This window comes from Pseudarthrobacter raffinosi, assembly GCF_023913735.1.
Classification (GTDB): Bacteria; Actinomycetota; Actinomycetes; order Actinomycetales; family Micrococcaceae; genus Arthrobacter; species Arthrobacter raffinosi.
On sequence record NZ_JAMXBH010000004.1, the window covers coordinates 54,506 to 239,239 of the forward strand.

175 protein-coding genes, 4 tRNA genes and 4 pseudogenes (1 of these 183 running past the window's edge) are annotated in these 184,734 nt (G+C 65.2%); 116 read left to right on the forward strand and 67 right to left on the reverse strand.

Going from position 1 to position 184,734, the window contains the following annotated elements; all coding sequences use genetic code 11:
* Window positions 1-8: the 5' portion of an isochorismate synthase gene (locus NG698_RS04730; RefSeq protein WP_252598538.1), read on the reverse strand. The gene continues 1,336 nt to the left of window position 1, outside the view; only the first 8 of its 1,344 coding nucleotides appear in the window; the start codon lies at window positions 6-8; the stop codon falls past the left edge of the window.
* Window positions 9-32: 24 nt separating this feature from the next.
* Here NG698_RS04730 and NG698_RS04735 point away from each other — a divergent pair, with 24 nt between their 5' ends.
* From NG698_RS04735 to NG698_RS21915, 5 genes are all read left to right on the forward strand, one after another.
* Window positions 33-428: an MDR/zinc-dependent alcohol dehydrogenase-like family protein gene (locus NG698_RS04735; RefSeq protein WP_252598537.1), complete on the forward strand. Its 396-nt coding sequence runs from the start codon at window positions 33-35 to the stop codon at window positions 426-428.
* Window positions 429-440: 12 nt separating this feature from the next.
* The gene (locus tag NG698_RS04740) at window positions 441-1,217 is read left to right on the forward strand and encodes a demethylmenaquinone methyltransferase (protein WP_246848588.1); all 777 of its coding nucleotides are present in this window, start codon (window positions 441-443) and stop codon (window positions 1,215-1,217) included.
* 3 nt (window positions 1,218-1,220) lie between these two features.
* Window positions 1,221-2,552 (forward strand): geranylgeranyl reductase family protein, encoded by a 1,332-nt coding sequence (locus tag NG698_RS04745; RefSeq protein WP_252608379.1) that lies wholly within the window; start codon window positions 1,221-1,223, stop codon window positions 2,550-2,552.
* Window positions 2,549-3,649 carry a polyprenyl synthetase family protein gene (locus NG698_RS04750; RefSeq protein ID WP_252598535.1) on the forward strand — a complete coding sequence of 367 codons (1,101 nt, stop codon included), beginning with the start codon at window positions 2,549-2,551 and terminating at the stop codon, window positions 3,647-3,649. Before NG698_RS04745 ends, NG698_RS04750 begins: the two co-directional genes overlap by 4 nt.
* Window positions 3,650-4,032: 383 nt before the next feature.
* A complete protein-coding gene (locus NG698_RS21915; protein ID WP_374210078.1) occupies window positions 4,033-4,872 on the forward strand; it encodes a type IV toxin-antitoxin system AbiEi family antitoxin domain-containing protein in 840 nt (279 codons plus the stop codon).
* A 114-nt stretch (window positions 4,873-4,986) separates the two neighbouring features.
* Here the strand turns inward: NG698_RS21915 and NG698_RS04765 are convergent, their stop codons facing one another.
* The gene (locus NG698_RS04765; RefSeq protein WP_252598534.1) at window positions 4,987-5,415 is read right to left on the reverse strand and encodes a hypothetical protein; all 429 of its coding nucleotides are present in this window, start codon (window positions 5,413-5,415) and stop codon (window positions 4,987-4,989) included.
* 13 nt (window positions 5,416-5,428) lie between these two features.
* Entirely contained in the window at window positions 5,429-6,202 is a 774-nt protein-coding gene (locus NG698_RS04770; RefSeq protein ID WP_252608388.1) for a trimeric intracellular cation channel family protein, read from the reverse strand.
* 61 nt (window positions 6,203-6,263) lie between these two features.
* Here NG698_RS04770 and NG698_RS04775 point away from each other — a divergent pair, with 61 nt between their 5' ends.
* The 15 genes from NG698_RS04775 (at window position 6,264) to NG698_RS04845 (ending at window position 22,462) form a co-directional block, all read left to right on the forward strand.
* Window positions 6,264-6,995 carry a sirohydrochlorin chelatase gene (locus NG698_RS04775; protein WP_252608390.1) on the forward strand — a complete coding sequence of 244 codons (732 nt, stop codon included), beginning with the start codon at window positions 6,264-6,266 and terminating at the stop codon, window positions 6,993-6,995.
* A gap of 1,081 nt (window positions 6,996-8,076) precedes the next feature.
* Entirely contained in the window at window positions 8,077-9,822 is a 1,746-nt protein-coding gene (locus tag NG698_RS04780; RefSeq protein ID WP_252598531.1) for a nitrite/sulfite reductase, read from the forward strand.
* Window positions 9,786-10,544 carry a phosphoadenylyl-sulfate reductase gene (locus NG698_RS04785; protein WP_374209903.1) on the forward strand — a complete coding sequence of 253 codons (759 nt, stop codon included), beginning with the start codon at window positions 9,786-9,788 and terminating at the stop codon, window positions 10,542-10,544. Before NG698_RS04780 ends, NG698_RS04785 begins: the two co-directional genes overlap by 37 nt.
* Window positions 10,541-11,488, forward strand: coding sequence for a sulfate adenylyltransferase subunit CysD (gene cysD / locus NG698_RS04790; protein ID WP_252608392.1), 948 nt, complete (start codon window positions 10,541-10,543; stop codon window positions 11,486-11,488). Before NG698_RS04785 ends, cysD begins: the two co-directional genes overlap by 4 nt.
* Window positions 11,489-12,943 carry a sulfate adenylyltransferase subunit 1 gene (locus NG698_RS04795; RefSeq protein WP_252608394.1) on the forward strand — a complete coding sequence of 485 codons (1,455 nt, stop codon included), beginning with the start codon at window positions 11,489-11,491 and terminating at the stop codon, window positions 12,941-12,943.
* 110 nt (window positions 12,944-13,053) lie between these two features.
* Window positions 13,054-14,220, forward strand: a complete 1,167-nt coding sequence (locus NG698_RS04800; protein WP_252608396.1) for an RtcB family protein — start codon at window positions 13,054-13,056, stop codon at window positions 14,218-14,220.
* A gap of 112 nt (window positions 14,221-14,332) precedes the next feature.
* A complete protein-coding gene (locus tag NG698_RS04805; protein WP_252608644.1) occupies window positions 14,333-15,469 on the forward strand; it encodes an ABC transporter substrate-binding protein in 1,137 nt (378 codons plus the stop codon).
* Between the two features lie 37 nt (window positions 15,470-15,506).
* Entirely contained in the window at window positions 15,507-16,232 is a 726-nt protein-coding gene (locus tag NG698_RS04810) for an ABC transporter ATP-binding protein (protein ID WP_141141322.1), read from the forward strand.
* On the forward strand, window positions 16,222-17,178 hold the full coding sequence (locus NG698_RS04815; protein WP_252608398.1) for an ABC transporter permease: 957 nt from the start codon (window positions 16,222-16,224) through the stop codon (window positions 17,176-17,178). The genes NG698_RS04810 and NG698_RS04815 overlap by 11 nt, the downstream gene beginning before the upstream one ends.
* Before the next feature lie 126 nt (window positions 17,179-17,304).
* Entirely contained in the window at window positions 17,305-17,757 is a 453-nt protein-coding gene (locus NG698_RS04820; protein ID WP_252608400.1) for an SRPBCC family protein, read from the forward strand.
* 145 nt (window positions 17,758-17,902) lie between these two features.
* Window positions 17,903-18,142 (forward strand): hypothetical protein, encoded by a 240-nt coding sequence (locus tag NG698_RS04825; protein WP_252573537.1) that lies wholly within the window; start codon window positions 17,903-17,905, stop codon window positions 18,140-18,142.
* Window positions 18,143-18,150: 8 nt separating this feature from the next.
* The gene (locus NG698_RS04830) at window positions 18,151-19,095 is read left to right on the forward strand and encodes a PLP-dependent cysteine synthase family protein (RefSeq protein ID WP_252569818.1); all 945 of its coding nucleotides are present in this window, start codon (window positions 18,151-18,153) and stop codon (window positions 19,093-19,095) included.
* A 134-nt stretch (window positions 19,096-19,229) separates the two neighbouring features.
* Complete coding sequence (locus tag NG698_RS04835; RefSeq protein WP_252569815.1) at window positions 19,230-19,526, forward strand: putative quinol monooxygenase; 297 nt, start codon at window positions 19,230-19,232, stop codon at window positions 19,524-19,526.
* Window positions 19,527-19,627: 101 nt separating this feature from the next.
* Window positions 19,628-20,896, forward strand: coding sequence for a uroporphyrinogen-III C-methyltransferase (gene cobA, locus NG698_RS04840; protein WP_252608402.1), 1,269 nt, complete (start codon window positions 19,628-19,630; stop codon window positions 20,894-20,896).
* A 99-nt stretch (window positions 20,897-20,995) separates the two neighbouring features.
* Window positions 20,996-22,462 carry an FAD-dependent oxidoreductase gene (locus NG698_RS04845; RefSeq protein WP_252608404.1) on the forward strand — a complete coding sequence of 489 codons (1,467 nt, stop codon included), beginning with the start codon at window positions 20,996-20,998 and terminating at the stop codon, window positions 22,460-22,462.
* Window positions 22,463-22,564: 102 nt separating this feature from the next.
* On the opposite strand, the gene NG698_RS04850 is transcribed toward NG698_RS04845, so the two are convergent.
* Window positions 22,565-23,392 carry a DUF1206 domain-containing protein gene (locus tag NG698_RS04850; protein WP_252608406.1) on the reverse strand — a complete coding sequence of 276 codons (828 nt, stop codon included), beginning with the start codon at window positions 23,390-23,392 and terminating at the stop codon, window positions 22,565-22,567.
* A 223-nt stretch (window positions 23,393-23,615) separates the two neighbouring features.
* On the opposite strand from NG698_RS04850, the gene NG698_RS04855 reads away from it, so the two are divergent.
* A complete protein-coding gene (locus NG698_RS04855; protein ID WP_252608407.1) occupies window positions 23,616-24,152 on the forward strand; it encodes a hypothetical protein in 537 nt (178 codons plus the stop codon).
* 179 nt (window positions 24,153-24,331) lie between these two features.
* Here the strand turns inward: NG698_RS04855 and NG698_RS04860 are convergent, their stop codons facing one another.
* The 3 genes from NG698_RS04860 to NG698_RS04870 form a co-directional block, all read right to left on the reverse strand.
* The gene (locus NG698_RS04860) at window positions 24,332-25,501 is read right to left on the reverse strand and encodes an AI-2E family transporter (RefSeq protein ID WP_252608409.1); all 1,170 of its coding nucleotides are present in this window, start codon (window positions 25,499-25,501) and stop codon (window positions 24,332-24,334) included.
* Between the two features lie 208 nt (window positions 25,502-25,709).
* Entirely contained in the window at window positions 25,710-26,390 is a 681-nt protein-coding gene (locus tag NG698_RS04865) for a FadR/GntR family transcriptional regulator (protein ID WP_252608411.1), read from the reverse strand.
* 9 nt (window positions 26,391-26,399) lie between these two features.
* On the reverse strand, window positions 26,400-27,620 hold the full coding sequence (locus NG698_RS04870) for an MFS transporter (RefSeq protein WP_252598518.1): 1,221 nt from the start codon (window positions 27,618-27,620) through the stop codon (window positions 26,400-26,402).
* Between the two features lie 166 nt (window positions 27,621-27,786).
* Here NG698_RS04870 and NG698_RS04875 point away from each other — a divergent pair, with 166 nt between their 5' ends.
* A complete protein-coding gene (locus tag NG698_RS04875) occupies window positions 27,787-29,421 on the forward strand; it encodes a CYTH and CHAD domain-containing protein (protein WP_252608413.1) in 1,635 nt (544 codons plus the stop codon).
* A 10-nt stretch (window positions 29,422-29,431) separates the two neighbouring features.
* On the opposite strand, the gene NG698_RS04880 is transcribed toward NG698_RS04875, so the two are convergent.
* Window positions 29,432-30,868: a PucR family transcriptional regulator gene (locus NG698_RS04880; protein ID WP_252608415.1), complete on the reverse strand. Its 1,437-nt coding sequence runs from the start codon at window positions 30,866-30,868 to the stop codon at window positions 29,432-29,434.
* A gap of 156 nt (window positions 30,869-31,024) precedes the next feature.
* On the opposite strand from NG698_RS04880, the gene NG698_RS04885 reads away from it, so the two are divergent.
* Window positions 31,025-32,455 carry a gamma-aminobutyraldehyde dehydrogenase gene (locus NG698_RS04885; RefSeq protein ID WP_252608417.1) on the forward strand — a complete coding sequence of 477 codons (1,431 nt, stop codon included), beginning with the start codon at window positions 31,025-31,027 and terminating at the stop codon, window positions 32,453-32,455.
* 59 nt (window positions 32,456-32,514) lie between these two features.
* Complete coding sequence (gene gabT, locus NG698_RS04890; RefSeq protein WP_252608421.1) at window positions 32,515-33,885, forward strand: 4-aminobutyrate--2-oxoglutarate transaminase; 1,371 nt, start codon at window positions 32,515-32,517, stop codon at window positions 33,883-33,885.
* A gap of 43 nt (window positions 33,886-33,928) precedes the next feature.
* Here gabT and rarD read toward each other — a convergent pair whose 3' ends face one another.
* Window positions 33,929-34,873, reverse strand: coding sequence for an EamA family transporter RarD (rarD, locus tag NG698_RS04895; RefSeq protein WP_252608423.1), 945 nt, complete (start codon window positions 34,871-34,873; stop codon window positions 33,929-33,931).
* 135 nt (window positions 34,874-35,008) lie between these two features.
* On the opposite strand from rarD, the gene NG698_RS04900 reads away from it, so the two are divergent.
* Entirely contained in the window at window positions 35,009-36,007 is a 999-nt protein-coding gene (locus NG698_RS04900; protein ID WP_252608425.1) for a DNA topoisomerase IB, read from the forward strand.
* A 35-nt stretch (window positions 36,008-36,042) separates the two neighbouring features.
* Here NG698_RS04900 and NG698_RS04905 read toward each other — a convergent pair whose 3' ends face one another.
* The 10 genes from NG698_RS04905 to NG698_RS04950 form a co-directional block, all read right to left on the reverse strand.
* Window positions 36,043-36,777, reverse strand: coding sequence for a class F sortase (locus tag NG698_RS04905; RefSeq protein ID WP_252598511.1), 735 nt, complete (start codon window positions 36,775-36,777; stop codon window positions 36,043-36,045).
* Entirely contained in the window at window positions 36,778-37,641 is an 864-nt protein-coding gene (locus tag NG698_RS04910) for a phosphate ABC transporter ATP-binding protein (RefSeq protein ID WP_083510445.1), read from the reverse strand.
* A gap of 26 nt (window positions 37,642-37,667) precedes the next feature.
* Window positions 37,668-38,636 carry a sortase gene (locus NG698_RS04915; protein WP_252598510.1) on the reverse strand — a complete coding sequence of 323 codons (969 nt, stop codon included), beginning with the start codon at window positions 38,634-38,636 and terminating at the stop codon, window positions 37,668-37,670.
* Window positions 38,633-40,321: a substrate-binding domain-containing protein gene (locus NG698_RS04920; protein ID WP_252608427.1), complete on the reverse strand. Its 1,689-nt coding sequence runs from the start codon at window positions 40,319-40,321 to the stop codon at window positions 38,633-38,635. The genes NG698_RS04915 and NG698_RS04920 overlap by 4 nt, the downstream gene beginning before the upstream one ends.
* Window positions 40,318-41,598, reverse strand: coding sequence for a PstA family ABC transporter permease (locus NG698_RS04925; protein WP_252608429.1), 1,281 nt, complete (start codon window positions 41,596-41,598; stop codon window positions 40,318-40,320). The genes NG698_RS04920 and NG698_RS04925 overlap by 4 nt, the downstream gene beginning before the upstream one ends.
* A gap of 2 nt (window positions 41,599-41,600) precedes the next feature.
* Window positions 41,601-42,620 carry a phosphate ABC transporter permease subunit PstC gene (gene pstC, locus NG698_RS04930; protein ID WP_252608431.1) on the reverse strand — a complete coding sequence of 340 codons (1,020 nt, stop codon included), beginning with the start codon at window positions 42,618-42,620 and terminating at the stop codon, window positions 41,601-41,603.
* Window positions 42,617-45,319, reverse strand: coding sequence for a hypothetical protein (locus NG698_RS04935; protein ID WP_252608433.1), 2,703 nt, complete (start codon window positions 45,317-45,319; stop codon window positions 42,617-42,619). The genes pstC and NG698_RS04935 overlap by 4 nt, the downstream gene beginning before the upstream one ends.
* A gap of 313 nt (window positions 45,320-45,632) precedes the next feature.
* Complete coding sequence (locus NG698_RS04940) at window positions 45,633-46,853, reverse strand: hypothetical protein (protein WP_252608434.1); 1,221 nt, start codon at window positions 46,851-46,853, stop codon at window positions 45,633-45,635.
* Window positions 46,854-47,069: 216 nt separating this feature from the next.
* Window positions 47,070-48,188: a hypothetical protein gene (locus tag NG698_RS04945; RefSeq protein ID WP_252598505.1), complete on the reverse strand. Its 1,119-nt coding sequence runs from the start codon at window positions 48,186-48,188 to the stop codon at window positions 47,070-47,072.
* A gap of 162 nt (window positions 48,189-48,350) precedes the next feature.
* Entirely contained in the window at window positions 48,351-49,076 is a 726-nt protein-coding gene (locus NG698_RS04950; protein ID WP_252608437.1) for a hypothetical protein, read from the reverse strand.
* Between the two features lie 190 nt (window positions 49,077-49,266).
* Between NG698_RS04950 and NG698_RS04955 the strand changes: the two genes are divergently transcribed.
* The 7 genes from NG698_RS04955 (at window position 49,267) to NG698_RS04985 (ending at window position 58,025) form a co-directional block, all read left to right on the forward strand.
* Window positions 49,267-50,721, forward strand: coding sequence for an FAD-dependent oxidoreductase (locus NG698_RS04955; RefSeq protein ID WP_252608438.1), 1,455 nt, complete (start codon window positions 49,267-49,269; stop codon window positions 50,719-50,721).
* Between the two features lie 143 nt (window positions 50,722-50,864).
* Entirely contained in the window at window positions 50,865-52,253 is a 1,389-nt protein-coding gene (locus NG698_RS04960; RefSeq protein WP_252608439.1) for a helix-turn-helix domain-containing protein, read from the forward strand.
* A gap of 197 nt (window positions 52,254-52,450) precedes the next feature.
* Complete coding sequence (gene exaC / locus NG698_RS04965; protein ID WP_252608440.1) at window positions 52,451-53,974, forward strand: acetaldehyde dehydrogenase ExaC; 1,524 nt, start codon at window positions 52,451-52,453, stop codon at window positions 53,972-53,974.
* A gap of 128 nt (window positions 53,975-54,102) precedes the next feature.
* Window positions 54,103-55,125, forward strand: coding sequence for an alcohol dehydrogenase AdhP (gene adhP / locus NG698_RS04970; protein WP_210412322.1), 1,023 nt, complete (start codon window positions 54,103-54,105; stop codon window positions 55,123-55,125).
* Window positions 55,125-55,532, forward strand: a complete 408-nt coding sequence (locus NG698_RS04975) for a DUF779 domain-containing protein (protein WP_252608441.1) — start codon at window positions 55,125-55,127, stop codon at window positions 55,530-55,532. The genes adhP and NG698_RS04975 overlap by 1 nt, the downstream gene beginning before the upstream one ends.
* Window positions 55,533-55,752: 220 nt before the next feature.
* Entirely contained in the window at window positions 55,753-57,333 is a 1,581-nt protein-coding gene (locus tag NG698_RS04980; RefSeq protein ID WP_252598499.1) for an APC family permease, read from the forward strand.
* Between the two features lie 128 nt (window positions 57,334-57,461).
* Window positions 57,462-58,025 carry a PfkB family carbohydrate kinase gene (locus NG698_RS04985; RefSeq protein WP_374210079.1) on the forward strand — a complete coding sequence of 188 codons (564 nt, stop codon included), beginning with the start codon at window positions 57,462-57,464 and terminating at the stop codon, window positions 58,023-58,025.
* Between the two features lie 150 nt (window positions 58,026-58,175).
* Here the strand turns inward: NG698_RS04985 and NG698_RS04990 are convergent, their stop codons facing one another.
* The 4 genes from NG698_RS04990 to NG698_RS05005 all read right to left on the reverse strand — a co-directional run bounded on the left by NG698_RS04990 (window position 58,176) and on the right by NG698_RS05005 (window position 61,756).
* Entirely contained in the window at window positions 58,176-58,811 is a 636-nt protein-coding gene (locus NG698_RS04990; protein ID WP_252608443.1) for a DUF2461 domain-containing protein, read from the reverse strand.
* Window positions 58,812-58,984: 173 nt separating this feature from the next.
* Window positions 58,985-60,472, reverse strand: a complete 1,488-nt coding sequence (locus tag NG698_RS04995; protein ID WP_252608444.1) for a catalase — start codon at window positions 60,470-60,472, stop codon at window positions 58,985-58,987.
* An 18-nt stretch (window positions 60,473-60,490) separates the two neighbouring features.
* Window positions 60,491-60,961, reverse strand: coding sequence for a Fur family transcriptional regulator (locus tag NG698_RS05000; RefSeq protein WP_252598495.1), 471 nt, complete (start codon window positions 60,959-60,961; stop codon window positions 60,491-60,493).
* A 30-nt stretch (window positions 60,962-60,991) separates the two neighbouring features.
* Window positions 60,992-61,756 carry a hypothetical protein gene (locus tag NG698_RS05005; protein ID WP_252608446.1) on the reverse strand — a complete coding sequence of 255 codons (765 nt, stop codon included), beginning with the start codon at window positions 61,754-61,756 and terminating at the stop codon, window positions 60,992-60,994.
* 78 nt (window positions 61,757-61,834) lie between these two features.
* On the opposite strand from NG698_RS05005, the gene NG698_RS05010 reads away from it, so the two are divergent.
* Both NG698_RS05010 and htpX read left to right on the forward strand, forming a co-directional pair.
* Window positions 61,835-63,106: an MFS transporter gene (locus tag NG698_RS05010; protein ID WP_252608448.1), complete on the forward strand. Its 1,272-nt coding sequence runs from the start codon at window positions 61,835-61,837 to the stop codon at window positions 63,104-63,106.
* Window positions 63,107-63,182: 76 nt separating this feature from the next.
* Window positions 63,183-64,049 carry a zinc metalloprotease HtpX gene (gene htpX, locus NG698_RS05015; RefSeq protein WP_104061934.1) on the forward strand — a complete coding sequence of 289 codons (867 nt, stop codon included), beginning with the start codon at window positions 63,183-63,185 and terminating at the stop codon, window positions 64,047-64,049.
* A 141-nt stretch (window positions 64,050-64,190) separates the two neighbouring features.
* On the opposite strand, the gene NG698_RS05020 is transcribed toward htpX, so the two are convergent.
* The gene (locus NG698_RS05020; protein ID WP_104061835.1) at window positions 64,191-64,682 is read right to left on the reverse strand and encodes a YajQ family cyclic di-GMP-binding protein; all 492 of its coding nucleotides are present in this window, start codon (window positions 64,680-64,682) and stop codon (window positions 64,191-64,193) included.
* A 190-nt stretch (window positions 64,683-64,872) separates the two neighbouring features.
* On the opposite strand from NG698_RS05020, the gene NG698_RS05025 reads away from it, so the two are divergent.
* Complete coding sequence (locus tag NG698_RS05025; protein ID WP_252598493.1) at window positions 64,873-65,127, forward strand: hypothetical protein; 255 nt, start codon at window positions 64,873-64,875, stop codon at window positions 65,125-65,127.
* A gap of 182 nt (window positions 65,128-65,309) precedes the next feature.
* Window positions 65,310-65,391 (forward strand) — tRNA-Tyr (locus NG698_RS05030).
* A 65-nt stretch (window positions 65,392-65,456) separates the two neighbouring features.
* Here the strand turns inward: NG698_RS05030 and NG698_RS05035 are convergent.
* A pseudogene (locus tag NG698_RS05035) lies at window positions 65,457-66,023 on the reverse strand (site-specific integrase).
* A gap of 39 nt (window positions 66,024-66,062) precedes the next feature.
* On the opposite strand from NG698_RS05035, the gene NG698_RS05040 reads away from it, so the two are divergent.
* Entirely contained in the window at window positions 66,063-66,452 is a 390-nt protein-coding gene (locus NG698_RS05040) for a hypothetical protein (RefSeq protein WP_252598492.1), read from the forward strand.
* Between the two features lie 160 nt (window positions 66,453-66,612).
* On the opposite strand, the gene NG698_RS05045 is transcribed toward NG698_RS05040, so the two are convergent.
* Window positions 66,613-68,766, reverse strand: a complete 2,154-nt coding sequence (locus tag NG698_RS05045; RefSeq protein WP_252608450.1) for an acyltransferase family protein — start codon at window positions 68,764-68,766, stop codon at window positions 66,613-66,615.
* A gap of 101 nt (window positions 68,767-68,867) precedes the next feature.
* Between NG698_RS05045 and NG698_RS21630 the strand changes: the two genes are divergently transcribed.
* The 3 genes from NG698_RS21630 (at window position 68,868) to NG698_RS05055 (ending at window position 70,713) form a co-directional block, all read left to right on the forward strand.
* Entirely contained in the window at window positions 68,868-69,002 is a 135-nt protein-coding gene (locus NG698_RS21630) for a hypothetical protein (RefSeq protein ID WP_256470806.1), read from the forward strand.
* A 427-nt stretch (window positions 69,003-69,429) separates the two neighbouring features.
* The gene (locus tag NG698_RS05050; protein ID WP_252598490.1) at window positions 69,430-70,101 is read left to right on the forward strand and encodes a hypothetical protein; all 672 of its coding nucleotides are present in this window, start codon (window positions 69,430-69,432) and stop codon (window positions 70,099-70,101) included.
* Between the two features lie 180 nt (window positions 70,102-70,281).
* The gene (locus NG698_RS05055; RefSeq protein ID WP_252598489.1) at window positions 70,282-70,713 is read left to right on the forward strand and encodes a CBS domain-containing protein; all 432 of its coding nucleotides are present in this window, start codon (window positions 70,282-70,284) and stop codon (window positions 70,711-70,713) included.
* A 106-nt stretch (window positions 70,714-70,819) separates the two neighbouring features.
* Here NG698_RS05055 and NG698_RS05060 read toward each other — a convergent pair whose 3' ends face one another.
* Together NG698_RS05060 and NG698_RS05065 are read right to left on the reverse strand one after the other, a co-directional pair.
* The gene (locus NG698_RS05060; protein WP_252608452.1) at window positions 70,820-71,803 is read right to left on the reverse strand and encodes a LysM peptidoglycan-binding domain-containing protein; all 984 of its coding nucleotides are present in this window, start codon (window positions 71,801-71,803) and stop codon (window positions 70,820-70,822) included.
* A 374-nt stretch (window positions 71,804-72,177) separates the two neighbouring features.
* Window positions 72,178-72,912, reverse strand: coding sequence for a potassium channel family protein (locus tag NG698_RS05065; RefSeq protein WP_252608454.1), 735 nt, complete (start codon window positions 72,910-72,912; stop codon window positions 72,178-72,180).
* Window positions 72,913-72,982: 70 nt separating this feature from the next.
* Between NG698_RS05065 and NG698_RS05070 the strand changes: the two genes are divergently transcribed.
* A complete protein-coding gene (locus NG698_RS05070) occupies window positions 72,983-73,552 on the forward strand; it encodes an acyl-CoA thioesterase (RefSeq protein ID WP_252608647.1) in 570 nt (189 codons plus the stop codon).
* 815 nt (window positions 73,553-74,367) lie between these two features.
* Here the strand turns inward: NG698_RS05070 and NG698_RS05080 are convergent.
* Window positions 74,368-75,321, reverse strand: coding sequence for an ABC transporter ATP-binding protein (locus NG698_RS05080; RefSeq protein ID WP_252608456.1), 954 nt, complete (start codon window positions 75,319-75,321; stop codon window positions 74,368-74,370).
* A 161-nt stretch (window positions 75,322-75,482) separates the two neighbouring features.
* Between NG698_RS05080 and NG698_RS05085 the strand changes: the two genes are divergently transcribed.
* Window positions 75,483-75,929 carry a thioredoxin family protein gene (locus tag NG698_RS05085; RefSeq protein ID WP_252608458.1) on the forward strand — a complete coding sequence of 149 codons (447 nt, stop codon included), beginning with the start codon at window positions 75,483-75,485 and terminating at the stop codon, window positions 75,927-75,929.
* 98 nt (window positions 75,930-76,027) lie between these two features.
* Here the strand turns inward: NG698_RS05085 and NG698_RS05090 are convergent, their stop codons facing one another.
* Entirely contained in the window at window positions 76,028-76,306 is a 279-nt protein-coding gene (locus tag NG698_RS05090; protein ID WP_252598482.1) for a putative quinol monooxygenase, read from the reverse strand.
* Between the two features lie 104 nt (window positions 76,307-76,410).
* On the opposite strand from NG698_RS05090, the gene NG698_RS05095 reads away from it, so the two are divergent.
* Window positions 76,411-78,087 (forward strand): AMP-binding protein, encoded by a 1,677-nt coding sequence (locus tag NG698_RS05095; protein WP_252608460.1) that lies wholly within the window; start codon window positions 76,411-76,413, stop codon window positions 78,085-78,087.
* 35 nt (window positions 78,088-78,122) lie between these two features.
* On the opposite strand, the gene NG698_RS05100 is transcribed toward NG698_RS05095, so the two are convergent.
* Window positions 78,123-78,545, reverse strand: coding sequence for an ester cyclase (locus tag NG698_RS05100; protein WP_252608462.1), 423 nt, complete (start codon window positions 78,543-78,545; stop codon window positions 78,123-78,125).
* 194 nt (window positions 78,546-78,739) lie between these two features.
* On the opposite strand from NG698_RS05100, the gene NG698_RS05105 reads away from it, so the two are divergent.
* Window positions 78,740-80,422: a helix-turn-helix transcriptional regulator gene (locus NG698_RS05105; protein ID WP_252608464.1), complete on the forward strand. Its 1,683-nt coding sequence runs from the start codon at window positions 78,740-78,742 to the stop codon at window positions 80,420-80,422.
* Here the strand turns inward: NG698_RS05105 and NG698_RS05110 are convergent.
* The 3 genes from NG698_RS05110 to NG698_RS05120 all read right to left on the reverse strand — a co-directional run bounded on the left by NG698_RS05110 (window position 80,415) and on the right by NG698_RS05120 (window position 83,296).
* Window positions 80,415-81,134 (reverse strand): ABC transporter permease, encoded by a 720-nt coding sequence (locus NG698_RS05110; protein WP_252598479.1) that lies wholly within the window; start codon window positions 81,132-81,134, stop codon window positions 80,415-80,417. The genes NG698_RS05105 and NG698_RS05110 overlap by 8 nt on opposite strands.
* An 81-nt stretch (window positions 81,135-81,215) precedes the next feature.
* Window positions 81,216-82,217, reverse strand: coding sequence for an ABC transporter ATP-binding protein (locus NG698_RS05115; protein WP_252608471.1), 1,002 nt, complete (start codon window positions 82,215-82,217; stop codon window positions 81,216-81,218).
* Between the two features lie 95 nt (window positions 82,218-82,312).
* Window positions 82,313-83,296, reverse strand: a complete 984-nt coding sequence (locus NG698_RS05120; RefSeq protein WP_252608474.1) for a DNA-3-methyladenine glycosylase family protein — start codon at window positions 83,294-83,296, stop codon at window positions 82,313-82,315.
* 131 nt (window positions 83,297-83,427) lie between these two features.
* Between NG698_RS05120 and NG698_RS05125 the strand changes: the two genes are divergently transcribed.
* From NG698_RS05125 to NG698_RS05145, 5 genes are all read left to right on the forward strand, one after another.
* Entirely contained in the window at window positions 83,428-83,820 is a 393-nt protein-coding gene (locus NG698_RS05125; RefSeq protein ID WP_141141279.1) for a VOC family protein, read from the forward strand.
* 43 nt (window positions 83,821-83,863) lie between these two features.
* A complete protein-coding gene (locus NG698_RS05130; protein WP_252608476.1) occupies window positions 83,864-85,249 on the forward strand; it encodes a cystathionine beta-synthase in 1,386 nt (461 codons plus the stop codon).
* Between the two features lie 69 nt (window positions 85,250-85,318).
* The gene (locus NG698_RS05135; RefSeq protein ID WP_252608478.1) at window positions 85,319-86,479 is read left to right on the forward strand and encodes a cystathionine gamma-synthase; all 1,161 of its coding nucleotides are present in this window, start codon (window positions 85,319-85,321) and stop codon (window positions 86,477-86,479) included.
* Window positions 86,480-86,558: 79 nt separating this feature from the next.
* Window positions 86,559-87,047 (forward strand): winged helix-turn-helix transcriptional regulator, encoded by a 489-nt coding sequence (locus NG698_RS05140; protein ID WP_252608480.1) that lies wholly within the window; start codon window positions 86,559-86,561, stop codon window positions 87,045-87,047.
* Window positions 87,044-88,366, forward strand: coding sequence for an MFS transporter (locus tag NG698_RS05145; protein ID WP_252608482.1), 1,323 nt, complete (start codon window positions 87,044-87,046; stop codon window positions 88,364-88,366). Before NG698_RS05140 ends, NG698_RS05145 begins: the two co-directional genes overlap by 4 nt.
* A gap of 77 nt (window positions 88,367-88,443) precedes the next feature.
* Here the strand turns inward: NG698_RS05145 and NG698_RS05150 are convergent, their stop codons facing one another.
* Both NG698_RS05150 and NG698_RS05155 read right to left on the reverse strand, forming a co-directional pair.
* Window positions 88,444-91,602, reverse strand: coding sequence for a glycoside hydrolase family 2 TIM barrel-domain containing protein (locus NG698_RS05150; RefSeq protein WP_252608485.1), 3,159 nt, complete (start codon window positions 91,600-91,602; stop codon window positions 88,444-88,446).
* Window positions 91,602-91,697 (reverse strand): annotated as a pseudogene (locus NG698_RS05155) (carbohydrate ABC transporter permease); the annotation flags it as partial. The pseudogene NG698_RS05155 and the gene NG698_RS05150, both read right to left, overlap by 1 nt.
* A 174-nt stretch (window positions 91,698-91,871) precedes the next feature.
* Here NG698_RS05155 and NG698_RS05160 point away from each other — a divergent pair.
* On the forward strand, window positions 91,872-92,483 hold the full coding sequence (locus NG698_RS05160) for a TetR/AcrR family transcriptional regulator (protein WP_252608487.1): 612 nt from the start codon (window positions 91,872-91,874) through the stop codon (window positions 92,481-92,483).
* 92 nt (window positions 92,484-92,575) lie between these two features.
* Here the strand turns inward: NG698_RS05160 and NG698_RS05165 are convergent, their stop codons facing one another.
* Genes NG698_RS05165 through NG698_RS05180 form a run of 4 tightly spaced genes read right to left on the reverse strand, consistent with a single transcriptional unit; the run spans window position 92,576 to window position 97,156 of the window.
* Window positions 92,576-93,784 (reverse strand): acyl-CoA dehydrogenase family protein, encoded by a 1,209-nt coding sequence (locus NG698_RS05165; protein ID WP_252608497.1) that lies wholly within the window; start codon window positions 93,782-93,784, stop codon window positions 92,576-92,578.
* 9 nt (window positions 93,785-93,793) lie between these two features.
* Window positions 93,794-95,320 (reverse strand): APC family permease, encoded by a 1,527-nt coding sequence (locus NG698_RS05170; protein ID WP_252608501.1) that lies wholly within the window; start codon window positions 95,318-95,320, stop codon window positions 93,794-93,796.
* Window positions 95,321-95,351: 31 nt separating this feature from the next.
* On the reverse strand, window positions 95,352-96,563 hold the full coding sequence (locus tag NG698_RS05175) for a glutathionylspermidine synthase family protein (RefSeq protein WP_252608503.1): 1,212 nt from the start codon (window positions 96,561-96,563) through the stop codon (window positions 95,352-95,354).
* A 2-nt stretch (window positions 96,564-96,565) separates the two neighbouring features.
* A complete protein-coding gene (locus tag NG698_RS05180; protein ID WP_252608505.1) occupies window positions 96,566-97,156 on the reverse strand; it encodes a Tat pathway signal protein in 591 nt (196 codons plus the stop codon).
* A gap of 171 nt (window positions 97,157-97,327) precedes the next feature.
* On the opposite strand from NG698_RS05180, the gene NG698_RS05185 reads away from it, so the two are divergent.
* The 7 genes from NG698_RS05185 to NG698_RS05215 all read left to right on the forward strand — a co-directional run bounded on the left by NG698_RS05185 (window position 97,328) and on the right by NG698_RS05215 (window position 103,410).
* The gene (locus NG698_RS05185; RefSeq protein ID WP_104061866.1) at window positions 97,328-97,981 is read left to right on the forward strand and encodes an MOSC domain-containing protein; all 654 of its coding nucleotides are present in this window, start codon (window positions 97,328-97,330) and stop codon (window positions 97,979-97,981) included.
* Between the two features lie 409 nt (window positions 97,982-98,390).
* Entirely contained in the window at window positions 98,391-100,694 is a 2,304-nt protein-coding gene (locus NG698_RS05190) for a DEAD/DEAH box helicase (RefSeq protein WP_252608507.1), read from the forward strand.
* Window positions 100,695-100,929: 235 nt separating this feature from the next.
* Window positions 100,930-101,001 (forward strand) — tRNA-Thr (locus NG698_RS05195).
* A 62-nt stretch (window positions 101,002-101,063) separates the two neighbouring features.
* Window positions 101,064-101,137: transfer RNA gene (locus NG698_RS05200), tRNA-Met, on the forward strand.
* Between the two features lie 125 nt (window positions 101,138-101,262).
* The gene (gene yidC, locus NG698_RS05205) at window positions 101,263-102,057 is read left to right on the forward strand and encodes a membrane protein insertase YidC (protein ID WP_256470822.1); all 795 of its coding nucleotides are present in this window, start codon (window positions 101,263-101,265) and stop codon (window positions 102,055-102,057) included.
* 122 nt (window positions 102,058-102,179) lie between these two features.
* Entirely contained in the window at window positions 102,180-102,737 is a 558-nt protein-coding gene (locus NG698_RS05210) for a dihydrofolate reductase family protein (RefSeq protein WP_252598463.1), read from the forward strand.
* Between the two features lie 16 nt (window positions 102,738-102,753).
* Window positions 102,754-103,410: an SDR family oxidoreductase gene (locus tag NG698_RS05215; protein ID WP_252598462.1), complete on the forward strand. Its 657-nt coding sequence runs from the start codon at window positions 102,754-102,756 to the stop codon at window positions 103,408-103,410.
* Window positions 103,411-103,526: 116 nt separating this feature from the next.
* On the opposite strand, the gene NG698_RS05220 is transcribed toward NG698_RS05215, so the two are convergent.
* A complete protein-coding gene (locus NG698_RS05220) occupies window positions 103,527-104,729 on the reverse strand; it encodes an ROK family transcriptional regulator (RefSeq protein WP_252608509.1) in 1,203 nt (400 codons plus the stop codon).
* A gap of 225 nt (window positions 104,730-104,954) precedes the next feature.
* Between NG698_RS05220 and NG698_RS05225 the strand changes: the two genes are divergently transcribed.
* The 5 genes from NG698_RS05225 (at window position 104,955) to NG698_RS05245 (ending at window position 110,920) form a co-directional block, all read left to right on the forward strand.
* On the forward strand, window positions 104,955-106,256 hold the full coding sequence (locus NG698_RS05225; protein WP_252608511.1) for an ABC transporter substrate-binding protein: 1,302 nt from the start codon (window positions 104,955-104,957) through the stop codon (window positions 106,254-106,256).
* A 26-nt stretch (window positions 106,257-106,282) separates the two neighbouring features.
* Window positions 106,283-107,218 (forward strand): carbohydrate ABC transporter permease, encoded by a 936-nt coding sequence (locus NG698_RS05230; protein WP_305884346.1) that lies wholly within the window; start codon window positions 106,283-106,285, stop codon window positions 107,216-107,218.
* A complete protein-coding gene (locus NG698_RS05235; protein ID WP_252608514.1) occupies window positions 107,218-108,102 on the forward strand; it encodes a carbohydrate ABC transporter permease in 885 nt (294 codons plus the stop codon). Before NG698_RS05230 ends, NG698_RS05235 begins: the two co-directional genes overlap by 1 nt.
* A 53-nt stretch (window positions 108,103-108,155) precedes the next feature.
* A complete protein-coding gene (locus tag NG698_RS05240; RefSeq protein WP_252608516.1) occupies window positions 108,156-109,868 on the forward strand; it encodes a glycoside hydrolase family 13 protein in 1,713 nt (570 codons plus the stop codon).
* Between the two features lie 83 nt (window positions 109,869-109,951).
* Window positions 109,952-110,920 carry an aldo/keto reductase gene (locus NG698_RS05245; RefSeq protein ID WP_252608519.1) on the forward strand — a complete coding sequence of 323 codons (969 nt, stop codon included), beginning with the start codon at window positions 109,952-109,954 and terminating at the stop codon, window positions 110,918-110,920.
* 227 nt (window positions 110,921-111,147) lie between these two features.
* Here NG698_RS05245 and NG698_RS05250 read toward each other — a convergent pair whose 3' ends face one another.
* The 6 genes from NG698_RS05250 to NG698_RS05275 all read right to left on the reverse strand — a co-directional run bounded on the left by NG698_RS05250 (window position 111,148) and on the right by NG698_RS05275 (window position 114,352).
* Window positions 111,148-111,459 carry a thioredoxin family protein gene (locus NG698_RS05250; protein WP_252598457.1) on the reverse strand — a complete coding sequence of 104 codons (312 nt, stop codon included), beginning with the start codon at window positions 111,457-111,459 and terminating at the stop codon, window positions 111,148-111,150.
* A 95-nt stretch (window positions 111,460-111,554) separates the two neighbouring features.
* A complete protein-coding gene (locus tag NG698_RS05255; RefSeq protein WP_374210080.1) occupies window positions 111,555-112,355 on the reverse strand; it encodes a cation diffusion facilitator family transporter in 801 nt (266 codons plus the stop codon).
* Window positions 112,352-112,678, reverse strand: coding sequence for an ArsR/SmtB family transcription factor (locus tag NG698_RS05260; RefSeq protein WP_252608524.1), 327 nt, complete (start codon window positions 112,676-112,678; stop codon window positions 112,352-112,354). Before NG698_RS05260 ends, NG698_RS05255 begins: the two co-directional genes overlap by 4 nt.
* A 114-nt stretch (window positions 112,679-112,792) precedes the next feature.
* Complete coding sequence (locus NG698_RS21920; protein WP_374208712.1) at window positions 112,793-112,915, reverse strand: hypothetical protein; 123 nt, start codon at window positions 112,913-112,915, stop codon at window positions 112,793-112,795.
* Window positions 112,916-113,149: 234 nt separating this feature from the next.
* A complete protein-coding gene (locus tag NG698_RS05270) occupies window positions 113,150-113,500 on the reverse strand; it encodes an ArsR/SmtB family transcription factor (RefSeq protein ID WP_252576205.1) in 351 nt (116 codons plus the stop codon).
* Window positions 113,501-113,611: 111 nt separating this feature from the next.
* On the reverse strand, window positions 113,612-114,352 hold the full coding sequence (locus NG698_RS05275) for an aquaporin (RefSeq protein ID WP_252569630.1): 741 nt from the start codon (window positions 114,350-114,352) through the stop codon (window positions 113,612-113,614).
* Between the two features lie 45 nt (window positions 114,353-114,397).
* Between NG698_RS05275 and NG698_RS05280 the strand changes: the two genes are divergently transcribed.
* The 13 genes from NG698_RS05280 (at window position 114,398) to NG698_RS05340 (ending at window position 124,975) form a co-directional block, all read left to right on the forward strand.
* The gene (locus tag NG698_RS05280) at window positions 114,398-115,072 is read left to right on the forward strand and encodes an arsenate reductase/protein-tyrosine-phosphatase family protein (RefSeq protein ID WP_252608533.1); all 675 of its coding nucleotides are present in this window, start codon (window positions 114,398-114,400) and stop codon (window positions 115,070-115,072) included.
* 149 nt (window positions 115,073-115,221) lie between these two features.
* The gene (locus NG698_RS05285; RefSeq protein WP_252569627.1) at window positions 115,222-115,644 is read left to right on the forward strand and encodes an arsenate reductase ArsC; all 423 of its coding nucleotides are present in this window, start codon (window positions 115,222-115,224) and stop codon (window positions 115,642-115,644) included.
* A gap of 38 nt (window positions 115,645-115,682) precedes the next feature.
* Entirely contained in the window at window positions 115,683-116,660 is a 978-nt protein-coding gene (gene trxB / locus NG698_RS05290) for a thioredoxin-disulfide reductase (RefSeq protein WP_252608536.1), read from the forward strand.
* A gap of 179 nt (window positions 116,661-116,839) precedes the next feature.
* Window positions 116,840-118,219 (forward strand): FAD-dependent oxidoreductase, encoded by a 1,380-nt coding sequence (locus NG698_RS05295; protein WP_252608538.1) that lies wholly within the window; start codon window positions 116,840-116,842, stop codon window positions 118,217-118,219.
* 58 nt (window positions 118,220-118,277) lie between these two features.
* Window positions 118,278-118,949, forward strand: a complete 672-nt coding sequence (locus NG698_RS05300) for an arsenate reductase ArsC (protein WP_252569619.1) — start codon at window positions 118,278-118,280, stop codon at window positions 118,947-118,949.
* The gene (locus NG698_RS05305; RefSeq protein WP_252608540.1) at window positions 118,946-119,368 is read left to right on the forward strand and encodes an arsenate-mycothiol transferase ArsC; all 423 of its coding nucleotides are present in this window, start codon (window positions 118,946-118,948) and stop codon (window positions 119,366-119,368) included. The genes NG698_RS05300 and NG698_RS05305 overlap by 4 nt, the downstream gene beginning before the upstream one ends.
* 145 nt (window positions 119,369-119,513) lie before the next feature.
* Window positions 119,514-120,377 (forward strand): HpcH/HpaI aldolase/citrate lyase family protein, encoded by an 864-nt coding sequence (locus NG698_RS05310; RefSeq protein WP_252598443.1) that lies wholly within the window; start codon window positions 119,514-119,516, stop codon window positions 120,375-120,377.
* A 32-nt stretch (window positions 120,378-120,409) separates the two neighbouring features.
* Complete coding sequence (locus NG698_RS05315) at window positions 120,410-121,381, forward strand: DUF2797 domain-containing protein (protein ID WP_252608542.1); 972 nt, start codon at window positions 120,410-120,412, stop codon at window positions 121,379-121,381.
* Window positions 121,382-121,403: 22 nt separating this feature from the next.
* Window positions 121,404-121,628, forward strand: coding sequence for a DUF3188 domain-containing protein (locus NG698_RS05320; protein ID WP_252598440.1), 225 nt, complete (start codon window positions 121,404-121,406; stop codon window positions 121,626-121,628).
* A 44-nt stretch (window positions 121,629-121,672) separates the two neighbouring features.
* Window positions 121,673-122,140, forward strand: a complete 468-nt coding sequence (locus NG698_RS05325) for an FAS1-like dehydratase domain-containing protein (RefSeq protein WP_141141246.1) — start codon at window positions 121,673-121,675, stop codon at window positions 122,138-122,140.
* Between the two features lie 2 nt (window positions 122,141-122,142).
* Entirely contained in the window at window positions 122,143-122,580 is a 438-nt protein-coding gene (locus NG698_RS05330) for a MaoC family dehydratase (RefSeq protein WP_058931677.1), read from the forward strand.
* A gap of 4 nt (window positions 122,581-122,584) precedes the next feature.
* Window positions 122,585-123,859 carry an MFS transporter gene (locus NG698_RS05335; protein WP_252598438.1) on the forward strand — a complete coding sequence of 425 codons (1,275 nt, stop codon included), beginning with the start codon at window positions 122,585-122,587 and terminating at the stop codon, window positions 123,857-123,859.
* 48 nt (window positions 123,860-123,907) lie between these two features.
* Window positions 123,908-124,975, forward strand: a complete 1,068-nt coding sequence (locus NG698_RS05340) for a UDP-N-acetylmuramate dehydrogenase (protein WP_252608555.1) — start codon at window positions 123,908-123,910, stop codon at window positions 124,973-124,975.
* A 20-nt stretch (window positions 124,976-124,995) separates the two neighbouring features.
* Here NG698_RS05340 and NG698_RS05345 read toward each other — a convergent pair whose 3' ends face one another.
* Window positions 124,996-125,505 carry a hypothetical protein gene (locus NG698_RS05345; protein WP_252608557.1) on the reverse strand — a complete coding sequence of 170 codons (510 nt, stop codon included), beginning with the start codon at window positions 125,503-125,505 and terminating at the stop codon, window positions 124,996-124,998.
* A 37-nt stretch (window positions 125,506-125,542) separates the two neighbouring features.
* Between NG698_RS05345 and NG698_RS05350 the strand changes: the two genes are divergently transcribed.
* Window positions 125,543-126,640 (forward strand): winged helix DNA-binding domain-containing protein, encoded by a 1,098-nt coding sequence (locus tag NG698_RS05350; RefSeq protein WP_252598662.1) that lies wholly within the window; start codon window positions 125,543-125,545, stop codon window positions 126,638-126,640.
* Between the two features lie 1,154 nt (window positions 126,641-127,794).
* On the opposite strand, the gene asd is transcribed toward NG698_RS05350, so the two are convergent.
* The 8 genes from asd to NG698_RS05390 form a co-directional block, all read right to left on the reverse strand.
* Entirely contained in the window at window positions 127,795-128,937 is a 1,143-nt protein-coding gene (asd, locus tag NG698_RS05355; protein ID WP_252598433.1) for an aspartate-semialdehyde dehydrogenase, read from the reverse strand.
* 92 nt (window positions 128,938-129,029) lie between these two features.
* Window positions 129,030-129,248, reverse strand: coding sequence for an NF038396 family protein (locus tag NG698_RS05360; protein ID WP_252598432.1), 219 nt, complete (start codon window positions 129,246-129,248; stop codon window positions 129,030-129,032).
* A gap of 1 nt (window position 129,249) precedes the next feature.
* A complete protein-coding gene (locus NG698_RS05365) occupies window positions 129,250-129,834 on the reverse strand; it encodes a dihydrofolate reductase (RefSeq protein ID WP_252598430.1) in 585 nt (194 codons plus the stop codon).
* On the reverse strand, window positions 129,831-130,634 hold the full coding sequence (locus NG698_RS05370; protein ID WP_252598429.1) for a thymidylate synthase: 804 nt from the start codon (window positions 130,632-130,634) through the stop codon (window positions 129,831-129,833). Before NG698_RS05370 ends, NG698_RS05365 begins: the two co-directional genes overlap by 4 nt.
* A gap of 169 nt (window positions 130,635-130,803) precedes the next feature.
* On the reverse strand, window positions 130,804-131,772 hold the full coding sequence (locus NG698_RS05375; RefSeq protein WP_252598428.1) for an NUDIX hydrolase: 969 nt from the start codon (window positions 131,770-131,772) through the stop codon (window positions 130,804-130,806).
* A 10-nt stretch (window positions 131,773-131,782) separates the two neighbouring features.
* The gene (locus NG698_RS05380) at window positions 131,783-134,032 is read right to left on the reverse strand and encodes an RNA degradosome polyphosphate kinase (protein ID WP_252608559.1); all 2,250 of its coding nucleotides are present in this window, start codon (window positions 134,030-134,032) and stop codon (window positions 131,783-131,785) included.
* A 148-nt stretch (window positions 134,033-134,180) separates the two neighbouring features.
* Entirely contained in the window at window positions 134,181-135,152 is a 972-nt protein-coding gene (gene mshD, locus NG698_RS05385; protein ID WP_252598425.1) for a mycothiol synthase, read from the reverse strand.
* Between the two features lie 224 nt (window positions 135,153-135,376).
* On the reverse strand, window positions 135,377-136,075 hold the full coding sequence (locus NG698_RS05390; protein ID WP_056344481.1) for a winged helix-turn-helix transcriptional regulator: 699 nt from the start codon (window positions 136,073-136,075) through the stop codon (window positions 135,377-135,379).
* Between the two features lie 348 nt (window positions 136,076-136,423).
* On the opposite strand from NG698_RS05390, the gene NG698_RS05395 reads away from it, so the two are divergent.
* The 6 genes and pseudogenes from NG698_RS05395 to NG698_RS05420 form a co-directional block, all read left to right on the forward strand.
* Window positions 136,424-137,191: a permease gene (locus tag NG698_RS05395; RefSeq protein ID WP_252598661.1), complete on the forward strand. Its 768-nt coding sequence runs from the start codon at window positions 136,424-136,426 to the stop codon at window positions 137,189-137,191.
* A 170-nt stretch (window positions 137,192-137,361) separates the two neighbouring features.
* The gene (locus NG698_RS05400) at window positions 137,362-137,976 is read left to right on the forward strand and encodes a nitrobindin family protein (RefSeq protein WP_056344475.1); all 615 of its coding nucleotides are present in this window, start codon (window positions 137,362-137,364) and stop codon (window positions 137,974-137,976) included.
* A gap of 74 nt (window positions 137,977-138,050) precedes the next feature.
* A complete protein-coding gene (locus NG698_RS05405) occupies window positions 138,051-138,773 on the forward strand; it encodes a flavodoxin family protein (RefSeq protein ID WP_141141233.1) in 723 nt (240 codons plus the stop codon).
* A 96-nt stretch (window positions 138,774-138,869) separates the two neighbouring features.
* The gene (gene ygfZ / locus NG698_RS05410; protein ID WP_252598423.1) at window positions 138,870-139,955 is read left to right on the forward strand and encodes a CAF17-like 4Fe-4S cluster assembly/insertion protein YgfZ; all 1,086 of its coding nucleotides are present in this window, start codon (window positions 138,870-138,872) and stop codon (window positions 139,953-139,955) included.
* Entirely contained in the window at window positions 139,952-140,389 is a 438-nt protein-coding gene (locus tag NG698_RS05415; protein ID WP_252598422.1) for an ankyrin repeat domain-containing protein, read from the forward strand. Before ygfZ ends, NG698_RS05415 begins: the two co-directional genes overlap by 4 nt.
* Before the next feature lie 28 nt (window positions 140,390-140,417).
* A pseudogene (locus NG698_RS05420) lies at window positions 140,418-141,519 on the forward strand (MFS transporter); the annotation flags it as partial.
* A gap of 37 nt (window positions 141,520-141,556) precedes the next feature.
* Here the strand turns inward: NG698_RS05420 and NG698_RS05425 are convergent.
* The 6 genes from NG698_RS05425 to NG698_RS05450 all read right to left on the reverse strand — a co-directional run bounded on the left by NG698_RS05425 (window position 141,557) and on the right by NG698_RS05450 (window position 145,916).
* Entirely contained in the window at window positions 141,557-142,273 is a 717-nt protein-coding gene (locus NG698_RS05425; RefSeq protein WP_252598421.1) for a GNAT family N-acetyltransferase, read from the reverse strand.
* Between the two features lie 90 nt (window positions 142,274-142,363).
* Window positions 142,364-143,389, reverse strand: coding sequence for an ATP-dependent 6-phosphofructokinase (locus NG698_RS05430; protein ID WP_252569560.1), 1,026 nt, complete (start codon window positions 143,387-143,389; stop codon window positions 142,364-142,366).
* Window positions 143,390-143,486: 97 nt separating this feature from the next.
* The gene (locus NG698_RS05435; protein WP_308293017.1) at window positions 143,487-143,627 is read right to left on the reverse strand and encodes a LuxR C-terminal-related transcriptional regulator; all 141 of its coding nucleotides are present in this window, start codon (window positions 143,625-143,627) and stop codon (window positions 143,487-143,489) included.
* A gap of 197 nt (window positions 143,628-143,824) precedes the next feature.
* Window positions 143,825-144,076, reverse strand: coding sequence for a PspC domain-containing protein (locus tag NG698_RS05440; protein WP_056344450.1), 252 nt, complete (start codon window positions 144,074-144,076; stop codon window positions 143,825-143,827).
* A gap of 3 nt (window positions 144,077-144,079) precedes the next feature.
* Window positions 144,080-144,364, reverse strand: coding sequence for a hypothetical protein (locus tag NG698_RS05445; RefSeq protein WP_252569547.1), 285 nt, complete (start codon window positions 144,362-144,364; stop codon window positions 144,080-144,082).
* A gap of 1 nt (window position 144,365) precedes the next feature.
* On the reverse strand, window positions 144,366-145,916 hold the full coding sequence (locus NG698_RS05450) for a PspC domain-containing protein (protein WP_252608562.1): 1,551 nt from the start codon (window positions 145,914-145,916) through the stop codon (window positions 144,366-144,368).
* A gap of 124 nt (window positions 145,917-146,040) precedes the next feature.
* On the opposite strand from NG698_RS05450, the gene NG698_RS05455 reads away from it, so the two are divergent.
* A complete protein-coding gene (locus NG698_RS05455; protein ID WP_252608563.1) occupies window positions 146,041-147,459 on the forward strand; it encodes an ATP-binding protein in 1,419 nt (472 codons plus the stop codon).
* Window positions 147,456-148,154 (forward strand): LuxR C-terminal-related transcriptional regulator, encoded by a 699-nt coding sequence (locus NG698_RS05460; protein WP_210412321.1) that lies wholly within the window; start codon window positions 147,456-147,458, stop codon window positions 148,152-148,154. The genes NG698_RS05455 and NG698_RS05460 overlap by 4 nt, the downstream gene beginning before the upstream one ends.
* 143 nt (window positions 148,155-148,297) lie before the next feature.
* Here the strand turns inward: NG698_RS05460 and NG698_RS05465 are convergent, their stop codons facing one another.
* Entirely contained in the window at window positions 148,298-149,515 is a 1,218-nt protein-coding gene (locus NG698_RS05465; protein ID WP_252598417.1) for a pyridoxal phosphate-dependent aminotransferase, read from the reverse strand.
* Between the two features lie 274 nt (window positions 149,516-149,789).
* On the opposite strand from NG698_RS05465, the gene NG698_RS05470 reads away from it, so the two are divergent.
* From NG698_RS05470 to rplL, 9 genes are all read left to right on the forward strand, one after another.
* Window positions 149,790-149,862, forward strand: a tRNA-Trp gene (locus NG698_RS05470).
* An 81-nt stretch (window positions 149,863-149,943) separates the two neighbouring features.
* On the forward strand, window positions 149,944-150,228 hold the full coding sequence (secE, locus tag NG698_RS05475) for a preprotein translocase subunit SecE (protein ID WP_056344431.1): 285 nt from the start codon (window positions 149,944-149,946) through the stop codon (window positions 150,226-150,228).
* A 116-nt stretch (window positions 150,229-150,344) separates the two neighbouring features.
* Window positions 150,345-151,211 (forward strand): transcription termination/antitermination protein NusG, encoded by an 867-nt coding sequence (gene nusG, locus NG698_RS05480; protein WP_252608577.1) that lies wholly within the window; start codon window positions 150,345-150,347, stop codon window positions 151,209-151,211.
* A gap of 130 nt (window positions 151,212-151,341) precedes the next feature.
* Complete coding sequence (gene rplK / locus NG698_RS05485) at window positions 151,342-151,773, forward strand: 50S ribosomal protein L11 (RefSeq protein ID WP_024365990.1); 432 nt, start codon at window positions 151,342-151,344, stop codon at window positions 151,771-151,773.
* A gap of 142 nt (window positions 151,774-151,915) precedes the next feature.
* Window positions 151,916-152,623 (forward strand): 50S ribosomal protein L1, encoded by a 708-nt coding sequence (gene rplA / locus NG698_RS05490; protein ID WP_058931708.1) that lies wholly within the window; start codon window positions 151,916-151,918, stop codon window positions 152,621-152,623.
* A gap of 148 nt (window positions 152,624-152,771) precedes the next feature.
* Window positions 152,772-153,728, forward strand: a complete 957-nt coding sequence (locus tag NG698_RS05495; RefSeq protein WP_252608580.1) for a GNAT family N-acetyltransferase — start codon at window positions 152,772-152,774, stop codon at window positions 153,726-153,728.
* 8 nt (window positions 153,729-153,736) lie between these two features.
* Window positions 153,737-154,855, forward strand: a complete 1,119-nt coding sequence (locus NG698_RS05500) for a GNAT family N-acetyltransferase (protein ID WP_252598413.1) — start codon at window positions 153,737-153,739, stop codon at window positions 154,853-154,855.
* Between the two features lie 296 nt (window positions 154,856-155,151).
* The gene (rplJ, locus tag NG698_RS05505; RefSeq protein ID WP_252598412.1) at window positions 155,152-155,751 is read left to right on the forward strand and encodes a 50S ribosomal protein L10; all 600 of its coding nucleotides are present in this window, start codon (window positions 155,152-155,154) and stop codon (window positions 155,749-155,751) included.
* Between the two features lie 80 nt (window positions 155,752-155,831).
* The gene (gene rplL / locus NG698_RS05510; RefSeq protein WP_056344416.1) at window positions 155,832-156,209 is read left to right on the forward strand and encodes a 50S ribosomal protein L7/L12; all 378 of its coding nucleotides are present in this window, start codon (window positions 155,832-155,834) and stop codon (window positions 156,207-156,209) included.
* Between the two features lie 134 nt (window positions 156,210-156,343).
* Here rplL and NG698_RS05515 read toward each other — a convergent pair whose 3' ends face one another.
* The 3 genes from NG698_RS05515 to NG698_RS05525 all read right to left on the reverse strand — a co-directional run bounded on the left by NG698_RS05515 (window position 156,344) and on the right by NG698_RS05525 (window position 158,285).
* Window positions 156,344-156,841 carry an aminoacyl-tRNA deacylase gene (locus tag NG698_RS05515; protein ID WP_252598411.1) on the reverse strand — a complete coding sequence of 166 codons (498 nt, stop codon included), beginning with the start codon at window positions 156,839-156,841 and terminating at the stop codon, window positions 156,344-156,346.
* Between the two features lie 33 nt (window positions 156,842-156,874).
* A complete protein-coding gene (locus tag NG698_RS05520) occupies window positions 156,875-158,074 on the reverse strand; it encodes an acetyl-CoA C-acetyltransferase (protein ID WP_252608589.1) in 1,200 nt (399 codons plus the stop codon).
* A gap of 61 nt (window positions 158,075-158,135) precedes the next feature.
* On the reverse strand, window positions 158,136-158,285 hold the full coding sequence (locus NG698_RS05525; RefSeq protein ID WP_252608591.1) for a hypothetical protein: 150 nt from the start codon (window positions 158,283-158,285) through the stop codon (window positions 158,136-158,138).
* 32 nt (window positions 158,286-158,317) lie between these two features.
* Here NG698_RS05525 and NG698_RS05530 point away from each other — a divergent pair, with 32 nt between their 5' ends.
* From NG698_RS05530 to NG698_RS21635, 11 genes are all read left to right on the forward strand, one after another.
* Window positions 158,318-158,788: a hypothetical protein gene (locus tag NG698_RS05530; protein WP_252598409.1), complete on the forward strand. Its 471-nt coding sequence runs from the start codon at window positions 158,318-158,320 to the stop codon at window positions 158,786-158,788.
* A gap of 296 nt (window positions 158,789-159,084) precedes the next feature.
* The gene (rpoB, locus tag NG698_RS05535) at window positions 159,085-162,594 is read left to right on the forward strand and encodes a DNA-directed RNA polymerase subunit beta (RefSeq protein WP_058931713.1); all 3,510 of its coding nucleotides are present in this window, start codon (window positions 159,085-159,087) and stop codon (window positions 162,592-162,594) included.
* Window positions 162,595-162,712: 118 nt separating this feature from the next.
* Window positions 162,713-166,612 (forward strand): DNA-directed RNA polymerase subunit beta', encoded by a 3,900-nt coding sequence (locus NG698_RS05540; RefSeq protein ID WP_104062633.1) that lies wholly within the window; start codon window positions 162,713-162,715, stop codon window positions 166,610-166,612.
* A 333-nt stretch (window positions 166,613-166,945) separates the two neighbouring features.
* On the forward strand, window positions 166,946-167,320 hold the full coding sequence (gene rpsL, locus NG698_RS05545) for a 30S ribosomal protein S12 (protein WP_011692814.1): 375 nt from the start codon (window positions 166,946-166,948) through the stop codon (window positions 167,318-167,320).
* A 1-nt stretch (window position 167,321) separates the two neighbouring features.
* Complete coding sequence (rpsG, locus tag NG698_RS05550) at window positions 167,322-167,792, forward strand: 30S ribosomal protein S7 (protein ID WP_011692813.1); 471 nt, start codon at window positions 167,322-167,324, stop codon at window positions 167,790-167,792.
* Window positions 167,793-167,861: 69 nt separating this feature from the next.
* Window positions 167,862-169,976, forward strand: coding sequence for an elongation factor G (gene fusA, locus NG698_RS05555; RefSeq protein WP_252608609.1), 2,115 nt, complete (start codon window positions 167,862-167,864; stop codon window positions 169,974-169,976).
* Between the two features lie 263 nt (window positions 169,977-170,239).
* A complete protein-coding gene (gene tuf, locus NG698_RS05560; protein WP_160673126.1) occupies window positions 170,240-171,430 on the forward strand; it encodes an elongation factor Tu in 1,191 nt (396 codons plus the stop codon).
* A gap of 155 nt (window positions 171,431-171,585) precedes the next feature.
* Window positions 171,586-171,927, forward strand: coding sequence for a hypothetical protein (locus NG698_RS05565; protein WP_252608611.1), 342 nt, complete (start codon window positions 171,586-171,588; stop codon window positions 171,925-171,927).
* A complete protein-coding gene (locus tag NG698_RS05570; RefSeq protein WP_252608614.1) occupies window positions 171,860-172,375 on the forward strand; it encodes a hypothetical protein in 516 nt (171 codons plus the stop codon). The genes NG698_RS05565 and NG698_RS05570 overlap by 68 nt, the downstream gene beginning before the upstream one ends.
* Window positions 172,376-172,381: 6 nt before the next feature.
* Window positions 172,382-175,867 (forward strand): hypothetical protein, encoded by a 3,486-nt coding sequence (locus NG698_RS05575; RefSeq protein WP_252608617.1) that lies wholly within the window; start codon window positions 172,382-172,384, stop codon window positions 175,865-175,867.
* 30 nt (window positions 175,868-175,897) lie between these two features.
* Entirely contained in the window at window positions 175,898-176,023 is a 126-nt protein-coding gene (locus NG698_RS21635; RefSeq protein WP_256468624.1) for a hypothetical protein, read from the forward strand.
* 42 nt (window positions 176,024-176,065) lie between these two features.
* Here NG698_RS21635 and NG698_RS05580 read toward each other — a convergent pair whose 3' ends face one another.
* A complete protein-coding gene (locus NG698_RS05580; RefSeq protein WP_252608631.1) occupies window positions 176,066-177,517 on the reverse strand; it encodes a GH1 family beta-glucosidase in 1,452 nt (483 codons plus the stop codon).
* 435 nt (window positions 177,518-177,952) lie between these two features.
* Between NG698_RS05580 and rpsJ the strand changes: the two genes are divergently transcribed.
* From rpsJ to NG698_RS05640, 12 genes and pseudogenes are all read left to right on the forward strand, one after another.
* A complete protein-coding gene (rpsJ, locus tag NG698_RS05585; protein ID WP_024366135.1) occupies window positions 177,953-178,261 on the forward strand; it encodes a 30S ribosomal protein S10 in 309 nt (102 codons plus the stop codon).
* Window positions 178,262-178,278: 17 nt separating this feature from the next.
* Window positions 178,279-178,929 (forward strand): 50S ribosomal protein L3, encoded by a 651-nt coding sequence (gene rplC, locus NG698_RS05590; RefSeq protein ID WP_056344391.1) that lies wholly within the window; start codon window positions 178,279-178,281, stop codon window positions 178,927-178,929.
* Window positions 178,930-178,933: 4 nt separating this feature from the next.
* A complete protein-coding gene (rplD, locus tag NG698_RS05595; protein ID WP_056344389.1) occupies window positions 178,934-179,557 on the forward strand; it encodes a 50S ribosomal protein L4 in 624 nt (207 codons plus the stop codon).
* Entirely contained in the window at window positions 179,554-179,859 is a 306-nt protein-coding gene (gene rplW / locus NG698_RS05600; protein WP_018773664.1) for a 50S ribosomal protein L23, read from the forward strand. Before rplD ends, rplW begins: the two co-directional genes overlap by 4 nt.
* 29 nt (window positions 179,860-179,888) lie before the next feature.
* Window positions 179,889-180,728 carry a 50S ribosomal protein L2 gene (gene rplB, locus NG698_RS05605; RefSeq protein ID WP_056344386.1) on the forward strand — a complete coding sequence of 280 codons (840 nt, stop codon included), beginning with the start codon at window positions 179,889-179,891 and terminating at the stop codon, window positions 180,726-180,728.
* A 12-nt stretch (window positions 180,729-180,740) separates the two neighbouring features.
* The gene (gene rpsS / locus NG698_RS05610) at window positions 180,741-181,022 is read left to right on the forward strand and encodes a 30S ribosomal protein S19 (protein WP_056344384.1); all 282 of its coding nucleotides are present in this window, start codon (window positions 180,741-180,743) and stop codon (window positions 181,020-181,022) included.
* A 38-nt stretch (window positions 181,023-181,060) separates the two neighbouring features.
* Window positions 181,061-181,426, forward strand: coding sequence for a 50S ribosomal protein L22 (gene rplV / locus NG698_RS05615; protein ID WP_056344381.1), 366 nt, complete (start codon window positions 181,061-181,063; stop codon window positions 181,424-181,426).
* Window positions 181,427-182,269, forward strand: a complete 843-nt coding sequence (rpsC, locus tag NG698_RS05620; RefSeq protein WP_252608633.1) for a 30S ribosomal protein S3 — start codon at window positions 181,427-181,429, stop codon at window positions 182,267-182,269.
* Window positions 182,270-182,686: a 50S ribosomal protein L16 gene (gene rplP, locus NG698_RS05625; RefSeq protein WP_056344375.1), complete on the forward strand. Its 417-nt coding sequence runs from the start codon at window positions 182,270-182,272 to the stop codon at window positions 182,684-182,686. It begins immediately after the preceding gene.
* 2 nt (window positions 182,687-182,688) lie between these two features.
* The gene (gene rpmC / locus NG698_RS05630; RefSeq protein ID WP_252608635.1) at window positions 182,689-183,018 is read left to right on the forward strand and encodes a 50S ribosomal protein L29; all 330 of its coding nucleotides are present in this window, start codon (window positions 182,689-182,691) and stop codon (window positions 183,016-183,018) included.
* Entirely contained in the window at window positions 183,015-183,323 is a 309-nt protein-coding gene (rpsQ, locus tag NG698_RS05635; RefSeq protein WP_056344371.1) for a 30S ribosomal protein S17, read from the forward strand. Before rpmC ends, rpsQ begins: the two co-directional genes overlap by 4 nt.
* Before the next feature lie 653 nt (window positions 183,324-183,976).
* A pseudogene (locus NG698_RS05640) lies at window positions 183,977-184,630 on the forward strand (transposase); the annotation flags it as partial.
* Window positions 184,631-184,734 lie beyond the last annotated feature (104 nt).

A 184,734-nucleotide genomic window follows, 5' to 3' on the forward strand; every position in this document is an offset into this window, starting at 1 on the left:
CTCGTCATGATGAGACCACACTACTCCCGCGCGTGTCAGACCCGGGCCGGACGCCCCGTGCGTCGCTCGGGCACGGCAGGGGCGGAGAACAGGTCCGGCCGTGCGGCGCGCATGCTCGCGACGTCGTCCAGGACCTGGGCGGTGTCCTCGCGGCCGTGCGCCGCGGCGGCACCGTGGTCCAGGTGGGCAACCTGCCGGCCGGGCCCGTGACGGCCGAGCTCGCCGCACTCGTTTTCCGGGAGATCGATTACCGCGGGACGTTCCGCTTCGCGGACGAACTGGATGACGCCCTCGCGTACCTGGCGGATGGGCTGGACGTTGAGCCGCTGCTGACGCACACATTCGACGCCGGTGACGTGGCCGAGGCGTTTGCCGTGGCTTCGGACCGCGGGACGGGCTCGTCGAAAGTCCTTCTCAAGTTTGTCTGAGACAATTGCATGGTGAACCGAGCATCCTTGGAAAAGCGTCCGGACGAAGTAGCCACGATGTTTGACGACGTCGCACCTAAGTACGACGTCGTCAACGATGTCCTCTCCATGGGGCAAACCCGCCGCTGGCGCAGGATCGTGGTGGACGCCATGGACATGAAACGGGGCCAGCGGGTGCTGGACCTGGCCGCGGGAACCGGCACCTCCAGCGAGCCATATGCCGATGCAGGCATAGATGTCATCGCCTGCGATTTCTCCCTCGGCATGCTCAAGGTTGGCAAGCGCCGCCGCCCGGACATCAACTTTGTTGCCGGCGACGCCACCAATCTGCCGTTCGCGGACAACAGCTTCGACGCCAGCACCATTTCGTTCGGGCTGCGCAATGTCAACGAGCCCAAGAAGGCGCTGGCCGAGATGCTCCGCGTCACCAAGCCCGGCGGCAAGCTGGTCATCGCCGAGTTCTCCCAGCCCGTGGTGCCGCTGTGGCGCACCATGTATACGGAATACCTCATGCGCGCCCTGCCGGCCATCGCCGTAAAGGTGGCCTCCAACCCGGACGCCTATGTCTACCTCGCCGAGTCCATCCGCGCCTGGCCGGATCAGGACCACCTGGCCGCCTGGCTGCAGGAATCCGGCTGGGAAAAGGTCACGTACCGCAACCTGACCGGCGGGATCGTGGCCGTGCACCGTGCCACCAAGCCGCTGGAATCAACGCCGGAGGGCGCAGCGGAGGCCATCGCCGCACACAAGGGCCCCGTGGCCAAACTCCGACGAAACATCCAGCGCTGACCTGTGAATGTTCTGATTGTCGGCGCGGGGCCAGCCGGTTCCACCGCCGCGTACTACCTTGCCAAGGCCGGTATCAGCGTGACCGTCCTGGAAAAGACCAGCTTCCCGCGCGAGAAGGTCTGCGGCGACGGCCTCACCCCGCGGGCAGTCCGCGAAATCCAGAAGCTCGGCCTGCCGCACCCTGAAGCGGGCGGCTGGCGCCGGAACAAGGGCCTCCGCCTCATCGCCGGCGGCCGCACCATCGAACTGCCCTGGCCCGAGGTCTCCGACTTCCCGCAGTACGGCCTCATCCGCACCCGGCTGGGCTTCGACGAGGAACTGGCCCGCCACGCCCAGGCCGCCGGCGCACAAATCCTCGAGCGGCACAGCGTCACCGAAGCCCTGCGGTCTGAAGACGGCCGCGTGACCGGCGTCCGCGCAGCGCTCCTGGACGAGTCCGGACGCAAGACGGGGGAGTCACGCGACTTCAGCGCCGACGTCGTACTCGCCGCAGACGGCAACTCCACCCGAACCGCCGTGTCGCTGGGCATCCAGAAGCGGGACGACCGCCCCCTCGGCGTCGCCGTCCGCACGTACTTCACGTCGCCCCGCCACGATGACGACTGGATGGAAGGCTGGCTGGAGCTCCCCGGCCGCGACGGAAAACTGCTCCCCGGCTACGGCTGGGTGTTCGGCGTCGGCGACGGCACCTCCAATGTGGGCCTCGGCATCCTGAACTCGTCGAGGGACTTCGGCAAGCTCGACTACAAGCAGGTCCTGCGCGAATGGACCAGCGCCATGCCCGCCGAGTGGGGCTTCACCCCGGACAACCAAGTGGGCGAAATCCGCGGCGCCGCGCTGCCCATGGGCTTCAACCGCACCCCGCACTACTCGCCCGGCCTCCTGCTCCTGGGCGACGCCGGCGGCATGGTCTCCCCGTTCAACGGCGAGGGCATCTCCTACGCGATGGAATCGGCACGGTTCGCGGCGGAGTTCATCGTCGACGCGTCCGCCCGTTCCTCTGCTGCGGGGGCAATGTACGACGCCGACGCGCACCTCGCGGGGTACGCGGACTATGTGCGGGGCCAGTGGGGATCGCACTTCACGCTTGGCCGGGCATTTGCCGCCCTGATAGGAAAACCCGCCATTATGAAGCTCGCGCTGCGGACCGGGATGCCCATACCCGTGCTGATGCGCTTTATAGTGCGGCTGCTCGCAAACCTGACCGACCCGGCCGCGAAAAGCTTCGAGGACCGGGCCATCCGCGTCCTGGAGTCGCTGGTTCCGGCCACCTCCAACACCCCACCGGCATCGAACCAGCGGTATCCGCAACAAAAAGTTAGGGTTAACCAGTGACTAACTCCGCAGACCACAGCTGGACGCACGCCGGGCACGGCCTGCCGGACTCCGAACCCAGCCTCAATACCACCGCCATTGCAACGGGACTGCAGCTGCCCGCGGGCTTCGCGGCCATCGCGGAGGACGCCGAGCTGGGCCCCGCCATCACCAATAACCTTGCCCGCGTGGAGAAGAAACTCCGCGAGGCCATTGCCAACTCCGATCCGCTGGCTGATGCAACGTCGCGTCACCTCGTGGAAGCCGGCGGCAAGCGTATCCGGCCTCTGCTGACGCTGCTGTGCGCCCACCTTGGCGACGCCTCACTGCCTGCCGTCGTGCAGGCGGCCGTGGTGGTGGAACTGACCCACCTGGCAACTCTGTACCACGACGACGTTATGGACTCGGCCCCGTTCCGCCGCGGCGCCCCCACGGCCCACGAGGTCTGGGGAAACTCCGTGGCGGTCCTCACCGGCGACCTCATCTTTGCCCGCGCGTCCATCCTGGTGTCCGAGCTTGGTTCCCGAGCCCTGGGCATCCAGGCCCGGACGTTCGAGCGCCTGTGCCTGGGCCAGCTGCACGAGACTGTGGGCCCGCGTCCGGACGAGGATCCGGTGGAGCACTACCTGTCCGTCATCGCGGACAAGACCGGTTCCCTGGTGGCCGCCTCGGGCCAGCTCGGTGCCATCTTTGCCGGTGCCGACGAGGCCTACGAGGACCTGCTGGTGGAGTACGGCGAGAAGGTGGGCGTGGCCTTCCAGCTCGCCGACGACGTCATTGATGTCACCGGCGTCAAGGTGAAGTCCGGCAAGTCCCCGGGCACGGATCTCCGCGAGGGTGTGCCCACGCTGCCCGTTCTGTTCCTGCGGCGCGATGCTGCTGCCGGTGACCAGTCCGCCGTCGAACTCTTGAAGCTCATTGACGGGGACCTGACCTCGGACGAGGCCTTGGCTGCCGCCGTGGCCGGACTGCGCGAGCACCCCGTCACTGCCGAGTCCTGGGTGATTGCCCGCCGCTGGGCCGACGAAGCCATTGCCGCACTGGCGCCGCTTCCCGAGGGTGTTGTGAAGTCCTCTCTGTCCAACTTCGCCCTGGCTGTGGTGGACCGCGCCAGCTGATTCTCTTCTTTGCAGCGGGGCCTCGGCGGGGTGAACCTGGCCGGGGCCCTCGCTCGTTAAATGCAATAGCCCCGGTTCTCAGCAACGATACGAATCACACGTTGCGTCGAACCGGGGCTATATCTCCGTTCGCATCAGACCCGCCGGAGGCGTTTAGCGGATCCGTGAACAGTATATGACAGATTTGTCACAGGATGCAAGCCTGCTGTTACTCCGCGTGTCACAGGCTACTTCGTCCTTCGTGGGGCACATTGCGGCGTCCGATGGGCCTTCCGGGCTGGAGAGACGGCGTTTCCGTGTCGAAGTGCCCCGCGACGGCCGCGTTGTCCACATGCGGCACCTTGGGTCTGCCCTTTGCTGTGGTCCAGGTGCACCGTGGAGTAATGGATATTGAGACTTTTCTCGGCGCGCGGGCAGGCGTAGCCCGGGCCTCGACGCTCCGAGAGGCCGGATTTTCCCGAACTTCCCTCGACAAAGCACTGGCGGCCGGGCGAATTGTGCGGATTCGACGAGGCATCTACAGCATGCCGCGTGAGGCAGGCGTGGTAGCCCTGGCGCTTCAGCACAACGCTCTGCTGACATGTCTGTCGGCCGCCCCCACGTACCAGCTGTGGACGATACATGACGCTGGTTCCGTGCACCTCAGTCCAGGGCATAAGAGGACACCGCCGGGGATGTTGACCCACGGCCAATGCCTCCACCCGTCCCACTCATGGCTGCCGGTGGCCGGTCTGGCCGATGTCCTGATTCATTCGTTGCGTTGCTTGCCGGCAGTGGAATCGTTGGTCATGCTTCAGTGCGCAGCCCAGCGGGGCGACATCAGCCTGGATTTCCTGCGGCGCAAGCTCTCGGGAAACCGCAACGCCCGCGCCAGGTCCGTCCTCGACAGCGTGGTCCCCAGGGCGGATTCCATCCTGGAGGTGCTGGCCAACTACCATTTCCGGCGAGCGGGCCTCCATGTACGAAGGCATGTAGAGCTTCCGGGAGTGGGAGAAGTGGACTTCCTTATTGAGGAGTGGCTCGTGGTGGAAACCGACGGCAGTACGCATCTGGAACCACGGCAAGTAAAAAAGGACCGAAAGCGCAACAATGCCACAGTCATCGGCGGACGTCTTGGCCTCAGATTCGGCTATGACGACGTTGTCTATCACCCTGAGCGGATGGTGGGCCAGGTGTTGGCAGTACTGGAACTGTCGCGGCAGGGGGCTTTCGGTGCGAGGTGAGTCTCGCCGTCGTGGGGCACTTTGGGCGACGTGTCCGAAGAAACTGGCTTAGGAAGCGGCGCGTCCGTGTCGAAGTGCCCCGTTTAGGCCGCGCAGGCCGGGCAGGGGAGGACCCTAGTTTTCTTCCTCTTCGTTGAAGGCCCACTCGAACATGTCGAAGACGAACTCGGAGAAGGTGCCTTCTTCGCTCTTCCACTGACCGCGGGCGTTGTTGCGGCGGTACACGATGGGGTCCGGGATGCCGAGGTCGCCTACGCGGAAGCCCCAGGTGAACTGTTCTTCCTCGTCCTCAAGGAACATCAGGAAGCCTTCGTCATCCACTTCCAGCTCTTCAGGATCCCAGAAGTAGTGGTAGGCCTCCATGATGTCCTCGCAGCCGCCCACCGCCAGGTAAAACTCCTTCAGCACCAACGGGACCTGGAACTGGTGTTCGGCGAGGGCCGCGTCCAGTTCGTCGGCGGGCAGGCCATCTTCTTCCTGCCATTCGTCCTCGAGATACGTTGGAACAAGCGCGCGGAACTTCTCGAGGAACATGTCAGTCATGCTCATATCCTAGCTAACTGCGGCGTGCTCCCGAGCCGCTGCCAGCCCCATCAGCCCCATCAGCCCCACCGCCCCCAAAGCCGCCCGGGCCCCCAAAGCCGCCTGCCCCGTCCCCGCCGCCGGAGTCCCCACCGGAGCCCCGCCGGTGCCAGCCATGCACGGCCAGCGGAACATACCAGGACCGGCGCCACGCTACCACTCGGAAAGCGAACACCACGGCCGCCACCGCGCACGCCGTCAACGCGTTGAAGGCCCCTGTCACCCAGAGCAGCGCGGTCAAAGCCGCCCCGCTGAAGGCCGGCAGCGCGTAGAGGTCCCGGGGGTTGAACAGCTGAGGCACCTCGTTCGCGGTGATGTCCCGCAGCAGGCCGCCGCCCACCGCCGTCGTCACGCCGAGCAGCATGGCGGCCACCGGGTTCATCCCCAGGGCCAGGGCCTTCAGCGTTCCGGTGATGCAGAAGAGGGCCAGCCCGCCTGCGTCGAACAGCACCAGCAGCGAGGTGTACCGCTGCACGCTGGAGTACAGGAAATACACCAGGACGGTCGCCAGCACCGGGGGAACCAGATACGCGGGGTTGGAGAAGGCCGCAGGCGTGGTGTTGAGGATGATGTCGCGGATGACGCCCCCGCCGAGGGAAACCAGGGACGCCAGCAGTAGCGACCCCACCAGATCGAACTGCTTCCGTGCCGCCAACAACGACCCGGAGACGGCGAAGAAGAAGACTCCGGCCAGGTCCAGCCATACAAGGTCGATGCCGAACGGCAATGTGTCGAACGGCAATGTCATGAGGCGTCCCGGCAGTTTCATGGTGGGCGGACAGGGCGGCTCCAACGTTACGCTAGCCCCTATGAACAACCCGATCATGATCGCCTGCGCCCACGGGACGTCCAGTACTCAGGGCGCCGCGGAGGTCAACGCCCTGCGCGCAAACATCGCTGCCCTGCGCCCGGGCCTTGACGTTCGCGAGGCCTACGTGGACGTCCAGCAGCCGGACCTCGTGGACGTGGTGGCGTCGCTGCCCGAAGCGGACAAAGCCGTCGTCGTGCCTCTGCTGCTGAGCGTGGGCTACCACGTCAAGGTGGACATCGCCCGGGCCGTGAAAAGCCGTACGGGCAGCCTGGCTGCCGCGCCGCTCGGCCCGGACCCGCGGCTCGCCGCCCTCCTGGACCAGCGCCTCCGCGAAGCCGGCGTCACGGACCGCGACGCGATCGTCCTCGCCGCCGCCGGCTCCTCCAACCCCAACGCCGCCGGCAGCGTCGAAGAGCTCGCTGACCAGCTGCGGGAGCTGCGGCGCAACCGGATTCTGCCCGCCTACGGTGCCTCTGCCCAGCCGTCGGTGCCCGACGCCGTCGCCATGCTCCGCCAGGAGCTGGCCGGAGGTGCCGGGGCGGGGGAGTCCGCGGGGGCCGTGGACGACGGCGGCCGCGTGGTGATTGCCTCCTACCTGCTCGCGCCGGGGTTCTTCCACGACCAGCTGGCCAAAGCCGGCGCCGACCTCGTGACGGAACCACTGCTGCCGTCCCCGGTACTCGCCGAGATCGCGCTGGAACGGTTCGATGCCGCCGTCGCAGCCGGGTGACCCGGGCAGGCCGAAGGCCCCGGAATGCGCCTCCGAGGGAAGCACATTCTGGAGCCTTGCAATTGGGGCAGCTTGAACCGCGGGGATCAGGCTGTCCCCGGACTCGGGCTCTTTAGCAGGTAAGCGGCACCGTTCCGGTCAGTCCGTCCGGGTTGCTCGCTGTGCAGGTGAAAATGACAGTTCCAAGGGGCTGTTCGATCACTAGGGTGATTGACGTCACCGTCAGCACCGGGTTGACGCCTGTCCAGTTCGGGTTCGGGCACCCAGCGTCGGCTCCACTCACTGTCTCGGGAGCCGTGAGTACGACTGGAAGTGTGGTGAGTCTGAGGGTCCCGTTCTTGACAGCATCGCGAGGAACTGGAGTGGCTACCGTTGCCGGTCCCACCAGTACCTTGTTTTGTCCTGGTGCGACGTTTCCGCCCTGGTTTTGGCACTGATAAACGGCAGTACCCTCAACGGAGACAGTGGCCACGAGATCTTCATTTCCAAGGCCCGCGAGTGTGGCCTTGCAGACGGTTGTTGCAGTGCTCCTGCCGTCCGAAAGGACCACGGTACAGACAGGCGTACCGCCACGCTTAAAGTGCGGGCTGGCGGCTTGGGCTGCTGATAGTCCTGTCATGAACACGAGCAGAATGGTTGCGAACAGCATCAAGAGGGGGCGGAGGTGGGATTTCATGGTTACTTCCTGGGGGCAGCAATGGTTTCAAACCAAAGATTTCGAGTTTAATCGACTCAGTTGTGCCGGCCTCGATGCCGCCACGACCGATAACGGCCCCAGGTTCCCAGTAGTTACGGGGGCCAAACTCTGCGCAACTTCCCAGCTAGCAGCGCGAAAGGCGCGACCAACAGCAGATATTGACTTATTCAGAAATTCTGCTAAGGCAAGCCCAGGGCTACCCCTGGCCGCGACCCTCGTCCATGGGTCGAGGGTGCCATCGGCGTCTAAGAACAATCACGTGTCGAAGCACAGCAGCCGGGCATCTTCAAGGGCCTCCGGCGGTTCGTGACGAATTGTTTCCCTAGGTGACCTCCCGTTTCCGGACCTTTGTGACGCGCTTCGGCAGGCACCTACAGTCGATGCATGACTGATACAGCTCTAGCCGGAGCGTCCGTGGACCCCGCCGCCGCCAAGCGCCCCGCGCGTGCCTCCCGCCCCGCTGCAAAGCCGCACGGGCAGTGGAAAGTGGACGGCAAAACCCCGCTGAACGCCAACGAAACCTGGAAACAGGAAGACGACGGCCTCAACGTGCGCGAGCGTATCGAGACCATCTACTCCAAGGACGGCTTCGACGCCATCCCCAGCCAGGACCTGCACGGCCGCTTCCGCTGGTGGGGCCTGTACACCCAGCGCAAGCCCGGGATCGACGGCGGCAAGACCGCCACGCTCGAGCCGCACGAGCTGGAAGACAAGTACTTCATGCTCCGGGTCAGGATCGACGGCGGTGCGCTGACCACCGAGCAGCTGCGTGTCATCGGCCAGATTTCCGTTGATTTCGGCCGGGATTCCGCCGACCTCACGGACCGCCAGAACATCCAGCTGCACTGGATCCGCGTGGAGGACATCCCCGAGATCTGGAACCGGCTTGAGGGTGTTGGCCTGTCCACCACCGAGGCCTGCGGCGACGTGCCCCGTGTCATCCTGGGCTCGCCCGTGGCCGGCATCGCCAAGGACGAGATCATCGACCCCACGCCGCTTATCGCGGAGCTGGGGGAGCGCTTCATCGGCAACCCGCTGCTGTCCAACCTGCCGCGCAAGTACAAAACCGCCATCACCGGCCACCCCAGCCAGGACGTGGTGCACGAGATCAACGACTTCGCCCTGGTGGGAGTCCGCCACCCCGAACTCGGCGTCGGCTACGACCTCTGGGCGGGCGGCGCGCTGTCCACCAACCCGATGCTCGGCAAGCGCCTCGGTGCCTTCGTGAAGCCCGAGGAAGCCGCCGAAGTGTGGCTCGGCGTAACCAGCATCTTCCGCGACTACGGCTACCGCCGCATGCGCACCAAGGCCCGCCTGAAGTTCCTGATGGCCGACTGGGGACCGGCGAAATTCCGCCAGATCCTCGAGGATGAATACCTGGGCTACAAGCTGGCCGACGGGCCCGCCGCGCCCAAGCCCACCACTCCGGGCGACCACATCGGTGTGCACGAGCAGAAGGACGGCAAGTTCTTCATCGGCGCCACCCCGCTGGCAGGCCGCCTGTCCGGCGCTCAGTTGATCAAGCTCGCGGACACCCTCGAGGCCCGCGGCTCATACCGCCTGCGCACCACCCCGCACCAGAAACTCGTAGTGCTGGACGTTGCCAAGGATCACGTGGAACCGCTGGTTGCCGAGCTGGATGCCCTAGGCCTCTCCGCACGCCCGTCCGTGTTCCGCCGCGGCACCATCGCCTGCACCGGCATCGAATACTGCAAGCTGGCCATCGTGGAAACCAAGGTCACGGCCGCCACCGCCGTCGCTGAACTGGAACGCCGCCTGGCGGACCTCGCGGAGTCCGGCGAACTGCCGCACGCGCTGTCCCTGCACATCAACGGCTGCCCCAACTCCTGCGCCCGCATCCAGACCGCGGACATCGGCCTGAAGGGCATGATGCTGCCAACGCCCGACGGCGACCCCTCCCCGGGTTTCCAGGTCCACCTGGGCGGCGGGCTGGCTTCCAACAGCCGCGAAGAGGCTGGTTTGGGACGCACCGTCCGCGGCCTGAAGGTGTACGTCGAGGACCTGCCGGACTACGTGGAACGCGTCGTCCGCACGTTCGTGGCCCAGCGCGCCGAAGGCCAGACCTTCGCCGAATGGGCCCACGCAGCAGACGAGGAGGCCCTCCAGTGAGCAACACTCAACCTGCCAACGTCCTCCGCACCCACGACGAGCTGAAGGTCATCGCCGAATCCGGCGCTGCCGAGCTCGGCTGGGACGCCCCGGCCCGCGACGTGATCGCCTGGGTGGAGCGCAACTTCGACCTCTCAGCGGTCGCCGTCGCGTGCTCCATGGCCGACGCCGTCCTGCCGGCCCTGGTCGCTGACCAGATGCCCGGCGTCGACGTCCTGTTCCTGGAGACCGGCTACCACTTCCCGGAAACCTACGCCACGCGTGACGAGGTGGCCGCGAACCTCCGCGTCAACGTGGTGGACGTCCTTCCCGAGAACACCGTGGAACAGCAGGACCGGCTCCTGGGCAAGGACCTCTTTGCCCGCGACGCCGCCCAGTGCTGCGCCCTCCGCAAGGTGGCCCCGCTGCGCCGTACGTTGGCCGGCTACGAACTCTGGTTCACCGGCGTCCGCCGCGACGAGGCTCCCACCCGGACGAACACCCCGCTGGTGACCTGGGACGAAGTCAACGGCTTGGTCAAGGTCAACCCGGTGGCCGCGTGGACGTTCGACCAGCTGGTCCAGTACTCCGATGACAACCTCCTGCCCGTCAACCCGCTGCTTTCCCAGGGTTACCCCTCCATTGGCTGCCAGCCCTGCACCCGCAAGGTGGCGCCCGGAGACGACCCCCGCGCCGGCCGCTGGGCAGGCACCGACAAGACAGAATGCGGACTACACGTATGAGCACTTTCCTAACTGAGGAGACCACCCAGGTGACTGAAGCCGCCGTATCCACGCGCCTCTCCAGCCTGGACGCCCTCGAGTCTGAAGCGATCCACATCATCCGCGAAGTCGTCGCCGAGTTCGAGAAGCCGGCGCTGCTGTTCTCCGGCGGCAAGGACTCCGTGGTGATGCTGCACCTGGCCACCAAGGCCTTCTGGCCGGGCAAGGTCCCGTTTCCCGTCCTGCACGTGGACACCGGTCACAACTTCCCCGAGGTCATCGACTTCCGCGACCGCACGGTGGAGCGCCTTGGCCTGAAGCTCGTCGTCGGCTCCGTCCAGGAGTTCATCGACCGCGGCGAGCTGGCCGAGCGTGCCGACGGCACCCGCAACCCGCTGCAGACCGTCCCGCTGCTGGACGCCATCCAGCAGAACAAGTTCGACGCCGTCTTCGGCGGCGGCCGCCGTGACGAAGACAAGGCCCGCGCCAAGGAGCGCATCCTGAGCCTCCGCGACGAATTCGGCCAGTGGGACCCGCGCAACCAGCGCCCCGAACTGTGGAACCTCTACAATGGCCGCCACACTGTGGGCCAGCACGTCCGCGCGTTCCCCATCAGCAACTGGACCGAGCTGGACATCTGGCGCTACATCGAACGCGAGAACATCGAGCTGCCGGGCCTGTACTACGCCCACGACCGCGAAGTGTTTGCCCGCGACGGCATGTGGCGTGCGGTCGGCGAAGTTTCCCAGCCGCTGCCGCACGAGCAAGTCATCGTCAAAACCGTCCGCTACCGCACCGTGGGCGACATGTCCTGCACCGGTGCCGTTGAATCGGACGCAGCCACCGTGAGCGACGTTGTGATCGAAGTTGCCGCCTCCACCATCACCGAACGTGGCGCCACCCGTGCAGATGACCGCATCTCCGAGGCAGCCATGGAAGACCGCAAGAAGGATGGTTACTTCTAAATGAGCACTCTTAATACGCCGGTGGTTGAGCCTGTCGAAACCCTGATTTCGACAGGCTCAATCAACGAGGCCCTGCCCACCACGCTGTTCCGCTTCGCCACCGCGGGATCGGTCGACGACGGGAAGTCCACTTTGGTGGGCCGTCTCCTGCACGATTCCAAGGCGATTCTTGCTGACACGCTCGACGCCGTTGCCCGCACCTCCGCGGACCGAGGCTTCGGCGGCGCGGCAGGCGGCATCGACCTGGCCCTCCTGACCGACGGCCTGCGCGCAGAGCGCGAGCAGGGCATCACCATCGACGTCGCATACCGCTACTTCGCCACGGACCGCCGCAGCTTCATCCTGGCGGACTGCCCCGGGCACGTTCAGTACACCAAAAACACGGTGACCGGCGCGTCCACGGCGGATGCCGTCGTCGTACTCATTGATGCCCGCAAGGGTGTCCTGGAGCAGACGCGCCGGCACCTGTCCGTGCTGCAGCTGCTGCGGGTGGCGCACGTGATTGTGGCCGTGAACAAGATCGACCTGGTGGACTTCAGCGAGTCCGTGTTCCGTGAGATCCAGGCCGATGTGCAGCAGGTGGCCCGCGAACTGGGCATCGGCTCCGCCGAGCTGGGCAGCGCGGACCACATCGATGACCTGCTGGTGATCCCGGTGTCCGCCCTCGACGGCGACAACGTGGTGGACCGTTCCGAGCGCACCCCCTGGTACGACGGTCCCGCCCTGCTGGAGGTCCTCGAGACCCTGCCCGCCGCAGACGAGATCGACACGCAGCTGGAGAGTTTCCGTTTCCCGGTGCAGCTGGTCATCCGGCCGCAGGGTGCGCTGGCTCCCGACGCCGTTGCCGGCGGCCTGGACGTTGAGGCCTACCGTGACTACCGCGCGTACGCCGGCCAGATCACCGAGGGTTCGGTGAAAGTCGGGGATTCGGTGTCCGTGCTGACACCGGGCCAGGCTCCGCGCACGACGACGGTGATTGGCATCGATTTCGCCGGTGATTCGCTGGAGGAAGCGTTCGCCCCGCAGTCCGTGGCGATCCGCCTGGCGGATGAGTTCGACGTGGCCCGCGGTGACACGATCGCCGCCTCCGGCACCGTCCGCGAGTCCACCGCCGACCTGTACGCCGCGCTGTGCTGGCTGTCGCCGAAGCCGCTGCGGGAAGGTGCCAAGGTGCTGGTCAAGCACGGCACACGCACCGTCCAGGCGCTGGTCCGCAGCGTCAGCGGCAAGCTGGACCTGGCCACGTTCAAGCTCGAAGGCGCGTCCAGCCTGGAGCTGAACGACATCGGCCACGCGCAGCTCCGGCTCGCCGCGCCGCTGCCGCTGGAGAACTACCTGCACCATCGCCGCACCGGCGCGTTCCTCGTCATCGACCCGCTGGACGGCAACACGCTGGCCGCGGGCCTCGTCAAGGACCACCCGGGCGACCACGAGGACGAGCGCTACTCTATCTAAGTTTCTGCCGAAAACCGCGGCTTGTTCGCAGATTCTGGCCTTCACGGGCCGGTTTTGCGAACAAGCCGCGGTTTCGTCGTTTCCGTATCCTTAACAGTGGGAGGCGCGGCGTGGAGACCATCAACAGCAAGCTCATCAGCTGGGCCTCGATCCTGGACGCCAAGACCCGCGAGCAGGCGCTGGCCACGTCCACGCTGCCGTTCATCTACCCGCACCTTGCCCTGATGCCGGACGCGCACCTGGGCAAGGGCGCCACCGTCGGCTCGGTGATCCCCACCCTGCGCGCCATCATCCCGGCCGCCGTGGGCGTGGACATCGGCTGCGGCATGATCGCCGTGCGGACCCGGTACTCGGTCAAGGACCTGCCCAAGGACCGCAAACGGCTGCGCGAGGACATCGAACGGGCCATTCCGTTGTCCGCCGGGCATAACAACAGGAGCGTCCAGCACACTGCCGAACCGCGCCTCGCCGAGCTCCGGAAGCTCGCGGCGCAGGCCGGCTTCAACCCGGCCCAGTATCTGGCCAAGTGGGAGCTTCAGCTGGGCTCGCTGGGATCAGGCAACCACTTCATCGAGGTCTCCGCCGACGAAACCGACGCCGTCTGGCTGTTCCTGCACTCGGGCTCGCGGGGCGTGGGCAACAAGATCGCGCAGCACCACATCGGCGTCGCCCAGCAGGTGACCCGGAAGCGCGGGACCAGGCTGCCTGACCCGGACCTCGCCTACCTGGAGGAGGGTACCAGCGAGTTCGCCCGCTACATCAAGGAACTACGCTGGGCCCAACATTTCGCCCTCCTCAACCGCGAGGAAATGATGGACCGCGTCATTACGCAGTTCGGGCACTGGGTGGGCGGCCATGTCAAGGAGCGCGAGCGGATCAACTGCCACCACAACTTCACCCAGCAGGAGACCCATTACGGCAAATCCGTGTGGGTATCGCGGAAGGGGGCGATCAGAGCCGAGCACGGCGATCCGGGACTTATCCCCGGGTCCATGGGGACGGCGTCGTACGTAGTGGAGGGGCTGGGGAACCCCGTCTCGCTGAACTCCTCCCCGCACGGGGCCGGCCGCGAGTACTCCCGGACGGCTGCCCGAAAAACGTTCTCGCTGGCCGAGCTGAAGACGGCCATGCAGGGCATCGAATTCCGGGCAACCGAGGCGTTCATCGACGAAATTCCGGCGGCGTACAAACCCATCGATGTGGTGATGAGGGACGCGGCGGACCTGGTCACGGTGCGCCACAAACTGCGGCAGCTGGTCAACGTCAAAGGGGACTGAGCCGGGCCCGGAATGTGACGCTGCATGAACCCGCGTGACCCCCCGTTTCTGCTTCATTGAATGGGTTTAGGTCACTCCCTATGGTGAAACAATGACTAGTTCCAAGCCCGGGATGACCCGCATCGTGGCAGGCGAAAGCGCCGTACCCAAGCGCAAGCGTGCCATCGAGGCGGCCCTGGCCATCGGGCTCGTCTTCCTGATCGCCGCCGGTGCCGTTGTGGCGTCGTCCATCTCCCGTAATACTGCGGCAGAGGCAGCCCTCCCGTCGCCCACTCCGGCCGCAGAACTGAAGCTTGGCTACTTCGGGAACTTGACGCATGCCCCGGCCCTGGTGGGCGTGAAACAGGGGATCCTCGCCCGGAATCTGGGCAACACCAAGCTCAGCACCGAAACTTTCAACGCCGGGCCTGCCGCGATTGAGGCCCTGAACGCCGGCGCCATCGACGCGGCATACATCGGCCCGAATCCCGCGATCAACTCGTTTGTCAAGAGCGAGGGGGAGTCCGTCAGCGTCATCGCGGGCGCCGCAGCGGGTGGGGCGCAGCTGGTTGTGCGTCCGGAAATCAACTCGGCGGCCGAGCTCAAGGGCAAGACCCTGGCCTCGCCTCAGCTGGGCGGCACGCAGGACGTGGCGCTTCGCGCCTGGCTCGGCTCGCAGGGCTACAAGACCAACGTGGACGGCAGCGGCGACGTTTCAATCAACCCCACGGAGAACGCCCAGACGCTGAAACTGTTCCAGGATGGAAAGCTCGACGGCGCGTGGTTGCCTGAGCCGTGGGCGTCCCGTTTGGTGCTCCAGGCCGGAGCCAAGGTCCTGGTGGACGAAAAGGACCTCTGGGACGGCTCGCATTCCGGCAAGGCCGGCGAGTTCCCCACCACCATCCTGATTGTGAATAAGAAGTTCGCCGCCGCGCACCCGGACACCGTGAAAGCCCTGCTGCGCGGCCACGTGGAGTCCGTGGCCTGGCTGAATGACGCGCCTGCCGCAGAGAAAACAAGTGTCATCAACGGCGCCCTGCAGGAATCGGCAGGCGCGGCGCTTCCCGCCGATGTCCTTGACCGAGCCCTGCAGAACGTGGTTTTCACGGTGGATCCGCTCGCGGGAACCTACCCCATGCTCCTCGAAGACGGCGTGAAAGCCGGCACCACGAAGCAGGCGGACATCACCGGACTGTTCGACCTCCGTGCCCTGAACGAAGTCACCGGGACCGCCGAACGGGCCTCCGCGGCCGGCCTCGGCCAGGACTGACCGCCACCTACCGCACCAACTACTTAAGGACGGGACCATGCCAGTCGTACTGGAAAACCTGGGCAAGCGCTTCGGCGACGGCGCCCCGGTGCTGGACGACGTCAACGCCAATATCGGCGCGGGCGAATTCGTAGCCCTCCTCGGTGCATCCGGCTGCGGCAAATCCACCCTGCTGAACATCATGGCGGGACTGGAGGTCCCGACGTCGGGCGCCCTTGAAGTACCCAGCGACGGAGCAGCCTTTATGTTCCAGGACGCTGCCCTCTTCCCCTGGCTGACGGCGCGGGAGAACATCGAGCTGGCCCTGAAGCTGCGCGGTGTGGGGAAGGCTGAACGCCGGATCAAGGCCAACGAGCTGCTCGAGCTGGTGCATCTCGGCGAGGCGGGGGACAAGCGTCCGCACGAGCTTTCCGGCGGCATGCGCCAGCGCGTGGCACTGGCCCGTGCCCTGTCGCAGGACCGGCAGCTGCTGCTGATGGATGAGCCGTTTGCCGCCCTGGACGCCATCACCCGCGACCTGCTGCACGACGAGCTGGAACGAATCTGGAAGGAAACCGGGCGGACAATCGTTTTTGTGACCCACAACGTCCGCGAGGCCGTGCGGCTGGGCCAGCGTGTGCTGCTGCTGTCGTCCCGGCCCGGCCGCGTGGTCCAGGAATGGGCCGTCACCGAGGAACACCGAACCGACGCCGGCCTGGCCGGACAGCTGACCGGGGTCATCACCGCCCGGCTGCGGGAGGAGATTCGCCGCCATGCCAAATAACCCCACGCCCCTCGCCGAGACCGAACCGGTGGTCGAGAGCAAGCCGGAAACCCGCAAAGTCCACGCCGCCCTGACCCGAACTTCCACCGGGCATGAGGACCTGCGCGAGCTCGAGGCCGGGCTGGATTCGCTCCAGTCCGACGCCGCGCGCAAGCACCGTATCGACTGGAGCCGTGTGCTTCTGCCCGTCGCGGCCCTCGTGGTCCTTGTCCTGATCTGGCAGTTCTACGTATCCCTGGGCCTCAAGCGCCGCGACCTTGTGCCCGGTCCGCTCGACGTCCTGGGCCAGATCGGCATCCTCTGGGGTGAGGCCAAACTGCAGGAAGCGGTGTGGACCTCGCTGCAGCGCGGGCTGGTCGGGTTCCTGATCAGCGTTGCCATTGCCACGCCGGTGGGGTTGCTGCTGGCCCAGGTTGCGCCGCTGCGCCGTGCCTTCGGGCCGCTGATTTCCGGCCTTCAGGTGCTGCCGTCCGTAGCCTGGGTGCCCGCGGCCATCATCTGGTTTGGGCTTACTGACGCCACGGTCTACTTCGTGGTGTTTATGGGTGCGATCCCGTCCATCATCAACGGGCTGATCTCCGGCGTGGACCAGATCCCGCCGCAGTACCGACGGGTGGGCACCGTCCTGGGTGCGAACCGTTTCCAGATGGCCGTACAGATCATCTTGCCTGCCGCGCTGCCCGGCTACCTCAGCGGGCTCAAACAGGGCTGGGCGTTCTCCTGGCGGTCGCTTATGGCCGCGGAAATCATCGCCGTGGGCGGCACCATCGGCTTCGGCCTCGGCTCCATGCTGAACCAGGGCCGCGACTTGGCCGACATGACTATCGTGATGTCCGCAATCCTGCTGATCCTGGCCGTCGGTATCCTCATTGAGCTGCTGGTGTTCGCGCCGATCGAGAAGCGCCTCCTCCGCAGCCGAGGCCTCCTCTCGGGAAGCACCCGCTAGGCCGCACCGGCAACGCCCCGCAAAACCCAACCCCCGCGAAACCTAACAGCAGAGCCCGACGGCGAGTCCCGCCGTCGGGCTCTGCTGCTGCTTCCGCGACCAATGTGGGTCTGGCAGACTGGCGCCATGACCGTAAGCTTCGTGTGCCGCACCGAGTCCGCACTGCCCCCGGAGCGTCTGTTCGACCTCGCGCGCAGCGTTGACGCCCACGTGGACTCGCAGCGGGGTGCGGGGGAGCGGGCCATTGCGGGAGTCATGTCCGGGCTGATCGATGAAGGCCAGGAAGTGACCTGGCGGGCCCGGCACTTCGGCGTTCCGCTAACCATGACCAGCCGCATCACAGCGCTGGAGTTTCCCGCCAGCTTCACGGATGATCAGGTCAGGGGGCCGTTCAAGTCATTCCGCCATGTCCATGAGTTCCAGGCCACTGAGACTGGCAGCATCATGACGGACCGCGTCGAATTCACCGCGCCATTCGGCATTCGGGGGCGCCTCGCTGAGCGGCTGATTCTCCGCGGTTACCTGCAACGCCTAATCGCGCACCGTGGCCGGTTCCTGGCGGGCCCTTGGACAGCATGAAGCGTCCTTAACGGGAAGACGTCGCGGAGCGGCTGGATGCCGTGGTGGTGGAGTTCACCAGAATGATCGTCGAAACCGAGGCGCAGCAGCGGACCATGTTGAGGCTTTCCCTGGAGCAGCCGGGGGACGGGCCCGGAGCCTGCCCTTGCGGCAGGGGCGTGCGATCGCCTGGATCTCGGAGGCGCTTGCCCCGCTCCAGGGCCAATGGGCCGGCCAGGACATTCAACGGCTGGTCCTGGCGATCCGCAGCGCCACGGGCATTGAATCCCTGGTCTGGCTGACGGACGTCGGCGGCCTGAGCAGGGAATATGACGCGGCTCTCGGTCCTGAGGGGTATATCTTGGGACTTATCCGGAGTCATCAGGGCGGGCGTTGCGCGATGTGAGGAAGACCATGGAACGTGCGGTGGGGGCAGGCGGGGGCGTACTGGCGGGGATAGGTTCTACGCCACTGATCGAGCTGGGCAAAGTGGTACCGGCGGGATCGGCCAGGGTGCTCGCGAAGCTGGAGTTTGCGAACCCTACCGGGAGCATGAAGGACCGGATGGCCGTGGCCGCGATCAGGGGTGCAGAAGCCCGCGGCGACCTCAGCCCGGGTGACACCGTCGTCGAGTACACTGCCGGGACAACAGGCATCTCGCTCGCGTTGGTCTGCGCAGCCGAAGGTTACCGGCTCCACGTCGTTTTTTCGGACGCGTTCAGCGATGAGAAGCGCCGCACCATGGAGGCGCTCGGAGCAACGGTCGAGGACGTGCCAAGCGACCACGGAAAAATCACGGAGCAGCTGATCAAAGCGATGATCGCCCGGGCGGGTGAACTGAGCGCGCAGCCGGGCCATTGGGCCTGCGACCAGCTCAACAACCGGGATGCGATCACGGGTTACCTCGCCTTGGGCCAGGAAATCTGGCAGCAGTCCTATGGCCGCGTCGACGCTTTCGTCCAGTTCGTCGGCACCGCCCACTCGATCCACGGCACGGCGCGTGCCCTTCGCGCCCACCTTCCCGGGCTGCGGGTCGTCGCCGTCGAGCCGGCCGAGTCTGCCGTACTCTCCGGGGGCCCGACGGGCTCGCACCGGATCGAGGGGACCGGCATCGGCTTTATTCCCCCGCTTTGGGAGCCAGCGGAGGTGGATGCGATTGAACGGGTCTCATCCGACGAAGCGATGGCGATGAGCCGGCGGCTTGCCCGCGAGGAAGGCATCTTTGCCGGGACCTCCTCCGGAGGAAATGTCGTGGCCGCGCTGCGTGTGGCCGAACAGCTCGGTCCAGACGCAACCGTTGTCACCGTCATGGTCGACTCCGGCTTCCGCTATCTCAGTACTGGACTGTACGGCCAATAGCCGGGACTCACAGGGCGACGCCCTCACCGGACTCCTTCATTCCGTCGGACCCTTGTTCTGGTCCGGGCATCTTCCTAGACTCTGGAATAGGCCGGCAGGCGGCCGATTCCGCTGATGTTCTTGAGGAGACTGCAATGGCGCTTAACTTTGGAGTACTGGCACTGGTCGAGGCCAAGCCGGGCAAGGAGCAGGACGTCTGGGACTTCCTCAGCGGAGGCCGTGACATCGTGGCCACCGAGCCGGGCACTAAAACCTGGTACGCCTTCCGCGTCGACGAAAACACCTTCGGCATCTTCGACACCTTCGAGACTGAGGAAGCGCGGCAGGAGCATCTCAACGGTGCCATCCCGGCGGCGCTCGGCGAACACGGCCCAAGCCTCCTGGCCAGGGATCCCAACATCCGGCTGATCGAGCTCATCGCCGTGAAGTAGCCCCGAACCGGGCAGCACCGAATGTGACGCCCCGTTACCCTACGTGAACTGGTGTTTCCGCTGCCGTTGTTGGTGAAACGACGCGGCCCTACCGTTGATTCATGGCAATTCAGGATATTTACCCCACAGCACTGCGGCTGCTCGGCCGCCCCGTGCTGGTGGTGGGCGGCGGCCCCGTGGCAGCCCGCCGCGCCAAGGGTCTGCTCGACGCCGGTGCGCGGGTCACCGTCGTGGCTCCCGTTGCCTCCGCCGCGCTCCGCGAACTGGCCGACGCCGGCCTCCTCACTTGGGAGCCGCGCACATACCTTGCGTCCGACGTCGACGGCGTCTGGTTCGTCCAGACGGCCACCGGCGATCCCGCCGTGGACACCCAGGTGTCGGTCGACGCCGAGGCGCAGCGCATCTGGTGCGTCAACGCCTCCAACCACGAAGCCTCAGCCGCGTGGACGCCCGCCGTCGCCGTGGTGGATGACGTGCAGATCGCCGTGAACGCCGGGGGAGACCCGCGCCGTGCCATGGCCCTGCGTGACGCCGTCGCCACCGCACTGGAAACCGGCGACCTCCCGCTGCGCCGCCGTCGTGCGTCTGCGGGCTCCGTGGCCCTTGTGGGTGGCGGTCCCGGCGACACCGGCCTCATCACCGTCCGCGGCCGCAGGCTGCTCGGCCAGGCCGACGTTGTGGTGGCAGACCGCCTCGGCCCGCGCGAACTGCTCAACGAACTTGCCCCCGACGTCCGCGTGATCGAAGTGGGCAAGACCCCCGGCCACCATCCCGTGCCGCAGGCCGAGATCAACCGGATCCTGGTGGACGAAGCCCTGATGGGGCACCGCGTGGTCCGGCTCAAGGGTGGCGATCCGTACGTCCTGGGCCGCGGCGGCGAGGAAGCCGAATACTGCCGGCAGCACGGCGTCGAGGTTGAAGTTGTCTCCGGCGTGACGTCCGCGATCTCCGTTCCGGCCGCCGCCGGCATCCCCGTGACTCACCGCGGCCTGGCCAAGGGCTTCAGTGTGGTCACCGGCCACGAGGAGCTGTCCGAGGTCTCCGCCCGGGCAGATCACACCATCATCCTGCTGATGGGCGTGGCCGCACTTCGGGATTCGGCCGCTGCCCTGGCCGGCGCCGGTTTGCCTCAGGACACTCCAGTTGGCATCGTTGAGAACGGCTATCTGCCGAATCAGCGCGTGACGATCGGCACGCTCGGTTCCATCGCCGACCAGGCGGAAGCCACCGGCGTCGCAAATCCTGCCGTGATTGTGATCGGCGACGTTGTCCGCGTCAGCCCGTTCGCGCCGTCGCACTTCAAGACAGCGGACTACAGCACCACCACCCCGAACAGCCCCCGCACCACCGCAAGAGCCCTCACCACCTAGCCACCCACCCAACTAGGTAGCGCTAACTGTCGTTATGAGCCCTCAAAACGACAGTTAGTGCTACCTAGTTGGGCCGGTACGAACAAAAGGAACACAGCCGTGTCATCAAGCACCTCCGTAGGATCTGCCGAGCGTCCGCTGCGCGTTGCCGTTGTGGGCTCCGGCCCGGCCGGCGTCTACGCCGCGGACATCCTCACCAAGAGCGAAGCCGTCAAGAGCGGCGAGCTCACCGTGAGCATCGACCTCTTTGACCGCTACCCGGCACCCTACGGTCTGATCCGCTACGGAGTGGCCCCGGACCACCCGCGCATCAAGGGCATCGTCAACGCCCTGCACAAGGTCCTGGACCGCGGCGACATCCGCTTCTTCGGCAACGTGGATTACGGCACGGACATCTCCATCGAGGACCTCCGCACGCACTACGACGCCGTCATCTTCGCCACCGGCGCCATCAAGGACGCGGACCTGAACATCCCGGGCATCGAGCTGGACGGCTCCTACGGCGGAGCGGACTTCGTCTCCTGGTACGACGGCCACCCCGACGTCGCCCGCGAATGGCCGCTGGACGCCAAGGAAATCGCCGTGATCGGCAACGGCAACGTGGCCCTGGACGTGGCCCGTGTCCTGTCCAAGCACGCCGACGACCTGCTGGTCTCCGAAATCCCGGACAACGTTTACGCAGGCCTGAAGAACTCGCCCGTCACGGACGTGCACGTCTTCGGCCGCCGTGGCCCGGCCCAGGTCAAGTTCACGCCGCTGGAGCTCCGCGAACTGAGCCACTCCAAGGACGTGGACATCATCCTTTACGCCGAGGACTTCGAGTTCGACGAGGAATCGGACCGCCAGATCCAGAGCAACAACCAGACCAAAACCATGGTGGGCACCCTCACCAACTGGATCGCCGAGCAGCCCGAGGACCTTTCCGAGCTGACCGCCTCCCGCCGCCTGCACCTGCACTTCCTGCACAGCCCGGTGGAAATTTACGACGACGCCGTGGCGCCGGGCAAGGTTGCCGGCATGAAGTTCGAGCGCACCGAGCTGGACGGCACGGGCAACGCCCGCGGCACCGGCGAGTTCGTGGACTACCCGGTCCAGGCCGTCTACCGCTCGATCGGCTACTTCGGTTCGGCGCTCCCGGAGATCGAATTCGACCACAAGAAGGGCGTGGTACCGAACGACGGCGGCCGCGTCCTGGATGCCGCCGGCACCCACGTGCCGGGCATCTACGCCACCGGCTGGATCAAGCGCGGACCGGTAGGCCTGATCGGCCACACCAAGGGCGACGCACTCGAGACCGTGACGTACCTGATGGAAGACCGCGAAAACCTGCCGGTCGCCGCTGTTCCCGAGGCGGACGCCGTCGTCGAACTCCTCGACGCCCGCGGGGTGAAGTTCACCAGCTGGGAAGGCTGGCTCGCGCTGGACGCGCACGAGCTCGCCCTTGGTGCCGCGGCCACGGAGGCCGGCGGTTCGCACGGTGTTGAGGTCAAGCGTGAGCGCATCAAGGTGGTGCCGCGCGAGGACATGGTTGCCATCTCCCGCGACGGCGTGGCCGCGAACGTCTAGTCCGAGCCAGCACCCGCACAACAGCGCGAACAGGCAGCTAATGACCGCAAACCGCAAATTTGAGGTCATTAGCTGCCGGTTCGCGCTTTTTCGTCCGGGGCCCTACATCCTGCCAAAACGGGCCCGGACCAGCGCGAACAGGCCGTAGCAGATAAAGCCCGCCCCGATGGCGACGAGCAGGTGCGGGCCGAACGGATGGTCGCGGAGTGCCTTCAGGCTGCCGTCCAGACCGGTTGATTCCTCGGGACTCTGCTTCCCGGCGGCGATCACAAACAACAGCCCGGCCAGGTTCAGCGCGATTCCCTTAGCCACGTGGCCCGTTACGCCCAAGGTATCAATCAGCCTGCCGCGGCGGGTGCCCTCGAACCGGAAGAGCTCGTCCTTGAACCCGCGCCGGACACCCTTGACCACAAAGTAGACGCCGACGCCCATCGTGGTCAGGCCCACCGCCACCAGCACAGGCAGCCCGAACGGCGCATCCAGGAGGGCGGTGCTGAAATCCCGGGTGGTGTCTCCCGAGTCTCCGCGAATTCCCACGGCGAACCCCGCAAAGCTGAGCCCCACGCTGCCATAGGCAATGGTCAGGCATCCTGACGAGATCAGTTTTCCCCAGCGCTTCGCACTGGGCAGGTGCCGGGCACGCAGGGTGGCTTCACTCAGTTGCCACAACGCCAGGCCGGTGCACGCCACCACACACGACCACAGCACGGCCGGTCCCCACGGGTTGGCGCCCAGCTGCTCGATGGCACCGGTGGCTTCCGCCTGCCCCGGCTGACCGAAGGCCAGGGCGATGGCAATGACGCCAACAATGATGTGGAGCAGGGCCATCACGGCAAAACCCGAGCGCGCCACAACGTCCAGCGCCTTGGTGTCGGACGCCTCCTCGACGGCGTCTGCCGCCTCGCTGATGCTGGATTCCCCGTCTGCCATTGTTGCCGTTCGTCGGTCTTTAGGCGTGCAGTGTGCCGGCTCCGGGCCAGGTCATGTGCGTCTGTCTACTGCGAAGATATTACGCGCAACCATGGTGGAAGTCGGGGTTTCGTAACAGTGGTAAGTGTGCTTATCATAGCTTGTCAATGACCTTACGGGGCACAGCCAGTACAGACCGCACCAGCGGCATTTCGGAACCAGTTCGACGTTAGGAAACCACATCATGGCAGGAAATCTTGTTGCCCGGTCCGTTCACGATCTGAGCGCTGCGGCATGGTTCGGCGGCGCGCTGATGGGAGCCATTGGTCTGAACGGGGCGACGGCGGAGGCCAAGGATCCGACGGAACGTACCCGTCTTTCCAGCGCGGGCTGGATGAAGTGGGCTCCGATCCAGACTGCGGCTTTCGCCGCGCACCTGGTGGCTGACCTCGCCATCGCGTGGGAAAACAAGGGACGCATCGCGAAGCAGGACGGTGTGGCCCGCGATACCGCGATCAAGACGGCGGTCACGGTTGCCGGTGCCGCCGTGACACTCTACGCCGGCATCCTTGGCAAGAAGGTAGAAAGGCTCGCGGACGAGGGAGCGCGGGGCGCCACCGAGCCGAATCCCGGTGCGTCCGAGGAACTGCAGTCGGCTCAGCAGCAGCTCAAGGTGCTGCAGTGGGCCGTCCCGGCCTTCGCTGCCGCGGTGATTGTCCTGGGTGCCAAGCACGGCGAGATGCAGCGGCCCAAGAACGTGTTCCAGGGCCTCCGCCCCTAAGCGGTAGCGGCAGTACTAAGACGCGGTGACGCCCGACGGCGGTTCGGCACCCAGGTGCCGGACCGTCGTCGGGCGCTGTGCTTGCGACGCGCAAAGCGGCTGGCGATGCGCAGAAGAGCTGGCGCGCCCGATATTTCCAGCGCGCCAGGGAATAGGCGCCTCGATTTTGAAGAGCCGGCTCAGACCGGCTGGCTGTTGGGCGGCGGGAGGTCCGGATTCATGTCCTCAAGGTTCGGATCCTCAGCGGTCCACACCTGAATGACAGCCCAGATGACGGCCGCCATGGGGACAGACAGGACCGCGCCGATGATGCCCGCCAGGATGGTGCCGGCAGTCAGGGCCATCAGGATCACCAGTGCGTGAAGCTGGAGCGACTTGCCCATCACGATCGGCTGCAGCAGGTCACCCTCCAACTGGTTCACGGCGATCACCACGGCCACCACGATCAGCGCCACCACCGGACCGTTGGCCACGAGGGCCACCAGGGCCGCGAGGATGCCGGCAACCGTGGCTCCCACCAGCGGGATGAAAGCGGTCATGAAGATGATGATGGCCAGCGGGAACGCCAGTGGAACCTGCAGGATCACGAGTGCCGCGCCGATGGCCACGGCATCCACCAGGGCCACGATGGCGGTGCCGCGGACGTAGCCGCCCAGGACTTCGAGCGTGCGGCTGCCCACCCGGCGGAGTTTTGCTTCCCGCTGCCCGCTGAAGGGTCGCAGGAAGAAGTTCCAGATTTTGGCGCCGTCCTTGAGGAAGAAGAACAGGATGACCACCATCAGTGCGCTTCCGGCCAGGAACTCTGTCACCACGGACAGTCCGGTGATGGCACCCGAGCGGACCTGGCTGCTGGTGGCAAACTGGATGATCCCCTCCCGTGCCTGGTTCAGCTGCTCCCGGTCGATCGGAATTGGACCGGTGAGCAGGAACTGCTCCAGCTCGTCCAGTCCCGAGGAGGCCTGCTGCGCCAGCTCGGCCCACTGGCTCCGGACGGAGAAGTAGATGACCGTCCCAACGCCGGCCAGCAGGAGCAGGAGCGCCACAAACGCCAGTCCCGTGGCCGCGGCGCCCGGCAGACCGCGGCGGCGGAGCACGTTGACGAACGGGCCGATGGCCGCGGCAAGGATCAGGGCGATCAGGACCGGAATGACCAGAAGCTTGATCTGCATCAGGGCGTACACAGAGACCACGGCCACTGCCAGGATCAGCAGGACCTGGGCCGAACGGATACCCACTCTTCCCAGCCCGTCGGCCCACAGCGCGCCGGGCGGCTTCCGCTCCCGAGGCTTCGCCGGTGTCACTTCGCTCGGGGTTTCTTCGTTCGGGGCCTGGTGGGTTGCTCGTGACATGGAAACTCCTGGTCATCGGCGGGCACCCGGGATGCGGGAGGCACCCGGGGCGTAACTTCCTGCGTCAGGTAGTAAGCCTACTGATGGGGCTGGCCCGCGGAGAAACCACACCTTCGCGCGCCCCTGAAAGTAGGTAGCAGTAAGTGTCGTTATGAGCGCTCATAACGACACTTAGTGCTACCTAGTTGGGCCACCACGCAGGACGGGATTACGCCCGCAGCCACTCCGCGCAGGTGTTCAGGTTCTGGTTGACGCTGGCCACTGCGGCGTCGGCATCGTGGGCCTCGATCGCGTCCACCAGGGCGCCATGGCCCTCGTGCGTAAGACCGTCAAGCCGGCCCTTGCGTTGCTGCTTGAGCAGGTCCTGGTGGAACACGTCACCGAAACTGACGTAGAGCTCGTGCAGCAGCGGGTTCCCAGAGGCCCGGGCAACGCGCGCATGGAAGTCCCAGTCCGCCCGGGCCCAACCCTCGAAGTCTGCGGCGTTCCAGGCGACTTCCCGGGTGGCGAGCACGGCACGCAGTGCGGCGACGTCGTCGGCCGTTGCATTCCGGGCGGCAAGACGCGCCGCCTGGGTATCCAGGCCCAGCCTGACCTCGAGGATGTGTTCGTCCGTGTGGTCCTGGTACATGCGCCGGGCGGCGCCGGACATCTCGCTGGTGGCGCGGACGTAGGTGCCGTCGCCGCGGCGGACCTCCAGCATCCCGCTGTGGGCCAGGGCCTTGATGGCTTCGCGCAACGTGCCGCGCGAGACGCCCAGGCGCTGCATCAGTTCCGGTTCAGAGGGGATGCGCTGGTCCAAGGGCCACTCGCCGGAGTGGATCATCTGCCGGAGTTTGGCGGTGACCTCGTCGGCGAGAGGCTGGCGGTGTGAGGTGCTCAGGGTCATGGCGTCCTACTACTTCAGGCCGGACAAGGGGGCACGCGAGATCAGGTGGGCCACCACCACTTGGACCACGGCGAGGCCCAGCAGCAGTGCCAGTGGCAGGGTCCAGCCTCCGGTAGCGCTGAACAGCAGACCCGCACCGAAGGGGCCGGCAGTCGCCAGCAAGTAGCCGGTGGACTGCGCCAGCGTGGACAAGGCCGTGGTCTCGGCAGTGCTTGTCCCGCTCCGGCTGATCATCACCATCACCAGGGGGAAAATTCCCAGGCCGAAGCCCAGCAGGACCGCGGGAATGACGGCCAGGCCCACCGGCAGGAACAGCAGCGAGGCCATGCCGGCCACCATCATGAGGCTGACCAGATACAGCGCGGGGCGGAGCATCCGGGGCCGGGAGCCGATGGCGATCACCAACATGCCGGCCGGCACAGAGACCAGCTGCATGAGCCCGTACATCAGGCCGCTGTCCGCCGCGTTGAGCCCCATGCTGATCAGGATGGAAGGGAACCAGCTGATGAGCGCGTACGCGAGCAGCGACTGGAGAGCGAAGATGGCCGTGAGCAGCTGGCCCTTCGGGGTGCGGAGCAGTGGCCACGGGGAGATGCGGACAGCCGTGCTCCGGACGCTGTTGCGGTGCGCATGCAGAACGACGGGCAGGAAGCCCAGGAAGGCAGCCACCGCCAGGAACCCGATTACGCCCACCGCGGCGGACGGCGAGCCGAGCGCCAGGGCCAGCGGGACCACGGCGACCGCGGTGACAGTGGCGCCGGTGGTCATAGTGACGGTGTACAGCGCGGTCATCGCCGAGGTCCGGTGGGCAAAATGCTCGCGAATGAACGACGGCATGGCCACATTGCACACCGCCAGGCCGGACATCCCCACCACGGTGCCCGCCACCAGCATGCCCGTTGCCGGGATCCCGCGGAGCAGCAGCCCGCCGGCCAGGAAACCAAGCGCCAGCAGGATTGCCTTCTCGACGCCGAGCCGTCCGGTCAGCCATGACGTCGCCGCCCCGGCCACCGCAAAACAGAGCGTGGGGATGGACGGGATGATCGCCGCCACCAGCGGCCCGTAGCCCAGGACCTGCTGAAAATCATGGAGGAGGGCAGAAGCACCCGCGATCCCCGCCCGCAGGTTCAGCCCAATCAGCACCAGCGCGATGACTCCGAAGACGACGGCGGAGCGCGGCTTGGGCGGCGCTTCGGACAGCGTCGGGGCATCGGAGGGGGCAACAGTCATGTCTTAACGTTAGACGTTAGACGTTTGATGTCTAGAATTCTGTGGTGAACCTCTCCCCGTCGTTAACGTTGGGGCAATAGACTCGGGCCACGAGAGTTCAGTCCCGGGCTCGTAAGAACTCGTCCAGCTGGATCTGGCGCCCATCAACGTGGAAGGACGGCCGGGCATGGCTTTGCAGGCAGTTGAGGTCGAAAAGAAGTACGACGTCGGTCATGACGCTGAGGTGCCTTCGCTCGCGGAGATCCCCGGGGTAGTCAGGGTGGGGGAGCCTCACGTGGACACCTTGGAAGCGGTGTACTTCGACACAGCAAGTCACACGCTCGCCTCCCGCGATATCACCCTTCGCCGCCGCACGGGAGGAGTCGACGCCGGCTGGCACCTGAAGCTGACCGTGGAGGGCCCCCGGTCCGGTGACGGGTCCGGCGGCTCCGGCTCGGAACCCCAGCGGCGCCGCGAGCTGCACGCCCCGCTGGGCCAGCCCGGCGTCGTTCCTGACAGCCTTTTGGCGCACGTGCTGGCCTACCTCCGCGGCGAGGACGCCGCCCCGGTGGTCCGGCTGAAAACCCAGCGGACCACCTATGCGTTATATGGCGCGGACGGTGTCCACCTGGCGGACCTGGCGGATGACCGCGTGAGCGCAGAGCTGCTCGGCGCTGCGGGCGGCGCGGGCGCCGCGGTGGGGGACGGCGCGGGCGCCGCGGTTGGGGACGCGGCAGCGCCCGAGGGGGAGGCCCGGACGCGGCAGTGGCGTGAATGGGAGCTCGAGCTGGTGCACGGGAGTCCGGAACTGTTCCCGGCCGCTGAGGAAATCCTGGCGGCCGCCGGGGCGCTCCCGGCCAAGCACGGCTCTAAGCTGGCAAAAGTCCTGGCACTGCCTGCCAGGGAGTCCGGTGCCGCTGCCGGCCCAAAAAGTCCTGGTATAAAGGGGCCCGTGTCGGACCTCCTGACCGCCTACCTGGCTGAGCAGATCAGCGAGATCCTGGCGCACGATCCCGGCATCCGCCTGGAGGAACCCGAGGCTGTGCACGACCTTCGGTCGGCCACCCGCCGGGCCCGTTCGGCGCTGCAAGCCTACCGGCGGTTCTACAATGCCCTGGCTGTGCGGCACCTCGGTGCCGAGCTCAAATGGCTTGGCCGCGTGCTGGGCGTGCCGCGGGACGCTGAAGTCATGCTGGACCGCCTGCGCGCGCATACGGCGGAGCTGCCCCCGGTACTGGCCTCGGCGGTGAAGGACCGGCTGGAGGATGACCTCGGAGCGAGCCGGGACGCAGCCCACCGGAAACTCCAGATGGCGATGGTTTCCGCGCGCTATTTCCAACTGCTGGACGGCCTCGAGGCCTTCCTTGACAACCCGCCGGTCCGCCCGGGCGCCGCAGCCCCGGCCCGCAAGGCGGCGGTCAAGCTGGTGGCCAAGGCAGCCAAAAGGCTGGAGCGCGCAGCCAGGACAGCCAGGCGAACACACAGGGGAGCCGAGCACGAGACGGCGCTGCACCAGGTGCGCAAGGACGCCAAGCGGCTGCGGCACGTGGCGGAATCCGTGGAGCCGGTCCACGGCAAGCACGCCACGAAAATCGCCAAGGCCGCGCGCCGCCAGCAGCAGATTCTCGGCGATTTCCACGACAGCGTGGTGGCCCGGGACCTGCTGGCCAAGCTGGCGGCGGCGCCGGACCTGCCCGAGGCCGTCGCGTCAGCCTACGTCACGCTCCATACCCGGCAGGTGCAGCTCGCGGCCGAGGCCGAAGCTGAGTACCGGAAGGAACAAAAGAAGTCCCGGAAGTTCCTCCGGGGGACGGTCATTTAGGGCAGCTGGCCTACCTGGCCTGCCGCGCTCCGAGCCGCGACACGGCGAGCGCCAACCACAGCTGCACACGGTCCGCCGTGACCGAAGGATCGTAGCCGGTCAGCTCGGTGATCTGCGCCAGCCGGTACCGTACGGTGTTCCGGTGCAGGGTCAGGGCTTCGGCGACGGCGGCCACGGAACCGTTCTTGCTCAGGTAACTTTCCAGGGTGGTCACGAGTTCCGCGCCGTGGGCGGCGTCGAAGGCTCGCAGCGGGTTCAGTGACTCGTGGGCCATGTCGGCCAGGGGAACGTCTTCGCTGGCCAGCAGCAGGGAGGTCAGGCTCAGCCGTTCCGGCTCGTTCACCGGCAGGCCGTGGCTGGCCGCGTCGCGGGCCTCGAAGTAGCTCCAGCGCAGGCCGTTCGGCTTGGTGTACGCGCCGCCGATGCCGATCGTCGCGTGGATCCCAGCCTCAGCCAGGTGGTCGCTGAGTCTCCGGGCCAGCGCAGGTGCCGCGCCGCCGTCGTCGTTAATCACCACCACCAGATCCTTCCCGACGACGGCGGCCACCGCGTTCTCCAGCGGCTGCGGTACGGAGGTGCTCACCAGTGCCTTGTGATGGGCGGCGGACACCGCCAGCAGCACCACGTTCTTGCGCGTGCTGTTCAGGCCCACACCGGCCAGGCGCCGCTGGGCCTCGCTGGTCTCCAGGGAGCCGTGGATGACGTCCTCCAGCACCTGGCCACACAGTGCGCGCTGGGCCTGGCGCTGCTTGACCATGTTGTTCAGCTCCACGCTGATCAGGTTCTGGGCGTAGCCGATAATGCCGGAATCCTCGAACGGCTGGCGAACCCACAGCGTGCAGGCATCGCGGCGGCCGGTGGGGATGGGGTAGGAGGCCCACGTGTCAGCGAAGGGGAGCTCGGTGCTGCTGTTGTACAGGTGGGCGGTGAACTGGGTGAGGGCAATCTCTGTCCTCAGCATGCCGCCCAGGTGCTTGAGGAGCTGGGTGAGGCCGCCGCCGGTGAGGAGGGCGCGTGCCAGGATCTGGTGGCCCGCGATCAGGCGCTCCAGCTTGGCGACATGATCAGCGGCCTGCGCTTCCGCCACCAGCTTGCCGATGGCAATGAACGGAGTCTCGTAAGGCACCTGGACGATCGGCAGCCCCCAGCGGTTGGCCTCGGCAGTCAGGGCCGGCGGGACGGCGTCGTGCGTCAGCCCTGTCCCGAACCCGATGCCCACGGCTCCGGCGCGCTGGACCTGCCGGACGAAGCGCCGCTGCTCGGGCGCGGACCGCAGGCGCATGCCGGTGGTGAGCACCAGTTCGCCGCCGCTGAGGAAACGCTGCGGGTCCTCCAGCTCCGTGACGGCAACCCAGTTGATGTCCTCGTGCCAGGTGGTCTCGGCAAGGCCTGCATTGGACAGGTGGAGGGAGTGCACGCCGAGCAGGGTGGCGAGGGAAATGGCCATGGCTCAAGGATAGACGGACGCTGGTCAACCGCACTAAACATTGCGGCCAAGGGTGTGCAGGTGGCTATTCCCCGGGGGAAGGTGCTGGCATAGGCTCAAGGCAGTCGCAACCATCCGCTTCGCAGCTGATGTTCCCTATGAAAGAGGTTGTACACCGTGGTTCAAACCTTGCAGAACTTCATCAACGGTGAGTTCGTCACGCCCGCGGGCACTGACCTGCTGGACATCGTCAATCCCACCAACGGCGAGGTAGTGGCGCAGTCGCCCGTGTCCATCCAGGCTGACGTCGATGCCGCCATGACCGCGGCCAAGGACGCCTTCAAGTCCTGGAAGCACGTCACCCCCGGACAGCGCCAGCTTATGCTGCTCAAACTCGCCGACGCCGTTGAAGCCAACAGCGACGAACTTGTCGAAGCCCAGCACCGCAACACCGGGCAGGTCCGCTCCCTGATTGCCTCCGAGGAAATTGCAGCCGGCGCCGACCAGCTCCGCTTCTTCGCCGGTGCCGCGCGCATCCTGGAAGGCAAGTCCGCGGGCGAATACTTCGAAGGCCACACCTCCTACGTGCGCCGCGAACCCATCGGTGTGGTGGCCCAGGTTGCGCCGTGGAACTACCCGTTCCTGATGGCCATCTGGAAGATCGGCCCTGCGCTCGCGGCCGGCAACACCGTAGTCCTCAAGCCCTCCGACACCACCCCCGAATCCACCCTGGTGCTGGCCCGCCTGGCCGGCGACATCCTGCCTGCCGGCGTGCTGAACGTGGTGCTGGGAACCGGCGAAACCGGCGCCATGATGGTGGAACACCGGGTCCCCGGCCTGGTCTCCATCACGGGCTCGGTCCGCGCCGGCATCGCCGTGGCCTCCGGAGCCGCGAAGGGCCTTAAGCGCGCCCACCTGGAGCTCGGCGGCAAGGCCCCGGCCATCGTGTTCAAGGACGCCGACATCAAGAAGAGCGCCGCGGCCATCGCCGAGTTCGCGTTCTTCAACGCCGGCCAGGACTGCACCGCCATCACCCGCGTGCTGGTGGAGGATTCGGTCCACGACGACGTAGTGGCGGCCATGGTGGAGCACACCAAGACCCTGCACACCGGCTCGCAGAACGACGAAGAGAACTACTTCGGCCCGCTGAACAACGTGAACCACTTCAACGCCGTCACCTCCGTGGTGGAGCACCTCCCGGAAAACTGCAAGGTTGTCACGGGCGGGCACCGCGCCGGGGATAAGGGCTTCTTCTTCGAACCCACCATCGTCACCGGCGCCAAGCAGACGGACGACATCGTCCAGCAGGAAACCTTCGGCCCGGTCATCACGGTGCAGAAGTTCTCCTCCGAGGCGGAGGCACTCGAGCTGGCGAACGACGTCGAATACGCCCTCGCGTCCAGCGTCTGGACATCCGACCACGGCACGGCGATGCGGATGAGCCGCGACCTGGACTTCGGCGCGGTCTGGATCAACACGCACATCCTCCTGACGGCCGAAATGCCGCACGGCGGCTTCAAGCAGTCCGGTTACGGCAAGGACCTCTCCATGTACGGCGTGGAGGACTACACGCGCATCAAGCACGTCATGAGCGCACTCGACGCCTAGCAACTCTCCCGGTGGTCGAGCTTGCCGAGACCCCGCCCCGCAGAAAGAAGAAGACCCCCATGAGCACCACAGCAAGTGAAATCACCTTCCGCCTGGAGCAGAAGCGCCGTGTCCAGGCCGACTTCCCGGGCCCCAAGTCCATCGCCCTGACCGAGCGCCGCAAGGCAGTGGTCGCCGCGGGCGTCGCGTCCGCCGTTCCCGTTTACGTGGCAGACGCCGACGGCGGCATCATCCACGACGTCGACGGCAACTCCTTCATCGACCTCGGCTCGGGCATCGCGGTGACCAGCGTCGGCGCGTCCGATCCCGCCGTCGTCGGGGCCGTGAAGGAAGCCGTGGAGCACTTCACGCACACCTGCTTTATGGTCACCCCGTACGAAAGCTACGTGGCACTCGCGGAACAGCTCAACCGCCTGACCCCGGGCGACCACGAGAAGCGGACCGTGCTGTTCAACTCCGGCGCCGAGGCAGTGGAAAACGCCGTCAAGGTGGCCCGCCTCGCCACCGGGCGTGACGCCGTCGTCGCCTTTGACCACGCCTACCACGGCCGCACCAACCTGACCATGGCGCTGACCGCGAAGGCCATGCCGTACAAGACCAACTTCGGCCCGTTCGCGCCCGAGGTCTACCGCATGCCCATGAGCTACCCGTACCGCGAGGAGAACCCCTCGATCACCGGTGCCGAGGCCGCCAAGCGCGCCATCACCATGATCGAGAAGCAGATCGGCGGCGACCAGGTGGCCGCGATCATCATCGAACCCATCCAGGGCGAGGGCGGCTTCATTGTCCCGGCCGAAGGCTTCCTGCCGGCACTGGCCGCGTGGGCCAAGGCCAACGGCGTGGTGTTCATCGCCGACGAGGTCCAGTCAGGTTTCTGCCGCACCGGCGAGTGGTTCGCGGTGGACCACGAGGGCGTTGTCCCGGACATCATCACCATGGCCAAGGGCATCGCGGGCGGCATGCCGCTGTCCGCGATCACCGGCCGCGCGGACCTGCTCGATGCCGTCCACCCGGGCGGCCTGGGCGGCACCTACGGCGGCAACCCTGTTGCGTGCGCCGCCGCGCTGGCCGCGATCGGGTCCATGGAGGAATACAACCTCGCCGGACGTGCGCGTCACATCGAGCAGCTCGCCACGGAACGCCTGCAGGAACTGCAGGCCGAACTGGCCGGCGCCGGGAAGTCCGTGATCGGCGACATCCGCGGCCGCGGCGCGATGCTGGCCGTGGAACTGGTCCAGGCCGGCTCCACGGAACCCAACCCCGAGCTGACCAAGGCCGTGGCCGCTGCCTGCCTCAAGGAGGGTGTCATCATCCTCACCTGCGGCACGTACGGCAACGTCATCCGCCTGCTGCCCCCGCTGGTCATCACCGACGACCTGTTGAACGACGGCTTGGACGTCCTGGCTGCGGCCATCAAGGCCAACGCCTAGGACCCCGCCCCACAGAGTTAGCGCCCCCTCGCAACGGCGCGAACTATGAGGCGCGGGCCCGCTTCCTTGCCCTTGAGTTCTTGCCTGCCATCCGCAGCATATCGACGGTCAGCACCAGCAGGGCCAGCCACACAACACCGAAGCCGATCCAGCGGCTGGCCGTCATGGCCTCCTGGAACACCACCAGCGCCACGATGAACTGCAGGAGCGGGGCGACGTACTGCAGCAGCCCGATGGTGGTCATGGGCAGCCGGCGGGCCGAGGCGCCGAAGAACAGCAGCGGCACCGCGGTGATCACGCCGGAGGCCACCAGGAGCCAGAAGTGCCCGGGGCCCTGGCTGGCCAGGGTGGCCGAGCCGCTGACGCCAAGGAACACCATGGTGGCCGCCGCGATGGGGGCCAGCACAATGGTTTCCACGCTGAGGCTGGTCACCGCGTCCACCTTCGGGCCAACGCGCTTCTTCACAAACCCGTACAGGCCAAAGCTGACGGCCAGCGTCAGGGCGATCCAGGGCAGTTTGCCGTAGCTCACCGTGAGCACGCCCACCGCTACAAAACCGATTCCGACGGCGGCCCACTGGAGGGGGCGCAGCTTCTCCTTCAGGACGAACACACCCAGGAGGACCGAGACCAGGGGATTGATGAAGTAGCCCAGGGCGGCTTCGACGGCCTGGCCGGTGGTCACGCCGTAGGTATAGGTCAGCCAGTTCACGGCAATGAGTGCGGCCCCGATGGCGAGGGTGCCGAACACGGAACGGTCGCGGAAGGCTGCTGACAGCGCACGCCAGGACCGGGTGACCGTGATCAGGAGGATGCAGAAGAGCAGCGACCACACCACGCGGTTGGCCACGATCTCCACCGCACCGGCGGGCATCAGCGCAAAGAAGTACAGGGGGAGCAGCCCCCACAACCCGTACGCGCCGAAGCCGAACAGGACTCCCGCCGTCGTCTCCTTGTCTACAGCCTTGGGACCAGCTGGCGCGGTCACAGCGGTTTTGGGTAAAGAGGTGGTTTCAGGGGGAGTAGGCACCTAACCAATAACACCAGTTGATGGACGCGTATTCCAGTCAAAAGTCAGTACGCTTTCCTTCATGGAATCGATGACCCCGCTGGTTGCCGTCCTGTGAGGCTCCGCCGCAGCAACGCCAACGGCCGCGGCTACCGTCGCGTGCCCGCCGGGACGGGGTTCAGCTACCGGGACCTGGACGGCTCGACGCTGCCGCCGGGGCCGGTCCGGGACAGGCTGGAGGGCATCGGCATCCCGCCGGCCTGGACGGACGTGTGGATTGCGCCGTTCGACAACGGGCACATCCAGGCGACAGGCCTCGATGCGGTGGGCCGGCGGCAGTACATCTACCACCCCGCCTGGCGGGAGCGAAAAGACCGCGTGAAGTTCGACCGCGCCCTGCAACTGGCCGAGTCACTGCCCACTGCCCGCCGGCTGGTTACCCTGGACCTGCGCCGCGACGGCCCCAGCCGCGAACGCGTCCTGGCGGCGGCCTTCCGGATGCTGGACAGCGGGTCCCTGCGGGTGGGGTCGGAGCGCTACACCAACGAAAACGGCAGCCGCGGCCTGGCCACGCTCCTGTGTGGTCACGTCCACGTCCGCAAGGAGTGCCTGGAGCTGAAGTTCCCGGCCAAGAGTGGGAAGGACTGGGAGTCGGAAATCCACGACGCCGACCTGGCCGCCCTGGTGCGGACGCTCAAGCGCCGCGGTGGAAATGCCAGGCTGCTGGCGTTCAAGGAGGGCCGGACCTGGCGGCCGGTCACCAGCGCGGACATCAATGCCTACGTCAAGGAGCGGACGGGCCTGGACTTCACCGCCAAGGACTTCCGGACCCTGCGCGGGACGGTGGCCGCCGCCGTCAGCCTGGCACGCAGCGGCCCGCAACCGACCGTTACGGCGCGGAAGGGCGCCATCAGCGTGGCCATGCTGGAGGCTGCCGCGGTGCTGGGGAACACGCCGTCGATCGCCCGGAAAAGCTATGTTGATCCCCGGCTGCTGGACCACTTTGCCGCGGGGGAGACCATCGACCCCAAACGCCTGGACTCCGCCGAAGCCGAGCTGCGGGCGCTGCTGTACCGGGAAGGCGACGTGGTGCCGCTGCGCCAGGGCGGCTGAGGCCCGTCGTTGCTGCCGGTTGTTGTGGCCGCTGCTCAGCCCGTTTGCTCGGCATACACAACGTAGTTCTCGGTGGCGCCGGCGTCGTTCAGCTGGAAGCACGTCACCAGCACCAGCCGCCCGGGCACGGCAGCCCAGAGGTCGTCCCGCTGCCCGAGACTGGTCTTTGCATAGCCGGCCGCCCCCGTGACCGTGTATCTCGTGACGCCCTCCGGCGTGGTGACCAGCACCGCGTCGCCCGGCTGTGCCCGGCCCGTGCCGGCCTGGATGTCCATCAGACCGTTGAATGCCGAGTAGCCGAGGTTCCAGGAGTGGGCGGCCAGGTAAGTGGTGTTGGTGGCCCCGGCGCCGGCCGGTCCGTAGTCGCTGATCCAGTACGCGAATCCATTGGAGGGCGGGTTGACCCGGCGGTCGGCCGGGAGGGCCATCGGCAACACGGGAATGTCCATGCCGAGCCGCGGCACTTGCACCCGCACTGGCTGGCCCGGCCCCGCGGGAGTCCGGGCCAGTTCCCGGCCGGCCACCGCCTCAGCCTCTGCCGGCGTCTCCACCACCAGTGGGGCGACGCCGCCTGCCGCAGCGGCGGAGTCGGGCAGCTGCGGCGCAGATTCCGTGGCCTGCCCGGGGACTGCCAGCAGCGGCTGGGCCCCCGTCAGGAGCGGGATTCCGTACACCAGCACCACGGAAAGGCCCAGCCCGGTCAGGCCGACGGCGGCAAGGTTACGGAAGCGGCGGCGCCTGCGGGCCGCGGATGTGGGGGCCCGTCGCATTTACCCGAAGCGTCCGTTGACGTAATCGCTGGTGCGCTGGTCCTGCGGGTACTGGAACATGGCGTCAGTAGGGCCGTGCTCAACGATCGCCCCGGGCGCGTTGTGTGCCGCCAGGAAGAAGGCACACGTGTCCGAGATACGCGCGGCCTGCTGCATGTTGTGGGTGACGATGACAATCGTGACAAGTCCGCGCAGCGACGCGATGGTCTCCTCGACGCGGCGGGTGGACGTGGGGTCCAGCGCAGAGCATGGCTCGTCCATCAGTAGCACCCGCGGGGAAACCGCCAGGGAACGGGCGATGCACAGCCGCTGCTGCTGGCCGCCTGACAGTCCGCCGCCGGGCTGGTGCAGCCGGTCCTTGACCTCGTCCCACAGGGATGCCTTGCGGAGTGAATCCTCCACCAGGAAGTCCTTCTCCAGCCGGCTGGCCTTGATGCCCGCGAGCTTCAGGCCGGCGACGGTATTTTCGTAGATGGACATGGCGGGGAAGGGGTTGGCTTTCTGGAAGACCATGCCGATGTTGCGGCGCGCCAGGGTCACCCGTCGGCCCGGATCGTAGATGTCGGCCCCGTCAAGCAGGACCTGCCCCGCCAGCGACGCGGTTGGCACCATTTCGTGCATCCGGTTGAGGATCCGCAGAAACGTGGACTTGCCGCAGCCCGAAGGGCCAATCAGTGCCGTGACCTGTCCCGCTTCCATGGTCAGCGAGACGCGGTCCAGGACTTTGCGCTCGCCGAACCAGGCACTGACCGCCTTGGCGTCGAGCTCGGCCGCCTCGCTCCCGGCGAACGGATCCGGGAAGCCCTCGCCCTCGGGCGGATCGAACACGGCCAGTGCGTGGCCGGAGGATGATTGCGTGGTCATCAGGGTTCCTTCTGTGGAGATTTTCACTAAAGCAGGTTGGGCAGCAGGAGGCTGACCTGCGTACCGGTCAGGACTGACAGCGCGCCGAGCATCGGCAGGAAGACCAGCCAGGTCTCCCGTTGACCCCAGCGGTACCACGACCAGACGGCGGCCATGGCGGCCAGGATCAGGAGTTCCAGGCACACCAGGAGTCCCACCAGGTCCGAGGTGTCAGATCCCAGGGGCCGTTCGGCGGCTTCCAGTGATGCGGGATAGAGGACGGGTGCGGACTTCGGGAAAGCCTTGGACAGCAGCTTGGCGTCGACCCGCAGGACCCCGTCGGGAAGGAAGGCGGCGCCGGCTGCGGTGGTCAGGGTCAGGCGCCCTTCGTCACCGGTGGGTATAGACGGGCCGGGGTCGCCGGCGCGGCGATGGCCGGTCACCTCGAACTCGGCCACGCCCAGCCCGGTGGTCACGGTGAACCGCTCGCCGGGTGCGAGGCGGGTCAGCTGGCCAAATGCGCCACCGTAGGCGGCGGCCCTGCCCATCAGGACGCTGGTGCCGCTTTGCCCCGGCAGGGGAGTGTCCCGCCGGTGGCCGACGCCGTCCATCAGCTCCCGGGACGTGGTTCCCTCCACCACCGTTTCCTGGATGTCCAGGGCGGGAATCGAAAGCAGGGCCAGCGGTGTCCCCGGGGCCACCAATGCGCCCGTGTGGTCTGTCTGGCCGAGCGGTGCGGAGCCTTCCGCCAGGCCCGTCCGGAGCTCTTCAAACAGCCGGGTCTGCGTGGTGGCGTGCTGCACCTGCGAGATGATCACAATGTTGATGATCTGGCCGAAGAGGATCACCGAGACCATCGCCAGACCCAGCGAAATCGCCTTGTTCGTGTGCGACGGCGGGAGCCTGACGGGGGTGGCCCGGCGCCTGTTCCGTGCCGTACGGCGGAGCCACGCGAGCATGCCGCGGTGCAGGAACCGGGGGCCGGTCTGGCGCCGGCCGGTGAGTGTGGCGGTCATGCTTTGGTGCCGCGCTTACTCCCCGCACGCCTGGCCAGGGCGCTGGCGGTCAGTGGCGGGACGAGTACCAGCAGGCCCACGAGGCCGCCGATGATCAGCAGGAGGTTCTGCGGTTGTCCCCAGCCGCGGCTAGAGGCCAGCGTGGTGGTGACAGGCGTTAGTTGCCCGGCGACGCCGCTGGCGGCCCCGGCGGCAACGGCTGTACACGTGCCGCTGTCGGGGTCACAGGCCGCCGCTTCGCTGGCCGGATCGACGGCGGCCGCTCCGGCGTCGGCCAGGTCTGTAACGTCGGCGGCGCCGGCCGGAACTTCGGCTCCCGCTGCCGCCGGGGCCCCTGCCGGGCCCTGGTTGACGGCTGCGTCGGCACCGCGCCAGGGTACCTGGCAGGCAGCGTCGCAGGCCTTGTCGAACGGTGCACTCCGCACGAGTTGGTTGGCCGAAGGTGAGTCGCCCGGCTTGAACGTGGGGTTGTTGCAGGCGGGCGCCGAACCGCCGGACACGCTGTCGCGGGTCTGGTCCATCTTGCGGATGGTGTCCTGGTCCACGCCCGGTATCTTGCGGATCTGTTCCATCCCGGCCAGGACCAGGTTCATGGGCAGCGGCGAGTATCCGAGTTGGCCCATGGGGCGCTGGCCCTCGCACAGGGCGTAGTTCGCGAAGAAGCCCAGGGTGGCTCCCTGCGCCGGGTTCAGGGCATTGGTGGTCTGGGTCGGGACGATCATGTACGAGTATGCCGACATGGGATACGTGCGGGGGTCCTTGTAGCCGTACACCTTGGAGAGGTCCTGGGAAAGGTAGTTCGCTGACCCCTTGTCCTGGTTGATGCTCGCCTGCGTCAGCGCCACCGCCACTGCGTGCTCCGTCGGCAGCGTGTAGAAGCCGGCCGCGTTCTTGACCTGTGCCACCGGGAAGCCGATGCCCTGGGCGTAGGAGTACTCGTCGTAGTTGATGGTGAACTGGTTGTTCGCCGAGTACGTGGTGACACCCTGCGAGCCGTTCTGGGCCACGAAGTTCTTGAGACCCTGCGTGGGGTAGAAGGACGTGGCGTGCTGCGGGTCGCAGCCGGTGACGGCGCACAGCTTGGCGTAGTCGGCAGGGTACTGGCGCAGCAGCCAGAGCGTGAACTGGGCGGTGGCGCCGGAGCCGTCAGAGCGGACCACCACGTTGATGGTGGCGTCCGGCAGGGCAACGCCGGGGTTATCGGCGGTGATGATGGGATCGTTCCAGCGGGTGACCTGGCCGGTGAAGATCTTGGCGATGGCCGGTTGTGAGAGTTTGAGGCTGGTCATCCGTGAGCTGCCGGCTTTGAGGTTGTACATAAAGGCGGTACCGCCAGCCACGACGGGCAGCATGCCGTAGGCGAAGCCGGGCATGCTGTTGTCGCGCGGGTCGGCGGTGTCCCCGGTGTAGGGGATTTCCGAGACGGCGAACTGCTTCATCTGGTCGGCGAATTCCTTGCGCCCCGTGGAGGACCCCTTGTTCTCGTAGTCCACGGTCACGCCCTGGGCGCCGACCCGTGCGATCCAGTCCTGCAGCGCGTTGCCCGCCCAAGAGGATCCGGAGCCGCCGATGCGCAGGTAGTTGGCCGCCTGGGCCGGCGCCAGGCCGGCCAGCACCATACCAAGTGACAGCAGGATTCCCAGGACCGCCGGAACGGTCCGTCGCTTGGAAAGGGGGCGGATCATGGTTTCTCCTGCATGTTGTCGGAAGGTGCTGCGCCCAGGCTCGCCAGCAGTTGGGCGTGGTTGCGTTCAATGCGGGGCAGGTCGCGCCGGGACTTGGCGGCCGCGCGCCGTGCCTGGCCCTGTGTCTGCTTGCCGGCGTCCTGGCCGCCGATGATGCGGGCGATGATGAACAACACCAGGACCACGAACAGCAGGAAGGCCGCGGTGGCGAAGCCGCGCGCCACCACCTCCGGCACCGGGGAGCGGACGTAATCCAGGGCAGCCAGGGGAAGTGGTGTCTGTGGGCCGGAGAACGGATTGGCATTCATCACGCCGGTAAACCCGGAAGTCAGCAGGACAGGGGCGGTTTCTCCGATGCCGTGGGCGGTGGCCAGGATGACGCCGGTGGTCAGGCCGGAGCGGACTGTGGGCAGCACAATGTGCCACACCACCCGCCATTGGCCCGCGCCCAGGGCCAGGCCTGCCTCGCGCAGGTTCCCGGGCACAAGCCGGAGGACGACGTCGGCCGAGCGGATCATGATCGGCAGCATCAGGACGGTGATGGCCAGCGAAGCGGCAAAACCATTGGTCTGATGCGTGATCGCCATAACTACGGCCGCATAGATGAACAGGCCCGCCACAACGGACGGCAACGCCGTCATTGCTTCCACGACTGTGCGCACGATGCGGGCCAGGCGCCCGCCCACCTCGTTGAGGAATACCGCCGTCGTCATTCCCAGCGGAATGGTGATGGCCAGTGCGATGCCGATCTGTTCCAGCGTTCCCACCAGGGCATGCAGCACGCCGCCCTGGTCCAGGCCGGACAGGGGCCCGGCGCCGGTCATGTCTGTGGTGAAGAAGTTGAGGTGGAACAGCGCTTCCTGGCCGCGGGCGAACGTGAACATGACCACCAGGCCAAGGGTGCCGGCGACGGCGGCGCCCGCCGAGCTGAGCAGGACCGTCAGCAGTCCGTTGCGGACTGCCGGAGCCGGCTGCCGCAGGTGTATCAGTGCGGTGTACAGCAGCAGGAACCAAAGGTAGGAAACGATGAACAGCCAGCCCAGGGGGATCAGCCCGAGGGCCACGGTCAGCAGGAGGCCCATGGCCAACCCGCCGGCGGCCGCCCCGGCCAGCGACAGGATGTGGTTACGGCCAACGCCAAGCCGTACCCGGACTTCGTCCGGGGCACCTGGAGTGTTGGACAGTTGCGGAAGTTCAGTGGCCGGGCGGCGTGGCCCGGGATCGGTAGGCAGGTCGGTCACCTCGAAAGTGGTGGGTCCGTCGTCAGTGGTAGTCATGGTCAGCCCTCGCTTTCGGCGCCGGACCGGGACCTCGCCATAATGGCTGAGGCAGTGATGTTGACCAGCATGGTGATCACGAACAGCGTCAGTCCTGCGGCCATCAGCGCGCTCATCGCAGATTCGTTGGATTCGGAGTACTTCAGGGCAATCATGGCGGCGATCGAATTGGCGCCCTTTTCCAGTACATGGAAATTGATCGCATAGACCGGGCTGATGATCAGGTAGATGGCGATGGTTTCGCCGAGCGCCCGTCCCAGCCCGAGCATGGTGCCGCCGATGATGCCGCCGCGGCCGAAGGGCAGCACCACGGTGCGGATCATGCCCAGCCGCGTGGCGCCCAGGGCGTAGGCGCCCTCACGCTCACCCGTTGGTGCGCGCCGAAAGGACTCCGTCATGATGGAGGTCTGGATCGGGACGATCATCATGGCCACCACCAGTCCGGCGATGAAGGCGGAGGCCGTGAACGGCACGGTGTCCCGCAGCGGACTGCCCGGATCAACGCCGTCCACCTGCAGGAACGGTATCCAGCCGAACCACGTGGACAGCCACTTGCTGAAGTCCACTACGTTGGGCTGCAGCATGTAGGCGCCCCACAGGCCGAAGACCACCGACGGCACGGCGGCCAGGAGGTCAATCAGGCTGGTCAGCGCCTTCTGCATCCAGCCGGTGGCGACTTCGGTGATGAACAATGCTGTCCCCAGGGCCAGCGGCATGGCGACGGCCAAAGCAACCGTTGCGATCTGCACCGTGCCCCACAGAACAGCGGCGATGCCGAAGTCGTTGGTTTCCGGCGCCCAGTTCTGGGTGGTCAGGAATTTGCCCAGCCCCACGTCGCTGATGGCGCCGACGCCGTTGCCGGCCAGGAAGAGGCCCACCAGGACCATAATGGCCAGGACGATCCCGCCGCCGATCCGGGTGACGGTCCGGAACAGGTAGTCCTGTTGTTCCAGCTGCTGGTGCAGCGTGCGGGGAGTATCCTGCGCTTCATCGGCGCGGGAACGCGGCATTACCGTGCTCATCGACGCCGTCCCCGTGCCAGCAGCGGCGCGGCGGCAGCGCTTGCCAGTGCTGCCACGAGACCGATCGCCAGCGTGTACTGGGGCCAGGCGCTGCTGGTGGCCGCGGTCCGGCTGGGCACCGCAGCGGCGGCCGCAGGGGCAGCCGCAGGTGCTGCCGCCGGGACGACTTCTGCTGCGGCGGCGGCCGGTGCGGCCAGTGCCAGGACTGCCGGCACCACGTTTTCACCGGACACGGACTCCATCGGCATCAGGTCGGTGGTGGCGGCCGCGGCTTGTTGTGGCCCTTGGATTCCCTGCAGGGTCTGGATGCCGGCGGCGGCCAACTGCAGGAGCGCCGGTGTGAGTGGCGCGTAGCCAGGTGGCAGCATCCCGCTCCTGAAGCCGGTCTTCTGGCCTTCGGTGCTGATGTACGAGAAAAGCTGCGCGAACGTTGCGGCCTGGGTCTGGCTGACCGAGGCAAGGTTCACCACGCCGTAGATCGGCAGGGTCAGCGGATACGCGGTGGTGTAGTCCGGGACGCTGGCAGGCCGCATGGCGCCGGGGGTACCGGTGGGTTCGAACTGGCCGGCTGCTGCCTGCAGGCTGCTGGCGGTGGCGCCAATGCACTGCGAACCGCTGACGTTGCACAGCTGCGCGGTGGGCAGCTGGAACTTCGCTGCCGAGGCCGCGTCCGTAATGGACAGGACGCTGCGGCTGCCGTAGCCCTGACGCGCCACGGATTTGTACGCGGGCGGGCTGCAGTCGGCGCACCAGGACGTGGTGGATGCCGGCTGGGCGCGCACGGTGTTCTGGGCCGCCGCGGCCATGTCCTGGACGCGGGAATACTGGTCGCCTACGGTCAGGGCTGGCTCGGCGATGGAACCGTCGCCGGCCATAACGGCCTGCTTCTGCGCCCAGTAGACTTGCGGGTACGCGGCCCCTTCGGAGGGGTAGGACTGGCGGGCGTACGTGAACCCGTCAGGTGTCTTGGTCTCGGCGACCTTCCGGGCGGCCTGCTGGTCCAGTTCGGTGGCCTTTTCCTGGCACTCGCTGTAGGTCCGCGTCGAATAGAACGGGTTGATGGTCATGCCGGACGGATCCGGGCAACCGTTCAGGAAGGCCCGGGAATCCTTGTCGTTGAGCAGCCAGTCCCAGACAGCGGACGCGGCATCGGAGCGCAGGCCTTCCACCACGGGTGGGCTGAGGTTGCCGGAGGAACCCAGGCCCTTCGGGTTCAGGGCCCTGAACTCCGGATCATTCTGGATGGAATACGTCATCGGCTGGCCATAGGCCGTGGTGCCGGGCTTCGTGAAGGGGGCCTCAATGGCGGAAGCCGGGGCAGTGTGTTGCACGTAGCTCTGCGTGAGCAGCTTGGCCAGCAGCCTGGCATTGAGTTTCAGGTCACGCACCAGACCCGAGCTGCGTGCCTTGTCGGCCTCCCACTCTGCCTTGTCCTGATAACCGCAGTCGGCCAGCGTGAATTGCGTGAACGCTGCCGTGCAGGCATTGTCAATGGTCATGGCGACCACCACCCCGGCCAGCGCTGTCGGCACATAAAGGGCGTTGAGGTCACCGGCGGCGGGGCGGGTGATGAAAGCGAGGGTGTCGGGCTGCTGCAGCTGGGTGCGGGCCTGCAGGTCAGCCAGCGGTGAGAAGCCGAGCGTGAACTTCTTCGTGTCGCACACGGCGGGAATCCAGGACTTCATCGCCGTACTGAGGGCTTCGGAACCCACGCTGAGGGTAGCCGCCTGATCGGTGGGGCAAACTGCCGCGACGTCCTGGAAGTGGAGCGGGACCTGCAGGCGCATCGCCCACAGGCTGGGGGAGAGGGGTCCGGCCGGCAGAATGGCGTCCATCGCGGCTGTCCGCGGTACGGCTACCAGCCAGCATTTGGCCACGCTGGGTGCATCCGGGCGGTAGCCGCAGCCCATTCCGGAGGCTTCTGCGCCGCTCTGAACCTCGAAGGTGCGCGAGCCTGCGCCCTGTTCGGAGGACATAAAGCGGGAGAACTCGTTCGTGCTGGTCCGGCTGAAGAAGGGGTTGCGGTATTCGCTGAGGTTGAACCCGTCCGTGATCCGCGTTTCTTCACCGGTGACAGCCAGGAAGGGGGCAGGAAGGTGCATGGTGGGGGAGGCCGGATCCTGGGCTTCCCAGTCCCCGCCGCGGACCAGGGGATCGTTCAGCAGTGAACGCTGGTGGGCCGTGCTGGAAATATCGCCGTCAAGTCCGGTCGCGCCGAACTGGCAGGTGGAGGGGTCGGGCTCGGTGGCCGCGGGGTCAGGCTTGTTGTCCGTGCCCGGTTTGCCCCAGCACTGGAACACCTGCAGATAGGACGTGCTGGCACCATTGCTGCCGGTGGCGGGATCCGCGCCGGTGAAGCTGACGGCCACTGACTGGTTCTGCAGGTTCCTGGTCTGGGAGACGCTCACGGACAGGCCGCCCAGCCCGTTGCCCGGGCCGAAGGCACGGGTCGATGAATCGCGCAGCCGCTGATCGACGTCGTCGTACGTCTTCCCGGCAGTGTGCGGCAGCTGCTGCTGGTTTCCGCGGTGAACCGTGCTCTCGGGGGCATTGTCAGTGTTGTCCCACGTGACGGTCGCCGAGGTGTCGCTGACCATGGAGCCGCGCGGCCCCCAGTCGGTGCCCGGAAGGACCGGATCTGCCGAACTCGGCGGAAGCGAGACCAGCAGGAGGGCGCCCACAGCGGCCGCAGCGGCCAAAGGGGAAGCCCACCGCGCGCCGGGTTGCTGACGGGGCCTGGCGCCGGCCTGTCGGGTATTCCATGGAAGCGGCATGAATTCTTTCTTTTCATTATTCCGGGTCAGTCATCAAACCTGCGGGCCGATTGTTCAGACCTGTCAGTGGAAGGTCCAGCCGGTTGGCAGCGGAAGCTGCTGGACTATTATTTCGGTAAATCGTCCCGGGTCCGCTGTGCTTTGATAAAGAACGGATTTCCGGGAGGTGAACAAAAGTAATTGGCGTTGAAAGCGGAATTGCCCGGACCCCAGCGGGATCCGGGCAATTCCTGGTGAATCAGGCCCGGGTGGCCTTGCGGCGCCGGGAAATGTAGATCCCGCCGCCCACACCCATGAGCGTCAGTCCGCCAATGACCATGGCAGCCAGTCCCGCAGTGCTTGCCGGGTTGGCGGCGGCAGCGCCGAACCAGTTGGTGTCCGCGAGGAAGGGAGCGTTGGACCCGGCGGTCACGGTCAGGCCGGTGACCTCGAACGTTGCGCCGGCTGCACCCTTGAGGACCAGGGTGTGCGTTCCGGCAGGCAGGTCGGCCGGAATGGTGAAGGTGTAGCTGACCGAACCGTCAGCGTTGGCCACCGCAGTTTCGGCCAGGACAACCGGCTCGGAGTGGATCTCGCCAATGACCGTTTCGCCAGCGACGAAGGTGCCGGCGGGAGCGTTGACCACGAACTTCTGGCCGCTGACCAGTTCGGCGCCGGCGGTCAGTTCCTTGACGGATCCCGTGGTGGCCAGCGGGACTGACGTGCTGCTGGGCGTCGCGGTTCCGGTCGGTGTGGCCGACGGGGTCTCCGTGGCGGTCGGCGTCGGGGTGGCCGTTTCCGTTTCGGTGGGCGTGGCGCTCGGTGACGGAGTGGCCGTTTCGGTGGCCGTCGGCGTGGCGGTCGCCGTCGGGGTGGTCACCACCGGCTGGCTGATGGTCCAGTTCTTGGACGCGTCGGTGGTGAGCGTGGCCCAGGAGGCTACGGACTTGCCCGCGACCGGGTTGATCTTGGCGGTGGTGACGCTCTCGTTCGAGACGGTGCAGACGTAACCAATGCTGTAGGTGTGGTTGGCCTGTACAACGGCGGACATGTCAGCAATGGGGGTCTTGCTGCTGTTCACAAAACCGGATTCCAGCGTGTTGTCGTCAGCAATCGTGCCGTTGGCATTCAGGGACATCGCGTACTGGGGATCCTGCGTCAGGGGGTAGACCGTCTGCGCTTCCACGGTGCTGCTCAGCGCCGGCTGGATTTCCTGCCCGGGCTCGGACATAAAGATCAGCGCGCCCTCGAGGATGTTGCCGGTGGTGGGGCAGACCATGTCGCTGTGCAGCTTCAGCACGGACAGGCTCAGGGCGCTCCAGTTGCCGCTCGTCGGGTTGGCCGTGACGGTTCCTGCCGAGCCGGCCGGGAGGTCCGCGTTGGCAACAGCGATTCCACCGCCCAGCAGGAGGGCGGTGCCGGCAACAGCGGCCGTGGCGTTCAGGCCCCAGCGGGATTTCATTGTCGTGGCGTTAGCCATAATCATTTCTTCTTTCTCAGATAAACGTGTCTACTGCTGCGGTGTTGCCCGGCGCCGGGAAATTAAATCCACCGGCCAACCAGCGAAAATCGCTGCGAAGAATTACCGATCAGTCTGGGTCATCAGTCGAATTCTGCGGGCGTGGCAAAGTAAAGCAAGACGGTACTGAAAGTAAATTCTTTATGAACGGAATTCAGGACCCGGCCGGAGGAATTGTTAGTTGGTGTAACCCGACTTTTTGCCCATCGTCCAGTCGCCCACGTAGGAGAGCGTCTTGAAACCAAACTTGTTGATGATGACCTTGCTGCCAATCGTCTTCAGGTTGGTGGTCACGGCATTGCTCAGGACCAGGCTGTAAATGAGCTTGCTGGTCTGGGTGGAGCTGGCCACCACGTTGTAGGTGTCCCGGGCGAAGGTGCCCTTGCCGCTCGCGGGTGCCACGGCTGCGTTACCGTAGAGGTCTCCGGGGGCCAGTGCCGGAGCCGTGGTGGCCGGGTCGATCGCCTTCAGGCCGTCGATGTTCGCCAGCACCTGACCGGCAGCCGTGGTGTTGGCCATGGCGCCGTTCTTCTGCGCGATCCACTGGGCGGCGGAGAAAGCGATGATGTCGCCGTCGTTGATGAGGGCCGCACCGTTATTTTCGGGATAGTTCTGCTCGATGTCGGGGATGCAGGTGCTGTTCGGGGTGACGCCGATGGCCTTCACGAAGAAGGCGCGGGTGCCCGAAGCGGCCTGGGGCAGCTTGGGAGTAAAGGTCATGGTTCCGATGACGGGCTTGCCTGTGGTGCCGTCAATGGTGACGCCGTCGCCAGCCGTGCAGCTGAAGATGTTGGCGATCTGCTGGGTGGTCAGGTTCACCGGCGTGTTGGTGGAGTCCTTGACTGCCACGGTCATCGCGTCGCGTGCGAACGGCAGGAACGTCAGGTCAGTGCCTGCCACGCTGGGTGAGGAAGAGGACCGGGCGATGTCGACGTCGTTCCTTTTCAGCGTGAAGGCGTTGTTGGCCGAGTCCTTGTAAACATGGTTCAGCGGGTTCAGGCTGGCGCTCAGGGCCTTGACGCCGGCACCGGAACCGTTGGGACGCGTAAACGCGGTGACACCCGTTTTGGTCACGATCGCCGAGGGCAGGCCAAAGGCGTCGTAGGAAGCCACTGTCCTGATGGGGCCTGTGTTGGTCAGGGCGTTCCAGACGTCCTGGATGGTGTCGGAACCAACGGCCGCCAGCGGGCGGTCCGGCGTCGTGGGCTCCGCAGACGCGCTTGCTGAGCTGATCAGGCCGAGTGCCAAGGCGGTGACGCAGATAGCGCCGACAGCCTGGAAGGACTTCAATTTCATGTCAAGATTCCCCATCTTAGGTACCGAGTGGATTAGCTGGTGCAGGTGGGCCACGGCGCAGTGCGGGCACTGCCGCTGCGGTCTGCGGCTGCCGGAGTAGTCAGGACAGTGCCGGCCGCTATGAGTCTGCGGTGGCGCTGCCCGGCATTTCGAATTGCTTGGCTAAGAAGAACCTGCGATCAGGTGAACGTTTGGTGAAAGCACCGGCAAGGGGGCTTCGGGCAGCCGTTCCACGCCGGGAGCTCCTGCACGCAGGAGCTCGGGCGGGAACTCAACCGGAAGATGCCGGTGTCCGTGGCGGATCACTGTTTCCAGCAGGCGTGCGCCGCCAAGCAGGTCCAGTGCCGCCAGGGCGCTGCGGTCCCGGTCCCGGATGGTGGGGTACCAGGCGCTGGCCATCAACACGGGGCGTCCACGCAGGCTGACGTACCATCCGTAGTCCCGGGCCTGCTGGTTCTGGACGAAGGTAATGGTCAGGTCCTGGGCGGCCTTCTGAGCGGCCGTCGCATTCGCGGCCGCCACCGCATAGCTCGGGAAGAGGCCAACCCCCCGGCCGAGTTCCCTGTGGTTGCCCGAGATCAGGCGCCAGACGACCAGTGGCTGGTTGAAGTGATCCATCCGGCGCACCAGTTGGTGGATGGCCGGCAGGCGGACTGGCTGTGCCAGGACTTCGGTTGGCTGTTCAACGGGATTGGTCAACCGTTGCCGCACGTTAAGTGATGGCAGCGCGGAAGCATGGCCGTGCTGAACGCCAGCGCTGAAGACGGCGAGTTCGCGCTCCTTCCAGCGGGTCGCCGCAGGAAGGGCCTGACTAACAAGAGAGGTGAAGGAAATGCGTTCATTGGAAATGATGGCTCCCCAGGGATCCTGTGACTGGACGCCGCCCATGCGGTCGTGATAAGGCTCAAGCCGGATGGTTGCCGGCGGGGGTGGCGCGGGTAAAGGAAGAGCGACAGGCAGCTGAACGTCTGGCATCACACGATGCCGCGTCCCGCGGTGGGCACATTTAGAATGGGACATTGTGCGCAACTGCACTGTGCGCCTCCGTCGCAATCTCCTCGTTCCAGAAGGGCTCCCGGTGTCCAACCAAGCCGAAACCACCTCCAACCGTCCACTCCGCGTTGCCATTGTGGGTGCGGGACCGGCAGGTGTTTACGCGGCGGATATCCTGACCAAGTCCAACGGCGTCAAGGACGGCGATTTTGAGGTCAGTATCGACCTTTTTGAGGCCTACCCCGCCCCGTACGGCCTGATCCGCTACGGCGTGGCCCCTGACCACCCGCGCATCAAGGGGATCGTGAACGCGCTGCACAAGGTCCTGGACCGGGGCGACATCCGCTTCCTGGGCAACGTCACGTACGGCCGCGATCTCACCCTCCATGACTTCCGGGCCTTCTACGACGCCGTGATCTTCTCCACCGGCGCCATCAAGGACGCGGACCTGGCCATTCCTGGCATTGACCTGGCCGGATCGTTCGGCGGCGCGGACTTTGTGTCGTGGTACGACGGCCACCCGGATGTGCCCCGCGACTGGCCGCTGGATGCCAAGGAAATCGCCGTGATAGGCAACGGCAACGTGGCGCTGGACGTGGCCCGGATGCTGGTCAAGCACCCCGATGAACTCCTCACCACCGAGATCCCGGACAACGTCTACCAGGGCCTGAAGAACTCCCCGGTCACCGACGTCCACGTCTTTGGCCGCCGCGGCCCGGCCCAGGTCAAGTTCACGCCGCTGGAGCTGCGCGAGCTGAGCCACATGAAGGACGTGGACATTGTCCTGTACCCGGAGGACTTCGAGTTCGACGAAGCCTCCGATGACGCCATCCGCAGCAACAACCAGATCAAGACCATGGTGAACACGCTGACCAACTGGCTTGTGGAGGAGCACGCCGAAGCGGAAGAGCCGTCCTCCCGCCGCCTGCACCTGCACTTCCTGCACAGCCCGGTGGAGATCTACCAGGACCCCGACGACGGCGGGTCCGGCCGGGTGGCCGGCATCAAGTTTGAGCGGATGGAGCTGGATGGCACCGGCAACGTCAAAGGCACGGGCGAGTTTGTGGACTACCCCGTCCAGGCCGTGTACCGCGCCATCGGCTACCACGGTTCGCCACTGGACGAGCTGGAATACAACGCCAAACGCGGAGTGATCCCGAACGAGGGCGGCCGCGTGCTCGACTCCGATGGCAACCCCGTCCCCGGAATCTACGCCACCGGCTGGATCAAGCGCGGGCCGGTCGGCCTCATCGGCCACACCAAGGGCGATGCCCTGGAGACCATCGGCTTCCTGCTGGAGGACCGGCTCACCCTGCCACCCGCCCAGAACCCGGACCCGCAGGCCATCATCGACCTCCTGCAGGAGCGCGGCATCGAGTTCACCACCTGGGAGGGCTGGATCAAGCTGGACGCGCACGAAGCAGCCCTCGGCGCCGCGTGGACAGAAGGCGAGGTCGGCGCCGACGGGACCGCCGCCGTCGTGCGTGAACGCATCAAAGTAGTCCCGCGCGAGGAAATGATCAACATCTCCCGCGCCTGACCCAGCGTCACCCACCAAAACAGCGCGAACGGGCACTTGAGGCCCCAGCCAGAGGGGCCTCAAGTGTCCGTTCGCGCAAGAGGGGCTGGCACTGGAGGGTTCGCGCCTGCGGCCAGTAGACTTGCAGGACCGAGGGGAGTTCGATGAGGAACCTGATCCTGCCGCCGGCGTCCGGCGGCGAAGCGACTGCGCTGGCACAGCGGCATGCCCTGGCCGCCCATGGGCAACTCGACGCCCAGGCGTTTCCGGACGCACCGGAAATCCCCGGGCTGCGCAGGCTGATCCGGGAATCCTGGCAGCGGTCCGCCCGATTGAAAGCCAATCCGGACAACCCCGAAGCACCCCTTGCCCTGGACACTGACGAGCTTGAGGAATACCGGCGGCAGCACCCCCTGGCCAGCATTATGCCCGTGATCCACAAGCTCCTGGTCCAGCCCAGCCACGACAGCGGCCTGCTCGTTGCCGTGGGTGATGAGGTGGGCCGGCTGCTCTGGGTGGAAGGCGATCCGGCCCTGCAGCGCCGTGCCGAAGGCATGATGTTCGTGCCGGGCGCCGACTGGTCAGAGGCCACCGTGGGCACCAGCGCTCCCGGCACTGCCCTTGCCCTGGGCCGCGGCATCCAGATTTCCGGGGCGGAGCATTACCAGCGGTCCGTGCACGCGTGGAGCTGCACCGCCGTCCCGTTCCACGACCCGGATTCCGGTGCGCTGCTGGGCGTTGTGGACATCACGGGCAAAGCCAGCGCGGTGGCGCCCCACACGCTGTCGCTCGTCGAGGCGACCGTCGCTGCCGCACAGGCGCAGCTCCGTGTTGAGCGGCTGCAGCTTGCGGCCACCCTTGCCAGCCGGCCGGCCCGACGGCGGAACGCCAGTTCGGCGGCCAGGTCGGATTCGGCCCGGGCCGGGGGAGCCGGCGGCGCGAAGGAAGGCAGCCTGTACCGCAACAGCCTGCAGCTTCTGGGCCGCGACCAGGCGTTGCTCAGCATCGAAGGCAGAACGGTGGCGCTGTCCGCCCGGCACAGTGAAATCCTCGCCCTGCTCAGCACCCACCCCGACGGGCTGAGCGCCGAGGAGCTCAGTGTCCTGCTCTACCCGGGCGACGGACCCACCATGACGCTCCGCGCGGAAATGGTCCGGCTGCGCAAGATCCTCCAGCAGCTCAACCCGGCCGCCGTGCCCGAATCCAGGCCGTACAAACTCACCATGGACCTGGTCCCGGACAGCGGCCAGGTGCTGAACTGCCTACAGCGCGGCGCTCATCGCATTGCGCTGGAAATCTACCGCGGCGCAGTGCTGCCGCGCTCCGAAGCGCCGGGCATCATCGACCTCCGTGACAGGGTCTCCTCGCTCATGCGCGAAGCGGTCCTGACGGACGGCAGTGCCGAGACGCTGCTCAAGTACGCGGCCCTTCCGGAGGCGAGGGACGACGTCGACGTCCGGACCGTCGCCCTGAAGCTGCTGCCGGCGCGCTCGCCCAAGCGGGCCGCCGTCGTCGCGGACCTTGAGCGGCTGGAAGCGGAACTCAGCGCCTGACCTGGTTTCGCTCCCCACCTGCCCCCTCACCTCGCAAGCTCGGCCAGGGAACCCGGCAGGCGTGGGCCCAAACTGATTGTTCTGTGAGCTGGCTCACTTGCGCGCAACCTGACTGCAACCTTCACGCTCCTACGCTGAGACCAACGGCGGACGCCACCATCAGGCGCCACCTTTCATGCACAGCAAAGGAGCTAGCAATGACTGTTTACGCACAGCCCGGTACCGAGGGTTCGAAGGTCACGTTCAAGGACCGCTACGAGAACTGGATCGGCGGCGAGTGGGTTGCCCCCGTCAAGGGCCAGTACTTCGAGAACATCACACCCGTCACCGGCAAGGTCTTCTGCGAAGTGGCCCGCGGCACCGCGGAAGACATCGAACTGGCCCTGGACGCCGCCCACAAGATCGCACCGTCCTGGGGCAAGACCTCCGTCGCCGAGCGCGCCGCGGTCCTGAACAAGATCGCCGACCGCATCGACGAGAACCTCGAGATGCTCGCCGTCGCCGAATCCTGGGACAACGGCAAGCCCATCCGGGAGACCCTGAACGCGGACATCCCGCTCGCCGCGGACCACTTCCGCTACTTCGCCGCCGCTGTCCGCGCCCAGGAAGGCCGGCTCTCACAGCTCGACGACGACACCACGGCCTACCACTACCACGAGCCCCTCGGCGTCGTGGGCCAGATCATCCCGTGGAACTTCCCCATCCTGATGGCCGTCTGGAAGCTCGCCCCGGCCCTGGCAGCCGGCAACGCCGTTGTCCTCAAGCCCGCCGAGCAGACGCCGACGTCCATTCTGGTCCTGATGGAACTCATCGGTGACCTGCTGCCCGCCGGTGTCCTCAACGTGGTCAACGGCTTCGGCGTCGAGGCCGGCAAACCGCTCGCGTCCAGCCCGCGGATCCGCAAGATCGCCTTCACCGGCGAGACGTCCACCGGGCGCCTCATCAGCCAGTACGCCAGCCAGAACCTGATCCCCGTCACCCTGGAGCTCGGCGGCAAGAGCCCGAACATCTTCTTCAACGATGTTGCCGAGTCCGACGACGCGTTCTATGACAAGGCACAGGAGGGCTTCGCGCTCTTCGCCTTCAACCAGGGTGAGGTCTGCACCTGCCCGTCCCGTGCCCTCGTCCAGGAAGACATCTACGATTCCTTCATGGCTGACGCGGTGGCCCGGGTGGAGAAAATCATCCAGGGCAACCCGCTGGACACCGAAACCCAGCTCGGTGCCCAGGCCTCCAACGACCAGCTTGAGAAGATCCTTTCCTACATCGACATCGGCAAGCAGGAAGGCGCCAAGGTGCTTACCGGCGGCGCCCGCGCCCAGCTGGAAGGCGACCTGGCCGGCGGCTACTACGTCCAGCCCACCGTCTTCGAAGGCCACAACAAGATGCGGATCTTCCAGGAGGAGATCTTCGGACCTGTTGTGTCTGTCGCCCGGTTCAGCGACTACAACGACGCGATGGAAATCGCCAACGACACCCTCTACGGGCTTGGCGCCGGCGTCTGGTCGCGGAACGGCAACGTCGCTTACCGTGCGGGCCGCGAGATCCAGGCCGGCCGCGTCTGGGTCAACAATTACCACGCCTACCCGGCCGGCGCCGCGTTCGGCGGGTACAAGTCCTCCGGCATCGGACGTGAAAACCACTCCATGATGCTGGATCACTACCAGCAGACCAAGAACCTCCTGGTCAGCTACAACGAGAACAAGCTCGGCTTCTTCTAAGCCGCCCTTAGCCCGGGCGGGGACGGATCAGCACTGGTCCGTCCCCGCCTGCACCGTCCTGGCCACCCCTCAGGAAGGCAGCATCACCTCCACCTCACCATCGCTTTATCTACGCAAGGATTTCGCCAATGACGACGACAATGCAAGCAGCAGTAGTAACCGAATTCGGCAAGGATCTTCAGATCCAGACCCTCCCCATTCCCACCCCGGGCCGGGGCGAGGCGCTGGTCAAGGTCATCACCACCGGCGTCTGCCACACAGACCTCCACGCGGCAGCGGGCGACTGGCCGGTCAAGCCGACACCGCCGTTCATCCCCGGCCACGAAGGCGTGGGCGAAGTGGTTGCCCTGGGCGAAGGTGTCACCGACCTCGCCGTCGGCGACCTCGTCGGCAACGCCTGGCTCTGGTCCGCCTGCGGCGACTGCCAGTACTGCCGCACCGGCTGGGAGACACTCTGCGAGGTACAGAAGAACGCCGGCTACAGTGTGGACGGCTCCTTCGGGGAGTACATGCTCGTGGACACGCGCTTTGCCGCCCGCATCCCGGCGGGCTCGGACCCCGTTGAAGTCGCACCGGTGCTTTGCGCCGGCGTCACGGTCTACAAGGGCCTGAAGATGACCGAAGCCAGGCCCGGACAGTGGGTCACCATTTCCGGCATCGGCGGACTCGGGCACATTGCTGTCCAGTACGCAGTGGCGATGGGCCTGCGGGTAGCCGCCGTGGATATCGCGGACGACAAACTCGCCCTCGCCAAGAAGCACGGTGCGGAGCTGACCGTCAACGCGCTGCACGAAGATCCCGTCGAAGTTATCCAACGTGAAACCGGAGGTTGTCATGGAGTGCTTGTCACCGCAGTACACCCGTCTGCTTTCGGCCAGGCGATCGGCATGGCCCGCCGGGGCGGGACGATTGTGTTCAACGGCCTGCCGCCGGGCGACTTCCCGGCACCGATCTTCGAGATTGTGCTCAAGGGCCTGACCGTCCGCGGCTCGATCGTGGGAACCCGGCAGGACCTGGAGGAAGCCCTCGAGTTCTACGCGGAGGGCAAAATCCACCCCACGGTCTCCACCCGGGAGCTTTCCGAGGTCAACGCCGTTCTTGACGAGATGAAGCACGCCAAGATCGACGGCCGCGTCGTTATCAAGTACTGATGATGGAGGCGAGGCTTGACGCGGCGGTGACGCTGCCCGGGGAGGATATCTCCCGCGTGGCTCTCACCGCCGAGGCCCTGGGACTGCTCAGGAAGTTGTGGGGGCAGCACGGGCCCCTGATGTTCCACCAGTCCGGCGGCTGCTGCGACGGGTCCTCGCCTATGTGTTATCCGGCCGGGGAGTTCATCACCGCGGAAGCGGACGTCCTCCTGGGGCTGTTCGACATCGCCGGCGGCCTGGAGCCGCAGCCCCTCGAGTTCTGGATGTCCAGGGAGCAGTTCAACTACTGGAGCCACACCCATCTGACCGTGGACGTGGTCGAGGGCCGGGGGAGCGGGTTCTCGGTTGAGTCGCCGGAAGGCAAGCGGTTCCTGATCCGGTCAAAGCTGATGGACTGGCCGGTCTAGCAGTACGGTCCAACACGCAGCCAGCACCAAAGCACCAGCACCAAACACCAGTGCGAACGGACACTTGAGGCCCTCCCGGCGAGGGCCTCAAGTGTCTGTTCGCGCTTAACCGGGGCGGGCAGGGAGTCTCACCATGCGGGACAGATGTGAACGTCCAGTGGGTGGACGAGTATCGTTGATGGGTCTGTTTCCAACACAAATCAGGATTGTGGATCTCCTTATGAACCTTCTCCGGACCAAATCCATCGAGCAGTCCATCGCCGACGCCGATGAACCCGGACACAAGCTCAAGCGGTCGCTCAGCAGCTGGGACCTGATGATCATGGGTGTCGCCGTCGCTGTCGGCGCCGGCATTTTCTCGGTCGGCGCCAAGGCTGCGGCCAACTTCTCCGGCCCCGCCGTGACGTTGTCCTTCGCCATTGCCGCCGTGACGTGTGCCCTGGCCATCATGTGCTACGCCGAGTTCGCCACCGCCATTCCGGTCGCCGGGTCGGCCTACGTCTTTACGTACGCCACCATGGGCGAGCTGCTGGCGTGGATCATCGGCTGGAACCTGATCCTGGAACTTTTCACCGCCGCGGCAGTGATCGCCAAGTACTGGGGCATCTACCTCAGCAAGGTGTTCGCGCTGATGGGGGCCGACGTGCCGCCAGCACTGTCTCTCGGCGGCGTGGACCTCTACTGGGGTGCGTTCCTGATAGTTGCCGTCTTCACAGTGCTCCTGGTGCTCGGCACCAAGCTCTCCGCCCGCGTGGGCAACGTCTTCACCCTGATCAAGATCGCCGTTGTGCTGTTTGTGATCGTAGTGGGCTTCACCTACGTGAAGTTCGAGAACTACACGCCGTTCGTGCCCGCCGCGGAACCTACCGCCGGCGGCTCCGCGGATGTTCTGAAGCAATCATTCTTCGGCTTCCTCACCGGTGCCGCGCCCGCCCAGTACGGCACGCTGGGCATCTTCGCCGGCGCGGCGCTGGTGTTCTTCGCCTTCATCGGCTTTGATGTCGTGGCCACGTCCGCGGAGGAAGTCAAGAACCCGCAGAAGACCCTGCCTCGCGGCATCTTCGGCGGCCTGGCCGTGGTGACGCTGCTCTACATCCTGGTGTCCCTCGCGCTCACCGGCATGGTGTCCTACACGGACCTCGCGGCAGCCGAGACTCCCACCCTCACCACCGCGTTCGAGGCCGTCGGCAACACCACCGCGGCCAAGGTCATCGCCTTCGGCTCCCTGATCGGCCTCACCACTGTCATCATGGTGCTGCTGATGGGGCTGTCCCGCGTGGTGCTGGCCATGAGCCGCGACGGACTGCTGCCCCGCGCGCTGTCCAAGACCAGCGAAAAGCGTTCGACGCCGGTCCGCCTCCAGATCATCTGCGGCGCCGCCGTAGCACTTGTGGCCGGCCTGACCAACGTGGACCTGCTGGAAGAAATGATCAACATCGGCACACTGTCGGCGTTTGTGGTTGTGAGCCTGGGCATCCTGGTGCTGCGCAAAAAGCGTCCGGACCTGAAGCCGTCCTTCCGCGTCCCGTTCGGCAAGGTCCTCCCGGTGGTTTCCGCCGTCCTGTGCCTGTACCTGATGACAAACCTCGCCGTGGAGACGTGGATCTTCTTCGCCGGCTGGCTGGTCATCGGCGTCGTGATCTACTTCGCCTACGGCCAGCGTCACTCCCGCCTGAACGAAAAGTTCGCCGAGGCCAAGTCCGCCGTGGACGCCACGGAATCCGGCGCGGACTCCGGCGCGGACGCCCGCCTTTCCGGCAGTGATGCCCCGGCCGACGACGAGGCACTCACCCGCACCTAGGCTGGGCGGCTGCAAAACTGCGCACAAGACGGAGGCACCCGGGCACCCTTTGGTGGCCGGGTGCCTCTTTCGTGCGTCCGCGATTTTGCTCTGTTGTGATTTTGCCGATAATCCCTATTTAGACGTGCTTGAACCTGGTCCGCTGGCCCAGGTGTCCTCGCTCGCTCGGCCTTGGCATGGGCGGCTCGGAGAGCAACTTTGCCATCGCCCTGCGGCGTTTGGGCACCTCCCTAACGTGGGTTGGCCGTGTAGGCAACGACAGCCTCGGTGAACTCGTCCTGCGTGAGCTCGCCGCCGAGGGCATCGGGTTCCCCCTGCGGGACGAGTCGGCACCCACCGGCCTCATGATCAAAGAGCGCCGCACCATGGACCAGCTCAAGGTCTGGTCTACCGGTCCGGAAGCGCGGGGCTCCCGGCGGGCCCGGGAGGACACCCCGGCCGATCGGATTGCCAACGCCCGGCTGCTGCACCTCACGGGCATCACTCCCGCGCCGCGCTGTGGTCCGCCGACGAAGCCTGTGACGTTTTCCGGAACGTCATCGCCCAGGCAGACATCGTGTTCGCCGGGGACGACGAAGCCGCCATCGCGGTTGGGAAAGTCTGACGACTCCCTGGAGCTTGCCGGCCGGATCGCTGCCCTGGGGCGGGCCAGGCGGTCATCAAGCGCGGTGCCGCAGGCTGTGCCGCGGTGATGGACGGAGTGGAATACGCGCAGGATCAGTCCGCGTCAACGCCATCAACACAGTGGGGGCCGGCGACGCTTTTGTGGCAGGCTACATCTCGGACTTGCTGGCCGTGCCCCCGTCGTATGGGGAGCTATCCCATCTACAGGAAGTACGGCGTCACGGGGCCGCATGCCGGCCCACCCAGTCCACCAAGGGCCGCAGCTTGTCCCACAGCGCCTCGATTTCCTGCACCGCCGCCGGCGAATCCAGCCACTCCGGCTGGCCCAGTTCGATGCCGGCGGACAGCGACTTGTGCTTCAGCAGCTCCGCCCGGGGATGGTCCTTGTCGAAACCGCGCGGCACGGTCTTGAGTTTTTCGCCCTCCACGGCAAAGCCCGCGGCAGCCACGGTCTCCACGATGTGCCGCAGCGATTCGCCGGTGCCGGACGCATCCACGGAGTTTCGTAAGCGGGCCAGCTGGGCCGGCGTACTGGTGTGGCAGCCGCCGCCCACCAGGAGCCCGTCGGCGCTCACCTGGACGTAATAGCCCACGCCTTCCTGGGACGACGCGAACGCTCCCTGGGCAGTCTTGTAGGGCGATTTGTCCTGGGAGAACCTGATGTCCCGGTTGGGCCGGAAGATCTTGCCCGGCCCAAACCGCGGCTCCAGTTCGGCCAGCAGGGCCGTGACCGGATCCCGCACCAGGGTGTTGTAGCTGTCCTTGTGCTCCAGCCACCACTCCCGGTTGTTGTTGTGCTCAAGTTCGGCATAGAACGCGAATGCCCCTGCAGGGATGCCCTGGAATGTACTCATGCAGTGATCCTAGGGACCACCGGGCAGCCCGGCCATTGCGGCAGGCTCCTATGTGGAAACAAGAGCTGTGTGGAAACAAGAGCTGTGTGGAAACAAGAGCTGTGTGGAAACGAGACCGCCCCGCCACGCAAAACCGTGACGGGGCGGACGTTGCACCACAGGGGGCAGAGAAACTAGCCGATCTTGTTGGCAGCCTCGGCGTCGGAATCAGTGGAGCCCGCACCCAGGTTGGCGCGCAGCTTGGCGCCGAGTTCGGCGTCCACGTTGGTCCAGTACTGGATGGCGCGTTCCTTGATCTCGGCGTTCTTCACGCCGCCCACCGCACCGCTGATGGTGTCCAGCAGACGGGCCTTGGCGCCGTCGTCGAACACCTCGCGGTACAGGGTGCCGGCCTGGCCGAAGTCGCCGTCCTCGGCGTGCAGGGAGTGTGCGGAGAGCGTGAGCTCACCGTCGTTCTCCCAGCCGCCGGCCGGGGAAGCCGGCTCAACGGCAGCCGGGCCGTTGAAGGAGTTCGGCGCGTAAACCGGTACGGACGGGGCGTTGAAATGGTAACGCCCGGCGCCGTCCTGGCTGTAGTTGTTGACCTGGTTCTTCGGCTGGTTCACCGGGATCTGCGCGTGGTTGGTGCCCACGCGGTAGCGGTGTGCGTCGGCGTAGGAGAAGATACGGGCCTGCAGCATCTTGTCCGGGGAGGCGGCGATGCCCGGCACGAAGTTCGACGGCGCGAAGGTGGCCTGCTCGATCTGCGCGAAGTAGTTCTCCGGGTTCTTGTTCAGCTCCATGGTGCCCACGTGGATCAGCGGGTAGTCCGAGTGCGGCCACACCTTGGTGAGGTCGAACGGGTTGAAGCGGTAGCCCTTGGCGTCTTCGTACGGCATGACCTGGACGTGCAGTTCCCAGGACGGGAAGTTGCCCTCGGCGATGTTGTCCTGCAGGTCGCGGATGTAGAAGTCCGCGTCCGAGCCAGCCAGCTCTTCGGCCTGGTCGCCGGAGATGGTCTTGACGCCCTGGTTGGACTTGAAGTGGTACTTGACCCAGAAGCGCTCGCCCTCGGCATTGATCCACTGGTAGGTGTGCGAGCCGTAGCCCTGCATTTCACGCCAGGAGGCCGGCAGGCCGCGGTCGCCCATAAGCCAGGTCACCTGGTGTGCGGATTCCGGGGACAGGGTCCAGAAGTCCCACTGCATGTCCGCATCGCGCAGGTGCGTGCCCGGGAGGCGCTTCTGGGAGTGGATGAAGTCCGGGAACTTGATGCCGTCGCGGATGAAGAAGACGGGGGTGTTGTTGCCCACGAGGTCGTAGTTGCCCTCGGAGGTGTAGAACTTGACGGCGAAACCGCGGGGATCGCGCCAGGTGTCCGGGGAGCCGGCCTCGCCGGCAACCGAGGAGAAACGGATCAGCATCTCGGTCTCAACGCCCGGCTGCAGGAACGCGGCCTTGGTGTACTTGGAGATGTCCGAAGTGGCCTTGAACGTACCGAACGCGCCGCCGCCCTTGGCGTGCACTACGCGCTCCGGCACCCGCTCGCGGTTGAACTGGGCGAGCTTTTCGATCAGGTAGTGGTCCGTGAGGATAATGGCGCCGTCGGCACCGACGGACTGTGCGTGCGCGTCGGAAGTGACGGGCGCACCGGACTGGGTTGTAGAGATGTTCGCAGTCATTTTTCTCCTATTTCTCGATTACTTGGGACGTTCAGAAGGAAGTTTTTGGGACTCTTGGCAGTCCTGGCAGATGCCCTGGTACATCACGTCGGCAATCTGGATGGTCATCGGCTTGGAGTTCTCATCCCAGTGCGGGGTGAGGCAGGGTGCGTGCCCGACGGCGCATTCGACGTCCTCCACGCGGCCGCAGCTGATGCAGATGGCGTGGTGGTGGTTGTCACCGACGCGGGTCTCATACAGGGCCGGGGAATGCGGCGGCTCGAAGCGGCGCAGCATGTGCAGGTCGGTCAGGTCGCCGAGGACCACGTATACCGATTGCGCGGTCAGCTCCGGAAGTTCGGTGCGCGCGGCGGCCAGGATGCTCTCCGCGGGGGAGTGCGGATGATGTTCGACGGCGGTCAGCACGGCGAGCCGCTGTTTGGTCACCCGGCGGCCGTGGGCACGCAGGGCGGCAGCCCATGCATCGTGGCCGCCAAAGTGTTCCGTCATGTTTCTATTGAAGCACTTATTATGAGTCGATCACAATAAGGCTTGGCTTACCTTCGGCAGGTCCAGGAATTCCTGCATGGGGTTGCGGGATTCTCCTCCCGAGCGGCCCATGGCATGGACTTCCAGGCCGCCGGGTCCGGGTTCCGGCACCACGCAGCTCAGCCCGGTCACGCCGGGGCGGGTTGCCAGGCCCTCGACGACGGCGGCCAGCGCCAGCAGGTGGCCGGGTGTCAGGCCGGGACCGCCCGGCGCCGGCGGCAACGCCGGTGCGAGCACCGTGTGGTGCGCGCCGGCCTTGAATTTCGGGGTCCTGGCGGTGAGTTCCGGGAGCGTGCCGTCCGCCGGCGGGACGGGCTCCGCCGGGCGCGCATCAGCCAGCCGGCGCAGGGCGGCGCGGAGGCCGCCGTCGTACTCGCCAAGTTCTTCCGCTGCGGCCGGCACGCGGCGCTGAACGGGCAGGCGCAGCTGTTCGCCGGGCGTGACCGGCTCGGCGTCCCAGCGCCCGAAGACGTGGAACGTGGGCGTGGAGGATTCCGCTTCCGGTTCGCCGATGGCCGCTCCGATGGGGTGCCACTGGTGCGCAAACATAACGGTGCAGCGGCCGGCCCCCAGCACTTCGGCGAGGGCCTGCCGGGCAGTGTTGTGGCAGTGCAGCCAGTCGGTGGCGGAGCGGAGATCGAACGCCATGGCCGGATTCGTGAGCCTGATCAGGAGATGGCCGGCGTTCAGGGCGGTGCGGGGCCGGGCAACCTCCCAGCAAGGCGAGGCAAAAAGCAGCCGCCTGGAAACATGCATATGCCGACTCCTTTCCCCCGCCTGAGGATACCAAGCGTGTGACAGAACAGGACACTGATGCGCTATTAGGGTTGCAGGGTGGGGAAACTGCTGGCCGATATCACACCGCTCCGGGAGAGCCCGGCCTTCCGCCGGCTCTGGCTGGGTTCCGCCGTCTCGGCCGTGGGGAGCCAGCTCACGCTGGTGGCCGTGAGCCTGGAGGTGTACCGGCTCACGCAGGACAGTTTCTATGTGGGACTGCTGGGTGTGTTTGCGCTGGTGCCGCTGGTGTTCGGCGGCCTGCTGGGCGGCTCCATCGCCGACTCCCACAACCGCCGCACGGTGGCGCTCCTGGCAACGTCCGTCCTGTGGCTGACTACCGGCCTGATCGCGCTGCAGTCCTGGCTGCAGCTGGGAAACGTCTGGATTCTCTACCTCCTGGTGGCGCTGCAAAGCGGTGCCCAGGCCATCAACCAGCCGGCCCGCAGTGCCATCATCCCCACGCTCATTCGCAAGGAACTGCTTCCCGCGGCCAACGCGCTCAGCATGATGTCGTTCGGGCTGGCGTTGACGGTGGGACCCCTGCTGGCGGGGGTGCTGGTGGCGTGGGTGGGCTTTGGCTGGACGTACACCATCGACTTCATCAGCTTCGCTTTTGTGCTCTGGGCGGTCTTCAGGCTCCCGTCCATGCCGCCCTCGGGAAGCGCCGGGCGGGCCGGGATCCGGTCTGTCATCGAGGGGTTCCGGTTCCTGGGCACCCGGCCCAACCTGCGGATGACCTTCATCATCGACCTCGTGGCCATGATCCTGGCCCAGCCGCGCGCGCTGATGCCCGCCATCGGTGCGCTCATGATCGGCGGCGGCGAAACCACGGTGGGCATCCTGCTGGCCTCCAGCGCGGTGGGCGCGTTCCTGGCCGGCCTGTTTTCGGGGCCGCTCGGCCAGATCCGGTGGCAGGGGAGTGCCGTGGTGTGGTCAGTGATGGGCTGGGGTGCCTCGATTGCCGGCTTCGGTGTGGTGGTGCTCCTGGCAGGACGGACGGACGACGGCGGGGCCACAGTTTGGCTGGTCCCGGCGGCTTTGTGCTGCGCACTGGCCGGAATCGCAGACTCCATCAGTGCAGTCTTCCGCAACACCATCCTGCAGGCCGCTGCGCCGGACCACCTGCGCGGACGGCTCCAGGGGGTCTTCATTGTGGTGGTGGTCGGTGGGCCGCGCGTGGGTGACCTGCTGGCAGGCGGCGGGACTAAGATTCTCAGTGAGGGCTGGGTCCTGCTTCTGGGCGGGGTTTTGTGCATCGCGGTGGCCTGGCTGGCGGCACAGCTGCAGCCGGGCTTCCGGCAGTACGATGCCCGCGACCCGATGCCATAGGGCCATGCCTTGTTGGGGCAACTTGGCGGGGCAACCTGTTGGGTCAACTTTGTCAGGGCGACGTGGAGGAGTGGACGTGCACAAGCATTACAACGGCCTGAAAACTGCGGCGCTCTTTGGCGTCCTGTGGGCGGTGCTCCTGGGCCTGGGCGGACTGATCGGGATCAATACCCGCAGTTCAGCGCCCATCTGGATCATGGCCCTGATCGGCGTGGCCACCACCGCCTACGGCTACTGGAACAGCGACAAAATTGCCATCCGCTCCATGCAGGCCTACCCCGTCACGGAGGCCCAGGCGCCACAGCTCTACCAGATTGTCCGGGAGCTCTCCGTCCGGGCCAACCAGCCGATGCCCCGCATCTACCTCTCACCCACCATGAACCCGAACGCGTTCGCCACCGGCCGGAATCCCAAAAACGCCGCCGTGTGCTGCACCGAAGGGATCCTGCAGCTGCTGGATACCCGCGAGCTGCGCGGGGTCCTGGGGCACGAGCTGATGCACGTGTACAACCGGGACATCCTCACGTCCTCGGTGGCAGCCGCGGTGGCCGGGGTCATCACATCCGTGGGCCAGATGCTGCTGTTCTTCGGCGGCGACCGGCGCAACTCCAACCCGCTGGCCATGCTGGCGATGGCCCTTTTGGCACCGTTTGCCGCCTCGCTCATCCAGCTGGCCATCTCCCGGACCCGCGAGTACGACGCCGACGAGGACGGTTCGCAGCTCACTGGCGATCCGCTGGCGCTCGCCTCAGCCCTGCGCAAGATTGAGCAGGGGGTGCGGATCGCGCCGCTGCCGCAGGAGCAGAAGCTGGTCAACACCTCGCACCTGATGATCGCCAACCCGTTCCGCGGCGGGGCGATGACTAAGCTGTTCGCCACCCACCCGCCGATGAAGGAGCGGATCGCCCGGCTGGAACGGATTGCCGGCCGGCCGCTGAACTGAGGCTGACTGATCGACCCGGGCGCCGCCGTCGTACTTTCACCCGGGACACGCAAAAACGCCGGCGCTGCCCGTATTCCGGTAGCGCCGGCGTCTTTTGTCAGCGGCAGAATTTTTGCGCCTCGAAAACGAGGGCTTGGTCCGCTAGCTGCGGAAGTTGACGAACTGCAGGTCCGCCTCGTCAAAGTCCTTCAGCAGCGCCATGACGGACTGCAGGTCATCGCGGGACTTGGACGAGACGCGGAGTTCGTCGCCCTGGATCTGGGATTTAACGCCCTTGGGGCCCTCATCGCGGATCAGCTTGTTGATCTTCTTGGCCAGGTCCTGCTCGATGCCTTCCTTGATGGAGGCTTCGAGGCGGAATTCCTTGCCGGAGGGGTAAGGCTCGCCGGTGTCCAGGGACTTCAGGGAGATGCCGCGGCGGATCAGCTTGGACTGGAGGACGTCCAGCACGGCCAGGACGCGTTCCTCCGAGTTCGCCTTCATCAGGATCTTCTCGCCGCTGAATTCGACCTCGGCGCCGACGCCCTTGAAGTCGTAGCGCTGGACCAGTTCCTTCTGGGCCTGGTTCAGCGCGTTGGCCACTTCCTGCTTGTCCACTTTGCTTACGACGTCGAACGTTGACTCGCCTGCCATGATTCTCCTTGTGCCGGTGGTTGCCCTGACATTGGCTCTGCAGGGCGTGGATCTCTGCATTCCAGCCTAATACGGATGCCCCGGCCGTGGCTTGTTCCGCATTCACAGTTCCCTCACAGCGGACGCACTGCGGGAACGAAGCCGGACAGCGCAGAGTTGAACGAGTTGGAAGTAGGTCGAAGGGAAAGCCATGCAACACAACGCCGTCCGTTATGTCACGCGATCCACCGCCGCAGCCGCCGGCGCCGTCGCCACCGCCGCGACCTCAGTTGCCGCAGCAGCGATCGCTGCCTCCATCGTGTTCAGCCCGGTGCCGGACGCCTCGTCCCGCATGGACGGTGTGCACGCGGACTTGCTGCGGGCCGTCCAGCTGAACCAGATCACCGAGGAACAGGCCGTGAAGTTCGAGGCCAAGCTGGCCGGACGGATTCTCGGCGACGCCTAAGTCCCCGGGTTTTCCGCGGAATTGCGGGGCTTCTGGCGGCGTTTTCAGGGGTCTACCGCCTCGATTCGATTCTTCGGCAGAAGTTCTGTAAAGTTGTCTTGCCCGCGGTTACTGGAAGCGGAACGGCCCGGAAACGGACGTTCTGAACACTGCAGCCGGGGGTGATCTTCTTTTTGAAGTTCGGCAGATTACCCGAGCGGCCAAAGGGGGCTGACTGTAAATCAGCTGGCAACGCCTACGGGGGTTCGAATCCCTCATCTGCCACCGCCCCGGATTCTAGGGGAATTTAGACCCGTTCGTATCTCTTCGGAGGTGCGGGCGGGTCTTTTTTACTTCCCGGTGATCACACTTGTGAGCACACCTTGGCTTTTCTTTGACATCGGCAGCAGTGAGGACGCACCTTCCGCGGCGTTGTGGGCGGCGTCTCCCACCATGTGCGCGTACAGGTCGCGGGTGATCTGGCTGTTGCTGTGTCCCATGGTCTTGGACACAATGGCCATGTCCTGCCCCGAGGCCAGCATTAGAGACGCGTGGAGGTGGCGGAGGTCATGGAAGCGCATGTGCGGGAGGCCCAGCTTCTCCACCATCAGCTCGAAGAGTTTGGACGGGTAGCCCGGGCGGAGCTGGCTGCCGTCCTCGTACGTGAACACGCGGCCCGAGTCCTGATAGGCGTCTCCTCATGCCTCGCGTTCCTGCCCCTGCTGGAACTGCCACGTCAGAAGAGCGGCGACGGCCCGGTCTGACAGTGCGACCAGGCGGTCCTGTCCGGCATCCGTTTTGATTGTGCCCTCCACTACTTCCTTGCCTACCTGTACAAGCTGCACACAGACAACCAGGCGGCGGGCGGCAAGGTCTACGTCCTGCCAGCGGAGGCCGCACAGTTCACCGCGGCGCATACCGGAGAGGATGGCCACCTCAAACAGTTCGCCCAGCCGGTGCTCAGTGGCGGCGTCCAGGACGACCGCTCCACCTACTACTGGAAGCACGTCTACGAGCGGAACACCGAAGGACTCTACCTACCCAACGGCGCCTTCGCCTTAGCGGCAACCCTCGCCGGACTGCCGATGGACTGGTCCGCCTACAACCCCACCATCCACGCCCGGGAATCCCGCCACAACCCAATCGGGGCCCTCATGACTAATCCCCGCCGATTCAAGGACACCGCGGCCAGCGTGCCCGAGTTCAGCGCCCTTATGAACGCCCAGGTCCGAGCCACGCTGCCATGCAACGGAGGGGCCGAATGGATGGCCGAAGTCCATCGTCTCCAGCAACGGGCAGCCGAGCTGTGCCGCCCGTGCGCCCTCCTGGTATTGTGCTGCACCTAAGGCCATCACCGCTGGGGAAAGAACCGGTATCTGGGGCCAACATCTGGTCTCTGTTCATCTGGCCCTGGCTTCCTGCCGACGGGTCGAGGGCATGCTGACGCCGCCCTGTTAATAACAAAGCCGAGTCACCGGCGGCGCGCACTACGCTGCTGACGCCGCGTCAGGGAAGCAAGGCGGCCGCCTCAGCAAGAGACCGACGCAACCACAGGGCGTAGTTGGTGGAGATGTGCTGAGCATCCTTATGGGTTGCATATCCCGCGACAGCCGCGGGACAGACATCCTCCGCGCACAACCACGGAACAACGTCCACGTATTCCGCGCCACCGGCCTCGGCGACGCGCTTCTCCATCTCATTGTGTTCGGTGTCCACCGCGTAACTCCGCGGAGTGTGGCAGCGACGGACGTCGTCGGCATTCGATGTGACGCAGTCCTGGGGATCCTTTTCCGAGTACGCGATGTCCCCGATCACGACCACACGATCACTTATCGCGCTCAATGACTTTATGGTCGAGGCGAGACCCTCCTCCCAGGCGGCCTCCGTGTTTTCTTTGTCAGGGCGCCCATCCTTCTCAAGCCAAGTACCCTGGCGCTGACCCGAGATGAGGACGACGCTCGGGTGAAGTGCCTCGATCTTCGCCAGCGAGTCAGCACGGAATGCCTTGCACTCGGGATAATCACCCTTGCGCTTCGCGTTGTAGACCGAAAAGTCGGCTGGCGGACACGAGAACATCGAAAAGACTTCGAAGCGCCGCCCAAGTTCAGTGGCTGTCACGCCGAGCGGACTTTCCCACATCTGAGCGTGCGAGTCGCCATAAACCACCACTGTCTCGCCGCCGCTGGCGTCACCATAACTGCATGTGACTTTACCTGTTGGGGCATCAAGGCCCCTTATACAGGCATGTTGGTTGAAGAGGAATCTCCCAACAGGCGGCTCCGGCGGCCACCCTGCGACGTTTACGCTGTCAGCCACGGCCTTTGCCACTTCGTCAGCCGTCGGTAGGTCACTGCCAGGGGCAACTGCAAAATCGCCTACTTTGTCTGTGGGGGAAGGCTTGGGCAGGATCGACACCAGATTGCTCGTGAGGCCAAGTGATAGCGCCACCAGTGCGGCGCCGAAAGCCACGCTGACTGACGGCCGGCAAGCCTTGAGCCAGTTGGAGTTCCGTACGGGCAATTCCACATACTTGAAGGTAACGACAGACAAGGCCAGCGCCACACCGACAAAGGCAAACTTGGTGGTCATCGCCAGTTCGGTCCCGAGCGATGCCGCGGGGAGGATCAGCACGGGCCAGTGCCACAGGTACAGGGAATAAGAGAGCTTGCCAAGCCATTGCAGAGGTCGACACTGCAGGAGCACTTCGGCTCCTCGCTTCGGTGTGATTGTCCCGCCGATTATCACAAGAACCGTTCCGCCAACCGGAAGAATAGCAGCGGACCCTGGGTACCTGGTGTACTCGTCCAGCGTGAGCGCTGCTGCCGCAATCGCGATGAGTCCAGACACACTCGTAACGGCAGCAAGAAAAACCGGCAGCCGCATGATCGTCGGTGTGAGCACGGCAAGAATTGCGCCAGCCGCAAGTTCCCAAGTCCTCGTCAAGGGAGAGAAGTAGGCCGCACTCGCGTTCTCCGTCGTCGCGTACACCGACCACGTAAGGGAGACTGCAATCGTGACAGCGAGGAGAACCGTCAGTCGCGTGCGTAGCGGAACTCTCCATCCGATCGCAGCGACCGCCATCATTAAGGCTGGCCATAACAGGTAGAACTGCTCTTCGATGGCCAGTGACCAATAGTGCTGTAAGGGGGATGGAGAAAGGTCGCTGGCCCAGTAGTCCGTCCCTTGTGAGGTTTCGCGAAAATTGCTGGCGAAAAGCGCGGCCCATTGCCCGTCTTCGGCGGTTCGAGCAGCACTCGTACCGCCGATCAAAGCGAAGGATGAGACTACTGTGACGGCGAGGACAAGAGTCGCGGCAGGCAGGATTCGCCGAGCCCGTCGTGCATAGAACCACAAGAGGGAGATCCGCCTACCCCGTTCAGCTTCTTTGAGCAGGAGGCCGGTGATGAGGAAGCCGGAGACCACGAAGAAGACGTCGACACCGACGTAGCCTCCTTGCAGCGCCGGCACGCCTACATGGTCCAGCACGACCAGTAGAACTGCGATCGCGCGAAGACCCTCTATGTCCGGACGGAACGTGCGTGGAACGGATGAAGAGCGATCGGCTCCCTTCGTGGCACGCTTACTCGTTAGCAGACGGCGTCGGGGTTTACGCGCGTCAAGGTGGTTTCCATTGAGCAATCCACTGGCCAGATGCATCATGTCGCCCCTTTGGCCCGACGTCTCTTACCGGCTCGTGCGGCCGACAGTAGCGCTCTTTGCGGCCAGAATCAATGCATTTCCCCGAAGATAGGCGTGCGGTCGTGAAGTGGGCAAAAATTCTTGACCTCGCCCGGCAATTTTCTCAGAAATCGGGCGCCTCCAGCTTGATGCTGACCCGACTTGCTCCCTCGATCGGCGTCGAAAGTCCGCTTCAATCCGCGCTGCTGCGGGCGTAAATACCAGTACGCTCACCCGCCCCGTGGACCGGACCCACTGAGTCCCGGTCCCTTATCGTCTGACCTATGGAAATCGTGAGCAAGTCATAAACAGTGTTCGTCGCTTGGCATCGGGAGCAACTCTTATCTCAGCCCTCGCAGCCGTCGGAGTAACCGGGTCGTCGGCGCCACCCGGAGACGCGGTTGCCAAGGGTCAGGAAGCGCAAACGCAGATCTGCGGCGGCAGCATTCAGGGGAACAGCGTTCTTACCGCGGCTCTCGCGGGCGCTGTGCAAGGGAGCAACCTCAGCCCATTGGCTCCTAATTGCAGCTGCGGCAACAAATGTCCCTTAGGGAATCCGCCAGCAAGCTGCGGACCTGGAGAGAAACGCTGCAAGGAAACCGCGTCCTGCAACTTCAATATCTCGTGCGACGGAATCGTCGTTGCGTGCTCAGCGAAGGTGCGAGTCGAGTACCTGAGCGAACGGCGGAAACCGCTGAGTCTGATACCTCGACCGGCCCGTCGTGGCTCCGCTACGACATTGGCATAGAGCCGACCCTGTCGCCAGAGTCAATTGCCATCATCGATGGGGTTATCTCCTACCTGTGCAGCGTCGTGGAGCAAGGAGCACCCAGAGCGGAATGGCGGGTCGGCTACAACCGGATCAAGTCCTACATCTGGCAGAACCACCCAGTGCTCGTGCACGACAACCAGGAGGTTCCACTGGCTGACCTGGTTCCAGGCCTTGCCCGAGGACAAGCCAGCGGGCGGCTCCCCTCAGATGATGACAGGCTGGCTCGCATGGCCGCCGCCGCCATCAAGCAGCTGAACGGTAATGACGAGGAAACAGTCGTTGAGGACGAACCGCTTATCGAGGTCGAGGACCTAGGCGAAGACGCACTCTGCGGGCGGGAGCTTGAGGTGTCTTTGCGGGAGGACATCGCCAACGAGTACTCCCGGGAGGTGGACCGGCTGGTCAGAACCCTCGCGAAGGAGGACGGGATCACCGGCGTCGTCCGCGAAGACCGCGAAGTACTCCTCGTTGCCACACCCAGCTGGGACACTGCGCAGCTTCAAGAATGGCTCACCCGATATATCGAAACCAATATCCGTAACTAGCGGCACTCTTTGGCGCGGGTGCAGGGGAGTTGACCACTCGAGGGGGAGCCTTGGCGGGCAGGCGGGAAACAGGGGAGAAACCGTCGTCGACATCAGCCTTGGCCCCGGCGTAGGCTGGCAACATCGGCGCACGTGCCCCCGATGCCCTGTGTCGATACATCAATCGATGAAGGAGAACCAATGAGCGTTGTACGTGAATTTATGACCACGGATGCACAGTGTATTAAGGAGCATCAGTCCCTCGCAGATGCCGCCCGGATGATGATGGATCTGGACTGCGGATCGCTGCCGATCTGCGGCGATGACGGCAAGTTGAAGGGCATGATCACCGACCGCGACATCGTGCTCAAGTGCGTTGCTGCCGGCCGCGATCCACGCGAGATGCTGGCCCGCGACCTCGCCACAGGCAGCCCTCACTGGGTTGACGCCGATGCCAATGTTGATGCCGCCATCGACATCATGGAAAGGCACCAAATCCGGCGGCTCCCGGTCATCGCCGACCATAAGTTGGTCGGCATCATCAGCCAGGGCGACATCGCGCGCAACTACAGCGAGGAGCGCGTGGGCGAACTGGTGGAGCACATTTCGGAACGCCACCCGATGTCTGCGTAGTCAGACAAATTCCCGCATGGCCTTGTTCGCGGCTCCTTGCCTTAAGGTTCGGAACCGCGAACAAGCTACGGAAATGCTGGACCGCGAACTGGGCTGGGACCGGAGCCTAGTTGAGCGCGATCAGGAGCATCTGGTTGGTCCCGGGGATGCAGGTCTGCAGGATGGCCCGGGGGAACCCGCCGAATACCGCGATGACATCGTTGGTGGTTCCCGGGTTGGGGACCTGGCCCCTGGCTGTCGCCGTGTACGTCCCGTAGCCCGGAATGCTGACGGTCTCGCCCACGCCGATGCCGGAGAAGCGCGCCCACCCGCCGCAGAAGTCGTGCTCCGTGATGAACAGCGAGTAGCCGTCGTTGGGAGTGTAGTGGATCGGCCCGATGCACGTGTCCACCATGGCCTGTCCGCCAGCGCCCGCGACATAGATGGTGCGGACAGCGGGCGCGGCCTGGACCGGCGCCGGGGCGGGGACGTAGGCCGGTGAAGCAGCAACAGCCGCTGCCGGGGTAGGAGCGGAAACCTCGACGGCGGGACCCGTCAGCTTCAGCGTCTGGCCCGGGACGATGATGCTGTAAAGGCCCAGCCCGTTGGCGGCCAGCATCGCGTTCATGTCAACGCCGTACCGGCCGGCGATCCCACCCACGGTATCGCCGGGGACAACCGTGTAGAGGTGGGGGTCCCCGGCGGGTGCCGGAGCAGGTTCGGGCGCTGCTGGTGGGGGAGCCGCAGCAGGCTCCGCAGGCACCGCAGCTTCCGCGACCTCCGGCTGCGCAGTGCCAGCTCCCGCACTGCCAAACTCAACGGACCCAACATAGGGCGCATCCAACGGCACCGCGGCCAAAGGCCGGGCAACGCGCACAACTGGCGCCGCCGCCGTCGTTATGGCCTCCGGTGGCGCGGATATCTCTGCCGTGGGGACGGGGCCGGCCAGGGCGCCGACTCCGAAGGCGGAAATCACGGCGGCTGTGGCCATGCCTGCCCACAGCTTGTTGCTGATCGGCCGGCGCCCCGGTGTCAGGAGATCGGCCCGCGGGACGTCGGTTTCGAAATTTCGGCGGGGTGGTTCGGGAATAGGTGCGGTCAACTGGAACATGGGTGGCCCATCGCAGGTCGGCCCGGCAACAGGGCGGCAGTGGTGCCGCGAGTTCCACATGCAGGACGGATCGGGGAGTGATGCGCTGCGCGGTGCCGGTCTATGACGGAACCGCGCACGGAAAGCGCGCATGATGGGAGCGCCCGCATACCCAGAAGATACGGATGCCCCGCTATGAAGCGGCATCATCCACCCCAGCTCGGAGGATGCGCCGGCAACTTTGTTTGGCCCTAGGAATTTCGAGTCTAGGAAGCTGCGCCAGGCACTGCACGAGTAGGCGTTACCTGAATTTTTCCGCCGAATACTTGGCCCCGCGGCGGCGACTACTCGGTGTCCAGCCGCCCGCCCCGCTGGACATTTCTACCGGGACATTCCTACAACGTGGGGCGGTCCTTGAGCTCGGCCACTTCGCGCCGCAGCGCAGCGATCTCCGTGGCCAGGCCGGCGAGCTCCGCCCGCAAGGGTTCCTCCACGGACTCCGCGGCAGCTTCCGTGGACTCCTCTACACGCTGGACAAGCCAGGAGGCGATGGACGCGGTGACCACACCCAGCACGGCAATGCCGCTCATCATCAGCGCCGAGGCCACCAGCCGGCCGATCGGCGTCACGGGGTACATGTCGCCGTAACCCACCGTGGAGATGGTGGTGATGGCCCACCAGAGGGCGTCGCCGAACGTCAGGATCTTGGCGTCCGGGGCCGACTGTTCAACGTCGAGTACCGCCAGCGCGCCCACAAATACCAGGAGCGCCGCCGATCCCGCCACGTACGTGACCACCCGGCCCCTGAGGGTCTCGCCGATGGTCCTGTGCAGCACTGAAAGCAGCGTGACCAGCCGGAGCAGGCGCAGCGGCCGGAAGAACGGAAGGGCCGCGATCAGGAGTTCGTGCAGGTTCCAGAGGAACCAGCGGCGGCGGTCCGTGGCCAGCCACAGGTTGGCGGCGTAATCGACTGCGAAAATACCCCACGTCAGCCACATCACCGTCTCAAGCCATTCCGCGCCGCTGCCGTCGACGCGGCCAATCACCTGCCATGCATACGCTGCCAGGAAAACCAGTGCCGTCCCCATCAGCGGCCACTCGGCGAGGTCCCGGTAGCGTTGTTGCGTCATGCGCCACATCCTACGTGGCGGGCCGGACCTAGGGACTTGCCAGCAAGTTACTGATGGGTAACATTGGAGGATGCACCTGCTTCTGCGAACCCTCCTGATGCTGTTCACGTCCGCCCGCCGCTCCGCACTGACAATCTGGGAGCCGTCGTCCCTGCCGCTGCGCGTCCTGCCCACCGACATCGACATCGCCATGCACGTCAACAACGGCATGTACTTTTCCCTCATGGACCTGGGCCGCTTCGACCTGATGGTCCGCAGCGGCGTATGGAAGACAATGCGCCGGCGCGGCTGGAGCCCTGTGGCGGCGGGGGAGACCATCGCCTTCCGGAAGTCGCTGCAGCTGTGGCAGCAGTACACCATCGAAACAAAGATCATCGGCCTGGACGCCAAGGCCATCTACTTTGAGCAGCGCATGGTGTCCGACGGACAGATTTACGCGCGTGCCTACATCGCCACCCGCCTGGTCAACAAGGGCAGGCCTGTCAGCCAGGAGGAGATCCTGCGCGAGTTCGGCCAGCCCCCGGCGGACCTGGTGCTGCCCGAGTGGATCCATGAATGGCGGGAGACCAACGCCCTGCCCGGCAGCCGGACGCAAGCTCCCCACGTTTGGGACCGCCTCACCCCGGAAACCAGGGCCTGAGCGCCGGCGCGGCCGGACAGCTACGTGCCGACGTCGCGCCTGCACAGCGAACGCGGCCAAGGCCACCAGGGCTGCCGAAATTCCCCAGAGCCACCCGGCCGCGGCCCAGTCCGCACCGTTGGCCACTGGGGAATTCCCATAAGCCCAGTGGTAGGGACTCAGATTGAGCAGCCACTCCACGTCCTCGCTCTGCCGGCCGACTGCGTTGAAGACGTAGCCAAGAACGCCGACGGCGGCGCCCGCGGCCAGTACGTACGTCCGCCTGCCGGACATGGCCCCGGCGCAGAGCGCGGCAGTTCCGCTCAGCTGTGCCAGCGTGGCAAACAGCACTGACGCGCCGAAGAGGTTCTCGGGCCGGATGGCCAGCTGGGCCGAATCATTGAGCAGCCGGACCAGAACAAAGACCAGGGCCGCGAGCAGCACCACGCGCAGGAACAGGGAAAGCGCGCGCTCCAGCACCACCTGGACGCGGGTCACCCCGTGGGCGAGGGTCAGCTCCAGCTGGCCGGATTCCTCATCCCCGCCCACCGCGGCCGCACCCCACCCTACGGAGGCGATGGTCATCAGCAGGAACCCGAGGAGTCCGTACAGCGTGGCCTGGGTGTAGCCAGGGCCGGTGGCGATCTGGTCGTAGTTCAGCTCCTTGGTCATCTCGGCCGGGAGGGCATCGATCATGTCCTGCATCTGCGCGCTCCCGCCGATGGACGGGTACAGCGGTAGGTAGAGGAACGTGGCGGCGGCCAGCCCGGCGGCCCACCCGAGGGTGGAGCGCCAGGAGTCAAAGAAAGCTCTCCGGAACAGCGGCAGCGTGGTGCTCATCGCGCGGCCTCCGCAGCTCCGGATACGGCAGGGACCGTGTCTTCGGGACTTGAATACATCTTCAGCACAGCCTCCTCAAGATCCGGTTCCTCCAGCACCAGATCCGTCAGTTCCAGGGTGCCCAGGGCCCTGACCAGCGGCTGGATGGCACCCTCCACGGTGGCCGAAAGGGTGATGCTGCCGCCGGACTCCAGCACCTCAACGTGCCCGACGCCGGGCACCGCACCCAGCAGCGCGCCGGCGTCGTGCGCTGTAATTCCGTTCGCGGTGAACCGGACCCGGCGCACCGCACCTTCCCGAAGCCCGCTCACGGACTCGACGGCGATGATCCGTCCGTCCCGGAGGATCGCCACGGTGTCAGCGGTCTGCTGGACCTCGCTGAGGACGTGGGAGCTGAGGAAGATGGTCTGGCCGCGGTGCTGCGCCTCGCGGACCATCGCATGGAATTCCTGCTGGACCAGCGGATCCAGCCCGCTGGTTGGCTCGTCAAGGACCCGGAGCTCGGGATCGTGCATAAACGCCTGGACCAGGCCGAGCTTCTGCTTGTTGCCCTTGGACAGTTTGCGCGTGTGGCGGTCCAGGTCCAGCCCCAACCGTTCGGCAAGGCCATCGATCCTGCCCGGAGCCACCGGACCGCTGACGGCCTGGTAGTGGGCCAGAAGTGTCCGGCCCGTGACCCGGCCCTCGAGGAACAGCTCGCCGAGAAGGTAACCGATCCGCCGGCGGAGCTCCGGGCCGCCCGCACGGGGGTCCTTGCCCAGGACGCGGACCTCCCCGGACGTGGGGCGGATGATGTCCAGCAGGCAGCGCATGGTGGTGGTCTTGCCCGCGCCGTTCGGGCCGATCACGCCGAACACGGAGCCCGCTTCGACGCTGAAATCCACCCCGTGGAGCACCTCGCGCCGGACGAACTTTTTGGTGAGGGACCGGGTGGAGATAGCCTGGGCCATGAACCCTCCTGTGTGCGGCAGTCAGCGGCTGATGACCCCAAGGGTAGGCCTCGCAATTCCCGGTGTACACGGCCCCGCGCCGGGTATTCCCGATGACGCGGGGAGCGAACAGGGCGCACCCGGCCGGGACATCGGCCTGCGCCTCGCGTACCGTTGAAGGCATGGCTACCGTAGATATCACAGGTGAACAGTTCGCATCGACCATCGAAGGCAACGACATTGTCCTGGTGGACTTCTGGGCTGAATGGTGCGGTCCCTGCAAGCAGTTCGGGCCAACGTACAGCGCCATGTCGGAGAAGCATTCCGACGTCCTGTTCACGAAGGTGGACACCGAAGCCCAGCAGCAGCTCGCCGCGGAGGCCGGCATCACGTCCATCCCCACCCTGATGGCGTTCCGCGAAAAAGTACTCGTCTTCTCCCAGCCGGGTGCCCTGAACGCCCAGCAGCTGGAGCAGGTTGTTGACGCGGTCAAGGCCCTGGACATGGAGGAAGTCCACGCCCATGTGGCGCGCTCGCAGGCAGAAGCCTCAGCCGCCGCGGGCAGCAGCCCGGCCACCGCCGGAAAGACGTCGGGCCCGCAGGACGGCTCGCAGATCCCCGAGGCGTAAGCGCCCCTGGTTCCTCTTAACACCATCGACTGCTCCGTAAGGGCCCTTTTGAACGTTCAAAGCGGCACTTACGGAGCAGTCGATGGTTAAAGCGAGGGTTACAGGCGTTCCAGCTGCACGGGCTCGGCCAGCAGCGCGCTCAGGGATTCGTTCAGGTCCTGGACGGCGGTGCCCTTGGAGTGCTTCGCCAGCAGTTCCTCGGATTCCCACTGTTCCGTGAGGACCAGCTTCTCTTCGGTGGCTTCGGTCAGCTCGTAGCGGATGCAGCCGGGTTCGTTCACCACCTCGTCGATGGCGATTTCCAGGGCGAGCTTCACACGGAAGAACTCGCCGTCGTTGGGGATGAACGTTGCCTGCAGGTCGATGGGTGCACTCATGGATTTCACAATACCGGGACTCGGGATACACGCCCGCCCTGTTTACGCGCGGACACCCTCCTGTTGCGCTTCTCTTGCCCGGCTCCTGTTGGTAGCGTGCCACCATGCGCGCTTACACAGCCGGGGACACTGACGTCCCGCTCCTCGTGGAAACCATCGGCCAGAACTTTGAACGGGTGGTGGCCCGGTTCCCCTTCCACGACGCGCTGATCGAGGCCGCGCCGGTCCCGGGCGCTGATGCCCGCCGCTGGAGCTACACGAAAATGAACGACGACGTCGATCGCCTCACGCGTGCACTGCTCGCCTCGGGGGTGGCCAAGGGGGACCGGGTGGGCATCTGGAGCCCGAACTGCGCCGAGTGGACGCTGCTGCAGTACGCCACGGCCAAAGCCGGAGCCATCCTGGTCAACGTGAACCCGGCCTACCGGAGCCACGAGCTGGAGTTTGTGGTGAAGCAGAACGGCATGCGGATGCTGGTGGCGGCGCCGTCGGACCGGAACAGCGACTATGTGGGAATGGCGCGCCAGGCGCTCGCCGGCTGCCCGGACCTGCAGGAACTGGTGTTCCTGCCGGATTACGACATGGACGGGCTCGACGCCGGGGATCCCCAAAGTGACGGGGAGCTGACGTACGCCGAGCTGCTCAAGCGGGCTGACGCCGTCGGCCATTCCTCCCTGTTGGCCCGGATGGCGGAGCTGGACCCGCACGATCCCATCAACCTGCAGTACACGTCCGGGACCACGGGCTTCCCCAAGGGCGCCACGCTGACGCACCACAACATCCTGAACAACGGCTACTCCATCGGTGAGCTGCTGGGCTACACCGAGCATGACCGGGTGGTGATTCCGGTGCCGTTCTACCACTGCTTCGGGATGGTGATCGGCAACCTGGCAGCCCTCAGCCACGGTGCGGCCACCATCATCCCCGGGCGCGGCTTCACGCCGGCGGCCGCGCTGGAGGCGGTCCAGGACTTCGGCGGGACATCGCTGTACGGCGTGCCCACCATGTTCATCGCGGAGCTGGCGCTGCCGGACTTTTCCTCCTACGACCTGGCAACGCTCCGCACCGGCGTCATGGCGGGATCGGTGTGCCCCATCGATGTGATGAACCGGGTGATCTCGGAGATGCACATGGTGGATGTGGCCATCTGCTACGGCATGACGGAGACCTCCCCGGTGTCCACCATGACCCGGAACGGTGACACGCTTCAGCAGCGCACCGAGACCGTGGGCCGCACCATGCCGCGGCTGGAAAACCAGATCGTAGACCCTGGCACCGGCGAGGTGCTGGAGCGCGGCGAGATAGGCGAGCTGTGCACCCGGGGCTACGCCGTCATGGCCGGGTACTGGGACCAGCCGGAAAAGACCGCGGAGGCCATCGACGCCGACCGCTGGATGCACACCGGCGACCTCGCCCGCATGGACGACGACGGCTACGTGGTGATCGAAGGCCGGATCAAGGACCTGGTGATCCGCGGCGGCGAAAACATCTACCCGCGTGAGATCGAGGAATTCCTGTACAGCCATCCGGCCATCCAGGATGTGCAGGTGATCGGGGTGCCTGATGCCAAGTACGGCGAGGAGCTCATGGCGTGCGTCATCCTCAAGCCCGGCGCGGAACCGCTGGACGCTGCTTCGCTTGCGGACTTCTGCCGCGGGAAGCTGGCCCACTACAAGATCCCGCGCTACGTGGACGTCCGCGAAAGCTTCCCGATGACCGTCTCCGGGAAGATCCGCAAGGTGGAGATGCGCGAGGAAGCCGTGGCCCGCCTGGGGCTCTGACGGGCCAGCAGTCTCTTCGAGGCGAGGTTATGGGCTCAGGTTGTCGGGGTCACCCCAAGCTGCGCCATGATGCCGGCTACATCGTAGTAGCGGCGTTCCTCCGTGACTTCCCCTTCAGCATTGAACTTCGAGAAGACAGCCGCGTTATTGATGAAGGATTTTCCGGTGGCGGCAATCTCGCCGCCGGGCGATGCCAACGGTCCCTGATGCGTCCCGCGCAGGGTGTACTCGGCTGCGAACGTCTCGGCGTCCTGGAACAGGGGCCCCACGGTGAGACTGACGTCCGGGAAGGCCCGCAGGAGTTCCACCATGTCCTGCTCAACGGCGTCCCGCCCCTTCAACGGCTGCGGGTAGAGCGGGTCGTGGACAACCGCGTCCGCGGCATAGGTTGCGGCGAAGGCCTTCGCATCATGAGAGTTCATGGCGTCTACTGACTTGGCAATTGCGTCTGCACTCATCGTTTGCTCCTTTATTGGTCCTGTTGTCCGTTATTCGGGACAACTTCAGACTGCCCGGCTCCAAGGCCGGGCGGATGGGTCAACTGACCCATTTTGTGGCCAATGCCGGCGGAGCCCACCAGGCGGATCCGGGGCGGCCCGCGCCCGTAGTTCCGTCCCTAGAGAACGGCAGTGTCAAGTGCTCTAATTGAAGCGTGACGCTGGAGGAAGTGACAGCGAGCGGCTACGCGGCACTGGAAGCGGGGCGGTGGGCGGATGCGCGCGCCGCGTTTGAGGAAGTCCTCGCGGGCACCGGATCGCCGGGCGCGCTCGCAGGCCTGGGCGACGCCCTCTTTTTTCTCGGCGACCTCGGTGAAAGTGTCCGCTGCCGTGAGCGCGCCTACGCTGCCAGCCGCCGTGCCGGCAATGTTCCGGAGGCGATCGATTCCGCTGTGTGGCTGTGCCTTGTCTACGGGATGTCCCTTGGCAACGAGGCCGCGGCGCGCGGCTGGCTGGCACGTGCGGAGAGCTTGGCCGGGCCTGACGACCGACTGTCCCGGGCCTGGCTTGATTACTGTGCGGCGCTGCTGGCCGCGGACGCCCATCACTGTCGCGACCTGATCGAGCGCGCGCTGGCCACGTCGCATGAATTGGGCGACCCGGACCTCGGCGTCTGTGCCCTTGCCGAGCGTGGCGTTGTCCTGGTCAAGGAGGGAGAAGTCCAAGCCGGGCTTCGGTGTGTTGACGAGGCCATGGCCAGCGCCCTGGGTGGCGATGGAACGACGTTCTACACAGTGGTCATGGCGAGTTGCTCGATGCTGACGGTCTGCGACCTGCTCAGCGACCTCGGGCGAGCTACCCAGTGGTCGCTGGCGGCAGATGACTACATGAGGGCCTACGGCTGTCCATACCTTTACGCTCAGTGCCGCATGGTCCACGGGCGAGTGCTCCTGCTGACGGGTCATTGGGCCGAAGCCGAGGACGAGCTGCGGCATGCGGCAGCGAGTACAAAGGACGTCTTCCCCGGCATGTACCACAGGGCTGTCGCGAGCCTCGCCGAGCTCCGTGTGCGCCAAGGACACTTCGACGAGGCCAAGGCCTTGATTGAGAGGATCGGCGCTCCGGTCGAGACCAGCCTGGTGGCGGCAGGACTGGCCCTCGGAAGCAACGAACCGGCTGCGGCCGTGGCCCTGGCAGAGCGCTGGCTTCGTTCGAAAATTGAGGATACCGGCGACGTCGTTCCTCCACTGCACGCCGGCGGGCACCGGACCTCCCTGGAGACAGCGAGCGCACGCAGCCTGCTGGTGGAGGCACAGTTGGCAGCAGGCAATCCTGCCGCTGCTGCAGTGGTCGCCGAGCACCTTGGCGACCTTGACGCCAGCGCCGGAGGAATACGCTTGGTGTCCGCGCATGCCGCCCTGGCCAGAGGCCGGGTTGCAGCCGCCGAGGGCCGGCTGGAGCCTGCCACGGGTTACTTTGAAGACGCCCTCAAATGGTTTGGGCACTTGGAACTCCCGCTGGAAACCGCGCGCACCCGGCTGGAACTTGCGCGTGTTTTAGCCCAAGGCCAGCCTACGCTCGCTATTTCCGAAGCCCGCGCTGCGCTGTCCGCGATGGACAAGCTGGGGGCGTCCCATGATGCCGATACGGCAGCGGCACTGCTGCGATCGTGGGGCGCCGGGGGCCGGTCCGTTCCCCGCGAGGCAGGTATTCTCACCCGGCGTGAGCATGAAATTCTGGGGCTGCTGGTTGAGGGCTATTCAAATCCTGAAATTGCGGGCCAGCTGTTCATCAGCCACAAGACAGTGGCCCACCACGTAAGCAGTGTGCTGGACAAGCTGGGCCTTCGCAACCGTTCTGAAGCTGCAGTTTACGCCGCCCGCCTGGGCTCTAATTGATGTTGCGGTTGATGGCCCGGACGCCCGCAACGAGCCCGACGGCGGCCGTCACCGATGCGGCGAGGAGGCCCAGGAGCGTGTCGGTCCCGACGCTGCCGGCGAACAGCTCCCGCTCGGCGTTGACCAGGTAGGACAGGGGGTTGAAGAGGCTGGCGGTCTTCATCCAGTCCGGCCCGGCCTCGATGGGCAGCATGATGCCGGACAGGATCATCAGCGGGAAGAGCAGCGTCTGCTGCACACCCCAGAAGATCCACTCCTTGTTCTGCGATACCAGGGCCAGTGCGTAGGAGAGGGCGCCGAGTCCGATGCCGAAGATCCCCAGGATGACCAGGCCGAACAGCACGTGCAGCGGATAGAAGACAAAGCCGAACGGGATGCAGACCAGGGCGATCAGCAGGCCCTGCACCACCAGCGGTGCCCATTCCTTCAGCGCCCGCCCGATCATCAGCGACGAGCGGGACAGCGGTGTGGCCAGGATCCGCTCGTACGAACCGGTCATCAGCTCGTACTGCAAGTTGGAGCCGATCATGGAGGTGCCGAACAGGGCAATCATGACCACGACGCCGGGCAGGAACCATTGGAGCGTCGACTGGCCGCCGAATGCCGGTGCGCCCACGGCCGCACCGAGTAGCGGCCCGAAGAGGCCCAGGAACACGAGCGGCTGGAGCAGCGAGAAGACCAGCGAGAACGGGTCACGCAGCGGCAGCAGCATCTCGCCAGAAGACGAATCTGGTGTCATGCAGGATCTGGACCAGGCCCGGCTTTTCCAGGACCTCGGTGCTTTGCACCGCCATCAGCGGTCTGCTCCTTCCCGCAGGTTGCGGCCGGTCAGCTCCAGGAACACGTCGTCCAGGGTTGGCGGTTGCAGCTCCAGGGACTGGGCGGGAGCGCCGGCGTCGTTCATTTGTTGCAGCAGCACCGGTGCCCGACGGGCGCCTTCGGTGAGCCGGAGGCGGAAGCGAACCACACCGTCGTTCGAGTTTTCGTTGACCTCACCGCCCGCGGCGGCACGCCCCAGCAGCCCGCGCACGCCCGCGGCGGCCCGGCCCAGCAGCCCGCGCACGCCCGCGGCGGACTCCGCCGCCACCTCGACGGCGAGCAGGTCGCCGGCCAGGTTGGCCTTCAGCCGGGCGGCTGTGTCATCGGCGATGATCTGGCCGTGGTCAATCACGATCACGCGCTCGGACATCAAATCGGCCTCGTCCATGTAGTGCGTGGTCAGGACGATGGTGGTGCCGTGCTCGGCGCGCAACCGCATGATGTGGTCCCACAGGTTGGCCCGGTTCTGCGGGTCCATGCCGGTGGACGGTTCATCCAGGAACAGCAGCCGCGGGGAGTGCATCAGCCCCAGCGCCACGTCCATCCGCCGCCGCTGCCCGCCCGACAGTTTGATGACGGTGCGTTTGGCGAGGTCGGCCAGGTCCAGGGACGTCAGGAGCTCGTGTGCCCGGGCAGCGGCATCCGTGGAGTTCATGCCGTAGAAGCGGCCCTGCATGATCAGTTCGTCGATGACCCGGAAGCTGTGGCCGCCGCCGTTGCCCTGGCCAATGTAGCCGATCCGGGCGCGTACGCCGGCCGCGTTCGCTGTGACGTCCACACCCGCGACGGTGGCCGTGCCGGACGTGGGCCGGAGCAGGGTGGTGAGCATTCGCAGGGTGGTGGATTTGCCCGCACCGTTCGGGCCAAGGAACGCCACAAGCTCGCCCGGGGCAACATCGATGTCGACTCCCTTGACGGCTTCTACCGTCTCCTTTTTGACGACGAAGGTTTTGGTCAGTTTGTCAGTGTGGATCATGGGTGACTCCAGAGAATGCGGAATTCCGGGGCTCTGGTGCGGGCTCCATGGCGCCACGCTATACCCATCCGCGGCCCGAGTCCACGGCGGAACCGTCAGTGCCGGCGGTGGTCCTGGATGGTCATCCGCGGCCCGAACGTCGGTTTGCGGAAGCCGCTCAGGCCGATCATCCGGACCACCCGCTGCCGGTGCCCGGTCCACGGCTCAAGCAAGGCCAGCATGCCGGCATCGTCCGTCCGGCGGCCGGTGAGGGCGGCGCCCACATAGGCGGCGAGGTGGTAGTCGCCCACCGCGATGGAGTCCGGGCAGCCGTGGGTCCGCTGCACCACTTCGGCCGCGGTCCACACCCCGATACCGGGAATCACCTGCAGTTTTGCTGCCGCCTCCGCGGACGGAAGGGCGACCAGCCGTTCAAGCGCGACGGCGGATCGCAGCGCCCGCATAACGGACGCCGAACGCTGGGGTCCTACGCCGGCCTGGTGCCATTCCCACGAGGGGATGCGCAGCCACTGCTCAGGCGTGGGCTGGAGGCGGAGCCCCTCCGGCGCCGCGCTTCCGGCCGCCGGAGCCGACGAGCCGAACCGGTACATCAGGTACCGGTAGCCGCGGCGGGCCTCAATGACGGTGACCTTCTGCTCGAGGATGGTGGGCACGAGGCAATCAACCACCCGCCCGGTGGAGGGCAGCCGGACAGCCAGGTTCCGTCGTCGGGCGTCACGGACCATCCGGGGGAGCGTGGCATGGAAGTCCGGTTCGTCAAACGCCGACCAGTCGTCCTCAGCGCCCAGGAGCCGGGGCACGCCAGCGAGTCCGGCGGCGGAACCGGGACCCCAGGCCTGCGCGTCAACAGCGGCGTCAACAGCCCTATCCGCGGCAGCGGTGAGGCGCAGCGTGACCGGGCCGTCCGGCGTCGTAAACGCCGTCCATAACCCGTCCGGCCCGAACGAAAACGACGGATCTCCGGTACCCCGCAGGAGAATGCCCAGCGTCTGGTGCAGGCTGTACGGGCCGTCCGGATGCCAGCGCAGGGACGCATCCGCGGCGGCGGCAAGCCGGGCGGGGGCGTCAAGGATGGTCATGTATTCATGGTCCCACGGTGGGCTGACAAGGTAGCTTCCGGAGCCCCTTACAGACCGAAGATGCCAGGACTAGACTCCAGCGTGTGGCGCGGGGAGTCCGCGCCTTCCCCTCGCATTCAAAGGAGCATGCTGTGGCTGGAGTTGTGCATTTCGAGATCCCCTCCGACGACAAGGAACGCGCCAACACTTTTTACCAAAGTGCGTTTGGCTGGACCCTGACTCCCATGCAGGAGATGGACTACACCATCGCCATCACCACGCCGTCGGACGAGCAGACAGGCATGCCAAGCGCGCCAGGGGCCATCAACGGGGCCCTGTTCCCCCGCACGGACAACCTCAAGACCCCCATCATCACCATCGACGTGGAGGACGTGGACGCCGCGCTGGCGCAGGTCGAATCCGCTGGAGGTACTGTCGCCCAGGCAAAGGACGCCGTTCCCGGCATGGGCTATTACGCCTACTTCAAGGACACCGAGGGCAACACCCTGGGCCTCTGGCACACAGATTCCTCGGCAGGGAGCTGAGCCCCGGGCAGGACCTGCGGCGGCAGGCGGTAACTTTGTACCTATGAAGTACGCGCAGTCCGTCCTGGACCTCATCGGAAACACGCCGCTCATCAAGCTCAACCACGTGACGGAAGGCCTCAAAGCCACAGTCCTGGTCAAGCTGGAATACATCAATCCCGGCGGTTCCATCAAGGACCGCATCGCGGTGAAAATGATCGAAGAGGCCGAACGGACCGGCAAGCTCCTGCCCGGCGGGACCATCGTTGAGCCGACGTCGGGCAACACCGGCGTGGGTCTGGCGCTCGTGGCCCAGCAAAAGGGCTACAAGTGCATCTTCGTGGTGCCGGACAAGGTGGGCGAGGACAAGCGCGCCGTGCTTCAGGCTTATGGCGCCGAGGTGGTGGTCACGCCCACCTCCGTTGCCCCGGACAGCCCGCAGAGCTACTACAGCGTCTCGGACCGCCTGGTCACGGAAATTCCGGGCGCCTACAAGCCTGACCAGTTCTCCAACCCGGCCGCCCCCGGCAGCCACTACGAGACCACCGGACCGGAGATCTGGCAGGACACGGACGGCACGGTGACGCACTGCGTGATCGGCGCTGGCACCGGCGGCACCATCACCGGCACCGGCCGCTTCCTCAAGGAGATCTCGGCGGACCGTGCGGAGGCCGACGGCGGCCGGGTCAGGATCATCGGGGCGGACCCCGAAGGTTCGGTCTACTCCGGCGGTACCGGGCGCCCGTATTTCGTCGAGGGCGTGGGCGAGGACATGTGGCCGGCCAACTACGACAAATCCGTCCCGGACGATGTCATTGCCGTCTCCGACGCCGATTCCTTCGCCATGACCCGGCGGCTGGCCCGCGAGGAAGGGCTGCTGGTGGGCGGCTCGTCCGGCATGGCGGTGGTGGCTGCGCTGCAGACCGCCCGCGACCTCCCGGAAAGCGCAGTAGTGGTGGTCATCCTCCCGGACTCCGGCCGCGGCTACCTCGCCAAGATCTTCAACGACCAGTGGATGCGTTCCTACGGCTTCCTCTCCGGCGGCGAAGAGACGTCAGTGGGCGAGGTCATCAAGTCCAAGACCGGCGAGCTGCCGGACCTGGTCCACATCCACCCCAACGAGACCGTCCGCGACGTCATCAACATCATGAACGAGTTCGGCGTCAGCCACATCCCGGTCCTCTCGCAGGAACCGCCGGTGGTGATGGGCGAGGTCCTCGGCGCCGTGGATGAGCGCAGCCTGACCTCCAAGCTGTTCCGCGGCGAGGCCAAGCTGACGGACAAGATCTCCGAGCACATGGGGCCCCGCCTGCCGGTCATCGGCTCGCTGGAAACCATCTCCGCAGCCCGCGAGCTGCTCTCCGACGTGGACACCGTGATGGTGACGTTCGTCGGCGCCCCCGTGGGAATCCTCACCCGCCACGACCTCCTCGCCTACCTCAGCAACTAATCCTCCGGTGGTTGAGCCTGTCGAAACCAGGATCTCGGCAGGCTTGATCACCGCATGAAAGGACTTTCAATGTCTGCAGAAAACCAGGGTTTCAACACGCGCGCCGTCCATGCCGGCCAGGCCTTCGAGCCCCGGACCGGCGCCGTGGTTCCGCCGGTGCACTTCAGCTCCACATACGCCCAGGACGGCATCGGCGGGCTCCGCGACGGTTACGAATACGGCCGTGGCACCAACCCCACGCGCGACGCCCTGCAGGAGCAGCTCGCGGCGCTCGAAGGCGGAAGCCACGCGTACTCCTTCAGCTCCGGCCTTGCGGCGGAGGACTCCCTGATCCGGGCGCTGACCCGGCCGGGCGACCATATTGTGCTCGGCAACGACGCCTACGGCGGCACCTACCGGCTCATCAACAGCGTGCTTGGCGACTGGGGGATCGGCAACACCCCCGTGGACATGGCGGACCTGGACGCGGTGCGCAAAGCCGTGGCCGCGAACAAGACCCGCTTCGTATGGGTGGAAACCCCCTCCAACCCGCTGATGAAGATCACCGACATCGAGGCGCTCGCCGCAATAGCGCACGACGCCGGGGCCCTCCTCGTGGTGGACAACACCTTCGCGTCGCCCTACCTGCAGACCCCGCTCGCCCTGGGTGCCGACGTCGTGGTTCACTCCACGACGAAGTACATCGGCGGGCACTCCGACGTGGTGGGCGGCGCCATCGTGGTCAACGACGCGGAGCTCGCGGAGAAGATCGGCTTTGTGCAGTTCGCGGTGGGTGCAGTGTCCGGCCCGATGGACGCGTTCCTCACCACCCGCGGCCTGAAGACCCTCGGCGTGCGCATGGACCGGCACAGCGACAACGGCCAGGCTGTGGCCGAATGGTTGCTCGAGCGCCCCGAGGTGGAGGCCGTCCTGTACCCGGGCCTGCCCTCCCACCCCGGCCACGAGCTGGCGAAGAAGCAGATGAAGAAGTTCGGCGGCATGGTGTCCGTCCAGTTCAAGGGCGGCGAGGCGGCGGCCCGCACGGTCGCGGAAAACACGTCGGTGTTCACGCTGGCGGAATCCCTGGGCGGCATCGAATCGCTGATGAACTACCCGTCCGAGATGACCCACGCATCGGTCAAGGGCACGGAACTGGCAGTTCCCGTCAACCTGATCCGGCTGTCCTGCGGCATCGAGGACGTGGAAGACCTCATCGCCGACCTCGAGCGCGCCTTCACCTTCCTCAAGTAGCAGCGCGCCTCAAGTAGCACCGCGCTCGCCAGCCAAAGACACCCTGGCTTTCTTCAAGAAAGTTAGCTAGGGTGCCTTTATGGTTCTCCGCTCCGACTGGTCCCAGCGCGACTGCAGCATGGCACGAGGTCTCGACATTTTGGGTGACCCCTGGAGCATGCTGGTGCTCCGCGAGGTCTTTTTCGGCAACGGGCGCTTCGACGCCATGAAGACCCGGCTCGCCGTCGCGGATTCGGTGCTCACCAGGCGCCTGGCGGGTCTCGTGGAGTCGGGGCTGCTTGAGAAGAAGGCGTACGACGACGGCGGCCGCCCCCGCCAGGAGTACGTCCTGACTCCTAAGGGTGAGGACGCCCTCCCGGTCCTGAACGCCGTGGTCATGTGGGCGGAAAAGCACCTCCCGGCGCCGTCTGACCAGGCCCATATGTACGTCATCCATTCCGGCTGCGGCCAGCGGACCAGCTCCGCGGACACCTGCACCGGCTGCGGGGAACGGCTCACGGCCGCCAACACCAGCTGGCACAGCCTCACCCGGACGGACGCGCCCGTGCAGCTGGCCACGGCCGCATGAGTGCCACCGAAACCACGCGCCGCCGACTGCACCCCGCATGGATCGTCGCGGCCGTCGCCTTCCTGGCCCTCGTGGGAGCGGCCGGATTCCGGGCCGCCCCGGGTGTCCTCATGGTGCCGCTGCAGCAGGAGTTCGGCTGGTCCATCACCGTGCTGTCCGCAGCCGTCAGCATCAACCTGGTGCTGTTTGGGCTGACCGCCCCCTTCGCCGCGGCCCTGATGGAACGGTTCGGGATCCGGGCCGTCACCGCCACCGCCCTGGTGATGATCGGCGCCGGCAGCGCGCTCACGGTCCTGGTCACCCAGTCCTGGCAGATCCTCCTGACCTGGGGACTGCTGATCGGGCTCGGCACCGGCTCCATGGCGCTCGTCTTCGCCGCCACCATCGCCAACACCTGGTTCTCCAAGAGCCGGGGCCTGGTGATCGGCATCCTGACCGCCGGCAGCGCCGCGGGCCAGCTGGTCTTCCTGCCGTTCATCGCCATGCTGGCCCAGGATCCGGGTTGGCGGCAGGCCTCGCTGCTGATCGCCGCCGGCGCGCTGGCGGTGGTGCCGCTGGTGCTGAAGTTCCTCAAAAACTCACCGGCCGACGTCGGCGCCTTGCCTTACGGTGAAACGGCACCTGAGGAGGGAACGGCTGAGTCCCCGGCTGCGGCAGCGGACCCCGTGGAAAGCGGGCGCAGCAGCAACGCCGCGGTGCGCGCCCTCCAGGTTCTCAAGCGCGCCAGCAAAGTGCGGACATTCTGGGCGCTGGTGGCCGGGTTTGCGATCTGCGGGGCCACCACCAACGGGCTGATCGGCACCCACTTCATCCCCTCCGCCCACGACCACGGCATGCCCGAAACCACAGCGGCCGGGCTTCTCGCCGTCGTCGGGATCTTCGACATCCTGGGCACCATCGCCTCCGGCTGGCTGACCGACCGCTACAACCCCAAAATCCTGCTGGCCGTCTATTACCAGTTCCGGGGGATCGGCCTGCTAGTGCTGCCGCTGGTCCTGAGCGCCACCGTCCAGCCGAGCATGATCGTTTTTGTGGTGATCTACGGCCTGGACTGGGTGGCGACGGTACCGCCCACGGCGGCAATCTGCCGGAAAACGTTCGGCACGGACGGCAGCGTGGTGTTCGGCTGGGTGTTCGCGGCCCACCAGCTGGGCGCGGCCGCTGCTGCCCTCGGCGCCGGTGCCATCCGGGACGCCACCGGCCAGTACACCTACGCCTGGTTCGGCGCGGCCGCCATGTGCACCATCGCCGCCGTGATCAGCGCGACCATCCGCAAGGACGCAGGCGCCAAGGAACCCGTCCCGGTCGGAGCTGCGTAACCGGGGCCGGACGCGTCGAGATGGCACTTCACGGCAGTCGCGGCGCCTGACATTGCCGCGAAATGCCATCTCGGCGGCTACCCGGCCGTCCCGATGCGCAGCATCACCGTGCGGGCCTCCGGACGAAGGGCGAAGTCCGGCCAGACGTCCGGGCCGCAGGCCCGTGAACCCAACCCATGCTGGGCGGCGTCCAGATAGAGGTAGCTGTGCTCGCTCGGAGGCAACTCGTGGGGATGGGCCGCTGCGCTGACCTCCTGTGCGGTGTGACGGGCCAGGGTGAAACCGGGCCGGCGCCCGCGGCCATCGGCCACCGTCTCGATCCTCAGCCAGGGCGCCCCCTCATTGTTCAGGTCGAGTGAACGCACGGCACTGCGGTGCCCGCTCTCCTGGGGCTTGGCGTACGTCACCGTGAGGTCGTCGATTGCTGCCGAATACCGCCCGATCAGGGCCGCGTGCATGCTGTCCGGATACGATTCGCGGGGCCCGGCACCGAACCAGGACGCGCCATCCACGGAGCCGGGCAAATCGAACCTGACCCCGATGCGTGGCCAGATCATGTTCCAGCCAGCGCTGGGGACGATGTCCAGGCGAAGCCACAGCTCCCCATCCGCGAGCTGCCACTGCTCTTCGACCGTCACGGAGTCGGCGCTGTCGGCCGCCGCATACCGTGTCCGGACCGCCACGCCTGAATCGTTCGCCGAGATCTTTTCCACCCGGGCCGTCAAGCGGTCCAGGCCCGCTTTGCGCCAGACCGCGGCCGACGTCGGGGCCGGCACGCCGTTTCCGTTGTTCAGCCAGGGGTCGGCGAGATCGTAACTGCCGCGGCCCGCTCCGCCGTCGTTATCCGTCGGTGCGCGCCAGAGCTCCAGGCGGGGACCGGCCACCGGCAGTCCGCCCAGCGACACAAGCCGGCCCTCCTCGAAGACCGCGGGTCCGAGGGTTACTGTTCCGGTTCCCGAGGATTCGGCATCCGAACTCGCCGCCAAGGAGCCGGTCCGGCCGACTGAAGCCAGCGGGCGCGGAGCCTGAACTCGTGCCGCAGGCTCCGAGAGATCCAGCTGGGCGGCTGAAATCACATGCCCGGCCGGAGCCCAGTCAGTGTCCTTGCGGAGCACGGCTTCAACGGTGAGCCAGTTCTCACCTCTACCTGAGACAGCAAACGCCGGCAGCTCCAGCTGCGCCGAGTCGCCAGCCGCAAGAGCCTTGCCCGACGCGCCGGCGATTGCCAGTTCGCCCGAGTCACTGCGGATGCCGTCCACTTCGGTCCGCCACTGGAGCACGACGTCGGAGGCGTCCGCCGAGTGCCGCAGATTGGCGACTGTGATGAACCGCCGCGCACCGCCGTCGGACGGTGTTCCATGGGGCACCTCGGTGCCGAAGCCCAAACGGATCGGCGCCACGATCTGCTTGTATTCGAACAGTCCCGGGCTCGGCGTCGAATCGGAGAGGACCATTCCGTCCATCACGAAGTTGCCGTCGTGGATGACCTCGTTGAAATCGCCGCCATAGGCGAAGAATTCGGTTCCGTCTTCCGTGCGTGTGCGGATGCCGTGGTCCCGCCACTCCCAGACGAAACCACCGTGCAGCCGTGGGTAGCGGTCAACGAGGTCCTCATACTGGTCGATGGCGCCGGGGCCGTTGCCCATCGCATGAACGTACTCGCACAGGATGAAGGGCTTGGTCCGTTGCCGTGCCGACTCGGCGGCGGAACAGCCGAGCAGCAGGGAGCCGGAGTCGTCGCGTCCGATCGCCTCGGTCTCGGGGACGGAGGAGTACATCCGCGAATAGACGTCCGTGTAGGCGCCGCTGTAATCGCCCTCATAGTGGACGGGACGTCCGGTGTCGCGGGCATGGGCCCACGCGGCCATTGCGGCGAGGTTGGCGCCCGTGCCAGCCTCGTTACCGAGCGACCACATAACGATGGAGGGGTGGTTCTTGTCGCGCTCGATGGTGCGCTCGATGCGGTCCACGAAGGCTTCGCGCCAGGCGGGATCGTCGCTGGGATTGCCGGCCCATCGCTGGGCATGGAATCCGTGCGTTTCGAGGTCGCACTCAAGCACCACCCAGAACCCCATTTCATCGGCCAGATCCAGCAGCCGCGGATGCGGGGGATAGTGGCTGGTCCGGATCGCATTGACGTTGAACTGCTTCATAAGGGCCAGATCGGCGCGGGCAGATTCTTCGTCGAAGACGCGGCCCCGGTCGGGATGGGTCTCGTGACGGTTCATGCCGTGGAACACCACCCGCCGGCCGTTCACCAGAAAGCGGTCCCCCACGATTTCCACCGTGCGGAAGCCCAGGCTGAGGGAGAGCGTTTCGGCAGCGCTGCTCACCGTTGCGTCATACAGCCGCGGAATCTCGGCAGACCACGGTTCGACGGCGTCGATCAGGACCGGGGCAACGTCCGCCGCAGAGTTCCACGTGACGTCCACGCCCAGCTCCGGCACGGAGAGCGTCACCGGAAAAGCGTCACCGGTTGCCGTGATTTCAGGGTCAATGGTGCCGGCGCCGGAATTACCGGAGCCGCTGAACGAGGTGCGCAGCCAGGCGTCGTCGATGCCGCCCGCCGGCCGCGCCTGGAGCGTTACGTCGCGGAAGATGCCCGGCAGCCACCACTGGTCCTGGTCTTCGACGTAGCTCGACGCCGACCACTGGTGCACGCGCACGGCCAGCACGTTCGATCCAGGACGCACAGCATCCGTGACGTCGAACTCCTGGGCCAGCCGGCTCCCGACGCCGACGCCGATCGGCACCCCGTTGACCCACACCTTGTACCGCGACTCGACGCCGTCGAACCGCAGCAGGATCCGTACGGCTTCGGTCCATGCCTCCGGCAGTTCGAAGGTGCGCCGGTAGTCGCCGGTGGGATTCTCATCGGGGACGTTGGGTGCATCGGTGGGGAAGGGAAAACGCACATTCGTGTAGATTGGCCGCCCATAGCGCCCGTCGCCTTCCAGTACCCAGTGGGCCGGGACGGCGATCTCCTCCCATGACGAGTCATCGAAGGTCTCCTCGGCCACGCCCTCGAGGGCCTCGCCTGCGGGCAGGACGCCGCGGCCCCCGGGGGTTCCCGGTGCGCCGGGCAGGAGCCGGAAGCGCCAGTTGCCGTTGAGTGACTGGGCGGGAGCTGTGGTGTGCAGCCAGGATCGGGCGGCTGTCCGCCTGCCCGAACCCGGTCCGCGGTCGATGATGTAGGAAACATCGGCGGTGCGCCCGGATGCTGTGGACTGGGACATTACTTGACTGCTCCTTCTGTAAGCCCGCCGCGCCAGAAGCGCTGCAGGATAACCATGGCAATGCTGAGCGGGATGATCGACAGCAATACGCCGCCGCGTCTCCGGGTGAATCGGGCCATGTTGCCTGCACCTCATTGTGTCGGTTCATGTGCCAGCGAGTGTGAGCTGCGGCACGTACGGAAGCGGGTAGGAGACAGGCTAACACAAAATTCGAGTAGTTACTCGAGTTTTGATTCTGCCTGCTACATCCGCCTGTACACTGGCTTGCCATGACCACAAACGAGGCGAGCCGGCCGTCCCGGCGGGGACCATATGCGAAGTCGACGGAACGCCGGCACGCGATCCTTGTTGCCGCGCACGCTGTGTTTGCGGCCCACGGGTACCGGGCAGGCTCCCTGCAGGACGTTGCCGACCACGTCGGAATGAGCCAGACGAGCCTCCTGCACTACTTCCCGTCGAAAAGCGACTTGCTGCTTGCCGTGCTCAACTGGCGCGACTCGAATACCGGAGACGGCGCCACACCTCCGGATCCGGAGGAAACGCTTGTTGACGCCGTGATCCGCCAGGCGCGCTTCAACGAAGAGATCCCGGGTGTCATCGAGTTGTACACCGTGCTGTGTGCGGAATCCGTCACGGACGGCCATCCGGGTCGCGAATTCTTCACGGAACGTTTCGAACGGCTGCGGCGGAGCTACGCCCGTCGGTTTACGCAACTCGCCGAGGAAGGGCGGCTGCGCCCCGGTGTAGAACCCGAAGCCGCGGCGGCATCATTGATTGCGCTGTGGGACGGGATCCAAACGCAGTGGCTGTTGGCGCCCGCGAATGTCGACATGGCGGGGTGCCTGCGAGGCTACCTGGAGCTGGTCATCCTGCCTGAATAACCACACGTAGTCCCAACTAGGTAGCAGTAACTGTCGTTATGAGCCCTCAAAACGACAGTTACTGCTACCTAGTTGGGGAGGGGCGGGTGGGTTTACCGGAACGCGCCGAGGCCGGTGATGTGCTGACCAAGAACGAGCATGTGGACCTCGTCGGTGCCCTCGTAGGTGCGGACGGACTCCAGGTTGGCAGCGTGCCGGAGCGGCGAATAGTCCAGCGTGATGCCGTTGCCGCCGAGGATGGAACGGGCGTCCCGGGCGATCCTGATGGCCTCGCGCACGTTGTTCAGCTTGCCCAGTGAGATCTGCTCGGGCCGCAGCTTCCTTTCGTCCTTGAGGCGCCCCAGATAGAAGGCCAGCATGGTGCCCTTCTGGATCTCCAGCAGCATGTTCACCAGCTTCTCCTGCGTCAGCTGGTACCCGGCCAGCGGCTTGCCGAACTGCAACCGGTCCTGGGAATAGGCCAGGGCGGCTTCGTAGGAATCACGCGCGGCGCCCATGGCACCCCAGATGATCCCGTAGCGGGCCTCGTTCAGGCACGCAAACGGCCCGCGCAGGCCCATCGCAGCCGGCAGCATGGCCTCCGGTCCCAGCCGGACGCCGTCGAACACCACATCGCACTGGATGGAAGCGCGCATGGAGAGCTTCTGGGTGATGGGCGTTGCGGTCACGCCCGCCATACCGGCCGGCACCAGGAAGCCGCGGACGCCGTCGTCGGTTTGGGCCCACACCACCATCACCCCGGCCACGGAGGCCAGTCCGATCCAGCGTTTGGCACCGTCCAGGACCCAGCCGGCGTTGTCCCCGGTGCCGTCCCGGCGGGCGAAAGTGGTCATGGAGGACGGGTCGGAGCCTGCCGTGGGCTCAGTCAGGGCGAAGCAGCCGATCACTTCGCCGGCAGCCATCCGGGGGAGCCACTCCTGCTTCTGGTCCTCCGAACCCCATTTGTGGATGGCCGTCATGGCCAGGGACCCCTGCACAGAGACAAAGGTCCGGATCCCGGAATCGCCGGCCTCGAGTTCCATCGCGGCCAGGCCGTATTCGACGGCGGAGCGGCCGGGGCAGCCATAGCCTTCCAGGTGCATCCCCAGGACGCCCAGCTCGCCGAGTTCGGGAGCCAGCTCCAGCGGAAAAACGGCGTCGTCATACCAGCCGGCAATGTTTGGCTTGATCCGCTGGTCCGTGAAGTCGCGGATCCGCTGCTGGAGTGCCCGCTCGTCAGCGCTCAGCAGCGCATTAAGGGCCAGGACGTCGGACGGGTCCGGTGTAAGGGGCAGTTCGGCGGTGACTCCAGCGTCGCTCATCTGTGTATCTTAGGCCGACGTCGGTGTGGCAGCCGCCGCCGTCGGCTTCCCGATGAAGTATTCCCGCGTTGACGGCAGGAACCGGCAGACAACGGCCAGGACGACGCCCAGGGCCAGGAGCACCACGCCGCTGACAAACGCCCCGCCGACGCCGAAGATCTGGGTGTCACCGTAGGCCGGATCCCACATCTGGACGGCGGAAATGAAGAACGCCGCCGTGAGGATCAGTGCCCCGAGCAGCGGAAGGATGCCGCGGAACCAGAGGTTGCGGGCCGATTCCCGGAAGGTCCCCCGGAAATACCAGAAGCACGCGAAGCCCGTCAGCGCATAGTAGAACGCGATAAACAGGCTGATGGCGCTGATGGAATCGGAGAGCAGGTTTTCGCTGAGGAAGCTCATGGCCACGTAGTACACCACGGCCGCTGCGCCCATGACCTGGGTGGAGAATCCGGGGGTCTGGTTGCGGGTATGGACTTCGCCGAACTTCTGCGGCAGCGCACCGTGCACGCCCATCGACAGTGTGCCGCGGGCCGTGGGCAGGATGGTGGTCTGCGTGGACGACAGGACCGAGGCCAGCACGGCCACCACAATCAGCCAGCCCCACGGACCCAGGACCACGTCCTTCATCGCCAGGAAGACGTCGGACTGGTTCGCTTCGTTGCCCAGGCCAATGCCCTCGGTGCCAACCGTGGCGTACATCATCACCAGCAAGGCCACCGAGACATAGACGGCCACCAGGACAAAGGCCGAAATGACGGCGCCGCGCCCAGGCGTGGTGGACGGGTTTTCCGTTTCCTCGTTCACCGCCAGGCAGGTATCCCAGCCCCAATAGATGAACAGGGCAAGCAGCGAACCGTGCACCACGGCGAAGGGGTCGGCGAAGGCACCGGCCGGGTTGAACCACTCGAAATCGAACGCCTGGCCCTCCGGGGCCCCGCCCGCGATCCGCACAATGATGGCCAGCGCGAAGATGCCCAGCGACACATACTGAACGTACGTCAGGACCCGCTGGACATGCTCGCCCAGCCGGATGCCCCGGTAGTTCACCAGGGTCATAAACACGATGAACAGCACACCGGTGGCCGTGACCACCACCTTGTTTTCGGCCAGTGAACCGTCGCCGATCAGCAGCCACAGGTACTGGCCTGCCACCTGCGCGAGATTGGCCAGGACCACGATGCCGGCCAGGGCAACACCCCAGCCGCCCAGCCAACCCGCCCAGGGACCGAACGCCCGGCGGGACCAGGTGAACGTGGTGCCGCAGTCCGGCATGGCGCTGTTCAGCTCCCGGAAGGCGTACGCGATGAACAGGACGGGGATGAACCCGAGGATCAGGATCAGGGGAGTGTAGTTTCCGTTGACGGCCACGATCAGGCCCAGCGTGGCGGCCAGCGAATACACGGGCGCCGTGGATGCGAGGCCCAGCATGACCGAGTCGCCGAGGTCCAGGATCCCCGCCCGGAGCCCCTTGTCGGGGACGGCACCGCTGGACGGTCCGCCGGGAGCGCCGCCCGCCGTCGTCGTCTCCGCACTCATACGGTCACCGGGCTCTGGAATATCAGGGTGCTCATAGTGCGATACCTGCTTTGCTGGAGTGGGCCTGCGCTGAAAGCGGCGCCGGGGCGTCGATGGTGTTGGGCACAAAACGGCAGAAGTAGTCGGTGATGGGGCCGTCCGATTCGCGGATCCCGCAGCCCACGGACTCGCCGTCCACCACCCAGAGGCCAAGGACGGGGTGGTTGCCGTCGAAGTCGGGCAGCGCATGGAACTGCTGGTAGCACCAGCCCTCACGGCCGTACCCGCCCGGCTGCTCCAGGCTGATGCCCGGCGCATGGATCTTGATGTTGTCGCCTTCGCGCCCATGCAGCGGCTTGGCCACCCATTCCTTCAGGGGCCCGGGCTCGTTGAGGTAGGCCGGCAGCAGGTTGGGGTGGTCCGGGTACAGGTGCCACAGAGCAGCCAGCAAGGCCTTGTTAGAGAGCAGCATTTTCCACGCAGGCTCCACCCAGCGGGGATTATGTGCGCGCTGCAGCAGCCGGTGCCCGAACGGCTCCTTCATCATCAGCTCCCAGGGATACAGCTTGAACATGGTGCTGATCATGAAGTTGTCCAGGTCCACAAAGCGGTTCAGGTTGGGATCCCAGCCGATATCGGACATGTTGATGCCGATAGTGGTCCAGCCCGCCTGGCTGGCCACGTCCCGCATGTACGCGGCCGTCATCCAGTCCTCGCCGGACTCCTCAGCCTCGGAATGGGCGATGTGGAGCGTGCTCATGCCGGTGCGGTACTGCATTTTCTTCCACTGCCGGATCAGGGCCTCGTGGATGCCGTTCCACTGGTCCTTTTCCGGGAACACGTCCTGCAGCCAGAACCATTGCGCGACGGCGGCCTCGATCAGGCCGGTGGGGGTGTCGGCGTTGTACTCCAGCATCTTGGCCGGTCCGCCCTGGCCGTCATAGATAAAGTCGAAGCGCCCGTAGACATCCATGTCCGCGGCCTGCAACGACTCAGCCGCGAGCTCCAGTGCCTGCGGGCCGATGCCGATGTTCCCCATGGCGCCCGTGGCGAGGAACTTGGCGGCCTCCAGGCACATCTTGTGCATGTCCTCGGCCGTGACCTCCAGCGTCTCCACCTCGTCCATGGTGAATTCGTAGTAGGCGGCTTCGCTCCAGTATTCAATCTTCCGGCCGTCGGGCATGGTGGTGGTGGAGAAGACCAGGCCCTGCTCTTCGATCTTCTGCTTCCAGCCGGGCCTGGGCTCCAATAACAACCGCTTCACGCCTAGCCCCCCGTGCTTCCGCCCTTGGAGCTGCTGCCAAAGCCGCCCCTGCTGACCGTACCGCCCTTGATGCTGTACCCGGTGGATGCCTTGGCGCCGCTGGGGATGGTGCTGGTGTAGCTCGGATACGAGGACCGGTTCTGGCCCACCCCGGGAACGCTGGCGCCGCGGGAGTAGAAGTACCACGCGAAGAGCGCACCGCTGCGTCCGGCGGAGCTGTTGCACTGCGTGTCCTCCACGCGCTCGCCGGTTTCGTCGTTGAAACAGACCTGGGCGTAGTCGGCCTCATTCTGGTTGCTGGCCACGACGGCGGTGATGGTGCCGGCGAGGAGGGCCGTGACTCCCAACCCCACCACAACGGTCCGCCGCTGGGAACGTTTCTTGCGCGCGGCCGCATCATGGGTCTGGCGCTCGCGGTCCCGGGCGAAGGGATCAACCGTGGGAAGGGGTTGGTTCAGGAGTTCGGGGCGCAGTTCCGGCTTGGGCACCTGCCACGGCGGCTTCGGCGCCCCCTGGTCCTTGCCTTGACCGGTGCCCTGGTCTTTGGCCGGGTCTTTGTCCGGACCGTTGCCTTGGTCCTTTTCCGGGTCCACGACGTCCCCCTTGGTAGTCCATGCTGAATGTGGGCGCAACTGTGCGCCGGAAGCTCAATCCTGAAATCAGCGTAGTCTCTGCCCGGTCCGGCTGCGAGCACGAAACGGGAGAGAACTGCCAATCCCCGGTTCCAACGGTGGCTGTAACGCCGGGAACCCTACACTGGAGCCATGGAAACCGCATCAGTGCTAGCCGTCTGCCGTGTCCACCAGCTCCTTCCCGATGAAGGCAGCGTGGGAGTCACCGCCATCGACAAGCGGCCCGTGGAAGGACCCGTCAAAGTCCACAAGCTCGGCCTCCACGGTGACGTCCAGGCAAGCCGGATCCACCATGGCGGCGAAGACCAGGCCATCTATGCCTACTCCCAGGATGATGCCGACTACTGGGCGAAGGAGCTTCAGCGCGACCTCACGCCCGGGATCTTCGGGGAAAACCTTCGCGTGTCCGGCATCGAGACCACCGGGGCAGTGATCGGCGAACGCTGGAAGATCGGGCTCGACGTCGAAGTTGAAGTCACTTCGCCGCGCGTCCCGTGCGCCGCCTTCCAGCGTCGGATGGGGGAGCCGCAATGGGTCAAGCGCTTCACGGAAGCGGGCCGGATTGGTACCTACCTGCGCGTGATCCGCACCGGCACCGTCCAGGCAGGCGACCACATCCACCGGCTTTTCGTGCCGACCCACGGCATCACCATCGGAAAGTGGTTCAGCGAACCTGACCTTGAGTCCATGGAAGCCTTGCGGGATGCCGACGCCGACGGTGAGATCCGCCTCCAGTCCGAGTACCACGACGCCTTTGAGGCGCTGCTGCGGCGGCTGGGACGGTAGCGTCACGGCCTTAGCCGTATGGAACTCGACGGCCATGTGCGCAAGCTCACCGCCGTCGTCGTACGTTCAATTAGCCGCAAAGCGGATCTGTACCTTACACTTGAAACATCCCCCACTCCGGAAATCCCTTATTCCTGCCCAATTTTTGAGGCAGGACTGGCAAGTGTTGGGGCCCGCTATTGTGATGCGGGCATTTTCATAGGGAGAGCCGGCTAAAGAAAACGCTGTACAGACTGCTGGGATAGCAGCCAAGAGATGCAGCGGGAAGTCCTGCCACGGGATTGCGAAAGCGCCGGACTTCTAAGTGACCGGCCGGTCAATGTATGCCCGGCACCCACGGCACATGTACTGCGGCTCCGCTCACCTCGGGTTGTGCCGCCTGGCCCCCTATGGATGAGGAAATTTCCCTATGCCTGAAAATCAGACCAACGACGAGACAGCTATCACCGCCGAAGCAGTAACTGCCGAAACCGTCGCTGTCGAGTTCACCGAGGCCGTTGCCCCCGCAGCAGAGCCCGCCGCCACCGAAGCTGAAGCGCCCGTTGCTCGCGCTGAAGAAGCCCCTGCCAAGGTTGAAGAAGCGCCTGCCGCTCAGACCGAGGCGCCTGCTGCTCAGACCGAGGCGCCTGCTGCCAAGTTTGAAGAAGCTCCCGTAGCTAAGGCTGAGGAAGCTAAGACCGAAGAAGCACCCGCCAAGGCTGAGGAAACCGAAGACGAGGGCGTCAAGTTCGCCGATCTCGGCATCGACGGCCGCGTCCTCGCCGCCCTGATGGACGTCGGCTACGAAAAGCCTTCCCCCATCCAGGCAGCAACCATCCCGCTGCTGCTTGAAGGCCGCGACGTCGTGGGCCTCGCCCAGACCGGCACCGGTAAGACTGCAGCATTCGCAGTACCGGCATTGTCCCGCCTGGCCGAGCTCCACGACCTCAACGGCCCGTCCCGCAAGACCCAGGCCCTGGTTCTGGCCCCGACCCGCGAGCTGGCGCTCCAGGTTGCCGAGGCCTTCACCTCGTACGCCAAGCACATCGATGACTTCACCGTCCTCCCCGTCTACGGCGGCTCCGCCTACGGCCCCCAGCTCGCTGGCCTGCGCCGCGGTGCCCAGGTTGTTGTTGGTACTCCCGGCCGTGTGATCGACCACATCTCCAAGGGTTCCCTGGACCTGTCCGAGCTCCAGTACCTGGTGCTGGACGAGGCCGACGAAATGCTGCGCATGGGCTTCGCCGAAGACGTGGAGCAGATCTTCCAGCAGACCCCGTCGGACCGCCAGGTGGCACTGTTCTCGGCCACCATGCCGAGCCAGATCCGCCGCATGTCCAAGCAATACCTGAACAACCCGGCCGAGATTTCGGTCAAGTCCAAGACCACCACCGGCGCCAACACCCGCCAGCGGTACCTGCAGGTTATGGGCCCGCACAAGCTTGACGCCCTGACCCGCATCCTCGAGGTTGAAGAGTTCGACGGCGTCATCGCCTTCGTGCGCACCAAGATGGCCACAGAGGACCTGGCTGACAAGCTGAAGGCCCGCGGCTTCCAGGCTGCAGCCATCAACGGCGACATCCCGCAGCAGCAGCGCGAACGCACTGTCGAGGCGCTGAAGGAAGGCCGCATCGATATCCTGGTGGCCACAGACGTTGCGGCCCGTGGCCTTGACGTTGAGCGCATCAGCCACGTGGTCAACTACGACATCCCGCACGACACCGAGTCCTACGTCCACCGCATCGGCCGCACCGGCCGTGCAGGCCGTTCCGGCGACGCCATCCTGTTCATGACGCCGCGCGAGAAGTACCTGCTGCGTTCCATCGAGAAGGCAACCCGTCAGCCGGTGGAGCAGATGCACCTGCCCACGGCCGAGACCGTCAACACGCTGCGCCTGGGCAAGTTCGCCGAGCGCATCACGGAGACCCTCGAGTCCGAGGACGTTGCCGCGTTCCGCGACCTCATCTCCTCCTACGAGGAAGAGCACAACGTGCCGGCCTCGGAGATCGCTGCTGCGCTGGCCGTGATGGCCCAGGGCGGTCAGCCTCTGCTCGTCAAGGAACTGGCCGCAGCTCCCGATTTCCAGAAGCGCGAGCGCTCCAAGGACGGCTTCGGCTCACGTGGCCCCACCCGTACCCTCACTGAGGGCAATGCCACCTACCGGATCGCCGTCGGACGCCGCCAGCGCGTCATGCCGGGTTCCATCGTTGGCGCCATTGCCAACGAAGGCGGCATCTCCTCGGCCAACATCGGCGGCATCGACATCCGTGCGGACCACTCCCTCGTGGAGCTCCCGGCGGACCTTAGCGCCGACCAGCTGAAGGCACTGTCCCGCACCCGGATCGGCGGCGAGCTGATCCACCTCGAGCTGGACAACGGCCGCAAGCCCTCCGGTGACGGCGAGCGTGGCGGCTACCAGGGTAGCCGTGGCGGCGAGCGTGGCGGCTACCAGGGCAACCGTGGCGGCGGCGACCGCGGCGGTTACTCCGGCGGTGGCGCCGGTGGCGGGGACCGTGGCGGTTACTCCGGCGGTGGCGCCGGTGGCGGGGACCGTGGCGGCAACTTCAAGGGCAACGGCGGGTTCAAGAAGGAATTCCGCAAGACCGACGGCGAGCGTAGCTCCGCTGACCGCGGCGGCCGCTCCTTCAGCGACCGCAACGAGCGCAGCGTGGGCACCGACGCGGCACGCAAGCCGCGCACCGAAGGCGGCTTCAAGCCCCGCAACAAGTGGTAACCACTGCTTCCTAAAGTGAACTGGGAACGGGCCGGCTTCTTGCCGGCCCGTTCTGCTTTAAGGTTGCTGCTTAAGTTGGCTTGGTCACATCCCCGCCGGGATCCCTCCCCGGGCCGATTTATGGGCCGTCCGGAGGGCGCCGAAAGCCCGGATTTCCGGCACTTTTGGCGCCGCGGGCGTCGTTCTGGAGCCGATTTGTTGGTGGCCAAATCTTCCGGTAGAGTATTTACTCGTTGCCCCCCTAGCTCAGTGGTAGAGCGCGTTCTTGGTAAGAACGAGGTCACCGGATCGATTCCGGTGGGGGGCTCTGGATGAGGGCCTGTGTCAAGGCGGTTTTTGACCGGCTTGGTGCAGGTTTTTCTCATTCGTGGCGGTGTAGCTCAGTTGGTTAGAGCGCACGACTCATAATCGTGAGGTCGGGAGATCGAGCCTCCCCACCGCTACAGGCTAAGCCCCGGAATCCCCGAGATTCCGGGGGTTTTTCTGTTTCCCCGCACGACGGTGTGTTTGCGGCGGTGCGAAGCCGTGACAAGCGCTCCTTTTCGCCGTAGCTTTGCTGCACGTGGCGATGGGGATATCAGTGGACTTCTTCGGAGCAATCATGGGTCCGTTCAATTGGATTGTGTCCGCCATCATGGTCGGAATCCATGACGTCCTGAGCACCATGCGCATGCCTGCGGCAAGCGGCTGGACGTGGACTGTGTCCATCATCGGCCTCGTGCTGATCATCCGTGCCGCCCTGATTCCGGTGTTCCTGCGGCAGGTCAGCGCCCAGCGCCGGATGCGGCTCCTGCAGCCGGACCTGAAGAGGCTGCAGGAAAAGTACAAGGGCAAGAGCGATCAGCTGTCTCGGCAGGCCATGGCGCAGGAACAGATGGCCCTCTACAAGGAACACGGGACCAACCCTCTGTCCGCCTGCCTGCCGATGCTCATCCAGGTGCCGTTCTTCTTCGCGCTCTTCCAGGTACTCTCCGGCATTCCAGCCGCAGCCAGGGAAGCCCACGGCATCGGAGCGATGACCCACGAACAGGCTGTGCAGTTCGACGAATCAAGTATTTTCGGCGCCCCGCTGTCAGCGTCCGTGCTGCACGGCAGTGGTGGCGACCCCGCGGCGGTCGCAGTACTGACCAGCCTGATGATCCTGGCCATGACGGCCGCGCAGTTCATCACGCAACGACGCATCGTGGCCCGGACCGTGCCTGACGAAGCCGCAGATAATCCCCTCGCGCGCCAGCAGAAGGTGATCATGTACATTCTGCCGCTCGTCTTCGGTGTGGGCGGCGTCCTCTTCCCGATCGGCGTCCTGATCTACTGGACCACCACCAACCTCTGGACCATGGCGCAACAGTTCACCATCAAATGAGGGGTGAGGTTTCGACGCTAACGGCCGCCCGAAGCGCTGAAACCTCACCCCTCACCGCAGGGCAGGCACCCCGCGGCCGCTACAGCCTACCCATCCGCTGCCGACGGCGGCACAATGGGCGGATGGGCCGGCTCATCTACTCAGGCATCGTGTCCCTGGACGGCTACGTCGCGGACCGCAACGGCAACTTCAGCTGGAGCGAGCCGGACGAGGAAGTCCATACGTTCGTCAATGATCTCGAACGCGATGTGGGCACCTACCTTTTCGGCCGCCGCATGTACCAGGTCATGTCTGCGTGGGAAACCTTCGATACCCCCGATCAGCCGGACTACATCCGGGACTTCGCGCGGATCTGGCAAGGGGCAGACAAGGTTGTCTACTCCGCCACTCTCACCGCCGCATCCACGGCTAAGACCAGGATCGAGCGGACCTTTGTTCCCGACGCCGTCCGGGGCCTCAAGAACGCCACGGACGCGCACATCAGCATCAGCGGCCCCACCTTGGCCGCTGCGGCGCTCAACGCCGGGCTGGTGGACGAATGCCGCGTGTTCCTCAATCCGGTAGCCGTGGGAGGAGGCCTGCGCTTCCTGCCGGACGGGCTGGGCCTGCGGCTGGAACTCCTCGAAGAGCACACCTTTGGAAACGGCGTGGTCTACCTCCGCTACCGCACACGGGCATAAGGGGCAGAATGGGGGCATGACCAGCATCGTTATCATCGGCGGCCACGGCAAAGTGGCCCTCCACCTGTCCACGCTTCTTACAACCGAAGGTCACAGCGTCACATCCATCATCCGCAACCCGGACCATGCGGCGGATGTCGCGGCTACCGGCGCTACGCCGTCGGTCCTGGACGTTGAGAATTCGACGACGGCGGCAATCGCCGACGCCCTCAGGGGCCATGACGCCGTGGTCTGGTCTGCCGGGGCCGGGGGAGGAAGCCCGGAACGCACGTATGCGGTGGACCGGGACGCGGCCATCCGGTCGATGGACGCGGCGGCGGAGGCCGGCGTCGGGCGTTATGTGATGGTGTCCTACCTGGGCGCGGGGCCGGACCACGGCGTCCCGGCGGAGAACAGCTTCTTTGCCTACGCGGACGCCAAGGCGGCGGCGGATGAGTACCTGCGCGGCACCGCACTGGCCTGGACCATCCTGGGTCCGGGGACGCTGACGGACCAGCCGGGGACAGGGCTCATCGAAGTGGACCCCGGAACGGACGACAGCCGGGCAACCTCCCGCAGCAACACGGCCAGTGTGGCCGCCGCGGTGCTTGACCTGCCCGAAACGGCGGGGAGGACCATCGAATTCCGTGACGGCACACTCCCGATTGCCGCCGCCCTGGAGCCGCAGCCGTAGCCGAGAGGGACCGGCCGCGACGCTGGAATAACACAGCGCGAAGGGACAGTTGAGGCCCTGGAACCGATGCGGGTCCGGGGCCTCAAGTGTCCCTTCGCGCCGTTGGAGCACGCAGCTTAGTCCGGAACCGCGAGCTCCAGGTCCAGGGTGTTCTTTTCCACGTAGTCGAGGGCGCATCGTACGGCGCCGACGGTCACGATTGAATCTCCCAAGGGCGAGACCGCCACCCGCGGGGGAGTGACGGTGTACTTGGTCAGGTGCCTGGCGATCGGCCCAAGCAGCACGCCGGCAGACTTGGCCACGGCGCCGCCGATGACCACCAGTTCCGGGTTGATGATGGTGGACACAGCCCCGATGATCCTGGCCATCCTGTCGGCGAGCCGTTCGAGGATCGCCCGCGCCACGGCATCTCCGTCGGCGGCAGCCGCGAAGACCTGCTCCGCCTCGACTCCTTCGGCGGCAAACTCCCGGAGGGATGTTTTGACCTTGCCGGCAAGGGCGTCAGCCGCCCACGTCCTTGCCAATGCGGCGATGCCGTAGGTATCTCCCACACCCTCCACCATGTCGAGGAAGGCGAGCTCGCCGGCGCCTCCGCCCCGGCCGTGCAGCAGCCGTCCGCCGTCGATCATTCCCGAGCCGAAGCGCTCACTCGCGAGGATGACCACGACGTCGTCCACGCCGGCAGCGGCGCCGCGCCAGCGGTCGCCCAGGGCGGCCAGGTTCGCATCGTTTTCCAGCAGTACGGTCCAGCCCCGCCGGTCCCGCAGCGCAGCCTTCAGGCCGACGTCGAACAGTCCCCAGAAGTGCTGCGTCACCAGCACCTCGCCGTTACGGTCCACTGGCGCCGCAATGCCGGCGCAGACGGCCAGGACGGAATCCGGCGAAGCGCCCACGCTGTGCAGTGCCATCATGGCGGTGCGGTCAATGACGGCGATGCGTTCCTCGGCCGGGATGTCTGCTTCCGCGAAGGGTTGGCTGGACCTGCCGAGGGCCTTTCCGCGAAGGTCGGACACCACCACGGTGGCCTTGGAGACACCCACGTCCATGCCCAGGACGTAGCCGGCGCGTTCGTTGAGCTCGAACCGCCGCGCCGGCCTGCCCTTCTGGTAGCCACCGAATGCCCGCTGGTTCTCCAGCTCGCGTATCCAGCCCCGCTGCATGAGGTCCTCGCATACCGCAATGGCCGTGGCCCGCGTGAGTCCGGTGGCCTCCAAGACCTCGGTGACAGTCACCGCTTCTGAGGCGCGCATGAAGTCAAGGACGGCTCCGGCACTCACTCGACGTAGTAATTGGGGCGTTGCCACGGATATTTCAGTCATGGGCGTTGACCTCTCTGTGCTCTGCACCACATAATACTTGAGGAACTAAATTTAGATTCCAAATAAATACTCTCCAGGCTATGTGGGCCGGACGGCCGCCGACCACTGGCATCCCAGCCCTTCACCCAGCCTTTGCAAAGGAGCAACCATGAACCGCATCCCGAAGCATTGCCCACCCCCGCCCAAGCCGCGGCCCCGTCACTCCCGTACGTCAGGCTCCGCCCTGTGAAAGCCGCTGTTCCGGCAACGCTGCCCAGCAGGCGCTCCCTCTTCCGGGTAGCCGGTCTGGCCGGGGCGGCAGCCCTCATTCCGCTCTCCGGCTGTGCCGGCCACGCAGGCCAGCAGAACGGTGTCACCACACTCCGCTTCATGCAGAACAAGCCGGAGGTGGTGAACTACTTCGACCAGGTCATCAAGGACTTCGAGGCGCTCAATCCTGATATCCGGGTGATCCAGGACTTCAACGAGGGCAACTTCGTCCCCGGCCTGGTCCGGAACGATCCGCCGGACGTAGTGACCCGAGGCTTCGCGAAGGCAACTGCCGACTTCGTGAAGAAGGGCATCTTCGCCGACCTCAGCGACCTCCCCGCAGCGTCGACCATTGATCCTGAGATGCAGGAGCTCATCAGCTCTTGGGGCCAGTACAACGGCAACGAGGTCAGCGCCCTGCCGTTCTCCTTGGCTGCGGCCGGCGTCATCTACAACCGGGACATCTTCGACGCCAATGGCGTAGCCGTCCCCACCACCTGGGACGAATTCGTGGCAGCCTGTGAAACCTTCAAGGCGGCCGGTATCACGCCGATTTACGGAACGTTCAAAGACTCCTGGACCCTGGCACAGGGCATGTTCGACTACGTCTCCGGCGGTTCGCTGGACACGGCGGAATTTTTCACCAGGATCAATGGCAAGGGTGCCGATATTAGCGCGGGAGCCGCCGAATCCTTCACCACCAACTTCGGGCCCGCGCTGCGCCAGATGCTCCAGCTCGTTTCCTATTCCCAGAATGGCGCCAGCAGCAAGAATTACGCGGACGGAAATGCTGCCTTCGCCAAAGGACAGGCCGCCATGTACCTCCAAGGACCCTGGGCCCTGTCGCAGCTGGTTTCCGCCAACAAGGACATCAGGGTGGGTACATTCCCCCTGCCCGTAACGAACAACCCGGAGGAAACCAAGGCACGGGTGAACGTGGACATGGCACTGTCCATCACCAGGAACACCCCCAACATGGCTGCGGCCCGGCGTTTCGTCGCTTACTTGCTGGAACCGTCAGTGGTGAACACGTACAACGAAAAGAACGCCGCCTTCTCGCCGCTCAAGGACGCCCCGCCGGTGACCAACCCGCAGATCAGCGGACTGGACGAATCGGTCAGAAAAGCCCGCTACTACCAGGGCGCCGGCACCTACTTCCCGCCGTCGGTGCCGCTGCACAACTACATCCAGTCTTTTGTCTACAGCAAAAACGGCGACCAGTTCCTCGCCGCGCTCGACGACGAATGGCGCCGAGTCGCCGAACGGACGGCGGTCTGATGCCCACCACGATTCCAGGAGTCCCCATGACAACGACGTCCACCGTGGCGAAGGCCGGCCCCAGCCCGGAGGGCCCGGCCGAGACCAACGTGCGACGGTCCCCACGACGGATCGACCCCACGTACTACTGGATGGTGGTGCCGGTCCTCGCACTCTTCGCCTTCTTCATCACCCTGCCAGCGCTGGTTGGTGTGTTCTTCAGCCTTACCAACTACGCAGGCTACGGTGACTGGAAGTTCATCGGCCTGTCCAACTACGTCAACATCTTCAGGGACCCGGCAATCCTGCAGTCCTACATCTTCACGTTCGTCTTTGCCCTGACCACCACCGTGGTGGTCAATATCGTGGCCCTGGCGATCGCCCTTGGACTGAATGCGAAAATCAAGTGGCGAACCGGCATCCGGACCGTGTTCTTCATCCCCATGGTGCTCTCAGCCCTGGTGGTGTCGTTTGTCTTCAACTACCTGTTCTCCAACACCCTGCCGGTGCTCGCTGAACGGTTCGGCTTAACGCCGCTTGCCACCAGCATCCTGGCCAACGAAAACCTCGCCTGGCTGGCCATTGTGCTGGTCACCGTGTGGCAGGCCGCGCCCGGAGCCACCATCATCTACCTCGCCGGGCTCCAGAGCGTGCCAGCGGAGGTCTACGAAGCCGCGGACGTGGACGGTGCCGGCAGTTTCCGGCAGTTCCTTAGCCTTACGCTGCCACTCATCCTCGGTTATCTCGTCATCAACGTGATCCTCGGGTTCAAGGGATTCCTGGGGACCTACGAGATCATCGTGGGCCTCACCGGCGGCGGACCTGGCATGGCGACGCAGTCAGTGGCCATGCGCATCTTCTCCGGCTTCACGGGTGGCGACTATTCCTACCAGATGGCCAATGCGGTCATCTACTTCCTGATCACTTTGCTGATCTCCGTCATCCAGCTGCGCCTCATCCAGCGCCGGGGGGTATCTCTCTAATGACCGCATCACAACTTCCACAGCGCAGCGCCCGCGTCCTCACAAAACGAGTCTCCGGCCGCGAAGGCTTCAAGATCAACTGGTGGCTCACCGCCCTGATGCTGGTGGCCTCGCTGACTGTCCTGCTGCCGCTGTACTTCACCGTGGCCATGGCGCTGAAAACACCGGACCAGATCGGCACCGGGACCGGGCTTGCCTGGCCGAACCCGCTGAACTGGGAGAACTTCGCAGCCGCCTACGTGGCCACGAACTTCCCCCGGGCCTTTATGTCCACGGCATTCGTCACCGTCTTCAGCGTCCTGGGCTCACTGGCCTGCAGCTCGCTGGTTGCCTACGCCATCGCGCGGAACTGGAACCACCGATTCTTCCGCGGCGCCTTTGTGTACCTTCTGTCCGCGATGTTCATTCCGTTCCCGGTGATCATCCTTCCGCTGATCAAGCAGACGGCATTGCTCGGCCTGGACAACCCGGCCGGCGTCGTCTTCCTGCACGTGCTGGGCGGAATCTCGTTCAACGCGCTGCTGTACATCGCGTTCGTCCGCTCCATCCCGGTGGAGCTGGAGGAATCGGCCCGGATGGACGGCGCCACCACCTGGCAGGTGTTCCGCAAGATCATCTTCCCGCTGCTGGCTCCCATGAACGCCACAGTAGGCATCTTCGCCTTCCTGGGTTCGTGGAACGACTTCCTGCTGCCGCAGATGATGATCGCCGACCCGGCCCTGCAGACCCTCCCCGTGGTCCAAATGCTGTTCCAGGGCGAGTTCAACACCAACTACAGCCTCGCGTTCGCGTCCTACCTGATGGCCATGGCACCCACACTGGTGGTTTACATCCTGGCCCAACGTTGGGTACTGTCCGGAGTCATGCGCGGGGCCGTTAAATAGCCAGACTTATCCACCCAGCAAGAACAACCCAAACAAGAGAAAAGGATCATCCTTTGTCCACCACTGCCACGCTGGCAACCCTGTCCGATTCCGACCGTCTGGCCGATCCCAACTGGTGGCGCCAGGCCGCGGTCTACCAGATCTATCCGCGCAGCTTCGCCGATTCAAACGGTGACGGCATGGGTGACATCAAGGGCATCACGGCCAAGGTCCCGTACCTGAAGGTACTGGGGATCGACGCCGTTTGGCTCAGCCCGTTCTACCCGTCGGCCCTGGCCGACGGCGGCTACGATGTGGACGACTACCGCGACGTGGACCCCAAGCTGGGCACGCTGGCGGACTTCGACGAGATGGCCAAGGCGCTGCACGCCGCCGGCATCAAGCTGATCGCCGACATCGTCCCCAACCACTCCTCGAACCGGCACGAATGGTTCAAGGAGGCGCTCGCCGCGCCGAAGGGTTCCGCCGCGCGTGAGCGATACATCTTCCGTGACGGCAAAGGACCCAACGGCGAATTCCCGCCGTCGGACTGGGACTCCGTCTTCGGCGGACCGGCTTGGGAACGCATCACCGAGCCGGACGGCACCCCCGGCCAGTGGTACATGCACATCTTTGCCAAGGAGCAGCCGGATCTGAACTGGTCCAGCCGGGAGGTCCGCGATGACTTCCTCAAGACCCTGCGCTTCTGGTCCGACCGCGGCGTCGACGGCTTCCGCGTGGACGTGGCCCATGCCCTCACCAAGGATCTCACCGAGCCGCTGCTCTCCAAGCTGGAGCTGACCGAGGCCAACTCGGGGACGGACGGGTTCGACGACGGTTCGCACCCCTTCTGGGACCGGGACGACGTCCACGACATCTACCTCGAATGGCGCGAAGTCTTCAACGAATACAACCCGCCCCGCACCGCCGTCGCCGAAGCGTGGGTGCACGCTACCCGCCGTGCCCGCTACGCCAGCCCGGAGGGCCTGGGCCAGGCCTTCAACTTCGACCTGCTGCAGGCCGACTTCGATGCCGAGGATTTCCGCGAAATCATCACCCGCAACCTCGCCGAAGCCGCCGCGACCGGCGCGTCCTCCACCTGGGTTTTCTCCAACCACGACGTCGTCCGGCATGCCACGCGCTATGGCCTGCCCAAGGCGTCCAAGGGCAAGAAGCACGCCAAGGGCCAGGACGGGAAGGGCTGGCTGCTGGCCGGCGGCCCCAAGGAGGAACTCGACGTGGACCTTGGCGAGCGACGTGCCCGCGCCGCCACCCTGCTGATGCTCGCTGTGCCCGGCTCGGCCTACCTGTACCAGGGCGAGGAACTGGGCCTGCAGGAAGTGGCGGAGATTCCGGACTCCGAGCGCCAGGATCCCGCGTTCTTCCGGAACAGGGGCGTTGAGGTGGGCCGTGACGGCTGCCGGGTGCCACTGCCCTGGAAGGTTGAAGGGACCTCCTTCGGCTTTGGCGACGGCGGTGCGCACCTGCCGCAGCCGGACTGGTTCAGCAAGTATGCGGTGGAGGCGCAGGACGGCACCGAAAACTCCACCCTGGAGCTGTACCGCACGGCCCTGAAGCTGCGCCGCGAACTGCAGGCCGGCGAGGAGCTGGAGTGGGTGGAGACCGGCAACCCGGAGGTCCTGCACTTCCGCCGCCCCGGTAGCTGGCAGTCCGTTACCAACTTCGGGGACACCGCCGTCGACCTGCCGGCAGGGACCGTCCTGGTCAGCAGCGCACCGCTGGTGGACGGCAAACTGGGCGCCAACAGCACCGTCTGGCTGCGCTGACATAACCCAAGATCGACAGGTGGCGGGACCCGGCCGGGTCCCGCCACCTGTGCGTCTGCCACGGCTCATGAAAGAGTGAAGCAATGACCCAACACACCGTTCCATCCCCCGCGCAGGAACTCATATACGGCTGCATGGGCCTGGGCGGCAGCTGGACCGACGAACCGCATCAGGTGCAGCATGTGGACGAGGCCGCCGCCGCCGTCGAGGCCGCGCTGGACGCCGGCATTACGCTGTTCGATCACGCGGACATCTACCGCGGCGGCAAGTCCGAGTCGGTGTTCGGCGAGGTCCTCGCGGCAACGCCCGGCCTGCGTGACCGGATCCGGCTGCAGACCAAGTGCGGCATCCGGCTCCGCGAACGCGGGCTGGCCACACACTATGACCTCAGCCGGGAATCCATCCTGGAACGCGTGGACGGCAGCCTGAAGAGGCTGCAGACGGACTACGTGGACGTCCTCCTGCTGCACCGCCCGGATCCCCTGACGGACCTGGCGGAGGTGGCGGCCGCCGTCGGGCAACTCCTGGCCGACGGCAAGGTTCGGGCGCTTGGGGTGTCCAACATGTCCGGCGCGCAGATCAAGGCGTTGCAGGAGCGGCTGGAGGTGCCCGTGGTGGCCAACCAGCTGGAGATGAGCCTGCTGAAGCGGGCCTGGCTGGAAAGCCAGGTCCTGGTGAACCATCCGGAGTCGCTGGACTACAGCTTCCCGCACGGGACCCTGGAGTACTGCAGCGAAAACGGCGTTACCGTGCAGGCTTACGGTGCGCTGGCGCAGGGGTTGTACACGGGGGCAGCTCCGGAAAACCCGACGGCGGCGGAGACTGCCGCGGCCGCGATGGTTGCGGAGCTTGTGAGTCAGTACGGCACCACGGGGGAGGCCGTCCTCCTGGGGTGGCTGATGAAGCATCCGGCCGGCATTGCACCCGTGATCGGGACCGTGAATCCGGCGAGAATCGCCGCCTGCGCGGACGCCGCCCGCGTGGCGGAGGCCATGACCCGGGCCGACTGGTACGGACTGTGGATTGCGGCGCGGGGCGGCACCCTCCCCTGAGATGAAGTCCTAGGAGCGGGCCTTTCCAGGGAGCGCCGGACAGCGACGCCGTCGGCGCCTCTCGCTTCGACGTGGGACGATGTCAAGTATGTGGCTTGGCCTTAGGGCGAGGGCGCAAGGCGACCCGGAGCCCGCATCTCCGGCAAATGTAGGCGGGTTCGGCACCGAGGGCATGGAGCTTCTCGCGCTTCATTGTCCGGCCACAGCAGGAACACTGATGGTAAGTGTCAGAGGCCATGGTTCGTCAGAGCTTCCGTCATCTGATCGACGGTTGGAACGCCGGCAAGACCATCTGGCGTGGGGTAGATCCGGCATGCGAGGTCGCTGGCCGGTGCCCTGTCGGGGAAGATGTCGGCCCCGTCTGCCGTGATCGTCGGCGAACCGGCAAAAGCCGTCCCGAGCGTATCTGCCGGAGTCTTGATGTGCCGCAAACGGACGCGGATGTCTTGGCGCCCCAAAGCGACCAAGGCGGCTTCCACCTGCTTGAGTGCAGGGGCCATGTTCGGGCAGTCATCGATGTGGAGGAGTTCTATTCTCACGTTGTCGTTCTCCGGTTCGCCTATCGCGGTAGTGCTGATCAGGGTTTGTGTCGTCTGTGGCCGATCCTATTCCGGTCGCTGCAGGCGGGCAGGCTCTAGGCATGGCCCTGCCCAGCGGGTTCGGAGCGGCTGGTAGGCGGTTCAGAACTGGTTCCGCAGCCCTCACGGCAGCCGGAAGTATCACTTTGCACAACAACCGCGTTCAGAGGTGCCGGTTCGCCCAAATCGGCCGGACCGGTGACTTTCTTGCTGCGGGTGCCCGGCTCGGGGACGGCGCAGCAGACGTCCCCTTTCCAGGCGTTGAGGCCTTCGCGAGTGGCGATCCCGGCGATGACCAGCGCCGCGCCGGCGTCTGCCCACCACCATCCCAGTGTGCTGTTGAGAACCAGGCCCACCAAAAGAACTGCGGATAGATATGTGCACAGCAGGGTCTGTTTCGAATCTGCGACCGCCGTGCGGGAGCCAAGTTCACGGCCCGCGCGGCGTTGAAGCCAGGACAGGACAGGCATGATGGCCAGACTCAGGGCAGCGATCACGATGCCCGGAGTGGAATGCTGTGCCTGGCCGCCTCCGGATAGGGCCCTGACCGAGTCCACGGAGACGAACAATGCAAGGGCAAAGAAGGACATCGCGATGATCCGCAGGGTGATGTGCTCGCGCCGTTCGGGGTCCGTCGCGGAAAACTGCCAGGACAGCGCGACCGCGGAAGCGACCTCGATCACCGAATCAAGTCCGAAGCCCACGAGGGCCGAGGAGTCGGCCAGGTTGCCCGCCCATAGCGCGACGACGGCCTCAACGACGTTGTAGGTGATCGTCGCGGCCGCGAACAGGCGGATGCGGCGGCTCAGGACAACGCGGCGGCTGGCCGTAGGCGCACTTTGAATTGTGGTGGTCACACCAAGCACGTCCCGTCTGGGGCACAGCAGGCAGGATCCACGGCCAGCACGACACCCAGCAGATCTCTTATCGCGTGGCCCAACCGGGCGTCGGCGAGCTCGTACCGGGTCCGCCGGCCGTCCGGGACAGCCACCACCAGGCCGCAGCCCCGCAGGCATGTCAGGTGATTGGACATGCTCTGCCGTGAGACACCCAACGAATCGGCCAGGTCCGACGGGTATCCGGGCGCATCCTCCAATGCCAGCAGAATCCGGGCCCGGGTAGGGTCGGAGACCGCGTAGCCGAACCGGGCCAGCACTGGGGCGTGTACGAGGGATTCCATATAGCCAAAGTACATCCAAGTGTGTATTCACGCAATCGTGTACTCAAAGCGGAGATTCAGGCCATCATGGCATTGCCTGCGCATGGCGGCCTTTGGCTGGCTTTCGTCCTCCGATCAGATGGCGGGGGAGTGGCGCTCGATCAGGAGGGTGTCCCGCCACTGGCCGGCGCGAGGGCCGTGTGGCATTCGGGCGATGCGGTTTCTGCGCCCGACGATGGTGAAGATGGAGTGTTCCACTACTCCTGCATAGGCCGGCCGGGAGGAGGCGGGCGAAACCGCGGCCCAGCCGAGGACCTCACCTCGCTGGATACTGCGACATGGCGGTGGCCGGGCAGCTTGGACTGGTCGAAGGAGTCCCAGTCAGGGGCTTGGTTTCGAAGGTGGCCTGCCCGGTGTCGATACCTTGCTGGTAAATCCGTCGGATGGCCGGCCAGTCGGACTGCTCCATGTTCTGCAAGGCCACCGGGTAGGTCATAAATTGGCCAGGATGCCGGCGGCGTCGTCGAGGGCTCCGGGGACGAGAGAGTAGTAGGCCCACGTGCCACGCTTTTCGCGGTGCAGCAGCCCTGCCTCCACCAAAATTTTCAGGTGGTGGGAAACCGTTGGCTGGCCCAGGTCCAGGGGGTCGGTCAGGTCGCACACGCAGGACTCGCCCGAGGATTCGGCCTTGACGATGGAAAGCAGCCGCAGCCGGTTCGGATCGGCCAGCGCCTTGAAGACCAGGGCTTTCTGCTTCGCCTCCTCGGCCCCCAATGCGGGCGGACCTGCCGGGATGCAGCAGGCGTCATCCGTGGCCTGATCGATTACGGGCAGCAAGTTCATGTACCCATTATGCCCGAATATTGACCATCATCAATGTATTAATCCCGCGGCTCGACCCGGAAGTGGCTACGCTCCGGAGGCTTGCCCGCCGTCGGACCGGTCGACGAAGTCTTAGGAGCTGGTCTTTTCCGTGGCGTGCGGAAGAACGACGTCGTCCGCGTTGCGCGCCACGGAGGGGAAAAGGGCGAGTAGGAGCCCCAAGCCTACGGCCGCCCCGAGCAGTTGCGCCACCACAAAGCCGGGAACTGAAGCGGGTGCGATGCCGGCGAAGGTGTCACTGAAGATGCGGCCGACCGTCACGGCGGGGTTGGCGAACGACGTTGAGGACGTAAACCAGTAGGCGGCTCCAATGTAGGCGCCCACGGCCGGAGCTGCGAGGGTGCCCCGGTTTGTGGCCGCCAGGGTGAAGATCAGCAGGACGAGCCCTGCGGTGGCGACAACTTCGCCCAGCAGCTGCCCGGTGGTGGCGCGGTCCTTCACCGAGATGGAAGTGCCCACCTCGAACATGGCGTTGGCCACCACGCTGCCGCTGATTGCACCGACGGTTTGGGCAACTACATATGTGCCCAGGTCCGGAAGTGTCAATCCGGTTCCGCTGCGCCGGCCGAGGACCCAGTCCACGAGCGAGACCACGGGGTTGAAATGCGCGCCGCTGATCGGGCCGAAGACGAGGATCAGCACCGTCAGACCCAGAACCGTGGCGGTGCTGTTCTGCAGCAGCTGCAGGCCGATGTCGCTGGGGGAGAGCTGCTGTGCCATGATCCCCGAGCCAACGACGATCATGACGAGCAAACTGGAACCGAGTAGTTCGGCGAAGGCGCGGCGCCACAACGGCGGTTGTTGAGAAGTCATACCAACAGCTTGACTCAAGATATTTACTCAGTCAAAATTGAATCAATGAACATTGACCCAGTTGAAGTTTTCCGCGCGCGGGTCGCCAAGCATGCGGCCCTGGCGGATCCCGCGCGGCTGCGTATCGTGGACCTGCTGACCCTGGGGGATTTTTCCCCTACGGAGCTGCAGGCCGAGCTCGGGATGCCGTCGAACCTGCTGTCGCACCACCTGCGCACACTGGAAGCCGCGGGCCTGGCGACACGCCACCGTTCGGAGGCGGACAAGCGCCGCAGCTACATCCGGCTGGCCGCAGGGGCGTTGGAGGGATTGGCCCCCGGCCGCGAACACGGCGCCCGCCGTGTCCTCTTCGTCTGCACGCGCAACAGCGCCAGGTCCCAGCTGGCCGTCGCACTCTGGAATCAGGTCAGCGACATCCCCTCGACTTCGGCGGGCACCCATCCGGCGGACCGCATCGCCCTGGGTGCCATTGATGTCGCGAGTCGCCACGGCGTTGCTCTCGCGGACCTTCCCCCGCGCCGGCTCGATGAAGTGGCGCACGATGATGACTTCGTCGTGACCGTATGCGACAACGCCCACGAGGAAATCCTCAACCTGGGAGGGATCCACTGGTCTGTTCCGGATCCACTGCGCCTAAACACGGAGGATGCTTTCGAGGGCGCCTTCACTGACATCTTCCACCGCGTTTCCGGCCTCGCGCCCCGACTGCATGCTGCCTGATAGTCTACGCCCGTAAATATTGACAACCATCAATATATTGTTCGATACTGCATACATCGACGCATATCAATGTCTAGCCGGTGTGGGTGGTGCGGACACGACGACCTCATCAAAACTGATCCACACGCAACTGATTCCAGGAGAAACACGTGAGCACCGAAACCGCCAAGAAGCCTTCCGTCCTTTTTGTCTGCGTCCACAATGCCGGCCGTTCCCAGATGGCCGCTGCCTTCCTGACCACCCTCTCCAGGGGCGGGATTGAGGTGCGTTCCGCCGGTTCCCAGCCTGCGGACAAGGTCAACCCGGCCGCCGTCGAGGCCATGGCCGAACTGGGCATCGACATGTCTGCAGAGATCCCCAAGGTCCTCACCACCGAGGCCGTGAAGGAGTCCGACGTCGTGATCACCATGGGCTGCGGCGACGAATGCCCCTACTTCCCCGGCAAGCGCTACGAGGACTGGGTCCTGGAAGACCCGGCCGGACAGGGCGTGGAGTCTGTCCGCCCCATCCGTGACGAGATCAAGACGCGCATCGAAGGACTCATCGAGTCCCTGATCCCGGCCGCCAAGTAACCCACCCCGCGCATTTTCAAGCACCAGGAGAGACCAACGTGAGCACCGATCAGTTGATCATTATCGGCTCCGGCCCTGCCGGCTATACGGCGGCCATTTACGCCGCCCGCGCGGGACTCAACCCGCTGGTCCTGGCCGGCTCGGTCACGGCTGGCGGCGCCCTGATGAACACCACCGAGGTGGAGAACTTCCCGGGCTTCCCGGGCGGTATCCAGGGCCCCGAGCTGATGGACGGGCTGCAGGAGCAGGCCGAAAAGTTTGGCGCCCGCATCGTGTTCGACGACGTCATGGAAGTCACGCTGACGGGGCACCTCAAGCGGGTGGTCACCGGATCCGGCGAGACCCACGAGGCACCCGCCGTCATCCTGGCCACCGGCTCCGCTTACAAGGAGTTGGGCCTGCCGGAGGAGAAGAAGCTCAGCGGCCACGGCGTGTCCTGGTGCGCCACCTGCGACGGCTTCTTCTTCCGCGAACAGGACATCATCGTGGTGGGCGGCGGCGACTCCGCCATGGAGGAAGCCACCTTCCTGACCCGCTTCGCAAAGTCCGTGACCGTCGTTGTGCGCAAGGGCGAAGTCCGGGCCTCCCGGATCATGGCCCAGCGCGCCAAGGACAACCCCAAGATCAGCTTCGCGTGGAACTCCGCCATCACGGCCATCCACGGTGATGCCAAAGTCACCGGCGTCACCCTCACCGATACACGCACCGGGGAGACCCGCGAGCAGGCCGCCGCCGGGATCTTCGTTGCCATCGGCCACCTGCCGCGGACCGAACTCGTCGCCGGACAGGTTGACCTGGATGCCGAAGGCTACATCAAGGTCGACTCGCCCACCACCGTCACGAACCTCACCGGCGTGTTCGCCTGCGGCGACGCCGTGGACCACCGCTATCGCCAGGCCATCACAGCAGCCGGCACCGGCTGCGCGGCAGCCCTCGACGCCGAACGCTACCTCGCCGCGCTGGAAGATGCGGACAGCATCGCCACCGCACTGGTCGAAGAGCCGATCCACGCCTGACCACCGGGAAAGGGGAGGGGGTGAACTGGATGGACACCGATTGCTGCACCGATACGGGCTGCTGCGACGAGGACGATCTGGACTGCTGCTGAACAGCGCCGCCCCGGCCTGCCGGTCCCACAAGGCTCCGGCAGGCACCCCGATCGAACCGCACACCAACGGATGAAACAGAGGACAGCATGGATCCAGTAAAGAACCTTCCCGTCGCAGTCATCGGCGCCGGCCCCGTCGGTCTTGCTACCGCAGCCCACCTGCTCGAACGCGGCCTCGAGCCGCTGATCTTCGAGGCAGGCCCGACGGCGGCATCCGCCATCGAACAGTGGCGCCACATCCGGCTGTTCTCACCCTGGCGGTTCAACCTCGACGCCGCGGCCGTGCGTTTGCTGGAGGACGCCGGTTGGGAAACCCCTCGCCTGACGGCACTGCCTTACGGCGGGGAACTGATCGACAATTACCTCGCCCCGCTGGCTGCAACCCCGGAGATCTCCTCCCGGCTCCAGACCAGCGCACGCGTCATTGCCGTTACACGCCAGGGCATGGACAAAACCCACGTCCGGGACCGTGACGCCACCCCTTTCACCGTCCGGGTCGAACACGACGGCGGTGAAATCCGCGACCACACCGTGGCGGCCGTCATTGACGCGTCCGGCACGTGGTCCACCCGCAACCCGCTCGGAACTTCCGGGCTGCCCGCCATCGGTGAAGACACGGCCGCCGCCCGGATCTCCTCGCCCCTGCCGGACGTCACAGGACGGGACCACACCTCCTTCGCGGGCCGCCGCGTCCTGGTCGTGGGCGCCGGGCACTCGGCCGCGAACACACTGATCAATCTGGCAGACCTCGCCAAGGAGGAACCCGGAACCACCATCCTGTGGGCCGTGCGCGGAGCATCCGCTGACAAGGCCTACGGAGGCGGCGAGGCCGACGGCCTGCCCGCCCGCGGCCAACTCGGAGCCCGGCTCCGCCGACTCGTGGAGGCCGGAACAATCGAACTGCACACCGGCTTCGGGATCGCTGCCTTCAAGAGCCTGGACTCCAGCGTGAGCGTCGAAGCCGTCGACGGACGCACTCTGGAAGCGGACATCATCGTCCCCTGCACGGGCTTCCGGCCGGACCTGGTCAGCCTGCACGAACTCCGGCTCAACCTTGACCCCGCTGTCGAAGCACCCGTCGAGCTGGGCCCTTTGATCGACCCCGAATTCCATTCCTGCGGCACGGTCAAGCCGCATGGCGCCAAGCTTCTCGCCCACCCGGAAAAGGACTTCTACATCGTCGGCATGAAGTCCTATGGCCGTGCGCCGACCTTCCTGCTAGCTACCGGCTACGAACAGGTCAGGTCCGTCGCTGCGGCACTCTCCGGCGACCAGGCCGCGGCGGACACTGTCCACCTTGAACTGCCCGAAACCGGGGTTTGCTCCACCGACGCCGGCACCAGCTGCGACGTCCCCGCGGCCTCAACAGCAGACACTGACGGATCGGCGGAGAGCGGCTGTTGCGCCGCCCCGGAACCGGTCCTCGTTGGATTCCCCACCGGGCTGGCTCACGGCCGCTCCGGGTAACACTGACCACAACCAACCACGACGCACCGTTCCAGACGCACGCCAAGGGAGTATTGCCATGACCGAACACCAGAAAACGACGCTGGGATTGCAGGACAATACTGAAATCCTGCACCGGATCAGCGAACGCCTCGCCGAGCGTTTCACCGGGGTGTTCGCCGTCGAGACGGTCGAACGCTACGTCTTCGAGTCCTACACGGCCTTGGCCCGGACAGCGAAGATCAGCGCCTACCTGCCTGCCACCACGGAACACTTCGCCAACGACCGGCTGGCCGCCCTGGCCAAATCCAAAGGGTCGGTGGTCTCCGAGGTCCCGGAGGTCCTGTTCGTTTGCGTGCAGAACGCCGGGAGGTCACAGATGGCTGCCGCGCTGCTCAACGTTGAAGCCAAGGGCAGGATCCGCGTCCGGTCGGCAGGCTCCATGCCGGCAGCTGAGCTGGATCCAACCGTTGTGACTGCAATGTCCGAAATGGGCTTGGACATGGGCAAGGACTATCCGAAGCCACTCACGGACGACGTCGTGCGGGCATCTGACGTCGTCATCACCATGGGCTGCGGTGACTCATGCCCCATCTACCCCGGGAAACGCTATGAAGACTGGGACCTCACCGACCCCGCCGGTCAGTCCCTGGAGACGGTCCGGGTCATTCGCGACGAAATCCAGGCGCGCATCAAAACCCTCGTCGGCTCACTCCTGGCCGCAGAACAGAAAGAAAACATCAACTCATGACCGAAAGCACCAAGACTCCCCGTATCCTGTTCGTCTGCAGCAAAAACGGCGGGAAGTCCCAACTTGCGGCCGGTCTCATGCGGGACCTTGCCGGGGATGAGGTCACCGTTTACTCGGCAGGCACTAAACCGGGCAGCCGCCTGAACAACGAGGCCGTGGAATCCCTGAACGAACTCGGCATCGACATCACCGGGGAACACCCTAAGCCCGTCACCGACGAGGTGCTTGACGCCGTCGACGTCGTGATCGTCCTGGGCACCGAAGCCAAGCTCGAAGCCCGCGGAGGCACCCGCTTCGAAACCTGGGAAACCGACGAACCTTCCACCCGGGGCATCGAAGGCACGGAGCGCATGCGCCTCGTCCGCGACGACATCAACGCCCGCGTCCGAAAGCTCCATGCGGAACTCACAGGGAACTAAGCCTGTCCAAACCAGTGATTGAGCTTGTCGAAACCTGGGTCTCGACAGGCTCGACCACCGGCGCTGGCCGGTCGTATCTGTATTGTTCGGCACGTCCGGCGCCATGGCTTAGCGCTGGCAGTGCCCGGGCAGATACGGTAGTAGCATGACGTCACCCACCGCCACCGAGACATTACGCCCCAAGCGCAACATCCCAGCAGAAATCGCCCGTTCGTGGCTTCTGGTCAACGCGATGAAAACCGACCTGTTTGACCAGTCGGCTGTTTCGCGCGCTGACTCGATCATCCTGGACATCGAGGATGCCGTGGACCCGTCGCAAAAGGACGAAGCGCGAGGTCACGTGATTGACTGGCTCAGCGGTGGCGGCCAGGCCTGGGTCCGCATCAACGATGCCACCAGCCCGTTCTGGGCCGATGACCTTGCAGGGCTACGCGGTACGCCCGGCCTGCTCGGCGTGATGCTCGCCAAGACCGAATCAGCTGACCAGGTGACCGAAAGTTTCCACCGGATGGACGGCAAGACGCCGGTCATCCCGCTCGTCGAATCGGCGCTCGGCATCGAGGAAGCCAACAACATCGCCAAGGCCCAGGGTGCTTTCCGCCTGGCGTTCGGCTCCGGCGACTTTCGCCGCGACACCGGCATGGCGGCCACCCCGGAGGCCATGGCCTACCCGCGCGCCAAGCTGGTGGTCGCTAGCCGCGTGGGCAACCTCCCGGGCCCCATCGACGGCCCCACCGTCGGCACCAACCACCCCATCCTGCGCGAGCAGACCGGCATCACCGTGATGATGGGCATGACCGGCAAGCTGTGCCTGGCCATCGACCAGACGAACGTCATCAACGAGGTCATCAGCCCCACCCCGTCGGACGTCGCCTGGGCCACGGACTTTATGGCCGACTTCGAGGCCAACGGCCGCGTCATCCGTGACGGCTCGGACCTGCCCCGCCTGGGTCGCGCCGAAAAGATCATGAAGCTCGCCATAGCGTTCGGCGTGCAGCCGGCGCTGTAGCGCCACCCGTACACCCAAGCACTGGAGACCCCGTGACCCATACCCGCTATCTGGTTCACGGGGTCTTTTGGGACGGCGCCCCGGCGCAGTCTGTAGGGCACGACGGCGGCGGCCCGGCTCTGCGCCTCCAGTCACCGTCCGGGGATCTCCGCGAGGTCAGCCTCGAGGCGGGCGCCAGGCTCGGTTTCGCGGTGGCCGATCACGGCAGGTTCTGCCTGGGGCACCACAAGGTCCACTCAGCCAGCAGCCGCGACCACATCCTGTGCCCGGCCAGCGCTCCCGCTGTGAAGGGCAAGCAGTGCGAACGCTGCTTTGTGCTGGACGATTCCCGCCTCATCCACGATTTCCACCGGGGTGGCCGCGTTCCGGACGGGCTGCTCACTTATCTTCTGCAGGATCACTGGCTCTACGTGGCCACGTTCGCCGGCGGCGCCAGCAAGGTGGGCACGGCGTCCCACCTGAGGAAATGGAACCGGCTCGCGGAACAGGGAGCGGTGGTGGCACGGTACGTTGCCAGGGCGGAGGACGGCCGGGTGGTGCGGATCCTTGAGGACATGGTGACGCGCGAGGCCGGGCTGGCGCAGCAGGTCCGCTCCGCCGCCAAAGCCGAGGCGCTGGCGGGGCCATTGCCAGCGGCCGCCCTGGACGGCATCAATGAGCGGCACGCGGCCGCGGTCCGCACGCTGCTGGGCCAGGCCGCCGTCGACGGTTTCAGCCCAGAAGGTTGCAGCGCAGAAGGTTTCAGCATTGTGGACGAACTCTGGGTGCGGCCGGCGCAGGCGGCAGGGCTCTGTGCCCCAACGCCGCGCCACGCCTACCCGCATCCGTTGGAGCAGGGAAAGCACGGCTTCGGAATCACCGCGCTGAGCGGGACCAACGCCCTCGCCAGCCTGGCCGGAACGGACGCGGCGTTTGTGGTGAACCTTGGCCGGCTGGCTGCCCGGACAGTCGTCCTGGGGGGCTTCGCCTCGGAGGTCCCGGCCGTGCAGGAATCGCTGTTCTGAACGTGCTCGGTAGACTGTCACGGTGCTCAAAGAATTCTGGGAGTCAGCGCCCACCTCGTACAAAGTCCTGGTCTTCGGCGCCATGGGCCTCATCGGCGTCGGGATCATCCTGAACCTGATCGGCAACACGTCCGGAAACCAGGGCCTGGCCACGGCTTCCCTGCCGCTGATCGGTCTCGGCCTCCTCCTGCACATCGCCGGGATCGTGGTGCGCGGCCAGACCATCCGGAAGAACCTCCGCAAGTAGCCGGAATTCCGGGTGTCCGGGGGCAGACCGATAGGCTTGAGGCCATGACTATCAATCCGGACCTGCAGGGCCGCAGCTACCCTGCCGCAGAGGTTTACGACGTCGGCCGCGAGAAGATCCGCGAGTTCGCCCGCGCCGTCAAGGCCACGCACCCAGCCCACTTCGACGTCGAGGCCGCCAAGGCCCTGGGGCACAAAGACCTGGTGGCACCACCCACGTTCGCCATCATCATCGCCCAGCGCGCCGATGCCCAGCTGATCGAGGATCCGGATGCCGGCATCGACTTCTCCCGCGTGGTCCACGCCGACCAGCGCTTCATCCACCACCGCCCCATCTTTGCCGGCGACCGCCTGGTTGCCGAACTGCACGTTGACGGTGTCCGTGCCATGGGCGGCGGGGCCATGATCACCACCCGCCAGGAAATTTTTGCCCTGACCGACGGCGGCAACGGGTCGCGCGAGGCAGTCGCCACCACCACGTCATCCATCCTCGTCCGCGGAGAGGGACAGTAACCATGAGCCCCAGCTTCCACGAACTCAGCGCCGGGCAGGATATCGGCAGCCGCACCATCGAGGTCACCCGCACCGACCTGGTCAAGTACGCCGGCGCCTCCGGCGACTTCAACCCCATCCATTGGAACGAAGCCTTTGCCACCGGCGTGGAACTGCCCGGCGTCATCGCCCACGGCATGTTCACCATGGGTGCCGCAGTGCAGCTGGTGACCGACTGGGCAGGCGACCCCGCCGCCGTCGTCGACTTCCAGACCCGTTTCACCAAGCCGGTCCTGGTCACGGACACCACCGGAACCACGGACGCCGGAGCCACCATCGAGGTCAGCGGCGCCATTGGAAAGCTCGACGCCGATGCCGGCACCGCCCGCGTTGACCTCACCGTGGTTGCTGCCGGCCAGAAAGTGCTGATGAAGGCCCAGGCTGTCGTCAGGCTTTCATGATCCTTTGACCGTCAACACAACTGCCTCGGCCGAGGTCACTGCCTGGCGCAATGCCGTGGTGGTTGCCTACGCCGGCAGCGGACTGGCCTTCGCGTCCTGGGTGTCCCGGCTTCCGGCGATCCGCGACGGGCTGGACCTGACCCCCGGCACTGTCGGTTTGCTGCTGCTGTGTATGACGCTGGGATCGTTCATCTCGGTGTCCGCGTCGGGGCTGATCGTGCTCCGCCTGGGTTCCAAACGGACCATCCGCGCCGGCGCCATCATGGTGGGCTGCGGCATGGCCATCACCGGATTTGGCACGTCGGTGCTGGCCACCCCGGGCGCGGTGGCCGTAGGTCTCGCCGTCATCGGATTGGGTTCCGCCAGCTGGAGTACCGCCTCCAACGTCGAGGGCGCCTCGGTGGAACGCGCGGTTGGCCGGCACATCATGCCCAGGCTCCATGGCGCGTTCAGCCTCGGCACCGTCGCAGGTGCAGGCCTTGGCGCGTGGGCCGCAGCCGCCTCCGTCCCGGTGTTTTGGCACCTGGCCGCGGCCGGCGTCGTGGTTGCCGTCTCGGTGACGACGGCGGCAGCCTGGTTCCGTGCGGATGTCACCCCCGTCGCGGGGGAACGGACCTATGTACCGGACAACTTCGAGGACCCGTTCACCGGCCCGATCCCCATTGTCACCGCCGGGGCGCCCGCTGACAGTGCCGGTGTCCCGCTGGACAACAAGCGCAAGATCGCGGAGGCATGGCGCGACCGGCGCACCCTGCTTCTCGGAGTCATGGTCCTGGGGCTTGCCTTGGCCGAAGGTGCAGCAGGGGACTGGGTGGCACTGGCCCTCGCCGACGGGCACGGCCAGACCGACGCCGCCGGAGCCGCCGGTTACGGGCTCTTCGTGACCTTCATGACCATCGGACGGTTCGCCGGCACTGTGGTCCTGGACCGTTTCGGCCGCGTTCCGGTGATGCGCTGGTGCGCCGCGCTGGCAGTGTCCGGACTCGGACTGTTTGTGTTTGCCCCCGTTCCCTGGCTCGCCTTTGTGGCCCTGGCCATCTGGGGACTCGGCGCCTCGCTGGGCTTCCCGGTGGGCATGTCCGCCGCCGCCGACGATCCCGCCAAGGCTGCGGCCCGCGTCTCCGTGGTCTCCACCATCGGCTACGGCGCGTTCCTGTGCGGGCCGCCGCTGTTGGGACTGCTGGCTGAACACGTAGGCATCCTGCACTCGCTGCTGGGCGTGATGGTGATGCTGGTAGCCACGTTCCTGCTCTCACCGGTGGCCCGGAAGATTCCCTAGCTCAGTTTGATGGCGTTTGATTCGGTTTGGTCTTGTTACGCTGGTTTGGTGACCCAGACAATGCTTTCTGCCCTGACCACGGCCGCCGTCGGGGGCCCCGCCGGCAAATATGTTGAGGCCAGCACCGAGGCGGAGATCATCGACGCCGTCCGCACGGCGGACGCCGCGGGGGAGCAGGTCCTCATTATCGGCGGTGGCTCCAACCTCTTGATTTCCGACGACGGGTTCCCCGGCACCGTGATCAGGATCGCCTCGGAAGGGTTCACCGTCAACGCCGAGGACTCCTGCGGCGGCGTGGCCGTAGTGGTCCAGGCCGGCCACAATTGGGATGCCCTGGTGGAGCACGCCGTGCTGCATGCGTGGTCCGGCATTGAAGCACTTTCCGGCATCCCGGGGGCCACGGGCGCCACGCCCGTGCAGAACGTCGGGGCCTACGGCTCTGACGTCTCCCAGACCATCGCCGCGGTCCGCACCTGGGACCGGACCCGGAACGCGGTCCAGACGTTCACCAACTCCGAGCTGAAGTTCGGCTACCGCGATTCCATCCTGAAACAGACCACCGTCGAGGGCTCACCCCGCTACATCGTGCTGACCGTGGAATTCCAGCTGCCGCTGGGCCGGATGAGCGCGCCTATCCGCTACGCCGAACTGACCCGCTCCCTGGGCGTTGAAGCAGGCAAACGGGCGTACTCCAACGATGTCCGCCGGGAGGTCCTGCGGTTGCGGGGTTCCAAGGGCATGGTGCTGGACCCGGCCGACCGGGACACGTATTCCACCGGCTCCTTCTTCACCAACCCGGTTGTGCCCGTGGACGTGGCGGCAACGCTGCCGGAGTCCGCACCGCAGTACCCCGCGGGGGCGGACGGGCTGGTGAAGCTGTCCGCAGCTTGGCTGATCGACCAGGCCGGATTCGGCAAGGGCTATGGCCTGGAGGAGGGCAGCGCCTCCGGCGGGCGGGCGTCACTGTCCACAAAACACACGCTGGCCATCACCAACCGCGGCTCCGCCAGCGCGAAGGACATGCTGGCCATCGCGCGCGAGGTGCGTGCCGGCGTCGTCGAACGCTTTGGCATTGAACTCCACCCGGAACCGTTGCTCATCGGCCTGACGCTCTAGCGTTCAGCCCGTTGAAGGCATCAGCCTGCTTGCGTGACCGGCGCCAGGCGCCCGTCAACGGTGCCGATCAGCCGGACGTTCGTGGCCATGCCCAGCAGGGCGGCGGCCCAACCGGTCAGCGCCAAATATGGCCCCATAAACAGCCAGACCATAAGGCCCGGAACCGCCGGGTGGGTCGCGGCTGCAAGAATGCAGACCACCAAACCGATCACGGCGGTGGCATGGGCGAGGATCCAGAGCAGCCGGCCGCTGACGGGATAGAGCTTCCAGTCACGGACAATGCGGACCTTGCCGCGGCCCACCCGGATACCGGGAAAAAGCACGACGTACCCTCCGCCCAGCGACAGGAACAGGGAAGGCAAGAGGAGTTCCAGGGGTGCCTCGCCGCCGCCTCCCGGGAATCCCAGGGGCTGGAAACCAATGGCCGGGGCCAGCCCGATGGCCACGCCGGCCAGGACCGATACGGTCCCTGCCACCAGCCATGCCTGTGTTCCGCGCGCGAACAATTGCCACAAACTCCCCAAAGTCATGCTTACACCCTATCGGGCCAGGTCCTACGATGAGGACATGGCAGTGAACCGCGTAAGCCCCAAGGTGCTGGGCAGGTTACGCCTGGCCTCTCAAGGACTGCTTGGCCCCGGACTCGGCTCCGTAGAGGGCGCGGTCCGCTGGATGACGGCCACGCAGGCTCAGGACCTGCAGGCCGCGCTCTGGGCCATCGGCCTCCGCGTTCCGGGCGCAGGTTTGACTGACGTGCGCGCCGCGCTGGACAGCGGAAGGGTGGTCCGGTCCTGGCCGATGCGCGGCACCCTGCACCTGGTCGCTCCCGGGGATCTGCGCTGGATGCTGGACCTCACCACCGAGCGTCTTAGCCGCATCATTGCCGGCCGGCACCGGGAACTGGACATCACCTGGGCGGACATCGAGAAGTGCCGCGACGTTGCCTTGGAGCGGATTGCGGCCGGCGGTCCCGTGAGCCGGACCGAACTCTTCGAGGTGTTTGAGGCGGCCGGGCAGCCCACCACCGGCCAGCGGGGGATCCATATCCTGGGGACGCTGTGCCGGCACGCCTGGCTGGTTCAAGGGCCATTGGCCGGGAACCAGCAGCTGCTGGTGGCGTTCGATGACTGGATCCAGGTTTCGCGGGGCCTTGAGCGTCAGGAAGCGATCGCCGAGTTCATGCTGCGCTACTTCCGCAGCCACGGCCCTGCCACGGTCCGCGACTTCGCCTGGTGGACGCAGATTCCCCTGACCGACGTGCGGGCGGCGTTTGAGCTGGTCAGCGGCCAACTGGTGGAGCTGGAGTTCGCGGGCGTCCACTACTGGATGTCACCGGAGACTGCATCAATGCTCGACGACGGTGTGCCCGGGCAGCGGTCCGTCCTCCTCTTGCCGGGCTTCGACGAGTTTGTGCTGGGCTACATGGACCGGAGCCTTGTGCTGGCCCCTGAGCACGCCAACAAGATCGTCCCGGGCGGCAACGGAGTGTTCAAGAAGACCGTCGTGGCAGGGGGAGAGGTGATCGGCACGTGGGCGCGGGCCGGCACCGGCCGCAGTTCCGCCGTCGTGCCTGAACTCTTTGACGAATCCAAACCGCTTGGACCCGCTGCGCAGGCGGCGTTCAGCAAGGCCGCCGTACAGTGCCTCGCATTCCTGGACAGCTAAGCCAGGCCCCAATCGCCGCCCTGCCGAACACGGGCGGCCCTGCCCCGCAAAAGCGGTGCGGGGCAGCACCGTTCCTGCGGGGCAGGGCCGTTCAAGCGGCGGGTGGCAAGCGGGGAGGCAGCGCAGGATGCCGGAAGAAGCGGATGCGGGTATTGCTGCCGGGGTTGTCCACATAACGTGGCTGCGATCTACCCGGGCCAGCACTCGTCCGAGAACCTTGGACCATGAATGGCGACAAAATCCGTGTGCTCCTGGATGTGCGCTGGCCGGCCTTCCCCGTTGCCTCCACGCAACAGTTGGACGCGGCAGGGCTGGACGAGCGGGTCCTGACGGCGGCAGTCCGCCCCGGAACCATCCTGCGCCTTCGACGCGGAGCTTACGTCCGGAACGCTGACTGGAAGAGAGCGGAGCCGTGGACCAGGGACGCCCTGCGGATCCAGGCGCACTTCCTGTCCACCGGCGGGGCCTGCCGCTACAGCCATATCAGTGCCGCCAGGCTGCACGAGTGTCACGTCTGGGATGCCGGGCCCATGATCCACGTCACCACGGACTACGCCAACTCGACGAATAGTGCCGGCACGGACGTCCGCACCCACCGGATGGACCTGCAACCCGTAGATGTGACAACGCTGTGGAGCATGGGTGGCAAAGAGATTCTGACCACCGGCATTGAACGGACCGTCCTGGACTGCGCCCGTATCCTGCCACTGGAGCAGGCAGCCGTGATCGGCGACCACGCGCTGCGCAAGGGAGCCGGGATCGACAGCATGCGGCAACTTCTGGACGTGGGACCGGTCAAACGCGGGAACCGGCGGGCGCTGGATCTGCTGGCGGCCCTGGATGGGCGGTCGGAATCGGTGGGGGAGACCCGGACCAGGCTGCTGCGATCATTCGATCTGCACATGTTCATTCCGCAGTTCGAGATTCAGACGCCAAGTGGTCAATTCCGGGCAGACTTCGCGGATCCGCTAACCCGCATAGTGATTGAGTTTGATGGCAGCGGCAAATACACCGACTACGGGCCCACGGAGGACGTGCTGCTCGCAGAGCGTCGCCGGGAGAACGCACTGATCGAAGAAGGCTGGCTGGTCCTTCGACTTGAGTGGAAGCACTTGGCGTATCCCGCAGAAGTGCGGCGCCGGAGCCGCGGGAGGTTACAGGTTCCCGGTGGCGATGTTGAGCATGCGGCGCAGCGGCTCGGCGGCGCCCCAGAGCAGCTGGTCGCCCACGGTGAAGGCGCTGATGTACTCCGGGCCCATTTCCATCTTGCGGATGCGGCCCACGGGGATGTCCAGGGTGCCGGACGCAGCCACGGGGGTCAGGCCCGCCATGGAGTCTTCCTTGGTGTTCGGGATGACCTTGGCCCACTCGTTGTCCTCGGCGAGTAGCTTCTCGATCTCGGACACGGAGAGGTCCTCGCGGAGCTTGAGGGTCAGCGCCTGCGAGTGCGAACGCATGGCCCCGATCCGGATGCACAGGCCGTCCATCATGATCCGGTTTTCGTCCGAGGTGCCCAGGATCTTGTTGGTTTCAACCCCGGCCTTCCACTCTTCCTTGGACTGGCCGTTCCCAAGGTCCGCGTCGATCCACGGGATCAGGGAACCGGCCAGCGGCACGCCGAACTGGGTGGCGTCGATGTCGGTGCGCTGGTGGGCGAGGACCTTGCGGTCAATTTCCAGGATGGCCGACGCCGGGTCGTCCAGTTCCGAGCTGACCTCGGCATTGAGTGTGCCGAACTGGCTGAGCAGTTCGCGCATGTGCCGGGCGCCGCCGCCGGAAGCAGCCTGGTATGTCATGGACGTGCCCCATTCAACGAGGCCGTTCTTGAACAGCCCGCCGAGGCCCATGAGCATGCAGGAAACGGTGCAGTTCCCGCCGATGAAGTCCTTGGTCCCGTTGACCAGGCCCTTGTCGATGACGTCGCGGTTGATCGGGTCCAGCACGATGATCGAGTCGTCGTTCATGCGCAGCGTGGAGGCGGCGTCGATCCAGAGGCCGTCCCAGCCGCGGCCACGCAGCTCGGTGTGCACGCGCTTGGTGTAGTCCCCGCCCTGGGCGGTGACAATAATGGGCAGCTTAGCCAGCGTGTCGACGTCGAACGCGTCCTCAAGCTTGCCGGCGGCGCCAGCGGCAGCACCGGCAATCGACGGGGCGGCACCTCCCGCGTTTGACGTGGAGAAGAACACCGGGTTGATGTTGGCGAAGTCGCCCTCGTCCTGCATGCGCTGCATCAGGACGGAGCCGACCATGCCGCGCCATCCGACCAGGCCGACGGAGGGGGTAGCTGCTGTAGTCATTCGTCCAGTTTAGACGCCGGATCGCGCAGGGCGCAGTCGGTTACGTCACCCGCGCGGGGATGCGTACGAGCGGCGTGCGGGGGAAACAGGCGTCAGCTGCGGTTGGTTTCCTCCAGCACCGCGGCTTTGCGGAGTCGCAACGCGTAGAAGGCGCCGAAGGCAAACACCTGCGTCACCACCACCAGCACGATGGCGCCGGGGATCTTGTTGCCGCCCAGGATCATGGTCAGGCCAACGATCGCAGACAGCAGCGCGAGCAGCGGCAGCAGCATGTAGCCCAGCACAAACAGTGTTTCCGGTTTTTTCAACATCTCAGCCCTGCGTCCTAATCCATTTGGTAAACCTGTAGCGCGTTCCGTTGGCCGCCGTCAGCCACCCGTCTGGCGGGACGGACGCCGCCGCCTCCCAGGTCTCATCGAGCTCGGGGGCGAACGTGTCGCCGTCCGCCTCCACGTCGATGGTGGTGACCACCGCGACGTTGGCGAGTTCGGTGGACTGGCGGAAGACTTCCCCGCCGCCCAGGATCCAGACGGTCCCGCCGCCGTCGACGAACTGCGACTCAAGGAGGGCATCATCCAGGGAGGGGACCACGACGGCGCCCTCCGCCTCGGGCGATTCGCCCCAGTTTTTCTGCCGGGTGATCACAATGTTCGTCCGGCCGGGCAGGGGACGGTACTTGTCCGCGAAGGACAGCCACGTCTTGCGCCCCATGATCACGGGGTGCCCCATGGTGAGCCGGTTGAAGTGCTTCAGATCCTCAGGGAGGTGCCAGGGCATGTCGCCGTCCTTGCCGATCACGCCGCCGGACGTCTGCGCCCACACAAGGCCGACGCCGGTCACGGAACCGGCGAGTTCCTGCGTGAAGTCCTGGGGGTCTGCTGCGTTCTCGGTGCTCATACGGCGATCGGGGCTTTGATCGTGGGGTGGTGCTGGTAGCCCACCACTTCGAAGTCCTCGAGCGTGTAGTCGAAGATCGAGGCCGGCTTCCGGGTGATCCTCAGCTGCGGGTATTCATAGGGTTCCCGGTCCAGCTGCTTCAGGACCTGGTCCATGTGGTTCTCGTAGATGTGGACGTCGCCGCCTGTCCATACAAACTCGCCAGGCTCCAGCCCCACCTGCTGGGCAATCATGCACGTGAGCAGGGCGTAGGAGGCGATGTTGAAGGGCACGCCCAGGAACATGTCCGCCGAGCGCTGGTACAGCTGGCAGGACAGTTTGCCGTCGGCCACGTAGAACTGGAAGAACGCGTGGCACGGGGGCAGTGCCATGTCCTTGAGCTCGGAGACGTTCCAGGCAGACACGATGTGCCGGCGCGAGTCCGGGTTGGTCCTGAGGTTCCCCACCAGCTCGGCGATCTGGTCAACATGGCCGCCGTCAGGGGTGGGCCAGCTGCGCCACTGGACGCCGTAGACGGGACCCAGTTCGCCTTCCGCGTCGGCCCACTCGTTCCAGATGCTCACGCCCTGGTCCTGCATCCATTTGACGTTCGATTCACCGCGCAGGAACCACAGCAGCTCCACTGCCACGGACTTGAAATGCACGCGTTTGGTGGTGATCAGCGGGAAGCTCCGGCCAAGGTCAAAGCGCAGTTGACGGCCGAAAACGCTGGTGGTTCCGGTGCCCGTGCGGTCGGATTTGTGCGTGCCATGGGCCAGGACATCGCGCAGGAGGTCTTCATAAGGCGTCGGGATGCTCACGGCTAAAGTCTACCGGGCGAAGCCCCGCCGACCCCGCAAGGGTCCCGCGGCCGGCCCCAGCGTTGGCCGCCGGCCGCGCATCGGATCAGCCCTTCCTCAGTTTGCCGCGGACCAGATCGAGCAGCAGTTCATCGGTGAGCCGGGCGGCGCGGCCGGGCGTGCCGAAAACTCAGTCGTCGAAGGGCTTGAACTGCTCCACTGCCACGATGCGGCGCCTGTTGTCGATGGCCACGTGGCACACCACCAGCTCACCGGGGGACAGGTAAGGGTCGGCGTCCGGCAGGAGCGCGCGCACGCGGCCAGGCATGTGCTTGGCCAGCTGGCCCAGGATGGTGGGCAGTGCGGGACGGTGCGTGCAGACGGCGACGGGCCGTGCCTTCTCCAGGAGCGACTCAATGGCGGCAGCGGTTTTTTTGGGGGTCCGGGCGTGCCGGTGTTCCGTCAGCGATTCCACCAGTTTGACCTTGGCCCCTGTTGCCCTCAGGTATGGCGCCACGGTTGACACGCAGCGCCGCCAGGGACTCGTCACCACGCGCGGCGGCTTCCAGGCCTGCAGCAGCCGGCTGACGGCCTGCGCCTGCCTGATTCCCGTCGCGGCCAGGGGCCGTTCGCCCTCGGCTTTGGACCAGGACGAGCGGGGCTTGGCCTTTGCATGCCGCACCACAATCAGCGGCCATGTGTTGAGGTCACCCCGGCCATGGGCTGCCCGCAGGTACTCCAAGGGAACGACGTCGGTCGGATTGGACAGCAGCCCCGCGGCCGTTTCAGGGGCGCACCACACCACGCGGTCCACCTCCTTGCCGTCGGGAACGAGGCGGGCCCCGTTGACGTGGACCGCCCAATAGTGGACCACCTTCAGTCCAGTCGCCACCCGGTAGTGGATCGGCGGCAGCGGAATGCCCAGGGGCGCATCAAGTCCGATCTCCTCGTGCACCTCACGGGCCGCGCATTCGGGAAGGGTCTCACCGGCGTCGATCTTGCCCTTGGGCCAGGACCAGTCGTCATACCGCGGACGATGGATCAGCAGGACTTCGAGACCTTCGGAGTTGATACGCCAAGGCAGTGCCCCGGCTGCGACGACGGCGATTGCCTCGCCGGGATGTTCTGTTTGGTCTGCTACGAGGATGTCGCCCGCCAACGCCGTAGCCCTACCGACGGCTCAGGCTGCGCTGGCGGGTGCGCGAGGCCAGCAGCCAGGACTGGATGTCGTCGAGGTGGCTGCCGTCGTCGGCAATGTGGTGCCGGTTCCACAGGCCCTGGTTATCCAGATGCCAGCTGGCTGTCTCCGGATCCATGTAGCGGCGCAGCAGGTTAAGGACGTAGCTGATGTCGTCGGGATTGGACAGCTGGACCAGGGCCTCGACCCTGCGGTCCAGGTTCCGGTGCATCATGTCCGCCGAGCCGATGTAAACCACAGGATCGCCGCCGTTGGCAAAGGCGAACACCCGGGAGTGTTCCAGGAATCGGCCCAGCACGGAGCGCACCGTGATGTTGTCGCTGAGGCCCGGAACGCCGGGACGCAGCGAGCAGATGCCGCGCACAACGACGTCAACCATCACGCCGGCCTGGGACGCGCGGTAAAGGGAGTCGATGATGGCTTCATCCACCATGGAGTTGACCTTGATCTGCACCCTTGCGGCCAGCCCGGCCCTGGCGTTGCGGATCTCGGTCTCGATGCGGTCGATCAGCCCGGAGCGGACGGAGCGCGGAGCCACCAGGAGCCGCTTGAACGTTGACTTCGGAGCATAGCCGGAGAGCTGGTTGAACAGTTTGGAAAGGTCCTCGCCTACCTGGTCATTGGCGGTCAGCAGGCCAAGGTCCTCGTAGTAGCGGGCCGTGCGGGGATGGTAGTTGCCGGTGCCGATGTGGCAGTAGCGGCGCAGCCCGTCCACTTCCTGGCGGACCACCAGCGACAGCTTGCAGTGGGTTTTCAGGCCCACGATGCCGTAGACCACATGCACGCCCGCCTGTTCCAGCTTGCGGGCCCAGGAGATGTTGGCCTGCTCGTCGAACCGGGCCTTGATCTCCACGAGGGCCAGCACCTGCTTGCCGGCCTCTGCGGCATCGATCAGGGCGTCAACGATGGGGGAGTCGCCCGAGGTCCGGTACAGGGTCTGCTTGATGGCCTGGACCTTGGGGTCCGCGGCCGCCTGTTCCAGGAACGCCTGCACGGAGGTGGAGAAGGAGTCGTACGGGTGGTGGAGCAGGATGTCGCGGCGGCGCATGGCCGAGAAAACGTTGGCGGCCTTGGACGTCTCGGACTCGTTGAGGAATCGGGACGTGTGCGGCATGTGCTTGGGGTAATGAAGGTCGGCACGGTCAATTCCGGCAATGACGGACAGGCCGCGGAGGTCCAACGGAGCCGGGAGCGAGTACACCTCGGACTCTTCCACTCCGAGCTCACGGATGAGCAGGGCCCGGATGTTCGGGTTGATGTCGTGGGTGACTTCGAGGCGGACGGGAGGGCCGAACCGGCGGCGCAGCAGTTCCTTCTCCAGCGCCTGCAGGAGGTTCTCGGCGTCGTCCTCTTCCACTTCGAGGTCCTCGTTGCGCGTGACGCGGAAGATGTGGTGTTCCAGGACTTCCATGCCGGCGAAGAGCTTGTCCAGGTGGACGGCGATGACTTCCTCAAGCGCGATGAAACGCGCCACGCGTCCCGCCACGGCCCCGGCCCGCGGACCGTCGATGGAGATCAGGCGGGGAAGCTGGTCCGGAACCTTGAGGCGGGCGAACAGTTCCTTGTCGCTCACGGGGTTGCGGACCACGACGGCCAGGTTGAGGGAGAGCCCCGAAATGTAGGGGAACGGGTGTGCCGGGTCCACGGCCAGCGGCGTCAGGATCGGGAAGACCTTTTCGGCGAACATGGCACTGAGCTGCTGCTTGGCGGCGTCATCCAGTTCGTCCCAGTGCATCAGGTGGATGTGCTCATAGGCCAGGGCGGGGCGGATCTGTTCGGCGTAGACCTGGGCATGGCGCTGTTGGAGGCGGTGGGCTTCGTCGCCGATCTTCTCCAGCACCTCCACAGGGCTGAGGCCGGCAGGGGAGGGCACGGCGAGGTTGGTGGCGATGCGCCGCTTCAGGCCGGCCACCCGGACCATAAAGAACTCGTCCAGGTTGGACGCGAAGATGGACAGGAAAGCCACGCGTTCCAGGAGGTGGAGCGAGGGATCTTCGGCGAGTTCCAGGACGCGGGAGTTGAAAGCCAGCCAGCTGAGCTCGCGGTCCAGGAAACGGTCAGGCCGGATGTCCCCTTCGGGCACAAGGTTGGGCGCAAACTCGGGGATGTCGATCCGGTCCTGCGTTGCACGCGAGGCAGGGACTTCGGATGAGCCGAAGCGCGCGCGCACCGGCACTGAAGCGCCCTCGGACGTGACTGTTCCGGCGGGTTCCGGTTTCATGGTCTCTCCTCTTACCTGGCGCTTGATGCTGGCCCTCGGCCGGCGCGGTTCTTTACCAACCTTACAATCAATCAGCGTCCACAAGCCCTAGATTTCGGGCCATCCGAAGTCGTTAGTCACACGAGAGGGATAACTCACCCGGGCGGCACTAAACAGAGGCCAGCGGTCCGTACATCACGTCCATATCCCAGCGTGTGAAGCCCAGGCCCCGGTAAAGGGAAACGGCAGCGGTGTTGTCGGCATCCGTGTAGAGCATGACGGCGTGAAGCCCCAGGCCCTGCAGATGCCTGATGCCAGCCACAGTGAGTGCTTTTCCCAGGCCCATACCCTGCGCGGCCGGTGTGACGCCCACCGCGTAGACCTCGCCGATCGCAGGGTGGGCGCCGTGGCGCGGATGCACCTTGGTCCAGTGGAATCCCAGCAACCGGTCCTCGGCGTCCACGGCCAACAGGAAGCCGGCGGGATCAAACCAGTCCTCGGCCATGCGGGCATCCAGGTCCGCGCGGGACATCGAGCCCTGCTCGGGGTGGTGGGCAAATGCGGCGCGGTTCGCAGCCAGCCAGCGGTCCTCGTCCCTGCCCGGCGCAAAGGCGCGGAGCGTGACGCCATCCGGCAGGCCGACGTCGGGCAGTTCTGCCGTGGCGGTGGTCAGCCTCATCTTCCAGAGTTCGCGCACCGGACCGTAGCCGTAGCGGGCGGCGAGGTCCGCGGCTGCCTCGTGGTTGCCGTGGGACCAAGCCTTCAGCCCATCCAGGCCTCGCCCGGACTGAAGTGCGCCGACAAGCCTGTCCGCCACGCCCTGGTTGCGGTAGCTGGGGTGGACGGCAATTTCCAGCACTCCGCTGCCGTCCGGCTCCTCCACAACAACGGCAAACCCGGCCAGGTCCTGGCCGGAGGAGGGATCGGAGTCCTCGTCCGGCGCGTAGAGCGCCAGGGTCAGGAGGGAATGCTCTGCAGAGTCCCCGGCGCGGAGCGTCACCACCGTTTGCTCGGAAAGCGAGGGGTTGCCGTCAGACTCCTCGGCAGCTGCGAGGAGCGCCACGCAGTCCTTCAGCAGCTGTTCTTCCAGACCGCCGTGGATAATAAGGACGGGCCATTTTTCCGGGTGCGCAGGACTCATGAGGCTAGGCTATACGCCCCGGCCGGACGGCGCTCCGATTTGATGGCCCCGGGGCAGGCACGTATAGTCGATATCTCACCCGCCGGTAACGGTGGGAAACGAGGGGGATCCACCAGTGGGGTGGCCTCGATACGTTCGACCCGTATGTCCTCCACAAATACAGCATCACTACGACAGCAACAGCCCCGGACCAGCGGTCCGGGGCTGTTGCTGTCTGAACGGTGTCAGGCTTCCGTCAGTTCGTCTTCCTGCTGCCGCACCAGGGTCAGGCGATAGCCGACGTTCCGGACCGTGCTGATCAGGTTTTCGTGGTCTGCACCGAGTTTGGCACGCAGCCGCCGGACGTGGACATCCACGGTGCGCGTGCCGCCGTAGTAGTCATAGCCCCACACCTCGGTGAGCAGTTGCTGGCGGGTGAAGACGCGGCCGGGGTGCTGGGCCAGGTATTTGAGGAGCTCGAATTCCTTGAACGTCAGGTTCAGCGGGGCGCCGTTGACACGGGCAGTGTAGCTCGCTTCATCGATGACCACGCCTGCCGCCCGGATCTCCGTGGGGGCGTCATCCTTGTCCGGAACTGCCCGCGCCACGGAGAGCCTGATGCGGGCTTCCACTTCGGCGGGACCGGCTGAATCGAGCACGATGTCATCCACGGCCCAGGCCGAAGAAACAGCGGCCATGCCGCCCTCGGTCAGGATCAGGACCAGGGGTGCGCTCAGACCTGTGGCCTTGAGCAGCTGGGTGAGGGAGCGGGCGCCCACCAGGTCCTTGCGGGCGTCGAGGAGCACAATGTCGCAGGGATCGGTCTCCAGCAGGGCTGTGGGTTCCGCGGCGAGGATGTGGACGCGGTGGTTCAGCAATTCCAGGGCAGGCAGAATGTCTACCGAAGAACCGGTGCTGTTCGTCAATAGCAGGATGTGCGACATTGTTCCTCCAAGGGGCGTCCGCGCATCTTCGGGCGACTGAACCGGGTTTTCACCGGCCGGTACTATCTCACTGCAGCGGACTTGGCCGACTAAGTATCTATCCGGCCGGCATCCGTAGCAGGAAGCGTAGCTGAACTCTGAGTATACCCACCGGCCTGCACGACAGCACGGATTCCGCCCCCTCAAACCTTCGTTTTGCGACATATCCGGGTCACATAAGGCAGGATTGAACCGTCGGGCAGAACGCCCTGACACCGAAGGCCGAGCCGCCGGGTCCACAGCCAGAATGGGATGCCACGAATTGAGTGCAGAGTCGAAGCCGAAGCGAACTGGCCGGCCGGGTTTCCGATGACCGCCGACGTGCAGGCCCCGGCAAAGTCACTGGACTCGTGGGTCATCGGTGTTGTCGGAGTGGCGGGACTCGTAGCGATCATCGCCGGCGTCTACATCTCACGTGAGGTACTCATCGGCGTCGCTGTGGCGATCGCTGTGGCAGTAGGCATCGGCTGGCCCCATTTCCTGCGCATCCCCGCGAAAAAGACCCTTGCAGCCGTCATTGCGCTGCCGGGCGTCGGATCGGCGCTCGCTGCCGGTTTTGTCCCCGCCCCGGGTTTCCTGGACTGGACGCCGGCGTTCATGGCGTTGGGAATGATGGCTGTGTTTGTGGTGCAGCTCATCCGAGGCACGGGCCAGGCCCAACGGCTTGAGTCCACGCTGGGCTGCTGCGCCGGGGTACTCCTCTCGTGCCTGGGGGCAGGCTGGATTGCCGGCGCGCGCTTCAACGGCGTGCGGGAGATGCTCCTGGTGGCAGCCATCAGCGCTGCCGTGGCTCTGCTGGCCGGCCTGATCCGCTGGCCGGACAGCATCGTGGCCCCCCTCGGCATTGTGATGGCAGGACTTGCCGGGCCGCTCGCCGGACTGGTCTTTTCAGATATTGCTGTTCTGCCGGCGGCGATCTTCGGTGTTGTGGTGGGCGCCGTGCTGGTCAGCTTCCGCCGACTCGTAACACTCCGCGGCGGTCCGCTGAATCCTTTGGCTGCGGTTAGCATGGGCCTTGCGCCGGTTTCGGCCGTGGGCTCCCTGGCTTACTTCATAGACAAACTACTCATCTACTAACCGGTTAGGATGGCATCATGTCCGTACTTGCATTTGAAATCTTCTTCCTCGTCCTGCTCGGCATCGCCAGCCTGTCCATGGCCTGGTTCGCCGGCTTTGTGGTTTACCGCCTCTTCAAAGGCCAGAAGTAAACCCGTTCAACGAGCTAGCATTTTCCTGAGGTAATTGCCGTGCCGATAGAAATTCCTACAGACCTGACACCGGAACTTGTTCCGCTTTCCTGGCTCATTGGTGAGTGGGAAGGCAGCGGCCGGCTCGGCAGCGGGGACGAGGACTCGGAGCACTTCCTCCAGCATGTCTCCTTCACGCACAACGGCCTGCCGTATCTTCAGTACCGCGCGGAGAGCTGGTTAACCGACGACGACGGCACGCGCCTGCGGCCGCTGACGGTTGAGACCGGTTTTTGGGCGCTGGAGCGCAAACAGCTTGATGCCGACGGCGGACCGGGCCTGATTCCGGCCGATATTGTTCCCGCTCTCAAGAGCGCCGATGAAGTCGAAGCGCTCCGCAATAAAGACGGCGGGTTCGATATCTCGGTGTCCATCTCACATCCCGGCGGGATCTCCGAGCTCTACTACGGGCAGATCAAGGGCCCTCAGATCCAGCTGACCACCGACATGGTGATGCGCGGAAGCCATTCCAAGGACTACAGCGCGGCCACCCGGATCTTCGGACTGGTGGACGGCAACCTGCTCTGGCGCTGGGACGTGGCCACCGGCGGAACATCGCAGCCCGGCAAGGGCCTCGAAGCGCACGCCTCTGCCTTCCTGAAAAAGGTTTCCTGACGCCCTGCCGTGTCACCGGTCATCGGTAGACTTGGCATCCTGGGCTTCACCCACGAGTGAATCAAGGGAGCATCATGGCTACACAGAAGGACTCCACGGATTACAGCGACCTGAAGGCTGTGTTCTTCAACGGCACTCTGAAACGGTCGCCCGAGACCAGCAACACCGAGGGCCTGATCAATGTCAGCCGCCTCATCATGGAGAAACAGGGCGTGAGCACCCGCGTGATCAGGACTGTCGATCACGACATCGCGAGCGGTGTTTACCCGGACATGACCGAGCACGGCTGGCCGTCCGATGAGTGGCCGGAACTGTACCCTGCTGTTGAGGAGGCCGACATTGTGGTGGTGGCCGGTCCCATCTGGCTGGGCGACAACTCCTCCCAGACCAAGAAGCTGATCGAACGGCTTTACGCGCATTCGGGGGAACTCAACCACAAGGGCCAATGGGTGTTTTACCCCAAAGTTGGCGGGTGCCTGATCACCGGCAACGAGGACGGCATCAAGCACTGTTCCATGAACGTGCTGTACAGCCTGCAGCACATCGGCTTCACCATCCCACCCCAGGCCGACGCCGGCTGGATCGGCCCGGTTGGCCCCGGCCCGAGCTATCTTGACGAAGGCTCCGGCGGCCCCGAATCCGACTTCACCAACCGCAACACCACGTTTATGACATGGAACCTGCTGCATTTCGCCCGGATGCTTAAGGACGCCGGCGGGATTCCCGCCTACGGCAATCTTCCTGAAGAATGGAAAGCCGGAACACGCTTCGACTTCGAAAACCCGGAATACCGCTAACGCCGCGGCGCGGTGGTTGACCCACCGGTGGTCGAGCCTGTCAGGACCCGCTGCCCGAGACCGGAATACCCACCGACCTAAGGACGTTCCCCCAGTATGACTACTCCCAGCCCCCTACTGTCGCGCCCCGGCGCCGTCGAGGCCACCGGCGCGGACACCGGCGTCGCATCCCACTACGGTGAGCCGCTGCGTGAGCAGCGCGCCCTCGCGGCCGGTACCGCCGTCGTCGACCTCTCCCACCGCGGCGTGGTGACGGTCAGCGGTCCGGACCGGCTGACCTGGCTGAACACCCTGTCTTCCCAGCAGGTCACAGGCCTGCAGCCGGGGGAGTCAAGTGAGTTGCTGCTGTTGAGTATCCAAGGCCGGATCGAGTTTGACGCCCGTGTAGTGGACGACGGCGGGACCACCTGGCTGATTGTTGAAGCCGCCGAGGCTGCACCGCTGGCTGAGTGGCTGAACAAAATGAAGTTCATGCTGCGCGTCGAGGTCACCGACGTCTCCGCCGACTGGGCAGTTCTCGGGTCCACCAAGACTGTGGAGGAATGGTCCGCACTGCTGGCCTGGCGGGATCCGTGGCCGCACGTCGGCGCCGGCGGCTACTCCTACGCTGTGGTTCCGGAGGAAGGGCACCCAGGGCTGGAGCGGCCCTGGATCGAGTACCTCGTCCCGGCCGCAGCACTTGAGGACACTTTGGCAGACCGCCCGCTCGCCGGCGTAATGGCGGCCGAAGCCCTCCGCATCGCTGCGTGGCGCCCCAGGCTGGGCGCCGAAACCGACGACAAAACCATTCCGCACGAACTGGACCTCCTCCGCACCGCCGTGCACCTGTCCAAGGGCTGCTACAAAGGCCAGGAGACCATCGCCCGCGTGCACAACCTGGGCCATCCGCCGCGGCGCCTGGTGTTCCTCCAGTTGGACGGATCGCAGCACACCATGCCCGCGCCCGGCAGCCAGGTCATGCTCGGCGAACGGAAGGTCGGAACAGTGACCTCCGTTGCGCAGCACTACGAAATGGGCCCGGTGGCGTTGGCCGTCATCAAACGGTCCGTCGCACCGGACGAAATGCTGACCGTGCTGGACGGCGACGAGCCTTACATCGCTGCCCAGGAAGTAATTGTTGCTCCCGACGCCGGCCAGGTAGTGGGACGCCAGACTGGATTCCTGAGGGGGACCCGCTCATGACCGAGAACACCGCACCCGACGCCGCTACGCCCGGCGCCGCCAAACCCGAGGCCACGACCGACGACGAAGCGGTGGCGTTGGCGCACCGGCTCTTCCAGGCTGCCCGGGAGGGGGACACCGGTCTGCTGCGGAGTTATCTCGAGGCCGGAGCGCCCGCCACCATGACCAACACCGCGGGCGATTCGCTTCTGATGCTGGCCGCATACCACGGCCACGCTGAGACGGTACAGCTGATCCTGGAGCACGGCGGAGAGGCCAACACGGCCAACGACCGCGGCCAGACCCCCTTGGCCGGTGCAGCATTCAAGGGGTACACGGACGTGTCCCGCGTGTTGCTCGACGCCGGAGCAGATCCCGACGCCGGCAGCCCCTCCGCCCGGGCTGCCGCGCAGATGTTCGCCCGTACCGACATCCTCGATCTGTTGGGCAACTGAGGCTTGGAAAATGTAGCGCGGCCTTGGCACTGGCCGGCTCGGCGACCGCTTCGGACCCAAGAAGCTCTACCTCTCCGGCCTCGTGGTCTTCACGCTCGCCTCCCTCTGGTGCGGGCTGGCCGGTGACGTCCAGACGCTGATCACGGCCCGGATCTTCCAGGGCCTGGGCGCCGCCATCATGACGCCGCAGACCATGGCGGTGATCACCAGGATCTTCCCGCCGGACCGAAGGGGCGCCGCCATGGGCCTGTGGGGCGCCACCGCGGGCCTGGCAACGCTGGGGGGACCAATCCTGGGCGGCCTGATCGTGGACAGCCTCGGCTGGGAATGGATCTTCTTCATCAACGTGCCGGTCGGCATCGTTGGATTTATCCTCGCCTGGCGGTTCGTCCCCACCCTCAGCACGGACCCCCATAAGTTCGACATCCCGGGCGTGCTGCTCAGCGCCGCCGGGCTGTTCCTCCTGGTGTTCGGCATCCAGGAAGGCGAGACGTACAACTGGGGGACCATCGTTGGCCCCGTCAGCGTCTGGGGTCTCATCATCTCCGGCCTGCTGGTGCTTGGGGCGTTCATACTCTGGCAGCGCTTCAACAAGGGCGAGCCGCTCCTGCCGCTGGGCCTGTTCCGGGACCGCAATTTCTCCTTGGCAAACATCGGCATCACCACCGTTGGCTTCACCTGATGCACCCGGATACCCCCATCCTGCTCTTTCTCCTGCCCAGTGCTGTCCTGGGGTTCGCGAATGCCGGCATCTGGGCGCCCCTGAGCTCCACGGCCACGCGCAATCTGCCCCCGCGTCAGGCCGGGGCAGGTTCCGGGGTCTACAACACCACCCGTCAGATCGGCGCGGTACTGGCAGCGCGGCCCTCGCCGTGCTCATCCAGGCGCGCCTGGCCGCGGAGCTTCCCGCGCAAGGTTCCGGGTCCGGCGGAATGGAATTCTCCGGACTGTTGCCTGAGGCGCTCCATGAGGGATTCTCGACGGCGATGGGACAGTCCATCCTGCTTCCTGCCGGTGTGATCCTGGTGGGCGCAGCCGTGGCACTGTTCTTCGCCAAGCCCAAGGTAGCAGCGGGCTGGGGCGGTCAGCCGGCGGCTCCGGCCGTAGAGGGTGCCACCCGGGCGTCCTAGGCGGCGTCCCAAAAGTAGGCAGCCGTCCCAGGCGGCGTCAGCCCAGGTGCACGCTGGTCTGGATGCCGCCGGTGGACAGGCCCAGCTGCCGCGCCAGGGCCACGGCGCCGGTGTTGCTGACCTCGGCGCGCCACTGGACGGTGAGGCCCGCCGCGAGGGCCGCGTGGGCGGCGATCGATGCGGCCACCGATCCGAGCCCGCGTCGCCGCCACTCGGGGTCCACCAGGACTCCCATCTGCGCGAGAAGTCCTTCCCATTCCCCGTAGGCGCCGCAGGCCACCGGGAAGCGCCGCCCGTCCACCTCGTGGAGAATCGTGTAGCGGTGCCCAAGTTCTGACAGGTGCACTTCGTTGACGTCGTCCGGCGGGCACAGGCCTTCCAGCTCGATCGCCTCCGGGTTTCCGTGGGACACGGTCAGCTCTTCGGAGGGCTGGCGAAGGGGCAGGTCGTCGGCGAAGAACAATGCCGCGGCGCCGAGGCCGTGGCCTCCGTGGGACCGGGTCAGGGTCAGGAGGGTCACATGCTGGGCCATCTCCTCATCCGGAATTCCGGCGGCGGCGTCAATGACCCATTGGGGTCCCACCAGTGCCGAGCTGCCGAACAGCCTGACGAACTCCACAGTCCCTGCAGCGTCGTCGGCCCTGACCAAACGCTCGCCGGAAGTCAGCGACGCAGCGAAAGCGCCGTCGTCGAGCCCCAAATGCCGGGCCCAAGCGAGCTGGATGATGGCGGCGGAACCGGGGTCAAGAGTCATATCCCCAGCCTACCCAGCACAGGGAAGCGCGAACGGACACTTGAGGCCCCACAGCGGAGGGCCTCAAGTGTCCGTTCGCGCTGATCAGGCTTAGCCGAACAGGACCGCAGCCTCGTCGTAGCGGTTCTGCGGTACGGTCTTCAGCTGGCCCAGGGCCTTGTCGAAGCTCACGTGTACAATGTCGGTGCCCTTGAGGGCCACCATGGTGCCCCAGTAGCCCTCCACCACGGAGTCGATTGCGGCCATGCCCAGGCGGGTGGCGAGCACACGGTCGAACGCGGACGGGACGCCGCCGCGCTGGATGTGCCCCAGGATCGTGGCACGGGTCTCGATGCCGGTGCGGGCTTCGATCTCGGGGGCGAGCTGGTCCGCGATGCCGCCCAGACGGGGCCGGCCGAACGTGTCCAGGCCGCGCTCGGAGTGCGGGGATTCCATGTGGTCCGGAACAAAGCCCTCGGCAACAACAATCAACGGGGCGCGGCCACGGTCATGGGCTTCCTGGACCCATTCGGTGATCTGCTCGATGCTGACCTTCTGCTCGGGGATCAGGATGGCGTGGGCGCCGGCGGCCATGCCGGCGTGCAGGGCAATCCAACCAACGTGGCGGCCCATGACCTCGGCGATCATGCAGCGGTGGTGGGACTCGCCCGTGGTCCGGAGCCGGTCGATGGCCTCGGTGGCGATCTGGACGGCCGTATCAAAACCGAACGTGTAGTCGGTGGCGTCAAGATCGTTGTCCACGGTCTTGGGGACACCCACGATCTTGAGACCGACGTCGGTAAGGCGTTTCGCGGCCGCGAGGGTCCCTTCGCCGCCTATAGCGATGATGGCGTCGATGCCGAGGCGGTCCATGTGGGCCTTGATGACCTCCGGCCCGCCGCCGTTTTCAAAGGGGTTGGTGCGGGAGGTGCCCAGGATGGTGCCACCCTGCTTGGCGATGCCGCGGACCATGCTGCGGGGGATGTCGATGATGTCGCCTTCGACGACACCCCGCCAGCCGTCCAGGAACCCCACGAATTCGTGGCCGTGGATGGCGATGCCCTTGAGGACGGCTCCGCGGATGACAGCGTTCAGTCCGGGGCAGTCGCCGCCGCTGGTAAGAATTCCAATTTTCATGTCTCGGCTCAAATCCTGGTGTGAAGGTTTACAGGCAGAGCGCCACGCTGAGCTCACCTAGATTGTAGTCGGCGGTGTGCGTTACGACACAAACCGGTTACAAAACGCCCCGCTCCATGGGAGGGACCACGGCACGGGTCCTGTCGTCCACGTCCAGCTTGTTGAAGATCCGCAGCAGGTGGGTCTTGACCGTCGCCTCGGCGATATGGAGCGCGGTGGCCACCTCGGGATTGCTCAGATGGCATCAGGCGATTGCCGCTGCCCGGGGATGAGGGAAGTGTTCATGCTTCCAGCGTTGCAGTCCCGGGGTGCCGGTCAACAGGCCCGGCCGGTTGAATCTGTTGTCCACCGGCCGGTGGACAAGGACAGCAGAAAGGCCCCCGCTCCTGGAAGGAATTCTCCGGGGAGCGGGGGCCTTGCGGTTCTGACCTGAGGTCAGCTGATGGAGCGGCGGTCCAGGAATTTCTGCAGCGGGATGGAGTTCTGCTGGTCAGGAAGGACCAGCCACGCTGCGATGTAGAGGACGACGGCGGGGCCGGGGAGGAGGCAGAAGACCAGGAAAGCGATCCGGACGAATGCCACATCCACGTTGAGCTTTGCTGCAATGCCGCCGCACACACCTCCCAGCCAGCGTTGGGGTCCACGTTTCAGGCCGAAGCCCCTGACGATGCTGAAGAACTTGTCCATGGTTCAAGACTTCCCTGTTGTGGGTTCATTGTCACGCTTTCGGGCCGAAAGCAGCCCGCCGATCACCAGCGCGGCGCCGGCGCCGATCATAAGGCCGATCAGTACGTAGGTGCCGTTCAGGGTTACCACGCCCAACTGGGCGATGATGATCAGGGCGGCCAGCGCCATCACGATCAGGCCCCAGACTATCGTGCCCACCCGTGTGGGTGAGGGTCCGGCCGCGTCGGTGTGCACCGTCGTCGGGGTTTGCGGGGTAGACGAATCCGGTGCCGGATCGAAGCTGCTCATGTCAGTTTCCTTCCTGGATGGTGACGTTGCTGAGGGTGCCGTCGATCCGGATGATCAGGTGGCCGCCTGGCTTGTCGGTGTTGTAGCTGGTTTCCTGGGAGGTAATGCCGCCCCGGTGGTTGGTGCCTTCGTTGAGGTTCCCCAGCGTCATGTCTGCCCTCACGTCCACGGGAATGTTGCTGGGGAGGATCACGGTGACGTTGCTCGCCGTGATGTCCAGGGGAACCACGACTTCTGAGTCCAGCGGGGCTTGCGCGCCCAATTGGGTGAGGTCAACGGTTCCCCTGCCGCCGGTGACGCTGAAGCCATCGGCCGCCTGCTGCTGGCTCGTCGGTGCCCAGTCGACCTGGGTGAAGCGGACCCTGTCGCCGTTGCCCACAACGTTGAAGATGCTGCCAATCACCAGGGCAACAACGGCGAAGAATCCGAGGATTCCGGACGTCCTGCCGCGCAGGCCCGCGACCAGGATGCCCAGGCCCAGGACGGCTGCACCGCTGGCCCAGACGATCGCGTTGGCGGCGTCGCCGAGGTTGATCACGTTGCCGGCGTCCAGGGCTTTGAGCCCGCCACCCACCAGGAGCGCTGTTCCGGCTGTAATGGCTACTGCCGGGGCGCCGGGGCCGGACGGGCGGACCTTGGGTGCGCGTGCCGGGCCCTGTGGAGGCTGGTAGCCGCCGTAGGCACCGCCGTCGCTGCCGCCCCCGCCGTAGCTGCCGCCGCCGTAGCTGCCCCCACCGTAAGGCGGGTTGACGCTCGACGGCGGGACCGGAAGGTAAGGCGCGCTGCCGGTCGCGCCGGACGTGCTCGACGTGCGGGCAGAGGCGGAATCCGTGGCCGCAAACGGCGAGGCATAGGGGGCGGTGGGGTCGGCCGAGTAACCGGAGTTTGCGCCGGCCGGCTGCGGTGCGGCGTTCATGGGAGCTCCATTCCGGGCCTTGTTGCGTTGGGTCAGGTAGTAGATGAAGTAGATGGCGCCGCCCACCCAGAAGACGGTCCAGAGGAATCCGCCGAAGCCGTTGCGGCTCCAGCCCCAGAATCCGCCGCCCAGCCCGGTGAGCCCCACCACAGTGGTGATCAGGGCGCCTGTCATGCCGCTGGACCAGCGGCCGGCGCCGGCTTCCTGGACGTGGATGCGCCCGTCGGGTTCGGGAAGGACTGCCCAGGCCAGGCCGTAGAGCAGGACGCCGATTCCGGCGAAGAGGGTGAGGACAATGAAGATGCCGCGGACAATCAGCGGATCGATGCCCATCCGGTGCGCGATGCCGCTGGAGACACCGCCGATCCACCGGTCGCGTCCGCGCTGGATACCGTGGCTCCGGACCCAGGTGAAGAAGTCACCGGACTGCCCCGGCGCTTTGGCGCTGGAGTACGGGCCGGAATACGGGCCGGCATGCGGGCTTGCGTACGGGCCGGCATAGGGACCGGCGGTCGGGGGTGTGTCCTGCGAAGCAGCCGGGGGTGGCAGCAGGGGTTCGGTCGGCTGGTCCGGGTCGCTTGGGGGGAGCGGTTCGGTGGGCTGGCCGTCATCGGGGGTGGGGGTCTGGGAGTTCATACTTCGATCCTGCCGTCCGGGGCGGCGCAGCTCTACTGGGGAACACCCTGACTCGCCCCTGAGTTACCCCCGGTTCAGGCCGGAATCGGGTCCGGGGAACCCTGATCCGTGCTTGGATTGACACATGACCACCGCCCTCACCCGCCCACCGCTTGTCCGCAGCAGCGACCGCGTCATCGCGGGCGTCTGTGCCGGCCTCGCGGCGCATCTGGGCTGGCCGGTGAAAAGCGTGCGGATCGGCATGGCACTCGCGACGCTCGCCGGTGGCGCCGGGTTGGCCTTCTATGCGTGGCTGTGGATCATGGTCCCCACCGCCGACGAAAGTGCCCGGCGCAATGCCAGGCGTCCGGCGTCGCCCATTGCCCCGGCCGTCAGCCTTGACCCGGCATTCAGCGCCGGGCCGCACTCGGCGGCGCCGTCGCAGGGCTCGCCCGCGGCCGCTCCCTGGTGGGGAAATCCCGACGCCGGTGCTTTCGCCCCGGGGGGTGTTTCCGGCGGGCCCGCTGCCGGCTACGGTTCGAGCTACGGGGCCCCCGTGCGGCCGCCGTGGTTCCGGGTCCGCAGCATGCGTTATGGCAAGGAGATTATGCTGGGCGCCGGACTCCTCCTCGTGGCGGGCATCATGATTGCCCGGCTCCTGGGCGTGGACGTGCCCCTGGAGACCCTTATCCCCGCGGCTGCCGTGCTGGGCGGCGCAGCCATCGCCTGGATGCAGCTCGACGAAACCCGCCGCGCGGGGCTCGTGGACAAAACCAAGGCCGATCAGGCAGGCGGCTGGGCGCGCCTGGCCGCCGGTCTGGCGCTGGTGGTTGCCGGCGTGCTGGTGATGGTGTCCGGTTCCGGATCCTGGGAACAGACCTGGCTGGCGCTGCTGGCGTCGGTGTCGGTGCTGGGCGGCGTGGTGCTGGTACTTCTTCCGTGGGCCCTCAAATTCTGGCGGGACCTGGAAACTGAGCGGGCGGGCCGTATCCGTGAAACGGAGCGGGCCGAGATCGCTGCCCACCTGCACGATTCCGTCCTCCAGACCCTCGCCCTGATCCAGCGGCGGGCGGGAAACGAGCACGACGTAGTCCGGCTCGCCCGGGCGCAGGAACGTGAGCTCAGGAGCTGGCTGTTCCAGGACCCGGGTAAGGAGGCGGGCCAGCTTTCGGACCGCATCAAGGCCGTGGGTGCCGAAGTGGAAGACTCGCTCGGCAACGCTGTGGAGGTGGTGAGCGTCGGGGACACAGCCATGACCGAATCCCATGAAGCCCTGGTCCAGGCCAGCCGTGAGGCGATGCTCAATGCCTCCCGGCACGGCGGCGGGACCGTCTCTGTCTACCTCGAAGTTTCCGATGGTCGGACGGAAATCTTCATCAAGGACAGGGGGCCGGGCTTCGACCTGCAGGAGGTGCCCGAAGACCGTCTCGGTGTCCGCGAATCGATCATCGGACGCATGAAACGCCACGGCGGGTCCGCCTCCATCACCAGCACGCCCAACGGCACTGAGGTGCGGCTGGGAATGCCGGCACTCCAACCGGAAAACGCGGAAGGGAAATCATGAACAACGTACAGGGGACCGGCATACAGGGGACCGGGCCCATCCGCCCCGCAACGCCGGTCAGGGTGGTCATCGTGGACGATCACGCCATCTTCCGCTCGGGACTCAAGGCCGACCTCTCTGAGAGCATCCAAGTAGTGGGGGAAGCGGCAACGGTTGAGCAGGCCATCGCGGTGATCGCGCAGGAGCGTCCGGAGGTGGTGCTCCTGGACGTGCACCTGCCCGGTGGTCTGGGTGGCGGCGGCCGGGAAGTCATCGCGGGTTCCGCGTCGCTCCTGGCCACCACCAAGTTCCTGGCCCTGAGCGTCTCCGACGCCGCCGAGGACGTGGTGTCAGTCATCCGCGCCGGTGCCCGGGGGTATGTCACCAAGACGATTTCCGGGGCCGAGATCACCGACGCCGTGTTCCGAGTCGCCGGTGGCGACGCTGTGTTCTCGCCCCGGCTGGCCGGCTTCGTGCTGGACGCCTTCGGCACCGCTCCGGCCGATATTGCCGACGACGAGCTGGACAGGCTGTCTGCCCGCGAGCTTGAAGTGATGCGTCTGATCGCCCGGGGCTACAGCTACAAGGAGGTGGCCAAGGAGCTGTTCATCAGCATCAAAACCGTGGAAACCCACGTCTCAGCGGTGCTGCGCAAACTCCAGCTCTCCAGCCGGCACGAGCTGACCAAGTGGGCCGCCGAACGCCGCCTCCTCTAGCCCACCCCGGACGCTCTCTCACATAAAGTGCCTTTTTCCCCAACGCTCTCTCACTTGATGCGGCTTAAGCGCAAACGCTCTATCACTCCTAAAGGAAGTGATAGAGCGTTTGAGTATTTCCTGCAGGAAGTGAGAGAGCGTCCCTACTTGGCCTGGCCCAGGAAGTCCTGGAGCCGGGCGACGCCGGTGGCGAGGTCATCGTCGCCCAGGGCGTAGGAGAGCCGCAGGTAGCCTGAAGGGCCGAACGCCTCACCCGGTACCACGGCAACTTCAACCTCATCCAGGATCAAAGCAGCCAGTTCGGCGGAGGTCGACGGCGTTGCGGTGCCTGCCGCCGTCGGGAATTCCTTCCCCAGCAGCGCACGGACGTCCGCGTAGACGTAGAACGCACCCTTCGGTGTCGGGCATTCAACACCGTCGATCGCGTTCAGGCCGGCAACGATCGCCTTGCGGCGGCGGTCAAATGCCACCTTCATCTCGTCGACGGCGGTCAGCGGTCCGGAGACCGCGGCGAGGGCTGCGATCTGCATGATGTTAGAAACGTTGGAGGTGGCGTGCGACTGCAGGTTGGTGGCTGCCTTGATGACGTCGGCCGGGCCGATCATCCAGCCGACGCGCCAGCCGGTCATCGCATAGGTCTTGGCGACGCCGTTGAGGATGACCACTTTGTCGCCCAGTTCCGGGGCTGCGGTGGCGATGGAGGTGAACGGGACGCCGTCGTACGTCAGGTGCTCGTAGATCTCGTCGGTGACCACCCAGAGCCCCTTGGCGGCGGCCCACTTGCCGATTTCGGCGACCTGCTCGGGGCTGTAGACGGAGCCGGTGGGGTTGGACGGCGAGACAAACAGCAGGATCTTGCTCTTGTCCGTCACCGCGGCCTCAAGCTGCTCAACGGTGACCAGGTAGTCCTGCTCAGGTCCGGCGAACACCTCAACGGGGACACCGCCGGCGAGCCTGATGGCCTCCGGGTAGGTGGTCCAGAACGGCGTGGGGACAATCACTTCGTCGCCCGGATCCAACAGCGTGGCGAAGGTGTTGTACACGGCCTGCTTGCCGCCGTTCGTCACCAGCACCCGGGACGGATCCACGGCGTAGCCGGAGTCGCGGAGAGTCTTCTCGGCGATGGCTTTTTTGAGCTCCGGCAGGCCGGCGGCGGGGGAGTAGCGGTGGTACTTGGGCTGGCCGGCGGCCTCAATCGACGCCTTGACGATGTAGTCCGGGGTGGGGAAGTCCGGTTCCCCTGCCCCGAAGCCAATAACGGGCCGGCCAGCTGCCTTCAGCGCCTTGGCCTTGGCATCAACGGCCAGGGTTGCGGATTCGGCAATAGCGGAAATGCGCTTGGAAACGCGGGCGGCAGACATGGCAGGGTCCGTTCTTCGCTTGCAGCCCGGAGGCTGAATGGTGGAATTCGACGTGGTCTACTCTATGCTGTTCAGCGGATCGTTCGGGCTGCCGGCGTGGATGTGACTGCAGGTCAAGTCACCCACCAGGGCGGATTGGACGGTCCGGAATGAGGCTGGTTCGACGTAGACGAAGTTGTTGCGTAGACTGGTTCTCCGGTGTTGAAAACACGGATGATGACGTGCGCCCCAGTGCAAACTGCGGAAGTTTGTCAGGATGCTGTTTTCGATCCATAGGGTAGTGGCGCAATTGGTAGCGCAGCGGTCTCCAAAACCGCAGGTTGCAGGTTCGAGTCCTGTCTGCCCTGCGCAAGCTGTTCCGGCGGAATGCCGGAGCAAGCGCAGCAACCATGGTTCTGATCAGAACCGGGTAATCCAACATTGCAAAGATGAGCGAGGACCAGGTGACCGAAACAGCTGCCAGCAGCTCCAAGGGCCGCCCAGCTAAGAAGGACGCCAAGGCAAACTTCTTCGCTCGTATTGCACTCTTCATTCGCCAGGTCATCGGCGAACTGAAGAAGGTTGTTGCACCAACCCGCAAGGAACTGATCAACTACACGCTCGTGGTGCTGGTGTTCGTGGCCATCATGATGGTGATCGTCAGCCTGCTGGACATCGGTTTTGGAACCGCGGTCAGCTGGGTCTTCGGCGGGATAGCTCCCGGGGACCGCTAAGGCATATCGTCCGCAGGCCGCGTGGCCTTGTCCGGGTAAACCGGAAGAATCCACGCGGTGTGCGGAATTGAGCCATTTAAATAGGCATGTTAGGCAATGAGGAAGCAGGAGACCAAGTGTCTGAGCAGGAGCTCGAGGTAACCGAGACTGAGCTGGAAGAGTCCACGGACAACACGGCGGCCCCCACGGCTGAAGCCGGTGAAGAGTCCGAGGTTGAGTCCGCTGCGCCCGAATCCGCCGACGCCGATTCCGCCGACGATTCAGACGATTCAGAGGGTGCCGATTCAGAGGGTGACGCCGTAGAAGGCGAACCTGCTGAGGGCGACTCGGAGGGCGACGACGCTGATGCAGACGCCCTGGCAGCCGCGGCCGCCAAGGCCGAGGTTGACCCCGCCGACGAATTCAAAGCCAAGCTGCGCCGCCAGGAGGGTGACTGGTACGTCATCCACTCCTACGCCGGCTACGAAAACCGCGTCAAGGCCAACCTTGAGACCCGCATCCAGACCCTGGACATGGAAGATTACATCTTCGAAATCCAGGTGCCCATGGAAGAGGTCGTTGAGATCAAGAACGCTCAGCGCAAGGTCATCAACCGCGTCCGGATCCCCGGCTACGTCCTGGTCCGCATGGACCTGACGGATGCCTCCTGGGGCGCCGTCCGCCACACTCCCGGTGTTACCGGCTTCGTGGGCAACGCCCACAACCCGGTGCCGCTGCGCCTCGACGAAGTCTTCTCCATGCTCGCGCCGGTCTTCGAAGAAGAGCAGGCCGAAAAGGGCAAGCCCGTCAAGCACGCTGCCGCCCAGATCGACGTCGACTTCGAGGTCGGCGAATCGGTCATCGTCAAGGAAGGTCCGTTCGAGACCCTCCCCGCCACGATCTCCGAGATCAAGGTGGAATCCCAGACCCTCGTGGTGCTCGTGTCGATCTTCGAACGCGAAACCCCGGTCACGCTGGCATTCAACCAGGTCAGCAAGATCTAGTTACCCGCACAGAATTCGTTCCGGACTGCCCGCTTAGCAGCCCCGGAACGGCCGGTCGCCTCGCCATGGCGGCCAACAACCTGAGGCACGCTCCTGTGTCCCAGGAAGATATTGAGAGAAGGACCTTACATTGGCTCCCAAGAAGAAGGTCACCGGCCTCATCAAGCTGCAGATCCAGGCAGGCGCCGCTAACCCGGCCCCGCCGATCGGTCCTGCGCTTGGCCAGCACGGTGTCAACATCATGGAATTCTGCAAGGCGTACAACGCTGCCACAGAAGCCCAGCGCGGAAACGTTATCCCCGTGGAAATCACGGTCTACGAAGACCGTTCCTTCACGTTCATCACCAAGACCCCGCCGGCTGCAGAGCTCATCAAGAAGGCTGCAGGCGTTGCCAAGGGTTCACCCACCCCGCACACCGTCAAGGTTGCCAAGCTGACCCAGGCCCAGGTCAACGAGATCGCCACCACCAAGATGGAAGATCTCAACGCCACCAGCCTCGAAGGCGCAGCGAAGATCATCGCCGGTACCGCCCGCTCCATGGGTATCACCGTAGAGGGCTAATAGCCTTCACCGTCGGGAAACCGGCACCACTGCCGGACAACCGGCACAAACCGTAATGCCGCAGGGTCCTCCCAGGATCCTCGGCTGTGGCAGGGCCCAGCGCGGTCCGCAGACCACAACTGCACAAGGAGAAATAAGCAGCATGGCAAAGCGCAGCAAAGCATATGAGGCAGCAGCCGCCAAGATCGACGCGGAGAACTTCTACGCGCCGTTCGAGGCAGTAACGCTCGCCAAGGACACCAACCCGTCCAAGTTCGACGCCACCGTTGAGGTTGCCTTCCGCCTGGGCGTTGACCCTCGCAAAGCTGACCAGATGGTCCGCGGCACCGTTATCCTGCCCCACGGCACCGGTAAGGTCTCCCGCGTCCTGGTCTTCGCAACGGGCGACAAGGCTGAGGCAGCAATCGCTGCCGGCGCCGACTTTGTTGGTTCCGATGACCTGATCGAAAAGATCGCAGCCGGCTGGACCGACTTCGATGCAGCCGTAGCCACCCCTGACCTCATGGGCAAGGTTGGCCGTCTTGGTAAGGTCCTGGGTCCCCGTAACCTGATGCCGAACCCGAAGACCGGCACCGTGACCGCAGACGTGGCCAAGGCTGTCAACGACATCAAGGGTGGCAAGATCGACTTCCGCGTCGACAAGCACTCGAACCTGCACTTCATCATCGGCAAGGTTTCCTTCGACGCCATCAAGCTGGCCGAGAACTACGCAGCAGCACTGGAAGAGGTGCTTCGTTTGAAGCCGTCCGCTTCCAAGGGCCGCTACATCCAGAAGGCCACCGTGGCCACCACGTTCGGTCCCGGCATCTCCGTCGACCCCAACGTCACGAAGGTCCTGACCGAGGTCTAGTCCTCAACAGCACTTCGGCCGGCTTATCCCGGCACACCTAAGGACCGTCCGGCACTGCGCCGGACGGTCCTTTTGCTTACCCAAGGACCCTGGACCAAACGGCCTCCGCCTGCCCTCGACCAAACCCAACGGATGGTTAGGATGGGGCATGACCGGTCAGCAGCTGATGATCACCGCAGGGGCCATTCCTTCAGCGCTCGACGCCGGGACAGACCACAGTGCCGGCGGCACCGGCGGCGTGATGGACTTCTTCGAGTGCCACGCCCTGCGCGAGAAGCATGAACTGGAGAAATGGGGCGACCTGGACCGCTGCCCCACGGCCATGGAGAGCCTGGAATACTGGCGCGGCAATGAGTATGAGGAACGCCGCCTTTTCGTAGCACGGCTGGGCCAGGAAACCGTGGGTACCTGCTCCGTAACCCTGCCCCTGCGTGAGAACACATCCACGGCAGGGATCATGGTGGACGTGGCGGCAGCCTTCCGGCGGCGGGGTTGGGGCCGCCGGCTGCTGGAGCACGCCGAGGCGGTGGCCGCGGACAGTGTCCGCACTTCCTTGGATGCGTACTGTGAGCTGCCCGCCGGGCCGGTGGAGAACGCGGCCCGGTTGATCCCCGCCAAATCCGGCGCGGTCGGGCTCCCCGCAGATGATCCTGCCGTGGCCTTTGCAGCCGGTGCGGGCTACGAACTTGAGCAGGTGGAGAGGTCTAGCCGGCTAACGCTGCCGGTCCCGGCGAACCAGCTGGACACGCTGGAGATGGAGGCGTGTTCACGGGCAACCGGCTACGTCCTGGTGGGCTGGTCTGATACGTGTCCTGACGAACTCCTGGTTGAATGCGCAGTTCTCAAGAACCGGATGAGCAAGGATGTCCCCATTGCCGGACTGGACTGGGAAGCCGGGGACTGGGACCCTGCCAGGCACCGCGGCAAGAGGCTGGGACTGCTGATCAAGGCCGCGAACCTCCGCACCGCGCAGCTTCGATGGCCGACGGCGCGGTCGGTGCTGACATGGAACGCCGCGGAAAACCGGCATATGCTGGCGATAAATAATTTGTTTGGATTCAAACCTGCTGGTTATGAGGGCGAATGGCAGAAACGGCTGGGATGACGCACCTTATGGCAGAAGACGTACGGATAGAGCAGCTGTGGATCCCGGACACCCTGGACGCACCTGACGCGGTGGATTTCCTGGCTGCCGTAGAGGTGGGCCGCAAAGTCCGGATGCAGACCTGGGGCAGCGACGACCTCGCGTACACACCGCTGGAGAAGCTCCTGGAGCTGGCCGATCCCTATGAGCGCCAGGTCATCCTGGTAGCCAAGGCCGGGGAGCAGATCATCGGTACAGTTGACATTGCCTTGCCGCTGACCGACAACCTGGATATGGCGGAGTTCACCCTGGACATCCTGCCGGAATTCCAGCGCCAGGGAGTGGGCCGCAAGCTGCTCCTCGCGGCTGAACACCTTGCCCGCAGCGAGGGCCGCACGCTGATCCTCGTTGACACCAACCATCCCGGCGCGTCCCTGCACGAGTTCGAGACCGGCCAGCTGGTGCCGGGTTCAGGCCAGGGCTTTGTGCCGCTGGACAGCCGGGAAGTCGAATTCGCGCGCCGGACCGGCTACACACTTCAGCACATCGAACAGTTCAGCTCCTGTGCACTGCCGCTGGACACCAAACTCGTGGCCGACCTCCAGGCCGAGGCGGATGAAGCCAATAGCGGGCGGTACCGGCTCCATCACTGGACGGACCGCTGCCCGGATGAGTGGCTGGAAGCCGTGGCCGTGCTCGAGAACCAGGCGGGCGCCGACGTCGACCCTTCCCTCGAGACTCCCGTTGAGCAGGACATGGTGTTCGACGGCGGCATCCTCCGCGAGGCCGAAGAGGTCACCATCGCGCAGGGGCGGCGGACGGTGGTCACCGCCGTCGAGCATCTGGCCACCGGGGCCCTGGTGGGCCTGACCACCATCAGCGTCCTGGCCCACCGGCCCGATGTGGTGTTCCAGGACGACACCCTGGTCCTGCAGGAGCACCGGGGGAACAAGCTGGGGCTGCTGATCAAGGTGGCCAACATGGAGCGGCTCACCGAGCAGTTCCCCGATGCCCGTGTCATCTACACCTGGAACGCCCCCGAGAACAGGTACCTGCTGACTGTCAACCAGCAGCTCGGCTTCACCACCGCCGGCGTGACCGGCATCTGGCAGAAGGAACTCCCGTACCTGGGGACCAGCAAGAGCTAAGGCCGATTTGGTGGTCAGGCGGCCGGTCCCGTAAGCTTGCAGTACCAAAGACCGTCGGTTGTTGGAAATCCATTCTCCTGAACACAGCTCAACTCTGCAGTTGCGTGCGGGAGGCCAAATGTATTTCTGGACGAAGGACCCTGAACATAGGGCGGCCGGCGCAGGTGAACGAAGCAACGCTCCACAGTGAAAGCCGTGTTGAGCCAAGCCCCGTGCATCTGCGCGGGGCGTTTTTTAGTTTTAGCTCATCTGAGCGGGGACCGTCGCATACCGGCACTATCCCCGGAAGGAGGGTTATGGCAACGCCTACAAAGGTTTCAGCAGTAGCTGAGATCACTAACGATTTCAAGGAATCGAACGCCGCTGTCCTGACCGAATACCGCGGGCTCACCGTTGCACAGCTCAAGCAGCTGCGTGTTTCTCTCGGCCAGGACACCAAGTTCTCGGTCGTCAAGAACACCCTGACCGCCATTGCAGCCAAGGAAGCTGGTGTCGAAGCATTCAACGACCAGCTCTCCGGCCCCACTGCAATCGCGTTCATCAAGGGTGACGCAGTTGCCGCTGCCAAGAGCCTGACGGATTTTGCCAAGGCCAACAAGCAGCTGGTTATCAAGACCGGTTACTTCGAGGGCAAGGCACTGAACGCGAGCGAAGTCGCTGCCCTGGCAGCACTCGAGTCCCGCGAGCTGCAGCTCGCCAAGGTTGCAGGCATCCTCAAGGCTCCTGCTGCCGCCGCTGCACGCACCATTGACGCACTGCGCCTCAAGCTCGAAGAAGCGAACGGTTCACCGGCAGTTGCCGAGGCTCCCGCCGCGGAAGAAGCTCCGGCCGCAGACGAAGCCCCCGAAGCAGCTGCAGAGGCTCCCGCCGAAGCACCCGCTGCCGAAGAGAACTAGTTTCTCTTCACCCACCAGACTCCGGTGTGAAGGCAATGGCCCAGGCCGCCAAGCACCACCTATAGGAAGGACGCCACACCATGGCGAAGCTCACCAACGAAGAGCTCATTGAAGCTTTCAAGGAACTGACCATCATCGAGCTCTCCGAGTTCGTCAAGCTCTTCGAAGAGACCTTCGAAGTTACTGCAGCTGCAGTTGCTGTTGCTGGCCCCGCCGGTGGCGGCGCAGCTGAAGAAGCTGAAGAGCAGACTGAATTCGACGTTATCCTCGAATCAGCTGGCGAAAAGAAGATCGCAGTGATCAAGGAAGTTCGCGCAATCACTTCCCTGGGTCTGAAGGAAGCTAAGGACGTTGTTGACAGCGCCCCCAAGGCTGTCCTCGAAGGCGTCACCAAGGAAGCTGCCGAAAAGGCAGTGGAGCAGCTCCAGGCTGCCGGCGCAACCGTTACCCTCAAGTAACTCACGCCGCTTCACGGAAAACCCCGTCCACTTCGGTGGGCGGGGTTTTCCTGCATTTAACCCAAGTAGGTCGCACTAACTGTCGTTATGAGCGCTCAAAACGACAGTTAGTGCGACCTACTTGCGTGTGGTGCCTAGTTCGGTTCGGAGATATCGGCGACGACGGCGCCCAGTGCTGCGGTGAGCGCATCGGCGTCCACAAACGCGCTGTAGCCGTGTTCGCCGGCGCCCATGGAGATCCGGCGGCCGGCGATGGTGGCGTCCGCGTACACCGGCCAGGCGGTGGTGCTGCCGAGCGGGGTGATGGTCCCGCGTTCATAGCCGGTCGCACCAAGCGCCACGTCCGCGGGCGGCAACGAGAGCTTGTTGACGCCCACCAGGGTCCGCAGTTTTGGCCAGGAGATCTGCCGGTCACCCGGAATCAGCGCGAACAGGAACGTCCCGTCCTTGTGCTTGACCACCAGGGACTTCACGATGTCCGCGGGCGTGATGCCCAGAATCCCGGCAGCCTCCTCGAGGCTCCGCGCGGCCAGCCGCTCCACCAGCTGCACGTCCAAGCCGCGCGCGGCGGCGTCGGCAAGGAAGCGCTGACGTCCGACGGCGGCGCCCGCGTTGTGGACCTGCCCCACCATCAGTTCCTGCCCACCATTATTCCGTGCCCGCCATCAGTCCCGGTACAGCAGGAGCGCTTCGCCCTGACCGCCGCCGCCGCACAGGGAGACCGCGGCCCTGCCGCTGCCCCGCCGTTTGAGTTCATGGGCCGCGTGCAGCGCCAACCGCGCACCGGACGCCCCGATCGGGTGGCCCAGGGCAATGGCGCCCCCGTGGATGTTGCACTTCTCCAGCGGGTAGTCCAGGTCTTTCAGCGACTGCACCGCGACCGAACCGAACGCTTCGTTAATTTCGATGAAGTCAAGGTCGGCGGTGCTCCATTCCGCCCGCTGCAGTGCGTTCATGATGGCGTGGGACGGCTGCGAATGCAGGGAATTGTCCGGACCGGCAACCTGTCCGGGCTTTCCCACCACAGCCAGGTATTCCAGGCCGTTCTCCTCCGCGAATCGGCGCGATGCCAGCACCAGTGCGGAGGCGCCGTCGGACAGGGGAGAGGAGTTGCCGGCGGTGATGGTTCCGTCGCTGACAAAGGCGGCCCGGAGCCCGGCCAAGGACTCGATGGACGTGTTGGGCCGTACCCCTTCATCCGTGGAGACGACGATGGGATCTCCCTTGCGCTGCTTGACGCTGATGGGTGCGATCTCGTCGTCGAAGACGCCGTTCTTCGCCGCCAGCGCCGCACGCTGGTGCGAGTGGGCGGCCACGTTGTCCTGCGAGGTCCGGTCAATGCCCAGGGTCAGGTTCTTGGTTTCGGTGGACAGGCCCATGGACTGGCCGTCGAACGCATCCGTGAGGCCGTCGTGCGCCGCAACATCCAGCGCCTGGATGGCGCCATAGGTCCAGCCCTGGCGGGAACCCGGCAGCAGGTGAGGCGCACGGGTCATGGATTCCTGGCCGCCGGCCACGACGACGGTGGCGTCGCCGCTGCGGATCATCCTGGCGGCGTCGATCACCGCGGTCAGCCCGGACAGGCACACCTTGTTGATGGTGACGGTCGGAACGTTCCAGCCGATTCCCGCTCCGATGGCGCTCTGGCGTGCGGGGTTCTGCCCGGCGCCGGCCTGCAGTACCTGGCCCATGATGACGGCGTCCACCTGGCCGGCGTCCACGCCGCTCGCTGCAATCGCGGACCTGATCGCGTGCGCTCCCAGTTCGACGGCGGTGAAGCTCGCCAACTGCCCGTTGAGCCGGCCCTGCGGGGTGCGCGCACCGGCCAGGATGACCACGTCAGTGTTGTCGTTGGAGTTGCCCATTGTGATCTCTTCCGCTCTGAATCGATGTACTTCCAAGGCTACCGTGAGGCATGTCACCTATTTATCCAAACGCCGCAGGGGTGCCGATGATTCCAATCCTGCCGGCCGTGGCCACCAGGGGAGAACTACCCATCCGCCGGTTGTGCGCGAGGTCGCGGTGGTGCGTAGGGTGGACGGCGAAGACGAAAGCAACAGAGCGACGCAAGAACATCAGAGCAACGCAAAACAGGGAGCAGCAGCATCTTGAAGAAAATCCTCGCCGCGGCAGCCATGGCCAGCCTCGCCGGACTCACCGCCTGCAGCGTTGCCACTCCTGCGCCGGACAGCACTTCATCCACAGCAGCCCCCACTGCGTCCACGTCGGCACCTTCCACCGCATCGCCGTCGCGCTCTTCCATTCCGTCAGCAGCGCCCCAGGCCGGCGGTGTTAAGGGAGCCTGCGAGACGTTCAACTCGCTCTACGCCGACTACAAGGCCATCCAGGACGATTCCAACGCCTACGAGGACATCTACTTTGCCGCCCAGGACGCCAAGGACACGGTGTCGGGGAACCTGGTGGGACTGTTTACCTCGCTCAGCGTCCTCGCGCTTGACCACTCCACGGCCGCGAAAAGCGGCGGCGATCCCGAGCAGACTTCCAAGGATGGTGTGCGTGATGCTGTCTTCGCAAACGCCCAGGCCTGCACGGCTGAGGACGTTACGCTGCGGCTCTGATGCCGCTTCCGGTATCAAGAAATCAGTGCTTGCAATAAGTCCGGTTGTGGGGTAGACACGTAATTGGTTTTGCCGTATCGTAGATATTTGCGTCTTCCCTGTTTACCTTCAGCCTTCATATAGCGGTGGGCTTTGCCTGGCAGCTGACCATCAACGTGCCGTCAACAACGTCATTGTATGGAAAGCCCCGGCCCGGGTCATATAGCGGAACCGGATGGTAGCACTGCGGAGTCATTCCGCAGGGTGCACAGCGGGGGAGATCTGAAAACGCCTGAAGGTCTGTGGAAGGATCCCTCTTGGTCGCCTCGAGCACCTCTAATAACGAAACCGCTAACACCGCCGACAGCACTGATGGTGCCACTCGCCGGCTCTCATTCGCAAAGATTCACGAACCGCTGGACGTTCCGAATCTCCTTGCCCTGCAGACGGACAGCTTCGACTGGCTGGTCGGAAACGAACGCTGGCAGGCGCGCGTAGCGAAGGCCGTCGAAGAAAACGATCTCAGCGTCGCCACCTCGTCCGGACTGTCGGACATCTTTGAAGAGATCTCCCCGATCGAGGACTTCCAGGGCACCATGTCCCTGAGCTTCTCCGATCCGGAGTTCGCTGACCCGAAGTACACCATGGCCGAGTGCAAGGACCGGGACGCAACGTACTCGGCACCGCTGTACGTCAAGGCCGAGTTCATGAACAACAACACGGGCGAAATCAAGCAGCAGACCGTGTTCATGGGCGACTTCCCCCTCATGACGGAGAAGGGCACCTTCGTCGTCAACGGCACCGAGCGTGTGGTCGTCTCCCAGCTGGTCCGTTCACCGGGCGCCTACTTTGAGCGCACCGCCGACAAGACCAGTGACAAGGACATCTTCACTGCCAAGATCATCCCGTCCCGCGGTGCATGGTTTGAACTCGAAATCGACAAGCGCGACCAGGTCGGCGTTCGCCTCGACCGCAAGCGCAAGCAGTCCGTCACCGTTCTGCTGAAGGCCCTCGGCTGGACCGAAGGCCAGATCCTCGAAGAGTTCGGCCAGTACGACTCCATGCGTGCAACGCTGGAGAAGGACGCCACCGAGACCCGCGAAGACGCGTTGCTGGACATCTACCGGAAGCTGCGACCGGGCGAGCCGCCCACAGTCGAGGCTGCCCAGTCACTCCTGGACAACCTGTACTTCAACTCCAAGCGCTACGATCTGGCCAAGGTTGGCCGTTACAAGATCAACCGCAAGCTTGGCATCGACCGCTCCCTTGGCGACAAGGAAGCTTCTGTCCTGCACGTTGAAGACATCGTGGCCATGATCAAGTTCCTGGTTGCCCTGCACGCCGGCGAGAAGACCCTCACCGGCAAGCGCGACGGCCAGGACCACGAGCTGCGCGTTGAGATCGATGACATCGACCACTTCGGCAACCGTCGTATCCGCGCCGTCGGCGAGCTCATCGAGAACCAGGTCCGCACCGGCCTGTCCCGTATGGAGCGCGTTGTCCGCGAGCGGATGACCACCCAGGACGTCGAGGCCATCACGCCGCAGACACTGATCAACATCCGCCCTGTTGTTGCAGCCATCAAGGAGTTCTTCGGAACTTCCCAGCTGTCACAGTTCATGGACCAGAACAACCCGCTGTCGGGTCTGACCCACAAGCGCCGTCTGTCCGCGCTTGGCCCGGGTGGTCTGTCCCGTGACCGCGCAGGCATGGAAGTTCGAGACGTTCACCCGTCCCACTACGGACGTATGTGCCCCATCGAAACCCCTGAAGGCCCGAACATTGGTCTGATCGGTTCGCTGGCATCCTACGGCCGCATCAACCCGTTCGGCTTCATCGAGACTCCTTACCGTCTCGTCGCTGAAGGCGTTGTCTCCGATGAGGTCCAGTACCTCACGGCCGACGACGAGGCAGAGGTCCTGATCGCACAGGCCAACGCTCCGCTGGATGAGAACAAGAAGTTCGCCGAAGAGACCGTCCTGGTCCGCGCCCGTGGTGGTGGAGGCGAGCCTGTGCTCGTTCCCGCCGGCGAGGTCGAGTTCATGGACGTTTCCCCGCGCCAGATGGTGTCCGTGGCTACGGCCCTGATCCCGTTCCTCGAGCATGACGATGCCAACCGCGCACTCATGGGTGCCAACATGCAGCGCCAGGCCGTGCCGCTGGTCCGTTCCGAGGCCCCGTTCGTGGGTACCGGCATGGAGCGCGCCGCCGCCGTCGACGCCGGTGATGTCACCATTGCGAAGAAGGCCGGTGTGGTTACCGAGGTCTCCGCTGAGCTCGTCATCATGCTCAACGACGACGGTACGGAAACCAACTACCGCATCAACAAGTTCGCACGCTCCAACCAGGGCAACTGCTACAACAACCGTGTCCTGGTGAACGAAGGCCAGCGCCTCGAGGTCGGCGGCATCATCGCCGACGGTCCGGCAACGGACCAGGGCGAACTCGCCCTCGGTAAGAACCTGCTCGTGGCATTCATGTCATGGGAAGGCCACAACTTCGAGGACGCCATCATCCTCTCGCAGCGCATTGTTGCCGAGGACGTTCTTTCCTCCATCCACATCGAGGAGCACGAGATCGATGCCCGCGACACCAAGCTTGGTGCCGAGGAAATCACCCGTGACATCCCCAACGTGTCCGAGGAAGTCCTGGCAGGCCTGGACGAGCGCGGTATCATCCACATCGGTGCCGAAGTTGAAGCCGGCGACATCCTGGTCGGAAAGGTCACCCCGAAGGGTGAAACCGAACTGACCCCGGAAGAACGCCTGCTGCGTGCCATCTTCGGTGAAAAGTCCCGCGAAGTGCGCGACACCTCCCTGAAGGTTCCGCACGGCGAGTCCGGCACCGTCATCGGCGTCCGCGTCTTCGACCGCGACAACGACGACGAACTGCCCCCGGGTGTGAACCAGCTGGTGCGCGTCTACGTGGCCGCCAAGCGCAAGATCACCGACGGCGACAAGCTCGCCGGCCGTCACGGCAACAAGGGCGTTATCTCCAAGATCCTCCCGATCGAGGACATGCCCTTCCTCGCCGACGGTACCCCCGTTGATATTGTCCTGAACCCGCTGGGTGTTCCGGGCCGTATGAACGTCGGCCAGGTGCTGGAAACGCACCTCGGCTGGGTTGCCAAGACCGGTTGGAAGATCGAAGGCGAGCCCGAGTGGATGAAGCAGCTGCCGAACCTGCCGCGCGAGAGTGGCCAGACCACTGTTGCAACGCCGGTGTTCGATGGCGCCCGTGAAGAGGAAATCACGGGTCTGCTGGACTCCACCAACGTCACCCGCGACGGCGACCGCCTGATCAACTCCTCAGGCAAGACCCGCCTCTTCGACGGCCGCTCCGGCGAGCCGTTCCCGGATCCGATCTCGGTCGGCTACATGTACATCCTGAAGCTCCACCACCTGGTGGACGACAAGATCCACGCCCGTTCCACTGGCCCGTACTCCATGATCACGCAGCAGCCGCTGGGTGGTAAGGCACAGTTCGGTGGCCAGCGCTTCGGTGAGATGGAAGTGTGGGCGCTGGAAGCTTATGGCGCCGCGTACACGCTCCAGGAACTCCTCACCATCAAGTCGGATGATATCCACGGTCGTGTCAAGGTCTACGAAGCAATCGTCAAGGGCGAGAACATCCCCGAGCCGGGCGTTCCTGAGTCCTTCAAGGTCTTGATCAAGGAAATGCAGTCGCTGTGCCTGAACGTGGAAGTACTCTCCACGGACGGAACCACAATTGAAATGCGTGACTCTGATGACGCAGTCTTCACGGCTGCGGAAGAACTGGGCATCGATCTGTCTCGTGCAGAGCCCAGTTCCGTAGAAGAGGTTTAGCAGGTTGATGTCTTGGGAAAAGCAGTCGGCCCGCCGGCTGTCTATTCCCAGGGCATGACCTCCCTCTTCCCGTAACCAAGACTTCAGAATTTAGAGAACAAGAGAGAACAGGGACCATATGTCCAGCGAATCCTCCTTCGGCCTCATGCAGATCGGCCTCGCCACCGCGGATGACATCCGTGGCTGGTCTTACGGCGAGGTTAAGAAGCCGGAAACCATCAACTACCGCACGCTCAAGCCCGAGAAGGACGGCCTCTTCTGCGAGAAGATCTTCGGCCCTTCCCGCGACTGGGAATGCTACTGCGGTAAGTACAAGCGTGTGCGCTTCAAGGGCATCATCTGCGAGCGGTGTGGCGTTGAAGTCACCCGTGCGAAGGTCCGCCGTGAGCGCATGGGCCACATCGAGCTGGCCGCCCCGGTCACGCACATCTGGTACTTCAAGGGTGTTCCGTCCCGCCTGGGCTACCTCCTTGACCTGGCACCGAAGGACCTCGAAAAGGTCATCTACTTCGCTGCCTACATGATCACCAGCGTCGACGCCGACAGCCGCCACGAGGAACTGCCCAACCTGCAGGTTGAGCACGACATCGAGAAGAAGCAGCTGATCGACAACCGCGACTCCGACATCGCCACGATCGCCCGTGACCTCGAAAACGAGATCGCGCGCCTCGAAGGTGAAGGTGCCAAGGCTGCCGACAAGAAGAAGGCCCGCGACTCCGCGGACCGTCAGATGGCCAACGTGCGTAAGCGTGCCGACGCCGAGATCGAGCGGCTCGAGCAGGTCTGGGACCGTTTCAAGAACCTGAAGGTCGCAGACCTCGAAGGCGACGAAGGCCTCTACCGCGAGCTGCGCGACCGCTACGGCATGTACTTCGAAGGCTCCATGGGTGCCGAAGCGATCAAGAAGCGTCTTGAGAACTTCGACATGCAGGCCGAGTCTGACCTGCTGCGCGACATCATCGCCAACGGCAAGGGCCAGCGCAAGACCCGCGCCCTGAAGCGCCTGAAGGTGGTCAACGCGTTCCTGACCACCAACAACAGCCCGCTCGGCATGGTGTTGGACGCCGTCCCGGTGATCCCGCCGGAACTGCGCCCGATGGTCCAGCTGGACGGTGGCCGCTTCGCGACCTCCGACCTCAACGACCTCTACCGTCGTGTGATCAACCGCAACAACCGCCTCAAGCGCCTGCTTGACCTCGGTGCCCCGGAGATCATCGTCAACAACGAGAAGCGCATGCTTCAGGAAGCTGTTGACAGCCTCTTCGACAACGGCCGTCGCGGCCGTCCGGTCACCGGTCCTGGCAACCGTCCGCTGAAGTCCCTGAGCGACATGCTCAAGGGCAAGCAGGGCCGTTTCCGCCAGAACCTCCTCGGCAAGCGCGTTGACTACTCCGGCCGTTCGGTCATCGTCGTCGGCCCGCAGCTGAAGCTGCACCAGTGTGGTCTGCCCAAGCAGATGGCACTGGAGCTCTTCAAGCCGTTCGTGATGAAGCGCCTGGTTGACCTCAACCACGCACAGAACATCAAGTCGGCCAAGCGCATGGTTGAGCGTTACCGTCCGCAGGTCTGGGACGTGCTGGAAGAGATCATCACCGAACACCCGGTGCTGCTCAACCGTGCACCCACCCTGCACCGCCTTGGCATCCAGGCTTTCGAACCGCAGCTTGTTGAAGGTAAGGCAATCCAGCTCCACCCGCTGGTTTGTGGCGCCTTCAACGCTGACTTCGACGGCGACCAGATGGCAGTCCACCTGCCGCTGAGCCCCGAGGCCCAGGCCGAGGCACGCATCCTGATGCTGTCCTCGAACAACATCCTGAAGCCGTCCGACGGCCGTCCGGTCACCCTGCCTTCGCAGGATATGATCATCGGTCTTTACCACCTGACCACCAAGCGTGTCGGTTCAGCTGGCGAAGGACGCGTCTTCTCCTCGGTTGCCGAAGCCATCATGGCCTACGACCTCCGCGAGCTGCACCTGAACTCGCAGGTCAGGATCCGTCTCGAAGGCTTCGTTCCGTACGCGGGCTGGGAAGCTCCGGAAGGCTGGGAAGCCGGCCAGCCGGTGATCGTCCAGACCTCCCTGGGACAGGTCATCTTCAACCAGACGCTGCCGGCGGATTACCCGTGGGTTGAGAACGTTGCGGACAAGGGCGAACTGTCCACGATCGTCAACGATCTCGCCGAGCGCTACCCGAAGGTGGTCACGGCGGCAACGCTGGACAACCTGAAGGATGCCGGTTTCTACTGGGCCACCCGCTCAGGCGTTACAGTCGCCATCTCGGACATCGAGGTACCCAAGGACAAGCCGCGGATCCTCGCCGGCTACGAAACCATGGCTGCCAAGATCCAGGGCCAGTACGACAAGGGCCTGATCGACGACGACGAGCGTCGCCAGGAACTGATCGAGATCTGGAACAAGGCAACCAACGAGATCGCCCAGGTGATGCGTGACAACCTGTCGCCGATGAACACCATCAACCGCATGGTGTCCTCCGGTGCACGTGGTAACTGGATGCAGGTCCGTCAGATCGCGGGTATCCGTGGCCTGGTGGCCAACCCTAAGGGTGAAATCATCCCGCGTCCCATCAAGTCCTCCTACCGCGAGGGCCTGTCGGTGCTGGAATACTTCATCGCCACGCACGGTGCCCGTAAGGGTCTGGCTGACACCGCGCTGCGTACCGCCAACTCGGGTTACCTGACCCGTCGTCTGGTGGACGTGTCGCAGGACGTCATCGTTCGCGAAGAGGACTGCGGCACCGAGCGCGGCCTGGTCACGGCAATCGCCGTGCCGGACGCCAACGGCGAGCTGGTCCTGGACGAGAACGTCGAGAACAGCGCCTACGCCCGTACGCTCGCTGTTGATGTTGTGGACTCCAAGGGCAATGTCCTTGCGGCCGGCGGCACCGACTGCGGCGACGTCGTTATCGCTGAGCTGTTCGCAGCCGGCATCACCGAGGTCAAGGTCCGCTCAGTACTCACCTGTGAGTCCAGCGTCGGCACCTGCGCCCTGTGCTACGGCCGTTCACTGGCCACCGGCAAGACCGTGGACATCGGCGAAGCCGTCGGCATCATCGCCGCACAGTCGATCGGTGAGCCCGGTACCCAGCTGACCATGCGTACGTTCCACACCGGTGGTGCTGTTTCCGCCAGCGGTGGCGACGACATCACCCAGGGTCTGCCCCGTATCCAGGAGCTCTTCGAAGCCCGTACTCCGAAGGGTGTCGCACCGATTGCTGAAGCAGCCGGCCGCATCGCCATCGAAGAGTCCGAGCGTCAGATGCGCCTGGTCATCACTCCGGATGACGGCTCTGAAGAGATCGCCTACCCGGTACTGCGCCGTTCACGCCTCCTCATTGAGGACGGCGAGCACGTCACAGTGGGCCAGAAGCTCATCAACGGTCCGGTGGATCCCAAGCAGGTTCTGCGCATCATGGGTCCCCGTGCTGCGCAGAAGTTCCTGGTGGACGAGGTCCAGGGCGTGTACCGCAGCCAGGGCATCGGTATTCACGACAAGCACGTCGAGGTTATCGTTCGCCAGATGCTGCGCCGCGTCACGGTCATCGAGTCCGGCGAATCGGATCTGCTCCCCGGCGAGCTCGCCGAGCGCAGCCGCTTCGAGGAGGCCAACCGCCGCGTTGTGTCCGAGGGCAAGACTCCGGCTTCCGGACGTCCTGAGCTCATGGGCATCACGAAGGCGTCCCTGGCCACCGAGTCCTGGCTGTCGGCAGCTTCCTTCCAGGAGACCACCCGCGTCCTGACGCAGGCGGCCATGGAAGGCAAGAGCGACCCGCTGCTCGGCCTCAAGGAGAACGTCATCATCGGTAAGCTGATCCCGGCCGGCACGGGTCTCCCGCGCTACACCGAGGTCACCGTGGAGCCCACTGAGGAAGCGAAGGCCAACCTGTTCACCGGCCCCAGCGCCTTCAGTGACTTCTCGTACGACTCCCTGGGCGGCGACGGAGCTCCTGAGTTCCACGCCATCCCGCTGGATGACTACGATCTCGGCAACGATTTCCGCTAGTCGATTGCATTGAAAGGCCCCGCTTCCACTCTGTGGAGGCGGGGCCTTTCGTCTACACCCGATTAAGGGCCCGGGTCCAGCCGTGCTAAACTTTGTGTAATTGTTCTGTGTGGCAGTGGATGAAGGCCGCCGCAGCATCATTTTGGTTTTGTTCTCATGATGCTGGGTGGAGCTTGTTTCCGGGTTGCGGGTAAGGTGCGCAACGAATGCCACGCTTTTGCACGCCTACGCAAGTTTCCAGAGGCCGCAGCTGCAAGGAGCAACGCCAAACCATTGTGTTCAGGCTGGCGCCTGAGCGTGAAGGTAGAGATCAAACCAACGGAGAACACGAGAGTGCCTACGATTAACCAGCTGGTCCGCAAGGGCCGCACGCCTAAGGTCAAAAAGACCAAGGCTCCCGCGCTTAACGGCAGCCCGATGCGCCGCGGTGTTTGCACCCGCGTTTACACCACCACCCCCAAGAAGCCGAACTCGGCTCTTCGTAAGGTTGCACGTGTGCGCCTCAACGGTGGCGTTGAAGTTACCGCTTACATCCCCGGTGTAGGCCACAACCTGCAGGAGCACTCCATTGTGCTCGTTCGCGGCGGTCGCGTGAAGGACCTCCCGGGTGTCCGCTACAAGATCGTCCGTGGCGCCCTCGATACCCAGGGTGTGAAGAACCGTAAGCAGGCACGCAGCCGCTACGGCGCAAAGATGGAGAAGAAGTAATATGCCTCGCAAGGGTCCGGCCCCCAAGCGGCCGCTCGTACTAGATCCCGTTTACGGCTCCCCGCTGGTTACCCAGCTGATCAACAAGGTGCTGGTTGACGGTAAGAAGTCCACCGCAGAGCGCATCGTCTACGGTGCCCTCGAAGGCGCCCGCGCCAAGTCCGGCGGCGACCCCGTAGCAGCCCTCAAGAAGGCCATGGAGAACGTCAAGCCTTCCCTTGAGGTCCGCTCACGCCGCGTTGGTGGCGCCACCTACCAGGTTCCGGTTGAGGTCAAGCCGGGCCGCTCCACCGCCCTCGCCCTGCGTTGGCTGGTTGGCTACTCCAAGGCCCGCCGTGAAAAGACCATGACCGAGCGCCTCCAGAACGAAATCCTGGATGCCTCCAACGGTCTCGGTGCCGCTGTGAAGCGTCGCGAAGACACCCACAAGATGGCCGAGTCCAACAAGGCCTTCGCACACTACCGCTGGTAATACTTCCCGGACGCCGCCGGCTCAGCTGAGCCGGCGGCGAACGTGTAGTCCATCCGAAAGGGAGACACCGTGGCACAGGACGTGCTTACAGACCTTAGTAAGGTCCGCAACATCGGCATCATGGCCCACATCGATGCTGGCAAGACCACCACCACCGAGCGCATTCTGTTCTACACAGGCGTGAACCACAAGATCGGCGAAACGCACGACGGCGCTTCGACCACTGACTGGATGGAACAGGAGAAGGAACGCGGCATCACCATCACGTCTGCCGCCGTGACCTGCTTCTGGGACAACAACCAGATCAACATCATTGACACTCCCGGCCACGTTGACTTCACCGTAGAGGTTGAGCGCTCCCTGCGCGTCCTCGACGGCGCCGTTGCCGTGTTCGATGGTAAAGAAGGTGTTGAGCCGCAGTCTGAGACCGTTTGGCGCCAGGCTGACAAGTACAACGTTCCGCGCATCTGCTTCGTCAACAAGATGGACAAGCTCGGCGCTGACTTCTACTTCACGGTAGACACCATCATCGGCCGCCTTGGTGCCAAGCCGCTGGTTATGCAGCTGCCGATCGGTGCCGAGAACGACTTCATTGGCGTTGTGGACGTCCTGGAAATGCGTGCGCTGGTCTGGCCCGGTGACTCCAAGGGTGACGTCACCATGGGCGCCAAGTACGAGATCCAGGAGATCCCCGCGGATCTGCTGGAGAAGGCCAAGGAATACCGCGCCGCTCTCGTTGAGACGGTGGCTGACGCTACCGAAGAGCTCATGGAGAAGTACCTCGAAGGTGAAGAACTCACCATCGAGGAACTCAAAGCCGGCATCCGCAAGATGACGATCAATTCCGAGCTCTACCCGGTCTTCTGTGGCTCCGCGTTCAAGAACCGCGGCGTTCAGCCGATGCTTGACGCCGTCGTTGACTACCTGCCGAACCCGCTCGACGTCCCGCCGATGATCGGTCACGATCCTCGCGACGAAGAGAAGGAACTGACCCGCGCGCCTTCCTCCGAGGAGCCGTTCTCGGCTCTGGCGTTCAAGATTGCGACCCACCCCTTCTTCGGCCAGCTCACCTTCATCCGCGTGTACTCCGGTCACGTCGAAGCCGGTGCTCAGGTGGTCAACTCCACTAAGGGCAAGAAGGAGCGCATCGGCAAGCTGTTCCAGATGCACGCCAACAAGGAAATGCCTGTCGAAGGCGCTACCGCCGGCCACATCTACGCAGCGATCGGGCTGAAGGACACCACCACGGGTGACACCCTGTGTGACTCCAGCAACCAGATCGTACTCGAGTCCATGAGCTTCCCGGAGCCCGTGATCTCGGTTGCCATCGAACCGAACACGAAGGGTGACCAGGAGAAGCTCTCTCTGGCCATCCAGAAGCTCTCCGCTGAGGACCCGACCTTCCAGGTCTCCCTCAACGTGGACACCGGTCAGACCATCATCGCCGGCATGGGCGAGCTTCACCTTGATATCCTGGTGGACCGCATGCGCCGCGAATTCAAGGTAGAGGCCAACGTCGGCAAGCCGCAGGTCGCTTACCGCGAAACTATCAAGAATGTTGTTGCGCGTCACGACTACACGCACAAGAAGCAGACCGGTGGTTCGGGCCAGTTCGCAAAGATCCAGATTGCCATCGCGCCGTTGGACACGTCCGACGGCGAGCTGTATGAGTTCGAGAACAAGGTCACCGGTGGCCGTATTCCGCGCGAGTACATCCCGTCGGTTGACGCCGGTATCCAGGATGCACTGAACGACGGCGTCCTGGCCGGCTACCCGGTTGTTGGCATCAAGGCGACGCTGATTGACGGTGCCTACCACGATGTTGACTCTTCGGAAATGGCGTTCAAGATTGCCGGCCGTATGGCTTTCAAGGAAGCCGCACGTAAGGCAAACCCCATCCTGCTCGAACCGCTGATGGATGTAGAGGTCCGCACCCCTGAGGAATACATGGGTGAAGTTATCGGTGACCTCAACTCCCGCCGTGGCCAGATGCAGTCCATGGAAGATGCACAGGGTGTCAAGGTCATCCGTGCGCACGTCCCGCTGTCCGGCATGTTCGGCTACATCGGTGACCTGCGTTCCAAGACCCAGGGCCGCGCTGTGTATTCCATGACGTTCCACAGCTACGCCGAGGTCCCGAAGGCATTTGCCGACGAGATCATCCAGAAGAACCGCGGCGAGTAGTCTTTCGGACTTTCGCAGCAAAAAACTCGGGTGCGTTTCCGGTTGACGGAAGCACACCTGGTGCAGGTGGCCGGGTCCCGGTTAGATGCAGTCCGGTCAAGCCGGGCGCCGGCCACCTGCACGAACAGGCTCGAGGGACTAGTATTAGTTCCTGAATCTGCAATTTCACCAATCCAAAGCCCCCCAAGTAGACTTGCCTGAGTTTCTGCCGCGATAAGCGCGGTTGAAGGGTAAGTCATTTGAAAACGTTCTAGGAGGAACCTGTGGCAAAGGCAAAGTTCGAGCGGACTAAGCCGCACGTTAACATCGGCACCATTGGTCACGTTGACCACGGTAAGACGACGTTGACGGCCGCCATTTCCAAGGTGCTGTATGACAAGTACCCGACTCTCAACGAGCAGCGCGACTTCGCGTCTATTGACTCTGCTCCCGAAGAGCGTCAGCGCGGCATTACCATCAACATCTCTCACGTTGAGTACCAGACCGAGAAGCGCCACTACGCACACGTAGACGCTCCGGGTCACGCTGACTACATCAAGAACATGATCACCGGTGCTGCCCAGATGGACGGTGCAATCCTCGTGGTTGCCGCCACTGACGGCCCGATGGCTCAGACCCGCGAGCACGTTCTGCTTGCCCGCCAGGTTGGCGTTCCCTACCTGCTGGTTGCGCTGAACAAGTCGGACATGGTTGACGACGAAGAACTGCTGGACCTCGTTGAAATGGAAGTTCGTGAGCTGCTTTCTGCTCAGGGCTTCGATGGCGACGACGCTCCCGTTGTTCGCGTCTCCGGCCTGAAGGCTCTCGAAGGCGACCCGGTTTGGGTCAAGTCCATCGAGGACCTCATGGAAGCGGTTGACGAGAATGTCCCGGACCCGATCCGCGACAAGGACAAGCCCTTCCTGATGCCGATCGAAGACGTCTTCACCATCACCGGTCGTGGCACCGTTGTGACGGGTCGCGCCGAGCGCGGTACCCTCGGCATCAACTCTGAGGTTGAGATCGTCGGCATCCGTCCGGTTCAGAAGACCACCGTCACCGGTATCGAGATGTTCCACAAGCAGCTCGACGAAGCATGGGCCGGCGAGAACTGTGGCCTCCTGCTCCGCGGTCTGAAGCGTGATGACGTAGAGCGTGGCCAGGTTGTTGTCAAGCCGGGTTCCATCACCCCGCACACCGACTTCGAGGCCAACGTCTACATCCTCTCCAAGGACGAAGGCGGACGTCACAACCCGTTCTACTCGAACTACCGCCCGCAGTTCTACTTCCGCACCACGGACGTAACCGGCGTTATCACCCTGCCGGAAGGCACGGAAATGGTTATGCCTGGCGACAACACTGAGATGACCGTTGCGCTCATCCAGCCCATCGCCATGGAAGAGGGCCTCGGCTTCGCTATCCGCGAAGGCGGCCGCACCGTTGGTTCAGGACGCGTTACCAAGATCATCAAGTAATTACTTCTTGAGCACGGAGCTGATGGCCGTCTGACAGCCTGACGCGAAGTTTGGAACAGCCCCGCTGCTAGTGCAGCGGGGCTGTTCTTTGCTACAGTTAATCCAATCACTGGATTAACTGTGCAGGCAGGCCTGCCCTTTGGAGAGGGATCGCCGTGAGGGACGAATCTTATGAAGCGGGCTACCGCGCCGGTCACCTTCAAGGGTGGCTTGACGCTTTGGCCAAACTTCAGGCATCAGGTCAGCCCAGTCCGGCGGTCACTGAATCGCTCAGTTCCGGCGCTGCGGACCCGCCGCTGGGCGAGGGCGTGACGGCGGCAGCCAAACAGGGTGCCTACGCCGGCGCCGTCCGGGCCCGCCGACGTCAGCATCTCGGTGGTACCGGCGTCGCCTTTGGCGCCCTTATCGTCGCCGTCGCCCACCGCGTCGGTGCCACCGAGGATTCCGCCGCAGTCTCCGGCCGCCTCGTTCCAGACATTTCCGGAGACACCGGCTGAGCGCCAGGCCCGCCGTGAAAAGCGTGACCGGCAGAACATCAACATCACGCTGTACGTGGCCAGCCTGCTGCTGGTGGCTGCCGCAGCACTCTTCATCGGCACCAGCCTTCCGCCCATGTTGCGCTTTGCCGGCGTCTGCGCCGTTACGGCGCTGTTCTATGGCGCGGGATTTGTACTGCACGCCCGGGTCCCGCGGCTGAAGCCCGCCGCGGTGGCGTTCACCGGCACCGGGCTCGCCCTGGTTCCTGTGACCGGCCTGGCCCTGTTCAACTTTGCGCTGCATGACGGCCCGGCTGCCTGGCTGATCACCTCGCTGATTGGTACTGCGGCTTATGTTGCGGCGGCGGTCCGGCTGGAGAGCAGGGTTCTGGTGTACCTTTCCCTCACGTTTGTGGCCTCCACGGCGTTCTCCGGCGTTTCAATCCTGGGTGGGGCGCTCGTCTGGTAATTCGCTGTGCTCATAGCCGTGGCCGCGCTGCTGACGGGCCTTGCCCTCGCCCGGCCGCGCTGGCTGCCGCCGGTGTATGTCAGGCCGCTGATGGTCTTGCACCCGTTGGTGGTTCCCGCCGTTGCCGTCGCCGCGACCGGCGTACCGTTGCTCTTGGACAAAGCAGAGTACGCGCTGGTCATCGGGATGTGCGGTATCTATTTCGCCCTGATGGCCGCTGTGCCGGGGCTGTTCCGGCTGATCAACTTCTACACGGCGCGGGCCGCCCTGACAGTAGCTGCCGCCGTCGAGATTTGGCACCTGACCGGCCGGGGGACCGACGCCCTGCTCGCCGCCGGCGTGCTGTTCGCCGCCCAGGCAATGGGGCTGGTGTTGCTGTCGGCAAGGCTGACCCGCTGGTTCCCTCAGCAGCAGGCAGAGTCGTCCGCCGCCGGCAACAGCCCAAGCGCCGCTGGGGAACGCTGGCGGATTGATGGCTCGGTGACCTTTGGCCTGCAACTCGCGGCCGCCGCGGCGTTCAGCGTTCAGGAGACCGCTGCCGGCTTCTTCCGCGCTATTTACGGCTACGGTTCAGTCGAAGCGGGCATAACGGTGCCGCTGTGGGTGCCGGTGGCCTTATTGCTGGCCGCGGGCATGGTGCTGGCCGCTGGGTGGGCCGGCCGGGCCGAATGGGCGCCAGTGGCCGCACTGGCCTTGGCCGGCATCGTTTCTCCTTCGCTGGGCGCGTGGCCGCTGGCCGGCATGCTGCTCCTGGCCGCCGGCTTCTGGGCGATCCGCGGGGCCTTCACGGCAGGTGATTTCCGTGGCCGGCTGGTTCTGGGAGCCCGTTTGGCCATCACGTTTGCGGTCCCCGTAACTGTCGCGGCCGTGCTGGATGACGGTCCTGGGCGGGCCGAGGCGTCAGTGTTCGCACTGTTGGTGGCACTGGTGTTCCAGCAGCTCCTTACGGCGTTCGTGCAGCGCTTCGGGGTGCGGACCTTGGCGCCGCAGCCCACCTTGGTGGTCTTCGGTGCCGGGGGTGCACTGGTTCTGGTCGGGATGCCGTTCATTGAGACCTCGCCGGACTACGGCCTGACAGCCGTCTGCGTGATCATCCAGCTTGCTGCCGCTTTTGTCATCGGAGCCGTGGTGGTTCCACGGCCGGCTACGGAACCGGACTGGGTTGCAACGGTGTGGGAGGCCTTGCCGCTGGGTATGTCCGTGGTCGCCGCGACGGTCGCGTTCCAAGCCGTTTCACAAGGCGCCGGGAACCTGGCGTTGTTGTTGGTGGTTGCATATCTGCTCATCACTGCGGTTCGTCTGCCCCTGCGCCAACACCGCTGGGCCTACTGGTGGTTCGCCAGGGCGGCAGCCACCGTACTTGCCCTGACAGCTTTTCACCAGCTGCGGCGGGACGGCGGCCCGGTGGTCATCGCGGACGAAGTGGTCCACCCGGCAACGGTCCTGGTGACCGTGCTGGCACTCCAGCTGTGCTTTCCGCTGGTGGCTGCCGTCCGCCGTCGTGCTCCCCGCGGGATTCTTGCTGACGCAGGCGCAGTGCTCCTTCTCCAGTTAGCCGGCATTGCCAGCCTCTTGCAGTCAGGTTCCGCAGACTGGCAGGAAACGTACGCTGCAGGACTCGTGGCCCTAGGCGCGGCGGCCTCGGGGTACTTCCTTCGCAGAGTGGCGGGTGCAGTCTGGTTGGCTCCGTTTGCATTTGTTGTGCTGCTGGTCTTCAGCGATGGCGATCTACTTCGGGTGGAACTGATCCTGGGTATCTTCGCGGTCTACTCCACGCTGATGGTGGTGGCAGAGCAACGGCGGGCCAGGAAGGGCTGGTACTTTGTGGCGGCCCGCGTGCTGACGGCAGGCCTCGCGGTGGTCCTCAGCTACGACGTCACCGCCTCGCCCACAGTGGTTTCGGTGACCTTTGCCCTGGTGCTCGCGGCCCAGCATGCCGTCCGCTGGGTGATGCGCTCACGGCTGGCTGACATCCCTTTCCAGCAGGCTGCAGTCTGGATCACCCTGGCCGGGCAGGCATTGCTGCCGCTGGTCTACGTGACGAGGCCGGGCGGCGTCGGGCTGCTGGCGCAGGACGACGACGGCGGCCGCTGGGTGGTGTTGCTGGAACTGCTGTTGCTGCTGGTCTCTGCTGTGGTGGCCAGGAGACTCTTCAGTGCCTACGGAGCCCGTTACTTCGCTGTGTATACGGCACTGTTCGGCGTGCTCGCCCTGGGCCCGCTGTTCACGTTCGACGGGACGTTCCTTGTGACCGCGGTGCTGAGCCACACCGGCACTGCCGTGACGCTGCTGGGTGGTGCGCTGCTTGCAACCGCTGCCGGCATCCTGCGGCACCGGCAGAACGCCGGCCGGCAGAACGGGCTTACTCAGAACGGGCTCACTCAGAGCGGGCATGAGCAGAATGGTCACCAACAGACCGCTGGCGACGCGGACGTCGAGCACTGGCTCTGGCTGGTTACCGCCGGCTCGTTTGCCGGTGTTGGGCTGCTGATCTCGCCGTTGGCGGCCGACTGGGTGACGGGAGCGGCTGTCCTGGTCCTGTCAGCCGTGTGCTTTACCGCGTCGCATATCGAGGATCTGCCGGTGCTGTATCCGCCGGCAGCCGTGGCCGCGCTCGGCGGGTCCGTCGCCTTGGCGGCGGAGGCGTATCAGGATGTCCCCGGCGTCTGGGACGGATTCCTGCCATGGCTGACCGGCGCGGGCGTGGCTTCGGCCGCCCTTTATGCCGTGCGGCTCATGCGCAGCGGCCCGTTGCAGGCCGAGCCGGTGCGTCGTTGGTCGCTTGCCGGTGCGGCGTTCCTCGGCCTCGTGCTGGTGGTCTTCGTCGGAATCCGGCACGATGCAACGTCCTGGACGGCGGCCGCCGTGCTGGCCGCCGCCATCGGGGTGTCCTACAGGGAGGCACCCGCAAGGGCGCGACGGATCGCCCTCGAAGTGGGTGCGTTGCTCCTCACCGTAGCCATCCAGCGCGCTGCCATCTTCGAACTGGACGCGCCTGAGGATCGCACGGGCCGGCTATTGACCGATCTTCCCAGTCCCTTCTGGGTTGTCCAGTGGTACGTGGTCCTGGCCGCTGTCCTCGGTGGCTTGCGCTACTTCGCCGGCAACCAAGCTGCCGGCCGGTTCCTGGTGGGCGCGGCCTCTGCGTTGCTCTCGCTGAGCGGCCTGGGCATAGTGTTCGGCGGGAACGCTGGGCAGCAGCTGTGGGTCCTGGTGCTCCTCGCCCTGCTGCTCATGGCAGGCCTTGGACTGGGGGAACGGCTCTTCGTCTGGTGGGGCGCGGCAGGGGTGGCCGCCTGCATTCTGTGGGCCATGCGGCAGTACACGTTCCTGCTGTTGGCGTTCATCGCTGTGGGGCTGATCGTCTTTGCCGTCTGGCGGCTGCACCGTGGAACGGCCGGTCAGGCGCCGGAGGCGGGACCAGAGGTGACCCCGGGTCCTGAGTCCAGCCCGCCGTCCCACGACCGCAGGGAACCTTCCCGCCGGCACTGATACTGTTGCTGACAGCGAGAGGAGTACATCATGGAATGGCTGATTTTTCTGATCATCGTGGTCGCCGTGGTCGCCGGAGTTTTCTGGGCCAAGAAGCATTTCCGCACCGAGATTGACCGCGCCAAGCGCATCAACCGGGCAAACAAGGACAAGTAGCAAGGCCACTGGGCCTCAGCCGGCAGGAGTGTTCGCCGGTGTTCAGCCGGGCTGGCCTTCGCCGGCCAGTGATTTCCGCGCCTGACTGAGCGCCCGGTACCAGTAGAACGATTCCTTGGGTGTGCGCTCCAGGGTGTCGAAATCCACGTGCACCAGGCCGAAGCGCTGTGAATACCCCGCGGCCCATTCAAAGTTGTCCATCAGGGTCCAGACGTAGTACCCGCGGAGGTCCACGTCGTGGGCAATTCCGCCCGGAGCCGTCGCCTCCAGGGCGTGCCGCAAGTGGCCCGCGATGTAATCGATCCGCTGCTGGTCTTGGACGGGGCCGGTGACATGCTCGGGTTCAGGGAAGCTGGCACCGCTTTCGGTGATGTAGATCGGCGGCAAGGCATCCCCGTAGCGGTCCTTCAGCTCGCGCAGCAGGAATCCCAGGTGCTCCGGAGCCACCGGCCAGCCGAAGCCTGTGGTGCCGTACTCGTCGAACGGCATCTGGTGGGCAGGTATCCGGACCATGGCTTCCGCTGGCACCGTAAGGTCTTCGCCGGTGCCCTGCCCGGCTGCTACCTTCACGGGCTGGTAGTAGTTCACGCCGTAGAAGTCCACGGGCTGATGGATGGTGCGCAGATCGGCGTCGGAAATCTTGCCGAACGACGGCAGCCACGGCTTGGCAAACCGCAAGGAGCGGGGGTACCGGCCCAGGAGGACCGGATCGGCATAGATCCGGTTCAGCATAATGTCGAAGACTTTCGCAGCGGCCCTGTCGGCAATTTTCCGCGTTGCCGGCTGGACGGGGGAATGCAGGTTGGTCACGCCAATTCCGCCGCGGACCCCTTCCGCCCGCAGTGCCTGGGTGGCCATGCCATGCGCCAGCAGTTGATGGTGGACAGCAGGAAAGGCATCAAAGAGGAGATCCCGTCCGGGGGCATGGACGCCCAGCGCATAGCCGTTGAGGACTACCGAGGCTGGTTCGTTGAGGGTTACCCACTTGTCTACGCGATCACCAAAACGCCGGCCGGCCTCGCCTGCGTACTCAGCGAAGCGTTCGGCGGTGGCCCTGTTCATCCAGCCGCCACGGTGCTCCAAGGGCAGTGGCGTATCCCAGTGGTAGAGGGTGGCCATGGGGGAGATGCCGGCTTCGAGCAGCTGGTCGATCAGGCGGTCGTAGAAGTCCAGGCCCTGTTTGTTGAATGCACCGCGGCCGTCCGGCTGGATCCGCGGCCAGGAGATGGAAAAGCGGTAGGAATCCACGCCGAGGTCCCGCATCAGAGCCACATCTTCGGGCGAGCGGTTGTAGTGGTCGCAGGCCACTGCTGGGGAGTGTCCATCGATGATGGCGCCGGGTTTCTCCGCGAAGGCGTCCCAACCGGAGGGACCCCGTCCGTCAGCGGAGAGGGAGCCTTCGATCTGGAAGGCGGCCGCGGCAACACCGAGGGTAAACGAGCTGGGCAGTCGGTCGGCCAGATCCTGGACGGAAACGTCATTTTCGACGGTCATTCCCCCATCATCCATTCGGATGTTGCCGAAGGCAATGACCACAGGCCGTGCAGGGCCCGAATGCGCACTGGGCCGGAGGGGGGAGGTGTCAGCCTGCAGATTCGCTTCTGGGCATAATATCCGGCATACTAGATGAGTTGTTCAAGCGCTTCTTCGTGTCCCGATCCGGATAATGCCGGGTGTCAGGGTCCAAGTGGAAGCCCAAACATAACCCACTCCCCATGGAACTGCGGATTTGTATGCGTGCTAAGCGCGACACGCCCGACCGCGGGGGTCGGTTACGTCGGCAGGCTGAGGAACCCGGATTCATCCGGATTCAGCTTGTGCGGCGGGTGGTAGTTCAGACTTCAAATGCTTCGGCAGCCACATGCAACAAGAAAGTGAACAGAGCAGCCCTCACCGGGAGCAGCACTAACTGAAAGAGAGTCAGGCGACATGGCGGGACAAAAAATCCGCATCCGGCTGAAGTCATATGACCACGAGGTCATTGACTCTTCAGCACGGAAGATCGTTGAGACGGTCACGCGCGCAGGCGCAACGGTAGTTGGCCCCGTGCCGCTGCCGACGGAGAAGAACATTTACTGTGTTATCCGCTCTCCGCACAAGTACAAGGACAGCCGCGAGCACTTTGAAATGCGCACGCACAAGCGTCTTATCGACATCATCGATCCCACGCCGAAGGCTGTTGATTCGCTTATGCGTCTCGACCTGCCGGCCGACGTGAACATCGAAATCAAGCTGTAGGGAGGTGCTGAGAGACTATGACCGCAACCCGTAACGTAAAGGGCCTGCTGGGCACGAAGCTCGGCATGACCCAGGTCTGGGACGAGAACAACAAGCTCATCCCCGTCACTGTGGTCCAGGCAGATTCGAACGTCATCACGCAGCTGCGCAACGCAGACACTGATGGCTACGTAGCTGTTCAGATCGGCTACGGCCAGATCGATCCCCGCAAGGTCACCAAGCCGCTGGCTGGTCACTTTGAAAAGGCAGGCGTCACGCCTCGCCGCCACGTCGTCGAACTGCGCACTGCAGATGCTGACACTTATGAGCTGGGCCAGGAGCTTTCTGTTGAGCTCTTCGAAGCCGGCCAGAAGATCGACGTTATCGGCACCACCAAGGGTAAGGGCTTCGCCGGTGTTATGAAGCGTCACGGCTTCCACGGTGCTCCCGCCTCACACGGTGCTCACAAGAACCACCGTAAGCCCGGTTCAATCGGTGGCGCATCCACCCCGAGCCGCGTCTTCAAGGGCATGAAAATGGCCGGCCGCATGGGCGCCGTTCGTCACACCACGCTGAACCTCACGGTTCACGCAGTTGACGTCGAGAAGTCGCTGCTCCTGATCAAGGGTGCCGTCCCCGGCGCCCGCGGCCAGGTCGTACTCGTACGCACCGCCGTGAAGGGAGCCTAGTTCAATGACTAGCACTGTCAAGGTTGACCTGCCTGCAGAGATCTTCGACGTTCAGACCAACGTGCCGCTGCTGCACCAGGTCGTCGTAGCCCAGCTCGCTGCTGCTCGCCAGGGTACCCACAAAACCAAGACCCGCGCCGAAGTTTCCGGTGCAGGTCGCAAGCCGTTCAAGCAGAAGGGCACCGGCCGCGCCCGTCAGGGTTCAATCCGTGCTCCTCACATGACCGGTGGTGGCGTAGTCCACGGTCCCACACCGCGTGACTACAGCCAGCGCACCCCCAAGAAGATGATTGCTGCTGCACTGCGCGGCGCACTCTCTGACCGGGCACGCAACGGACGCATCCACGTTGTTGCCGAACTGGTGGAGGGCACCAAGCCGTCCGTCAAGAACGCACTGGCAACGCTGCGCGGAGTTTCCGAGCGCAAGAACCTGCTGGTTGTCATCGAGCGCGCCAACGATGTTGCAGCACTTTCCGTGCGCAACCTCGCCGGTGTTCACGTTCTGTACGCAGACCAGCTGAACACCTACGACGTACTCGTCTCTGACGACGTTGTCTTCACCAAGGCTGCCTACGAAGCATTCGTTGCTGACCGGGCAGTAGCAAAGAACGAGGAGGATGCCAAGTGAGTGCAGCCACCATCAAAGACCCGCGCGACGTCGTGCTTGCACCCGTCGTATCGGAAAAAAGCTACGGCCTGATCGATGAGGGCAAGTACACCTTCCTGGTGGACCCCCGCTCGAACAAGACCGAGATCAAGCTGGCCGTGGAGAAGATTTTCTCCGTCAAGGTCGAATCGATCAACACCATCAACCGTGCCGGTAAGCGCAAGCGCACCAAATTCGGATGGGGTACCCGCAAGAACACCAAGCGTGCAATTGTGAGCCTCAAAGAAGGCACCATCGACATCTTCGGCGGTCCGCTCTCGTAGCGGAGACCACTTTAACGAGGAAATAAATTATGGGAATCCGTAAATACAAGCCGACTACCCCGGGCCGTCGTGGCTCGAGCGTAGCGGACTTCACCGAAATCACGCGGTCGACGCCGGAAAAGTCGTTGGTACGTCCGCTGCCCAAAAAGGGCGGCCGTAACAACTCCGGTAAGATCACGACCCGTCACAAGGGTGGTGGCCACAAGCGCCAGTACCGTCTGATCGACTTCCGTCGCCACGACAAAGACGGCGTCAACGCCCGCGTTGCCGAAATCGAGTACGATCCGAACCGTACGGCTCGCATCGCCCTCCTGCACTACGTTGATGGCACCAAGCGTTACATCATCGCGCCGAACAAGCTCTCCCAGGGTGACGTCGTTGAGGCAGGTTCCGGTGCTGATATCAAGCCCGGTAACAACCTGCCGCTGCTCAACATCCCGGTTGGTACCGTAATCCACGCAGTTGAACTGCGTCCGGGTGGCGGCGCCAAGATGGGCCGCTCCGCCGGCGCATCGATCCAGCTTGTAGCAAAGGAAGGCCGCTTCGCCCAGCTGCGTCTGCCTTCCGGCGAAATCCGCAACGTTGACGTGCGCTGCCGCGCAACCGTCGGCGAGGTCGGCAACGCCGAGCAGTCGAACATCAACTGGGGTAAGGCCGGCCGCATGCGCTGGAAGGGCGTTCGCCCGACCGTCCGTGGTGTCGCGATGAACCCGGTTGACCACCCGCACGGTGGTGGCGAGGGTAAGACGTCCGGTGGACGTCACCCCGTCAACCCGAACGGTAAGCGGGAAGGCCGCACCCGGCGTCCCAACAAAGAGAGCGACAAGCTTATTGTTCGTCGCCGTCGTACTGGCAAGAACAAGCGATAGGAGCCTGGACACATGCCACGCAGCCTGAAAAAAGGTCCTTTCGTTGACCAGCACCTCTTTGTAAAGGTGGACAGGGAAAACGAAAAGGGCACCAAGAACGTCATCAAGACCTGGTCCCGCCGTTCGATGATCATCCCCAACATGCTTGGGCACACGATCGCCGTACACGACGGACGCAAGCACATTCCGGTGTTTGTCACTGAGTCGATGGTCGGGCACAAGCTCGGCGAATTCGCTCCCACGCGGACATTCCGCGGCCATGTCAAGGACGACCGTAAGGGCAAGCGCCGCTAGGCGCCTGCACTTACGTCAAAGACGAGAGAAGGAAAGCAATGGAAGCCAAGGCAATTGCGCGTCACATCCGCGTAACGCCTATGAAGGCCCGGCGCGTCGTCAACCTTGTTCGTGGTAAGCAAGCGAATGAGGCTCTGGCAATTCTGAAGTTTGCCCCCCAGGCAGCTTCGGAGCCGGTATTCAAGGTAGTACAGTCGGCAATCGCAAACGCCCGGTCCCTCGCGGACCGCGACGGTGTTTCGTTTGACGAAAGCGACCTCATCATCAGCGAAATGTTCGTTGATGAAGGCCCGACCATGAAGCGGTTCCAGCCGCGTGCTCAGGGTCGTGCATTTCAGATCAAGAAGCGCACCAGCCACATCACTGTGGTAGTCGCTACACCTGAGAAAGAGGAGGCTCGCTAAGTGGGACAGAAAGTTAACCCGCACGGGTTCCGACTCGGCATCACCACCGATCACGTATCGCACTGGTTCGCTGACAGCACCAAGCCCGGACAGCGGTACAAGGACTTCGTTCGCGAAGACATCCGTATCCGCCAGCTCATGTCAGTTGGCATGGAGCGCGCCGGTATCGCCAAGGTTGAGATCGAGCGCACCCGTGACCGTGTCCGCGTGGATATCCACACGGCACGTCCCGGCATCGTTATCGGCCGCCGCGGCGCTGAAGCAGACCGCATCCGCGGCGAGCTTGAGAAGCTGACGGGCAAGCAGGTCCAGCTGAACATCCTCGAGGTCAAGAACCCCGAGATGGAAGCACAGCTTGTTGCCCAGGGCGTTGCTGAGCAGCTGACTTCCCGCGTGGCTTTCCGCCGTGCGATGAAGAAGGCCATGCAGTCCGCTCAGCGTGCAGGTGCCAAGGGCATCCGTATCGCCTGCTCCGGTCGACTGGGTGGCGCGGAAATGTCCCGCTCGGAGTTCTACCGCGAAGGCCGTGTGCCCCTGCACACCCTCCGTGCGAACATCGACTACGGCTTCTACGAGGCCAAGACCACCTTCGGCCGCATCGGCGTGAAGGTCTGGATCTACAAGGGTGACGTCACCGCCAAGGAACTGGCTCAGCAGGCAGCTGCTGCTCCGTCCCGTGGCCGCGGTCCCAGCGACCGTCCGGGCCGCCCGGGTGGCGCCGGCGGCGCTGACCGTGGTGACCGCCGCCGTCGTACCGACCGTCCGGCAGCAGAGGCAGCTCCGGCTGCCGAGGCTCAGGCAGTTGAGGCTGCACCTGCTGCAGTAGAAGGAGGACAGGCTTAAATGCTTATCCCACGTCGAGTCAAGCACCGTAAGCAGCACCACCCGGGTCGTTCCGGCGCTGCTACGGGCGGCACCAAGGTCTCCTTCGGTGAGTGGGGTATCCAGGCTCTGAGCCCGGCATACGTCACTAACCGTCAGATCGAGTCTGCCCGTATCGCGATGACCCGCCACATCAAGCGTGGCGGTAAGGTCTGGATCAACATTTACCCGGACCGTCCGATCACCAAGAAGCCGGCCGAAACCCGCATGGGTTCCGGTAAGGGTTCGCCGGAATGGTGGGTCTCAAACGTCAAGCCGGGCCGGGTTCTCTTTGAGATCTCCGGCGTCGAGGAATCGGTAGCTCGCGAGGCCCTGCGCCTGGCAATCCACAAGCTCCCGTTGAAGGCACGCATTTTGCGTCGCGAAGGTGGTGAATAGAAATGTCAGTAGGATCCAAGGAACTTGCATCCGCACAGCTGGACACGTTCGACAACGAGCGACTCGTTGAAGAACTCCGTAAGGCTAAGGAAGAGCTGTTCAACCTGCGTTTCCAGTCCGCCACCGGTCAGCTGGAGAACCACGGTCGTCTGCGCGCGGTAAAGAAGGACATCGCACGTATCTACACCGTTCTCCGTGAGCGCGAGCTGGGCATTCGTGCCGAGGTTGCCGCACCGGTTGTGGAAGCCAAGGAAGAGAAGAAGTCCAAAAAGGCTGCAACCAAGAAAGCCGAAACGGCTGAAATGGTTGAGGCCGAGGAGGATGCCAAGTGAGTGAAAAGGACGAGAACGTGACGGAAACTGTTTCCGCAGCAGCTACGGCTGGCGAACGCGGTGACCGTAAGACGAAGCGTGGCTACGTAGTCTCGGACAAGATGGAAAAGACCATCGTTGTCCAGGTAGAAGACCGCGTAAAGCACGCTTTGTACGGCAAAGTCATCCGCCGCAACACGAAGATCAAGGCTCACGACGAAGAGAACAGCGCCGGCATCGGCGACCTCGTTCTCCTCGCCGAGACCCGCCCGCTGTCCGCTACCAAGCGGTGGCGTCTGGTCGAGATCCTCGAAAAGGCCAAGTAACACCCCGCAGCCTGCTTGCAGGTACTGCACCGGAAACCCCCGTTCCCTTTTGGGAGCGGGGGTTTCCGTATTTGGCGGCGGTTGAGCTGGCTGGGTGTGCCACGCGGAGCAGGTTTTTGGGGACGGCCGACGGCGGGACGCCAGGTTTCCGGGGGAACGGCACCGCCGGCGGGCCGAAAGCGTGCCTTGCGTGACGCCGTCGTCCGCGTTTGCATCAGGACGCTCTCTCACTTAATGCGGGAAATCCCCGGACGCTCTCTCACTTTTCTTATGAAAGTGAGAGAGCGTCCGCCGAAAAGGCGCATTAAGCCTGTATGCCCCTTGCGGGGCGCCCGTTCCGGGCTGAAAATGTGCCTGTGGTCGCCTGTTGTCGACGCCGTAGTCACTATGGTTCTTTCAGTCCGTCATTAAGCCGGGCGCCGGGGATCACGCCGTGGGCCCTTCACTGTTTCCTTTTACCGAGAACGAGGACTAGATTCCGATTTTCCCGGTGATTGAATACTGGCTTCCAAGGGAGCCACCTGCCGTGCGCTTCAGAGCCACCTGCCCAGATCACGGATCGTGTCGTTCAGAGCCACGATTGGCGTGGTTGAGAGCCACCTGAAAAGCTCCTCCCACCATGTGATGGCCACGTGGTGGGAGGAGTACCGGTAATGGTACGGAAGATCAAGGCGAAACTTGTCTTGCAGTTACGAAATCAGGGTTTATCAGGCAGGTCGATCGCCTCGGCGCAGGGCATCGCGCGCAATAGCGTCCAGGCGGTGCTCGATGCAGCGGACCGGCTCGGCGTCGTCTGGGATGACGTCGCGGAGCTGTCGGAAGCCGAGGTGTATGCGGCCGTGTTCCCCGGCCGCGGCGTTCATGAGAGCGTCTTCGCGCAGCCGGACTGGCCCCGGGTTCACACTGAGTTGGCCCGGGTCGGGGTGACGTTGAAGCTGTTGCACCAGGAGTATGTCGACGCAGCGTCCATGGCGCAGGCAACGATGAGCTATGACCGGTTCTGCCGCCTCTATGGCGAACACGCCGCCGTCTCGGGGGCGACGTCAAGGGTCGGGCACAAGGCCGGCCGCAGTATCGAGGTCGACTGGTCCGGACCCACGATGCAGCTGTTGGATCCGACGACGGGTGAGCTGTCGAGGGTGTATTTGTTCGTCGCGTGCCTGCCGTTCAGCCGGTATGCGTTCGTGGAAGCGAGCCTGGACATGAAGCAGGAGTCGTGGCTGCGCGCCCACACGGCGATGTTCGCGTTCTTCGGGGGCAGCGTCCCGCGCCTGGTGCCCGATTATGTTCCGCGGAACATAATCCGGGTTCTGTGCCCGGCTGGATTATGTGGCCCGAGCGGCCAAATTCGCTGATGTGGTGTCTTTTTCTCAGTTTGGATGGCCGTCCATGGCACATAACGGCGGGCGGG

What these genes read in the sequence shown, in the direction of transcription:
- NG698_RS21915 (WP_374210078.1), top strand. Translation starts at nt 4,033, where the DNA reads ATGGATATTGAGACTTTTCTCGGCGCGCGGGCAGGCGTAGCCCGGGCC.
- NG698_RS04765 (WP_252598534.1), bottom strand. Translation starts at nt 5,415, where the DNA reads ATGACTGACATGTTCCTCGAGAAGTTCCGCGCGCTTGTTCCAACGTAT.
- NG698_RS04770 (WP_252608388.1), bottom strand. Translation starts at nt 6,202, where the DNA reads ATGACATTGCCGTTCGACACATTGCCGTTCGGCATCGACCTTGTATGG.
- NG698_RS04775 (WP_252608390.1), top strand. Translation starts at nt 6,264, where the DNA reads ATGAACAACCCGATCATGATCGCCTGCGCCCACGGGACGTCCAGTACT.
- NG698_RS04780 (WP_252598531.1), top strand. Translation starts at nt 8,077, where the DNA reads ATGACTGATACAGCTCTAGCCGGAGCGTCCGTGGACCCCGCCGCCGCC.
- NG698_RS04785 (WP_374209903.1), top strand. Translation starts at nt 9,786, where the DNA reads ATGGGCCCACGCAGCAGACGAGGAGGCCCTCCAGTGAGCAACACTCAA.
- cysD (WP_252608392.1), top strand. Translation starts at nt 10,541, where the DNA reads ATGAGCACTTTCCTAACTGAGGAGACCACCCAGGTGACTGAAGCCGCC.
- NG698_RS04795 (WP_252608394.1), top strand. Translation starts at nt 11,489, where the DNA reads ATGAGCACTCTTAATACGCCGGTGGTTGAGCCTGTCGAAACCCTGATT.
- NG698_RS04805 (WP_252608644.1), top strand. Translation starts at nt 14,333, where the DNA reads ATGACCCGCATCGTGGCAGGCGAAAGCGCCGTACCCAAGCGCAAGCGT.
- NG698_RS04810 (WP_141141322.1), top strand. Translation starts at nt 15,507, where the DNA reads ATGCCAGTCGTACTGGAAAACCTGGGCAAGCGCTTCGGCGACGGCGCC.
- NG698_RS04815 (WP_252608398.1), top strand. Translation starts at nt 16,222, where the DNA reads ATGCCAAATAACCCCACGCCCCTCGCCGAGACCGAACCGGTGGTCGAG.
- NG698_RS04820 (WP_252608400.1), top strand. Translation starts at nt 17,305, where the DNA reads ATGACCGTAAGCTTCGTGTGCCGCACCGAGTCCGCACTGCCCCCGGAG.
- NG698_RS04830 (WP_252569818.1), top strand. Translation starts at nt 18,151, where the DNA reads ATGGAACGTGCGGTGGGGGCAGGCGGGGGCGTACTGGCGGGGATAGGT.
- NG698_RS04835 (WP_252569815.1), top strand. Translation starts at nt 19,230, where the DNA reads ATGGCGCTTAACTTTGGAGTACTGGCACTGGTCGAGGCCAAGCCGGGC.
- cobA (WP_252608402.1), top strand. Translation starts at nt 19,628, where the DNA reads ATGGCAATTCAGGATATTTACCCCACAGCACTGCGGCTGCTCGGCCGC.
- NG698_RS04850 (WP_252608406.1), bottom strand. Translation starts at nt 23,392, where the DNA reads ATGGCAGACGGGGAATCCAGCATCAGCGAGGCGGCAGACGCCGTCGAG.
- NG698_RS04855 (WP_252608407.1), top strand. Translation starts at nt 23,616, where the DNA reads ATGGCAGGAAATCTTGTTGCCCGGTCCGTTCACGATCTGAGCGCTGCG.
- NG698_RS04860 (WP_252608409.1), bottom strand. Translation starts at nt 25,501, where the DNA reads ATGTCACGAGCAACCCACCAGGCCCCGAACGAAGAAACCCCGAGCGAA.
- NG698_RS04865 (WP_252608411.1), bottom strand. Translation starts at nt 26,390, where the DNA reads ATGACCCTGAGCACCTCACACCGCCAGCCTCTCGCCGACGAGGTCACC.
- NG698_RS04870 (WP_252598518.1), bottom strand. Translation starts at nt 27,620, where the DNA reads ATGACTGTTGCCCCCTCCGATGCCCCGACGCTGTCCGAAGCGCCGCCC.
- NG698_RS04875 (WP_252608413.1), top strand. Translation starts at nt 27,787, where the DNA reads ATGGCTTTGCAGGCAGTTGAGGTCGAAAAGAAGTACGACGTCGGTCAT.
- NG698_RS04880 (WP_252608415.1), bottom strand. Translation starts at nt 30,868, where the DNA reads ATGGCCATTTCCCTCGCCACCCTGCTCGGCGTGCACTCCCTCCACCTG.
- gabT (WP_252608421.1), top strand. Translation starts at nt 32,515, where the DNA reads ATGAGCACCACAGCAAGTGAAATCACCTTCCGCCTGGAGCAGAAGCGC.
- NG698_RS04905 (WP_252598511.1), bottom strand. Translation starts at nt 36,777, where the DNA reads ATGCGACGGGCCCCCACATCCGCGGCCCGCAGGCGCCGCCGCTTCCGT.
- NG698_RS04910 (WP_083510445.1), bottom strand. Translation starts at nt 37,641, where the DNA reads ATGACCACGCAATCATCCTCCGGCCACGCACTGGCCGTGTTCGATCCG.
- NG698_RS04915 (WP_252598510.1), bottom strand. Translation starts at nt 38,636, where the DNA reads ATGACCGCCACACTCACCGGCCGGCGCCAGACCGGCCCCCGGTTCCTG.
- NG698_RS04920 (WP_252608427.1), bottom strand. Translation starts at nt 40,321, where the DNA reads ATGATCCGCCCCCTTTCCAAGCGACGGACCGTTCCGGCGGTCCTGGGA.
- NG698_RS04925 (WP_252608429.1), bottom strand. Translation starts at nt 41,598, where the DNA reads ATGACTACCACTGACGACGGACCCACCACTTTCGAGGTGACCGACCTG.
- pstC (WP_252608431.1), bottom strand. Translation starts at nt 42,620, where the DNA reads ATGAGCACGGTAATGCCGCGTTCCCGCGCCGATGAAGCGCAGGATACT.
- NG698_RS04940 (WP_252608434.1), bottom strand. Translation starts at nt 46,853, where the DNA reads ATGGCTAACGCCACGACAATGAAATCCCGCTGGGGCCTGAACGCCACG.
- NG698_RS04945 (WP_252598505.1), bottom strand. Translation starts at nt 48,188, where the DNA reads ATGAAATTGAAGTCCTTCCAGGCTGTCGGCGCTATCTGCGTCACCGCC.
- NG698_RS04950 (WP_252608437.1), bottom strand. Translation starts at nt 49,076, where the DNA reads ATGGGCGGCGTCCAGTCACAGGATCCCTGGGGAGCCATCATTTCCAAT.
- NG698_RS04960 (WP_252608439.1), top strand. Translation starts at nt 50,865, where the DNA reads ATGAGGAACCTGATCCTGCCGCCGGCGTCCGGCGGCGAAGCGACTGCG.
- exaC (WP_252608440.1), top strand. Translation starts at nt 52,451, where the DNA reads ATGACTGTTTACGCACAGCCCGGTACCGAGGGTTCGAAGGTCACGTTC.
- adhP (WP_210412322.1), top strand. Translation starts at nt 54,103, where the DNA reads ATGACGACGACAATGCAAGCAGCAGTAGTAACCGAATTCGGCAAGGAT.
- NG698_RS04975 (WP_252608441.1), top strand. Translation starts at nt 55,125, where the DNA reads ATGATGGAGGCGAGGCTTGACGCGGCGGTGACGCTGCCCGGGGAGGAT.
- NG698_RS04980 (WP_252598499.1), top strand. Translation starts at nt 55,753, where the DNA reads ATGAACCTTCTCCGGACCAAATCCATCGAGCAGTCCATCGCCGACGCC.
- NG698_RS04990 (WP_252608443.1), bottom strand. Translation starts at nt 58,811, where the DNA reads ATGAGTACATTCCAGGGCATCCCTGCAGGGGCATTCGCGTTCTATGCC.
- NG698_RS04995 (WP_252608444.1), bottom strand. Translation starts at nt 60,472, where the DNA reads ATGACTGCGAACATCTCTACAACCCAGTCCGGTGCGCCCGTCACTTCC.
- NG698_RS05000 (WP_252598495.1), bottom strand. Translation starts at nt 60,961, where the DNA reads ATGACGGAACACTTTGGCGGCCACGATGCATGGGCTGCCGCCCTGCGT.
- NG698_RS05005 (WP_252608446.1), bottom strand. Translation starts at nt 61,756, where the DNA reads ATGCATGTTTCCAGGCGGCTGCTTTTTGCCTCGCCTTGCTGGGAGGTT.
- NG698_RS05020 (WP_104061835.1), bottom strand. Translation starts at nt 64,682, where the DNA reads ATGGCAGGCGAGTCAACGTTCGACGTCGTAAGCAAAGTGGACAAGCAG.
- NG698_RS05025 (WP_252598493.1), top strand. Translation starts at nt 64,873, where the DNA reads ATGCAACACAACGCCGTCCGTTATGTCACGCGATCCACCGCCGCAGCC.
- NG698_RS05045 (WP_252608450.1), bottom strand. Translation starts at nt 68,766, where the DNA reads ATGATGCATCTGGCCAGTGGATTGCTCAATGGAAACCACCTTGACGCG.
- NG698_RS05055 (WP_252598489.1), top strand. Translation starts at nt 70,282, where the DNA reads ATGAGCGTTGTACGTGAATTTATGACCACGGATGCACAGTGTATTAAG.
- NG698_RS05060 (WP_252608452.1), bottom strand. Translation starts at nt 71,803, where the DNA reads ATGTTCCAGTTGACCGCACCTATTCCCGAACCACCCCGCCGAAATTTC.
- NG698_RS05065 (WP_252608454.1), bottom strand. Translation starts at nt 72,912, where the DNA reads ATGACGCAACAACGCTACCGGGACCTCGCCGAGTGGCCGCTGATGGGG.
- NG698_RS05070 (WP_252608647.1), top strand. Translation starts at nt 72,983, where the DNA reads ATGCACCTGCTTCTGCGAACCCTCCTGATGCTGTTCACGTCCGCCCGC.
- NG698_RS05080 (WP_252608456.1), bottom strand. Translation starts at nt 75,321, where the DNA reads ATGGCCCAGGCTATCTCCACCCGGTCCCTCACCAAAAAGTTCGTCCGG.
- NG698_RS05085 (WP_252608458.1), top strand. Translation starts at nt 75,483, where the DNA reads ATGGCTACCGTAGATATCACAGGTGAACAGTTCGCATCGACCATCGAA.
- NG698_RS05090 (WP_252598482.1), bottom strand. Translation starts at nt 76,306, where the DNA reads ATGAGTGCACCCATCGACCTGCAGGCAACGTTCATCCCCAACGACGGC.
- NG698_RS05095 (WP_252608460.1), top strand. Translation starts at nt 76,411, where the DNA reads ATGCGCGCTTACACAGCCGGGGACACTGACGTCCCGCTCCTCGTGGAA.
- NG698_RS05100 (WP_252608462.1), bottom strand. Translation starts at nt 78,545, where the DNA reads ATGAGTGCAGACGCAATTGCCAAGTCAGTAGACGCCATGAACTCTCAT.
- NG698_RS05110 (WP_252598479.1), bottom strand. Translation starts at nt 81,134, where the DNA reads ATGCTGCTGCCGCTGCGTGACCCGTTCTCGCTGGTCTTCTCGCTGCTC.
- NG698_RS05115 (WP_252608471.1), bottom strand. Translation starts at nt 82,217, where the DNA reads ATGATCCACACTGACAAACTGACCAAAACCTTCGTCGTCAAAAAGGAG.
- NG698_RS05120 (WP_252608474.1), bottom strand. Translation starts at nt 83,296, where the DNA reads ATGACCATCCTTGACGCCCCCGCCCGGCTTGCCGCCGCCGCGGATGCG.
- NG698_RS05130 (WP_252608476.1), top strand. Translation starts at nt 83,864, where the DNA reads ATGAAGTACGCGCAGTCCGTCCTGGACCTCATCGGAAACACGCCGCTC.
- NG698_RS05135 (WP_252608478.1), top strand. Translation starts at nt 85,319, where the DNA reads ATGTCTGCAGAAAACCAGGGTTTCAACACGCGCGCCGTCCATGCCGGC.
- NG698_RS05140 (WP_252608480.1), top strand. Translation starts at nt 86,559, where the DNA reads ATGGTTCTCCGCTCCGACTGGTCCCAGCGCGACTGCAGCATGGCACGA.
- NG698_RS05145 (WP_252608482.1), top strand. Translation starts at nt 87,044, where the DNA reads ATGAGTGCCACCGAAACCACGCGCCGCCGACTGCACCCCGCATGGATC.
- NG698_RS05150 (WP_252608485.1), bottom strand. Translation starts at nt 91,602, where the DNA reads ATGTCCCAGTCCACAGCATCCGGGCGCACCGCCGATGTTTCCTACATC.
- NG698_RS05160 (WP_252608487.1), top strand. Translation starts at nt 91,872, where the DNA reads ATGACCACAAACGAGGCGAGCCGGCCGTCCCGGCGGGGACCATATGCG.
- NG698_RS05165 (WP_252608497.1), bottom strand. Translation starts at nt 93,784, where the DNA reads ATGAGCGACGCTGGAGTCACCGCCGAACTGCCCCTTACACCGGACCCG.
- NG698_RS05170 (WP_252608501.1), bottom strand. Translation starts at nt 95,320, where the DNA reads ATGAGTGCGGAGACGACGACGGCGGGCGGCGCTCCCGGCGGACCGTCC.
- NG698_RS05185 (WP_104061866.1), top strand. Translation starts at nt 97,328, where the DNA reads ATGGAAACCGCATCAGTGCTAGCCGTCTGCCGTGTCCACCAGCTCCTT.
- NG698_RS05190 (WP_252608507.1), top strand. Translation starts at nt 98,391, where the DNA reads ATGCCTGAAAATCAGACCAACGACGAGACAGCTATCACCGCCGAAGCA.
- yidC (WP_256470822.1), top strand. Translation starts at nt 101,263, where the DNA reads ATGGGGATATCAGTGGACTTCTTCGGAGCAATCATGGGTCCGTTCAAT.
- NG698_RS05210 (WP_252598463.1), top strand. Translation starts at nt 102,180, where the DNA reads ATGGGCCGGCTCATCTACTCAGGCATCGTGTCCCTGGACGGCTACGTC.
- NG698_RS05215 (WP_252598462.1), top strand. Translation starts at nt 102,754, where the DNA reads ATGACCAGCATCGTTATCATCGGCGGCCACGGCAAAGTGGCCCTCCAC.
- NG698_RS05220 (WP_252608509.1), bottom strand. Translation starts at nt 104,729, where the DNA reads ATGACTGAAATATCCGTGGCAACGCCCCAATTACTACGTCGAGTGAGT.
- NG698_RS05230 (WP_305884346.1), top strand. Translation starts at nt 106,283, where the DNA reads ATGACAACGACGTCCACCGTGGCGAAGGCCGGCCCCAGCCCGGAGGGC.
- NG698_RS05235 (WP_252608514.1), top strand. Translation starts at nt 107,218, where the DNA reads ATGACCGCATCACAACTTCCACAGCGCAGCGCCCGCGTCCTCACAAAA.
- NG698_RS05245 (WP_252608519.1), top strand. Translation starts at nt 109,952, where the DNA reads ATGACCCAACACACCGTTCCATCCCCCGCGCAGGAACTCATATACGGC.
- NG698_RS05260 (WP_252608524.1), bottom strand. Translation starts at nt 112,678, where the DNA reads ATGGAATCCCTCGTACACGCCCCAGTGCTGGCCCGGTTCGGCTACGCG.
- NG698_RS05270 (WP_252576205.1), bottom strand. Translation starts at nt 113,500, where the DNA reads ATGAACTTGCTGCCCGTAATCGATCAGGCCACGGATGACGCCTGCTGC.
- NG698_RS05275 (WP_252569630.1), bottom strand. Translation starts at nt 114,352, where the DNA reads ATGACTTCTCAACAACCGCCGTTGTGGCGCCGCGCCTTCGCCGAACTA.
- NG698_RS05280 (WP_252608533.1), top strand. Translation starts at nt 114,398, where the DNA reads ATGAACATTGACCCAGTTGAAGTTTTCCGCGCGCGGGTCGCCAAGCAT.
- NG698_RS05295 (WP_252608538.1), top strand. Translation starts at nt 116,840, where the DNA reads ATGGATCCAGTAAAGAACCTTCCCGTCGCAGTCATCGGCGCCGGCCCC.
- NG698_RS05300 (WP_252569619.1), top strand. Translation starts at nt 118,278, where the DNA reads ATGACCGAACACCAGAAAACGACGCTGGGATTGCAGGACAATACTGAA.
- NG698_RS05305 (WP_252608540.1), top strand. Translation starts at nt 118,946, where the DNA reads ATGACCGAAAGCACCAAGACTCCCCGTATCCTGTTCGTCTGCAGCAAA.
- NG698_RS05310 (WP_252598443.1), top strand. Translation starts at nt 119,514, where the DNA reads ATGACGTCACCCACCGCCACCGAGACATTACGCCCCAAGCGCAACATC.
- NG698_RS05325 (WP_141141246.1), top strand. Translation starts at nt 121,673, where the DNA reads ATGACTATCAATCCGGACCTGCAGGGCCGCAGCTACCCTGCCGCAGAG.
- NG698_RS05330 (WP_058931677.1), top strand. Translation starts at nt 122,143, where the DNA reads ATGAGCCCCAGCTTCCACGAACTCAGCGCCGGGCAGGATATCGGCAGC.
- NG698_RS05345 (WP_252608557.1), bottom strand. Translation starts at nt 125,505, where the DNA reads ATGACTTTGGGGAGTTTGTGGCAATTGTTCGCGCGCGGAACACAGGCA.
- NG698_RS05350 (WP_252598662.1), top strand. Translation starts at nt 125,543, where the DNA reads ATGGCAGTGAACCGCGTAAGCCCCAAGGTGCTGGGCAGGTTACGCCTG.
- asd (WP_252598433.1), bottom strand. Translation starts at nt 128,937, where the DNA reads ATGACTACAGCAGCTACCCCCTCCGTCGGCCTGGTCGGATGGCGCGGC.
- NG698_RS05360 (WP_252598432.1), bottom strand. Translation starts at nt 129,248, where the DNA reads ATGTTGAAAAAACCGGAAACACTGTTTGTGCTGGGCTACATGCTGCTG.
- NG698_RS05365 (WP_252598430.1), bottom strand. Translation starts at nt 129,834, where the DNA reads ATGAGCACCGAGAACGCAGCAGACCCCCAGGACTTCACGCAGGAACTC.
- NG698_RS05380 (WP_252608559.1), bottom strand. Translation starts at nt 134,032, where the DNA reads ATGAAACCGGAACCCGCCGGAACAGTCACGTCCGAGGGCGCTTCAGTG.
- mshD (WP_252598425.1), bottom strand. Translation starts at nt 135,152, where the DNA reads ATGAGTCCTGCGCACCCGGAAAAATGGCCCGTCCTTATTATCCACGGC.
- NG698_RS05390 (WP_056344481.1), bottom strand. Translation starts at nt 136,075, where the DNA reads ATGTCGCACATCCTGCTATTGACGAACAGCACCGGTTCTTCGGTAGAC.
- NG698_RS05395 (WP_252598661.1), top strand. Translation starts at nt 136,424, where the DNA reads ATGACCGCCGACGTGCAGGCCCCGGCAAAGTCACTGGACTCGTGGGTC.
- NG698_RS05405 (WP_141141233.1), top strand. Translation starts at nt 138,051, where the DNA reads ATGGCTACACAGAAGGACTCCACGGATTACAGCGACCTGAAGGCTGTG.
- ygfZ (WP_252598423.1), top strand. Translation starts at nt 138,870, where the DNA reads ATGACTACTCCCAGCCCCCTACTGTCGCGCCCCGGCGCCGTCGAGGCC.
- NG698_RS05415 (WP_252598422.1), top strand. Translation starts at nt 139,952, where the DNA reads ATGACCGAGAACACCGCACCCGACGCCGCTACGCCCGGCGCCGCCAAA.
- NG698_RS05425 (WP_252598421.1), bottom strand. Translation starts at nt 142,273, where the DNA reads ATGACTCTTGACCCCGGTTCCGCCGCCATCATCCAGCTCGCTTGGGCC.
- NG698_RS05430 (WP_252569560.1), bottom strand. Translation starts at nt 143,389, where the DNA reads ATGAAAATTGGAATTCTTACCAGCGGCGGCGACTGCCCCGGACTGAAC.
- NG698_RS05440 (WP_056344450.1), bottom strand. Translation starts at nt 144,076, where the DNA reads ATGGACAAGTTCTTCAGCATCGTCAGGGGCTTCGGCCTGAAACGTGGA.
- NG698_RS05445 (WP_252569547.1), bottom strand. Translation starts at nt 144,364, where the DNA reads ATGAGCAGCTTCGATCCGGCACCGGATTCGTCTACCCCGCAAACCCCG.
- NG698_RS05450 (WP_252608562.1), bottom strand. Translation starts at nt 145,916, where the DNA reads ATGAACTCCCAGACCCCCACCCCCGATGACGGCCAGCCCACCGAACCG.
- NG698_RS05455 (WP_252608563.1), top strand. Translation starts at nt 146,041, where the DNA reads ATGACCACCGCCCTCACCCGCCCACCGCTTGTCCGCAGCAGCGACCGC.
- NG698_RS05460 (WP_210412321.1), top strand. Translation starts at nt 147,456, where the DNA reads ATGAACAACGTACAGGGGACCGGCATACAGGGGACCGGGCCCATCCGC.
- NG698_RS05465 (WP_252598417.1), bottom strand. Translation starts at nt 149,515, where the DNA reads ATGTCTGCCGCCCGCGTTTCCAAGCGCATTTCCGCTATTGCCGAATCC.
- secE (WP_056344431.1), top strand. Translation starts at nt 149,944, where the DNA reads ATGAGCGAGGACCAGGTGACCGAAACAGCTGCCAGCAGCTCCAAGGGC.
- rplA (WP_058931708.1), top strand. Translation starts at nt 151,916, where the DNA reads ATGGCAAAGCGCAGCAAAGCATATGAGGCAGCAGCCGCCAAGATCGAC.
- NG698_RS05495 (WP_252608580.1), top strand. Translation starts at nt 152,772, where the DNA reads ATGACCGGTCAGCAGCTGATGATCACCGCAGGGGCCATTCCTTCAGCG.
- NG698_RS05500 (WP_252598413.1), top strand. Translation starts at nt 153,737, where the DNA reads ATGGCAGAAGACGTACGGATAGAGCAGCTGTGGATCCCGGACACCCTG.
- rplJ (WP_252598412.1), top strand. Translation starts at nt 155,152, where the DNA reads ATGGCAACGCCTACAAAGGTTTCAGCAGTAGCTGAGATCACTAACGAT.
- rplL (WP_056344416.1), top strand. Translation starts at nt 155,832, where the DNA reads ATGGCGAAGCTCACCAACGAAGAGCTCATTGAAGCTTTCAAGGAACTG.
- NG698_RS05515 (WP_252598411.1), bottom strand. Translation starts at nt 156,841, where the DNA reads ATGGTGGGGCAGGTCCACAACGCGGGCGCCGCCGTCGGACGTCAGCGC.
- NG698_RS05520 (WP_252608589.1), bottom strand. Translation starts at nt 158,074, where the DNA reads ATGGGCAACTCCAACGACAACACTGACGTGGTCATCCTGGCCGGTGCG.
- NG698_RS05525 (WP_252608591.1), bottom strand. Translation starts at nt 158,285, where the DNA reads ATGTTCTTGCGTCGCTCTGTTGCTTTCGTCTTCGCCGTCCACCCTACG.
- NG698_RS05540 (WP_104062633.1), top strand. Translation starts at nt 162,713, where the DNA reads ATGTCCAGCGAATCCTCCTTCGGCCTCATGCAGATCGGCCTCGCCACC.
- rpsG (WP_011692813.1), top strand. Translation starts at nt 167,322, where the DNA reads ATGCCTCGCAAGGGTCCGGCCCCCAAGCGGCCGCTCGTACTAGATCCC.
- NG698_RS21635 (WP_256468624.1), top strand. Translation starts at nt 175,898, where the DNA reads ATGGAATGGCTGATTTTTCTGATCATCGTGGTCGCCGTGGTCGCCGGA.
- NG698_RS05580 (WP_252608631.1), bottom strand. Translation starts at nt 177,517, where the DNA reads ATGACCGTCGAAAATGACGTTTCCGTCCAGGATCTGGCCGACCGACTG.
- rpsJ (WP_024366135.1), top strand. Translation starts at nt 177,953, where the DNA reads ATGGCGGGACAAAAAATCCGCATCCGGCTGAAGTCATATGACCACGAG.
- rplC (WP_056344391.1), top strand. Translation starts at nt 178,279, where the DNA reads ATGACCGCAACCCGTAACGTAAAGGGCCTGCTGGGCACGAAGCTCGGC.
- rplD (WP_056344389.1), top strand. Translation starts at nt 178,934, where the DNA reads ATGACTAGCACTGTCAAGGTTGACCTGCCTGCAGAGATCTTCGACGTT.
- rplB (WP_056344386.1), top strand. Translation starts at nt 179,889, where the DNA reads ATGGGAATCCGTAAATACAAGCCGACTACCCCGGGCCGTCGTGGCTCG.
- rpsS (WP_056344384.1), top strand. Translation starts at nt 180,741, where the DNA reads ATGCCACGCAGCCTGAAAAAAGGTCCTTTCGTTGACCAGCACCTCTTT.
- rplV (WP_056344381.1), top strand. Translation starts at nt 181,061, where the DNA reads ATGGAAGCCAAGGCAATTGCGCGTCACATCCGCGTAACGCCTATGAAG.
- rplP (WP_056344375.1), top strand. Translation starts at nt 182,270, where the DNA reads ATGCTTATCCCACGTCGAGTCAAGCACCGTAAGCAGCACCACCCGGGT.
- rpmC (WP_252608635.1), top strand. Translation starts at nt 182,689, where the DNA reads ATGTCAGTAGGATCCAAGGAACTTGCATCCGCACAGCTGGACACGTTC.